Source organism: Thalassotalea coralli (assembly GCF_055786205.1).
In genome coordinates this window covers 114,623-345,308 of the sequence record NZ_JBVVBK010000005.1, presented here as the reverse complement: position 1 = coordinate 345,308, position 230,686 = coordinate 114,623, and the positions used below count along the sequence as shown (strand labels likewise).

Below are 230,686 nucleotides of genomic sequence, written 5' to 3'. Positions count from 1 at the left end.
CTAAACACCTTAATTATAACCGTTCCAATTGCCAGCGTATTTTAGACGGCCTTAATAAAAGTAAAGACGGGAAACAGGTGCTTTGTTTACTGCCTGGTGTCGCTGGTTTAAGGGACTTTCTTATTAAAGTTGACGCTTTAGATATTGAAAAGCAGCTAGTACTTGAAGCTGCAAAAGCGGTGGATGCTTTTGAACTGGTGTTAAAAAAATACGCGAGAAGCCAAGCTCAACTTAAACGTTTATTAGGCGCAACGGTAATTTCCAGTGATCACGCCAATGGTGAACTGACTGCGCAAGAAAAAAGAGAACAACATTATCTTGTTTCCAAACAGCTACTAGGGTTTTCTATTAACGAAATATTTTGTTGTTACGTCTTAAGAGAAAATCAGCAGCGTCCTGATTATCTGCAGGAAATAGCGATGATCGCTAAAAAAGGCATTAAGCGCTCTATTGCCGCTCAGCCTTTTATTCAGTTTTATACTCACCCTCATCCGGAAAACTTCACTAAGCCTGAGAGTATTACCGCACACTCAACCTTAGATTCGTCATCTTTTCAGGTGGGTTTAGTACAAGAATTTACTACCACTGGCTTGCTTGAGGCTTACTCGAGTTATTCTACGAGTAATTCGGGTATCGTCTTTAATGAGATCCCAGATACACCCGAATTTGACGCGACGTTTTTGTTTAATAACCCTGATGAACTTTTCAATCCATTGAGGGCTGAAAGTCGCTGCAGTTCAACCAGTATTTCAATTAAAAACCCAACGAAAAAGCTTAATATGTTGGTGTTTATTGAGAAGCATTTAGATATGCGCAGTAGGGTCAATGTTGGCTGTTATTCGGGAAACCAAAAGGTAGAAGAAGGAAAGCTTAGGGCTGACGATATGTGGACAGAGAGACTTCCTGAATTTCCTGAGCTTAAAGTTGTTCAGCCACAATCTCTTCAGCAAATATCGGATTCTGAGTTTGCCATTAACGATATGACCAATTATGTTTTTGATTTAGCGGGATTAAGTCAAGAAGACTATTCATGCTACATGCTTGAGGTAACTTACCCCATTTGGTCAACGACTTATCGCGTCTATTTCGAGCACTCTTAGCACCGTTTCAAGTGACAGTATCTATTTTAGTTTTCTTTACCTAAGAAAAAAGAAGGCGCCGGAGCGCCTTAAAAATCAGAGAGTACTCACTGAGTTGCAATGAGAAATAGCATTAAAATTTATACTTCACACCTCCGTAGTATTTACGTCCGACACCATCGTATAACAGGCTGCCTGCATTTAGGTTTGGTAAAGCTGGCGGGCGTTTGTCGCCCAGATTATCAACACCTAGATAAATGTTTAAATTTTCCATCACTTCATAATTCAAATTTAAGTTGTGATAGGTATACGAGGCAACACGGTTGTTAAACCAATCTTCATAGGTTTCGTCACTGGCTTCTTTGTTAAATGTTGAACGACCAATAAAATTCATTGACCAGCTCAAGGTAAGTGCATCTTTTTTATAAACGCTGTTTAGAAGCGCTCTAGTGCGAGGTGAGCCCACTTGGCCTGCTAAGCTTGATTTATCTGTTGGATCTTCGAGGTTGTTAAAAAACTTACGCTCATCTAAATAGGTTGCTGTTAGGTGGAAGTTTAGATTTCCTGCAGAGTTGAGATCTAGATTGTAATTCAAATCAAGGTCAACACCTGATGCAATAAACGCTGCAACATTGATAGATTGCGTGCGCACGTTCAATATCTGACCTTGTTCATTACGGGTGATCAGATCACAAAACTGCGAGTTTAGCGATTGGCCATCAACACAGTTATTCAATATGAACGTTGCATTATAGGTGGTAATGGCGTCTTCAATTTCTACATCCCAGTAGTCAATGGCAAAGCTAAGTTCAGAACTCGGTGTGTAAACAAGGCCAACGGTATAAGTGTCAGCAGTTTCTGGCGATAGTTCTGTGTTACCACCGCGAAGTTCATTTCGCGTACCAAAATCTGCAGATGAAACAAAATCCGCAGGAATGCCTAAGCTCGCACAGTTTGCCGCACGATTACCGTCTTGTGGGCCTGCACCTTGTTTATCACCTGAACAAGGGTCAATCATATTCGAAGCTTGCGCTTGTTCGGGAGCAAATAGCTCTTGAATGTTAGGCGCTCGTACCGCATGAGAAAAGGTATAGCGGGCTCTCAAGTTTTCTAATATTCCCCAGTTCAAAGCGGCTTTGTACGTAAAGTCACCGCCAGTAACGCTATGGTCAGCATAGCGTCCAGCTAACTCAAGATCTAAGGCATCTACAAAATCCAACCCATCTACTAAAGGAACTAGTGCTTCAGCAAACACTTCTGTCACGTCATAGCTTCCTACCGTTGGTTTTAAGAACAAGTTTTGTTCTGGAGAAGGGCCAGTCATTGAACCGACAAGACCTAAACCTATGCCATCATCGCCAATGGCTTGTGTTAATGGGTCGGGTGTACTTTTTGAAGACTCATCTCGATACTCTAGGCCGACAACAAAATCTACGGTACCTGAATTGGTTTCAAACCATTCTCCGCCAATCGTAGCTGCTAGCACCGTTTGCTCGATTTCTTCTTCTGTAAGTAGCTGAGTGCTTACATAATCTTTCGCAGCTTGAGAAGCTCTGAAAAATATCGGGTCATAAGCAACACAGTCAGAATATTGTGCTGCTGCGCGACATTGCGCTTGTCCGTCTGAGCCGATAACGGCATCTAATGCACGATAATAATTTTCGTTAAGAACGTCGTCATTTAAAATTTCAGAGCTTACTTTGCCGTATTGTGCATAGTATGTGTATTCATATGCCCCTAAGCTACCTTCACCGCCAAAGGTGTATTGTGTTGTTTCACGCTTAGTATTACTTCTCGCGTTTAAGCCAATTACCGCTAGGCCAACAGAAGCTAACTGTCGCTCTTCCATAATGTCGACAAGCTCTGCGGGTCTAAATGGGTTTTCATTAGTAAGGACAACGAGCGGGCCAAAGTTATCGTCATGGAAAACACTGGCTTGATCTGATGCAGCTGATTCATTTTTGGCATACTTTACTTCAGCGTAGATTCGATGATCATTGCTTATATCGTAATGTGTGGCGGCACTTAGTAATGTTCTTTCACTTGGGGTATTTAATGTGCCCGTTTCTTCAGTTCTAAAACCATCACCACCTTCACATGGAACGGTTAGACACATAGTACCAGCTCGGAAGTCTCTAAAATGGCCATCTTCTCTATCAATAGTGTAAGTGTCATAACCTAGGCCAAATGGATCATCAGCAAATACTGGAGGCCCAATCACTGTAGAAACTTGAGTAATAGGCAGTTGTCCGAATAAATAGGCGCTATTTGGTACATAAATTAAACCTTCAGCACTTAAGGCTTGAAATCGTTGATCTTCATAAAAATTTAGATCGTGAATACCATCGTTGTTTCCAGTATTGAGCGGGTTGGGAGAAAACGTATGATTTTTATTGGCGTAGTCACGAGATTTGATAGCAATTTCACCTTCATCTGAATATGAAGCGTGAAGGGTTAGGTTACCTTTACCATCAGCATAGTTGAGGCCGTAACTCAGTGACAAGTCTTTGGTTTCACCATCATTTTGTGCGGTTTCACCATAAGAAGCGTCAAATTCAAAGCCTTCAAAGTTCTTTTTCATGATGAAGTTAACGACACCGGTAACAGCATCTGCACCATATATTGCTGAAGCGCCTCCAGTAATAACCTCGACACGCTCTATCATAGAGGCAGGTATCACACTCATGTCGACAGCAGCCGTTCCTGCCGAGCCGGCAACATGTCTTCTGCCATCAACTAAAACCAAGGTGCGATTGGTGCCTAACCCCCTAAGGTTTGCAAGCTCAAGTCCTGCATTGTTGATATTTCCGCCGTTGTTGTTATTGATAGAGCCGCCGCCGATACCGCCTATTAATGCCGGCATTTTGTTCATTAAGTCGGCAATATTTTTAACGCCAGATTGTTCAATGGTTGCTGAATCTATAATGGTGGTTGGTGTCGTCATTTGCGCGCTGCTGTGCTTAATGCGAGAGCCGGTTACGGTAATACGTTCTGCTTCTTCTGTCTCGGTTTCATTAGCTACTGCTGCACCTGCAGATAAGGCTGTTACTATAAAACTCTGACTAATAGTTTTCGCTACTTTGCTCTTTGTAAACATCTTACTTTCCCCTAATTACGTTTGCCTTTCTCATGTGTTGTAAAAATTATGTAAATTAAGAAAGGTGTATCTGAAATTACCAGAAAGTATCTCAGATACCATGATGAGGAGTTGATTTGATTTGTTAAATTAGTAATATTTTGTAACAAATTCTGAACACTTATTGAGCCCCAAAAGATACGGGCTAGATTAAAAACTCTTGTTTTACCTCGCTAGAGCAGCAGGTGAGGGTGTAAAAAAATCGGTACTTAATTGAAACTCAAGTTATAGCTGCTACCAAAACGAAGGCTGACTTAACGGTGAGATACAAGACGTTATTTTAACAGATTGGGGTATAGGCTTATTCTGAAGAGACTGGCATAACCAGCCATGAGGAAATGATAAGGGGTGCGGCGCTTTAATATCATCTTCGGAAATAACGTTAAAGCCTAATCGAGTATAGTAGTTAGGATCGCCGTAAGTAATAAACAGTTCAACGCCATTCGATTTTAATAACTCAATGCCGGCTTTAATTAAGGCCGTTCCTACTCCCTTGCTTTGAGCAGAAGTTTTTACGGCTACAGGGGATAAAATAAAAGCGTTAAAGTATGGGGTAAGTTTAAGTTCTGTTAGTACAATTGCCCCATAAAGCGTGTTATCGGTTTCATCTGTTGCGACTAGACACTCTAACGCATGCTCTCCTTTATCTGAGAACATCTCTTTAACCAAGCAGCCTATGTTTTTACCTTCAAGCTCTCCTTCGCTATCAGAAAAGACTTGAGTATATAGCTCGACTATTTTTGCAACTTGCTCTGGCTGGTACTTAAGGTAATTCATATCATTCTTTTCATTTCTAAATAGCTACTCCACCGTAATAAAATAGTTTTGCTCAATCAGTTTTTTACCCTTCTCGCTATTAACAAAGGCTATAAAGGCCTCAACTATAGGACTGGGCTCTTTATTGACGACAATATTCAGAGGACGTTTAAAAGGGTATTCAGGGTTAACCTTGTTATTAACTATTGGGGGGTTGTTATCTAGTGCAACTAATTTAGTACGAATATATTCCTGAGATTTTATAAAGTTTTTATATGCACCTAATGATTCGTAAGCAATGGCATCTTCTCTGCGAAATACATTTGCGATTGCTTGATTGACTCGAGAATAGGGCGCCAAGCCATTTTTACTGAAAAGGTGACTAATACCATTTTGCTTAAACACCACGCCTAAACCATTTTGAGCCCGCGCACTCGACAATTTAAAGTACTCTAGGAAAGAATCATGTGTACCATGGCCTCTATTTTTAGTCATGACATAAGCGGGAGAGTTATCAGGCCAAGTCGGTTTATTTGAGGTATATAACTCTAGAATGTTTTCATGGGTTAAAGAAGAAAGCTCATTTTTTTCATTTACCATAAAAACGATTGCATCTTGGGCTATGGTAATGTGTTCAAGTTGAGGGTATTTCTTTTGTTCTTCTATAGATAAGAATCTAGATATTACACCTATGTCAGAAACTTTCTCTGCGATAGAGACAATACCCTTGTCTGAGCCAATGCTGCGCATCAGCACTTGGAATCCGGTTTGTTGGTAAAACTCTTCAGAGACAACGTCGATTAAGTTGGCGACAGAGGTAGAGCCAACGACGAACAGGGTTTTTGATTCTTGAAAATGAGCTTTTGAAAGCGGGCTAATAAAGCTTATCAACAATAACGCTAATACTATCTTTTTCATCAGGAAACTTAAGTTACAGCACTATGTAATTAAGCATAGATGACAAGTTGATTTGTGCAACTTGCCATCTTATTTTTAAACACTAATTAGCTTGATTTATTAATACCTGGCCACTTAGCCTGTCTCGAACAAAAATGTTATGCATTGGGTAGCCAACAAATGCATTGTTATAGGTATTTCCATTTATTTGTGTTGCTCCGAGAAGTTGGTTATGAATATAAACGATAAAGTTTTTAACATACCAGTTTTGACTACCATCTTGATTGAAGTTACCACAATTGTTAAATGTATTGTTGGTTACTGATAGGTTTTCTATTCTTCCTAAATAGAAATAAACGCCTGCAGCCTCACAATTGTTAATTACATTTCCACTAATATTGAGGTTACTTACTGTTGCTTGCTGGTTTAAATTCCCAACGCTATGAGAATAGTTAAAGTTATAACCGCCAATTGCTCCAGCATACTTTGAATTATTTTGATTGAGGTAAGAGAAGCTAACTTGATGGTAGTTAATTATATTGTTAACAATATCGATATTTTGAGCACCATTAAAATTTCTACCTGCGTAAAAATAAATTCCAGTCCCAACGCGATAACGTTGTACATCTGGGGTATAAAATTGAAAATGTTGGGGATATAGGTCGATTAGATTATTTTCGATATTGGCGCCAATAAGTCCTACTTCAGCGTTTGCAGGTGCTAAAGGCTCACTCCAAATTAGAATGCCATTTCTAGACACTGCCATATTGTTATTTTTAACAAATATATTTTGAGCAGCGCCACCTCGACTAATTCCAGCTAAATTAATACCTACTTGGAAGTTCTCAATAGTATTATTTTCGATTAGACCAGCTCTAAAGTGTGGTTCAAAAGCTGTTCGAGGCGCATTTTGCCAATCTAAGCCTTTGATCGTTGAATTTTTTATCTCCCCATAATCTGTGTCAGCATTTAGGTAAGATTGATCATAATCCACACCGTGATTGGTTGAATCTAACCAAGTGATATTGTCTAGTATTATTGAGTTGGCTCTCCCGAGTTCTGAATTTGCGGTATCAAAATGACGATTGTTATAAATGCTTACCACGGAATCCGCATTTTTAATGGTTATATTGCTATATAGAAGATCTCCAAATCCAGTAGAACTGCCGTAACTAGATATAGAGCTTCTTAAATCAGCACCTTGTTTTACGTCATATAAATTAAGCGGACGTTTGTTTGCATTATGATCTATTGTGATGTTTGAGATATTGACTTTATCAGGATCGCCAGTTATCGCTAAAATGGTTCGATAATCACCTATAGTATTAGATGAAACGTTTTTTGGCGCTAGCGTAATAGAGCCGCCACCTTTTAAAACAATATCTTTTACTGGCGGTAAAGACAGAGCCGCAAGGTCTTCACCGAGAGTGTCAATAAAGTAGTTATCGTTAAGTAAAAATGTCACGCACGAGTTAGTGGGTTCACTAAGTGCTTGCTGTAGAATTGAACGCTGTTCGGAAGCAGTACCAATAGCTGGTGGTAGTTCAATTACTGTTCTAGATTCACCAGAAGTGCAAACTAAATCGGTAGGTGAAATTTCTGCGAATTCTGAACATTGACTAGACAACTGACAATCTTTGTAAAAATCTAGGTCGTCAAAATACACTGAGCCATTTCCTTTACCCAAAAGCCTTGGATAAACTCGGACTTGATAGCTAGTGTCTGCGGTAGTTTCTGGCAAGTTAAACGTTAATGTAGAATCTTGCCAATCGTCTGTTTGAGGCGTGTTGGAATATATAGAAGAAGACCAGGTACTACTGCCTACTTCTCTGTACTTTATGAAAAAATTTGCATGCCAGCCTGCCGTACCAGCATTTTTGTTCTTGATTTTCATTCTGACAAGGTAACTATTTACTCCTTGGGGGACGGTCAAGGTGAAATCTTTATACCAATAGCTAGAATGTTGAAGTCCTTCAATAGCATTGTTAACTTCTATTGCTAGGGCCGTATTGTTCGAGGAGTAAGAATTATTACTAATAGCAAAAGTTGGTGTACCGCCAGATCTAAAGGCGTAACGCCAGCCATTGTGTGATAAATATTGGGCGTTTCCTTGAGAGGGAATAGTGTATTGCCAAAAATTGGTATTTGATTGCTCTGCGACTTGATCCGTTAAAACCTTTTTAATGGAACTTTCCATTATATTTGAAGCAGATACTGATAGTGAAAATATGCCTGCAATTAACACTAAATGCTGTTTTAAGTACAGTTTCATTAATTACCTCTTTGTTATTATTATTAAGCTAGCTTGCTGCGCCAAATTTTGAAAAATTAACGAATGACAAGCTAACTTACTGTATCAGAAGAGGTTAACTAAAAATATCCTAAGAGTTAATAGTTAGTAAACTTTTTTACCGTTTACCCACGTTGCTTTAACCTTGGTTTTCCACAGTGCTTGTTCATCAGCTTTGAAAAAGTCGGTATCAACCAAAATAAAATCCGCTTTTTTGCCTTTCGCTAAGGAGCCAATTAATGTTTCTTGATGGCCTGAATAAGCTGCGTCAATGGTGAAACTTGCCAGCGCTTCTGCTCGGGTCATTTTCTCATTAGCAAACCAGCCACCTAATGGTTGGTTTTTATGATCTTGTCGAGTAATAGAGGCATGTAAACCGTAAAATGGGTTAGGTGACTCCACAGGGAAGTCTGAGCCAGCGGCAATAACAGCATTAGCTTTTAATAGCTTACGCCACGCGTAAGCGCCTAAAATACGATCTTCACCCACTCTATCTTGCGCCATATTTTTATCTGACGTGGCATGAGTAGCTTGCATCGAGGCTATAACGCCTAGTTCAGCAAATCTTGGAATATCTTTAAGGCGAAGTATTTGAGCATGCTCTACTCGATGACGAAGCTCCTTAGTACCACTCGCTTTGATGTATTTCTCGTAAGTGTCTAATACCAGCTTATTTGCATCATCGCCAATAGCGTGAGTATTGACTTGGAAACCTAACTTCATTGCTGTTTCAACGTACTTATTCAGATCTTCTTGGCTATGAAGCAGTAAGCCGCGATGGCCTTTTTTATCTGAATAGTCTTCAATCATGGCAGCACCGCGACTACCAAGCGCACCATCAGCTTGAATTTTAACACTGTTAAAAGAAAGCATATCGTCGGCTGTTTTGAACTGACCATTTTCTAATGTTTGCTGCCAGTTATCCGAAGGTAAATAAAGCATGGCATTTACACGAATGGGAAGGTCGCCTTTCGCTGCCATTTCTTTAAACGCCTGTAAGTTTGTACTGTCGATACCAGCATCATGAACGCTGGTTAAGCCGTACTTCGCTAATTCTAGCATGGCTTTTTTCAGGACAGTTTTTTGCTGTGCCAATGTCAGCGGTTTGATATTGGCAGAGATCAGGTCAATGGCATTATCGATAAAAACGCCTGTCGGGTTACCGTCTTTATCTTTTATTATTTCACCACCACTTGGCGATTTTGTATTTTTATCAATGCCAGCAAGCTCCATAGCCTTGCTGTTAACCCAAACGGCATGCCCGTCGACACGCTTAAGAAAAACGGGTTTGTTTGGAAATGCTTTATCTAGTAACTTGAAGGTAGGTAGCTTTTTGCTGTCCCATAGTTCTTGGTTCCACCCTCTACCTTGAACCCAAGTGATACTTGGGTTTTCTTTCGCATATTTTATAGTGCGTGCTATGGCATCTTGTTCGCTTGATGACCCCATTAAATCGGCTGACATCAAGCTATTGCCATAACTTAAAATATGGCCGTGGGCATCGATTAGGCCAGGTAGAAGGGTTGCTCCATTACCGTCGACAATGACATCTGCTTTTTGTTTATTGGCATGATCAGCTGAGTGGAAAACTTCGATAATTTTATCGTCTTCTATTTTCAAGCCGTATAGAGTGAAAATTTGACCGTTAACTGGCGTATAGCCGACAACATTTTTGATGAGGGTGGTTTCTGCAAAGCTGTTATAGCTAATTAAAGCTGCGGCTAAGCTTGTTATTAATGTTAATTTTCTCATGATAGGTACGTTATTTTTTTATTAGAATCGTACTAATACTAGCAAAGAATATTAATAAAAATAACGTTAAAACCTAAACTTAGGGCAAAGTGGTTGTTTACTAAGATGAGCGCCATTTTAACACTAATAATGCTATAGCAAACCAAGCAAGGGCTAGGATATATATGGTGAAGTGGCCAAATTTAGAAAATGGTGTTTGCCCGTCAACAAGCTCAACATCGTGCTTAATAACCGTCTGTTCAAACTGAGGCGCCTTTGCGGTGAATTGTCCGTAATGATCAGTAATGGCAGTAACACCAGTGTTGGTTGCTCTAAGGAGAGGGCGTCCAAACTCTAGCGCTCGCATCTGGGCGATTTCCATGTGTTGGTGAGGTCCATGTGAGTCGCCAAACCAAGCGTCATTACTGACGGTGAGTAACATATCGGTATCATTAACAAAGTTAGCTTTTAGTTGATTGGCAAAAGCAATCTCAAAACAAATCAACGGTAAAATACGTCTACCATTTGCTAATAAATTATTTTGGACGTAAGCACCGCGATTAAAAGATGACATAGGTAAGTTAAAAAAGGGCGCTATTGGCCTTAATAAATCTTCAAAAGGCACAAATTCACCAATAGGCAATAGGTGGTGCTTATAAAAACGATTGCGGTTGCCGTAGTAATAACTTCCAGCAATATCATCTTGGTGCTTCTGTCCAAGCACAACCAGTGCGTTGTAGTACTCTTTTGCTTCAAATTGGTAATTTATAATACCGGTAATAATAGAGGATTTGTTTAGCGTTGCTGTGGTATTCGCAATGTCTAAAAACTCTTGTGTACTGATCATAGTTTCAATAGCGGGAATAGCTGATTCAGGCCAAACAACAATGTCAGCGTCAAAATTCTCTTTGGATAAATCAAGGTATTTCAGCATGGTTGGCCACTGTTGCTCTGGCTCCCACTTTATAGATTGTTCTATATTTCCTTGCACAAGGGCAACGCGGACTGTTTCCCCTGTAGGTTTCACAAATTCTTGACTAGCCGAAAGCGCAATTGATGCGCCTGATACTAATAATACCGCAGCTGACGTTTTAACAAATTCTTGTTTTATCAATAGTGCTATCGCGACACTGATAGCGACAAGAACAAAGGATATACCTAATTCACCTATCACAGGGGCCAATGACGCAAGTGGACTATTAAGTTGCGAGTAGCCTAAAGATAACCACGGGAACCCCGTTAAAAAGACTTCTCTACAATATTCGGTCAGCATCCAGATAGGCGGCAGTAAAAGTAAATGGCCAGAACTTAGCTTTACTTTCTTAGCGATAAAGCCAACTAAGTAAAATGCTAAGGATGGAAAGAGAGCGAGATATAAACACAACAAGACCATTAAGGCAATTGAGGCGATTAAGGGCATGCCGCCAAATTCAGCGATAGAGACATGAACCCAACTTATACCACTTGCGAACCAGCCAAAGCCAAAGCTAAAACCGTGTTTAGCAAGTAACTTGGCAGAAAAGTTGGATAAGGCAATTTTATCTAGGTTCGCTAGCCAAATAGGGATAACAACAAGTGGCAGCCACCATAAGCTAAAAGGGGCATAAGCAAAGACTAAACTCAAGCCCGCGATAAAACTCAACCACAATTGGCGGTCGACGAGCTGGCGCTTCAGCCCACTTAAAACGTTGCTAAACATATGGTTTATTCTGTAGGCTTTCCGGTTACCGTATGGCTTTTAGGAACGGTGACTTGAATTGTTTGAATACGACGACTGTCTGCAGACGTAATTTTAAATTCAAATTTGTTTAGCGTAACTTCTTCACCTTTCTTCGGCATATGACCAAACTGGTGAAGTACAACACCACCGATGGTATCAGCGTCGTTTTCGTCAAACTTGGTGTTGAAGTATTCATTAAAGCCGTCTAACTCTGTTAAAGCTTTTACTTGATATACTTGTCCAGCTAAAAACTTAATGTCTTCTTCGATTTCATCGTCGGTTTCATCTTCAATTTCACCAACAATAAGCTCTAGAATATCTTCGATAGTGACGACGCCTGACACCCCACCATATTCGTCTACGACAATCGCCATATGGTAACGCTGTGAGCGAAACTCTTTTAACAGTGGTTCTACTTTTTTACTTTCAGGCACGATAATCGCTGGGCGAATAATATCAGCAACAGTTTCAGGAGCTTCTTGTTGGCCAAATCCGAAAGCGAGTAAGTCTTTTGCTAATAAAATACCTTCGATATGGTCTATATCTTCGTTGACCACAGGAAAGCGAGAATGACCAGATTCTAGGATGGTAGGCAATGACTCTTTGATAGGTTCATTAATGTCGAGAGTGACCATTTGTGAGCGTGGGATCATGATGTCTCTTACACGCATGTCGGATACTTCAAGTACCCCTTCGATCATTAACTTTGTTTCTGGTTTAATAAGTTCACGGTCTTCAGCGTCGTTTAAGACCTCAACCAGTTCCTCTTTGTTTTGCGGCTCTCCAGTAAATAGCTGGACGAATTTATCCAAAAGCGACTTGTTTGCAGAGCCGTTGCTAGAGTGGGGGTTGTCTTCGCTCATAGAGCTTTTTTATTTCCTTTTTCTTTATCGGTTGTTTAGTTTCTAATCAAATGCCGACTATTTCAAGCAAAATTTGATCGTGAAATTGTAAACAACTTTTTATATTTATATGTTCTGTGTATTGTTTATTTTTCTTGATACGGATCAGGTATCGACAGCTGAGCTAAAAGCTTTACCTCTAATGCTTCCATTTCTTCCGCTTCATCATCTGATATATGGTCGTAGCCGAGCAAATGCAAGGTGCCATGAATAACCATATGCGCCCAATGATGCAACAATGGCTTATCCTGCTCTTGTGCTTCTTTTTCTACTACGTCAGCACAAATAACAAGATCACCGAGTAAATCTAGTTCAATGCCATCAGGTACTTCAAAAGGAAAAGACAAAACGTTCGTTGGTTTGTCTTTTCCTCTGTACTGGCTATTCAAGGATTGGCTTTCTTCGCTATCGACTAATCTAATGGTTAGTTCAAAGTCGCGTTGATATTGCGCTAGCGCAGTATCTAACCAGAGTTGAAAGTCTTGCTCAGGCGGTAAAGCGTCTGAACGACAAGCAAGTTGTAAATCCAATGAAGTGGCCACTATTTGTCGCCTTCGCTAGATTTAGCTTCATCCGTTGTACTTGGCTGATTGTCTACTAATTCTGGCGTAATAACGGCTTGAGCCACTGGGTTTTGAATATTTTGCTCAGCAATTTTTAATAAACGCTCTTTCTCTTCCTGCTCACGTTTCTTGCGTTCTTCACGAACGCGCGTCATTTTTTGATCATGAGCGTCATATGCTTCAACAATGCGAGCGACGACTGGATGGCGAACGACGTCTTTAGATTTAAAGAAGTTAAAGCTTACCCCTGGAATATTATCGAGTACTTCAATGGCGTGTCTCAAGCCTGATTTTTGACCGCGAGGTAAATCTACTTGCGTTATATCACCGGTAATAACTGCACGAGAGTTAAATCCAATACGCGTTAAGAACATTTTCATTTGCTCAACAGTCGTGTTTTGGCTTTCATCGAGAATGATGAATGCGTCGTTTAATGTACGACCACGCATATAAGCAAGTGGTGCAATTTCTATTACATTGCGCTCAATCAGCTTCTCAACTTTCTCAAAGCCAAGCATTTCGAACAAGGCATCGTAGAGAGGGCGCAAGTAAGGATCTACTTTCTGCGATAAATCACCCGGTAAGAAACCTAACTTTTCACCCGCTTCAACGGCTGGGCGAGTAAGCAAAATGCGGCGAATTTCTTGGCGTTCTAGTGCATCAACAGCACATGCTACTGCCAGATAAGTTTTACCAGTACCTGCTGGACCAATACCAAAACTGATATCGTGGGTTAGTACGTTTTGAACATAAGCAGATTGATTAACGTTACGTGGTTTAATTAAACCGCGTTTGGTTTTAATGGTCACCATTTGTTCGTAATCAACATCAACTTTCGTTGGCTCTTGTTCTAAAACACTGGCGTCTAAAATCGCAAGGTGAACCATTTCGTCAGTGATTTCTTTACTCTTACCTTTAACTGAAGCTGTCTCAATATAAAGATCCTTTAAGATCTTGATAACAGCATTAGCGTGGTTTTCTTCACCAACGATTTTAAAACGATTACTACGATAACTAATTTCGACCCCTAAACGACGCTCTAAAGCTTTTAGGTTGTCATCCATTGGGCCACAAAGGTTAGCTTGCCTGTCGTTATCGACAGGCTCTAATGTAAGGTTGTGCGTGCTAATTGTTGTCAAGAAAAGCTTCCTGAAAGGTTAAGGGGTAAAAGTGCCAACACCTAACTCATCTGTACCGTGTGCAGGTGTGTTATGGTGGCTGTTAGCAAGAATATCTGCAGGTGAGTGCGCAATACGTAAGCCCATTTCGTCTTCAGTGCGAACAAGTTCACCACGTAAAGAGTTTGAGTAAACGTCAGTAATTTTAACGTCTACGAATTGGCCAATAACAGTATGTGGCGCTTCAAAGTTAACAATACGGTTGTTTTCAGTACGGCCACGAAGTTCCATTGGATTCTTCTTCGAAGGACCTTCTACTAAAATACGCTGTTCCGTATCTAGCATTTGACGTGCAATACGAAGCGCCTGCTGGTTAATTCTGTCTTGTAAAATTGCTAAACGTTGTTTTTTCACGCTCTCATCAATGTCGTCAACCATATCTGCGGCTGGCGTGCCTGGGCGAGCACTGTAGATAAAGCTAAAGCTTAAATCGAAATCAACGTCTTTAATTAAATTCATTGTTGCTTCAAAGTCTTGGTCTGTTTCACCTGGGAAGCCAACAATAAAGTCAGAAGACATACAAATGTCAGGGCGTGCTTTTCGTAAGCGACGGATTTTAGATTTGTATTCTAACGCCGTATGACCGCGCTTCATCTGAGTAAGAATTCTGTCAGCACCGCTTTGAACAGGTAAGTGAAGGTGACTAACTAACTCAGGAACGTCTGTGTATACGTCGATGATATCGTCAGTAAATTCTACCGGATGAGACGTTGTGTAACGAATACGGTCAATGCCATCAATCGTTGCGATTAAACGAATTAAATCAGAAAAACGACAAATAGTACCGTCGTGCATTTCACCTCGGTAAGCATTTACGTTTTGACCCAGTAAGTTAACTTCACGAACATCTTGCTCCGCTAGTTGAGCAATTTCATATAATACGTCGTCTAACGGGCGGCTAACTTCTTCACCACGAGTGTAAGGTACAACACAGAAAGTACAGTATTTACTACAACCTTCCATAATTGAAACGAAAGCGGTAGGACCTTCGGCTTTAGGCTCGGGTAAGCGGTCAAATTTTTCAATTTCAGGGAAACTAACGTCTACTACTGGCGCGTTTTCACCCTTAACTTGCTTGATCATTTCCGGTAAACGGTGCAAGGTTTGCGGGCCAAATACCATATCTACATAAGGTGCGCGTTGTCGAATAGCATCACCTTCTTGAGAAGCTACACAACCACCAACACCAATAACTAATTCTGGATTTGCATCTTTTAAGTTTTTCCAACGCCCTAATTGGTGGAATACTTTTTCTTGTGCTTTTTCACGAATGGAGCAGGTATTTAACAAGATTACATCAGCATCTTCTGCTTCTTCGGCTAGGGTGAAGCCGTGAGTTGAATCTAATAAGTCAGCCATTTTCTGCGAGTCGTACTCGTTCATTTGGCAGCCCCAAGTTTTGATGTATAGCTTTTTGCTCATATTTACGCCTACTTTATCGTTAAAATTGATTCTAGTTTTTGCTAGAGAATTTTTAGGGGGCGTATTTTACTCAATCTTTGCATGCGAGGCTAGAGAATGTTCGTTTTTGACGAGTAAAAACATGATCTTTGTCATCGAATTCAGTGTAAGACTGCTTTAGAATACGAGAAAATAAAAATAGATGTTTGCAAGTTGTTGAGCAAAACCTTTGCTTATGAATGCTTGTAAAGCCTTTCCTTGAATAGGTTTGAACAGAGTTGAATAGGTTTGTACATGGACACATTTGATTGCGTAGTTGTTGGCGGTGGCATGGTTGGTGGCGCGGCTGCCTTATCTTTGGCTCAGCTCGGGCTTAAAGTCGCTGTTATCGAAAAACTACAACCTAAAGCCTTTAGCTCGACAGCACCATTCGATTTACGCGTTTCAGCAATCTCCCTTGGCTCAGAGCAGCTTCTAAGCGATTTAGGTGTCTGGCAAAACATCACTGAAATGCGAGTTTGTCCTTATCGTCGATTAGGCGTTTGGGAAATTGACAATATTTATACGGAATTTAACGCCACTGAAATTCGTCAGTCTCATTTAGGGCATATTGTAGAGAACCATCTTATTCAATTAGCGCTTTGGCAAAAACTTGAAGCTCTAAAAAACGTTACACTGTTATGCCCTGAAACCGTTAAAAACATTGAACAGTCAGATGAATTAGCAACATTAACATTAGAAAACTCGACTATTCATGCCAAGTTGGTGCTTGCTGCTGATGGGGCAAACTCTTTTGTTCGTCAATTGGCGGGCATAGGGTTAACTGGCTGGGATTACCAGCAAAATGCCATGCTGATTAACGTAAAAACTGAAGCTGACCAACAAGATATTACGTGGCAAAAGTTCACGCCAGAAGGGCCTTTGGCCATGCTGCCTATGCCTGGCAAGCATGCCTCTTTAGTTTGGTATCACTCAAAGCAAGACAGCAAACGCATTCAATCACTTTCTAATGAACAACTTAACGAACAAGTAAGTGCGATTTTTCCTGAGCGCTTAGGAAAAGTCACGGTGGTCGATAAGGGAACATTCCCACTGACAAGAAGACATGCCAATAGTTACCAAGCAAGCAGAGTGTTATTACTTGGCGATGCAGCCCATACTATTAACCCGCTTGCAGGGCAGGGGGTAAACCTTGGTTTCAAAGACGTCAAAGCATTAAGAGAAGTAATTGAAACTGCGATTAATAACGGCCTTTGTTGGCATGACGTTGAACAGCTATCTGGTTATGAAAAGCTAAGACGTAAAGATAACTTGCTGATGATGTCTGCAATGGATATGTTTTACGCTGGCTTTAGCAACGATTTACCTTTGCCTAAATTTATTCGCAATGCCGGTTTGTTTATTGCTAATAAGGCGCCGATTCTGAAATCAAAAGCACTTGAATATGCATGTGGATTGAAATAGTCCTAAGTTAGTAACTTCTCCTTTATTTATTCTAAGCTTCCTTATCTATACTTAATGTCACTGTAACTCAACTTTAAGTGAAGAAATGGAAGCGTCCATTGAAAATAATAACCTTGATGAACTTATTGAAGTTCTTTCAAGTGATCCTATTGTTCTGCCAACTTTTTATCATTCTTTCTCACCTGAACAATGGGCATACACGATAGAAAGTTTGCCTAATGATCTGCGTTTATTACTTTGGCCTTTAATTGATGACACAAGCAAAGCAGCGGTCTTATCAGAATTGCATGATGATACTAAATTGCAGTTTGTGTCTGTTTTATCTCGTAATGAAATTGAAGAGACTGTCGTTGCTGCCAATGCAAATGATGCGGTGGAAATACTTGAAGTGTTGCCAAAGCGAACAGCTTCAAAAATTATTCAGAAATTAAATCCAGAAGACAAGGTTCATGTAGAGACGTCTCTTAGCTATGGTGAAGATGAGGTCGGACGCTATGCCGAGCAACAGGTTTATACGCTTAATGCTAAAGAAATCGTCGATGATGTGATCAGCGAGTTGAAAGATGCAGACGAGGTCATTGAGGCAGGTTACTTTATTGTGGTTGATGCGCAACAGCAGCTCGTCGGTGAGCTAGGACTAAATGAGTTATTAGCGGCTGATAAAAATAGTCAAATTGCAGCCATAGCATCGCCACCTGACAGTGTCATCAATGACAAATTGTCGCTGCTTGAAGCGTCAAAGCTTGTTCGGAATAGCCACCGACAACATTTACCTGTTGTTTCTGATAGCCAGAAATTTATTGGCATATTCTCCATTCAAGATGCTTTAGATATTTTTGAGGAATTCTATGAGTCGCAACTAGCTCACATGGGGCAAGTAAGCGATGAGGATCTTTTTTCACCTGTCTTTACCAGCGCAAGAAAGCGCGCTATTTGGCTTGGCATCAATTTAATGACTGCATTTTTAGCTTCTGCCGTAATAGGCTTGTTTGATCGCGTATTAGTGGAAGTAGTGGCGTTGGCTGTTCTTATGCCTATTGTTGCCAGCATGGGAGGAATTACTGGCAGCCAATCACTTACGTTAACGATTAGAGGGTTAGCGACTGGGCAGATCTCACTAGGGAATTTGTTAGCGCTCAGGAATAAGGAGTTTAATGTCGCCCTGATTAATGGTGTCGTTTGGGCGGTTGCCGTCGCTCTTATTTGTTTCTATTGGTTTGATAGTACAGCTCTGTCACTGGTTATATCGCTAGCGATTATAATCAATATGTTAGTGGCTGCTTTTGCCGGCGTTTATATACCCGTTTATCTCAAGAAATTGGGCGTAGATCCTGCAATTGCAGGCTCTGTGATATTGACAACAGTAACCGATGTTGTTGGTTTTTTCGTTTTCCTTGGCGCAGCAAGCATTGTGTTTTTAAGTTAAAAAAAATTTATTGCTCTAACTGATCTTTTTTCTTTATTCGACATTATTGACTACTTTTTAGACATAGCTTGTTATAAGGGAAAAATAATGAAAATAGCCATTTTGTCTCGAAATCCTCGCCTGTATTCCACTAAACGTTTAAAAGAAGCCTGTGAAACTCGCGGTCATGAAGTTGATATTATCGATACGCTTCAGTGTTATATGGATATTACCAGCAGTCGGCCTGCGGTGCGCTATCACGGTGAAGAACTGCCAAAATATGATGCGATAATTCCACGAATAGGCGCTTCTATTACTTTTTATGGAACCGCCGTTGCTAGGCAATTTGAAATGATGGGCACTTTTAATATTAACGAATCTGTAGCTATAAGCCGCTCGCGAGACAAGTTGCGTTCATTGCAGTTACTGTCCCGAAAAGGTATTGGACTGCCTAGAACAGGGTTTGCAAGTAAACCAGACAATATCAAAGACCTAATCAAAAATGTTGGCGGAGCACCATTGGTGGTTAAGCTTTTAGAAGGTACGCAAGGTATTGGAGTGGTTTTAGCTGATACTAACAAAGCGGCTGAAAGCATAATCGAGGCCTTTATGGGCTTGAGGGCTAACATTCTTGTACAGGAGTTTATCAAGGAGGCTGGTGGTGCCGATATTCGTTGTTTGGTGGTTGGTGGTAGAGTTGTAGCGGCCATGAAACGACAAGGTGCAGAAGGTGAGTTTCGCTCTAACCTTCATCGAGGGGGGTCTGCTGAAGTGATCAAGTTGACTAAGGAAGAAAGAGAGACCGCGATGCACGCCGCTAAGGTGATGGGGCTGAACTTTTGTGGTGTAGACCTACTTCGCTCGTCTAACGGCCCTATGGTGATGGAAGTAAATTCATCTCCGGGTTTAGAAGGGATCGAAAAAGCTACAGGGTTGGATGTTGCAGGCAAAGTTATTGAGTATTTAGAAAAAAACGCCAAGTTCAATAAAACGGCAACTAAAGGCAAAGGCTAATCGTGAAAGGATTATTAACGAGCTAGAAAAGGGGGATACATGACTAAGCATCAAAACGCCTTATCTATTGGTGAGCATTCAATTCAGCCCGGTGAAACTAAAAAAATCTACTTACCTGTCGTTAAACTATATACCGATACGGATATAAATTTACCCGTTTGTATTTACCGAAGTAAAAAAGCGGGCCCAACTGTTTTTGTGAGTGCTGCTGTTCATGGTGACGAGTTAAATGGTATTGAGATTATTCGTCGCCTTATTAACCTTAAAGGATTTAAAGTAACTGCAGGAACGTTGATCACTGTTCCTATGGTAAATGTTTATGGTGTGATTAACCAAAGTCGATATATGCCCGATAGGCGAGATTTAAATCGTAGCTTCCCTGGCTCTGCTAAGGGCTCTCTAGCTGCGAGACTTGCGCACTTGTTTCTCACCGAAATCGTTAGTCAGTGTGACTACGGCATTGATTTACACACCGGAGCGATACATAGATCAAATTTACCTCAGATCCGTGCTGATTTGTCAGATGACACCACACTTGAACTCGCTCAGGCATTTGGTGTGCCTGTTGTTCTAAACGCCAATATCCTTGACGGCTCTCTGCGTGAAGCTGCGGGTAAAAGCGGTACTAAGGTCTTGCTGTATGAAGCTGGCGAAGCATTGAGGTTTGATGAGTTTTCAATTCGCGCTGGGATAAAAGGCGTACTTAATGTGTTACGCCATTTAGGCATGGTTGCCAAAAAAAGAGCACCTAAGAAAAAGACGCTACCATTCATAGCCAATAATAGTAGCTGGGTTAGGGCACTAAATAGCGGCATAGTGTCGCATTATTTTGATTTAGGTGATCACGTTACAAAGGGTGATGTTCTGGCAGATATTGGCAGCCCTTATGGTGATGTATTGGCGGAAGTCGTTGCGCCTAAAGGCGGGGTTATCATCGGCAAGCAAAATATTCCTTTAGTACAAGAAGGAGAAGCTATGTATCACATCGCTTACTTTGACGAAGATGAACAGCAAATATCAGAGCAAATCGGTTCAATAGAAGAAGAACTAGTGAACAATTTAGATGGTCATGAGGAGTTGTTATGACTAATCGCGTTATCATTGGACATATAGAAAATATTGATTTGCCTGAGTTTGGTATAAAGCAGCTCACTGTTCGTGTCGATTCTGGTGCAAAAACGTCGTCTTTACATGTTGAAAATTTAGAGAAGGTTACCTTAAACCACAAGCCGGGGGTCTCATTTACTTTACTCCCAGAATTCCATAATGTTGACACGGTATGCCGTTGTGAAGCAATGCTGCAAGATATCCGAAAAATTAAATCATCAAATGGCGCGACTGAGCAGCGATATGTGGTAAAAACCCTTGCTGTATTAGGCGATTTAGAATGGGAGATAGAGCTCACATTAACCGATAGATCTTCCATGACATATATGATGCTGCTTGGCAGGGAAGCAATGGGAGAGCTTTTTTATATAGACGCGGCACACGCATTTGTAGCCACCTCTAAGTAATTCAACACTTGTTAATTATAGAAGCTATAAACAGTGAGTTGTTGCCTGTTCCTTATTTGTTATTTTCAATATTTCAACGACTTAGCGATACGTTGCTGAAGCAAAGGAATTAATTCATTTTCGAACCAAGGATTTTTACGTAGCCAAATGTTATTTCTCGGACTTGGATGTGGAAGAGGAATGACATTAGGCCAGTATTGTTTCCACGATTTTACCAACTCAGTTACTGATGTGTTTGCACCATCAAAGTAATATTTTTGTGCGTAAGCGCCTAAAACTATGGTCGTGTCTAATTGCTTAAGGTGACTGAGGAGTTGCTCCCGCCAAGCAGGTGCACATTCTGGCCTCGGAGGAAGGTCGCCAGATTTCCCCGAGCCAGGATAGCAAAAGCCCATCGGCAAGATAGCAACTAGCTCAGGGTTATAAAAATCCTCTCGAGCTATGCCTAGCCATTCCCGCAGTCGTTTTCCGCTAGCGTCATCGAAGGGAATACCAGAATCATGTACTTTTTTACCGGGTGCTTGCCCCGCGATCAGAATTTTCGCACTTGAATGCATTTGCAAAACAGGCCGAGCGCCAAAGGGGAGGGCGTGTGCACAAATTGTGCACGACTTTACTTCGTTGAGTAGTGATGAAAGCTCTGTCATTGCTGGGTAGCCTATTTATACTTTAATGCCTTTAGTTTCGGAAAACACTTAGCATAAGGCGCAGTGCTTTTTTGTAACCTCAACTTGTTAAATGTCAAGATTAGACCCCTTTGCTTTAGCCGGTAGATGACCTGTGACTAATATAAAACCAGTAACGATAAACCAAAACCAAAAAGTGATGAAATTAAGAATATCTCGACGTTCATAATTTCTTCTGTAGAAAAGACTACCAAACATGAATAACACTATAGTGGAGCCAAGGAGTAAACAAAGAAAACACTCAAATGATGACCGACGTGTTCTTTCTTTAGTGAGTAAAGTGCTTTTTCTTTATTAATCAAAATTTTGGTGTGGTGCTGATGCATCAAAATGTCAATATTTTTGAAAAGCTATACACCAATTTACCTTCAGAGTTTTCGTAATTTATTGAGGTAAATTGAGCTGTCCATCCTTTTGCTCCACTTGACCCTATTTTTGATTCAAGTAATTGACGGTATAACTGTTCCAAGTTTAATTCTTGAAATGTAGATAGCGTTTTTTCTAAGTCAGCCTGATTTCCTGATGGTGGTATAACTACGTTTGCGTTGTATATTGCATCAATTCTCTTAGGTTTGTACGCGTCAAACTTTTCATATAGCTCTGGGTTGTTTTCAATAAATAATTGCAATTCTTCTTTTTCATTAGGTTCCAAATGATAAACAAATGATGAATCACAACTTTCAGTTGAAAAGGAGCGCTTGTATGAGTTATTAACAAAGCGTGAAGAGAAAACAATTTTTCTAGGTTTATAACTTTGACTTGGGATGTCGAACTCATTGAGCTCGAGAATTCGATGAATTCTCCATATCCCTGCACCGTAACTTCTGACCCAATCTCCAATATTGAGGTTATCGTCCATACTATCCTTTATGCTTAACGCTTTTCTTAGGAGGAATAAATACTTGCTTAAAATTAGATACGCAAGAGTACAAGTCAATTTTGTAGGTACTTTTGAGTAACTTGTTATATGTTATCAGTTCGGATCACCAAAAACAGTTGGCTCAACACCACGCTGTGAACTAGCCTGCGCTATATCTATTATAATGATTGGATCCTTGTTACTCCATGTATGGCTAACAGCTTGAACCAAATACGCACCCGAGTCCAACCAAATGTATTCATTTACGTTCGGCACTCGTACAAATGAGATAGGCTGATTCCATAAATAATTCCCAGTTACTCCATCTCTTACGTAGGCTTGCTGCGTTTTAATCTCCTTTAAAATTACATTTATTATTACATAAATTGTATGGTGCTAGAATTATTTGTGCGCATTTCTCTACCAAACACCCGCTAGAATTCCTGATAACTCCATTTTTATCAAGTTTACTAAGATTTTGCTAGGCAAGAAAACAAATACCAATTTAATGGGGGGTCGAAGGACTAAAATGCGCTAATTGCTCGTTTCTTGAATGTGAGGGAAGTGTTTAATATAAGGAGGACAAAGTTTAGATTCTTAAAAATTTAATATTAGTTCGTCCAGCTCGCGGCACTGGAGCCGATGTATCACCAATGACAGCTGCGCGTCTAACAATTCCGGTAGCAAAATCGAACTAAATGTATAGTGAAAAATTAAGAAGTCTAATAAAGGGTATTTGAATAAGAAAAGGTTTTAACATAATGGTACGGGAGGAGAGACTTGAACTCTCACGCCTCGCGGCACTGGAACCTAAATCCAGCGCGTCTACCAATTCCGCCACTCCCGCATTATGTTAATAAGAATTTAAAGAGCCTTATTAAAACTCTATTCCAAGTTTCTCCACTTTTGGTAGAAAGTGGCTGGGGTATCAGGATTTGAACCTGAGAATGACGGGATCAAAACCCGCTGCCTTACCGCTTGGCTATACCCCAACGGAAACTTGTATACTAACTAAGAGGTTTTTGGAAAGTGGCTGGGGTATCAGGATTTGAACCTGAGAATGACGGGATCAAAACCCGCTGCCTTACCGCTTGGCTATACCCCAACGTCCTGCTTTCCATACAACAAGATGTTGTTTGAAATGGTACGGGAGGAGAGACTTGAACTCTCACATCTTGCGATACTGGAACCTAAATCCAGCGCGTCTACCAATTCCGCCACTCCCGCATTGTAAATGGTGGCTACACCGAGATTTGAACTTGGGACCCCATCATTATGAGTGATGTGCTCTAACCAGCTGAGCTATGTAGCCATTTACAACCTTGCCTCTCAGCAAGTGGCGCGTATTATGCAAATCTGCTTAGCGTACGTCAACCGTTTTTTTGCAAAAAAATCACTGTTTTTTACTGTTTGGCTAAAGAGTCGCCATATTGGCGCATATCTGCACGTAAAGAGTCGAATGTTAAAGCAGGCTGAAGCTATTATTTCTAGTTACTTCCTTTCAGAGTATATAAAAAGAATCTTAACTACGCTAAGTAAAAGCCTTTTAACCTAATAATATGTAGCAAATAACATTGGTTTTTTCTAAATTTATGTCATTTGTTTGGTTTTTTCTAATTTTACCTTTGAATTCTTATAAAAATAGTGGGTGTTCAAAGAAGAGTGGAGTAGATAATTGAGTGATTTTTGCTGGCGAAGGAAGCAAAAGTGGGCTTTCTTAATTAATAGCTCATCTTTATTAAAGGTAGCTATGCTTTATGTCGCTATCAAAGGGGTTATTCTTTCAAAACTTTGTTTCAGCTCAATGTAGCATATTTGCTGTTATCGCTTTAACGGGAAATGGGGGCAATCGTACCCACAATAAAACTAGAGAGCTATTTTATTATTGCTTCAAAGAATTCTCTTAGGATTGGGATGTGAGCAAAGCACTTCACTAAAAAAAATCACTTCCATAGGTGGCAGTATATTTCAGACAATAAAAAAGGAGCCATAGGCTCCTTTTATCGGTATTTTTACAGCGGTGAAAATTATACGTTAAATCTAAAGTGAACAACGTCACCGTCTTTAACAATATAATCTTTACCTTCTAAGCGCCATTTACCCGCTTCTTTAGCGCCTGACTCACCGTTGAATTCGATATAGTCATCGTAGCCAACAACTTCAGCTCGGATGAAGCCTTTCTCAAAGTCGGTGTGAATAACACCTGCTGCTTGTGGAGCCGTCGCATTTTGCTTAACTGTCCAAGCACGAACTTCTTTAACACCAGCAGTGAAGTAAGTTTGTAAGCTAAGTAGGCCGTACCCAGAATTAATCACACGATTTAAGCCTGGCTCTTCTAAGCCCATTTCTTCCATGAAGATTTCACGATCTTCTTCGTCCATCTCTGAAAGCTCACCTTCAATTTCAGCACATACAGGTACAACTACTGCGCCTTCTTTTGCGGCAATTTCACGAACTTGATCTAAGTATGGGTTATCTTCAAAACCATCATCATTCACGTTGGCGATGTACATGGTAGGTTTTACCGTTAAGAAGTTTAAGTATTTAACCGCAGCAAGCTCTTCTTTAGATAGTTCTAAAGAGCGGATCATTTCGCCTTCTTCTACGTGCTTTAAGATTTTTTCTAGCACTGGAAGTTCGAACTTAGCGTCTTTATCGCCGCCTTTTGCTTTTTTCGTTTGACGTTGAATAGCGCGCTCTGCCGTATCCATGTCAGCTAAGGCAAGCTCTGTGTTAATGACATCAATATCGTCTTGTGGGCTAACTTTACCGGCAACGTGAACGATGTTTTCATTTTCAAAACAACGAACAACATGGCCAATAGCATCTGTTTCACGAATATTAGCAAGGAATTTGTTACCTAAACCTTCACCTTTAGACGCACCGGCAACTAAACCAGCGATATCAACAAATTCCATTGATGTAGGAATAACGCGCTCAGGGCTAACAATGTTAGCTAATTTATCTAAACGTGGATCTGGCACAGGAACAACGCCAGTATTAGGTTCGATAGTACAAAACGGGAAGTTTGCCGCTTCAATACCAGCTTTAGTTAATGCATTAAAAAGTGTTGATTTACCTACGTTGGGAAGACCAACGATGCCACATTTAAATCCCATGTTGAGTTACCTTTGTTAGTGCGGTTGTTCCGCTATGGCTGCGCTTTAAAAGAGTGCAGTCTATTTTGAGCTTTTTTTAAGTCGTCTTTTTGCCAAATTTCAAAACAACGACTTGCTTCATCTACGCATTGATCAATAAGTGCTTGCTCACTTGCAGGCGCTTTTCCTAAAACATGGCCAGTTACGCGGTCTCTGTGACCAGGGTGACCAATGCCAATTCGTAAACGATAAAATTCTTTGTTATTTGCCATTCGGGCAATGATATCGCGAAGGCCATTGTGACCACCGTGACCACCGCCTTTTTTGATTTTTACAATGCCTGGGTCCATATCAAGTTCATCGTGAGCCACCAAAATATTATCTACTGACATTTTATAAAAGTTTGCCAGAGGTGCGACTGCCTGACCACTTCGATTCATAAACGTGGTAGGAACAAGAAGATGAACAAGTTGACCGCCAATGTCACCTTTGCCGTAATAGCCAAAGTACTTTTTTTCTGGGCGGAGAGATATGTTGTAGCGTGATGCGAGTTCTTCAACGAACCACACGCCAGCATTGTGACGGGTATTGGTATATTCGGGGCCTGGATTACCCAGGCCCACAACTAACTGAATAGTCATTTAAGGCGATACCTTAAAATTATTCAGCAGCAGCTTCTTCTTCGCCAGCTTCTTCGTCGCTACCGCCCTTAGGAGCGTTTAATGTAACAACAGCTTGGTCGTGGCTCTCACCTTTAGCTAATTCATCAGAAGTAACGCCTTCTGGGAATTTAACGTCAGATAAGTGAAGTGTTTGACCTACTTCGATGTCTGCACAGTCAACTTCGATGAACTCTGGTAAGTTACCTGGTAAACAAGTAACTGCGATTTCAGCGATGTGATGAGCAATAGTACCACCTTTCTTAGCAGCAGCTTCTTCGTTTACGAAGTGAACTGGTACGTTAGTGTGGATTGGGTGAGCAGCGTCAACACGTAAGAAATCTAAGTGCATTACTAATGGCTTGTATGGGTGACGTTGCATATCTTTAACAACACACTCAACTTTTTCGCCATCAATGTTTAGCGTTAAAACGTGAGAATAGAAAGCTTCTTCTTCTTGAGCACGGAATACTTTGTTGTGAGCAAGAGTTAAAGAAACAGGATCTTTGCCTTCACCGTAAAGGATAGCTGGAACTTTGTTCGCGTGACGTAGGCGGCGGCTCGCACCTTTCCCTAAATCTGTACGTACTTCAGCATCCAAAGTAAATAAATCAGTCATGATAATTACCTAATAAATAAGTTAATGTAGGTTGCTTTTTGCGACCAAAAACAACCGCTTTAAAGCCTTAATTTACACAGACTAAATAAGGTCTGGATAAAAAAGGCGCGGCATAATAACACTTAGCGTTTGTTAATGCCATCTTTTCAACGTCAATTCCAAAAAACTTCATAAAAAAAGCCAACACGAATGTTGGCTTTTTCTGTTTCTAGCGAGGTAAGCGATTAGCTTTCGAACATCGCAGAAATTGATTCTTCGTTACATACACGGCGAATGGCTTCAGATAACATGCCACTTAATGTAAGTTGACGAACTCGGCTACCTAACGCTTTAATGTCTTTAGAAAGCGGGATTGAATCGGTTACGATAACTTCATCAATAACTGAGTTTTTAAGGTTTTCAGCAGCATTACCAGAAAATACTGGGTGAGTAGCGTATGCATAAACATTTTTAGCACCGTGCTCTTTTAATGCTTCTGCCGCTTTAGCAAGTGTACCGCCTGTGTCGATCATGTCATCTACGATGATACAGTCACGGCCTTCGACGTCACCAATAATGTGCATTACTTGTGCTACGTTTGCTTTCGGGCGACGCTTATCGATGATCGCAAGATCTGCATCGTCTAGTAACTTGGCTACTGCACGTGCACGAACAACACCACCGATGTCAGGAGAAACAACCACAGGGTTTTCTAACGCTTTCTCTTGCATATCTTCTAAAAGAATAGGTGTACCAAATACATTATCTACTGGTACGTCGAAGAAGCCTTGAATTTGCTCTGCGTGAAGGTCAACAGTTAATACACGGTCAACACCAACGCTAGATAAGAAGTCTGCAACTACTTTAGCAGTAATTGGTACACGAGCACTGCGTACACGACGATCTTGACGAGCGTAACCAAAGTAAGGCATTACAGCAGTAATTCTACCTGCTGATGCACGACGCAATGCATCGATCATTACGATCAATTCCATTAAGTTGTCGTTTGTTGGAGCACAAGTAGATTGAATAATGAATACGTCAGCACCACGGACGTTTTCAGTGATTTCAACGCTGATTTCGCCATCGCTGAAGCTGCCAACTTTAGCTTCACCTAAAGTGATGTATAAACGGTTAGCAATTTTCTGGGCCAGTTCAGGGGTGGCATTACCCGCAAAGATTTTCATGTCAGGCACAAGCAGTTCCTCAGAAACTTTTGACATTTGAGCTTCATGCTATTTTCAACTTGTTGTTAATAACAGCACATTATCGTTAAAAAGCCAGTTTTTAGCTTTCTATTGTAAAACTTTTTCTTCTGGGTTAGCTCTCGCTTACTTCGCTAGTGCTTGATGAAGCGGAGATTGATTAACACCCTTAGCCACAAATGACGTGATATTTTCAGGCAACAATTCTTGTACTTTCTCCGCTTGTTCGCGGCTGTCGAAACGACTAAAAATACAAGCCCCCGTGCCCGTCATTTGAGACGGCGCGTATTCTACCAACCAAGCCAGTAATTTGGCAACCTCAGGATAGCGTTTTATTACCAAATTTTGACAATCGTTATGAAAGTTTTCTATGACCATTTGGTCAGGATTTATCTTGGCTGTATCCCTTACAAGGTCAGGATCAGTAAATACCGCTTGCGTTGAAATACTCACGTCAGGTTTTGATACTAAATAGAAGTATTCTGTTGGCTCAACAGGGGTTAATACTTCGCCAACTCCTTGTGCAAAAGCGGCGAAACCGTGAACGAAAATGGGCACATCTGCTCCGAGTTTTAACCCTATCTCTGCTAGTTTTTCTATAGAGAGGCCAAGTTGCCATAATTTATTTAATGCAAGCAAAGTCGTGGCCGCATTTGTTGAACCGCCACCGAGTCCACCGCCCATTGGCAACACTTTATCTATTGCAATATCGACACCTAACTCAGATTGTTTATACGGCAGTAGTGCTTTTGCTGCTTTAACGATTAAATTGTCTTCCGCGGCAACATTGGCGAATTGCGTCGTTAATGTAATTTCATTGTTATTGGTTAATGTGAAAGTTAATTCATCACCGAAGTCTAAAAATTGAAAAACGGTTTCTAACTCGTGATAACCGTTTTCACGGCGACCAACAATGTGAAGAAATAGGTTTAGTTTTGCTGGAGAGGGTAGAGTTAAAGAGTTAACGTTCATTTCTATTTATGCCAACGATTAATCATAATTTTGATGGTTAAGTCGCCTTGGTTAATATTGAGGCGGTGAGCTAGAGGTAAATTACCAAGGTTCTTGTAATGGCTGTATTTTACTCGCCATTCTCTATTGTTGTGAAAGCTTGATAAACTCGCTGGTAGTTGTGTCCTTGCATCATATTGAATGAAGTCTTGCTCGTTGTCGCTTACACCTTTTAACCAAGCGTGAAGTTGAGACACGGGTAATAAATAGCCGGTTAAATCGTAAAGAAGCCATTCTAAATTGTCGCTTTGATACTCTTTGCCATCAACTTCGAGCTTGTGCTGCCCATTCTTTGTAGACAGTGAAAACACTTCGATACCTAGCGCGGCAGTTAGGGTTAACTTCTGACTCGTTGGTGAATATCGCCAATTTAAGTTGGCACTTTTTCTTTCTTTAGGACTGATAAGCGCAAGCTTTCCACGTAATTCCCATTGATTAAACTGCTTAGCAAGTTCAATTCGCTGCTCTTTTGTCAGCGATTGGTTAGTTGTAGGTTCTGTTGATGAGGGCACTGAGCTACAGGCAGCTAATGCGAACAAGATCAAATTGATTGTTAAAAGACGTACAAACTTCATGGTTAATACTTTAATTCGTGTCACTTATCTCGTAAAATTAGCGCGTTTTTAAAAGACGTTGCCATTTTTCGCTAGATTTGGTGCTTGGTATCATACACTAGCGAAGTGAAAAAGCAGCGTCTAAAATCTAATTAATTATCTTCGCCGTTGCGAAGAATACATAGCTCAGGTTAATTAAATTACTTTATGCCCATTGTTGCCGTTGGAATAAATCATAAAACAGCGCCTGTATCAGTTCGAGAAAAAATCTCGTTTAACCCTGACAGGTTATCTGAAGCACTAAATGAATGTATTGAATTTGTGCAGTGTAAAGAAGCGGCGATATTATCTACCTGTAATAGGACTGAGTTGTATTTAGTTTCTCAATCACCACATGAAGAAGTTCATAGTAATGTTGTTGATTGGTTAGAGCATCATCACGGTATTCCTTCTTCTGCTATAGCGCCAAGTATTTATTGCTACCATGATCAAAAAGCCGTTAATCATATGATGCGAGTGGCTTGTGGATTAGATTCATTAGTATTAGGTGAACCGCAAATTTTAGGGCAAATGAAACAAGCTTATAGCCAAGCCAAGGCTGCTGGCTCCATGGCACTTGTGATGGATAGATTGTTTCAACGAACATTTGGTGTTGCTAAACAAGTAAGAACTGAAACTGATATTGGCGCAAGTGCCGTTTCAGTCGCATTCGCAGCAGTTAATTTGGCAAAACATATTTTCGCTAGTTTAGAGAAAGCCAAAGTGCTTTTAGTTGGCGCGGGTGAAACCATAGAGCTTGTTGCAAAGCATTTATATGAAAACAACGTTGGTAAAATTACTGTCGCCAACCGTACCTTATCGCGTGCTGAGTTAATGGCAAAACCTGTTGGTGCCGATGTTATTACCCTCGCACAAATTCCTGAGAAGATGAGTGATGCCGACATCGTTATTAGCTCAACAGGAAGTACGTTACCTATTATTGGTAAGGGTATGGTTGAAAATGCGTTAGAAAAGCGAAAGCATCGCCCTGTATTTATGGTGGACTTAGCTGTACCTCGTGATATTGAAGAGCAGGTTGCTGAATTAGAAGACGTTTTTCTATATACGGTGGATGATTTACAGGGCATTATCGCTAAAAATATCGAAAACCGTCGTAAGGCTGCGGTGGAAGCGGAATCTATTGTCTCTGAACAAACAGATACCTTTATGTCTTGGTTAAGAGGCTTAAACACGCAAGATACCGTAGTCAGCTACCGTAACCAGTGCCTGTCAGAACGTGACCAGCTATTAGAAAAAGCCCTGCTACAATTAAAAGCTAATAAATCCCCTGAAGCTGTGGTAGCAGAATTAGCGACTAAGCTTACCAATAAAATGATGCATGGGCCGACAAGTGCGATTCAATCGGCTGCGCAAGGTGGCGAGCTAGATAAAATCTTATACTTACGCGATATTTTTAATATTGATAAGTAACTAAAAGAGTAAAGAATCTTTAGTGTGATTTGCAACTAAGCAGCCAAATCATTACACTGCGCGCAATCGCAAGAATTTATTAAGTAAATAGTGAAAAGTTGATAGTGCGAATTTGAGGCACTATTTCGTAGAAATAAGCTGTTTGCTGTAACAAACATATTTATCGAAAGAATATTCAATGAAAGAGTCAGTTTACCAAAAATTAGAAGGCCTCGTAGAGCGCTTTGAAGAAGTGCAGGCTTTGTTATCTGATCCAGAAACTATTGCTGATCAAGACAAGTTTCAGGCGTTATCTAAAGAGTTCAAGCAGCTTGAAGAAGTTACAAGCGTTTTCAACAACTATAGAACGGCAGAAGAAGACTTCGAAACTGCTGAAGAAATGTTGAAAGATGATGATCCTGATTTACGTGAAATGGCGCAAGAAGAGTTTAAGGAAGCTAAAAAAGCGGTTGAGACGCTAGCCGATGAGCTTCAAATCTTGTTGCTACCACGTGATCCAAACGATGACAATAACTGTTTTGTTGAAATTCGCGCCGGTGCTGGTGGTGATGAAGCTGCAATATTTGCAGGAGACCTATACCGTATGTATACGCGCTACAGCGAGAGTCAAGGCTGGCGCATCGAGATCATGAACGAAAGCGAAAGTGAGCAGGGCGGCTTTAAAGAGATTGTTTTTAAAATCTCTGGCGAAGGCGTCTACGGTCAAATGAAGTTTGAATCAGGCGGCCACCGTGTACAACGTGTGCCAGAAACAGAATCGCAAGGTCGTGTTCATACTTCTGCTTGTACCGTTGTTGTGTTACCTGAAATTCCTGAGTCAGAAGCTATCGAGATTAATAAAGCAGACCTTCGTATCGATACTTTCCGTGCCTCAGGTGCTGGTGGTCAGCACGTTAACAAAACTGATTCAGCTATTCGTATTACGCACATTCCAACGGGTGTTGTGGTTGAATGTCAGGATCAGCGTTCGCAGCATAAAAACCGTGCTCAAGCTATGTCTGTGCTACAAGCAAGATTGCAAGCGGCTGAAGATGAAAAACGCCGTAGCGAAGAAGAAAGTTCTCGTCGTAACTTGGTTGCCAGTGGTGACCGTTCAGAGCGTATTAGAACATACAATTATCCGCAAAGTCGCATGACAGATCATCGTATTAACCTTACCTTATATCGCTTAGCAGAAGTAATGGAAGGTAACTTAGGTTTAGTGATGGAGCCTATTTTACAAGAGCATCAAGCCGACTTACTTGCAGAGCTTGCTAATCAAGGGTAATTAGCCATTGAAAACCATTGCGCAAGCCGTGCGTTGGGGGGAGCTACAAATATCAGCTTCTTCCGACAGCGCTAAATTAGATAGCCAGCTTTTGCTGGCTTTTTGTTTAGATAAAGCAACAAGTTATTTGTTAACTTGGCCTGAAAAAGTGCTCGATGAGCAAATTTGCCAACAGTTTAGCGAATTAGTCGCTAAACGAGTGGAAGGGCATCCCATTGCTTATCTACTGGGTGAAAAAGAGTTTTGGTCACTGTCGTTTTTTACCGAACCAAGCACCTTAATTCCGAGGCCTGATACAGAAGTACTTGTTGAAACTATTTTGGATAATCACCCTGCGTCTGGCTTGCACTGCCTAGATTTAGGTACAGGTACCGGCGCTATCGCTATTGCGCTTGCCAGTGAATTACCCAGTTGGCGATTTGAAGCAGTAGATTTTCAAGAAAAAGCTGTTGCTTTAGCGAAACGCAATCAAGAGAAACACAAAATACCAAACCTTGAAGTTTATCTTAGCGATTGGTTTGCAAATGTTTCTAGCTCAGATAAGTTTGACGTGATTGTCAGTAACCCGCCTTATATTGATGAAGATGACCACCACTTGTCTGAAGGTGATGTCAGGTTTGAACCCTTGACCGCGTTAGTGGCGCCAAAGAACGGCTTAGGCGATATTATGTCAATAATAAAAGAAGCTACGTCATTTTTACGTAAAGGTGGTTTCTTGTATTTTGAGCATGGCTTCGAGCAAGGGCAGGCGGTGCGCGATATTTTTATTGAAAATGGCTATTGTGACGCGAAAACCGTGCAAGATTATAACGGTAATGATAGGGTTACTTACGCCTGTTGGCGCTAATGTCGTTATAAAAATTAAAAGAATAAATTTACCAATTTCTCGGAGAAATTAACTTGAAACACTTACATATGTTGATTGCTGTGATCAGTATTTCATTGTTCACACTACGCTTTTTCTGGTCGTTAGTCGGCTCTAAGCAACTTGAAAAAAAATGGGTAAAGGTTTTGCCCCATGCTGTCGATACCATGTTATTGCTGTTAGGTATTGGTTTGATAGTACAGTATGGTTACAACCCACTTCATCATACTTGGTTATTAGAAAAGCTATTAGCCGTGTTTGCCTATATTTTCACTGGCTATTACGCATTGAAATTAGCCCGAAATAAGGTTTTTCAAATCCTTGGTTATGTCGGTGCTATAGGTTGGGTCGTGTTAATCGTGCGCTTAGCAATGAGTAAACAACCTGTACTGTTTGGCTAAATAACAGCGCAGATATATAAAGGTGTAAATTAAGTGCGTTTGCACCTTTATATTGGAAAATTAATCCCAATATCAGCACTTGATTGGTCAATTGAATTTTAGTGGTAGTTGTACTGAATGAATGAGTTATTGTTGTCAGAGTTAAACCGCACGAGCAAACCTTTGCTAGCCTCTTTAGCTTTAATCGAAGAGCACATTTTTGATAACAATTGTCGCTTCGAAGAGTCGTTAAACCCAATTATTGAAAGTTGTAAAGATGCGGTAGACGGCATTGATGACTCTACTGCACGCGCAGAAGTTTTAATTAATGCGCTATTTGTCGATGAACTTTTTATCGACAATGAACGAAACTTTTGGCCAACCACCTCTCAAACTGTTGATCAAGCAATTAAGCATCGTGTTATTGCGCCAATATTAAAAGGCGCTATTATTCAGCGCATTGCGACAGAATGCGAGCTTGAAGCAGAACTTGTCTTTGTGCCTGAAAAGGTGATGGTGCGCATTATTTGTGACGATATCTACTCAGTGATATTTGATCCTGTTACAGGAGAATCTGTTAATTGGGAAGAATTGGATCGTCGCCTAGATGGCCTTTCTGAAGACCCTCAAAACAGTTATTTAGCACCAATGGAGTTAACTTCATTACTCGTTGAGCATTTAACCGGGCTAAAATCCGCGCTGATAAAAGAAAGCTTGTTTTCCAAAGCGCTAAAGTGTGTCGACTTATTACTAGCTTTACGTCCTAATGACCCTTTTGAACGACGAGACCGTGGCTACCTATTACATCAACTTGATTGTTTTAAAGTTGCTTGTGATGACTATCAATTTTTTGTCGAACAATGCCCGCAAGATCCTGCCGCTCAATTATTGAAATTACAATTAGATCAGATCAAACTTTCTGAGACCATGTTACACTAACGCCAAATTATAATAATGAAAGGCGTTTTATTAACTCTAAGTTGTTGAATTAACATAAAGACTTTCAGTGTCTAAAGCTGATGAACTCTTTGGTTAAATGAGCAGTTGTCAGATGATAATGAGTAAATAAAAACACGTTTAATATGGAGATAATATGTTTGCTGATCCTTCAATAGCCTCTGAAACAGCAAAAGCAGCCCCTTTGCTCACCAATGATGCCACTATTTTAGGTGTTCTTGCACTTATGTTAGGTGCTGTGTTTTACACTGCCAATAGCAATATTCCATTTTGGAAAAAATTCTACGGGATAGTGCCTACTGTTCTTGTTTGTTATTTTTTGCCTTCGCTTCTTAATACCTTTGGCATTGTTGACCCTAAAGAGTCAGATTTATATTACGTTGCGTCTCGTTACTTACTTCCCGCGTGTTTAGTGCTATTAACTATAAGTGTTGATTTACCTGCGATTAAAAAATTAGGTGGTAAAGCTGTCATACTCTTCTTTACTGGTACTATAGGTATCGTTATAGGTGGTCCTATTGCGTTACTTATTGTTGCTTCCTTTGTTCCTGAACTAATAGGAGTAAGTGGACCTGAAGCTGTCTGGCGTGGCATGACAACTGTTGCAGGTAGCTGGATTGGCGGCGGTGCCAACCAAGCGGCAATGAAAGAAATTTATGGTGCCGGAGATCAAATATTCTCTGCGATGGTTACTGTTGATGTGATTGTTGCTAACTTATGGATGGCTGTTCTTTTAATTATGGCAGCAAATGCCAAAACTATAGATGCGAAATCAGGTGCAGACACTTCAGCTATCACTGAATTAAAAGAAAAAGTTGAGCAGTTCCATGCACAGCACGGCAGAATCCCGTCGTTAGCTGATTTGATGGTGATAGTTGCGATCGGTTTAGGTGTTACTGGCTTTGCCCACTTATTTGCCGATATTATTACTCCGTATATGGTTGAGAATCATCCTGATTTAGGTAAGTTCAGCTTTCACAGCAAGTTCTTTTGGATGATTATTTTTGCCAGTACTGTTGGTGTTTTACTGTCATTTACCAAGGTAAGAAATTTAGAAGGAGCGGGCGCCTCAAAAGTTGGCTCAGCTTTCTTATACGTGCTTATCGCGACTATCGGTATGAAGATGGACGTACGCATGATTACCGAAGCGCCTATTTATTTTATTATCGGTGCCATTTGGATGATTGTTCATGCCTGTTTAATGTTGTTTGTTGCTAAGTTAATTAGAGCACCGTTATTTTATATGGCTGTTGGTAGCCAAGCGAATGTTGGTGGAGCCGCGTCTGCACCCATCGTCGCTTCTGCATTTCATCCATCGTTAGCGCCTGTAGGGGTATTGTTAGCCGTTTTAGGCTATACCTTAGGTACTTACATGGCTTGGCTATGTGGCCAAATCTTACAAGCAGTTTCCTAATTGTTGAGTTAATTATATGACTATAGAAAATGTAAACATTGGTGATATAAATGTTGCCAATAACGCACCATTTACTTTATTTGGTGGAATGAACGTACTCGAATCGAGAGATTTAGCAATGAAGATTGCTGAACATTATGTAGAAGTAACACAGCGTTTAAATATTCCTTATGTGTTTAAAGCTTCGTTCGACAAAGCAAATCGCTCTTCGGTTAGTTCATATCGAGGCCCTGGTCTAGATGACGGCTTGAAGATATTTGAAGAAATAAAAGAAACGTTTAAAGTGCCTGTTATTACGGATGTGCATGAACCTTACCAAGCACAACCTGTAGCAGATGTTGTAGATGTTATTCAGCTACCGGCATTTTTAGCGAGACAGACTGACTTAGTCGTGGCGATGGCAAAAACCGATGCGATTATTAATGTTAAAAAGCCACAGTTTTTGGCTGCCCATGAAATGCGTCATATTATTAAAAAGTTCGCAGAAGCTGGAAATGAAAAAGTCATGCTATGTGAGCGTGGCTCTTGTTTCGGGTACAACAACCTAATTGTTGATATGCTAGCAATGGACGAGATGAAAAATTATGCGCCTGTGATATTCGACGCGACCCATGCTTTACAAAAGCCTGGCGGTAGGGAAGATTCAGCTGATGGCAGACGTGCACAAGCTGCTCAATTAGCTAGAAGCGGAATGGCGTTGGGAATTGCTGGATTGTTTATTGAAGCTCACCCTGATCCTAGCGTGGCAAAGTGTGATGGCCCTTGTGCTTTACCATTAGACAAGTTAGAGCCGTATTTGGCGCAAATGAAAGCGGTAGACGATCTTGTTAAAGGCTTTGAGCCGTTAATCACTGGCTAGAATAACTTGGTTTACGATTAACAACAGAATAGAAAAAGGGTGCCAATTGGCACCCTTTCTTTTTGCGAGCATTATCTTTAAATTCTAGGGGAGTTACCCCTTGGCTGGTTCAAGCCCTTGAGAAGCTCTATCCAGCCATGTTTTCTCTAGAGTAGGTTGGGGGAGTACTCTAGCGAAAAAATTTGTTTATTTGCTATTCAGCTAGTTCAGCGTGCTTCTCTACTAAAGATTGCTTTTTCTGATCTGCTTTTGCTACAGTCACAGTTGCAAATTTCTTATTTATCACTGGCTCAACTTTTAATTCGGTCATGCTAATTGATAAAGCGTCTTTTGCTGCTAATGTGATTTCTGCCGCATTAATTGGCTCTGCTTTTTCAACGGTAATTGTTGAAGCATTTGCTAATCCATTTGTTGCTAGCAGAATTACGAGAGTTGTTGCGATATTTAATTTTTTCATCTTGTGTCACCTAAAAATTCCAATTACATCCAAAATAGATGAATAGGGACCTTTTCTCGTCTCGGTGAATGTTAGGTTGGCTTAACATTCATTGCCTTGCTACATACACAGGCGTTTGTAGTAAAAAGATGTAGTCCGTCATCTACGGTGTGAATAATAGGTTAATGCTGGCAAAAATAAAAATGACTATTTATAATGTTATTCATTAGAAAAACTAATGGTAAAAAATTATGCGCTTTAGCAGACTTTTTATGCAGTTTTTATTCATAGTGTTTTCGTTAATAACGATAGGTTTATAGGTGATAAATGGCCGTAAGACTACCACCGCTAAACGCTTTGAGGGCATTCGAGGCCTCTGCGAGGCAACTTAGCTTTACTCGAGCTGCAGAAGAATTATTTGTCACTCAGGCAGCAATTAGTCATCAAATAAAAGCTTTGGAAGAGCATTTAGGGTTAAAGTTATTTATGCGAAAGAACCGTGCTTTGTTATTAACAGAGGATGGACAATCGTATTATCAAGACATTAAAGACGTGTTTACATCTTTACATGAGGCTACTGAAAGGTTGTTGGCGCGAGGCGCGAAAGGGGCGATTACGGTAAGCTTACAGCCGAGCTTTGCTATTCAGTGGTTAGTGCCGAGATTAAACGCTTTTAATTTACTGAACCCTGATGTAGATGTACGTATTAAAGCAGTAGACCAACCTGATAATTCGTTAACTGAAGACGTTGACGTTGCTATTTATTATGGTCGCGGCCGCTGGCCAAACGTTCACGCAGATCAGCTTCATACTGAATATTTGATCCCTGTGTGCTCCCCTTTGCTCCTCGAAGGTAAAAAGCCACTAAAATCAGTTGAAGACTTAACGCAACATACGCTTTTACATGATACGTCGAGACGAGATTGGAAACGTTGGTTTAAAGAGGTCAATGTAAAAGCTACTAACGTGAACCATGGCCCTATTTTTAGTCACTCCGCTATGGTGGTGCAAGCTGCTGTTTATGGCCAAGGTGTTGCTCTAGCGCAGAGTATACTCGCGCAACCAGAAATAGATGCAGGCCGATTAGTGGTGCCAGTCGAGCATTCACTTGTCAGTAAAAATGCTTTTTATATCGTATGTCGTGAAAACCAAGTGGATGTAGGTAAGATTGCCGCGTTTAGAGAGTGGGTATTAGATACCGTTGCAGAAGAGCAGGAAGAAGAAAGTGACAGCTAGTATTATTGTTAATGAAGCGACAAACCCAAAAGCGTTAGTCATATTTTCGCATGGTGCAGGTGCTGATAAGTCGTCTAGTTTTATGGAGGACTTTACCGAGCGAGTCGTAAAACTCAATATCTCGGTGTTACGTTTTAATTTTCCGTATATGGATAGACGAATCAGTGAAGGGCGGAAGTTTCCACCAGACCGAATGCCAAAGCTGCTAAATAGCCTGTCGGAGCTGCTGTCGCAACAAAATAACGATTTACCTGTATTTTTAATGGGTAAGTCAATGGGGTCAAGAGTTGCAGCTACTTTTATGTCAGATGACGAGCTGGTTGTGCAGCAAACGGAACATCAATGGGTAAAAGGCGTAATTGCTCTCGGCTATCCTTTTCACCCTCAAAATAAACCTGAAAAGTTACGGCTTGAACCTGTGCAAACTGTTCGATGTCCTATGCTTATTTTACAAGGGGACAGAGATAAGCTTGGCAGCAAAGAGGAGATCGCGACTTATAAATTATCCAGTGCCGTTGAAGTATCTTATCTCCCTGATGGTGATCATGATTTAAAGCCAAGAGTTAAATCAGGCTTTACTCACAGTGATAACCTGCAGGCAGCAGCAGATAGAGTAGCGGAGTTTGTTAAAGCCAATGCCTAAATCGATTTTAAACGCTTACTCAATCTTGTTAGCAGTATTTGTTAGCATCAGCGGTGGTTTTTCTGTATTATTCGGCGCTTGGTTAGCCCATGCAGCAGGCCATTATGAGCAGGACGTTATCACGCGATTGCAAAGCGCTCATTTTTATCAAGTAATTCATACCTTAGCGTTACTCACTATTTTGTTATCTTCTAAAGTAGACAGTAATAAGGTGGTCAGGTTTTCAAGTTACTGCTTTATATTAGGCATACTCATGTTCAGTGTGAGTTTATATTTGAAAACGTTTTTTGTGTGGGATGCTATTGGAAAGTTAGCGCCTTTTGGCGGAACTACACTAGCATTAGGCTGGTTAAGCTTAATGCTTTTAACTCATCGTAAGTGGAAATTGTAATGTCAGCCATTGTTTTATATTGTCGCCCAGGTTTTGAGAAAGAGTGTGGTGCAGAAATCCAAGAAAAAGCAGCTTGGAAAGAAGTGTATGGTTATTTGCAGTTAAAGAAGAATCAAGGACTGGTTTTTTTCCAACTAAACAGTGCTGAAGATGGCGAGCGCTTGATGGAAACATTAAGGTTGCGCAGACTGATATTCGCCAGACAATGGTTTTTAACATTAAGTGATGTTATCGAACTTCCTGACTATAATCGTGTTGAAGCAATCGTTGAAGCGCTAGGAACCGAATGGCAATATGCGGATCTTCGCATGGAAACACCAGATACTAATGATGGAAAGTCTCTTTCTAAGTTTTGTCGAAAACTTGCAGTACCATTGCGTCAAGCGTTGAGAAAACAGAAAATACTCACTGAAAAGCATCAAAAAGAAGGCGCGATTTTACACGCGTTGTTTTTTAGTGGTAGCGAAGTAATTTTAGGCTACTCGCTTGGTCACAATAGTTCTGAACACGTAATGGGGATACCACGTCTTAAATTTCCTTCTCAAGCGCCCAGTCGTTCTACGTTAAAGCTAGATGAAGCTTTTCTTTATTTTATTCCTAAAGATGAATGGGATACACGACTAACTTCTGGCATGAATGCCGTAGATCTAGGCTCAGCACCAGGTGGTTGGACTTATCAACTAGTAAGGCGTGGCATGATGGTGACTGCCATCGACAATGGTCCTATGGCAGAGTCACTAATGGAGACTGGTCAAGTAAAACATAAGATGATTGACGGCTTTAAATACGTTCCAGTAAAACAAAACGTTTATTGGTTAGTGTGCGACATGGTTGAAAAGCCGCAACGAGTGGCGAAGTTAATGGCGACTTGGTTGTTAAAAGGCTACTGTGAAGAAGCCATGTTTAATTTAAAACTACCAATGAAAGGGCGCTACCAGCAAGTTGTAGAAGACTTGCAAACGATAAGGGATATGTTTTCTGAGCATGGCGTAAAATATGAAATGTATGCTAAACATCTCTATTATGATCGTGAAGAGATTACTGTGCATGCTAGGTTATTAACTAAGCCTATCTATAGTTAACGATTGTAACTGCTAAACGGAATAAAAACAAAAAAGCTAACCCATCCATATAAGATAAGGTTAGCTTTTTAAGTATTAAGTAATAGACAAACTTAAGATTATAAGCGTTCTAATACAGCTTCTGTAAAGTCTGTTGTGCCATGTGAGCCGCCTAAGTCACGTGTAGTGCGATCGCCAGTTTCGATAACTTCGGTAATCGCTTTACGGATGGCCTCTGCTTTATCGCCCATCTCTAAGTACTCAAGCATTTGAATCGCAGCAAGAATAACTGATGTAGGGTTTGCTAAGTTTTTACCCGCGATATCAGGCGCACTGCCGTGAACAGCTTCAAAAATAGCGCAATCTTTACCAATATTAGCACCTGGTGCCATACCTAAGCCGCCAACAAGCCCTGCACAAAGGTCAGAAAGAATATCGCCAAACAAGTTAGTTGTTACGATGACATCAAACTGCTCTGGGTTCATAACAAGTTGCATACAACAGTTATCAACGATCATTTCAGCTGATTCGATATCAGGGTAGCGCTCGCCAACTTCACGGGCAACTTTTAAGAACAGACCTGACGTTGATTTAAGGATGTTAGCCTTATGAACGGCAGTAACCTTTTTACGGCCTTCTTTGCGTGCTGTTTCATAAGCAAACTCAACGATACGCTCCGCACCTTCACGAGTAATTAGACTCATGGCTTCAGCTTGCGCACCATCTTCAGATACCGTCTGACCTAAACCTGAATACATTCCTTCAGTGTTTTCACGAATGGTAATAATGTCGATGTTTTCGTAACGTGCTTTTGTGCCTTTAAAAGAGATAACTGGGCGCACATTTGCGTATAGCTGAAATTGCTTTCTTAAGGTAACGTTAATTGAAGTAAAGCCTTCACCCACAGGTGTTGTTAATGGCCCTTTTAACGTGATCTTGTTTTTAGCGATAAGATTTAAGGTTTCTTCAGGAACAAGCTCACCGTGTTTCTCTAAAGCGACTAAGCCTGCGTCAGCATACTCATAATCAAAATCACAGCCAGCTTTGTCTAGAATTTTTACCGTTGCGTCGATAATATCTGGGCCAATACCGTCTCCCGGGATCACTGTGATGGTTTGTTTTGCCATGTCGTTTTCCTAATGTAATAAAATAGAGTCTGTGAGCAACAACCCCTCATGTATTAAGTTGTGCTCTAATCGCGCTGGTTTATACCACGACAATACTATGTAAGCTAGAATGAAACCTTTCACACTAGTTTCAAGCTTACTGATTTGAGTGTAGTACAAAAGAATAAGAATAATGGTGGGCTAGAAAATAACAATGCGACCTAAGTCGCATTGTTTTGTCATTTGATTTGAATATCGCTTTAAAGAAATGTTAAGCGGTTTAGTCATTTACCGCGAGTTCGGTTTCCGTTTCACCGGGAGGCGGTGTTTTGTATTCTTCTACCAAAGAATCAAGGTCTTTATATCTATCAGCGGTAGCAATTGCGGTTAACACATTATCTACGAACAATAAGTAAGAACATTCTTCTAGCGTCGTAATACCGTCAGATTTGACATGCTGAGTACGATAAAAAAGTACTTGGAAGTTTTGGTGAGCAACTTTTTTGGCTTCTGTAATATCAGGGCTACCAAGGTCTGCAATCGCTTGGTCAAAGGTAAATTCGCCTAATTTTAATTTAGCAATGTATTGGCGATTGTATGCTTCTCGATCTTCCCACTGCATATTGGCAGGGCTGTCGTCATAGAAGTTTACGACCAATAATACAAATATGCCGTAAGCGGCCAATGCGAGTAATATTCTTACAATAACTTTTTTGCTCATAAGAACAGATTCAAACCTTTAATCTTATTAATCGCTATAGCATAGCGAGATGTTAATTTTATTGGAAGTGTTAGACAATATTTCTTAACAATTTATCCGTTAATATGCTGGCAACCTGATGTCTTTTAGGTTGAATCCTAAAGGAATATCTTGTTTTAACTGCAGCAATGTTTTCGCTCGCTCCATTTCCTGCTTTTGGGTGCTGAGTTTATCTGCAACACTCGACTTGATATCTGCAGCTTGCAAAACTTGCTGTAATGAACCGTATTGATTCAACAAACCAGAAGCAGTGACTTGCCCTATACCGGCAACACCTGGAATTTTATTGGTTGCATCCCCCGTTAATGTCCACAAATCGACAAGTTGAGCCGGTTTTACATCAAACTTCTCTTTCACGTAGTTTTCGTCTAAATAACGTCGATTAAAGTAGTCATATACTTTTATGTGCTGGTTTAACAAAGAGAGAAAGCACTTATCAGTGGAAATAACAGTAACATTTTGACCACGCAAAGCTACTTTCACTGCTAGGGTAGCGATTAAGTCGTCAGCTTCGTCACGCTCAGGGTCTAGGGAGTCTACATGCTGAACCATAAATGCATCTTGAATGTCAGCTAATTTCTGAGCCAAATGTTCCGGCATCTTTTTTCGACCTTTTTTATAGTCTGGAAAAATCTGATGTCGCCAACCAGGTGCTGCAGCATCAAAAACCGCTAACGCATGCGTTGGTTGAGTAAGCTCAATAATTTTGCTTAATGCATTAATACAGGCACTTTCAGTGTTGTGAAGCACCTGTGCCTTTGTGGCATCAGCGAGTTCATTGTTTAATAGAAAAGGCCGTTCCTGAACGGCATAGATGCGGCGAATTAGGTTCATCGCATCTATCAGGACAACATGTGCCGTCATTCAATTAATTCCTCACAACTCGGTAACAAGGCTCATATTTACTGCCGGGAAGCTTCATCCTTTGTTGATCGACAAAAGATTGTAGTAAAGTATCCATTAACGCCATAATTTCATCATCGCCTGTTACCTCAAATGGCCCGTGTTTTCTTATTTCTTTAATGCCTTCAGATTTAACGTTTCCTGCGACTATACCTGAAAATACACGTCTTAAATTCGCTGCCAATGTTGCCGTGTCTAAATCAAAGCTAATATTGGTTGCCTTCATGTTTTCATGTGTAGGATTGAAGGGTTGCTGGAACTCAGGCTCAATCGTTAAAGACCAGTTAAAGTGATAGGCATCACCCATTTGCTTTCGATAAACCAGTACTTCTTCTAAACCGGATTTCATATTTCTCGCAACAGCGACTGGGTCATCCACAATAATTTGATAAAGCTGTTGTGCTTTTTCGCCTAAAGTTGCACCGATAAAGGCATCAATTTGTTCAAAATAAGCAGCGCTTTGTGAAGGGCCAGTTAAAATAATGGGTAATTTTTGGGCCTGATTTTTAGGGTTTAACATTATCCCTAAAATGTATAAAAGCTCTTCGGCAGTACCTGCGCCCCCTGGGAAAATAATGATACCGTGAGATACACGCACAAAGGCTTCTAAACGCTTTTCGATATCTGGCATAATCACTAATTCTGATACGATAGGGTTTGGCGGCTCTGCAGCAATTATACTTGGCTCAGTTAAACCAATATAACGGCCTTGCTTGTTTCGTTGCTTGGCGTGGCCGATAGTCGCACCTTTCATGGGGCCTTTCATTGCGCCTGGACCACAGCCAGTACAAATGTTAAATCCACGCAATCCAAGTTGATATCCAACTTCTTTAGTATATTGATATTCAATATCGTTGATTGAGTGCCCACCCCAGCAGGTGACCAAATTCGGGTCGCTGTCAGGTAAAATTGCGTTTGCGTTGCGCAATATATCGAAAGTGGTATGGGTAATCGCCTCACCCGACTCTATAGTGTGATCGTATCTAGCATTTGAGAAAAGTATGTCTCTTAATACCGCAGACAAATGTTCTTGGATACCTAAAATAATTTTGCCGTCTACAAAGGCATGCTCTGGCGGATTCTCTAAGGCGAGCTTAACGCCGCGTTCTCGCCTAAGTACTTGAATGTGAAAATTTTCGTACGCTTGATAGATAGCTTCTGCGTCATCTGTATGACTACCTGAATTTAGTACAGCTAGCGAGCAATTGCGATAAAGATTATATAAATTGCTAGTGGCAGATTGTTGTAATTGTTCTACTTCAATAGGAGACAATAGTTTCATATTGCCTACAGGATTTAATTGTATATGCATAAACAACTCCTAGGCTACAACAGACTATAAATAGATAACTTGGTTTTTTCCTTTTTCTTTTGCTTGGTAAAGAGCGGTGTCAGCGCGTTCGAATGCTTGATGGACGTTATCAGAATCCAATACGTGGGTAACACCAATGGATAGGGTCATGCTAACGCGGTTGTTTTTAAACTTAAAAGGTAATTTCGCAACGGATTTACGAAGTAAGTTAAGTTTATGAATAAGATCAGCTTTTTCGATGTTAGTAAAAACAAAGACGAATTCTTCGCCACCGTATCTGGCAACGAAAGCGTCATTGCCAATATGCTTTGAAAATGTGTTGGCGATCACCTGTAAGGTTTTATCACCGGCAGTATGTCCATAAGTATCGTTGATGCGTTTGAAGTCGTCTAAATCTGTAACAACAAGCGCTAAAGGAACTTTCTTGTTCTGACAACGCACTATTTCACGTGCAAAATGTTCGTCGAAAGCGGCTCGGTTATATAGCTTGGTCAAAGCATCTTGCAAGCTCTTTGCTTGCTGTTCTTGAATGCGCTTTTCAAATACTTTGCTTTGTTCTTCTAATTTATTGACCTTTTCTTGCATTGTATTTAGCTGCTTAGCAAAAAGAGATTGCTGTTCAACTTCAAACGCAGTTTTTTCTTCTAGCGTTTTAACAATGGCTTGTAAGCGTGTATTAATGTCGCCCTTAACATCTGCAAGAGAATTAGCTGCATCTAGCTTTACTGCCATATCACTTATTTGTGATTGCATTCTATCGTTTAGCTGGTCGAGCTTAACTTTAGAATCTTTTTGCGAAACTATGGTGCTTTGCACAGCTTGTTGCACTGTTGCTAAGGTTTCGCTCAACGTTGATAAAAAGATCTTAGCAGTATTCCTTTCTCGCCTTAAATCGTGACTTATTACGTCAAATGCGGCAAGAAAGCTGTCCATAAGCTGTTTGTTTTCCATCTCAGTTGAAAGCTGAGATTGAATTTTATTGATTTGCTCTTGGTATTTTTTTGAAACGTTGACCTTTCTCAAGAAGTCACTGAATCGTTTGACGACTGTTGAGTCTACACCCGAATGACTTTCAACAACTTGTGTAATAGGGGCTTGCTTTAATTCATTAAGTAGCCCTTTGCTACTGGCAGCTATGTTGCCTTGTTTTAGTGCCGCTTGGTAAAAACGCACTAATTCAGACAGTAACGGAATATATTGAGAAAGCGCTTCTTTGGTTTCCTGGTTCTCTTGCAACAATGATCTTAACTGACGGCGTAAGTCGTCAGGTAGTCCATTTACCTTTTGTAATGACTGACCAGCAGATTCAAAGCTCGCTTGAAGCTCTCTGATGTCATTGTCATTTTTTTGAGCAAACTGGTTTAGCTGGATAGATATTTCACCAACTAACTTTTCAATATCAATTATTGGGGCTGATTTAGAAAATAAGCTTCTTAATTTAGCTAACTTATTGTCGAGTGCTTTATCTATGCCTTTGCCAACCTGACTGAGTTTGATTATAAACTCAGACAGCAAAGATGATTGGCGCTTTAAGTCTTCTTCTACGTCAGCGCGGGAAGCTATGGCTGTATCTAGTTTCTTTTTAAGAATGGCTATTTCTTTGTCGACTGCCGCAGTGCCTGTCATGAAGTTCTTAATTCCTTTCGCATTCGTCTTTTATTACTACTAATTACCTTCAACAATAATCTATCTTCAACGAAGCGCAACTTATTATTTACGATAACTAATAAAAGTTTGTAAATTTAATAATATACGCAAGTTAACGAATTGTCAGTAGGTATAGCCATAATATGCAAATAGCGATTGAACTATTGACGTAAAGTTCTCGCTTTTGGTGCAGCTTCATCTAGAGTACTTCTGTATGGGTTTATATCTAAACCCCCGCGGCGTGTATAGCGGGCATATACTGACAAATACTCTGGTCGACACAATTTCATGATGTCGGTGAAAATGCGCTCGACACATTGTTCATGAAATTCATTGTGCTCACGAAATGAAACAAGATATTTCAGCAAGCCTGTTTCTGATATTTTTTTGCCTTTGTACTGAATATATATTGTTGCCCAATCTGGTTGATTAGTAATCAGGCAATTGGATTTTAATAAATGAGAGACTAAGGTTTTTTCTTCCTTTTCACTTTCTTCTTCGATGGTTAAAGATTCTGTAGAAAGCTGGTACTCATCCATTTCAATTTCTAAGTCGTCAATACATATAGCGTCTAAAGAACTAATTGCTAGTGCGTCACATTTATCGACTTGGTATAAATTGACTTCCACATCAGCGCCCGAACACTTAGCTAAATCGTTTCGCATTGTTTCAATAACTTGAGATTCGTCGGCAAATTTTGTTTGATTAAAGCTATTTAGATACAGTTTAAAAGACTTGGATTCAACAATATTAGGACTGGTGCAGTGAAATATAAACTCTGCCACTCTAACAATCGGCTTGCCTTTGCTGTTTAACCACGAAATTTCATAACCATACCAGATATCTTGCCCATAGAAAGGCAAGCTTTCTTCGTTAACCTCGATAGCGTCACGATTAAGCTTTCTTGGTACGGGTTGTAATAGGCTAGGTTGGTAGCTAGCAACATATTCGGTATTTTTGCCAAGGGTTAAGTTTTGTATTGAAGGGTCTTGGGAATATTGGCTCATGGTGTTAGATAAGGTAGTATTTCACTCGTTTAATAGCCATAAGTTTACAGGATATAGTTCCCGCATGGAAATATCAGATAATAGTTTATCATCAGCCCTCCAAGCTTTTGCAAAGCGTTATGTCAAAGAATACAGAGAGAAACTGCAGCATTTTCCACTAGTAGAAAGTGATGATGAGTGGCCTTCTCCTTGTGAAATCGAAGCTTATAATGAACAGTTGATGCAGTGGCAACCTGTTACGCCAGAAATCTCTCTGGACTTTAAAAATGTTGAACATGCCTTAGAGCTTTCTTTGCATCCAGACATTATTAGTTATTTTACCTCTTTGTTTAGTGAGTCTATTCCTGCTACTTGTGAACATGGTCACCTTCAATTGATATTTGCGTGGAGTGAAAAAGACTTCGAGCGCTTACAATCTAATATGATTGGGCATGTGATGATGAAGCGTAAACTAAAGCAACAGGTTACTCTATTCTTTGCGGTAACAGACGAAGAAGACAATATCATTTCTGTAAACAACGAAACAGGTGAAGTTTGGGTGGAAAAAGTAGGAAGTGAACCTCACAAAAAGCTTGCTGATTCAATCGAAGAGTTTTTAACGCAAATCTCCCCTGATATTTATATCGAGCAGTAACGCACGCTGTTGTTTTTAGAGCGTTTTACTTACGAACGCTCTATTAGTTTTTGGATTTGAGCCTTCAGCTCTTGTATTTCTGACACTAGGGGAGCTATTGCACGTTGAACCTGCGCTTCAACACTTTTATCTAGCTTAGCTTTTGCTTCAAGTTTTTCTTCCTTAGAAGTTGCCTTAGCCTCGTGGTCAGGGTCATATTGCCACGTTTTTAATACCTGAATAATAGTGGGTAGAGGAACGGAGTTAGTTAACTTGGTTTTGATTAAGGCAACTGTCGGCTTTACGCCTTTACTAGCGAGTTGATTTGCGATGGCGACAATTTCTTCATTATTGGTCATATTAGTTACCCTAGGTTGTAAAAATGCCCAAATAGTAGTTAATACTACACAAGTGCTGTGGTTAAAAAAATAGCAAGATAAACTTAAGTTGCTGTTAATACTGTGTATTTTATAGTTGGTTTAACCTTTGCTAATAAAGTGCATGGACAAAATTATAAAATAACTATTGAGAGTACACTATGAAAAAGTCTTTATTATCTTTATTGGTTGTCGCACCTATGGCTATCGCTTTAACTGGGTGTGTTGTAGCAGTTGGCACTGACGGTGATGGTCACTACGTGTCTAGTGCTGATTTTGAAGATAGAGAATATAAAAACAGAAAGAAAATCGCTAAATTGGCTTTAGGCGCAAGTTACCAAGACGTAGCGACAAACATGGGTGTTGCTGATTTTACTGAAACGTATGAGAAAGAAGGCAAAACAATTCAGGTCCTTTTTTATCGTACTAACCGAATTCACAAAGACGACCTGACAACACGTGACGAATGCACTTATCTGTATTTTATCGATGGTGCCTTAAAAGAAACCGGCCGTGGCGGTGACTTTTCTCGAAACATTACGTTGTAACATTCGAAACTAGAAATAAAAAAAACGCCTATTTAGGCGTTTTTTTGTTCTCAGATGTTAGTCGGTAGAGCTACCGAAGCCGCTTACATCTTTGGAATAGACAGTTTTGGCTCTTGTGCTTTTCTGTAAATAATTAGTGTTTTACCAATTACTTGTACTTTGGTCGCTTCTGTTTCGCGGCAAATAGCGTCAACTATTAGCCCTTTTACTTCACGATCATCTGTTGGGATTTTTACTTTAATCAATTCGTGATGTTCTAAAGCAGAATCAATTTCTGCAACAACAGCTTCTGTTAAGCCATTGCTTCCTAAAAGGACGATAGGCTTTAGGTTATGTGCAACACCTTTTAAGTATTGAATTTGCTTTTTATTTAAACTCATTAAAATTTTTCGTTACAAGTTGGCTTGAATTATCACTATTTTAACTCCATCTTGTTTGTAATACTAATAAAACCTCTGCTTGCTTGCGTTAAAATGTAAGTGGAGTGCATTAAATTGATAGGTAGCATGAGCAAGAAAAAGTTATCAAGCAGCAGCCAGCGTTGGATGCAAGAGCATTTCGACGATGAATACGTAAAAAAAGCGCAAAAGCTAGGTTTACGCTCGCGTGCTGTTTTTAAAATTGAAGAAATTAATAATAAAGATAAGTTAATTACCAAAGGCATGAAAGTGGTGGACTTAGGCGCCGCTCCTGGTGGTTGGTCTGAATATGCTGTAAAAGCAGTAGGAGACTCCGGCCAAGTGGTTGCTTGTGATATTTTGGCGATGGATCCAATTGTCGGCGTTGATTTCTTACAAGGTGATTTTCGTGAAGAAGCTGTATTAGACGCATTGTTAGAGCGCATTGACGGTAAGAATATTGATGTAGTGATGTCTGATATGGCGGCTAACTTTACCGGTAACGACGCTGCTGATGCTGCAAGAAGCATGTATTTAGTAGAATTAGCGCTAGATATGTGTAATCACGTACTAAAGAAAAACGGCGCTTTTGTAGTGAAGGTGTTTCAAGGTGCAGGTTTTGATCAATATATGCAAGAAGTACGTAATGTTTTTAAAGCGGTGAAGGTACGGAAACCTCAATCTTCTCGCGCAAGATCACGAGAAGTATATCTTGTGGCGACTGGTTTCAAATTGTAGTAAATTATAGTTAATTTCAAAAATACCTCACAGGAATTAAAGGTATTTGTTTTTTTAAGAGGTCATTAAGTTGAGCGATATGGCAAAAAATCTGATTATTTGGTTAGTTATAGCCTTAGTGTTGATGTCAGTGTTTCAGGGGTTTTCTCCTAACAACGGTGCGGATCAACAGCTAGATTACACACGTTTTATTCAAGACGTTAGACAAGGACAAGTTCGCGAAGTTAACGTAGACAGAAGCGGTGTTGTACAAGGTGTAAAACGTAGCGGCGAAAGCTTTGTTACTGTTATTCCTGGAGGCTATGACCGTGACTTGATTAACGACCTAGTTAAACAAGGTGTTGTAGCAACAGGTGAAAAGCCAGAAGAAACAAGTTTCTTCACCACGGTATTTATTTCTTGGTTCCCAATGATCCTTCTGATTGGTGTATGGATTTTCTTTATGCGCCAAATGCAAGGCGGTGGCGGTAAAGGCGCTATGTCTTTTGGTAAATCTAAAGCACGCCTATTGAGTGAAGATCAAATTAAGACAACATTTGCTGATGTGGCAGGTTGTGACGAAGCTAAAGAAGAAGTTTCGGAATTGGTTGATTACTTAAAAGACCCGTCGAAATTCCAAAAACTTGGTGGTCGTATTCCTTCGGGCGTGTTAATGGTAGGTCAACCTGGTACAGGTAAAACGTTATTAGCGAAAGCTATTGCTGGTGAAGCAAAAGTACCATTCTTTACTATTTCTGGTTCTGACTTTGTTGAAATGTTTGTTGGTGTCGGTGCATCTCGTGTACGTGACATGTTTGAACAAGCGAAAAAGTCTGCGCCTTGTATCATCTTTATCGATGAAATTGATGCGGTAGGTCGCCAACGTGGTGCAGGTCTAGGTGGTGGTCACGATGAGCGTGAACAAACACTTAACCAAATGCTCGTTGAAATGGATGGTTTCGAAGGTAACGAAGGTGTAATTGTTATTGCTGCTACTAACCGTCCAGACGTTTTAGATCCTGCGTTATTGCGTCCTGGTCGTTTTGACCGTCAAGTTACTGTAGGTCTTCCTGATATTCGTGGTCGTGAGCAAATTCTTAAAGTGCATATGCGTAAAGTGCCAATTGGTGATGATGTAGAAGCATCTGTTATCGCACGTGGTACTCCAGGTTTCTCTGGTGCAGATTTAGCAAACTTAGTTAACGAAGCTGCTCTGTTTGCTGCGCGCGCTTCACGTCGTTTAGTTTCGATGGAAGAGTTTGAAAAAGCTAAAGATAAAATCTTAATGGGTGCTGAGCGTAAATCTATGGTGATGAGTGAGTCAGAAAAAGAAATGACTGCTTATCATGAAGCGGGACACGCTATTGTTGGTCGTTTAGTACCTGAGCATGACCCTGTTTACAAAGTATCTATTATTCCTCGTGGCCGTGCATTAGGTGTAACTATGTATTTGCCAGAGCAAGATAGATTTAGTCACAGTAAGCAGCACTTAGAAAGTAACATTTCATCGTTATACGGTGGTCGTATTGCTGAAGAGATCATTTATGGTGCTGATAAAGTGTCTACTGGCGCCTCGAATGATATTGAACGTGCAACTGGATTAGCGCGTAAAATGGTTACACAATGGGGTCTTTCAGACAAAATGGGGCCAATGCTATTCGCTGAAGAAGAAGGTGAAGTATTCTTAGGCCGTACGTCTGCTAAATCTATGCATATGTCGGACACGACAGCGAAGATGATTGATGATGAAGTAAAAGATTTTGTTGACCGTAACTACAAGCGTGCTGAACAAATTTTAAAAGACAACATGGACATTCTTCACGCTATGAAAGATGCGCTTATGCTTTATGAAACAATTGACGCTAAGCAAATCGACGATTTAATGGCGCGCAGAGAAGTTCGTCCGCCATCAGATTTCCATGGTGACAACTCAAACAATGAACCACCAAAGGCAAACTCAGAAAAAGAATCAAAACCTGATTTAGATTCTCCATCAGATGTTCCTGCCAACTAATTAACTTAATATCAAAAGCCTCGGAGACGAGGCTTTATTTTTATCTCGTTTACTTATGTTTAATATTTTAAAAGCAGGCGACCAAGTATCGCTTGATACTAATAATGTTCAAGTCATGGGTATTTTGAATGTTACTCCTGACTCTTTTTCTGATGGTGGTAAGTTCTCAAGCCCAGACTCTGCTCTTAGCCAAGTAGAACGCATGATTAATGATGGTGCTAGTATCATTGATATTGGCGGTGAATCAACGCGACCAGGCGCAGCTGATGTTTCAGCTGAGCAAGAGTTAGAGCGAACCATCCCCGTTATTAATGCTATTAAAAGTCGATTCGATGTCGCGGTGTCTATAGATACCAGTAAAGCTGCTGTCATGTCGAAAGCGATAGAAGAAGGCGTTGATCTAATAAATGATGTTAGAGCTCTGCAGGAAGATGGTGCTTTACAGGCGGTGGCAGCTTCTAATTTACCTGTATGTTTAATGCATATGCAAGGTCAGCCAAGGACTATGCAAAATAATCCTCAATATAACGATTTGATAAGAGATATTGAGGCATTTTTTCAAGATAGAATATCTGCTTGCGAGCAAGTTGGCATAGATAGGTCTCGAATCATTCTCGACCCCGGCTTTGGTTTTGGAAAAACCGTAGAGCAAAATTATCAATTGCTGGCTCAACTAAATAAATTCGATTCTTTAGGCTGCCCAATTTTGTCAGGCACATCCAGAAAGTCTATGATAGGTAATTTACTTAACAGAGATGTTGAAGATAGGCTTGCGGGAAGTATTACGACAGCCATTTTAGCTGTGCAAGCAGGGGCATCAATTATTCGCGTACACGATGTTGCTGAAACTGTGGACGCTTTAAAAATTTTACAAATAACGCGCTAAATTTAACTTACCTTTATGTGAAGGTAATAAAACAAAAACAAGGAATTTTACATGTCTGAAAGAAGATACTTTGGTACCGATGGTGTACGTGGTCTTGTTGGGCAATATCCAATTACGCCTGAATTCGTGATGAAGCTTGGCTATGCCGCTGGTAAAGTATTAGCAGCTCAAGGAACAAAGAAAGTGCTCATTGGCAAAGATACGCGTATTTCTGGCTATATGCTTGAATCAGCGTTAGAGGCGGGTTTTTCTGCAGCTGGTGTCGATATTGGTTTACTCGGCCCAATGCCAACACCTGGTATTGCTTATTTAACGAAAACATTCCGTGCTGAAGCGGGTATTGTTATTAGTGCCTCTCATAATCCATATTACGACAATGGTATTAAATTCTTTTCTCAAGATGGTCAAAAACTTCCTGATGAAGTTGAGTTAGCTATTGAAGCAGAGCTTGATAAAGACATGTCTTGTGTTGAATCTGACAAACTAGGTAAAGCAAGTCGTATTGACGATGCGGCTGGCCGTTATATCGAGTTTTGTAAAAGTAACTTCCCGAGCCAGTATTCATTAACGGGTATGAAAATTGTGGTTGATTGTGCACATGGTGCAACTTACCACATCGCGCCGAATGTTTTCAGAGAGCTTGGCGCTGATGTCATTGAAATTGGTACCGCGCCAAATGGCACGAATATCAACGATAAAGTTGGTGCTACGTCAATGGACGCGATTAGCTCCGCCGTTGTTGAACACAAAGCTGATTTAGGTATTGCGTTAGATGGTGATGGTGACCGCCTGATGATGGTGGATCATACCGGCTACGTTGTTGATGGCGACGAATGTGTTTTTGTTATTGCCTGTAACGACCTGCAATCGGGTAGTATCCGTGGCGGTGTTGTTGGCACATTAATGAGTAACATGGGCCTAGAATTGGCACTTGCTGATATGGGGGTTCCTTTCGCTCGCAGTAAAGTTGGTGACCGCTATGTGATGGAAATGCTTAAACAACGTGGCTGGCAGTTAGGTGCAGAAAATTCAGGTCATATTATTAATCTAAACCATACCTCTACAGGCGACGGCATCATTGCTGCTTTAAATGTATTAACCGCTTTATGCGCTTCAGGCAAAACTTTGCATGAACTTAGAAGCGGAATGAAGAAGCTGCCACAGGTTTTGGTAAATGTACGTTTCACCGGTGATTCAGATCCTATTAATACGGAAAGCGTTGCAAGTGCAGTTCATAGTGTTAATGAAAAGCTGACAGGCAGAGGTCGAGTGTTATTGAGGAAGTCAGGCACTGAGCCGTTAATACGTGTTATGGTAGAAGGCCCTGACCTAGCAGAAGTTACCGAATTGGCTAATGAAATTGCTGATGCGGTAAAAAAAGCCTGTTAAAAAGGTTGAAATCTAGCCAAACGAGCAAGATATTAAGTGAAAGACTTGTATCTTGTTCGCAGGTTAGTTAATATCTCGCCGCTTTGATTTAGGAAATACTCATGACAAGAAAAATCACTGTTGCTGCCAATTGGAAAATGAATGGTAATTTGGCACTTATTAATGATATGTGTCAGGCGTTTAGTCAATTGCCAGATTCTCAACAGCGAAATATTGTTGTTTGTCCGAGTTTTCCATATTTATCTGCATTTGCTCAGGCTATTGTTTCAAACGAAATTAGCCAAAAGGTTAGCTTAGGTAGCCAAAATGTTAGCGAGCAAGAGAAGGGCGCATTTACTGGTGAAGTTTCTACCAGTATGCTTAAAGAGATGGACGTAAACTTCGTTATAGTTGGTCACTCTGAGCGTCGTTCGATTTATAAAGAAACAAGTACGTTAGTTGCACATAAAGTAAAAACGGCACTTGACGCTGGCATGACACCAATTTTATGTGTTGGTGAAAGTGAGCAAGAGAGAGAAACAGAACAAACAAATGTTGTGTTAGCCTCGCAAATTCAACCTGTTATAGATGAAATAGGTATTGAAAGATTTAAAGATGTTGTTATTGCGTACGAGCCAGTATGGGCAATAGGTACGGGTAAAACGGCATCGCCAGAAATGGCACAAGAAACTCACCAGTTTATTCGAGAGTTTATTGGTGAAAACGACAGCGAAATTGCTGCAGGTATCTCCATTTTATATGGTGGTAGTGTTAATGCGGGCAATTGTAATGAATTATTTGCACAAGCTGACATAGACGGTGGTCTTATCGGTGGTGCTAGCTTAAAAGTCGACGAATTCTCAACGATTTGTGCGGCGGTTTAAAGGATATAAAGCATGTTGTATCAAGTACTAATTATTGTTTATTTACTTGTAGCGCTTTGTTTAATCGGTTTGATACTGATTCAACAAGGTAAAGGTGCAGATATGGGCGCATCATTCGGTGCAGGCTCTTCGGCAACTATTTTTGGCTCTAGTGGTTCAGGTAACTTCTTAACAAGAGCAACTACGTGGCTTGCAATTGCATTTTTCGCGATTAGTTTAGTACTAGGCAACTTAACAGCTAACCGCGTTAAGGTTAACGATGAGTTTGATAACTTAGGCGCACCAGCAACACAAACTATACCAGCTGATTCAAGTGTTGAACCAGCTAAATCAGAAAACACTGACGTACCTCCTGCGACTGAAAGCAAGAAGGAAAACGACAGCGAAATCCCTGATTAGTTAACAATTTCGCGGATGTGGTGGAATTGGTAGACACGCAATCTTGAGGGGGTTGTGAGCTATGCTCGTGTGGGTTCAAGTCCCACCATCCGCACCAATTGAATAAAAAAGGCTACAGAAATGTAGCCTTTTTTATTTGCCTCGATTTTTTCAAAGCGTCATCTCATGCAGTGTAGCAAGTTGTTAATTTGGACGAAAAGCTCGTTATCTCGTTTACAGTTTGTAATGGTAAAGGTTTAAATCAGCTAGTTTATCAACGGTGGCGAGTGAGCGTTTTTGAGTTGTGTTTTCAAGGTTACGATAGACTGCATATAGATGATTACTAGGTACTTAATCGGATAGGGTTAAAATTTGGCTAGGTAGCGCTTTGCTATATTTTAGGCAAAGGTTAAACAACCATTCGTTTGGGGGATAGCTTACTTAGATAAATGCTACCTTACTGGCTTTTGTTTTGCATTTTATGCCGAGGAATTATCGATAAACTCACTATATAATTTTTCTTTTTTCGTGAATTATAACGGGTGGCGGTATACTGTCAGTGTGTTGACGGCTAACTGACGTGGTAAAAAGTGATTTAAGCCTCTAAGCTGCAAAGGCATTTTAGGAAACTATATACGAGGTTTGTATGTCAATTTCAGTAGATAAATTAAAGAAGCTCCGAGTCAACAATGGTTGGTCTCAAGAACGTTTATCGGAACTTTGTGGCGTGAGTTTAAGGACCATTCAACGAATCGAGTCAGGTGAAAGTGTATCGTTAGAAACTCAATTAGCTCTTGCTAAAGTTTTTAATGTAGCGCCTGCCGATTTGTTTGAAAATAATGAATTAGAGTTAGGCCAGGGCGGAATAAACTGGAGTGGTATTTGCGGCCTTGCGTTAGCCATTTTTCTTGTAACCCTGCAATTTAAGCTTCCAGGTGCGCCATTTTTCGATTATATCAGCGTGTTATTGGTTTTAGGGCTTTCATTTGCCATGTGTGCAATATCTATTGGTTTTGAAAAAACGCTGTTAACGATGTCGATGATCCGCTGGGTCGTTGTTCTACCAAACAACCAAGTTGGGTTAGAAAACAGAATTCCTTATCTTAATAAACTGATAATTTATTGTCATACCGCCGGTGTAATTTCTTCATTAATTGGTATTATTGCTGTGTTTTTGACACCAGACCACTTTGAATGGGCAGTTAAACCTATACCTAAATACGAGGTGTTGTATGGCGTCGGTATCGCTTTACTAACGCTTCTATATGCTGCAGTTATTGCTGAGTTAATTTTGCGCCCTTTAAAACACCAAATAGAACAGCTGTTAATTAACAGAAGCTCTTCAATTAGCCAATAACCCCGGAATTTTACAAATGAACAATAACTGTCGAATTAGGCAGGGGCTTCTTGCCGCCTGCAAAAAGGTAATAGTACTTTTAGGCGGGATATATAGTTTAGCAGGGCAAGCTGAAAATCCGCACTCGGAGCTATTTACACTAGCAAAATCAAGCAGCCATTCAATCGTAAAAACGACTGAGAAAATTACGATTGACGGCCTTAATGGCGAACCAGTGTGGCAGGAAGTAAGCGAAATTGGGCAACTGCATCAAATATACCCATCAGAGTATCAGCGTCCTATTTATCGTTCGTCGGTGAAAGTACTTTATGACAACGCTTACTTATATGTGTTTGCCAAATTGTACGATGACGATATGAAAAACTTGAGCCGCTCTGCTATGGCGAAAGGGCATGATATCGCCAATGACGATATTTTCGGTATTGCTTTTGATTCATTTAACAGCGGTAGCAACGGGTATTATTTCGCCACTAATGCAAACGGATTTAAAGAAGATGGTTTGCTTAGTGACAACGACACTTATATTGGAGAGTGGGATGGTGTTTGGACTGTTGCTACTAGTACGGCAGCCGACCATTGGACGGTCGAAATGGCGATACCTTTTAGTTCCTTGTCGTTTGGAGAGCAAAAAGCATGGGGAATGAATTTTTTTAGAGAGATTAAAAGTCCAGAACAGCATTTATATTGGAGTTCTCGTGGTAAAACGTTGTACCCATGGGCGCCTGAGCACATGGGTACAATCAAGCCAATTAGTGGTATTTCTCAAGGCAGGGGAGTTGACGTTTTGTTATCTGGGGTCTACTCAGAGCTCTACGAACGTGGCAAGACAAGTGATGCTAATGCTGAACCATCTTTAGATGTCTCTTATAAAATATCGCCCTCAATTACGTCGGTACTGACCATTAACACCGACTTTTCAGCAACTGAAGTGGATAAGCAGCAGATCAATTTAACCCGGTTTTCATTGTTTACTCCGGAAAAAAGAACTTTCTTTTTAGAAGGGGCTGATATATTCGAGTTTGGGAATATATATGGCAACGCTAAACCTTTTTTCTCGCGAACAATAGGACTATCAGATACAGGAACGCCACTCGATATTCATGCGGGTGTTAAATTGTCTGGGCAGCATAAAAATACTCGATTTGGGCTGCTTAATGTGTATCAACAACAGTCGTTAAACTCCTCCAACGATATTGGTCTTACTGTGCTGAGAGTAAATGAACAAATCACAGAATCGATTAAGCTGGGCGGAATTATAACCAATGGCAGTATCAATGATAGCGGCAATACGTTGTGGGGAACCGATGTTCAATATAGAAACAGTCAGTGGCTTTCCGGCGATATCGTAGAGCTCTCGGGGTGGTTTCAACAAACTGACGATAAGCATTTTGTCAGTAAAGGTAAGGCGGCAAATGTTTCCTTAAGCTTACCTAATGAGTATTTTGCTGCGAAGCTTGATTATACCTACATTAACGATAGGTATCAGCCGGGGTTAGGGTTTGTTAATCGGCGCAATATTGAATCGATTAACGGTTTTGCTAGTATTACATCACCTTTTAGAAACAGCCATTTTAATAACCTTTACCATAACATTAACTTTGATTTTACCAGAGCATTAACAGGGGATGAAAAATCAAGCTTTTTAGGATTTGACATTTTTGATGGAACCATGAAAAACCAAGGGTATGTCAAATTGTCCTTAAATCATTACACTGACAACGTAGTAGAGCCGTTTATTATCATTGATGAATTTGAAATTTTACCTGATAACTACCGTTATCATCAGTGGCAACTCGAGGCGAGTACAGATGCTTCAAGTAAAACTGCTTACTCTATTGCCGTAAACAAGGGAGGGTATTACCAAGGAAAAACCAAAAGTATTGCATTTGCTGTATCAAGTAGCGTTAATCGATTCATAAACACTTCTATTGAGGCACAATTTCAGCGACTAAGTTTTTCTCAAGATCAGTTCGATATTAAATCGATATCCGCCAAGTTAGACGTGTCTTTATCAACAGCATTGTTTTGGAACAATTGGGTGCAATATAACAACGTTGCCAATGAGTTAAGCGTATATTCCCGTATTGTATGGGAATATGGGCCAGCAAACTTTTTAACTTTAATGTTGAGTCAAAATTACATTGAAAGCTCTGATGGAAGCTTTGACAAGCTGCAACAGGGTAAAGTTGCTAAATTACAATACAGATTGTCATTCTAAAGGGGCGAAGAGTGTTGGTGAGAGTTTAAGTCCCATTATCTAAACCAATTGTTCAACGTAGAAAAAGACTGCTTAGGCAGTCTTTTTCTACGCTTGTTACTTGATGAAGCCTTAACAAGGATCAAACTCAATAAGTTAAGTCGTAATGGATTAACTTACATGAATTTTTTGCTGATTAGAGAAATGCGCTTGGCCGCAAACGATAACGCAAAACCAAGCGCTAAGATAAAGGTGACTCTGAGGCTAAACCCTGAAACTGTATATGGAGTTACGCTCGGATCTAACAATTTCATAGCTATTAAATGAACAATAAAAGAGCCTGAAATAGCAAGTGCTGCTAAAACCCAAACGTCACTACTTTTGTTATTTTTAAACACTTTATTGCTGGTACTTATGATTGCTACCACTCCAAGTGTGTATGCGACTAAAATTCCCAACCCATTAGAGACATTGAAGTGATATAGGGCGTAAAAAACGCCAATGATAAGTGACATTGCTACTACTTTAAAAAAGCTTGTGTAATTCATAAAAAACATCCTTATATTCTTTACTTCAATAATTGACTGTCGCTTTATTGAACAGAGTAGCAGTATAGTCAGCTAAATTCATCAAAACTTATATGCTAGGTGCTAACTAATGACGACTTAGCCTACAAGCGGCTGCTGTTATTCGTTTCTTTTTCACTATCAACTTCCTTATTTGTTCCCTAATTCAAATCATTTTCTATTGTAAGATTAGCTTTAAATAAAACATGGTTTAAAGATAAAACAATAAAGCAGGGTTACTGAAGTACCCTCAAGGATTGAACAATGAAAAAACTGATCAAGGTATGTACTCTTCTTTTAATTGCAATAACCTTAGTTTCTAAAGCGCAAGCTACTTTAATAAACGACACGATAAATGCGTCTTATAGTTCTACTTTTAGTACGATATTTAATACCTCTGCAACTGTGGGTGACGGCGTAGAGTTTTCAGGCGATGATTTATTTTTGTTTAGCTACACGTTGGATTTTACTGCCGATTCATTTACGTTAACGGTGTCAAAAGGATCGACTCATGGTAACTTCACCGGTATTTTCTCTAACTTGCTCATTACGGGTATCGACGCGACCGTTCTAGATGTTACCTTTGATCAAGTGGCAAGTAGTTCTTTTAGTGACAACAAAGAGCCAACGATTGATTTTTCAACACCTGGCGCTATTCGACTATTTTCATCACCATTTTTCTTAAGTGCTAATACGCCTGCAAGCGCGCTTTCTCACTCGTTTACCTGGAATGTCTCATTTGAATCGACGCCAGTGCCAAACCCAAATACTGTGTTTCTATTCGCATTCGCTGGTCTCATCACTTTTTGGTCGAGAAAAAAGGTGTAAATCGACAACTATCATACAAAACGTTAGCTAATAAATCCTCCTATTCACCCGAGCAGGGGGATTTTTTAATCGTGAACAAAGTCACTATTATTGCTTAATTCCTTAATAAAATTACCAAAATTCAAACTTACGTCTATAGTCTTTTAAGTGAGTGGAATACATTAGGAGTTCAAATGAGTGGATTGGCCAAATCGAGCATTAAAGCCAAACTGTTATTTTCATTTATCTGTTTAACTGTGGTTATTGTCTTGGTTCTAGAGACGATAGCAACACGAAGTTTAAACAATGTGGTTGATCAACAACTAGAAACGATGGAGTCAGAGTTAAAGTCTTCAGTGGAGCAAATTCTGACATTAGCAGGAGAAAAAGCCGCAGGTAATATATCTTCTTTACTTAATCAGGGGTTTACAACGACAAAAGCTGTGGCAACCGCATTAGCTGAATCGAAACAACAAACGCCGTTCTCACGTAACGAAATAAAGTCGATTGCATCATCTGCACTCATGTCAAATCCAAAACTCAGTTCATTATATACGCACTTCGAAGCTAACGCTTATGATGGTCTAGATAGCGAGTATGCTGGTGTTTTAGAGCACAGCGGAGATACTGGCTCGATTGAAATTTATTGGGTTAGAGAAAACGGTAGTGCCGTTTATTATGAGACTGAAGATTCAAACGAAAAGTACAATGATAGTTTGAATGCCAGCGGTATTCGTGAAGCTGAATGGTATTTATGTAGTCGAGATACTCGATCGGCTTGTACTTTAGATCCATACCTTTATGAGATTGAGCCAGGTAAATCGGAAATGATGACTTCTCTTGTTTCTCCTGTTCTCTCTGGTGGCGAATTTATTGGTATTGTTGGCACCGATATTAACCTGCCAATAGTACAAGGCTGGATAGATGATTTGGCCAAGACACTGTTTAACGGTAAAGCAAATATCTCCGTTGTCAGTAAAAATAAATTGTTAGTCGCCTCGAGTAACTATAGTGAGCACAATGGAAAGTCACTTGACCAATTTAGTAATTCACTTACTTCAATCATTAATGCTGGAAGAAAGGTAGATTTCAGTGGTGATGTTTGGCTAGTAACTATTCCTATTACTATCGAAGAATCAAACACTCAATGGAATATGGTTATTGGTCTTCCAAAAACAATCGCATTGGCTAATGTTAATAACTTACAGTTAAGCGCTGAAGAGAGTGAACAGCAAGCGTTTTTTATGATCATATTAGCATCGATAGTTATTATTGCCGCTGGAGTTGGTTTGGCTTTTTGGTTGTCTACATCACTAGTAAAACCAATTTCTGCTGTGTCAGGCTCTATTGAAAATTTGTCTTCGAATGAAGGGGATTTGAGCCAAACGGTAAATGTAGAAGATCATAAAGAGCTCATCTTACTTGCGGAAAACTTAAATAAATTTATTGAAAAGTTAGCAAGCATAATTTCTGCATTAAAAGGTGTTTCATCTGAGTTAGTTTTACAGTTCGAAAAAGTGGAAAACACGTCTGAAAGCATTGGTAGTGACACTCGCTACCAGCAAGAAAACCTCGATAGCGTTGCGACAGCAATTAATGAAATGTCAGCTACGGCATTAGAAGTGGCTAATCTTGCATCTTCTACCGCAAGGAGAACAACCGATGCTAATGAGCTTTTAAATCAAACCCAAATTGGGTTAAAAGAAAACGTTGACGAAGTTAATGTTCTAGCAAACTCAATGGAAGAAACTTCAAATCAAATATCTCAAGTTGCATCGCGAAGTCATGACATTACTAGCATTGTGTCGACTATCCAGTCTATTGCAGAGCAAACTAACTTGTTAGCCCTTAATGCAGCAATTGAAGCAGCAAGAGCGGGTGAACAAGGTCGTGGTTTTGCGGTTGTTGCAGATGAAGTAAGAAGCTTAGCGGCAAGAACCCAGACATCGACTCAAGAAATTAGCGAATTGATTAATAACCTGCAAGGAGATGTCGATAAAGCTGTCGATAACCTAGACAGTATCGCCGCCACTGTTGTTGGCACCGTAGATAAAACAAATTCTAGTTACAGTCGTTTATCAGAAACTATCCAGGGCATTTCGGAGATAAATGATAGCGTTGGACAGGTTGCTACCGCAGCAGAAGAGCAAAGTGTAGTAAGTGAAGAATTAAGTGAGCGAGTAGTTGTGATCTCTGATAGTAGCACGCATTTAGCAAGCCTCGGTAAAGATATTAGTGACTTAAGTACAGAGTCTAAGCACTTGATCAATGCTATCAACCAAGAGTTAAATAAGTTTCAGGTTTGAGGCCATTAACAAAGGCTGGAAATACTAATTTTAGAAAGGAAAACACTTATGAAGCGATTACGTTTATCTTTGATTGTGTTGGCATGCTCATTACCAGTAAAGGCTTTTGCTGACATGAGTTTTTCAGCAACTGTTGTGTCAGACTATATGTTTCGAGGTGTAAGCCAAACGGATAGTCATCCTGCAGTGCAGCTCTCCGCTGACTATGAACATCGTAGTGGCTTTTTCGCTGGTGTCTGGGGCTCTAATGTCGATTTTGGCGATGACGCAGATGCAGAGGTAGATTTTACGCTAGGTTATGCCGGTGAAGTTAATTCGTCTTTTTCATTTGACGTATATTACGTTTATTACACATACACAGGCTATTCAAGTGCCGATGAAATTGATTATGGTGAGCTCATTGCTAATGGCTATTATAAAGATTTCACTTTTACACTTGGTTACGCTGACGATTTTGCGCAATCAGATGAATCAGCTCAGTATGTAAGTGTGGCTTACGACATGGGGATTTTTGAAGACATTAATCTTTCTATGCAAATTGGTTATAGCTTTGGCGATGCATTTGATGGTAGCGAATATATTGACTATAGCGTTTTTGCTTCAAAAGAAGTGCAGAGTGTAGAGTTATCAGCAGGGCTTACCAATACCGACATTGATGACGATGATACTGCTGATTTACGATTTGTGGTAGGGATGAGCTATTCGTTTTAATAGAGCCACGTCAAAAGCAGTTTTGATAACTGCTTTTGACGCTAAGATTTAACGTTACGGTGTGTAGTAAACAGGTGAACCTGGCCCTACCGGTAAGCCAAAGGCGAATACCCACACATAGAACAACACAACCCAGCCAATAAAGAAGGTAATGCTGTATGGCAGCATTGTCGCAACCAAAGTACCTATTCCCATATCTTTCTTATATTTGGTAGCTACCGCTAATATCAAGCCAAAGTAACTCATCATGGGGGTAATCAAGTTGGTTACAGAATCACCAATTCTGTACGCCGCTTGAATAGTTTCTGGTGCATAGCCAATCAACATTAACATAGGAACAAAAATAGGCGCTGTAGCAGCCCATTGTGCAGACGAAGAGCCTAAGCTTAAGTTAATCAAGGCACACATAAAGATAAATAGAACAAACACTTCTGGGCCTGTTAGGCTCAGTGCTTGTAACAACTCTGCACCATTAATCGCCATGATAGTGCCAAGATTGGTCCACTTGAAGAAAGCGACAAATTGCGCAGCGAAGAATACAAGTACAATGTAAAGACTTAGCGACCCCATTGCTTTACTCATGCCGTCGATAACATCGCGGTCGTTCTTCATTGTGCCTACAACTTTACCGTAAACAAATCCTGGTATCGCAAAAACAATAAAGATCACGACAACAATACCTTTTAAGAAAGGTGAACCAGAAATGGCACCAGTTTCAGGGTGCCTTAAAATGCCATCATCAGGAATAATCGTTAACGACAAAATACCTGCTACCGCAAGCATAGCCAATCCCGCCCACTTTAAGCCTTTTTTCTCAAGTGCGGTTAATGGTTGAATATCTGATACTAGCTCTTCACTCGCTTCTGAATCGTCATATTTACCTAAGCGTGGTTCAACCACTTTTTCAGTAATAATCGTACCTAAGATTGCAATTAGGAATGTCGACACAATCATAAAGAACCAGTTAGCTTCTGGGCCAACTTGGTATGTTGGGTCAATTAATTGCGCTGCTGCTGTCGTAATACCAGAAAGAAGCGGGTCGATAGTACCTAAGAATAAATTAGCACTGTAACCACCTGAAACACCTGCAAATGCTGCCGCCAAACCAGCTAATGGATGACGCCCTAAACTGTGGAATATCATGGCAGCAAGTGGGATAAGAACGATATAACCTAACTCGGAAGCAGTATTAGAAAGTATTGCGGCAAACACCACCATAAAAGTAACTAAACGCTCTGAGGCGCCCATTACCATTCCGCGCAATGAAGCAGATAATAAGCCTGAATGTTCGGCCACACTTACACCTAATAGCGCGACTAATACCGTGCCTAATGGCGCAAAACCGGTAAAGTTAGTAACAAGGCCAGCGAAGATTTTTTGCAAACCTTCAGCACTCATTAAGCTAACGACTTCGATAACGCCATCAGGATCACGGCCGGCAGAACCAACAGGTCTAGGGTCGATTGCACTTAAACCAAAAAAGTCTGCTACGCCACTGAAAACAATGATAAATAAACAGAACATCGCAAATAAAGTTATTGGGTGCGGAAGGAGGTTTCCGAGAAATTCAACCGTTGACAAAAAACGATTGAACCAACCGTTTTTCTCTATCGGCTGCCTTGCAACTGAAGTCATAAATTAACGCCTTTATTGTGCTAAGTCTTATCACGAACTAACGCTTAGCTTAAATTTAAATTTGCAGGCATTATACAGTGACAGTCGAAAATACCAAATCTTACCTTGCTGATATTTTCGATCATCAGCTAATAAGGTTCACCTCTTTAGTGACAAAATGATTAGTTCTAAAGAACTAGTTAATTTGTTTTAAACAAATAAGCCAATGTAGCTAAGGAGTATGTAGATATTGGATCGATATTTTTACCTATTTTCACTCTGAACTTAATTGCATATATTTATTTGGACAATTGAAAACGCTATTAAAGGTATCCGCCAAGTAGCTAATGTTCTGTCGGTTTTAGATCGTTTTCCTGTCGTTTTGTAGTCTCTTGCTAGGCGCGCATATTAATTGTGTGCTGTTTGTAAGGCGTTGTATTGGCTATATGTTCTATATAAACACAGCAACGCAATTCCATTTGATTTTCACGGTAGTTGTTCGTTTATAAATTCGAGATGGAGCTCGAGTTATCCTCCATCGCTCTGTTACGCGCGTTATGTTAGGAGCCAATAACTAATGTCAAATGTATCTTATCCAGGTGTTTATATAAAAGAAGTGCCTAGCGGTGTTCGTACTATTGCAGGTGTCAGTACGTCTATTGCTATGTTTCTAGGTAGGGCAAAGAAAGGTGAGTTAAACAAACCTATTCTATGCTTAAGCTACAACGACTTTGAGCGCACGTTTTCCTCTGAGTTTGCCAGCAGTGACTTAGCTCGTTCAGTTAAACTGTTTTTCACCAATGGTGGGAGTCAGTGTTATGTCATGCGGATAGCCGATATGACGGTAGCAAGAGCCTCAGAAGTGACGCTACAAAACGAAGCTAATGCCGATACGTTGCAACTAACGGCAAAATCTCAGGGACTCTTTGGCGATAGCATTCGCGCGATGGTTGATTATGATACGTCACTGCCCGAAGTCACTTTTAATTTAACCCTGTTTCGTTGGGAACAAAACTCATCGGGAGCTCTGGTTGAATCTTTAGCGGAAACTCACGTTAACCTTTCGATGGATGAGAATGATGCAAGGTATGTGGTCGACGTTATTAATCGTGATTCACAATTAGTCACAGCGGCCAATTTAGGCGTTGCACCGGTTAGTGGATATTCTCAGTCAGGTTTTGCTGTTTCTGCAGCAGATAATGCTGTTTTCCGTTCTCAGTGGATGGCTAAGCTTGGTGCAGCGGTAAGCACTAATCGCTTTATGTTAAGTGTCGATGGTATGTCACCTAGAGAAGTTGACTTGTCTAGTTTGGACTTTACCGATGCGGGCCACCCCTTGCCCTTGGATACTGATGCTAACGCTGTCGACAATTTAGCTCAACGCATTGAAAACCTGATAAATAATGACATTTTGTCAGGTACAGGTTCGGTTGTCTCGGTAGCTATTCCAGATCTAAATAATGGTCCCTATGTATATCCCGCAGAGCCTGTAGGGCCTGCTGGGCCGGCAGGTCAAGATAATGCATTTACCAGTTATTTACGAATTACCTCTGCTAATGGCAATGTGCTAATAGAGCCCGCTTTGTCTCATGACTTAGCGGTACCATTAATGCTTGGAACGGGGCAAGGAGGTATTGAAGTAGGCCAGTATTCTCTCGCTAGGCCAGCACCAACCGGCAACGTCACCTCTCTGGAAGACTATGTAGCATTTGGCAGCTTAGCACAAAATGCATTTGATCGAATTGTCATAGATGGAACTGAAATCGACGTGGCGGCAGGTGTTTATGATATTACCACGTCAGGTATTGGTGTTACTGATGCGAGAATGTATCAAGACGCTAATGCTACTGATCAAAATGACGGCCGCGGTGGTGTTGCAGAAAAGTATGCCATTATTGCCTCTGCGATTAACAGTGCGGCACTCGCAGATCCAAGCTTTCGATATACAGCGAAGGTATGGGGAAATCGACTTGCCATAACTCCTATGTCGGGTGGCGACAATTTTGTTGTCAATATTAGCACCTTACTCGGTGGCGGCGCCGGCCCAGCTATTTCTGCAAACGTAACCAATAATACCCGTTTTTACTCTTTAGGTGCTGGAGGTCTAGCGCAATTTCAAACACCGGGCTTAGCGGGAAATGATGGTACAAAGCCTTTGCTAGCTGACTATGAAGATGCTTACCGAATCATCGACAGCCAAGTTGATTTGTTCAATCTATTAGTTCTTCCTCTAGATCATGATAACAGTGACTCTGAAACGCGACAGCTTTGGGGGCCAGCATCTGTATTTTGCCAAAAACGTCGAGCCTTCTTATTGATAGATCCACCAGATAACTGGACAGACCCTCAATCTGCAACCGATGCCGCGATTGGCGTTAATTCGCTTAGGGTTGGTTTAGTGAAAAACCGAGCGGCGGTTTTTTACCCTAATGTCACCATGATTGATAACACTAAAGAGGTCAATGTTGGCCCTGCAGGTGCCATCGCGGGTTTAATTTCTCGAATAGATGGTACTAGAGGAGTATGGAAAGCTCCCGCTGGAATTGAAGCTGATTTGCGTGGTGTTGTTGGCGTGCAATACAAGCATTCAGATGGTGAAAACGGTGTGATGAATCCTAGAGGCATCAATAACATTCGTTTATTCCCTAACGGGATTGTCAGTTGGGGCGGGCGCACTATGGATGGTGATGATGGCTTTGGTTCAGAATGGAAGTATTTACCTATAGTTCGTACGGCGCTGTATATCGAGGAATCACTTTATAGGGGATTAAAATGGGCTGTTTTTGAGCCGAATGACGAGCCATTATGGTCGCAAATTCGTCTTAATGTTGGCGCCTTTATGCATAATTTGTTTCGCCAAGGAGCCTTTCAAGGACAAACGCCAAAAGAAGCCTATTCGGTGTCGTGTGATGCTACCACGACAACGCAAAATGACAGAAACCTTGGCATTGTCAATATTCACGTAGGTTTTGCACCACTTAAACCAGCGGAGTTTGTTGTGCTTCATTTACAGCAAATAGCTGGACAAGTTCAAGTTTAACAAGGAATAAATCTCATGGCGCAATTTACGGTAAACACTCATCGTTTCGACCCATATAAAAATATGAAGTTTCGAATTAAATGGGATGGAATTTATGTGGCTGGAGTGGCAAAAATTTCCGCATTAAAACGAACAACTGAAGTGGTAGAGCATAGAGAAGGTGGAGACCCTAGTGTACCTAGAAGAAGCCCCGGAACCAGTAAAACGGAAGCTATTACTCTAGAGCGTGGTATTACTCACGATCTCGCCTTTGAACAATGGGCAAATATGGTAAACAACACCGATGGTGATGCTGCAATCTCGTTAAAAGATTTCCGCAAAGATCTGATTATAGAATTACTCAATGAACAAGGCAGTGTTGCTAAAGCGTACAAAGTTTATCGTTGCTGGGTGTCAGAATTTCAGGCGCTTCCTGAGCTTGACGCCAATGGTAACGCCATCGCTATAGAAACCATGGTTTTACAAAATGAAGGCTGGGAACGTGACACTGACGTTGCCGAGCCAGCAGAAACTTAATAGTCAAAGACTGAATATCTTATGGAAAAGGTCAATTTGCGATTTTATCAAGAACAAACTGAGCAGCATATGGTGTTTTCTATGCCTGAAATAACTGGTGCCATTGAGCTATCGGTTACGGGGGTTGATACGTTAAGCGCTTCTAAATTACTGTCTTCATTGTTCGATATAAACTCAAAAAAGGACAAGCAATCCTCAACGCTTTATCAAAGGTTAGATGTCGAGTTGTTAACGGCCTCAGATAGAGATCTATTATTGGCGGCTTTGCATAGGCAGTGCTTTGGCGACCGCATTGTCTCGTCAATCACTTGTGTTGCTTGTACTCAGGTGTTTGACTTGTCTTTTAACCTGTCTCAGCTTCAAGAGCATATATGGTTAGATACTTTACCCTTCAAGGTAACCAAAAACGCAACAGTTAAGTTTAATCAGGAAAACGCGGGTGAACCTGAAATTAACTTCGACACCAGTATTTACACCGAAAGCATTGATTTGCCTACCGCTAAGTTTGAGCACCAAGTTGCCCTTAATGGAAAGGTTTTTAGTGAGCAAGAGTTGCGAGAAGCATTAAACATATCGCGCCAATCTATTGCCGAATATGAAGCTTTACTTGAGAAAATTGCGCCCATTATCGATGTCGAAATGGATGCGACTTGCCCGGAATGCGGCACATTGCATCAAGCTGAATTTGATCTTCAACGATATCTTTTGCAACGGCTTATCAATGAAAAAAAGCTAACGTTATCTGAAGTGCATGTTATTGCAGCAAATTATGGATGGTCATTGCATGACATTTTATCTATGCCGCGAAGCACAAGAAAGTCGATGATTGAAATTTTAGAAAGGCCTCATTAATTGCAGTTGGAAAAGGCAATTCAAGGTTTTGTTTTAAAGGAAGGGTAATGAATTATTTTGAAAAGTTGACAAGAAGAGCGCTCGCCCAGCCAATGAAGAACCTAAGTTCTCGATTCGATGATCCTTTCCTTGCTGAAAAAATTGAACCTAAGGTTTGGCCAGAGTCGAATAATGATGTGGCAATACCGCACAACGAAACAGGCACTAGTCAAGGTACAGGTGAAAACCAAGTTGAAACATTACCTAGTGATTCAACACATACTATTAAAGTACAAGATGGCGATTTTTATCAGCTTAAAGCTGGCAAAAAGTTAGAAGAGGCTGGTTCAGTATTGCATGCTAAAAGTGGACGAGAGCAAAAGCTTAATCAAACTTCGGTAGATGGAAACAGTAAGAAAGGTGTATCAGAAAATCGAGACTTTCTTAATGAAAGCCATCATTTGTCAGTCGTAGATCAAATGATGGCACCGTTTATAGAGTCAGCCGAGAGTAGCATTAAAAAGTCCACACCTAGTCAAACACAAGAATCACAAAAAACTGGTGCCAAGTCATTATTAAAGAAAGAAATTCAACCTCAGTGCGAGCCTTCGACATTGCACGATAAGAGTGGTTCTGTCCTAGAAACTCCATTAAAAGATGAGTTTAAGAAAGTCACGGCACCGGCTATTCGTGATGGTAAGCCAGTAGAAATTACGCCTGAATATAGTTCAGACCCAAGCGTGAACACGACTTCGGCACAGCAACTGTCAGAGCCTCAAAAGCAAGAAATCAAACGAGTCGTTATTCAAGAGATTGAAAAGGAAGTTCACACGTCACTTAAACATTCAACAAATACGTCTACCAAAGCTGAGCATCAAGTAATTTACGAGCAACGCCTGGTGTATGTAGGCAGTGACGATAAAACAGTGAGCCGAGTAAAAGACGCCAGTGCAGGCTCTCCTTATTTGGGCATTAGCCAATTATGAGCTAACTATGGCATTGTTAGATTTAAGTCAAATAACACAGACAATCGTGACTATATTGGAGTCGCGCTTGCCTACGTATCCAGATTGGCCGCTAGCAACGCAACTAACCGTGTCTGCTGCACCGCCTGACTCAGTTAGTGGTAATCATGCGGTTAGCTTTTACCTTTATCACGTCAAAGAAACGGCTCACACCAAAGGGCAAGACTGGCAAACGAGCGCACATGCTCCATTGCAATATAAGCCAATGGGACTAACTCTTTATTACATTCTCACTCCGCGAAGTAACATTAACGACTTACAAGATAGGGCATATGCAGACCAATTAACCATGGGGTTAGCACTTAAAACCTTGCATGAACTACCCATGATTAATGACACAACCACAGTCGATTCGGTTGGGGGACCTGTGCTGGCGATGCCTCTGGCACTAAGAGGAAGAGACAACTTTCTTAGAATAACACTTCGACCTACACCAGTTAACGAGGCGTCTGAGTATTGGCAGGCAGGAACACTTTCTGCCAGACTTTCTGCATTCTATGAAGTAGATGCTGTTTTACTTGAGCCTGAGCAACTTCAAGCCTCTGCTGGAAGAGTGTTGGCTGTAGGCGTACACAGTTTTGTAAAAAATCAGCCTTTAATTCATTCAATTATTAGCCATATAACTTTTACTATTCCTGGGGAATCGGAAGTTCGACAGATAGAACACTCGCCTGCTCAAGTAGCTGTGGGTGATAAGCTAATGGTTAATGGCAGTCATTTAAGGGGCGATAGTCAAACCCGCTTGCTGCTAACACATCAAGCTTTTATTGAACCAATTGCTGTTGATGGTGCATGGGGGTTAGAAACTAACAGTAATGAGCTTAGCGTAACGGTACAGCCAAGCATTATGGCTCAGAGTATTTTGCCGGGAATATATGGTGCTATCGTTGAGATTGTTGATAGAAAGCGTTTGCAAAGTGGTGAATATCGCGAGTTTTCTAAGATATCAAACCAAGTCGCTTTTGCAATTTCCCCAAGTATTCTCGCAATTACAGCTCATGCGGCTGGATTTCAAATTCAGGTGAATGGATTTGAGCCACATTTAATTACCAATGATGCCCTAATGCTGTTTATTGGCAGTGAACGATTGCAAAGAACGAATGCTACCCCCCCCGGGCAAGGCCAGTTTCACACTCCTGCGGCGCCGAATGTTGATACAGACAAGATAGTGTTTACTTTGCCGGCAGGTGTTGCCACCGGTAGTTTTCTACCTGTTCGTTTAATGGTTAATGGCGTTGAGTCTTCACCTCAATGGGTGGAAGTGCCATGAATATAGCCAAGGGCGCGAAAAGTGATAAAGCAAGCCGTACTTTTTCTTCTGAGAGAGAAGATGCTTTGCAGTTAATTGTAAATTACTTGAATCAACAACAAGACTCGATAGAGCTAACTAATGCACCACAACTTAACAAGTTATCACAATTATTTGATCTGTCGCCCTTTGAAGTTCTTGTCTTAGCGGTACTTTGGAATTGTTTGTACGAACCAGAATTAGCTACTCAATTTAGCGAATACACATCCTCTACAAAATGCATATCACCTCGAATACTGTCACGTTTATTATCAAATCGCGCCATTTATAGGTTTTCACCTGATTGTCCGTTGATTTATTGGTCCCTAATTCGTCAACATGAACTTGAAGATGGATTTATTCATTTATCTTTAGACTCCAAACTCGTTCATTGGCTCGAAGGTCATAGCTATGTTGATACCTCTTTACTTAGCTATCGTCAGCCTTTGTTCACTCTTATTGTTCTGCCAACGTGGCAAATTGAGTCGAGGGTCAAACAAATAGAGGAAACTTTAGCAGAAGGGACCAGGGTTCAAGTTGAAGTAGAGAGCAATGACAAGGCGTTAGCTCTCGCTTATATCGCTGCTCTTGGAAAGCACTTAGGAATAAGCGTTTGTCTTTATCAATTTGCCGAAGAGCTACCTAATTTATCATCTTATGCTTATAAAGTTCAAAAGAATGCTTTTTTAAACTATGAAGCACCTTGTTTTATGAAGCCGTTGATGAACCGCTGCCGGGAAATTAAACGATCATTTTTCCCTGTTCAATTTATTCTAAATACAAACGGAGACAGGGAGAACACCAAAATCGAGGTGAATACGGCAAATGACATGCCTTATCTAGCTAGTTTAGATAGAAGCACAAAGGTGATTCGTTGTAAATTGCCTGAACTAACGCCGAAACATCGATTATCAATACTTTATGCATGTCTACCTGAAGCCAAGAACTGGTCAAAAAAAGATGCACATCGTTTTTCTATGAAGAGTGATTTTAATACAACCTTAGTTATTGAGACTCTAAATTCCAATCCACAATCGTTTCAGCAATTAAACCAATTAATCGAGAGCAATTTTCAAGAACGCCTAGATTCACTTGTTCAGCCGATTGCTAGCGAATATTCGTGGCAAGACTTGGTATTGCCAAAGTTAGTGAAACGTCAGCTAAAAGAAGTCATCTTCGAAGCCAAAGAAAAGCACTTGCTTTGGCAAGATGAGAAAATTTCAAAGTATTTTCCTCAAGGGCGAGGCGTCGTTGCCTTATTTTCCGGACCTCCTGGGGCAGGAAAGACTATGGCTGCTCAAGTGATTGCCAATGAACTGGATAAGCCATTGCTACGAGTTAACCTGTCTAGCTTAGTGAGTAAATGGGTAGGTGAAACTATTGAAAATATTCAAAAAGTTTTAGATAACCGAGCAGTGAAAAATTCGATTGTATTTTTTGATGAGGCAGATGCTTTATTTGGTAGACGGGTTGATGAAGTTGCTAGCGCCAATGATCGTTACCTGAACATGGATAGTGGTCACTTGATGGTGGCTTTAGAAGAGTACGAAGGTATTGTGCTTATGGCAACGAACTTGAGCAGTAATATTGACCCTGCATTTAGCCGTCGTATCAGACAGGTTGTAGAGTTTACGAAACCTACTTTTGAAGCTCGAGAACAAATATGGACACAATACATAACTGCTCTTTTTCACCATCAACCTGAGCTAATATCATCTATTGATTTAAGCCGGCTTGCTTTGATAGAAGCGACAGGCGCACAAATCAAAAACGCCGCTCTGTCAACGTTATTAGCGACTAAGCGAGATCAAAGCATTGTTTCTACTTTGTTATTTGGGCAAATGCTGTGTCGTGAATTAGCTAAAGATGGCCGAGGGTTATCAGAGCGAGAGTTAGAGAGCCTATTAAGCGGAGGTCAGCAATGAACCTTGCGCTTAAACAAAGCACTAAACTAAAACATAAGCGAGAAAAATTGAAAGGTGATGGCTTAAAACACCCTTCAAAAACTAGACCTCGCACTGACATGAAAGCTAAGCAGTTGGAAAGGGAGGCTGACTTGGCTGCTCACCACTACATAGCTGGAAAAAAACATACATTTGATTTCAGTAATCGCATAGAGCCTGGCGCAAAATTCAACTCAAACAGTCGAGGCCATAGTTTACCCTATGCCTTAAAGCACTCATTAGAATCAGCTTTTGCTGTCAATTTAGACCAGCTTAGAGTCCATTATGACGAAGCAGCAAATTTAGCTACTGCGCAGCTAGATGCGAAAGCTTTTGCGGCTGGCGCAAATATTTATTTTTCCACCAATTCATATAAACCCAATGAAATAGCTGGTAAGGAAATTTTGGCACATGAAGTTGCCCATACTATTCAACAAGCAGCTAAGCCGCGATTGCATGGTAAATTTAGCCACAGCGTGATGCAGTCATCTGGAACAGGCGCAGTGCAATGCCGAGAGTTACCGCTAACATCAACCGAAAATGTGCCTGATATAGATGGCTTACTTTCACAACACTTAGCTACTTCTTCTGGATCTGACGATACAAGGCTTGTTAGTTTGTTGCTGCACTTGCACCGACAAGCCTTAACGTCTAATTCAGTCGACAACCTTTGGGCAGCTATCGCTCACGATATTGTGGCTAGACAAAAGATAAACGTGTTAGATGTTTCCTTTGAGCGAGTTACCTCAAATAATCGCCTATGCGCGGCTCTATTTGATGGCCTGAAAAAGGCAGAACAATTTGTTGCTGCGACTGTATTACTGTTAAACAACCCCGATGTGTCTACGTTTTTCTATTCAGCAGATTTTTATCAAGCATTTTTAGCGCTTGTACGCTCTACCGCACAATCATTGCCTTATGTAGGATTGCTTTGGAATTCTCATGACTTTTTCGATGGTGCGCGACCCACCAAAATGATTGAAACAGTGAGAACCTATCTCACTGGTGCCACCCGTAATATTCCTAATTTAGGAGGAGGAGGGAATTTTCAATCGGCCGCACAACAGATCCTCGATAGCATAGAGCAGTCTAACGAATTAATACCTAATGAAGCTTTCATTGCAACACTATGGGCGGTAAAGCGTGTTGATCGAATGCGTATTCGAAAATTAGCAGAGTTAGCCAATGAGTTTGCAGATGACACTTCACAAAGTCACCTAAACATGACTCAACGTCTTACCGTCGCGCAAGGTTTTAAGCAGTGGGCGGGATTATTTGGAGAACAAGCATCCTCTTCTGGTGATGAGCAACAAAACGAGGTGGAAAATCGAAGCCATTCGGCAGCGGTTGAGCATGCGACGAGAGATTTGACACCAGAAACTCAGCTTATACTTCAGCATTTGAGTGGTGGGTGGGTAGCTACCGCGGATCTCGCTATTGGTTTGATATCTCGAGGTATTGAGCTTGAAATGCAGCGAAGAGACGATAGAAGCTTTTTAAATCAAGGTAACGCCCAATATTTGGTCAATGAAGTTGGAGAACGGGCAGAATTTAGTGAATTACTTGAACAGATAGTTATTCAATCGAGTGTTTTATTAGGACGCGCTCATAATCAAGACGGAAGGAATGCCGAAATTGTAAGTGCTAGTGCTTATAAAAGACGGCGAGATTCAGTTGTAAGTGACCTTAGATATTCTTTTTACCGTGAAGTAGAAGCACCTATGGCGCGTATATTGCGGCTTTATATAAGCAATATAGCAGAGCATGAGAGCGAAAGGTTATCTGCTGAGCAATATCGGCTATTGTACCTATATTCTTGGATGTCTTATGTCTTCGCTGAGTTTATTCAGATACTAGATAGATATTCGTATTCAAATGACATGGCATTTGCTCAAGCGAATGAAAATCGCAACGATGTAAGGCTTGAACACCGGTTTCATGTTGCAAACTGGCTAAACTTTTTTGGTTATGCAATAGGCTACCCACCAATTCAGGAAATTGGCACGTCGGTTTTGTCTGCGACTGAAGAGGGGCAGATAGAGAGTGAAATAGCGATTCTTGGTGAGTGGCAGGAAGATACAACCGTTTCAATAAATCAAATTAGGAGTGATTTTAGCTCAAGTCAAATTATCGCTAACTGGGCACCGTTAACGCCGAGTAATTTAGCCGATTTTTACCAAACTAAGTACTTTAATGCGTTAATGAATAACTTAAACCAGTTAGTTACCCGTGAGTTTATTAGTGCTGAACAATCACTGATAGGTAAAGCGAAAAAGCAGACCCGAGAACAGGTAGGACGGCCGCGAAAATATGTTGTCTCGGGTAATCAGATTGTGTTGGCAATTAAGGAACATGATAGGGGCAGAGTCGACGAGTTAATTGAATCCCACCCCAAAACCAGACGGTTTATTCAGAGCTTAAATGATCCAATTCGCGTTATGTCTCGCCAAGAAGTGTTCTTTTGGACATTTCCCGAAATGGACGAACTTGTCGCCAGATTACAAGAAAATACTGTCTTGCTTGAACTTATTTTGCGCTACCAAACGCGTACTCGAGAGGCCAATTCTCAAACGGTTACTTTCGAAGATGGCTTGCACATTGAGGCAAGTCCGTTGGCAAGTGACACTTCACTGGAAAGTGAGGGGCAAGTTGAAGCCAATAGCACGAATACCACGGAAGAGTCAGATAATAGTGCTGGTTGGCTGTCGTGGTTAGAATTATTAGACAAAGCGTTAACTTGGTGGAACGCATTAAGGCAAAATGACAAAGATCCGGCCTTTGATAGTCAAATTCAGGATAATTTATCTGGATTTAGCAATAACCTATCGCAGGAAGCGACAACTGCTTATCACTCTGCGCTGAATGCTCTAAAAGTCGCTTCAATATATGAACGCCAAGCATTTATTGCGGCTTATATCCGCCCGAATTTAGCCGCTTATGATCGTAGAAATAGTTTCGATGCTGCACCTAGAGGTGGGCTTATCTATAACATACCGTCGCAAGTGGCAGATGATATATCGACAATAGTGTCCCGAACCCAGCCGCAGGAAGATCATCAAGCTCACTTTGCTCTCTGTTTTTTGGAAATAAGTGGTTTGTTGCTGTCAAAGTTTTCAGACATAGAGCGCTTTGATATTTATCAAACTTATTATTATTTAATTGAACGGGCTTTAAGTTATATCGAGGAAAGCCCTGAGCAAATCTCTGCGTTATTATCTCAAGAGCAAAAAGCATCTGCCAGTTGGCTAGATGATAAGGTTGCTAATCTCAACGCCCTAAAAAGCGCATTCGATAATTTTACTTTTGATCTACAGGTACAGTCTGGCTTTGGAGGAAATGTTAGTACTAATGAAAAGTATCTATATGGCGTGGGGCAAGGATTTACTATTAATACTCAAGAGCCGGAGGATAGCTCTGTAGGTGGACCAAACTTTATTATTAATGGTATTAACTATCGATTATTAAATGTTTTTCATAACTTTCTTTACCATCCTCCTGTTGGGGAAAGCGAGGGTATTCTGTTTGTTGACGGAGAGCAAATACGGCCTAGTGCACCGGGGCAACAAACTAGAAGAGAGCCTAGAGTATTATTTCAGCTGTTAATTAATGGCGTTGCTCATAACATTAAAGAAGACGAATCAGATGTTTTGCTTAAGGAAATTTCTCAAGCCATCACCTTAGAGGCGATTAATCGATCATTACAAAACATGGCGGTGGTCATGGAAACCGCCATGGAAGTTATGATGGAAGGCGCAGAATTAGTGCCTGGAGCTGGTCAAGTAGTCATGGTAACTAGAATTGCAGTTTCTATTATACAAATGATTAACTCGGGTGAATTTGACGATGTTAAAGATATACTTTTTGCCGACCCTACTGCGCTATTTGACAACATTGAAAATTGGGTAGATAACGCCTTTAAACCCGATACCTTGTGGCAATTCCTTTTATTCGCAGACTCAACGTTAATGAAAGGAATTCCATCGCCAAACGAAGAACAAAGACGGCGAAGAAGGCCTTCTAGGCGACGTGGCGTTTCAGCTAAACTAAGACGTTTAGCCACAACATTAACGAATCTTGGGCAAAGTATTGCCCTTTCAATTGCCAAGCTTCAATACAAAATGCAAGGGCCAATTGGAGGCTTACAAATGCATATAATTTCTAAGCCTATCGTCGCGCACCTAATGCAGCAAATTGAGCAAAACATTACACTACTAAATGAAATGAACCTCGATAGTATTCGAGGAGCGGCAGACTCGGTTAGAGACTTTGATCAGGCTGTAGATGAGATCCCTGCGAAGATTCAACATATGGTTAACGCGGTAAATGAAGTGGAGTTGCCAAATGAAATTTTTAGTATGGAGGATATTTTAGAGATAGTCCTTGAGTTGGTGATAGATAGATTGCCAGCTAAAGCTGAATATCCGGCAAGAGCTGTTTTGTTATTGTTAGAGATAGGTGATGTAAAAAGTAAGCTGTTAACCGCCATTGGCGACTGGATTGGCAAGGTCGCCGATCCAAATGAACTTTGGCGTGATTTGCGTCGAACGCATATTGATTCGATGTTACAACAAGCGAAACAAGATTTAGTGACTAAATCTGTCACTACCTTTAATAAAGTACCCGGCCTTAATTTAGATATGCCAACCGTCAGTGCTTTTCAACCTCAAAACAGCCCATTAGCAACCCCAGAGGCAGAAGGCTTTGATGACCTAAAATCCAGCTACATTAATCAATCCTATAAAGGACTATCTTTAGGTCACGTTCCTTCGACTTCAGGTGCGCCAATGACGGATAAATCGAGGCAACAGGCTCAACGATCATTTGGTCACGACTTTAGCCACGTGCGGCTGCACACCGGAGGGGCTGGAGAGAAAGTGACCCGCAGATTCAGTGCCGATGCAGTGACTTCAGGCAGCCATGTGTTTTTATCAGGAAGCATTAACCCGGAAAGCTCTCAAGGAAAACACGTCTTAAATCATGAATTAACCCATGTATTGCAGCAAACAGGAAATCGACCATTAGGTGGAAGTCATTCTAGTTTACCAAGTCTTGGTAAGCCCGGTGTAGGGTTTAACTTCGACCTAAGAAGAGAGCAGGCTGCTGAGCGAGTGGCAAAGCAAACGCAGCGAGATAAAGTTGCTACTAAACCTATCGATCCGGGGACTGGCGTCACTTCTGGTATACAGCCTTCTTTAAATGACGCTTTTATGATTGATTTTTTACGTTTTGTTACCTCTTATGAGTCTGTACAAGCATACGCTAATGAAACGTTAAACCGAGCTAGTGCAACGCCTCTTGCGCCTGAGGTTGGTCGGCAAGTGACTAATGTGGCGGCTAGGTTGCGTGCACGTGTCGCAGATTCTTCACGCTTAGATATTAATGTTGCAGGGCATCTAAGTTCGGTAAAAGTAGAGATAGGTACGAGAATCCGGGGGCAATTTACGGGTAGAAACTTTACTCAAGCGGTGGAAAATATAGCGAAAAATGCGCAGAAAGAGGAGCAGTCGAGGTCAAATCAACAATCCCCTTCCAACTATTTATCTGTTAGAAGTTTTGCTCGAGGGCTTAATACTTGGATATTTGCAAATACCGGGATGCGTGTAGATATTCAATTGAATAAGCGAAACACTTCTGGTCGTCACAAAGAACTTGATCGTGACAACCCCATTGCTGGTTTTGTTGTTCGTGATGTTTATCTTCCTGGTATTCCTGTAGCAGGGGCTGGTGCTGAACTTTGGAACACAGTTATCAACAATTCCTTTCCAAATGAGGCGACAAGTGATAGTGAGAAGAGACGCTTTAGAGCGATTGCAAGGTCTTATTTAGGTGCACTTGGTCCAACGAACAAACCTTTTGTTGGTAATGCCTATCGATTTAAACATGGCATAAAACAAGACATAAAGGCACTAGTGGCGGCGGCTACAATCAATGGTGCTCGCCAGCAAAGACTCGAAGCCGATGATTTACCCAACAAACGTTACTATTTAGATACAAGTAATGAAACGGCCTCTTATCAAAATAAATCAGACCTCGGTATACCTCGGCTACGTTTGGGCTTACATGGCGATGGCTATCAACGTGGAGCTGATCGGGAGTCACATCATGTCCCGCAGTATTTACTCATAGAATATTTCTCTAACCTTAACAAAGGACACAAAGCATTTACTCATATTAACACCGTGAAGGGGATAGGCTTGGAAATGGATGGCGACAGTATAAAGAGCTTCAAGAAAGATGCTAGCACTGAGTTGCAAATAAAAGCGCTAAAAGGGTCTGGTCGTGGCGGAAATATGCCTTCATTACTCATTGCTCGAGTTACTCATCAACAAGCGCGACTTCATGTCATTGGAGAGCCGGACGAAGAAAAAGGTGGCTCTTCTAAACAGGGAAATACTATACACAACTATTTTAGAAACCGAGTGCAAGATAATACGAGTAGAGAAGTGAGAGATGCGATGTTTGGCGAGACAGAAAGTGATTTCGCCCAACTTGTGGCCACTACAGAGGCAAAGGCCAGTGTCCAGCGAGGTATTGGAAATGCGATGCTTGAGACCTACAGATGGATGCGATCACATATGCTAAACCGCTTGGAAAGTGGTTTGAAAAATGACGAACGCCGCTACTACAACGACCTTGCAAAAGTATCAACCAATTCACGTATTAGTAATGCAAATGGAGTACAAACCGCAGACTATCGATTAACTGAAAGTGACATGATTGGTGTGTTTGGCAGAGCAAGATCTCATTTTGACAAAGTAATGGAAAGTGGGAATTGGACGGTAGGGTAAATGTTTAAAAGAAAAGTAAGACGGTCGTCGATACGTGATGATGCCAAACGTAAAGTGTGTAAAAGCGAAGTTCAAATATTAACCGAGGAAAGGTTATGACTGGGTATTCACGGACACCAAACCTGTTAAAAGGAGCACTGATTTATTTCGGCGCGCCAATGCTCATACCTATTCCTAATATTATTGTTTTTCAATACAACCCCGAGTCGTTTTCTCGCACCTTAAAGCCGTGGCAACCACCAACGCGGAGTGTTTCGGTAAATGATCAAGGTCAAGCCCAACAGGCGGCGCTGACTGATGAGCAAAAGCTTGCGCTATCGCAACCGTATGACCCCGAAGAAACCTTTTCGTTAGATTTACAACTAGATGCAAGTGATGCTTTAGAAAAACCTGAAACTCACCCTGTTGCCTTTGTTAGCGGTGTCGCTGATCGTGTCTCTGCGATTGAAATGTTGATGTATCCACCCGGAGACTCTTTACTAGGCGGATTAATGGGAACAGTCGCTGGCTCCGTAGCCCCTGGTGGTGCCGGAAGTATCGCTGGCGTTGCGGAGCAGTTAGAACGAAAACAGGTGCCAATCGTGTTGTTTTTTTGGGGACCAGGAAGAGTTGTGCCAGTTCGAATTACCAGCTTATCGATTGAAGAGCAGCAATTTTCTCCCATTCTTTATCCGACGAGGGCGAAGGCGAGTTTAGGTATTAGAGTGCTGGATTTAAATGATTTAGTGAAAGTAAGCGGCGATCCAGCTAGTGGCGCTTCTGTAGAAATCGCCAAAGCCTGTTACAAGTTTACTCGTGGCCAAAAAGAAGTACTGGCGACTGCTAATCTTGCAAATAGTGTTGAGTCGATTATTGGCATGTTGCCATTTTAAGGAGTTGATATGTTTGACAATAAAAGTCGCTACGCGAAATCAACACCGCTGGTGTTAACTGATGGACGGGGACGAGAAGTTACTGCGACTGCTTTTGCATCTGCACCTAGTCAAGAGTTGAGAGGTATTCATTTACGCCGGCAGGGGGAGAGATATGATCACCTTGCCGCGTATTACTTATCAAATACAACAGGCTATTGGCGAATCGCTGAGCTAAATGATGCGATGACTGCAGATGTTTTATCTGAGCTACGAGAAGTGAAAATCCCAGTCAAAGCGTTAAAACAGAAGTGAACAGGTTAGTGAATTTTGAGACAGGTGTGAGTAATGCGAGAAGATATTGATGACACAAGTAAGCGAGCGTTATGCACTTTTTATTAGCTTGAGGAGAGATTAATGTCCCTCGGTGCAACCGTTTTGCCTAATGGCTTACCTGATCCATCGATGCCATTGCCAAATGAAATTGAAGTGGTGGAAGGGATCAATATGCCAACAAAATATCGATTATCTTTTGGCATGAGTATCGAGGATGGAGATTTCCCGATATTGTCAGAGCCTTTGCTGGGCCCTGAAAGCTTGTTATCAGTGGTGGTGCCAGGAGACCCTTTGCCCAGCATTTTAGTGAGTGGCCCCGTTGTACATCAAGATATCTCGATAACACAAGGTGGTGACGGCTCAATGGTTAATGTCTATGGAATGGACAAAATGGTTGAAATGGATCGCGAAAATAAAGCGGTTGTGCGCTCAAACATGAATGACTCAACTGCGGTAATGGCGTTATTAGCACAATATGCCATTGTGCCCGATGTTGAGGTAACAGCAACGTTTCACACTGATTTAAAACATGCGCTAGTGCAACGTGAAACTGACTTAAGGTTTATTAAAAAGCTAGCGCGACGTAATGGGTTTTGGTTCTGGCTGACGGAAGAGGCGCCTGGTGTAACCATAGGCCACTTTAAGGCGCCTCCTGTTAACGGAGAAGCGGAAGTTGAACTTCGTATTAATGTGCCTGAGTCCAATATCGATGCGATAGAGTTGAGTTGGAACAGCGAACGACCGGTATCGGCAGAGTTGTCGCAATTAGATTTAAATAATTTAGGCAACATTGACGGCTCAAGTCAGAGTTCAACATTAAACAATATGGCGACTTCTCCATATAGCCAGATCGTAGGAGGAAGCAGAAAGCTTCATTTAGCTGTGCCCTCCGATGACGCTGGAGATTTATCAGCGCGCGCTAATGCGGTGTTGATGGAAAGCGGTTGGTTTGTCGGTGCTCGATTAACCGCGAAACTGTCACGTATAGGCAAGGTGATTAGAGCGCATACGGTGGTGAATATTTCTGGGCTGGGAAGTCGTCATTCTGGTGCGTATATGGTGTCGAAAGTTGTTCATTCAATTAATGAAGAAGACCATCAAATGACTGTCGATTTAGTGCGAAATGGCTGGAATGGTTAGTAAATTGCCGAGGGAACAATAGTGGAAATAAATCGACTTGAGGAAATAGAAAACTGGATACGCAGCCACTACTTTGGCAAGTATCGAGGTGTCGTTGTCGACAACAATGACTTACTCGGTCAGCGTGGGCGATTACAAGTAAAAGTGCCTGCAGTTTTAGGTGAAGAAACAGTATGGGCAGTTCCGTGTGTTCCTTATGCTGGCCAAGATGTTGGTTTTTACTTTCTTCCTCCGGTTGGGGCTGGTGTATGGATAGAGTTTGAAGGTGGCGATCCCTCTTTTCCTATTTGGGCAGGTTGTTTTTGGGCTGATGGTGAATTGCCAAGTGAAGTTTTGACGTCAGATACCAGGATTTTAAAAACAGAAAACGCACAACTAAAAATTGACGATACGCTAGGTGAAGTGGTGCTGACTAATTCACAAAACGTCACGACAACATGGTCTTTAGATGTATTAACAGAAGCGGGACCTTCTACACATTCTGTGGGTGGCTCTGGTGTCGTTTCTGAATCTGCACCGGGAAAGGTCGAGGTGGGCCTTTCGGGGGTTACGGTAAACAATGGCGCTTTTAAAGTGACGTAAAGCAGGCGCCATTTAAAGTATTTATCAAGTCCGAGCAAGTTTTACGGATTTCAATAGGAATGAAAAAGGTAACAACATGTCAGGTCAAGCGATAACAACTGCATCAGTACTTCAATGCCCGCATGGCGGTACAGTGCAAATTACATCGAGTAATAGCAAAGTGTCTGCTGGTGGCGCAACATTGGCAACGGCGAGCGATACTTTCACTATTACAGGATGTCCATTTCAAATTCCAGCAGCGCCGTCCCCCATTCCTAGCCCGTGTGTTTCTGTCGTGTGGGTAAAGCCAGATATTACCAATAGTGTTAACGGCTTACCTACGCTTTCAACCGCAAGTGTTGGTTTATGTATCGGCGCCACCATGGCGCCGCAAGGTAACGTCATGGTGGTCAATACTCAACCCGTAGTTAGTACCTCATAGGAGCTTGACATGACAGAGACTTTTACGAGTTTACGATATCCATTCGCTATTGATGAGCCGCTTGGTGAAGTTAGTCAAGAGGCCAATTTTGAGCAGCACGTAAAACAGCTAATGCTGCAAGTATTGTTCACCTCGCCTGGTGAACGTATCAATCGGCCCGATTTTGGCTGTGGCATAAAACGATTAGTATTCTCACCAAGTGGAAAAATTGCCGCAACGTTAGCCCAATCGACCATATTTCAAGCACTAGATACTTGGTTGGGATCGGTAATTGACGTAAAAGAAGTGTCTGTAAATGCTTTAGATGAAACGCTAGAGATAAACATTCGCTATGGTGTTATAGCACGCGGAACATCAGATTTTCTCAATGTAACGGTGACGCTATGACTTTACCTGATCGTGTTGCATTAATTCGTCAATCTGAAACCATAACTGGGCTCGACTTTATTCAGGTTACACCAAACCAGATAGAGCTGTTTGTTTTCTATCATCATCTGTCTTTACCCGCACCGCTTGTCTCGAATTTGTCGACTATTGTTGCAGAAGATATTGAAATTATTGCATTGAGTAAGGTTGAACCTGAAAAAGTTGCCGTAGTAGCCATTATCGACCACTTAGTCACGATAAATAATCGGTCGGCAATGCACATTCGTGTAGAACAGGTTGGCGGCTTTGGCTTTTACCAGTTTTCCATTAACCACGAGTCGATAGACTCTTTCTTCAATCATCTTGTTTTTTCTTTTAAAGCTGCTTGCCCGACTGAATTTGACTGCCGAGAGTCAGAGCCTGAATGCCCTCCAAAAGAAACTGAAGATTTTCCTGTTGATTACCGAGCCAGAGATTTTGATAGCTTTCGACAGGTATTAACAGACTTTGCTTCTCAGCAATACCCATCATGGCAAGATAGGCTCGAAGCAGATTTAGGCATGATGTATGTTGAGTTAATCAGTGCGTTAGGAGATGAAATGAGTTATGCGCAAGATCGCATTCACCGTGAAACAAATTTTTCTGATGCTACGCAACGCAGAAGCTTACAGCACTTTGCTCAATTGATGGATTATCAAATAGACAGCGGCAGTGGGGCGAAAACATGGTTAGATTTCACCGTCTCTGACGATACACATCTAGCTGCGGGAACTGGCGTTACCGATAACAACGGTCAAGTTCGTTTTGAGCTCGGTAATGGTATTAAGGACTTAGGTAAAAACTTTGCGCTTTCAGTAAATAAAAACCAATTTCTGCCTTATATTTGGGATGAAAACAGTGCGTGTTTGCCTCGTGGAAGTCAGTCATTAACCTTGCAAGGGCACCTTGCTAATGAATGTTTACCGGATCTAGATATCGATTCTCAAGGAAAGTGGGCTTTACTGGCGACAATTCCACCGTCACCTGAGCTGCCACAACATCGTGTCTTGGTAAGAATTGTTTCGGCAGAGCAGGGCTTCGATCCTGTTACCAACACACTCGTAACTACGATAGAGTGGGATAAACCGTTAGTTCACGATATAGATTTAAGATATCTCGTTGTACGAGCGAACCTTCTTCCCGCCACCTCAGGTACAACTATTCCTGCTATAAGTGAAGCCCCATTGAGGTTCCGTGTTGGCGAGCCAACAACTCAATTCGAGGCAAATGAAGATCTACCTCGGACAATTGAACGTGTTGGTGTCAATAATAATTTAACACATAGTCAGGAACAAACAGGCCGCGTTAAGTTTCTATTTTCTTTACCTAATTCTGATAAAAGCCCTTTGGTTTGGTTAGCCGAAGGCCCAAGTACCCCTTCAACTGGACAGCCTGAAATCTTGTTACAACGAGAGCCTAACGAAGATTGGGCTTGGCTTCCTACTATGATAGGAGAAAAAGTCGCAGGCCCAACGGATAAGGTTTTTTCTTTGGAACATGGCTGCTTTCGTCAAGTGTTTAGCGCAGAAAAAATAGGTGAGACGTTTACGTTTAGTGATTACGCAACGAGTCTTGGTTTTACTATCCGATTTGGCGATGGTGACTTTGGTCAAGCACCGCATCAAGGTGATATTTTCTCCCTTCGTTATCGATTAGGCAATGGTGTTAGAGACAACGTGAGCCGAGACACTTTAGTCAAGTTTTCAAGTGAATTTGCATCACCACTGAGCAGGCCACTTGGAATACTCAGTGTTACAAATCCTGTTGCTGCTTCAGGTGGGCGAGATCCAGAGTCAAATGAACAAATAAAAATAAACGTGCCGCAGGCATATCGAGCGGTTAGTCACAGAGCGGTTACTTGTGCTGATTATCAAGAAATCGCCCAGCGGTTGAGTTGGGTGCAACAGGCCGGCGCGAGTTTTCGTTGGACCGGCAGTTGGCAAAGCGTTTTTGTGACGCCAGACCCAGAAGATCATATTCACCTTTTAACAGAAGAGAAGCGAGCACTTGAATACCAACTAAATCAAGTTCGCCAAGTCGGCAGGGAAGTCTGCGTGAAGCAACCCGTGTATGCCAATATCGACTTAGAAATTCGTATTTGCGTGTTAGCAAATGCATATAAGGGACAAGTAAAGTCTAACGTGTTGAAAGCCTTGTTTGGCAATCAAAGTCATTCAGGCTTTTTTTCACCCAATAATTTCACTTTTGGCACCCCTTTACTGCGTTCGTCATTGATATCAGTTATTCAATCGGTAGATGGCGTGCATGCAGTAAATGGCATGCGTATTCGTCGTAAAGGCTGGTTTAATTGGCGGGCTTTTACAGAGCTGATTTTTAAGGTTGGTGTAAGTGAGATTATCAATATTACGAATAGCCGCTTACTTCCTGAGCGTGGCGCGGTTCGTTTAATCATGGAGGGAGGCGCATGATTTGTCCTTGCGAAAATAATGTATTTCCACAAACGCAAAATATTGATGCAGGTCTTAGCACTATTCCTAGAGCGCTGGCAATGTTTCCACAGTGGCGTTTGTCATTGCTAGACGCAGTTGGGCGTCAACCGGAACTTAGACATTGGCGAGCGCGTGATAGACAAGATTTAGGCTTAATGCTAACCGAAATGGCAGCTTATGTTTTTGATGTGCTGAGTTTTTACGACAGCATGTTAAGTAACAATAGCTACCTTGGAACAGCTTATTTAAAAGGAACGCCTAGAAAACTGGTTAGTTTGCTTGGCTATTCACCCAGGCCTGCGATCGCTAGCCAAGTGTGGTTAGCGGTAGAAGCGCAAGGGCGCAGGCTCATAGAGTTGCCCACATTAACAGGGTTTAGTAGTAGTGAATATTTTGGGAACCCGCCTGAGGTCTTCGAGGTGGAATCTAACTACTGGTTAGAACCTAGAGTAAATAAGCTGCAAATTGAAAGGGTGCCGCAAGATGATATTGAAATGTCTTATTTGTCTTCCGTATTTGTTGAGCCTAGTAGTCTTAGGGTTAAGTCGGGTCAAGCCATTGTCCTGTGCTTTAATGGCATCAAAAGAACAGCTTATATTGCACAGATTAAATCCGTCTCTTTACCCTCGAAAAAGCTGGCTGTAGAAATATCGCTTAAAGCTGCTGTTGCGGTACCCTCACAGGCTAAATATTCACAATTACGCATTTATACATTTGGCAATGGCGCACCGTTATGGCGCGATGATAACCCTTTTGACGGTAATAAAGTGATAATGGATTCACGATTACCGGTCAATGCCGGTGAGTTCGTTCTTTTTGAAAATCAGGGAAGCCTGAAAGTAAGAGAAGTCACGTCAGCGAATACTAGGCAGCAGACAATTTTATCGGGTGTTACAACTGCCGTAAAAGATTTAGAAGGTAACCTGTCCGCGGAGTTACAAAGCGATGATATAAAAACCCGAGTCAGTGAACTTAACCTACACGCTAATTTGAACTTTAATAGTAGTGATAGAGCTAAAATTACGGCTTTCTACGGTATGGCTGAGGCTGCCAAAGTTATTGTTCCAACCAAAAGCACGCTAAGCCAAGAGGATCAAATTAAGTTACTTGATATTAATGATAGTTCTAGGGTGCTGACAGAAAACCTTGTTTTAGAAGATAAACATTTACAGGGGATTCAAACTAAAGGGCGCATCGATTCTGCTGGCAGGAGAGCGATTGTTGATCAAAGTCCATTATGGCCTGAAGCGCTTGCTGCCCCTGTTTCTTTATACGGAAATGTTGTCAAAGCAACAAGAGGCGAAACCGTTACTGGAGAACTGCTAGGTATTGGAGATGCCAGCCAAAAATGGCAATCATTTAGTTTGAAAAAAAGCCCGTTAACTTATCTTGCTGCTGAAAATGCTAGCGGTTTAGTTTCATCACTAGAGATCTTTGTCGACGGAATCCTGTGGCACCAAGTCTCTAGCTTTTATGGAATAGGGCAGCACCAGCAAGTTTATGTGGTAAAACACGACGAAGATGAAAATACCTTTATTGAGTTTGGCGGTGGTGCAAAATTAAATACTGGTGCTGAAGTTGTTGCACATTATCGATATGGTGCTGGTGCAGATGTTCCTCCTGCAGGTTCTATTAACCAATTATCAAAACCAGTAAAAGGTATCACGTCAGTTAAAAATGTTTTACCTGCTTTTGGTGGAGGAGACTTTGAAGCGCCAGAAGAAATAAAACACTTCGCACCTAAAAGTGCGTTGCTTATGGGGCGCGCAGTGTCTTTAGTAGATCTTGAAGCTGCTGCCCATCAAGTAGCGGGCGTTAAAGCGGTAAAAGGCAGTTTTTATTGGGATAAGTTTCGGTTTGAAAAACGGGCGATAATCCAATACATCGGTGATGCACAACTGCAACCTAGCATATTGATGAAGCTGAAAAATATCAGTGAGCCCGATGCAGCTATAGAGGTAAAAAACGCGCTCGCTGAACCTGCTAATATGGCGATTAATATTGATATTGATGAACGTTATATCGAAAGCGAAGTCATTGATAAAGTCCAAAAAGCTTTGTATCAGCAACCCTCTTCAAGTTTACCTAGTGGACTGATACATCCTTATTCATTAGGGCCTGAAGGTCGTATTTATTTTAGCCAAATTATTGCTGGAATAGAGCAAGTTTCGGGTGTCAAAGCTGTGACCATGTTGAGAATCAATGGTAGAGAACTGCGCGGTTATGGCGTTTCTCCCCAAAATTATCATTACTTCGATTTTGGTGTGTTCGGCACAGAAACTAGTCGAATGACGATTAATGGGGTGAGTTAAAATGGTTAATGCCCAAGACGATTATCAAGCGTATTTTGCAGAGAAGTTATGGCAATGGCTTCCTGCTATCTATCGTGAGCAAGATAAGCTTATTGGTGGTAATAGCTTACGTGCTTTTGTCGAAGCAATTGCTGAACAAGCGGCAATCTCCAAAAGGAGCCAAGATCGACTATGGGATGATGCGTTTGTTGAGTTAGCTAGCGACTGGGCGGTACCTTATATAGCGCAGCTGGTTGCAACGAGGCTGGTGTCATCATTAGACTTGCGTGCACGAAAAGTAGATACCGCAAAAACCATTTATTACCGAAGACGAAAGGGAACCCCGCTTGTTCAAGAGCAGCTGGTTTACGATATCGGTGGCTGGAACAGTAAACTTGTTGAAGAGTTTAAACGGCTTGCTCGAGCGTGGCACACGTTAGACTGCGCGTCTAAAAAAGGCAAAATTACCCAAACACCGCAAGGTGGCACCGCAAATTTGAGAAGCTCTCGTGGAGGAGATCTTACCGGTACAGCATTTGACGAATTTAGCTATAGCCCAGAAGCACGAACAGTGACTAAGGGTTATAAAAACATAAACGCGTCAACAAGTGCAAGCCGTCGACAAATCGATACTATAAGTTACCATATCCATCGACTTGTATGTGTTGACTACCGTGATGTTCAACCTCGTCACTTTGGCACGTTAGCAGATGGTCGAGAACGGTTTACCCTAGATCCAAGCGGCAGAGATATTGTACTTTTTTGTCGTACTGGAGAGCAGCAGTGGCAAGGCTGGCAATCTGCAAATGAATGGCAACTAGCTCAACCCATTTCATGTTGTTTACTTGCTGAACAAATATTTGAAGTAACCTCAGAAGAAATAGCATGGATTTTAACAGATGCGCCAATTGCTAATCAGGCTGATAGAGAAGCGGCGGCCAACGATTTAGAGTTACTGAAGGGACAGGTTTTTCACCATCGTAATGCCCTATTAAGAGTGCTTTCTGGCATGTCTAGTAGTGCAGTTTTGACTGATGCTGGTATTTTATCGGAGTTGCTAGCACGAGCTATTATTAGAGATTGTGGCAGTGCGGCATTATTGCCAAATGGTGAACATCATGCACCTTGGCATGTGCAAAGGGATTCACAAGATGCGTCCTATGGCTTGCCTTCAATTGCAATCGGGTTTTCTCATCAACCTTCACCAGTTGGCCGTCATTATACTAAAGCTGCAAATTTGTCGAACTGGCAACCGCCTCTGCTTGCCCAAGTAGCACTTTTCATTTCTCCGGAAACCGGCAGGATAGTCTTAGACAGGGGAGCCAATGCTATTAGCTCTGTGGTAGCCTCCTACCTTGTTGCTATGTTATCGCCTATTGGAGCCGGGGCATTTGCTAGAGAAGTTGAAGAACCAAACGCAGATGCTGTTTGGTCAAATGGCTCTGTTGCCCAAGGAACCCCTGCTCAAGGGGCGGCAATTGTTACCGATAGTCGCACTTATGCTTCTCCGCAAAATCAGCTCAATGTACTCGATACCCAAATTGTCGCGGCAGAAGGTGAGCGACCTTATTTTGTGTTAAATAATCATTGGCGATTAAATGCAGCTCAAGAAGATGCTGTTTTAGTGATTGACGGCTTATGGCTGGGAGCTAGAACAAGTCGCAGGATAATTTTGTCAGGTAATTTTGAACGAGTCACCATTCGTTATTGTAGCTTTGACCCTGGAGGGGAAGCTGCCGATGGTAGTGAATTAGTGCCGGTAGAGCTAGTTATTCAAGGATTTGTTGAGTTTCTCTCGATAGAAAATAGCATTTGCTCAACTATTCGACTTGAAGGAGCAGATGCTAGCGTAGAATATTTGCAGGTTCGCGACTCTATTTTTCAGTCTTTGCAGTTTGATCTGCCACTTATCAATTTACCAAGTGCTGAGGTTAACGTTGAACGTAGCACTTTTATTGTGCCTTCTGAAACGGATATTGCGTTAAATGCCGAGCGCCTGTTTGCCAGTAATTCGTTGTTTTGTGGTCTAGTTTTTGTAACAGACAACCAAAATGGCTGCTTTAGGTTTAGTGCTAGGCCTCAAGGCTCTAATGTCGCTAATCCTTATCATTCGGTTGAATTAGACAAAACATCAGGCGTATTTGTGTCAACTAGGTTTGGTGACTATCGATATGCCCACCTTTTATGCGAACTAAATCCAAGTCTCGCTACTGGCGGAGAAAATGATACTGAAATAGGTGCATTTAACCAAGCCTTAACCCCAATCAAACTGCAAAGCACGCTAACAAAAGTGAATGAGTATTTGCCTTTCGGTCGGACGCCGAATTTCATCGTTGAGATGTAAGAGGAGCTAACATGTCTACAGTTGATTTATCACGTGATGCAACGGACTTTACTAAGCATTACAACAGTATTCGTATGCAGCAAGGTCGCATACTAGACGATCAAACGGTTAATGAACATGCGCGTATTATTGAAGAGGATATGCGCCGTACCCGTTTAAATTCAATCGGGCCTTATGGCTCTCCCAACGATGGCTTCTTACTTAAAAATTTTGATGAAATAGATGGCAAAGTGGCATTCTCAATTAGCCATGGGGAGTGTTATTTAGGTGGCCTTTATTTAACTCTTGAACACGATCAAGAATTTCACTTACAAACCGATTGGCTTAATTTTGATGCTGAAAGCCAATGGCCAAACGTTCCTGAAGAAGGAGAGAGTCGTATTGATCTCGTATATTTAGACGCGTGGCAACAGCCTGTTTCAGCGATTGAAGATAGCGAGTTATTTGAAGTTGCTCTTGGAGGACCGGATACTTCGGCACGAATCAAAACCATGCATCGGGTGGCAATTGTCTCAGATATTGGCGCCCAGCAATGCAGCCAAGCTTGGCAAAATGCGCTGTCGCAGTGGAGTCTATTCGGTGAACAACAACAGGATATGGAGCTTGCCACTAATGCAGCTTTACAGGTGTCATATAGTGAGCCTACTGAGGTATCCGACTTATGTTCGCCAAGCGGAGCGGGAGGTTATCTTCATTACGAAAATCAATCAATAAGAGTGCAGTTAACTAGCGCATCTCATTTTACTTGGGGCTTTGACAATGCATCGCCGTTGTATCGGGCGAAAATAACAATGCATGAAGGAGCGAGAATCAGAGTTGAGTTACTCAATGAACCTAAAGATGCAACCCGGTGGCCACTACAAGGACAAGTGGTTGAGATATTGCCTTGGTCAGCTGTTCTACCTAACGGAGAAAAAGTTGCGGAATTATCCGGTGTTCTAACTAAGGTTATTCGCTCATACCAAGCTGAAGATGCTAGCAGTTTCTTAATTGAAGAGGAAATAGATGAAGATTACGGCAGCCAATGGTTAACACGAGAAGATGTCGACGACTTTTACGATGGTAGCGACATTGAGCGCTTTTATTATGTTCGTGTTTGGAACAGAGGAGACGATGTATCATCGCCGGCTCAAATTCCTATCGCCAATGGGGTTTTAGGCAACACTGGCTTAACTGTGGCATTTAGTGGCGGACCACTTAGAGCCAATTTGCATTGGACTATCGCCGCCAGAACAGGTTCTCCAGATGTTGTTGTTCCTTGGGAGTTAGGAACGGTGCAAGGAGCACTCGCTTATGGCGTTAAACATTATCGAGCACCACTTGGTTTAGTTCGCTGGCAAACTGACAATGGTGTTACGTCAGCAGAGCTTATAAGTGATTGTCGGTTGCCTTATAACCCCTTAACTAAAATAAGAACCTGTTGTACTTTTACCGTTGGAGATGGCACGCATAGTTATGGTCACTTTACGTCCATTCAAGATGCACTTGACCATTTACCAGAAGAAGGCGGCAAAATTTGTCTGTTAGCAGGCAAGTACTGTGAAAATATCATTGTTGCTAAACATAACGTCACCATTGAAGGATGTGGAGAGCGCAGTCAGATCATCGCAGCGAGTGCACAGCCATGTATTTTAATAGATGGTGTTAGTAACGTTCGTATTAAACACTTAAGCATTTTTGCCCATGAAGATAGTAGGGGCATTTATGTGCCTAATAGTGCTTCCAATCAAAAAGACAATCGTGGCGTTCGTATCAGTTCGTCATTATTTTTCAGTGAGTTATTTATTACTGCCAGCCGATTCAGCGCCTTGCAAATCGATGAAGCATTTGAAGTGGAAGTAGTAAAATGCAGAGTTCTGATGAAAGACTCGTCAACGGATTACCATGGTATGTTCATCACCGCTGATGATGTGCTCATCAAAGATAATGAACTACTTATTGAACCATCGGCCGTTGACGCTGATGAGCCTGGGCTTAGGTTACCTGCGAGCACTTTTGCTCGAGCTGCACGCGGTGGTTTACATATCGGAGGAACTTCTGAGCGAGTGACTATTGTTGGCAATGTTATTCAGGGTGGCATAGGAAACGGTATTACCCTTGGCAGTGTTTTTGATGCTAATCAAAATGATGATAACCAAAGCAACGGCGTTATCGGTTGGATTGTTAGTATGGGGGATGCCTGTGATCCTTGTGCACCTGGCGGGATTTACTTACCACCCTATCTCATTGGCGAAGAGGGGCCTGATTATCGTTCTACGGGCACAATTTATCAGTTAACTATTGAACACAACCAGATACGTAATATGGGTCTCAACGGTATAGGTGTTATTGCTTTTTTCAACTTAGAAGGCACCGACGAATTTATCAGTATCGAAGAGCTAGTCATTCAGCATAATCGTATCGAACATTGTTTATCTCGTTCGTTAGCTCCAACACCGGATGAAATGGTGAAAAGCATGGGCTATGGTGGCATCAGTTTAGCTGATGTAGATAACGCTGAAATTCGTCGTAACACTGTTGTCAACAATGGTAATAGTCACTTAGAGCCTGTGTGTGGGATTTATATTTTGCACAGTGAAGGTGTCGATATCTCAGACAACCGAATTGTTAATAACGGAGCGAAAAACGGCGAGCCGGCAAACAACGCCAAACAAGGGGCTAGGGCAGGTATATGGTTGCAATTTACTACTGCGCCAAAAGTTGTCATTGAGAGTTTAGATCGATACTACGAGCGGCAAAATGGCGTGCCAGCGGCGAAAATACACAATAATATTGTTAGTCAACCATTGGGAAGATCGTTATCAATTACCGCACTTGGACCTGTCTCTGTAGAGGGGAATCAATTTACCTCACAAGGATTTGTCTTTGATTTTGGCGCACCGTCTTTCTTCGTTTCATGTGTCTCGATTTTCAATTTAGGTATTTCTAATGAGCTTTATCTTCAGCAAATCCTTTATAACGGAAAAGATTTTGACGACTTACCTGTACGCCAAGAACTCGATGACGATTATTTTGTGGTGAGTCAACCAGGATTAGATTCTCAGCGAATGTTTGGCTATTTAGGCAATGGCAATATCTTGTGTAATGACAATCAAATCATGATGGATTTGGCAGACAAAACTGGCTTTAAGTTAGGCGTGATGTCGATAGGCATATTTTCACTAGATGACGTTAGCTTTCAAGATAATCAATGCGATATCTCGTATGACTTTATTTTAGATGAAATTTATCTCACCCATTCTTTGGTGTTTGGTTGGACGGTACGCGAAATAGGTAATCGTTTTAAGGAAAGTATTGCAGGAGCTTTGTTTTCGTCATTAAGCGTTAGCTTATTTGGTAATGTCACATCACAAAACCAAGGAACCCATTGTATTCGCGCCTATAACTTGGTGGGCAATAATTTGTCGCAATTGGGCAATCAGGTGCTGTTTGATTTTTTAAATTCCTGTAATTCAGATAATGGATTTTTAGCAAACTTAACCTCGAAACCGCTAAAACAAACTGAGCAACCCGTGCCACTGCTCGGTTTGCTAGGTTAGGAGAAAAATATGAGTAATGGAAATAATCGTCGAATTTCGATAACCGATGCCAACAATGTTGTTGAAAAAGGTCTAGATAGCAGTGATGAAAATCGCTTTTCCGAAATAAATGCATTGAAATCTCTAAGAAAAAGTAAAGCTAAAATGCAAACTCGAGAGGCGAACCGTTTGCGGCAAAAATATAATAAAGATCACCAAAGGTTTACTGTTTTGGAGAGTAAGCTGCAAGCGAATGAGAACTATATCAGTGGTTTAAGAATGGAAGCGAACCGAGCTAATCCAGACAAAGAGCCATGTGATGAAAAATCTTGGATGGCAAAAGGCTATGTTTATGATCGACGAGGCTGTCCGGTTATCGGCGCCAAAGTAAGCTTGTTCTATGCAGATGAGAAGCCATTTAAAAAGGTTGAACCGGCTACCACAAATGAGCAGGGGCAATTTGTGCTTTCTTATGATTTTAGTTCACTAGAAATTGAGAAATATCGAAAGTTAATGCTTCGTGCGGCGTCAAGCACGGAGTCTTCAAGTGCTGCTGAAAGTAGTGGTGATGAAGTAGATGACTTAGAACGATTACCTAGTGGCATTCGAGTTCATACTAATCGAACCAAGCAAGCCGTGTTTTTAAGAGCTGAGTTACCAGGTGATCCTGCTATTTCCGTAGATTCAACATTAATGATGCCTGCAGTAGGTAAGTGTAATTATCGAGACCTCATTTTAAATACTGATAAAAGTGCAACATTAGTCGATGATTTAGAAAAGGACAGGCGAGCTACACAGTATCTGGGTAATGCATCTACGTTAGAAGTTCATGATTTAAACAATGAGAAAAGTCAGTGCCAAATTGATGAAATTAGAATTGATCGTTGCGTTCGCATGAAAAACCTTAAAGACGCAAAATTACTCGGTTATGATTTTTGTGCTTATTGTTTTCCAGGGACGCGTTCCAAAAGGTAGTTAGAGCGCTGGGTTAACCCGGCTCTGTTGTCGACGATACAGTGCGGCAGCTTGGCACCGACTTTGTACTTGCAGTTTGTTAAGTATAGTGTGTACATGGTTTTTTACCGTTGTTACTTCGATGCATAAAGTTTTAGCTATTTCTTTATTAGATTTTCCTAACTCTAACAATTCCAGCACCTTTGATTGACGCTGAGTTAAGTGATTTATATAGGCTGACTGCTGGCTTAGGCTTGTCGTTCCATTTAGTTGATGGATCATCGCTTGCGTTGCTTCAGAGCTATAATGAAACTGACCCGCGACGACTTTATTGATGCAATCTGCCAGATCTTCAATATTAGCTGATTGAGATATTATGGCTTCAACTCCAAGCTGCGCACATTTAAGGAGTTGACCGTGGTTTTCATACAAATTTAAAATAATGACTTTTGCACCACTAATTGTTTCTCGTACTCTTGTGATTGTTTCAATTAATCTAGGCAGATTGATATCGATTAATATGACGCACAAGGTATTAAAGTTTGGAAAGGTTAGCTGCTCTATGCCAGTTAATGCTGAGGGATGAAAATTTGGAAATCGTTCTAATTGGCAAACAATTCCATTTCTAAAAATGTTCACTTCACTCAAAATTTGAATACTGATCATGTTTTCCATAGTTGACCTACTTTATTCGATTGAAACGGGGAAAGTTTAAAAGATGGGAAACGACGAATGCAGCAATGATAGTAGTTATAATCTTTGTGCTTTACCCAAGTCCGCTTTGGTTAGAATCCTCTGATGAATGTTTAGGCAAGAAATTTCATTCTGTCAATAAATTGGACAAAGATTTAATACCAATACGGTTCTTTATTAAGTCACCATGATCCTGTTCGCTCATGATTTTACTTAGTAAAAAAGCTATTGCTCTTATCTTTGATTGTCGAAGGCTAACTCTTGCTGCAATGTAATATGCTAACTAGTCATTGCCTGATCTATATAAGCTACTCGCCTGATATTCAGCACAAATATTTTTTAGAAGATTCCGTAACCAGCGATGTGATTTCACGTGTTCCATGCTCCAGTGCCAATGCATAAATGCTTTACTTGAGGATAATTCAAAGGGTGGAGAAAACCATTGATATTGCTCTATGTTTTTAATAGACCTTAAAATTATTCCTGGAACAATAGCAAGGTAGTCAGTCACCGATATGATTTCGACAATGTTCTCGAAATTATTACTGGTGTATTTAATCTCTCTATTTAACGCTAATTCTTTTAATGCATATTGAACCGGATAAATATTGTTAGCTCTAGGTCGAAGCACCGCGTGCTTTTCAGCTAAAAAATCCTCTAGTGTTAGCTGGGTTTGTTCGCTTAGCCTAGGATGGCCTTTACGGGCTAGAATGAACATTGAATCTTCAAATAGCGTATCGTGGTAGCAGTCATCTGATTCGATTGCCACATAATCTAGATAAAGGTCATACTCTTTATGGCGCAACGCTTTTGCCGGCTCTACTAATAAATCAGTACTTATTGTTAAACTCGATTTAGGTGCAAGGCTGGCGACTTTGCTCGCTAAATTAGTTAGTAAAAAGCTACTCTCAACGCCAACTATATTGATATGAAAATTATTTTGCGCTTTGCTCGGATCAAATTTACCGTCGTCAGGTAGCGTCATAGAGACATTATTGAGCATGTCTTCAATAACAGGTGCAATAGATTCAGCTTTTAATGTTGGCATCATTTTGCCTTGACGTCGCTCAAACAGAGAATCGTTATAAATTGCCCTTAATCGTTTTAACGCCTGGGAAACCGCAGGTTGCGACATACCTAAATTGTCAGCAGCATGGCTTAAATTCTTTTCATGCATTAATGCTGAAAAAATGGCGAGTAAGTTTAAATCTATATTGCGTAAGTAGCGACTCATTGGTTTATTGCACCTGAATAAAGTTTTGTACTATAAGTTTAGCTTATACTACTCTGCTTTTTATTAATTTCTAAGCCGTTAATTGTTCGATTACTATTTGTATCAGTTATTTTGAACTGAACATTTGGCAGGAGAATGATTATGTCTATTCGTTCGACATTAAGTAAAGCTGCGATGACTGTAGGGTTAGTGACTTTGTCTGTTTCAGCATTTGCAACAAGCAACCCTGAGAAACCAAATATCTTGGCTATTTGGGGTGATGATATTGGTATTTACAACATTAGCGCATACAACCACGGCATGATGGGTTATCAAACACCCAATATTGACCGTATTGCAAATGAAGGTGCGCTTTTTACAGATCACTACGCGCAACAAAGTTGTACGGCAGGTCGTGCGTCTTTCATTTTAGGTCAAGAGCCTTTTCGAACGGGGTTAATGACAATTGGTATGCCTGGCTCATCTCATGGTATTCCTGATTGGGCGCCAACCCTTGGCGATGTAGCTAAAGAAAATGGTTATATGACTGGTCAATTCGGTAAAAATCACTTGGGTGACCAAGACAAACATTTACCGACAAAACACGGTTTTGATGAATTCTTTGGTAACCTATATCACTTAAATGCTGAAGAAGAACCGGAAACTTATTATTACCCGAAAGATCCTGCGTTTGTGAAAAAATACGGTCCGCGTGGTGTACTTCACGCCTATGCCGATGGTCGTATTGAAGATACAGGCCCTTTATCTCGTAAACGTATGGAAACTGCTGACGAAGAATTCTTAGGTGCGACGCTTAAGTTTATTGATAAAGCCCATAAAGCAGATAAGCCTTTCTTTATCTGGTACAACAGCACCCGAATGCATGTTCACACTCGCTTACAAGAGAAGTGGCAAGGTAAATCAGGCATCAGTATTTATGCCGACGGTATGTTAGAGCATGACGAGCAAATCGGTATCTTGTTAGACAAGTTAGATGAGTTAGAGATTGCAGACAATACCATTGTTATCTACACCACAGATAACGGCGCAGAAACTTTTACATGGCCTGACGGCGGTAACACACCATTCCACGGTGAAAAAGGTACAACATACGAAGGTGGTATGCGAGTACCTCAGTTAGTAAGGTGGCCGGGCACTATTGAACCAGGTTCAAAGGTAAATGCCATGATGTCTCACTTAGACTGGATGCCAACATTAGCAGCAGCTATGGGTGATGACTCTTTAGTTCAAGATCTTAAAAAGGGTACCAAGATCAATAACAAAGATTGGCGTGTACATTTAGATGGCTTTAACTTCAAACCTTTCTTTGAAGGTAAAGTCGAAGAGTCTCCTCGTGATACGCTAATGTACTTTAGCCAAACGGGTCAACTAAATGCGATTCGTTGGAATGACTGGAAAGCAAGCTTTGCTTTAGTACAAGGTGATATGGCAACAGGTGTTCGTGAAGTACCAGCATGGCCACAGCTTATCAACTTGCGGGCAGACCCATTTGAGAAAGCACCAAATGAATCAGGTATGTATTTACGTTGGATGATCGATAACATGTGGGCATTCGTACCTGTGAGCAATAAAGTGCAGGAGTTCTTGGGGTCACTAGAAGGTTACCCAATGCAAGCCGGTCAAAGCTTTAGTGCTGCAGACATAGACTACACGACATTACAAATGCGCTCTTTCGTGAAAAAAGTAGAAACGGAAATCGTTAAGAAAGGTAAATAATCATCAATAAGAATTAGCGGTAAACACTCATTTTAAGAAGCTTTAAGCCACTTCAACATCGAAGTGGCTTTTTCTATTTATTGTTTGTTTGGTATCGAAACCTGTGCTGCTAAATTTATCTCAGGGTTATGCTGTTTATCTCTAACGTTGAACCTTTTACTTAATAAATAGAAAAGTACAGCAACTAACGCTAAGGACAAGGTTACTAGTGAAGGCTCTTTAAACCCTACTTGCCAAAGCTCAATCAGTTGTTTATGCATAAAAAATAGGTCGTAAATAACGGTAGATGTGAGTATCGATGCGGTAATCAGCATACCGCGATGGATAAAGTGTTTAATGCTCTTTGTAATAAACCCAAGTAAAATAAAAGCGAATAACGTGACAAAGAAACCAGCCTCAAGCCAGTGACCTCGTTCAGTGAGTTCTATAGGTAAGGTTCGCTCTAGTAAAAAGGCAAATGAAGTCGCAACCATAACACCAATGCAGCCACCTAAAGTTAAGCCTGTTAATACCGTTATCGTTTTTGGGTGCTCCCTCTTATTTAAGCGTTTTACTATCCACAACACATTGCCTGCTACTATCATGGCGCACACACCGATGCCTAGTAAGAAATAGATAAACCGTAAGTCTATTTCGCCATAATCAACCATGTGCATTTGGAACATCACGCTGTTACCCTTTGCGTAAATGTTTGTTTCTTGCGGGTTGTACTCGCTAGGAAAACCATCTTGCTCTACTGAGTAAAAGCGACTCAATCGTTCGGAAAACGTACCTTTTTTAATGCCTATAATCCGAATAACGGCGTTTTCATCGCCCCAGTTTTGAATGTTCATGCCAGTGAAGGTCACGTTGTCTTGTGTTGAGACCTGTGCAGCAAGCTCATTTAAGTTTGGCATTTGAGCATATTGATAAGATGGTTGCTGGCTTAACCTGCCGTAACCGGCGTCAATTGTCATCGCTTGTCTGTCGCCGTCGTATAACATATATACTGCTGGCGCTTGAAACAGCACACCTAAATTAAACATCAGGCCTGTAACAGCGTACATAATGGCAAAAGGTAGACTAATAACACCGACAACATTGTGTAAATCGAGCATCTTGTAGCGGTTTGACTTGTCATGACGATACAGAAAAAAGTTCGCTATCATTTTTTTCAATTGGATAACGATACCTGTAAAAATAATGACTAAGAAAAAGAAGGTCACAAAGCCGACAATATAGTCACCTTGAGGAAGATGAAAATTGTAATGAAGCTCATTAATAAAATGTGCCATTTCAAATTGGCTTTCTTCTGCTAAAACTTGGTGGGTACTAGGGTCAATTTGTAAGTACTTCCACGTTCTGCTTCGACTCGGTGCTTTTAGATCTTGTTGAATATCTGAAAGAGCTTCGCCATTGGCGAGTCGCTCTTTAATGGCGTTTTGATATTCTTTGGCTCGTTGTGATTTCTCAGGGTTATCGTAAACAGGAACAGATAATGTTAGGTAAGGCGAGTAATCACTAGGAGTCCGCAAGTAAAATTGTCTTCCCTTGTCATAGTCGTATTTGGCTATACTATTTTCAATAACTTGATTTAATGAAGGAATTTGATCTGTTTTTGCCATAGGCATGTGAGGTAATGTCGCCCAACGGCTTACTTCTGGAAGAAACAGGGTTATAGAGCCTGCCCAGAAAACGATAAATAAAGGCACAGAGATAATTAAACCAACCCAGCCATGAGCATTTGTGGCATTTCTAATCGTTTCACGTTTCATACTAGTACCTTTGAAACAAATAAACCGTTAATTATTGCAGAAACCAATAGAACACAGCTGCTTTTTAATATTGCTGGTTTTAATTTCTCTACACTATAAAAATAAGTTGCTATTCCTGCCCAAACAAAAAAGCCGCCGATATAACCAATAAGTAAGACTATTTGTCGTTCAACAGGTAATAAAAAGGCAATATTCATCATTAAACTAACGTTCAATATAAAACCTAGAAAAAGCCCTGATAGTGTTTTAGCCCACATAGGTACCTCCTAGTAATCCCACTAAAGTAAAGGCTAAAAAGCCTGATAAGAGGAGATGTTTGAAATTTTTAAATTGATTTGCTGCTAAGGCAAGGACTATCCAACATGTCATCAAGGCGCAAAGAGTAAAAAGCACAGAGGTTAGCGGGTGAAATACCTGGCTAAAGACGAAAATAGAGGTGACAGACAAAATCGAAAAAGCTATCCATGTTAACTTTTTATTTAGCGGTTTTTTCAAAAATGCTTGTTGAGTGGCAGTTAAATAAACGGAGAGGGAGGCCAGCCAAACTAACTGTAAGGCAGCAATCTTTATCAATAACATCATGTTATTTATCCATTTTAAGGAGCTTTAGCCATTTAAAACTTAAAGAATTTATCGGGCTAGATACTAATAAGCTCGTTAGCCTAATATAGTGCTTGCCAAATGCCAATGATTTTCATTAATATTTGCAATTGTTACATTTGCAAATTATTTAACTGTTGTTGATTAGCCTTGAAAGTAAACGCATTATTGCCAGTTTATTTGCTAATTTGGTTGTGATGTTTGCTCTGTAATACCAGATGTTACAAGGAAAGCGACAGTTTTTCTTTGAGTGAAAAGAATAACGAAGAAAGTAAACCCCATGTTTAATAAAAGACAAACGAATATTTTAATTGTTGAAGACGATGAAGCGCTTAATCAGCAATTATCTGAATTGCTTATTTCAAAAGGGTACACAGTTGATCAAAGTTATGATGGCGAAGATGGGCTAATTCGTGCCGCAAGCGGCCTTTATCAGCTTATTTTACTCGATATTATGTTACCTAAAAGAGATGGTATATCACTGTTGAAAATGTTGAGAAAGTCATGTCAAACACCTGTTGTTATGGTAACGGCTAAAGGTGCTGAGCAAGAAAAAATTGTTGGCTTTAGTGAAGGTGCGGACGATTATGTGGCTAAGCCTTTCAATACCACTGAATTGCTGTTTCGTATAGATGCTATTTTAAGGCGCAGTCTGCCCCAAAACAATGATAACGAGATTCAGCAATTATCACTTGGCAACCTCACCATTGAATACAAAGGTAAGCTAGCCAAAGTAGATAAAGAACATATCGATTTAACACCAATTCAGTTTAAACTTTTATGGGAACTGATGCTTCACCAAGGAGAGGTACTAAGTAAGGCGTACTTATATCAGCGTGTGCTTAATAGAACCTTAGGTGCTTATGACCGCAGTTTAGATATGCACCTAAGTCGAGTGCGTAAAAAATTAAACGAAGCTCAAGGACCTGGCGATCGCCTTGTCACTAGCCACGGTAAAGGGTATTGCCTGATATGAATCGTCGTATTTTTTGGTATCTATGCATCTTTATTGCTGCAGGTATTGTTGCTTTATTTTACTTAATTGATCAGGTTACGACTCAAACAGAAGAAGGGATGAGTCATATTGCCGAAGAACATCGAATTCAATTAAAAGCTTGGGGTAAAGAAGCAGAAAAGCTGTATTTGTTAGGCGACAAAGTTGCATTAGAAAGTTGGTTGTCGAACTTACAAAAGCAAGAAAATACTTGGGCAACGGTAGCAAGTTTTAATATAGAACAAATATCTGGAGGTAAGCTTACCGAACAATACAACGTGGGCTACAACATGGGGCGCAGTGTTGATTGGAAGATTCACCTGTACTTTAAGGCTAATCCTGTCATGGAATTACCCTTTTCTAAAGCGCAAACCAGTTTGTTGATTCGGTTGCCGCAAAGAATGCGACCGGGGGCATATTGGAGTTATACCGATGTAGCTTTGCAAATCATTATTCCAATCATATTACTTGGCCTATTAGCATTATTTCTCTATCGCCATATTATGCAACCGCTTCATCAAATACAGAGCGCTACGAAGCAGTTTAGCGCGGGTAATCTCAATGTACGTGCGACAGAATTAATGGGAAATAGGCATGATGAATTTTCTGAATTAGCGTCAACGTTTGACCACATGGCCGATAGAATAGGTGAGCAGTTAGTGAGTCAAAGACAACTCATTGCGGATCTTTCTCATGAACTGCGAACACCATTAACGCGTTTGGATATCGCCCTTGCCGAAGTTGAAAGGCACTGCCAAGGAGAGAACATCGAAAGAATAAGCAGAGAATCTAAGCATATTCGAAAATTGGTAGAAGATTCCCTGACTTTAGCTTGGTTGGAAAATGAACGGCCAGAATTACAACAAGAGTCTTTAGAGCTCACTGATTTGCTCGATGTTATCGTAGAAGATGCTTCTTTTGAGTTTCCAAATGTATGTATAGAGAGTAATTTTCCACGCTCAGCACTTATTGTTAATTCGAGTCACAGAGCAGCAGGGCAGGCGATAGAGAATGTGTTAAGAAATGCGCTTCGTTACACCCCGCAAGGTAAATGTGTTGAAGTATCGTTGACTGAAAGCGATAGGCAATATCACGTTAAAATAAAAGACCAAGGGCCAGGTGTTCCAGAGCCTTTTCTGCAAGCTATCTTTGAACCTTTTTTTCGTGTTGATAAATCACGTGAGCGAAAAGGTAATAGCTTTGGTTTAGGTTTGGCTTTAGCCAAAAGGCAACTTTCTGCGATTCGAGGTCAAATTTCCGCCAATAACCGCGATGAAGGCGGCTTGGAAATGCACATCGTTTTACCTAAGTGTTAACTGCAGTTTTATTACTTGTGTAACAAATGTAAAAGTCCTTTATTTATTGTTGCAAATGACAATAATTCGCATTTAATTTTTTAGCGTAATCGGAATCAAAATGAAAAGTATCACTCAAGCCTCAAGGCTTAAGCCATTGGCGATAGCTGTTTCTCTAGCTTTCGCAGCATCTCCAGTACTTGCAGAAACAAATGAAGTTACCGAAGAAGATATTGAAACTATTGTTGTTGTAGGTCAAACAACTAACTCTGAAGTTACGGCTGAAGAGCTAGAAAAATTCCAAGCAAATGATCTGTCAGATATCTTCAGAACGATTCCTTCAGTGTCTGTTGGTGGTTCTTTAGGTATTGCACAAAAAATCTATATTCGAGGTATGGAAGATACCTTGTTAAACGTGACGGTTGATGGCGCACCACAAACAGGTACGTTATTCCATCACATTGGTCGAGTTGCAATTGAGCCTGAACTTTTAAAAGAAGTAGAAGTTCAAGCGGGTGCAGGTGAAGCGACGGCTGGCGCAGGTGCAATTGGCGGTGCAATTCGTTTTAAAACAAAAGATGTTGAAGATTTATTAGAGCCGGGTGAGCGCTTTGGTGGCACATTAAAAGCGGGTTACTTTTCAAATGACGGTTACAAAACCTCGGCAACATTATACGGTGCTTTGAGCGATTCATGGGGTATTCTTGGCTCTTACATCTATGTTGATAATGAAAACATGGAAGATGGCAGTGGCAAAGAAATCATGGGTACATCTGCTGAGCAGAACCTAGCATTCTTCAAACTAAACGGTGAGATTTCTGAAGGCCAACATTTAACACTAAGCTATGAAAACCGTGAAGAAGAAGGCGAATACGCACAACGTCCTAACTGGAACCCAATGGAAGGTGTTGTTTTATTCCCAATGGATGGTGAGCGCGAAACTATCGTTGCCAACTACACTTACTCGGCAAGTGAATTAATCAATATAGAAGCGACCTTATACAGCACTGAAAATAGTATTATCCAAGACGTGCACACGCGTTGGGGTAAGTACCGCGGTGAAATGAAATCAACGGGTTTTGACTTACGCAATACCTCTGAGTTAGCAGATCATACGTTAACATATGGTGTTGAATACCGAAAAGACAAAGTAAGCTCGGGTTCACTAGAGCCAGATGCGGCACCAGGCCACAAGGAAGAAGGGACAGTTTCAAGTGTTTACTTCCAAGACCATTGGCAATTAACAGCGGATTTATTATTTAGTTTCGGTGCGCGCTACGATGAGTATGATTTAGAACAGATTACCTTTGATAATGATATTAGCAGTGACGGTTTTAGCCCTAATCTAGGTTTTAACTATACAATTTCAGATAACTGGTTACTAACTTTAGGTTATGCTGAAGCGATGCGCGGTAAATTAGTCGGTGATTCTTTTACTATTGAATCAGCAACCATTGACCCAGAACTTAAGCCTGAAGAAGTGACTAACAAAGAAGTTGGCTTAACGTATCACAATGATAATTGGCAAGTTGTAGCATCTTATTACCAAAGTGATATCGACGATGTGATCAAAGATAAAATTTTCCAAGGTGTTTATTATGAGAACATTGGAAAGTTAGAAACTGACGGCTTTGAATTAAAAGCTGGCTATAACAATGACGGTTTAAACATTGTTGCAAGTTACAACAACAACACTTCTGAGCTAAATGGCCACACTGTTGAAGGTTACGAAGAAAACGGCTTAGCAAATGAACGCGGCGATACATGGAACTTAAACGTTAGCTACATTTTAACAGACACTTTAGAGTTTGGCTGGAACTTCACCTTAGTTGAAGATTTAAATAACATTGAAGCTTTATTTAGATCTGTAGAGTTAGGTTGGTTACCTGAAACTCAATACATCGACAAAGAAGGTTATCAAGTTCACGACATATACCTACAGTGGCAACCGCTAGAAAGTGAAGCATTGAATGTTAACCTTGCTGTTCAAAATTTGTTTGATGAACATTACCGTGACCACTCAAGTGTTGGTGATTATAGCCATGTTCCTGGTTGGGAAATTGTTAGTGGTTTATATGAACCAGGTCGAGATATTCGTGTTTCAGTAAGTTATAGCTTCTAAGGGCATTACTTACTCAAATATTGCGATGACAGAGTGAAAGGCTACTTAGTAGGTATTACTAGGTAGCCTTTTGCTTTATAGAGCACTCTAACTTTAGTTTACCGGCTTTTGTTAATGTTTTTTTGTTTGCGGTGTTAACCTTGTAGATAACGTCTTAGTTAGTATCTTCTGTCGTTTTTAATTTTGGCAATACGAGATTCAGAAAGATTGCTACTAAGCCACATAAACTTATTCCTTGTAAGCTCCAGTCTTGATTGCCGATTGCCATACCGCCAATACCAAATACTAAGGTTGTAGAGACAATAATTAGATTTCGCTGCTCTGATAAATCGACTTGAGATTTAACCAAAATATTCATACCTACGCTGGCAATTGAGCCAAATAACAAGATAAGGATGCCGCCCATCACCGGTGTAGGAATCGTTTGTAGCGCAACGCCAAATTTACCGACAAATGCCAAACAAATCGCAGCGATTGCTGCAAAAATCATGATCACCGGATTAAACATTTTGGTAAACATCACTGCACCAGTCACTTCCGAGTAGGTGGTATTAGGCGGACCACCAAAGCAGGAGGCAAGTGAGGTTGCGACACCGTCACCTAACAGAGTGCGATGCAGGCCTGGCTTTTTAAAATAGTCTTTTCCGGTTACGTTACTGATCGCCAGTAAATCACCGACGTGTTCTATTGCTGGCGCTATAGCAACAGGCAGCATAAATGCGATTGCCGCTAAACTAAACTCAGGCGTGACAAACTTAGGCATAGCAAACCAGCTCGATTCAGCGACAACTTTCGTTTCTACCATGCCTAGGGCAAATGAAAGTATATAGCCAACGATGACACCTGCTAATATTGGCACTAGCCTAAATAAGCCTTTGCCAAACATAGCAACGAATAGGGTGGTCGCTAACGATACCATCGATACTAACAACGCTTGCTGGTATGGGAATAGCTCGGCAGCACCGTCACCTGTTTTACCCATTGCCATGTTTACGGCAACAGGCGCTAAACTTAACCCTATCACCATAATTATTGGGGCTACGACTACTGGTGGCAAAATTTTATGTAGAAATGCACTACCTTTTAATTTTACCAAAGCAGCAAGCAGCATATAAACGAGGCCAGCAGCAAAAAGTGCGCCCATCGTTTGTGCCATACCGAAAGTAGACACCGAATAGCCAATTGGCGCGATAAACGCAAAAGAAGAGGCTAAGAAGATGGGGACTTGATTCTTCGTAATAAAATGAAAGGCCAACGTACCTATGCCTGCGGTAAAGAGTGCCACACTTGGTTCTAGTCCTGAAATAAGTGGCATTAGAACAAGCGCACCAAAGGCGACAAAAAGCATTTGCAATCCAGCAACTGCGTTTTTAATAGAAATATTGTTATTCACGGGCAAATTCTCGTAAAAAAGCAAATGAGGGGAGTGGTTACTTAGTGCCGAATATCTTATCTCCTGCGTCACCAAGCCCAGGGATGATATAGCCATTCTCATTAAGGTGGCTGTCAATGGCTGCTGTGTATATTTCTACATCAGGGTGCGCTTCTTCCATCTTTGCGATGCCCTCAGGTGCTGCAACTAACACTAGTGCTTTAATATTTTTACAGCCTGCTTCTTTTAATATATCTATAGTGGCAACCATAGAGCCGCCTGTTGCTAACATTGGATCAACAACTAACGCTAAGCGCTCATCAATATTTGAGGTAAGCTTTTTGAAATACTCTACAGGTTCAAGTGTTTCTTCGTCTCGGTATAAGCCGACAACACTTACTTTAGCGTTAGGGATTAAATTAACGACACCATCTAACATACCTAATCCGGCTCTTAAGATGGGTACGACCGTTACTTTTTTGCCTTTGACCCTGTCGCCTTCAATATCGCCATTCCAACCGTCAAAGGTATACTTTTCTAGCGCTAAATCTTTTGTTGCCTCATAAGTGAGTAAACTGCCTACTTCACTGGCTAAAAGTCTAAAGTCTCGAGTGCTTAAATTAGCTGCTCTCATCAGGCTAACTTTATGCTTTATTAGTGGGTGGTTAATTTCAAACGTTGGCACGCTAGGCTCCTAATATTTATACGAAAATGTGCGTATCTAAAATGTAGCATATTTGACGAATAATTGGAGTTACCCATGAGACAAAACCTGTGATAGATTGTAATCGCTAGCGGCTTTTTAAGGTTTAACAAGTAAAAAGCGATGATTTAACAGATTTTTCTGATAAAACAGCAAGATTTATGTGAAAAGTTTGTTATATTATCACACGCTCGCGCGTAGCTAGAGCGCGCTTCAACTCAAAATGTGAGTAAAACAATCATGAGAAAACACACAATGAAACTGGCCACGTTGTTAGTTTGTAGTGCTTCGCTATTTGCACATGGCGACGCTATCAAGCAAACAAAAGGCTCTTTTGAAGACAAATTTCGTCAATTAGACGAAGTTTTGCCAACACCTAACGTATACCGTAATGCGGCAGGTGAACCGGGCCATCAATATTGGCAACAACAGGTTGATTATAAAATTAAAGTAAAATTAGATGAAGCGAAGCGTCGTTTAGAAGCTAAGCAATCTATGGTTTACACCAATAACTCACCTGACACTTTGAAGTACCTTTGGCTTCAACTAGATCAAAATATCTTTAAGCCTGATTCAATCAGCTCGCTAACAAAGACATTTAACAGCAAGTCGTTAAAAGACGGTAAGCCAGCGAAATTGAGCCTTCACTCGTTGCGTCGTCAGCACTTTGTTGACGATACTGAGCTAGGTTACCAAATTAGCAATGTTCGTGACGGCCGTGGCAACAAATTAGATTTTGTTATTGTTGGTACCAACATGCGTATCGACCTTAAAACACCACTGAAACCAGGTCAAAAAACTAACTTTGCTTTAGATTTTGCCTTCAATATTGTCGAAGAAGATGCAGTGAATGCACGTGCTGGTTACGAGCACTTCCCTGATGATGCTCGTGAAGGTGGCAACGACATTTTCTTATTAGCACAATGGTTCCCTCGTTTACACTCATACACTGATTATGAAGCGTGGACAAACAAAGAGTTTTTAGGTAGCGGTGAGTTCACATTAGAGTTCGGTAACTACGAAGTTGAAATGACAGTTCCTGCTGACCACATTGTTTCATCTACTGGTGTTCTGCAAAACCCTAAAGACGTTTTAACGAAAGAACAACGTAAGCGTTTAGAAAAAGCTGAAGATGCTGACCGTATCGTTTTCATCGTGACTGAAGAAGAAGCGTTAGAAAACGAAAAAGAAGGCACTAACAAAACTAAAACGTGGAAGTTTAAAGCTGATAACGTTCGTGATTTCGCTTGGGCATCATCTCGTAAATTTATGTGGGATGCACGTGGTCACAAACAAGACAGTAAAGAAACTCCTTTAGTGATGGCAATGTCTTTCTACCCGAAAGAAGGTGGCGATCTATGGAAGAAGTACTCTACTGAGTCGGTTATCCATACGATGGAAGTATACTCTCGCTTTTCATTTGACTACCCATACCCAACAGCTCAGTCAGTTAATGGCCCTGTAGGTGGTATGGAGTACCCAATGATCACGTTTAACGGTCCGCGTACTGAACTTCGTGATGACGGTTCTCGTACCTATTCTCAAGCTGAGAAGCGTTTCCTTATTGGTGTAGTTATCCATGAAATTGGTCACATCTACTTCCCGATGATTGTTAACTCAGATGAGCGTCAATGGACTTGGATGGACGAAGGTTTAAACAGTTTCTTAGACGGCGTTGCTGGTCGTGAGTGGGACCCAATGATCCCATGGGGTGTTGAACCTCGTGATATTACTGGCTACATGAAGTCTCAGTATCAGGTACCAATTATGACTCAGTCTGACAGTGTATTGCGTTTAGGTCCTAATGCTTACACTAAACCAGCTGCAGCATTAAACATTTTACGTGAAACGATTTTAGGTCGTGAATTATTCGATTTTGCTTTCAAAGAATATGCGCAACGTTGGAAATTCAAGCGTCCTACACCTTCAGACTTTTTCCGTACTATGGAAGAAGCGTCTGGTGTTGACCTAGACTGGTTCTGGAGAGGTTGGTTCTATTCAACTGATCACGTAGATATCTCATTAGATCGTATTTACAAGTTACGCGTAGACACTAAAGATCCAGACATCGATTTTGCACGTGAGCGTCAAGTAGAGCTTGATAAGCCATACTCTTTAACTGACGAGCGTAACAAAGCTGAAGGTAAGAAACTTTGGATTGAGCGCTTCCCAGACATTAAAGATTTCTACGACGAAAATGATCGCTTTACTGTAACGAATAAAGAGCGTAACTCTTATCAAAGCTTTTTAAAGGGCATGAAAGACTGGGAGCGTAAAGCGTTCGAACGTACAGTGTCTGAAGATAAGAACTACTACGTATTAGATTTCACTAACAAAGGTGGCTTGGTTATGCCAATTATCCTTGAGTTAGAATTTGCTGACGGTAGTAAAGAAGAAATGCGTATTCCTGCTGAAATTTGGCGCAAGTCTCCAAAAGCAGTAAGTAAGCTTATCGTTACAGAGAAAGAAAAAGAGTTAGTTAACGTAACTGTTGACCCTCGCTGGGAAACAGCTGACGTAGATGTAGAGAATAACCACTACCCACGTCGCATCATTCCTTCACGCGTTGAAGCGTACAAGTCGAAGCGCCGCACTAGCAAAGTTAGCCGTGACATTATGCACGACATTAAAACAGAGCTGAAAAGCGACAAAGACGACGAAGAAAAGAAAGAAAAAGAAGATAAATAAACAGGATTATGATGAAGCAATTAATCGTTAGTTTGTTTATGGTGGCTGTGCTGTTTAGTAGCACAGCTGTTAGCCATCAACAAAAAGCAGCTATAAGCACAGTGCTTTTTAACCCGCGAACAGAAAACATTGAAGTGAGTCATCGCTTTTATCTTCATGACGCGGAACACGCTGTAAAAGAAATATTCGGCAAAGAAGCTGATATTATTGGCTCGGAAAAAACGCAACAACAATTCTTTGATTATGTTGTTAAGCGCTTTGCCATTCGTGACGAACAAGGAAAGCTTCTCGATTTGAAATCTGTTGGTTTTGAAGTTGAAGGTAAGTTTTTCTGGGTTTATCAGGAAACTAAACAACCAGTTGTTTTAGGCGGTCTTAAAATTGAGCACGCAGCACTGCGTGACATTTGGCCAAGCCAAGTTAATACAGTAAACGTTGAGGGTAAGGGAAAAGTTAGAACTCGTACATTCGACGGCTCTGTTGAAGTAGCAACGATTGAGTTTCATCACTAATTAATACTCTTCTTATAAAAGCCGATAGCTAATTAGTTATCGGCTTTTTTTATGCCGAGCAAAACAGCTAGTGTGAGCTCGTTCTTTTTCAAATTACTTGCAATGTAATGACTATTCAACGTACTGTTTGCGTAAATAGTTAATTGGTTTTACTTGTGCAAAGACGATTGATACTAAAATACGGCTGCTTGCTATTTGCTTTGTTAGCTTTAATAAAGCTGGTGGAGTATCAATTTTTTAGCTATCGCATGTCATTAGATAGCTTTCTCGCAGTAACAGCAACAATATTTTTAGTTATTGGCTTAGTGTCTGCGTGGCTTTTTAAACCCGCTAAGGTCATTAAAGAGAAAGAGGTGGTTGTCGAAAAGCCGACATTAGATGTAGTTAAACAGCAAGAGTTTACAGCGCGTGAATTAGAGCTTTTGATATTTCTTTCGAAAGGCTACACCAATCAAGAGATTGCCGATAGTGTATTTATTTCAACAAATACCGTCAAAACTCACCTCAAAAAGCTATTTATTAAACTCGGAGTTTCAAATCGAACTCAGGCGGTGGCTGAGGCTAAGGCACTGAAAATTATATATTAAATGCATATCACCCTTTCGGGTGACGACATTATAGGCTAGATTTAACAAGATAAAGACTCGAATTCATTCAATCAGTCGAGAAAGAACAATGAAACAGTTAATGATTAAGTTTGGTTTAATTGCCGGCACAATAGTCGTGCTCGTACCCTATATCGGCGGTGTGATTATGGGCACAGATCCTTCTACTTATAAGATGGGAGAGGTCATTGGCTATTCCACCATGGTATTGTCTTTATTAACGATTTTTGTGGCGGTAAAAGAATTGAAGCAAGTACAAGCGCCAGATAGTGTTTCGTTCAAACAGGCTTTTGGTTTAGGTCTTGGTATTAGCTTTATTGCAGCGCTAATGTTTGGTTTGTATAACGTCGCATACGTTACTTACATTGAACCCGAATTTATGGACAATTACTTTAACTATTATATTGAAACTGTTCGTCAAAGTGGTTTACCTGAAGTTGAAATTAATCAACAAATTGCTCAGTTAGAGCAAGACAAAGAAATTTTTATGAACCCTTGGGTAAACTTTTTCGCTATGTTCACTAGCGTATTTATGGTGGGCTTTGTTATCTCCCTTGTCGCGGGGCTTACTCAAAGGAAAGCTGCTTAACTGAAATCTCCACCCATACATATTTTAAACTTAAAATAACACAGCTATTTGTGTCATTAGTTCTACACTTAAATGCATAAGATTCATGTATAAAGGGGTAGGGAATGAAACATCAAATAGATAAAATGCAAATGCTGTACGATATTGAAAAGAGTTTATTGTCGTTAGAAGTCGCTAAGCAAAAAAAGTCGGCTGTGTTTATAGCTGCCACCATCGTTTTATTAGGTTTGGCACTGCTAACGGCAAATGTGGCTGTTTATTTACACTTTTCTGAATTGCATTTTTTTGCGCAAAAAGCTTGGATAATGGTGGCAATAAATATCGTATTGTCATTCATTCCCCTATATCTTATTCGTTCAGCAGAGCAAAAATCTCCCGCCGTAGAGGCTGCAGAGTCTATTAGGGATTCACTTTTTAACGATTTGAAATCTGGTGTTGAGTCTAGTGTTGCTGACTTTACTGATAGTGCGGAAAAACTGCATCGCTTTGGTAAAGACATTAAACAATTTAGCGAAGGGGGATTAACCGCTCTTATTCCTATAATTAAACTCGCTTCTGAAACCGTAGGTAAGAAAAAAGACGATGGTAAATAGAGGTTTTAATGAGCACGCAATCGCAAGCCATGAAATTAGTCATCTTTGTTGTTGTAATTACCAATTCTCATTTTAATTAAAGCGATTTTGATTCCCTTGGCGATTTCGTTACTCATTTGGCTGTTAATTGATGCGTTAATAATTCGCTTTAAACAGTTAGAAGTTGCAGGAACGTTTTTGGTCGTTCCTTTTTTAGTTTCAACAGCTATTATTTTTCCAATATCGAGGAAACCAAATGGATAGCGGCATTGATGTCTGCAGACGGTCAATTAATGCAAGAAAGTTAGGTTATTTAAGAAGGCGAGGGCTATTTACTGATAATTAACCCATGCTCTTTAAGCGCAGGTATTGAGTTAATGAGCTCGTCTTCAATATCGTTCAATATGTGTAAATCTTGGCAGAAATTCGCAGCCTTGGCTTTAATAGCATCTACTTTTCCAGTAATTTCTAGCTGTAGACCGTCACTCATACCATCAATTTTGTTGTCGAACGTACTTGCTCTGCTTTCACCTTTACTTTCTTGCTTGTTGACCATAGCGTCGCCAACAGCTCCAAGCATAGTACCGACAGAGTCCATTACCAGAGTTTCGATCTCTTGTTCAAACGCCCCGGTAAAAATTTCATCGAATTCATCAAAATCTTGGGATGCAATATAGTAATTATCATCACTGTGGTTAAAACGTTTTCGTAATTGCCATTGCAATTCGTCAAATTTTCGCTGCAATTGTTGATGAGAGGCACTGTTTTCACCCGTAACCCCCGCTATCACCTTATTAACGGCTTTTAAGCCAACGTCAACGCCTTCAATAGCAATAGAAACAGCTGCGGGAATTTGTTGTCGTATGCCTTGTGCATATTCACCTAATAAGGCTTGTTGCTCTGCAGAAAGCTTTTGTTCATACCCTTTAATAAATAACTGCTTGTCATTATTAATTTGGACATGGGTAATACCATGATCTAGCAATCGAATATGATGAGGGTCGATGATAATACCGTACTTGAACTTAATGTCGCATGATAATGCAAGCGCAGATGAAGAAAACAGCCATCCACCAGATAGCAATGCCAAAGGTACTAGGCGTTTTTTTATAGAAGATAAAGAGATCATGCTGACACTATAGGATCTATGATGATCTTTCGTTCTTTATAACGTAAACGACTTGGTCCGTACTCACGTTTAGTTCGTTCTTGAAATTTACCAATAAAAAGCTGAACATCTTGATAAACTCTTTCTGTACCTTCTAAGACGATGCTTGTCATGTAGTCTTCTATACTTGTTTCTAGTTCTTCTTTTTCATTTAATAACACGCCCATTTGACCTGCATGGTATTTGTAAGTAGACATGACTTTATTGAGGGTTTCTGGGTTCACTTTATCTTTCGGAAGTTTTCTTAACTTATTACTAGCCGCTTTAAGCTCGTTAGTCTGATTTGACTCGTGTTCTAATTTTTCTTCGAGTTCTTCCATTTGCTGATGAAGCGCTTCTAATTTATGGTCAAAGCGAACTATGGTTGGGCTACCGGCCGTCGCACCTATTGTACCCGCGTGAACTGCAGTGCCAGCACTAATATGACCAGCTATTAATTTACCGTTTGCTTTTTCTTCAGTACCTAACCAAACACGTTCAAGTACTTCGACGATGCAATGCATCATCTGATTTTCGATACGTAAGTTTTTACAGCTTATGTCAGCATATTGGCAGTATTTGGCGTAAATGCTTCCTGCAGCACGGATATTGGCACTCATTTGAATATCATCTAACGAAACATCTTCTACTTCTTGTTTCTTACCAATAATTCCGCTGCTAATTGTTATATCTCCGCCCGCTTCAAGAAAAGCAGATTCAACAAAGCCGCCTACAGTAATATCGCCACGAGCAGTTACACGCATGCCTTCACAAACATCGCCATCAATAATTACACTGCCTTCGAAATCAATATGGCCAGTACTCACGTCGACATTTTTAATTTGGTAGACTTCGTCTACTTCCATGCCATTGTCGATAATACGAGGTAAACCAACGCGAGTAGAGAGTAATACGTCACTGTTTTTTGGACTAATAGAAGTGCCATCGCCTGCTTTTAGCTCTAAATCTTCACCGGGTTGTGGCTCTAAAGGGGTACCGGTAACAGAATAGCCTTTTACACCATCTGTATGCGGGATTTTCTTAGCAAGAGGGTCACCAATTTTTACACAGATGATATCACCAAGATCACGCATGTCGACGGTACCATCTTCACGCTCTTTAGGACGAAGAATTCTGTCTTGGGCACTTTGCACCAAATGCTTAATTTTAGCGTCTTTGCCATTTACAGGTTCTTTACCTTTCGCTATAAGGCCTTTAACAAGAGAACCTGGTTCTTCTCGTGCAGCGTGTTTGGCAAGTTTTACTAGCTCTTCTTTACTAAAGCCACGCGTAACACCTGCTTGTTGAGCAGAAACCAAAATTGCTTTTGCAGTTAAATGTTTTCCGCCTAACGCGGTAGATATTTCTGCAGACGCTTCCATTTCATCACTACCAATTTCGATAGAAATGGTTGCATCTCGCCTTTCTAGCACCTGATAACGAATTTCCCGACCATTTTGCCCAGCTTGCAGAGGCTTTAATACACTATTAAGCTCAGCTATCGCATTTTTGATGTTGCCATTGTCCACGAATAGGGTGCTGTACTCTGATTCTTGGATTAGCTCATGGATTGAAGCCTCAGTTAACAAGGTGTCATTTTTAACTGGCTTGAGTAACAGGTCTATATTGTTTTTTTTGTTAGGAACTAAGCTAGCTTGGGTCACGTTTAACTCTCTGTGTTACAACTTACGGTTAAATTCGACTAAATATAGTTTTCTTGGTGAATGCGAATAAAGTTGTTGGTACCAACTTTAGAGTAATCTACTTTATACTCTTTATTGTCTAATGCTTGAATAAACAACAAAGTTTTATTTTCACCAAACACATCAATAGCACTAACATCGACTACATCTTGGTAAGCCTTTTTCGCGTCTGATTTTTTGTGTGGAATCGTCCCATTGTAAACTCCAATACCTCTGTTACTCACGATAACAACAGGGTGACTACCGTTGATAATTAGTAGGTCAAATTTTCTAATTTTATGGATAATGGTATTTCTGCCACTAGTGATGAAATTTTTTTCAATCAAAATGCGCTCCTAATATAGCGTTTTTGCTGCCGCATTGTAGCTTTTCTTAATACCTCAAGCACGTGTCATGGCTTGTTACTAGCTACAGGCATCTTATAGGTTAGTTTTACCTATCCCTAAATATATAAATTTTTGATTTATGACGCAATAAATAACCTTAAAACATAGTGGTTAGCAACTAAATTTTACACTTTGGTAACATAAAAATCATCATTGGAGATAACTCATTGATTACATTTCAACATTTTCAATCATAAATATTCAGGAAGTTGTTCACTTTCAAGTAAATACCTTCTAACTAAATCTAACGCTCGATAAGCGGTTGCTTGTTGAACGTAATGCCTATTGCCCTTAATCAAAAACTTGTGAGTTTGTAAATTGTTTTTGTTGCCCCAAGCAATCCATACCGTACCTACAGGCTTTTCAATACTACCGCCAGAAGGTCCAGCTACGCCTGACACAGCTATGGCGATGTCCGCTTTAGCTGCGTGTAAAGCACCTTTAGCCATTTGCACAACAACTTCTTCACTAACTGCACCGTGTCTTTGCAGCGTTTCTTCTTTAACGCCAACTAGTTGTTGTTTCACTTCATTAGAATAGGTGATGTATCCGGCCTCAAATATTTGCGACGAGCCTGCTTCAGCGGTAATTAAACTGGAAATTAAGCCACCTGTACATGATTCAGCGGCAGTAATTTTGAGCCCTTGTTCTATTAGCAAGCCTTGAACTATGCTGGCAAGAGAAGGGGGAGTACTTACATCTTTCGCAAAAATATGATCACCAAGAAAGTCTGTTAATCGTTGTGTCCAAAATTTAAGTAAATCTGCATGTGCAGGATCATTTGCCAACAGTTTTACTTCTAATGTTGGAAAACTTGCTCTAAATCCTAAGGTGATTTCTTTAGGCCAGTCTGCGAAGTTATCAGATATTTTTTGTTGAAGATTGCTTTCGCCAATACCAAATACGTATAGCCTTTTTAATAGCGGTTTTTGCAATGACTTTGTTATTGTTTGGAGTGTGTCGTTTACGCTTGAACTTAACATAGCCTCTAGTTCACTAGGGACGCCAGGAGTGCAAATAATATGGCAGTTGTTTAACTTAACTGAAAATCCTACTGCACTGCCAACAGGGTTATCCAAAATATTACACCCTTTTGGCAAGTAAGCTTGTTTCATATTGGCGTCTGACAAGGCCAAGTTTCTGCGTTCAGCCCATTGCTGAAGGTGCTTTTCGGCGTCAGTATGCAAAACAATCGGAACATTTGCTGCCATAGCTAATGCTTGAGCAGTAAGATCGTCGACTGTAGGCCCAAGGCCTCCGTTTACAATGATTATATCGGCAAGGCAACTGCCATGGGTTAACTCTTGAGTTAACTCGTTTAACTTGTCGCCTAAGGTTGTTTTTTTATTAACGGTTAAACCGAGTTCCTTTAGGTTTTTAGCAATCATAGCTGCATTGCTATCAATAATATCCCCAGAAAGTAACTCGTCTCCCGTCATTAACAGTTGCACTTTCATGTCGCTTTTCAGACTCTTGAATTAATAATGTTAAGAAATTTACTTTTATCTGCTAAACATTTAAACCTTTTTATTAAAACAAGTAACTAAATGAACAAAAGAAAAATTGCAAGGAATTGAATATGAAAATATCTAAGATGATTTTGGCTGCTTCTATACTTACTTCTACTATGGCTGTTGCCGATGTAGAACGCAAAATAACTAAAACCTTTGACGTAAGTGCTAATGGTGAATTTAGGCTAGACAACGTTAATGGCGAAGTAGACATTAGCACTTGGGATAAACTAGCGATTGAAGTTATTGCTAATATTTCTGCAGATTCAGAAAAAGCACTAAACTTGATCGAAGTTGATATGCGTTCAAACAGTAATGGCGTGATAGTGCAAACCCATCACAAAAAAAACAACTGGGGCAATGGTGGCTCAGGCGCTGTTGATTATATTGTTAAGGTGCCGAAATCAGTTAGCTTAAAGTCTATTGAAATGGTAAACGGCTCTCTGCAGGTCGAAGGGGTAGAGGGTGAAGTAGATGTTGAGATGGTTAATGGTTCGGTATCAATCGAAGGCCTTACTCGTGACAGCCATGTGAGTTCTGTCAATGGCAGCATTGACATTAGCTACGCTTCTGCTGCTAGTGATCTGGACGAAATCGAATTAGAAACGGTTAACGGTAGAATTAAACTAACAGTTCCAGAATCAATGGGACTAGATGTGGATGTAGAAACCATGCATGGCAGTATAAAAAATGACATGGGGCTTCAAATGAAAAAAAGCGGTTTTATCGGTAAAGAGTTAACGGGCATCGTGGGCAATGGCGAAGTTAATGTCGAAATAGAAACCGTTAATGGTGGTGTGAGAATTAAAACTAAGTAAAATTACATTAGGGCTTAATAAGCTCTAGCTTTATTGAAAATACAGAAGCGGCTTTTGCCGCTTTTTTTATAAATAATCAGAATAAGTTAAGACAATATTTTATGACGATATCTAGAGCTCAGTTGATTGGCGAGTGGGTAAGACAGGAAGTTTTAGAGGATGGAACTCAAGAGTTAGAACAGGCGAGTATGACCGAAGATGGTCAATACCAGTTTGATTTTTCTACTTATGACAAGCAAGGAAATCTTATAGAGCATACCGCAGAATTTGGTTTTTGGGGGCTTGTTGGCGATATTCACTTCACTATGGCTAAAGTACAAATTATTGGTGATAAGGAATATGTTTTAGATCCGAGTGATGAAGAGCATTATCAAGTCTATAAAGTACTAGAAATGTCAGGACAAAAATTTAAATATCAGCATATTGTCAGTAAAGAGGTGTTTATCCTGAAGCGGGTTATTGATAGAATCGCCCACTGTTAACAATCTATTATCTTAGCGACAGCAATAATTATCGAGATTTCCCATGAAGCAATTACATTCTGCAAGCTTGATCACTGCGATTAAAACTCCTTATAACTCAAACGGCGAAATAGATTTAGCCAAATATGATGAGTTAGTAGCTAAACAGATAGCAGCAGGAGTTGACGGAATTGTTGTTGGCGGCACAACAGGTGAAGGTCACCTGTTAAGTTGGGAAGAGCACTTAATGCTGATTGCTCACAGTGTTCACAAGTATGGCAAAGAGCTTATTATTGTAGGTAATACAGGCTCAAATAATACCCGCGAGGCGATTAAAGCCAGTGAAAATGGTTTTGCTATGGGGATGGATGCCGCACTGCAAATTAATCCTTATTATGGTCGTACTTCAAGTGCTGGTGTTGTTGAACACTTTAAGAAAGTGCTAGAAATTGGTCCTGCTTTTATCTATAACGTGCCAAGCCGTACGGGCCAAGATTTAACGCCTGACATCATTGAGCAAATTGCCGACCACCCGAACTTTGTCGGCATGAAAGAGTGTGCTGGCAACGATCGTATCGCCTATTATGAGCAGCGCGGTATTGCCTGTTGGTCTGGTAACGATGATGAAAGTCACTCTGGCCGCCATCAATTTAAATCTCACGGCGTTATTTCAGTTACGTCTAATATCGTGCCGGGTTTAATGCGTAAACTAATGGATGAAGAAAACGTTGAATTAAACGACAAGCTACAAGGTTTAATGCAATGGTTATTCTGTGAGCCAAACCCAATCGCCATTAATACGGCATTGATGATGACGGGCGCGGTCGACAAAAACTTCCGCTTGCCTTATCAAGCATTAACAACAGCACAACGTGAAAAAGGCTTTAAATTACTTGCTGATATTGCGACCGACGATTTAGTGGGTGATACATTAGACCTATTAGAAGACGGCGACTTTAAATACACGCCATAGAAATAACTAAGCTTTTGTTATATTGGTGATAGCTGTCAGGTTTGGGGTTAATGAATCTGGCAGCATTATTTCTCTTCTCTCTTTGCTAAACGGACAATCAAAAGCTAGTTTTACCGAACACAGCTGTAAGTTTACCTCTTCAAAATTACCCGTCCCGTGAAGTCTATCGCCGACCACAGGCAAATTAATACTGGCGGCATGTTTTCTTATTTGGTGCTTTCTACCTGTTTCAATATCGACATTTAACAAACTTAGGTTATGTTCAACAGCCGCTTGGTTTACAGTAAAGTGCGAAATTGCAGGCTTATCATCTATAGGCGTTGTTACTGTTTTTGGAGAGTCTTTTAGTAGTCCTTCAACGACAATTTGGTATTGCTTAGCGATATTGCGTTTTTCAAATAATGCCGATAACTTTTGTGCTGCGCTTTTACTGTGGGCTATAAGAATTAAACCAGAAGCAGCTCGATCGAGTCGATGAACGATAAACGCTGGGCGTTGCGGTGTTAACTGTTGTTCGCACCATCGAGTAATTGTGGTGTGATCGCTCCATTTTGAGCCTTGGCATAACATGCCATAGGGTTTATACATGACACTGTATTGATCAAAACCAGCAATAAGCTGCGCATCAGAGCACTGCTGACTCAATACTTGCTGGTCATAATACAAGTAGAGTTTGTCACCACTATTTAGTACTTTTTTTAGTCGTCTAAGTCTTAGCGGTTTTCTTTGGTTATTTGGCTGAACCCACAAAGCCCCTTTATTCACTGCGTCCTTTGCTTGCTGTAACGAAATAAAATTCTGCGTAGATATCATTTCAGCAAGGCAGTCTCTAACCGTTTGACCTGATGTCGGCACTAGATATTCAAAGGTTGTTTTTAACATAGACGTTTTCTACTAAATGAAATGGAAGTAACAATATTCACTGCTTTTTTTTGTTAAAGCCGCTAGACTATGGGCATTCTAAGCATTGAGATATAAAAATGGAACGAGATTTTTCTTTATTTCCTGATGATGCCCACGGCAACGGCTTGTGGGAAATGTTACTTTCTGGCGACGATTTAGCTCAGACACGCGAAATCCAGTTTTCAGTGATTTTTGCGAGCAAAGACCAAGCGCTTAAATTTGGTCAATTATTATTAGAAAACAATCAAAAGTTATCTTTTTGTCCGTATCCTGAGAATGAACAATTTCCATGGGAAATAACCGCTTATCCTGAAATGAGTGCCAGTTACGACAACATCACCGCCTATATTGGCTTATTGGAAAGTAGTGCAGAGCATTTTCAAGGATTGTTTGATGGTTGGTATAGCCCAACCACCTAAACGAGTAACAAATTAGGAAAGTGTGGTGGATAAAGATTTAATTAAGCAACTCAATAAAAAATTTAGTGATAGTTTTGCCAATCAGAAGCAATTTATAAAGAAAGTTCTCGCGGGAAAGGTAACGCAGTGTCCGCAGTGTCATCAGCCGATTAACATAGTGATGGATGATAAATCGGGCGCTGGGAAAATAAAGTGTGCTAAGCAGTGTACTGATGTGGAGTTAGAGTTAAGTTAACCCGGTCGGTCGATTAAATCTAACTCCATTAATATCGTTACTGATAGTCCGTTGAAATAAGAGCTCTATAAAAACGTAGAAATCTCATCGATAGATTTTTTCACTAAAGCATGATGCGGTACCGTAGCGTCTTCTGCAGGGTAGCCGGCAATAAGCAGCATATAAGCGCGATCATTTTCAGGGCGATTACACACCTTGCTTAGAAAAGACATAGGCTTTGGTGTGTGGGTTAAGGTAACTAGACCACTCGAGTGTAACGCATTAATTAAAAAGCCTGTCGCTATACCTACAGATTCATGCACATAGTAGTTGGTGTTTTTATCTTCTGCGTGAATGCCGCCTTTCTTTTGACTAAAAATTGCAATTAACCATGGCGCAGACTCAAGATACGGTTTATCGGCGTCGGTACCTAACGGCTTTAGTGCATCTAGCCACTCTTCACCGGCGCGACCTGCATAGAAGCTACGCTCATGTCCTTCAGCTTGTTCTCTTACTTGTTTTTTAACTTCAGGATCGCTAATAGCAACAAAATGCCATGGCTGATGGTTAGCACCACTCGGAGCAGTCCCGGCTGCTTTAATGCAGTTTTCGATTATTTCTTTCGGAACAGGCTTATCACTAAACTGGCGAATAGTATGCCTACGTTTTATATCTTGATAAAATGCTTCTGAACGTTTTAGCATTTCATCTTGTGAGTATTCAATATAGTCCGTTAGCGGGCTGGCATCATGTTGCTGCATAGTTTGTTATCTTTTTTGTTGCTGTTGACTCTAGCTTAACGAGTTAAAAATATATTGCAAGTGCAACATATTAATTCGAGTGAATACAGCGAAACTGTTCACAAACAATTGGCATATCCTGTTGTGGGATCAAGTTAAAAGGGGCGAGTTCTCGATGATAATACGCCCAATGTACTTTTTGCCAATAAGCCAAAGATTGGTCACCTTCTCCCTCTATTTTTGCGTATTCAGCCGTGATTTTGTTGTAGGGAACGATATCAACTTTAGTCGTTTCGATGATGGCCACTGGGTTTGCATACCAATCGGTAACTAAATTTAAGTCGCCTATCTTAGGAACAGGCTCTTTACTTGCTTTATGCCACCATAAGGAAGAGGAAGTGGCTTGTTTTATCCCGTTTACCACCAACTGTGCACAATCATTGGCGTCAAATTCGTTATCGCAAAAATACCAAGCATCCAATACCTGTCGTTCCTCTCCTGCAACTTCATAAAAAGCGTTGAGAAACTGAGTTTGAGCAGAAGTGAATGCCATAAATGATTAACCTATGATAGATCTAATGCAGATAGCTTTTGTTGACGATCGTACAAGACAATACTGCCCGCAACTGCAACGTTTAAAGAAAACTCACCCGGCAACTTGATCACATCGTGACATTGCTCGGTAATATGAGAAGGTAAACCAGATTGCTCGTTTCCTAATAAATATACCGCACGATCAGGGTGTTGATAGTGCCCAATTTCGATCGAGCGTTCGCCCATTTCTACGGCAACAAGCTTGGTAGAGTAGGGCAGGTTTGCTTTCATTTCTTCAAATGATTGGTAATGATACAGCGGAATTTTAGTCCAAGCTGTTGCCACATCTGCGCCACAGGGTTTGTATCGTTTATCAATGGTAAAAATAAAGCTGGCACCCATAATGTAGGCAGAGCGCCATAAAGTGCCAATATTTTCTTGGCTAATATTGTTCATAATACCAATACCAAAAAAACCAAAGTCTTTTTCAATTCGTTTTACGCGTGCCATTAGGTACTACTTATTTCCTCATGAGTTAAAAGTAAATTGAATTACGTTTTGTCTGACCAAACAGCCCATTCATTGCCGCTAGGATCAGTAAAATGAAAGCGTCTTCCACCGGGAAAACTGAAAATATCTTTAACTATTGTACCACCTGCAGGCGCAATTTTAGCTAGAGTCGCCTCTAGTTCATCACTATAAATAACGACTAAAACACTGCCGGTCGCAGTGGTGGCAATTTGCTCTGATTGATAAAAGCCGCCGTCAATTCCACCGTCAATAATAGCACTATACTCTGGGCCGTAATCTTGAAATTGCCATGAAAATACTTGAGTAAAGAAAGCTTTTGTTTCACTTAAAGCCGTGGCAGGTAGTTCAACATAGTTTATTTTGTCGTGATTAGACATGAATGTTCCTTGATCTTTATCTAAATTATTATTCTAAAAAGCTTTTTGATAGTTTTGACTATTCAAAAGTCATAGGCGTAATTTCTTGTAGAGAAGTACTATGGCTAATCACGAGCTTAGATTCAAGTCGAGCGATTAATTTCGATCCTGTTGCAGTAGATATGGGTGTGATAGCAACTCTTTTGTAAGGGAATTATCAGAAAAAGTTGCTACTTACCGATCTGATGTTTATTATAGGTTGCTACTAAAAGTGTAGCGCCCTATCTTTAAGGTAAAGCGCTCATTAAATTTATTCTACAGGGAATTTTTATGAATATTCCATTGCCAGGAACGCCTGTTCGCGGCTCAGAAACGGGGAAACCCATCATGGCGATTATTGATTTGCTAGGCCGAACGTGGGCTTTAGGCATTCTTTGGCAACTTAATAAACGCAGTTTAACTTTTCGAAGCTTGCAAGAAGCATGTGATGGTATATCGCCAACATTGGCGAATACTCGATTAAAAGAACTGATGGCGTGTTGTCTTGTAGAAAAAGGAGGCCAAGGCTATCAGTTAACTGAACAAGGTAAGTCGCTAGTCACTATTTTTGTGCAATTAGGCCCATGGTCGCAAGATTGGTCGAGTGAGTTAGCGAAGCAAGGAGTGATAAACAATGATTAGTTTACCATTTTCCCAAATGCCGCTAGAGCGCAGTGCAGATAAGCGAAAATCTGCGCTTTGGATTGAGCAACAATCCTCATCAGCCAGCACTGAATATGTGCTTCATTATCGTGGCAAATTTGCTTTTTGTTCTCAGTTTAATTTAATCACCATTAGTGCTGAACTACAGAAAAAAAGTGAACATTTAACTAAGCATATTTATCTTGGTGAAGATGAAAATATCAGTTTATTTGTTATCGACGTCAGCCATTTACAAGAGTCTATTTTAGCCTCAGAGCTAGAAAACATTGTTAACAAAGAACAACAATTGCAGTGGTTAGACGTTCGAACAAGTGCTGATAAGGTGCTTCCAGATTGGTTGCCCATTTTAGGCTTTGCTAAGCAACTTTGCCATTGGCATCGTTCACATCAACATTGTGGTTACTGTGGCAGCCCTTTAGCTGATGAAGAAGGAGGACATGCAAAAAAATGCACGAATATCAGTTGCCAGCAGCTGGTTTTTCCACGTACCGATCCTGTTGTTATTATGTTAGTTGAGCATACAGATAGCCAAGGTGTAAGGCGCTGTTTGCTGGCTGGACATCAACGAACAGGAGGGCAGGTTGTATCGACTTTAGCGGGGTTTGTGGATCCGGGAGAGTCGCTAGAAGAGGCCGTTGTTCGAGAAATCTATGAAGAAGCTGGTCTAAAAGCAACGTCGTTATCTTATGTTTGTTCTCAACCTTGGCCCTTTCCTGCATCGATTATGGTTGGGTTTCGCGTGCAAGTATCAAATAGTACTTTGTGTATCGATGAGAATGAATTAACCCATGCTAAGTGGTGTACCCGTGAAGAAGTGCTGTCGTTCGACGATTGGGGTGACGATGGAGATAACACACAAATACCAAGCAAATTATCTATTGCTCGGTATTTAATTGATAGCTGGTGTGAAGAGGTAAAAACGTAAAGGCGATAGCGAAATGGTCTGTGCTATTATCCTGCTAAAAGTGCGTAGCCAATGACAAATAGTGCGTGAGGGAATGCAACAGTAGGAGCGAACGCATGTTTAAGGTATTGCCCAAATAAGCCTACAATGCCTGGTTTATTGGCTAAAAATTGGCTGTGATGTTGAAAAGCTAATTGTTGGTTATTGTCGTTTCCAGCTATCGCTTTTTCTAACGTGACAATGCGGCTTTGCACTCTAGATTGAAAGGTTCTCCAAATTGCTTCTTGTAACCAAATAAGGGCAAACACAATACACGCCATTATAGGAGGTGCATTATTTACTAGCGCAATTGCTAACAAGATGAAGCCAAATACTTTCAGATATAGAGCGTGGCGCTCGTAGTCATGGTACTGGCTTTGTAATAGTTGCCATTCAGCGGCAAAAGGTGAAGAGCTTTCCATTGAATAGGTTCCTTGGTTTATTCCTTTTTATTTTGCTCTCTATGTTAAGGGGTGTGGCTATCTAAGTCACTAGCAACTTAATGATAAGTTTATCAAATTATCCGGTTACTCTACTTATCATTGAAGCAGAATTAAAAACACAATGAATAATGATTAACGCCCATAAGTTACGACCAAAACAGACATAAGCGATGCCCATCGCTAATCCAATAAGCGCAACTGTGATCGAACGCTCCGATATATCATAACTATGACGAAAGCCAAAAATTAATGCTTGTGTTATCACCGCAAATACCGTGGCAGCAATTGGGTGGCTAATGAGCTTTTCAAGCCAAGTGATTAGAAAGGCTCTGTCTAACAGCTCTTCTAAGGCAGATTGTAATAATACGAAAGGCATTATGATGAAAAACAATCCCCAGTTTTGATAAAGGTCGCCAAATTTACTGGGTGCATTAGTATTTGACTGATCTGGTGCCAATTCCCATCCTAACCCACTGGAAATCATTTTAAAGAAAATTATTGAACCAATGGCACACGCCGGAATAAAAGCTAAGGCAAAGATAAATTGTTTTTTATCGGTAGGGAAAGTTAAGCCTAAGTCTTTCCAGCGAATGTTTCTTGCAGACATACGCCAAGTAGCAACAGCTAAAGTGGTTAGCGACCAAAATAAGCCATTAGCTATAAAGGGCAGGGATTCAAAGTAAATTTCTCGGATAAGAAACATTACCGATAGATAAATGAGTAAATCGAGTGCAAAGCCAAGTCGGTTATTGGTGGAAATATCCATATCTCTTTTTCAAAGGTTTTAAATGACGAATGAGTTTTCTTAATTTTGAAAGTGGTTTCACAACCGCTATTGTTTAGCTTACCTTGGTTTGAATGAAAAATATACAGGGCGTGGTAGAGTTGAAAAAGCCTCGAATGCTCCCTTGGGATAGAGCAAACGAGGCTTTTATTTTAGCTAATACTTGTTGTGTTTAACTAATTAAACACTTTTAGTCTTGCTATCTGTACGCTTAGAATTTACCGCGAATACCGACAGTGTAACGTGGACCTGTTTCAATAACAGATAACGTTTGGTTCGTGTATTCTGCATTCTTAATGTATAGCTCGTTAGTCACGTTGATACCTTCGAAAAATACAGTGTAGTTATCATTAACATCGTAACTCGCGCTCACGTCTACTTGGTGGTAATCATCGACGTAGTGACCATCACGCCATGATAGAGGCTTAGATTGCATAAAGCGATCACGATTGTTGTAAGCTACACGGAACTGGAAGGCGTCTTTTTCATAGAACAAGATAAAGTTCTGCGAATCACCTAAACCAATCAGCGGTAGTTTTACATCAGATTCGGCATCTTCTGAAGACTCACTGTCAACAAAGGTCATGTTGGCAATCACACCTAAACCATCAAATGGAGCAGGTAAAGACGTAAACATGTGCTGAACCGCAAGTTCGATACCATCAATTTTAGTGCTGTGAGAGTTAACAGGACGATAAATGTCGAACTGGTAAGTACCGCTCGGTACGGTTACCGTCTCTTCTGTAACCCCTGAATCTAAGTAACCATCTACGTCTTTATTAAAGCCAGCAATAGCAGCGTAACTGCCTTCTTGATAGTACCACTCTAACGCATAATCAATGTTAGTTGATTCAAATGGCATAAGTTTAGGGTTAGCGCCACTGCCTGTAAGCTTGTCAATTTCACCTTGGCTATATGATGTTACGGGCTTAAGTTCAGTTAGCTCAGGTCGAGTGATACTTTCTGACCAAGCTAAACGAAACACCAATTCATCTGTGATTTCTAACTTACCATTGATGCTAGGTAACAAGTTATCGTAGCTGTTTCCAACTTCGACAACGGTAAAGTCATCGCTGTAAATAGGACGAACAGAAGGCTCTTTACCTTCATCTTGGAAAGGCTCAAGGTCTAATAACGCTTTTTGTTGACCAGTAGACGTACTTTCTGTTTCAACATAACGCAAGCCAGCTTGGATTGCCCAAGGCATATCACCAACTTCACCTTCGAAGAAAGCGTCGATATAAATAGACATCAACTCTTCATTGACTTCATATGCTTCTGGATCTGCAACCATGTTGAAGCCACCGTTGCGTGCAATGATATCACGAACCACATCTGGATCGTCTAACATGTCTACTACAGCGTCACTTGTCAAATACGCGAATATCTGATCTGAGTTGAACGTTGGCCAAAACTCCGTTGCATTACCTGAACCGCCTGATAGGAAGCCGTCAGCATTATAAATTGATAAAAATTCTGCTGGAATTTCGATACGCTCACTATTGTCACCATATATCCAAGGCATTGGACGTTCCGTTTCATGGAACGTAGAACCTAGCGTTCGATCAGAGTAATGTGCACCAAAGCCAACTTTTACTAAAGGTCCTTTCTCGATAACGTATTCATTATCAATTCTTACTTCTAATACTTCATCTTCAACCGCTGTACCTTGTAAAGAAGCCCAACCTTGGAATAAAGTCTCACCTTCTTTAAATGGGTCAAACGTCATCGTAGGAATTAGGTCGCCTGATGATCTGTCGTAGGTGTATTCGCCTGGGCGACCTAGTACAACATCAGACCAGCCCTGACCAGGATCGTGTTCAGCTTTTGATGCTGCGATATCTGCAACTAAAGTCCAGTCGCGGTTAATTTTCCAATCAAAGTTTAAACCAACTGCGTAAAGTTCATTTTTTGCATCTGATTGACGAACTAACGTTTCAATTGCAGAGTTAACGAAATGGCCTTTAACAACGGTATTATTTTCATCTAAAACAGGGTTTCTAATATTGCTAGTAGTAAACCACATAGGGAAAACATCTTGGCGATACTCAACATCTAATGATGAATAAAGGGCATCTGCAGTAATAGTTAAATCATCGTGTGGTTTGTATTGTAAAACTAATGTTCCGCTTAAACGATCACGAGTTTCTGTTTGTGCGATTTGGTCGTAGTTTTGCGGAAAGTAAACTTCACCGTAATCAACGCCATCTAGTTCATTGGTAGATTTCCAGTAGTAAGCTGTATTTGCTTCATCATAACGACTTTCACGTTGGTAGTAAGAGAAAGAGCCTAAAACACCCAATTTACCATCGTCAGTAACGTTACTGATTAAACCTGAAAACTGTGGCTTAGTTTTGCCGGTCATTTCATCGTAAAGTGCTTTGGCTGAACCTACTGCTCGAAAACCGTCAAAATCCATTGGTTTGAAAGTACTGATATCTACTGTTGCACCGATAGCACCTTCTTGTAACGATGCTGACTGTGTCTTGTGAACTTCAGCACCATTGATTAATTCAGAGGCTAAAATGTCAAAGCTAAATGCACGACCACCACTGGTCGTTGCTAACGTACGGCCATTCATAAGAACAGAGGTAAATTCTGGGCCCATACCACGAACAGTGATCAATTGGCCTTCACCGCCGCTTCTGTCAATTGAAACACCTGTAATACGTTGCAGGGATTCGGCAACGTTTTGATCAGGGAACTTACCAATATCTTCTGCAGTGATGGCATCAACGATATTGCCGGCGTCTTGTTTTACGCCCATAGAGGTGATTAAACTACTACGGATACCTGATACGGTAATGACTTCTGTTTCGTCGTCTTTGGCTTTCTTTTCTTCTGCATCTTGTGCAAGAACTGCGGGTGCTAGACCTAAATTCAACATCAACAATGAAGATAGATAGCTGAGTTTAAAAGGCTTTCTTGTTTTCATGTGTATTCCTTAGTGACCTGTTATTCGTTGTTCGAATTACACGATTATTTTTTATAATATGGTCGTATAATAAATACTATATTATTTATAGTATAAATGTGATGTTAGTATAAATACGATGTAAATGTAAACGTTTAACCTAAAGTATTTTCTGTAATAGATGTAACAAAGTGAAAGAGCCAGCATGGTATCTGGCTTTTGAGGATAAAAACTATTTTGAAAAATTACGGAGGAGGTTAAGCCTTTAATAACTAAACGTTATTAAAGGCTTGTAGCTAAATTCTTAGCGTTTATAAGTTTAGGTACGTGTTGAAGTGAGTTGTTGAGCATTTCGATATTCTTTGCCCAACGATGTTTAAATGCTGACATGGCAGGATCCGTCGAGCTTTTTGCTAATTCACTTTGCTTAATTACGTGCAGACCGTTTACTTTCACCGAAGATTTATCGTTTAAAGTAATATCTAAAGATACAGGCTCTAACAATGCATTAGCTAATAAATCTTCTGTTAATGCGATGTGTTCGTTGCTGGCACAGGGCTTTGTTAAATAGTCTTTTTCATCAACTTCAGCATTATCTATTAAGAAGTCATGCTTATCTAACCCTACTAAAGCAATACATGAAAACCCGTTTGGTTCTTTTTTAAAAAACAAAGGGAGTTTATGCTGTAGGGAGTTAAGTTGAGTAAAATCAACGTATCGCCAGTTTGAACAGGTGTCAGTGGCTAAATTAACGACTTTGTGTGGATTCTTCTTGTAAATAGACTCTAAATACTCTCTATTACTCGGTAACAGCGGTGGTACTTTGGTTAAGCGCTGCTTAACCTTTGCGATAGCTTCTTGAGCTAGTGTTGTTTCTCTTTCTTTGTTTCCTATACTATTGTCATAGGTTGTAAAGCCCATACCATACAAAATGTATTGATAACTGGCAGCAGGAAACAAATCATAGGGGCTTAAAAAACCGTTATTAACCGGTGCTTGGTAGCGCCATAAAGTAAGTAAATTTGTTAACGATTCAGGAATAGATTCTGGTGCTTTATTGTCTCGCCAAAATGCAGTGTCTTCACGTTTACTTAGCATGTAATGAAGCTTTAAAAAGTCGATGATTCGTTGCCAACGAAAGGTCATATTGTCGTTAAAATGATCAGCGACCACATCCATGGCTTGACGGTGTGCGGGCAATTGCAGAGCGATGGTTTTTGCGGCGGTTTCTATCATCACTAACGCTGACGCTTCTAATGGCTCGAGAAAGCCGGCCGACATGCCAACGGCAACACAGTTTTTATACCAAAACTTTTCCCTATATCCTGGGTTTATATCAATTTCTCTAAAGGTAAATCGCTCTGGGTTGTCCACAGATTTTGCTAAATAGTCGACTAATTCTTGTTTAGCTGTTGCTGCATCGATATGGCGTGAACTATACACGTGACCAACACCTCTTCGTGTCGGCAGGCCGATATCCCAAATCCAGCCGGCAGATTGAGCTGTCGATAAAGTTGCTGACTCTATATCTTGATTCGGGTCATTGTACGGAACTTGAACGGCGATTGCTTTATCGACAAACAAGATGTGATCTTGCTTTACCAGTGGAATATTAAAATGTTTACCGATAAGCAGTGCTGCACCACCGGTACAGTCGATAAACAGGTCACCGATAAGCTCTCCACTGTTTTTAGTGACTAAGTGTTTAATGTCGCCGTTATCATCATTTTCTATTTGAATAACGTCATCTCTTATATGCTGCACACCCAGTTTCTCAGTGCAGTGCCTTGTTAATAGTTGGGTAAATTTTCCTGCGTCCAAATGGTAACCATGATTTTCAACCATTTCGTAGTCATTCATGCGTTCTTGTTTTGGCGCTTTTTTTAAATCGCATAAATGCGCTTGCAGGCTAATTGTGTGAGCAAAAGATTGATCGCTGGTTTGTTTGTGCCAGCTTGGTACGCAGTTAACTTTGTCGAAATCTTGTGGCATTGAAAAGGGGTGGTAGTAACTATCATCGTTTTCACCGGTTACCCATTGACAAAACTTCGAAGCTTGCTTGAAAGACGCATCGCATTGCTGAAGAAAATCTAGTTCGCTAATACCTAATTGCTGCAGGGTGTTTACCATGGTAGGCCAAGTACCTTCGCCTACGCCAATAGTAGGAATAGACGGGGATTCAATGAGCGAAACTGAAATAGGGGAGTTATTATTTACATGCTTTGCCGCGATGAGCCCAGCGGTTATCCAGCCAGCAGTACCACCACCAACAACTACGATAGACGTGATATTTCCACTTTCGTCCATATTTATTACCTCACCATCTCAATATTAATAGTATATATACTATAAAACTAACTGGGCGACTAGAGGAAGGTATCGCAATGATTTGTTTATTTAGGTTTAAGATTGTTTATTTTGTTGAGTTGATTAAGGCTCTTTTGGTGGCACATTGCTCAAGCTCACATACGGCAATGTAGTGAAATTTCTTGCTTTTAGGGCGGGAACGGCAATCTTGTTGAGAGCCTTGTGCGTGTCGCTCCCATAAAATTAGTTTTTGCATATAGTTCCCATTTACCGAAGATAGCGTGCACTTTTTGTTTTCCACTAAAGCGCAGTCGTTATGCTGCTGGCAAGCAAACCAAGCAGCAGTTGGCCTTTCAAGGGCGCTGTGTTCTATTTTAATAGGGTCGACTTCAATAGGTAAGATAGATGCGCAACCGAGTAATAAGGAAAATAATACGATTTGGCAAAAAATATAGGGTTTCAACGAATTCAATAACAACTAACAGCATTTGGTGGCGCGCAATATATTGAACTTTGATGACAAAAATATGAAATGAAAAAAGAGAAGCCTAGACAAACGCTTCTCTTTTTCTTGCGGGTTGAGTTAAAAAATCAAGTTATACACAAACCCTGCGGATATCGCCATGGTAATAATCACAGTGACAAATGCGAAGATTAGTTGCTTTTTAAACATAGACTTTAACAAGATAACTTCTGTTAAACTTGCACCCGCACTACCGATTATTAATGCCATTACCGCACCCAAACTCATACCTTTTGCCGCTAGTGCAGCAGATAATGGAATAACAGCTTCAGCTCGAATATAAAGTGGTATGCCAATCACTGCAGCAACAATAATAGCAAAAGGGTTATCATCGCTAGCGTACTTTGCCACTAACTCTGTGGGCATGTACCCATAGATGAAGGCACCAATAGCTATACCGACAAATAAGTAAGGAAATACCTTTTTAAAGTCTTGCCAGGTTGAACGCCAAACTTTACGCCAGTTACTCATTTCTTGTTGAGAACATCCGGTATTACCTGAACAATTATTACTTTTTACTGGAGCGAGTGCTTCAGGCTTGATAAAACGTTCAAAGCCGAATCTTTCTAAAAGTATCCCTGCAATAACAGATACCGACATTGCAATAAGAAAGTAAAATAACGCCACTTGCCAACTGAAAGTAACGGCGAACAAACCGATAATAATTGGGTTAAGTAAGGGACTAGCGAATAAAAACACCATCATGGTGCCAAAGCCGGCGTTAGCTCTGAGTAACCCTTTTAAAAATGGTATCGTTGAGCATGAGCAAAAAGGGGTAATAGCACCTAAAAAGCCAGCGGTTAAATAACCTTTTCCTTTTTTATCGCTCAAAATAGATTGAATTTTTTCTTTGGGTAGTTTTTCCTGCAGCATACCTACACCAAAACTTATCAGTAAAAAGAGCAGTGTTAACTCTGCTAATAAAAAGGCAAACATATTTAATGTGTCATAAAGCATAATAATTTCCAAAACTATATTTCTAGAATATTCGAAATATAAGGCAGTGAGGTTCACAAATCAAGATATTTCTAGTAATATCGAAATATAAAGTGAAATTTTGTATTAAACGAGGCTTTCATGGAGATTGAATTCATTGCAAAGGCGCTAAAAGAGTTAGGACATACCACGCGTTTGTCTATTTATCGTATGGTGATCAGAGCAGGAAAGTCAGGCATTGCTGTTGGTGATATCCAAGAAGCGTTAAAGGTACCTGGTTCAACCCTGTCCCATCACATTAGCAGTTTAGTCTCGGCAAACCTTGTTCTTCAGCGCAGAGAAGGTCGCACTTTGTTTTGTATTGCCCAATATGAACAACTCGAAAGAGTTATCGGTTTCTTACAAGATGAGTGCTGTATAGATGAGCAAAAATAAGCCTTGTAGCTTGATTGTCTAAATTTTATTCATAATTCGTTACATTTAGCTTCTGAGCAAAATTTGCCCTAAGTGTATTGGTGAGGTATAACACTATATAGGTATTACAGTGAGGAAAGCTAATGGTAAACCAGTGGCAACAAGATAAGCCTATTTACTTGCAACTCTATCAACAGGTCATTGCAAGAATTATAGACGGCTTTATTCAAGAAGAAGAAGCTTTGCCTTCTGTTCGCAAGGTTGCGGCAGAATATCAGCTAAACCCGTTAACCGTGTCAAAGGCATATCAAATGTTACAAGATGAACAGATCGTAGAAAAGCAAAGAGGCAAGGGGCTATTTGTCTTAACCGGTGTTAAGGAAAAGGTTTTAGCCAAAGAGCGGGAGCAGTTTTTAACTGAGCAGTGGCCGCAAGTTCTCACACAAATAAATCGGTTGCAACTGGACGTAGAAACTCTATTCGCAGCACAGGCGTCGAAGTAGGAGGGGCAATGGAACCATTAATTACGATCAATAATGTCAATAAATCTTACGGTGACCAGCAAGTACTAAATGATGTGAGTTTGCAGGTTTATCCTGGACAAATTCTAGGCTTAGTCGGTCCAAATGGTGCGGGAAAATCAACCTGTCTTCAGGCCATGTTAGGGTTAACGGATTATCAAGGCGATATTCAAGTGCTTGAACACTCACCTCATAAAGACCGCACCAAAATGCTGGAAGATGTTGCTTATATTGCAGATGTCGCCGTGCTACCTAAATGGATCAGAGCTAAACAGTTAGTCGACTACATGGAGTCTATTCATCCAAAGTTTAATAAAGACAAAGCCCTGCATTTTATTAATAAAACAAACGTTCGTTTAAACGCTAAGGTTAAGTCTTTATCAAAAGGTATGGTGGCTCAATTACACCTAGCATTAATGCTAGCCATAGATGCAAAAGTGCTAGTACTAGATGAGCCAACGCTTGGCTTGGACATTTTAACCCGTCGCCAATTCTACCAGCATTTACTTGATGAATTTTATGATGAAAGTAAGTGCATTATTGTGACGACTCACCAAATCGAAGAAATCGAACATATTCTTACCGACGTTGCTTTTATTCAACAAGGTAAAATTGTGCTTGCAGAAAGCACAGAAGAAATTATGTCGCGCTTTAAACTAGTGACTGTCGCCAACGAGCAATTAGAAAACGCCAGTAAACTAAACCCTATTTATCAAAACAGTTTAATGGGGCTTACGTCGATGTTGTTTGATCAAGTACCTAGTCAGCAGCTTGCGGATCTAGGGCAAGTTACGTCTCCGTCTTTAGCGGATGTATTTGTTGGCATGATGACTAAGGAGTCTTACTAATGAACTTAACTCCACATATCGCAAACATTAAAAAAGAATTTTGGGAATATAAGGGTATTTTAACGATACTTCCCATTTTAGTTGTTGCGGTTACGGTACTGTTTCCGGCAATTAACTTAATGCTAGGTAATATAGTGCATCATAACCTTGAATTGGGCTTAAAGAACTTAGAGGCTATGCAACATACAGAACAAATTGGGCTATTTGTCGTCGGCATGCTGGGCGTTATTTTTATGCCGTTCGCGATTACTGCATTTTTTGTTCAACTCTACTATTTTGTCGCTTGTTTGTTTGATGAAAAGCGAGACTTGTCTGCCGTATTTTGGCGTTCATTGCCTGTATCAGATACACATTCGGTACTTTATAAGTTAGTGTTTGGTGCTTTTGTCATTCCAGCGGTATTTTTCTTAGTGGCGACAGGTGTCGTTATCATAGGCTTGATACTGGCCACTATCGGCATGGGGGTTATCTCATCGAGTTACGATATCTCGCTATGGGGTATCTTGTGGTCTGGCGATTGGATATCAAATATCTTGATTGTATGGCTTAATATTATTCCGTTTGCCTTATGGATGTTGCCATTGTTTGCATGGTTAATGCTCGCTTCTATTTTTGCGAATAAAGCGCCATTTTTATGGGCTATATTACCAGTAGCATTGGTGTTAATGGTGGAAGCGTTTATTACCAGCTACCTGCACCTACCTGAACCATTTTTTGGCTCTATGTTGAGTGACTACTTTAACTTTACCCATACAGACAATGTAAATATTCGAACAGAATTAGCAAATGGCAGTAAAATGGCTATTTGGAGTGCTCTGGCGGATAAAGTTAGCGTTATAGCGCTTATACTTTCTGGGGCGATGCTATATTCGGCAATGTGGTTACGTAAAAATCGTAATTAACAATTGTTTTTCAAAGCTATAAGAAAGAGCACCTTAGCTGCTATGATACATTTATATCTTAATCAGCTAGGTGCTTTTGACCTTATTAATTATTGGAGCAAACTTTGATAGCTGGTTGATTGCGACTGTCTTCATGTTTTAGGTAATACTTAATTTTTATATAGGGTTAAATGTACTCTATCTCTTTTAACGATCAGTTAATTCGGATGCACCTTTAACTATCGTCCTGTTCTCCTCTCAAATGCGATACTAATAATTAATTTAGTTTTACATCCTGACTTCTGTTGTACGTCAATAACTCAATCCTTTGATGAATATTTTCTTTAAAAATAGAGTGTTTTATTTTTATTATTTTTAAATATAATAAAAAGGTAAGTGATTATGGTTATCATTTGCGTTAAATTCTTATAAGGAAATATAATGAAAAAAATAATATGTGTCGTCCTGACACTTCTATCTTGTTCTACCTATGCACAAATGCCTGTCTTTCACGGTATTTTTACTTTACTAGAAACAAACAAAAGCGGGGTAGATGTCGTATCGTTTAGAACAGGTCAAGACATTATGAATGAGTCTTGGGGATTTGTTAGTTATTATTATGATGATGGAAGGCAGTACATTCATAATGGTGCTAATGGGTTACCGCCAAGTTTAGTTTATCCTTCATCTTACACTACCGGTTTAGTTATTCTCGGTAATGACAATGTTCTAGATCGCCCTGTTATATTTGTTGAAGGGTACGATCAAAGTGCACAAGTCGATTTCTCTTCGCTGTGGCAGCAACGATCAGATTTTCGCGATTTAGTGAATAGTGTTAGAAGTACAGGTCGTGACTTTATTTATATCAATTGGGCTGAAGGGTCATACTCATTAGAAAGACTAGAAGACTTTTTGTCGCCTATGTTGAGCCATATTAATCGCACCAACCTTAATGTAGGTAGTAATGCTGTCATTGGTTTTAGTATGGGCGGGGTTGTAAGCCGCATGACTTTAGCCAATATGGAAAAAATAGGTGTTGACCACAATACAAGTTTGTTTGTTTCATATGATGCTCCTCAACGTGGTGCAAACATACCTGCAAGTGTTATTAATACAGTAGATGCAATTGAACATAAAACAGATAGTAGTTTGTGTGGTTTAGTGTCTGAATGCCGTGCTGCGAGAAGAGAGCTTCAGAATGCTCAAAAAGAGTGGAAGTCAAGCCAGGCCAAACAAATGTTAGTGACAGGGGCTAATTCTAGTAGCTTTTACGGTAAGCTTTCAGCGCTAGGTTACCCTAATAACCTAAGGAAGGTAGCGTTCGCTAATGGAAGCGGCAATGGTATTAAACCTAGCTATATTAATAGCGAAAATAAAAAGGTAATGTCTTTTGTGGTTGATTATAATACCTTGCTTCAAGGAAGTAACAAGTCATACAATATTTACGCTCAATCGATGGGCAATAATTATCGATCTTTTTTCCCGTATAGCTCCACCAATTTTGATCGCGCCCCAGGTAGCTATTATAACGCTTTTGATCAGCTGAGAACTGTAGTTGATAGTAATAGCAGAATTAATAAAACGTATGATTCTGGTGTTGCTCTTCACACCTTTATTCCAACTGTAAGTGCTCTAGATTTGAATACAGATAACTTAAACAGCCAAGCGCATAATTATTTGTCGCCTTTCGATAAAATTTATCATGCAGGTAATGCCAATCGAAGCCATAGCGATTTGTCAGGTCATAAGTCGGCATTGATAAATGAAATAAATTTGTATCACCATTAAATAAATAGAATTAAACAGGGAGCAGCTCCCAATTTTTCAATACCAAAGCTCACTCCTCTGACAATAGCGGGTGAGCTTTTTTATTGAAGAAAATACATAAGGAACGGTCGTAGTATGGACTTGAAATACTACTGCCACAGGGTCTCTAAATAAGTTAAACAAACTGCCATTGCCGCCATATAAAAACTTGCACTAACCAAATACGCGCCTAATGAAATTATCCAAGAAGCATTAAACATCGTTTTAAATGCAGCCAACGGATAGTAAAGAAGATAGATAATTAATGGGTACTTGAGCCAGACCAGAAATTCCACACTCGATTGATAGTGGAACGCTGGCAAAATTACCATTAGTGACAGGTACAAGAAAGCGTGTAAGTGTAGGGCAAAGACTAAGTGAAATATAAAATAGAACTTTCTAAACAGCGCTTTGGTGATAATAGCGAAAACAGGTACCAATACGAACATGAGTTTAGGAATTTGCTCTAGCATGCCCGCTGGAAATAGCAGAAAAGCAACTTGAATCGTATTTTCCTGCGTCGCATTGGTTTTTATTAAAGACAGTACTAAGAAAAACAGTAAGCTAATGATCAGGTACATTCTTAGTGGTGGCGAATAACTAACGCGTTTGCCTTGTGAAAAATGCTTAGACAATTCACCAGGTGAACGTAAAAGCAACTTTAATGTACGACCTAATCTGCCATCAATATCTAAGGTTTCGTGAAAAAACTGTTTAATGGTTTTAATAAAAGATTGATGGTAATTAACGGTTGCCTGTCCACATGAGCTGCAAAAGCGATTGTTTTTGGTTATTTTGTTGTGACAGTTTAAACAGCTATCCATATTGCTAAGCATTCCTATGCTTTGGGTAAATTCAAGATGAAAGTTGGAAATTTGGTTAATTAAATTGATCTTGATAATAAATAAAAAACCCGACGACTTGTCGGGTTTTTATATTTACTTGCAGCTAATTAACCAATAAATTTGCGGGCGTTGCGGAACATGCGAACCCAAGGAGAGTCCTCACCCCAGCTATCTGGGTGCCATGAGTTGGCAACAGTTCTAAATACACGCTCTGGGTGAGGCATCATAATCGTTACACGGCCATCGTTGGTTGTTAGAGACGTAATACCGTCTGGTGAACCATTTGGGTTAGCAGGGTAAGTTTCTGTTACTTCACCGTAGTTGTTTACATAGCGCATGGCTACTGTGCCTGAGTCGTTTGCTGCGCCAATAGCGTCTTCGCTAGCAAACTCCGTGCGACCTTCACCGTGAGATACCGCGATTGGCATGCGTGAGCCTTCCATGCCTTTGAAGAAAATTGACGGGCTTTCTTGAATCTCAACTAGTGAGAAACGCGCTTCAAAACGCTCAGAGCGGTTTTGAACAAAGCGTGGCCAGTGTTCAGAACCTGGGATGATCTCTTTCAAGTTAGAAAGCATCTGACAACCGTTACATACACCTAACGAGAAAGTGTCTTCACGGTGGAAGAATGTTTTGAACATTTCACGTGCTTTGGCGTTGAATAAGATTGATTTTGCCCAACCTTCACCAGCACCTAGTACGTCACCGTATGAGAAACCACCACAAGCAACTAAGCCGTTAAAATCTGCTAGGTCAACACGACCTTCTAAAACGTCTGACATGTGAACGTCGATTGCTTTAAAGCCAGCACGATCAAATGCCGCAGCCATTTCAACGTGAGAGTTAACACCTTGCTCACGTAAAATAGCCACTTTAGGGTTAGCGCCAGATTGTGCGTCTTTTGCAATTAAGTCAGCAACAACGTCTTCGCTAATGTCGTAAGTTAATTCAACGTTTAGACCTGGATCTTCTGTGTCGAATTTAACATCGAATTCTTGCTGAGCACATTCAGGGTTGTCACGCATCGCTTGCATCTTAAGCGTTGTTTCTGCCCAAACTGTACGGAAGTAAGTGCGAGAGTTTTCAAGTACAGTCTCACCGTTACGAGTAAAGCGAATAGTGTCTTCATTGTTAATGCGACCAATATCGGTACATAGGTCTAACACGCCGTGTTGTTCTAACACTGCGTGAATGTGATCAACGTCTTGCTCACGAATTTGAATAACGGCACCTAGCTCTTCGTTAAATAGGGTACTTAAGTCATCGCCTTCTAGGTTAGTCAGGTCGATATCTACACCTGTGTGACCCGCAAATGCCATTTCCACTACAGAGGTGAATAAACCACCGTCACTGCGGTCGTGATAAGCAACTAATTTCTCTTCAGCAACTAACTGCTGAATGGCATTGAAGAAGCCTTTAAGTATTTCTGGGCTATCAACGTCAGGCGTTTCTTTACCAAGTTGCTTGTAAACTTGTGCGATACAAGAGCCACCTAAACGGTTTTTACCGCCAGATAAGTCAATAGCAACAATGCGCGTGTCGCCTTGGTCTGAACGTAATTCAGGTGTTACTGTTTTACGTACATCTTCAACACGACCAAATGCTGTAATAACTAGTGAAAGCGGCGCTGTTACTGCTTTTTCTTCACCGTTATCTTCCCACTTGGTTTTCATCGACATAGAGTCTTTACCAACTGGAATTGTTAAGCCAAGTGCTGGACATAGCTCTTCACCAACGGCTTTAACTGCTTCGTATAAACCAGCGTCTTCACCTGGGTGACCCGCTGCAGCCATCCAGTTAGCAGAAAGCTTGATGCGGTTTAAATCACCAATGTCAGCAGAAGCAATGTTTGTTAATGATTCAGCTACGGCTAAACGAGCTGATGCACCATAGTTAAGTAATGCCACAGGTGTACGCTCACCCATCGACATTGCTTCACCGTGGTATGAATCTAATGATGCCGTTGTTACTGCACAATCAGCTACAGGTACTTGCCAAGGGCCAACCATTTGATCGCGAGCAACCATGCCCGTTACTGAGCGGTCACCGATGGTGATAAGGAAAGTTTTCTCAGCGATAGTTGGTAAACGTAAAATGCGGTCTGCTGCTTCTGCAATATCAACACCAGCAAAGCTTAACTCTGCACCTGTTTCTGTTTTGCTTTCAACATCACGGTGCATTTTAGGTGCTTTACCTAAAAGTACGTCTAACGGTAAGTCGATTGGCGTGGCTAATTTTTCGTTATCAGCAAAGTGCTCATCAGTTAACGTTAGGTGTTCTTCTTCGGTTGCTTTACCAACAACAGCGAAAAGTGCACGTTCACGCTTACAGATTTCTTCGAAAATTGGTAATTGCTCGTCGTTTACCGCAAGAACGTAACGTTCTTGAGATTCGTTACACCAGATTTCTAACGGTGACATGCTGCGCTCGTCGTTTGGTACGTTGCGAAGCTCAAAGTTACCGCCACGGCCGCCATCTGAAACAAGTTCAGGAAAGGCGTTAGATAAACCACCAGCACCAACATCGTGGATGAATAAGATTGGGTTATCATCACCTAATTGCCAACAACGGTCGATGACTTCCTGACAACGACGTTCCATCTCTGGATTTTCACGTTGTACTGAAGCAAAATCTAAGTCTTCCGCAGATTGACCTGAAGCCATTGAAGAAGCTGCACCGCCACCAAGGCCGATGTTCATTGCAGGGCCACCTAACACAATTAAGTTAGCACCAACGTTAATTTCACCTTTTTGTACGTGTTCGCCACGGATGTTTCCTAAACCACCTGCAAGCATAATTGGCTTGTGGTATCCGCGAATTTCTTCACCGTTAAACGAGTTAACTTCTTCTTCATAGGTACGGAAGTAACCTAAAATGTTTGGACGACCAAATTCGTTATTAAATGCAGCGCCACCTAATGGACCTTCCATCATAATGTCTAACGCTGAAACGATGCGATTTGGCTTACCGAAGTTTGTTTCCCAAGGCTGCTCGAAACCTGGAATGCGAAGGTTTGAAACTGAGAAACCAACTAGACCTGCTTTTGGCTTTGAACCAATACCTGTCGCACCTTCGTCACGAATCTCACCACCTGAGCCAGTAGAAGCTCCAGGGAATGGAGAAATAGCCGTTGGGTGGTTATGCGTTTCAACCTTCATTAGAATATGGATATCTTCGTGGTTGTAACCATATTCTTTTGATTCTGGGTTAGGGAAGAAACGACCGCCTTCTGAACCTACCATAACTGCTGCGTTATCTTTGTAGGCACTCAATACGAAATCTGAGTTAGTTTCGTGCGTGTTCTTAATCATTTTAAATAATGATTTTGGCTGTGCTTCACCGTCGATTGTCCAATCGGCGTTAAAAATCTTGTGACGACAATGCTCTGAATTCGCTTGAGCGAACATGTATAGTTCGATGTCGTGCGGGTTACGGCCTAAGCGTGTGAAGTTTTCAACTAAGTAATCGATTTCATCTTCTGCTAAAGCTAAACCTAAATCGATGTTTGCTTTTGCGAGCGCAGGGCGACCGCCTGCTAAAATATCAACAGATGACAATTCACCTGGTTCAGCCGTTGCAAATAAGCTTGATGCTTGGTCAAAAGCGGTAAATACCACTTCCATCATACGGTCGTGAATTAAGCTGTTAACTTGTTTTGTTTGTTCTTCAGTTAGTGCGTCGCTTTCAACGTAGTATGCTAAACCACGTTCTAAACGCACTACTTTGTCTAAACCACAGTTATGAGCAATATCTGTTGATTTAGAGGACCAAGGTGAAATCGTACCCGGGCGAGGCGTAACTAAGTGCAAAGTGCCTGCTGGCTCATGCTCTTCAATGGTTGGGCCATAAGTTAATAATTTCGCTAACACATCTGCTTCTTGCTCGTTAAGCTCTGTAGTTAAGTGAGCAAAATGAGTATATTCAGCATAAATATCAGTAACAGGAAGGCCTAGTTCAGCACACTGATTAAGCAGTTTTTTTACACGGAAATCAGATAACGCTGGAGCGCCACGAAGAGTTTGAATCAACATCGCCATATTATGTATTCACCAAAGGTTGGATTTATAGGAATAAAAATCGCGCGTATTATAGTGGAAATGGTATGCAATGATAAGTAAAAAAACACTTATCTTTTGTCGAAATGAAAAAAAGTACTTTGATTAAAAATAAAAGCACGCCACAATGGAAGGTATGAAAGCTTTCCAATTGAAATCGTTAATAAATCGCTGTCGTGCCGTCCTGAGCTTTGTGTTCGTGGCGCTCATCGTAAGTGGTTGCTACCAACGCGCTGAACAAACCTCGCTAGAGCGTATTCTAGAACGTGGTTACATTAATGTTGGTACTCAGTACGGGTTGACAAGCTATTATATCGGCGCGGAAGGTGAAACAGGCTTTGAATACGAACTAGCGAAAAAATACGCAGATTACCTAGGCGTAGATCTTCGTATTGTGGCCAGTTACAGCATTAAAGAGCTATTTACACATTTAGAGACTGGCGATGTCGATATTCTAGCAGCTGGTTTAACCATTACAGAAAAAAGATTACAGCGCTTTAACTTTTCTCCTAGTTATAACCAGATCAGTCAAAAACTGGTCTTTAAACAAGGAAAGGTTAGACCAAGAGAAGTCGAAGATCTTTCTGGCACCTTAATGGTAGCGGCTGATTCTAGTCATGTAGAAAACCTAGAACTTCTAAAAAAAGAAGTACCTGAGCTTACTTGGCAAGAAACTAAAGAGCTAGATGCCGAAGAGCTACTCATTAAAATTCTCGATGAAGAAATTGATTACAGTATTATCGATAGCCACACTTTAGCCGTTAGCCGCCGCTATTACCCTGAGATTAGTATCGGTTTTACTATTCGTAAGCCGCAAAGCTTGGGCTGGGCACTAAGTAAAAAAGCAGACGATGCACTATACGCGAGTGTTGTAGAATTTTTTGGAAAAATACATCACAACGGCACATTATTGGCATTGGACGATAAACATTTTGGTCATGTCGAACAGTTTAATTACGTAGATACGCGTACATTTATCAAGGCAGTTGAAAAAACGCTGCCTAAGTATCAACCTTTATTTGAAAAGTACGGTCAAGACATAGACTGGCGTTTACTAGCCGCGATTAGTTATCAAGAATCCCATTGGAACCCGAGAGCTCGCTCGCATACCGGAGTGCGAGGTATGATGATGTTAACTTTGCCTACTGCTCGGCAAATGGGCATTAAAAGTCGTATTGATGCAGAGCAAAGTATTCGAGGTGGTGCTAAGTACTTTAAGCAAATGTTTGATCGCATGCCAGATCGTATCCCTGAGCCTGATAGACTTTGGTTTGCACTTGCTTCTTACAATGTTGGGCTAGGGCACTTACATGACGCAAGAAATATAACCCGAAAGCAAGGTGGAGACCCTGATCGCTGGGTTGACGTTAAAAAACGTTTGCCATTGCTCAAGCAAAAGAAGTACTACAAATTTACCAAGTATGGCTATGCTAGGGGTGATGAGCCGGTTAATTACGTAGATAATATTCGACGTTATTACGATACCTTGACCTGGTTAGACGATAAACAACGCAGTCAAGCTGAGGAACAGTCTAAAAAAGAGGTATTAACGTCTGATCATCTAGCTGAACAAGTCTTGTCAGAGAACGAGCCCTAGGTTAATATATTTGACCAGTTGGTAGGTTTTGTCACAATCCCTTACATTTAATGGCTTTACGCTGTCATTAAACTGTCATATAGATTAAGGATAATCGCAATATTCACTAATTGTGCTAGGCTTATTTAAGTGAGCACGTAAAAATTCAAGTGAATGGAAAATAGTAATTAAGGAGCAGTAACATGCAAAGAACGAAAAAGCTGTCTCATTCAGCACAACGTAAAAGACTTATGCATCGTCATAAACTAAAAGTAAATGGTCGTCGCTTAAATCATTTCATGCAAGAAAACCAAGACGCACCAAGCCATGTCAGTAGTGTAAGTTAATCTTATTCTACTGACGATATTACCTGAAATTTATCTCACCTATTCTTTCAACATATAAAGCATGTCTTTACCTATCGGATCTCCAGGGTAAGGTGACTCTTTAAACCCCATCTTTTGATAAGCGTTTACCGCAACCTTGTTGTCTTTATAAACAAAAAGAGAACTTGCCGGAACCTTTAGCTGTTCAGTCCCGTTGGCTATCAGTTGCTCAATCAGCGGCTTTGCTAGGCCTTTTCCACGGAATTTAGGTGATATGACTAAGCGAGCTAAGTGGCATTTTTGTATGCGTAAATAAAACTGTCCAAAACCAAGCAGTTGTTTATTTTCACCATAAAGCCCAAAGCTAAATAGCTCAGAGGTCAATATTTGTGGGGCTAGGTCATGTTCGCTACAAGGCAGTTTCAAATTTGGACCCGCCCAAGTTTTTAGCTCTTCGTCACTATTAAACCAAGTATATAGTTCGCCAATATCAGCGCTGTTAAAAGGAATTAAGCTTGTTTTCACGTTTTGTACTTCGATATGTAGACATTTTGTTACACAAATGTCGCAATGTCGTGCTGTAGAATTAAATTTTAAGTTAACAATTAATTGCCGCTTTTGATAGAGTAATTTCGCATTTAGAAAAATAAGGAATACAGGATGTTAAACACTTGGTTTAAACGATCTGGTATTGCAGTGGCGACGACACTGTGTATAACAACAATGACCCCCGCGGCGCTCGCAGCAGAGCTAAAGCAAGTTACTTCGGTTGAAGGTATTAGTGAATATCGCTTAGACAATGGTCTACAGGTATTACTCTTCCCAGATCCAACGAAAGAAACGGTAACTGTTAACGTTACTTATCACGTTGGTTCTAAACATGAGAATTACGGTGAAACGGGTATGGCTCATTTACTTGAGCATTTAGTGTTTAAAGGTACACCTAAACACAAAGACATCCCAGCAGAGCTAAGTTCTCACGGTGCCCGTCCTAACGGCACAACTTGGACCGATAGAACAAACTATTTTGAAACGTTTGCAGCAACTGAAGAAAACATCGATTGGGCTTTAAGCATGGAATCAGACCGTATGGTTAATTCTTTCATTGCTAAAAAAGACCTAGACAGTGAGATGACCGTTGTTCGTAATGAGTTTGAACGTGGTGAAAACGACCCGTACCGTATTACGATGCAACGCATGATGGCAACAGCATACGAATGGCATAATTATGGTAAAACAACAATCGGCGCTAAGGCTGATTTAGAGAACGTGCCAATTGAGCGCTTACAAGCATTTTACCGTAAATATTATCAGCCAGATAACGCAACGTTAATCATTGCCGGTAAATTTGAGCCAAAAGTTATGCTGAAAAAGATTCAAGCTACTTTTGGTCAAATCCCTAAGCCTGAGCGTGTAATCAATCCTCTATACACTTCTGAGCCTGCGCAAGATGGTGAGCGAGAAGTAACGATTCGTCGTGTAGGTGATATGCAGTTAGTTGGTGCTGGGTATCATGTGCCAGCAGGTTCACACCCTGACTTCGCTGCGCTTGACGTACTAAGCGAAATTATAGGTGCACCAGCAACGGGTCGAATTCACAAGCAAATTATCGAAAAGAAATTAGCAAGTAGTGCTTTTGGTTACAACTTTAAATGGGCAGAACCAGGTGTTGCTTTGTTTATGGCGCAAGTAGACAAAACTGGTGATTTGCCAGCGGCACAAGCAGCGCTTCTGAAAACGCTAGAAACCATTGCTGAACAACCTATTACAGCAGAAGAAGTTGAAAAAGCTAAGCGTACTTTACTTAAGAACATTAAGCTTTCATTTAACTCTTCTCAAGGTGTTGCTTTAACATTAAGTGAATGGTTAGGAATGGGCGATTGGCGTTTACTATTCTTAAACCGTGACCGTGTTGAGCAAGTTTCAGTAGAAGATGTACAACGCGTTGCTGAGAAGTACTTAGTGCGTAACAACCGTACAGTAGGTCGTTATATTCCTGCTGAAAAAGCAGAGCGTGCTGAAATTCCACAAGTCGCTAATGTTAGCGAAATGGTGAAAAACTACAAAGGCCGTGAAGCAGTAGCTCAAGGTGAAGCGTTTGATCCGTCTCAAGAAAACATTAACAAGCGTACAGCAATTAGCAAGCTAGACAGCGGTGTTAAAGTTGCTTTATTACCTAAGAAAACTCGTGGTGAATCAGTTGTTGCTCGTTTTTCTATTCAGATGGGTGATGTATTAACCCTGCAAGGTTTAGGTATGGTAGGTGATATCACTGGCTCTATGTTAATGCGTGGAACAGAAAGCTTATCGCGTGAACAGTTAAAAGAAGCTTTTGATAAACTAGAATCACAAGTTCGAATTGGTGGCTCTGCAACTAATGCTTTCGTTACTGTTAATACCACTAAAGCTAACTTAAACGAAACCCTTAAACTTGTAGGTGAAGTACTTCAAAAACCTGCTTTTGATGCGAAAGAGTTTGAGCTATTTACTAGTGAATACAAAGTAGGTATCGATCAAAACTTACAAGATCCACAAAGCATTGCTTTTAGAGCATATTCTCGTCATCAAAGCCCTTACCCGAAAGGTCACCCGAACTATGTAAATACGTTTGAGGAAGACTTAGCGGAATTGGCTAGTGTTAGCCTAGACGATGTAAAAGCTTTCCACAAAGACTTTTACGGTGCAGGTAGCATGCAAATTACCGTAGTAGGTGATTTTGATGAGCAAGAAATTACTAGCACTTTAGATGACATAACTGCTAACTGGAATAGCAGTAAGCCTTATGCACGCGTGCCTTCGCCGTATAAGAAGCTTTCGTCTGAGACTATGGTATTTGATACACCAGACAAAGAAAATGCAACGTTCGTCGCTTCGTTATCAATTCCAGTTGGCGAAAATCACAAAGATGCTCCAGCGCTAACTATTGGTAACTACATGCTTGGTGGTGGTTTCTTAAATAGCCGTTTAGCAACGCGTTTACGTCAAAAAGATGGTTTAAGCTACGGTGCTGGTTCATTCATTAACATGAGTGGCTCTGAACAACGTGCTGCACTTGGTGCTTACGCGATTTGTGCGCCACAAAACCTTGAGAAAGTGGAAATTGGCTTTAAAGAAGAGATTGTTCGCTTACTTAAAGATGGTTTTACCGACGAAGAAGTAAAAGCGGCTAAGTCTGGTTTACTTCAAGGTCGTAAAGTAAGCCGTTCTCAAGACAGAGAGCTCGCAGGTAAGTTAAACACTAACTTGTACTATGATCGCACCATGGAGTTCAGCAAAAAGTACGAAGCAGGTATTGCTAAGCTAACAGCTGACGACATTAACAAAGTTATGCGCAAGTACATTAAGGTTGAAGACTTCGCGATCATTAAAGCCGGCGATCAAAAGAAAGCCAAAGGTGAATAATTGAAAGTAAGTAAGGGTTGATTTGACTAGTTAACTCTGATTACACTTCAAATAAAAGCGGGCACTATTTGGGCCCGCTTTTTTATTAAATATCGTTTATGTTTATCAGTAAAGGCGACTAACTAATTGAAAATGGGCTGTTCTAGGCTTGACCGAATAGAATTTCATGTTAAATTTTTGTTATGGATTTGACTGTGTCTTTATTAATTACCTAAGCGTTCCTTTGGAAAACAATGTTGTAGTATTTAAATAGACTAAGTAAGAGCAGCAGAAAATGATATTTTGCTACTATCTCGCAATGGAGTGTTAAATGAATAAACCTGTACTTAAAGAAACATCCAAGATAACGCTATTTACGAGCTTCTTCTTTGCGATAATAACAAGCCATATTGTTGAACAAATATTTACCTTAAAACTCTACTCTATTCCTTTTAATATTCTTAAATTGGCGATTGGATTTTGTATTTTTATATTGGTTTATTTTACATGGTTCTATTTTTTTAAATGGTTATATGGAGACAAGTAATACCATACTATGATGGATTCAAAGTTGGTGTTCTTTACTGTTAAAATAAAACCTTGTTGTTTGCTCTTTTCATTAGGTAGTTATGCACACAGTTTTTGTCTCTGACATTTTTGGCTTAACCGAGCCGCTCATTGATTTCTGTTCTTCCGTTTGTTTAGATTTTACTATTGTCGATCCATACTGTGGCGAGCGTTTACAATTTTCCGATGAAGCAGAGGCTTATAGCCACTTTATGTCTAATTTGAGTGTGCAAGGCTATGCAGACTATTTAGCGGAGACGTTAAAGGCTATTAATGGACCGGTAAATCTTATTGGTTTTAGTGTTGGTGCATCAGCAGTTTGGCAAATATCCGACACTTTAGGCAGCGAAAAGGTAAATTATGTAGGCTGTTTTTACGGTTCACAAATCCGACATCAGTTAGAAAAAACACCCAATTTTGCAGTGGATGCTTTTTTGCCTAATGTCGAGAAAACCTTTGATATTGACCTTATAGCCGAAGGGTTGGCGAACAAAAGCCAGGTAAATGTTGTTCAAACAAACTATGGTCACGGTTTTATGAATAAACTCTCTCAAAACTTTGAACTAAATGGTTATAATACCTATCTAGAGATAATAAAGCGTGAGCTAAACAGCTGATTTAGTGTTTCCTTTTTATATTCTTATCTACTTGTAAATGGAGTTTCCCGTTGAAAAAATTATTTTCCCTATTATTAACGTTATCTGTCTTTACTACTGTTGGCTGTGCTTCATCTTCTGATTATCAAAAAAGTGCTGATAGTAACGCCAAAGCAGGCGAATATTTAGAATCTATCGGTCAGCCAGAGGAAGCAAAACGAGCTTATGAAGCTGCTCGAAAAGAACGAGACGCCTCAACGGGATTATTTCCAACACTGGTTAGTTTATTTGAAGCAATTACTGAATCAGAAAAATGAGTAATGGTCTTATGCTGGGATTTGAGTGATTATAGTCTTTACCTAGCTATGCAGAGATAAAGGAATAACATGAAAATACTTCATTGGATACTGGTTATATTAGTTGCCTTTGTGGCTGTATCTGCGGGACTTGCCAAAGCTTTTCAAATCCCTCAAGAAGTGCAGTTTCTTAGCTTGTTTGGCTTTAATGTTACCTTGATAATTGTGTATGGCATCGTACAAACTCTTGGCGGCATATTAATGCTAATTCCTAAGACTTTAACTGTAGGCGCGTTTATTACCGCTTTAGCTTTTATTCTTTCTTCGGTACTCATTTTAATCAGTGGCGATTTGGTGTTTTTTATTGTGTCTATAGTTCCCGTTGTTTTTACTTATTTAACCGTTTGGAGCGCATCAAAAGCTTCCGAAATTAGAGATAACGAACAAACTGAAACGGTTTGAAGCAGCTTAATCAAGTGAGCTTTATACGGTGTTTTGTTTTTGGAATTGGCTTTAGGCTAGTGCTCGCCTATAGCTACTACTTTATAACGCTTTATCGATAAAAAGGACGTTAGATAAATGAAAGTCGCTATTGTTGGTGCCGGAATTGGTGGGTTGACTACCGGTATTTTTCTTGCCGAACAAGGGCTTGATATTCACCTCTATGAGCAAGCTGCGGCTAATAAAGCAGTAGGGGCTGGTATTATTCTGGCGCACAACGCTACGCAAGTTTACAAGAAACTCGAACTATACGAAAAGCTTTTGTCACTAGGGCACCCTGTAGAATCTATCAATATCACCGATGAGAAATTTAATTCAATTTCGCAAATGAACAGTAAGCGATTTGAAGATAAGTATCAGGTTAAAAATATTGCGATTAGGCGCTCTGATTTACAGCATGTGTTAGTCGAAAAATTCCTAAAATCCAGTCAACTGCATTTCAATAAACAATTAATCGGGCTTCAAAATAACGATCGTTGTCAGCTCGCTTTCGCTGATGGAACTGTTGAGACTTTTGATGCCGTTTTCGGTGCTGACGGTATTAATTCTGTTGTTCGAGACAGTGTTGTTGCAACAAGCCAATTAAGAAATACGCATCAACATTGTTGGCGGGGAGTTGCCAATGTTAAATTGTCTGCTGACTTTCAACATGGCTTGTATGAGGCGTGGGGAATGGGGGATAGATTTGGTTTTGTTCAAGTGTCATCAGAGCACGTTTATTGGTATGCGCTTCATAATATAACGCCAAAGTATCAAGGTAAGTCGATTGAACAAATATTTAGTGGCTACCACCCGTTAGTTTCTGAGTTAATAGCTAATACTGAACAGTCTACTATTTTCGCTACCGAAATAAATGATTTAAAACCAGTGAGCCATTGGGTTAAAAATCGCGTTTGTTTACTCGGTGATGCGGCCCATGCGACAACACCGAATCTAGGGCAAGGGGCTTGCCAAGCCATTGAAGATGCTTATGCTTTAAGTGAATGTTTTGATCCTTCTGCAATTGAGCAATCGCTTATGCAGTATCAACAAAGTCGATTTAATAAAGCACGGATGATCGTTAATACCAGTTGGCGTTTCGGTAAAATATCCCAACTCGAAAATCCCTTTGTTTCTCGCGTCCGAAATTGGTTAGTGAAAAATACACCGACTTCATTGAATATCAGGCAATTTGAGAAAATCTATACGTTATCTAACAGCAACTAGTGCTTACGCTCTATTCTGTTTTTTGTAACATGTGCTATGGTTACAACTGCTAGCCTATGAAGTTGTTACATTATTATTTTATCGGTAACTTGGCTTATTTGATTGTTTTGCGACCTTTAACAAAGGGAATTGAAATGAATAAGCTACTCACCACTTTTATACTTACTTTGATTGTTGTTGTACTTTCAGGTTGTTTTCAAAATCAACAAGAATTACTTGTTGGCCATTGGCAGTGTAATGGTCAAGAAGACAATATGAAGCTGTCTGGTAAACTTGAGTATGTCAGCAATGGAACGTCAAATGCACTCATGGAGATTCGTATGCGTGATTCAGGTGCGGAAGTCGTGTTTGAAATGATGGCGCAAGGCTCATGGCAACTTACTGAAAATTCACTGGTTGAATCGATTACTCGAATAACAATCACGCGATTTAATGTTAACGGACAAGAGTTACCTCCTAACCAGTTTCCACAAGAAATGAAAGATGCATTGGTTGGCACATCTTCTGGATCTGAAGTGATTCAACTTGATAAGCACGTACTTATTACCAAAAATTCAGGCACACAAACTACGTGTTCGAGAGTTTAGGTTAGCGTGATGTCCTGTGTATATCGCCTTCAAGACTTTCGATGTCACTCACTATAATACTGCCGTTTCTCACATCGTAAGCCATTAATTGCGCGGTTTTGAATTTACTCTGCGCTTTTGATGAGTTAATAGGAGCGACATGAATATATTCGACTCCCTGTTCCATATGGCCAAAATAAAGAGTACCTGAATCTATTTTTGCGTGAAAAAATTCGTTTGGCAGTTTTACGTTTGTCTGAATAAGTTTGAGTCTGCTTTTATCGAACACTGCACTTGTTTTTGAGTTAGGAGTTAAATGCTCCGACATTAATGTATTTTTAACTTGGACAAGTAGATTACTGTCTTTCTCGATCAAATAGCTATCTTGTCCATTAAATCTATCAATAAAACCATAGGCCCAATTTCCGTCAAGCTCTAGTTGATTTTTGGTTGAAGTATCCACTAATACAAGTTCAGGAGTGCCATTAACAACCTGTGTAATGGCTGCTATGTTATTGGAAAACCAATTAACGGCAATAATAGGTGCCTTACTGGTAAATATGCTGTGTTTGTCACTAAGTTCAGTTAGGGATTTCTTTCCGGCTAAATATGTCATAGCGATGGCAAAGACCGTATCCCCCGTGCTGAGCAGTAAATTATCGTTATTGGCAGATAACACAAGATGATCGACTTCATAATTTTCAGTAAAATGGGTCAATAATGTTGACGCCGACGAAGTGTAATCGGCCAGGTATATTTGTGTTTTACCCGTGCGCTTTGAAGTAAAAAGGTATTGGGAGTTATCTTTAAACAGAGCAGGAGTACCATCGTTTACTGTTGAGTTATCTAGAAAGGCGGGCTCGGGATTTTCCTCAGTATCGTTTTTCACAGTAACGTCAATTAATCGATTGCTGTAGTTTTTTTTCTCTGTACTAAACAACAAATTTTTACCGTCAGGCATTAGGGATAAGTTTTTCGACATATACTCTGAAATACTAACAACAGGGGCGGGGTCTTCTCCCAAAATGTCGCTGTACATTATTTGATGCGAAGGTGTCTTTGCCCGATAGTAAACGTGGTTGGAATCGTGTGCCCAAATGGCACCAGTTAATACATAATCAAACTGCTTACCCTTGGTGATAGTGCCTGTTTCTATGTTTAGCGATAGCAGCTGCGTTTTTTGATCTTTATTGGTACTCATAATTAACAGCTTTTTACCGTTGGGCGAAATGGCAATGTCGTGATGCCCCCAGCCTTTTGGCGTCTCTTGAGTGACTAAAGCGTGTTTATCTTGAGATATGTCGTAGCTGTAAATATGGTTTGGCCAAAAATTTTTAGGTTGTGCGGTGTAATAAATGACGTTTTGGAGAGGGTTATATTCAATATCTTTAATACGTTTATCATTACAATCAAACAGTTTCTTTGTCTGTTGCCATGTTAATTGCTTTGTATTTAATGATTTTGTCCCCAAGTTGTCTTGTTCACCAAGTGTTGCTCGATAAACACTGCACAGTAGTCCTTGTCTAGTAAGGTAAAGTAGCTCAATTTGTTGCTTGTTATCGGCTTCTGCTACGGCAAAAATTTCACTAATGTTATTAGTGCTTGTACCTATTAATTGGCTATTCCCAGTATTAATGTCGCGAAACCACAACTGCTTATCGCTTTTGTTAGGACTCTCTTTAAGGTAAAACAAAAAACGACCGTTTGGATGAATTTGTGCAGATTCTTCTATGCCATGAGCACGTGTTAACTCAACTATGGAGGTGTTTTTACTCTCTTTACCGTTGTCAGATAATTGAAGTGATATCAGATTGCCTACTGTTAAGAGCAAGCCTAAAAAAATAACAATCGATAGGTGGCCAATATTGGTGGACTTCTTAACCTTTTCTTCTTGATTTAGTTTGGTTAATGGAGGCCTATCGACCGAAGAAACCGCTACATTTGTCGTTTTCACAGCACAAATTAATCGATAGCCACGTTTAGGTACAGTTTCGATATAGCGAGGTGATTTAGCACTATCACTAAGCACTTTTCTGAGGTTTGCTACATGCTTATTGATTGCGTTATCTGTGATCAGTGAATTCGGCCAAAGCGTTTCTAAAATCTCTTGGCGAGTAATGATGACGTTAGGTTGGCTGACAAAGAGTATTAGTAAATCAAATAATTTAGGCTCAATGGCTACGACATCGCCTTGATGAAGGAGTTGAGACTGCTTTTCATCTAATGTGAATTCGCCAAGCTGGATCATGTTCGCTAAGTTATTCCTTAATCGATAGTCATCGTCATTGATGATTGACTCATTCATCCGAGTCTATCATGCGTTTCTTCTGTTGAAAAAGTCACAGAGTGATAAAAGTCTTTGATTTGCTTATAAAACCGTCGGATAAACGATAATTCACCTTTTCTTCACCTTTTTTCCTTGGAAATTCATTACTCCGATTCGCTGATAATCCACTATTTTGTTGAAACTTAGGAGGATTACATTATGTATAAACATACTATTTCGTTACTATTTATTATCTTGATAGCGGTAACTAACAACTCTTTTGCCAAGGTAAGAGGAAGTGCTGAAGAGGCTAAAATATCATCACATATATTGGGTGAAGAACGAGAGCTATTGATCCGTTTGCCGAACAACTACCATAAGAATAAGGAGCAAAACTATCCGGTACTCTATTTAACAGACGGTCTTCGAAACTTTAATCATGCTGTTGGCTCGCTAGACTTGCTTATTCAGTCGTACATGGCTGAAGATACCATCATAGTTGCGATTAAAAACACACACAGAACACGAGACTACACGCCTACATATGATGAAAGTTACAATCGTTGGGGGGTATCTGGAGGAGCCGATAATTATCTCGACTTTTTAGAAAAAGAGCTGATCCCATATGTTAATGCTAACTACCGTACTAACAATTACAAAATACTGTCAGGACACTCCTTAGGGGGCTTACTGGTCGTCTATTCTTTGCAATCGCGCCCACACTTATTCCAAGCACACTTTGCCTTTAGCCCAAGCTTATGGTGGCACAATGGTATTGTCTTAAAAGAAGCGGAAAAGTTTTTTAAGCAAAACACACCATTAAATAACTATTTATACGTTAATTTGGCGGATGAGGGCGGTCATATGAGAACCTCTTTCGATAAATTCAGAGAGGTATTGGCGGAAAATACCCGATCAGATTTTCAGTTTAATGCTGAGCTGATTGAAGCAGAAGATCACGGTACTATCGCCATGGTGGGGCACCCGCTAGCCTATAAATATCACTACCAAAGGTTTACTTGTCCTAACGAAGTTGTAAAACAGGGAGTAAGCGCGATAAAAGCATTTTACGAAAAGTTATCGAAAAAACACGGTATTGAGATCAAACCGCAATATGATGTGGTAAAACATGCCGCTTATTCAGCACTAAATAACAAAGAGTTTGATGAAGCTATTTCGATATTTGAGCTAAATGTAACTAATTACCCACATATGGCCGATAGTTACAGTCGCTTGGCTTACGCCTATGAAGCTAAAGGCGATATCCCTAAAGCGCTCGTGTTAGTAAATAAAGCGCTTAATATGAGTGTAGATGAGCATGTTGAAAACAATGCGTTTAAAACGCATAAAACACATTTGCAGAATTTGCTAGATAAAGTAGCTGCTGAATAGCCACTTTGTGGGTAATTTAAACGAAGTGTTGAAATAAAATTCTGAGGAACGGACATTAAATTTAAATATCGAACGATTATTGCAGGATAATTGTTCGTTATTCTTTGTTCGATTCTCTAACGAAATATCTAATTTAAATCTATTCTTTATCTTTCGCCTTATCAAAGCTAAAAACAATGTTATTGTGGCACTCTAATTTTTATATAAATCAAAATGATAGATAACTAATTTTGTTTGGTTGATTACAATTAGATAATAGGTAGATTAATGAGTAAAAGGAATTTAGCTTCATTCGCAGTATTAGCTGTACTTGGTTTTCCCCTGTCATTTTATGCTGGTACTCAATATCAACAAGGCCAACCGCAGCAGAAACTGCTAGAACTTTCACACAATAGTTATCCGCGACAAAGCGGCACTGTGACGACTCGTGCATCTATTGACAATGAATCGGAAAGTCACCTTTCTTCACAAAACGCCAATCCACAACAAGATGAAATAGCGAAACTTCGTGAAAGCATCAAAGTGCTAGAAACTCAATTAGCTGCTTTTAAGCAGGGCGCTGATGAAAAAGAGCAACAAGCTTTAGCCACCAGCGAACAAAATGAGTTGTATAGCTCAGAAGAATTAGAAAAAGATCAATTTGTGGAAGAGGGCCACACCAATACAAATAGAAGTGTACCCTTAACTGACTTGATGTCTGAAACCTATGCAACTGTGGTGTCGAGTTTAGGTGATAAGTATGTTGATGTCGTTAAAGAAATGCACGCCGAAGAAGCTGATTATGATTGGGGAGATAATATGGAGCAGCAAATACGCGATTTTATCGTAATGCATGAGCAGGCGCCTTCAGTCACTATCGACTCTGTGATGTGTAAAGCATCGGGCTGTGAAATAAGAGTGATTGAGCGCCAAGACGACACTTATGATTTGATAAAGAAAGATCTTGAAATCCAATATTGGTGGCAGTTTGCATTTGTTATAACCTTGAATACCTATGTAACAGATAAAGGTACTCACAGTTATACCCTCGCCAGAAAAGAGCAATTTTAGCAGCTATTAATTTTAAAATGTTTGATTTGCACTTTAAAAAATGAAAAGTAGATGAAAAATGTTTAAAAAAATGCGTTAATCTCGCACCATAAAATTGTCTTTATTGTTAATGAAAAGCGAGATTCCTAGATGATAGATTTTTCAGTATTACCTTTATTTTTCACTGCTATTTTCTTTCTCGCGATATCGCCTGGTCCTGACTTAGTCCTTATTTCTACTTATTCGTCGAGCAAGGGATTTAAAGCAGGGCTATCGATATCAATAGGTATTTTGTTAGCAGGTATACTACAAACATTTTTAGTCGCGTTTGGTTTAGGGCAATTAATGCAAGCCATGCCAATATTTGCAGTTGCTGTCAAAGTTGTTGGCGCCTTGTACCTGAGTTACTTAGGCGTAAAAATGATCATGAGCTGGCGTAGAAAAAGCCACCAAAATAGTTCGAATAACCCAAATGGTCATTTAACGCATGCAAATTTAATTAATCGAGGCTTTTTAAATAATTTACTTAACCCCAAAGCCTTGATGTTTTTTAGTTTGTTTCTCCCACAATTTACTACTGGAACAGCAAGTTTATCGGTGCAAATTTTAGTCTTAGGAATATTGCTAAGTGTTTTTACATTCTTAGTGAATTGCTCGTTTTCTATCACCTTTAGTAAAATCGGTGCGGTTATAGGAAAAAAACTTCGTCTTGGCAGGCATATAGATGGTTTACTCGGCGTAATCTTCATTGCATTGGCAGCTCGCTTAGCGACAAGTAAATAGGAGTGCTGAAGTTACGTGGACTGCCTAGATTGAAAAGCGCCTAAAGTTTCGTCTTGCAAATAGTCACTGAATGCTTGAGCGAGTAGCGATAATTTACGCTGTTTACTGTGGACTAAATACCAATCGCTGGTAATGGGGAACTGTTCTACGTTAAGTTTTACAATGCCCTTTACAGGGTGGTTTTCAAAAGAGTGGCGGCTTAAGATAGCAAGGCCTAGGCCTTCTGCCACCATGTTTTTAATGGCATCGTTACTTTCTACCATCATACGTTCTCTTAGTGCGATACCGTGTTTGGTACAGAACCTATCAATAGTGCGACGAGTACCTGAGCCTTTTTCTCGTAAAATAAAAGGGTAATGCTGAATTCTATTAAGTGTTACAGTGCTCTTTCGCGTGAGTTCATGCCGTTCAGGCGCTATCACGACCAAATCATTATCGAGAAAAGGTACCTTGTTTAGTGGTAAATCGTCAGGGCAATGACTTAGTACGTAAAAATCATCTTGGTTCTGCATTGCCCGCTCTATAACGGTTTTTCGGTTTCGTATGGTTAGTTCGACATCTATGTTGGGGTATTTGCGGCAAAAGGGACCCAGTATCTTAGGTAAAAAGTTTTGCGCGGTAGATACAATACAAAGTCTAAGCGTACCTGCTTGCAAACCATTATATGCATTTAATTCTATGGCTAAGTTTTCAAAATTATTGGCCACTTGTTGAGCTGCACGATAAACACTAAGGCCAGCCTCTGTGATAACAATTTTCTTACCTTGTTGATGATAAAGATCAACGTCTAATAACTCTGAGAGTTTTTTTAGCTGAATCGACACAGATGGCTGCGCAATAAACATTCTTTCTGCCGTTTTCGAAACACTTTTCGTTTCTACTAACATGGAAAAAAGTTGTAATTGTCTGATAGTCGGTGTGCGGTTCGCTAGAAACATGTATAGATAAAAATAAATAGAGTTATTAGTTTATATATATTGGAATTAATATTTGTGCAAGTTTAATCTGATGTTAATCAACAAAATATCACTATAAATAGGGGAGCCGAGAAACATGTTAGAAGCGATTCGCAACAATGTTCGGGTGCTAGGTCAGTTATTAGGCCAAACTATCGCGGTAGAAAAAGGCGATGAATGGGTAGATCAAATTGAGCACATTCGTCATTTAAGCCGCAATGTAATGAACGACGATAAAAGTGCGTTAGCTGAGTTACAGGCGTTGTTCGGCAAAACGAATGAACAAGACATGTTGGTGTTTGCCCGCGCGTTTAGCCAGTTCTTAAACTTGGCCAATATTGCTGAACAGCAATACACTGTGAGCGAACAGGGGCTTGCAGAATTAGATCTAGCTCATCCACTGGAAACTCTTCAACAAAAATTAGGTGATGTTGATGCCGCCACTTTCAAACAAGCGCTAGAAAAACTGCATGTAGAGCTAGTGCTTACGGCTCACCCAACGGAAGTAAATCGCCGTACTTTTATCCACAAATATCATCAAATCGCGTTAGAACTTGAAGCAAACCCTGAAGATACTACTCGCATTGCTGAGTTAATCGAACAAGCTTGGTTTACCAATGAAATAAGAAATGAGCGCCCAACGCCACTCGATGAGTCTCGTTGGGGTTTAGATGTTATTGCCGATAGCCTATGGCAAGCAGTTCCTAAGTTCATTCGAGAACTCGATGAAGTTGCCAAAAAACTCACGGGTGAGCCAGTCGCATTAGACTATACCCCTATTACTATGGCTAGCTGGATGGCTGGCGACCGCGACGGTAACCCATTTGTTACCGCAAAATTAAGTGAACAAGCGATACTCAACGCCCGTTTACGCGCAGCAGAGCTATATCTTCAAGACTTTAAAGAATTGTATTTAGAGCTATCCATGAACAACGCGAGTTACGATTTAGTGCAAGAAGATGTTGAAAACATCGGTCCTTATCGTCATCAACTTAAAAATGTTGTTGATCGCTTAGCTTATACGGTTGACCAATTGAGCCATGGAAAACTTGAAGGCGCGATTGAGTCTAAACAGGATTTATTGGCACCACTTTACCGATGTCGTGAAAGCTTAATCGAAAATGGTTTGGTGAGAATTGCTGATTCAGGTGTTTTAGATTTGATCCGCAAAGTACACTGCTTCGGTATTTCAATGGTGAAGCTTGATATTCGCCAACACAGTGAACGTCATAATCAAGCGATGGCTGAAATTACTCAAGCCTTGGGTTTAGGTGACTACGAAAGTTGGAGTGAACAACAACGCTGCGAATTTTTACTTTCCGAATTGAAAAGTAAAAGACCCTTAATTCCGCAGGTTGAGTTTTCGTCTGATGTCAGGGAGGTGTTGGATACCTATCAGATGATAGCTCGACAACCTGCGGAGTTACTAGGCATCTATATCATTTCAATGGCAAGCCAAGCCAGTGACGTTTTGCTCGTGGCGCTTCTGCAAAAAGCGACAGGCGTGAGTTGGAACATGCCTATTGCACCATTGTTTGAGACCTTAGACGACTTAAACAATGCACCAAAAGTTATGGCGGAATTACTTGATATTCAAGATTATGCCGAGCGGTGCGAAGATAAACATTATGTGATGATTGGCTACAGTGATTCAGCGAAAGATGCCGGCGTATTAGCAGCGACTTGGGGTCAATACTCTGCGCAAGAATCATTAGTGGAAGTGTTTAAAGAACGCGATATTGAATTGAAACTGTTTCATGGTCGTGGTGGTACAATTGGTCGTGGCGGCGGCCCAGCAAATGCGGCAATTGCTTCGCAACCGCCCGGTACCTTAGCTGGTGGTTTACGTGTCACTGAGCAGGGCGAAACTATTCGATATAAGTTTGGTTTACCTAATCTAGCAGTGCGCAGTTTACATTTGTATGCTTCTGCGATTTTAGAGTCATTAGTTACGCCACCGCCTGAACCAAAGGCTCATTGGCGCGAGCTTATGGATAAAATGGCTGAACAGAGCTGTTCTCAATATCGCAGTTACGTGCAAGAACAAGAAGATTTTGTCCGCTATTTTAGACAAACCACCCCAGAGCAAGAGCTATCTTCCTTGCCTTTAGGATCGCGCCCGAGTAAACGTCGTGCAGATGGTGGCATTGAGTCTTTACGCGCAATTCCTTGGATTTTTGCATGGAGCCAAAATCGCATGGTAGTGCCAAGCTGGTTAGGGTTAGGCAAAGCTATCGCAGATAATGAAGACGCGAGCAAGATCATGCATGAAATGCTTGAAGAGTGGCCATACTTTAATTCTCGTATTTCTTTAACAGAAATGGTTTACGTAAAATCTGAGCCGTTAGTGGCTAAGCTTTATGATGACGCTCTTGTTGAAGAAGACCTTAAACCTTTAGGTGAAGAGTTACGCAGTCAATTAAAGGCAGACGAAAAAGCCGTATTATCGCTATTAGGGCAAGAGCAGTCGCTTGAACGAGATCCATGGAATTTAAGCTCGTTTGAGTTAAGAAAATATTACTTGTTACCTTTACACATTATGCAGATTGAAGCATTAAAACGCTTACGAGATGATCCAGAGCATCCTGTATATGAGCAGTTATTAATGGTGACAATGGCAGGTATTGCTACAGGTATGCGTAATACTGGTTAATCAATGCTTGTGCTATAGAACAGGAAAAAGCCGATGATAATCATCGGCTTTTTATATGATATCGTGTCTGTAATAAGTACCTAAGCCTCTATGCTTCTAGGGCTGTTGACGTGTCGCCGTAATAACCACATCTCTAATATTAACGTTTTGTGGTTGAGAATACATAAATGCCGCGGTTCTGGCGATATCATCACTCACTAAAACGCCGCCCATGGCCTCTTTCCAATCGTTGTAGCCGTCGATAATTTCTTGATTTGTTGTATGGCCTAAAAGCTCAGTTTCTACCGCACCTGGGCAAATTGCCATCACGCGAACATTATAATCGGCAACTTCTTCACGTACATTTTCAGTAATTGATGATACAGCGAATTTTGTACCCACGTACGCGGCATGATTAGGGAACGCTTTCTTACCTGCGACAGAGCTAACATTAATAATCGTTCCTGCGTTTCGCGCTTTCATATCAGAAAGTACGGCTTGCATACCGTTTAATAAGGCTAATACGTTTACATCGTACATGGTTTTCCATTCTGCAGGATCCTGTGTATCTATTTGGCCCAATAACATGACGCCGGCATTGTTAATTAAACAATCTACAGGACCAAAGGCAGCTTCAGCTTCTTGAATCGCCGCCCGAAATGCATTTGCATCGGTAACGTCAACTTGGCGGCATAGCGCATTTGGTAAGTTAAGGGCTTCGATTTTTTCAACTCTGCGACCTAATAACAAAAGTGAGTGGCCCATTTCTGAAAAATGTTTCGCCATAGCAGCGCCAATACCTGAACTAGCGCCAGTGATAACAACAAGTGGTTTAGTCATAACAAACTCCTATTTAAGCACGAACAAACGAATTTGTTGTTCTTTGCAATTGATAGACAAACTATAGCGTCTATTTTTATAATGAAAAACATGTCTAATCTGAAAACATTGTTAGGTAAAAATGAACAATATTTCTTGGCGAGGAATTAGAGCTTTCATAAAAGTAGCAGAGCACGGCAGTTTTACCGCAGCCGCTGATGCATCAGGTTTTTCTAAAGCAAATTTAAGCCAATTGGTTTCTGAATTGGAACGGGACTTACGTGTCCAGCTTTTGCATCGTACTACTCGACAACTAAGGTTAACAGAAGTGGGAGAGGGCTATTATCAGCGGTGTAAACAGGCTACTTTGTCTTTAGATTCAGCGGCTGAATGGGCAACGCAGTCAACTGGTGAGATAAATGGTGTTATCCGAATGAACTCCGTTGGGGGCCTCATTGGTGAAGATATTATTGGTCCACTCATTGTTGAATTTCAACAGCAGTACCCTAGCGTGCAAGTTCATTTGGATTTCTCAAGTATTCGAGTTGATTTAATTGAAAACCATTATGATCTGGTGCTTAGAATGGGTCAGTTGCCAGATTCTAGCTTGATTGCACGGAAGGTGCGTTCCATCACCACACATTATGTTGCTAGTCCAAGCTTTCTAAATGTTCAACCTAAGATCTTAGAACCTGAAGATTTAAAAAAAGTCCCAGTAATTTATGGTTCTGTTAATAGTTGGACCATGAATAAGCGTCACGCTGACAGAAATAAAACCGCGGAGCAAAAAACTATTCAAATTGATAAAGGCACTAAAATTATTAGTGGAAGGGTGATGCATCACGCAGCGCTTAAAGGTCTAGGTGTTACGCGCTTGGCTGATATTTATTGTCAATCTGATATTACCTGCGGTCGATTGAAAGAGGTGTTACCAGAGTGGGCAGAAGAAACACCGATCTCATTAGTATGTCCGCCAAATAGGTATCAATTAAATAGAGTAAAGCTATTGATGGATTGGCTAATCGAGCGATTTGACGATAAATATTTACCGTTAATTTCTAGTGAGCTTGATACTAGCAGCTAGATTGTTAGCCAATAACTTTTAGTGACGATTGTTTTATTTTAGGCTGCTTAGTTGGTATGTAGTGTGTCAGTTTTTTTTACAAACGTACTACACTCCTTTATAGATTGTTTAAAAAACATTCGTTTTTACAAACGTTTATTGTAATGGAGTGGTTTTTGCATCGAGTCTGCCAGTTGTTTTACGTGTAAATAAAACTTAAACATCGGCATAGGGAACAATAAAATGAAAAAATGTATGATATTTATAGTGGTATTGTTTTTAAGCATTAAATCAACAAACGTTCATGCTAATTTAATTCAGATAGACTTTAATTTGTCTCCAACTATCGGAAATAGTGGGACTATAAGTATGTTGTTAGATAATCTTGGCGATGGCTCTTATAGTTGGGAAAGTTTGTTATTAACTGATTCGATTTCAATGTCAGCTTCCTTTAGTGGGAATACCTGGTCAGCAAACCAATTCGATCCTGCAAAAGACGAGAATTTTTTTGTTAATATAGCTAACGGCGGTAATAATGTAACATTTACGTCAACAGGCACTTGGATGGTCTTTGGCAATAATTCAAACCCAACGTCTAATATCCTTTTGATAGGAGTAAGTTCCTTTCCTCAATATGCCTTTGGTTCAGGTAGCTTTGCTTTAGGATTGGATCAATCTATAGATGGTAGAGGCGGGTATAGTACGACTATTACTATGAGGCAGTCTGGTAGTTCAAGCGGGAACCCAATTCCAGAGCCTCCCGTGGTAGCTTTATTTTTCCTAAGTGCACTGGTTATTGCTTTTCGCAAAAAGAAATCACAATTTTTATAATTTATATTATTTACCAAAACGCTCAATTGAATGGTTAGCGTTTTGGTTTCCTCACAAGTTTCGTATTAATTGCGTCTTAGCTTTTATGAACCGATATGGTTTACTCGCTAGTATTTTGTTCGGCTAATTTGCGGGCTTTTTTCAGTTCTTTGTGCTCTTTTCTGCGGCGCTTAAAAAAGGCTGAAAGCATAGCGCTACATTCTTCTTGCAGTAATCCTTGCTCTATTTCTACTTGATGGTTGAGCTTTGGCTCTTGCAGTAGGTTAAACACCGTTCCTGCGCTACCCGTTTTACCATCTGTGGAGGCAAATACAATGCGTTTTATGCGGCTATGAACAAGTAGCCCTGCGCACATAGGGCAAGGTTCAAGCGTTACATACAAGGTGCAATCGAGCATTCGGTAATTATTGAGCGCTTGGCCTGCTTGCCTAATTGCCATCATTTCAGCGTGTGCTGACGGATCGTTTAAGGTAATTGATTGGTTATAACCTTCACCTATGATTTTTCCATCAGCAACCACCACGGCACCTACCGGAATTTCATCAATTGCTTCGGCTTGTTGCGCAAGCTCAATGGCGCGCTGCATAAATTGTTTATCTGCTAACGTAAAACGCTCGACTGTTTCTGTATCAGCCATTTATAAAAAGCTCTCCAACAAACTATTTAAGTATCTATGACCTAAAGTGGTTACGCGCCAATTATCATTTTCTTGATGTAATAACCCCTTGTCGCGGGCATTGAACATCTCACTTTCTATTGTTGACCTTGACAAGCCTGTACGTTGTTCAAAATCGGCAAGCGTAAATGATGAAGTTAATCTAAGTTGGTTCATCATAAACTCAAAAGGGAGTTCGTCTTTTTCTACTGTGTTTAAATGGTCTAAGTGATCACGCTCTGGTTCAAGGTAGCCTTTTGGGTGCTTAACTTTTACCGTGCGAACAATCTTGTTTTCTTCTGGCAGCGTTATTTTACCGTGAGCACCGCAACCGATCCCTAGGTAGTCGCCGAAGCGCCAGTAATTTAAATTGTGTTTACATTGCTGCCCTGGTTTCGCGTATGCAGATATTTCGTATTGCTCATAGCCTGCTTCACGTAACAGCTCAACACCTTTTTCTTGAATTTCCCATAAAGTATCGTCCTCAGGTAGCTGTGGCGGCTTGGAATAAAAGGCGGTGTTCGGCTCTATGGTCAGTTGATACCACGACAAATGCTTAGGCGCTAGCGCTATTGCTGTGTTTAAATCGTCAAGCGCATGTGCTAATGATTGACTAGGTAAACCATGCATTAAGTCTAGATTAAAGCTATTAACACCACATTCATGGGCAAGAGTTGCTGCCCTTTTAGCTTGGTCGCTATCATGAATTCTCCCGAGTTTAATTAACTTGTCTGAAGCGAAACTTTGCACACCAATAGATAACCGCGTAACACCTGCGTTGGCAAAGCCGATAAACTTATCTGCTTCAACGGTGCCAGGGTTTGCTTCTAAAGTAACTTCAATATCTGGGGCAAAAGGTATGCGCTTTTTAACACCCGAAAGTATTTCTTCGATAGCCTTCGCTGAAAATAAACTAGGTGTACCGCCACCGATAAAAATAGATTCAAGCTTGCGGTCTTTAATAGAGAACCTATTTAAGTCAGCTTCTAAATCCAATAGGAGTTCGGCAACATATTCTTGCTCAGGAATGCCTTGCTTAACGGCATGAGAATTAAAGTCGCAATAGGGGCACTTCTCGACACACCAAGGGATATGAATATACAAAGAAAGCGGTGGAGCTACTAACATATGGCTGATTAGTCTTTTAATTGCTTAACAAGTTGAGCCAATGCTTTGCCGCGATGGCTTAGACTGTTCTTAACGTCTCGCGGTAGTTCTGCAGAGGATTGTTGTAAATCTTCTTGCCAGAATAACGGATCGTAACCAAAGCCTTGGCTGCCTTTCGCTTCAGTTAAAATAGAACCTTGCCATACACCGTGGCAAATAATAGGTGTTGGGTCGTCAGCATGGCTCATGTATACCAAAACACAGTGAAATTGTGCGTTTCTTTCTTGTTCAGGAACGCCTGTTAATTCAGTTAACAGCTTTTCGTTATTTGTTTTGTCAGTCGCATTGTCACCCGAATAGCGCGCTGAATATACGCCAGGTGCGCCACCTAAAGCATCAACAGCTAACCCTGAATCATCGGCAATTGCTGGTAAGCCAGTAAGTTTAGCTGCATGGCGAGCTTTAATTATCGCATTTTCAACAAACGTGGTGCCAGTTTCTGGTACATCAGGCACTGAGAAGTCGCTCTGAGGTAGCACTTCTATATTTTGGTCGGCTAACATTGCCGCCAATTCTTTAACTTTACCTTGGTTGCCTGTCGCTAAAACTACTTTTTTCATCGATTTACTTTACGGTGAGCTTTGAATGGCGCTAATAATACCTTAATCTACAGGCAAGCAGAATCACTTGTCGTAAAGAATCCACTCTATGTCGTTAAAAGACAACCTTCTTGGTTTGATCATAATCTGTATTTGGGGCTTTAACTTTGTTGTTATCGCTTGGGGCGTGCAAGATATTCCACCTTTGCTTCTAGGCGCTGCACGATTTTTGATGATAGCAGCCATTGGCTCCTTGTTTGTGAAAAAGCCCGATATTCCGTGGCGTTGGATGGCGCTATACGCCTTTACGTTATGTTTTGGCCAGTTTGCTTTTCTATTTTCTGCGCTGGCTTACGGCATGCCAGCTGGCTTGGCCTCGCTGGTTTTGCAGTCACAAGCCTTGTTCACGCTCTTATTTGGTGCCTTGTTGTTAAAAGAAACTGTCAGGTTTTATCAACTATTAGCGGTTGGCCTAGCTTTCATCGGCTTGTGGCAAATCGCGGTAGCAGGTCAGGAAACTGATATGACCGCTATAGGCTTTGCTTTTACCATCGCTGGCGCGATTGCATGGGCGTTGGGAAATATTGTTAATCGAGTTATTAATAACAAAGGATATAAGGCAAACTTAGGTTTAGTGGTTTGGTCGTCTTGGGTGGCATTTATTCCATTTTTGCTATCAGGTTGGTACCTAGAGGGCACACAAGCGGTTATTGACTCTATTATGTATGTTAATCAGAAGTCGCTGTTTGTTATCGCTTATTTGGCTTTTGCAGCATCGATTGTCGGTTATAGCTTGTGGAGTCATTTACTGGCTAAATACCCTGCCGGGCAAGTTGCGCCGTTAACTTTGGCCGTTCCTGTAGTCGGGCTGGTATGTGCACAATGGTTCTTAGGCGAAGAAATAGAATCTAGTCAAATTGCTGGCATGGTGTTAGTGATGATTGGCCTTGTTATAAATACCTTGGGTGGCAAAGTTAAGGCTTTACAAAGATTGAAGTTGAGTAAATAAGTTTTGGGTGATACCGACCTATAAAAAAACCGTGAAATGATTCACGGTTTTTTGTTTTTATCTGTTAAGAAAGTCAGCCTTAATCAACATAGAATTTTTGATTAAACTCTAATTGCTGCTGCTCTTTGCCATCATCGATGGTTAACTTAAAGCGAACCGTTTCTTCGTTGCGATAAGCGACTTGTGCCAAATAATAAATGGCATCACCTTCTTTTACTTCAACAAAATCTAACGGCTTTTCTTGACCTAAAAGGTTACGTGCAGTGCCTGTTATTTTAACGGTTTTAGCAGGGTTTCCTTTCACAGTATTATCAAGTACCGAGATGTTGATTAATCCATTGTACTTACTACGTTCAATGCCATAAGTTTGTGCAACTTTAGGGGTTAAAAATGTCGCGCCAATGGCCATGTAATGAACATTCATGTTACCTAGCTTTTTCATGTTTTCGGCTTGTGCTGAATAACTTTGACCAAGTAACACGATGGTTAACATTATAACGGCGAATAATGGTTTCATGTGCGGCTCCTAAACTATGGTAACAGGCTACAGCATGCGCCAGTATGGAATGATATCTGCTAGCATAAAGTTGATGACATTCAACAATAAAAACGCGGCAATTATCGATAGATCTAAGCCGCCCACTGGTGGAATGACTTTACGAATAGGGCGTAATAGTGGCTCTGTCAATTGATGCAGTAGCGCCATTGTTGGGTTATAACCTTGTACTACCCAGCTCATAATCGCCATTACCAGCATCAAAATAAACATTAAGAAGCCAGTTTTCTTTATTAAGAAGATAATACCGATCAACAAAGATGGGACTATATCAATTGGACCACCGTTTACCAACGACAACACAATAAACTTACTCACTGCGACGATATAAGCGATTAGCAAGGTCGCTAAATCGATTCCGCCTAACCCCGGAATTACGCGTCTAAATGGAATAACAACAGGGTTGGTAATTTTAACAACAAACTGACTTAATGGGTTGTAAAAGTCAGCACGAACGAGTTGTAACCAAACACGAATAATTAACACCATTAAAAAGGCGTCAAAGAAAAAATCGAGCAAGAAATTAATTGCTTGCATGTAAAACTCCAATAAAGTTATCTATCACTAACGTAGTGTCTTGGTTGCTTAATTTCAACGTAAAATCATCGTAAAGTTGTAACTAGATACAATATTTAGAATGATTGGCGTTGCATAAAAACAAACGACTTAGCTGTTATCTTTTGCCATTTCTTCGGCGCGAGCAAGTGCCGCATTAATGGATCCACTTACTAACTGCGTTAAGCCGCCTTGGTCAAAATGATTAAGCGCAGCCTGTGTAGTTCCGCCTTTTGAGGTAACATTTTCACGTAACTGCCCAATAGAAACAGAATTGTGAACAACCATTTCTGCCGCGCCTAAGGCCGTTTGCTGAACTATTTGTCTTGCACTTTCATCGTCAAACCCTAGCAATTTTGCCTGCTTTTCCATCGCTTCCATAAACAAGAAAAAGTACGCCGGGCCAGAGCCTGAAAGGGCAGTAATACTATTAATGTCACTTTCTTTTTCTAGCCACTTTACGATACCAACGGCAGACATCATCTCTTCTGCTTTAGCTTTTTGCTCCTCTGACACTAAAGGAGAAGCGAAAAGGCCAGTTACGCCTAAGCCTAATTGTGCAGGGGTATTGGGCATGGTGCGAACAACCGGAGCTGCTTTACCCAGTGCTTGTTCCATGGTGTCGATTGAGCAACCAGCAGCGACGGACAAAAAGCACTTGCCAGAAATATCGATATTCGCAGCTATTTCTTTTAATACGTCAGCCACTAGATATGGTTTAACGCCTAATACGATGTAATCAGCAAATTCTGCGGCTTCAATATTGTTCGCTGTGTGCTTAACTTGAAATTTGTCTGCCAATCGCTCACGTTTTTCTGACGAAGGGTTGGCAACAATAATATCTTGTGGTGTATAGCCGTTTGTCACTAAGCCTGTAACAACGGCGCTGTTCATGTTTCCTGCACCAATAAAGGCAATTTTAGACATGGTAATTCTCTTGTAATTATAATTTATTAGTTTCTAGCACCAAATAAGGCTGTGCCTATTCGTACCATAGTAGAACCATTTGAAATGGCTTGTTGTAAATCGCCGGACATGCCCATAGAAAGCGTGTCTACTGAGGCATATTCCGATTTTAATTCGTCAAACAACGATTTCATTTTACTAAAACTCTGTTCAACGTTTTCTTTCGCTGGAATCGCCATCAAGCCGCGTAGTTCAAGGTGTTCACATTCTGACACTATTTCAGCCAAGGCTTTAACTTCGTCTGGAGTAGCGCCAGACTTTGACTCTTCCTCACTAATATTTACTTGTAAACAAACATTTAGCGGAGTATCTTGACCAGACCTTTGTTCATTTAGTCGTTTAGCAATTTTTGCTCTATCGACACTGTGAACCCAAGCAAAATTATCGGCAATAAGTCGGGTTTTATTTGATTGAATAGGGCCGATAAAATGCCAAACAATATTTTGAAGATCAGATAATTGAGAAACTTTTTCTACTGCTTCTTGAACATAATTTTCGCCGAAAGCGCGTTGTCCCGCATCGTAAGCTTGTTTGATCATTTCAATTGGCTTGGTTTTGCTCACCGCCAACAAATGCACGTCTTCTCGCGCTCGTTCTGCATGTTTACATGCCTTGCTAATTTGCAGTTCTACTGCGACAAGATTATCTTTTATATCAGTCATTGTTTATTTTTGTCGTTTAATGGCAATATGACATTTGCCTTTGGTAAACAAATTAAGAGGTTTTTATGGATATTACCGAATTACTCGCGTTTAGCGTAGAAAATAATGCATCCGATTTACACTTATCCACTGGTGTACCACCACTAATAAGGGTTGATGGTGATGTCCGAAAGCTTAACATACCAGCGTTTGACGCTAAAGATGTAAATGCGTTGGTTTATGACATCATGAATGATCGTCAACGCAAAGAATACGAAGAAAACATGGAAGTGGATTTTTCTTTTGAAGTACCAAATCTTGCCCGCTTCAGGGTAAATGCTTTTAACCAAAACCGAGGGCCTGCGGCGGTATTTCGTACGATCCCAAGTAAAGTACTCTCTTTAGAAGATTTAGGCTGCCCAGATATTTTCCGTGATATTGCTGATAACCCACGCGGGTTAGTATTAGTGACGGGGCCAACAGGTTCAGGTAAGTCGACTACACTAGCGGCGATGATAGACTATATTAATAATTATAAACACGATCACATTCTTACCATCGAAGACCCAATCGAATTTGTTCACGAAAACAAAATGTGTTTGATCAACCAACGTGAAGTGCATCGCGATACCTTAAGTTTTAATGCTGCACTACGCTCTGCACTTCGTGAAGACCCGGATGTTATCTTAGTTGGTGAGATGCGTGATTTAGAAACCATCCGTTTAGCCATGACAGCGGCAGAGACTGGTCATTTAGTGTTTGGCACACTACATACCACCTCTGCACCTAAAACCATTGACCGTATTATCGACGTATTCCCTGCCGAAGAAAAATCTATGGTTCGCTCTATGCTGTCGGAATCTTTACGAGCAGTTATTTCTCAAACATTAGTGAAAAAAGTTGGTGGTGGCCGAGTTGCATCACATGAAATTATGATTGGTGTGCCAGCTATTCGTAACTTAATTCGTGAAGATAAAGTCGCGCAAATGTACTCTGCTATTCAAACAGGGATGCAACATGGTATGCAGACCATGGATCAATGTTTACAAAACTTAGTCAACCGCGGCTTGATCACCCGTCAAGATGCGATGGAAAAAGCGGCCGATAAAAACCAATTCCAAGGTTTTTAAGGAGTAACGTTAATTATGATGTTTCATCAATATTTAGAAAAGATGGTGCAAGAAAGTGCCTCTGATATGTTTGTTACGGCGAAGATGCCTGTTAGCGCTAAAATCAATGGTGAATTGACGCCTATTCACGATCAGGTTTTATCCCCAGAAGGAGCACTTGACCTTGTTCATAGTGCAATGAATGACAAACAAAAAGCGGAATTTGACCAAGAGAAAGAATGTAACTTTGCGATTTCTATCGATGGTATCGGTCGATTTCGTGTTTCGGCATTTTGGCAACGTGATATGGCGGGTATGGTTATTCGTCGTATTGTAACCGAAATTCCTGAAGCCGATGATTTAGGCTTGCCGTCGGTATTAAAAGACGTGGTCATGTCAAAGCGCGGTTTAGTGCTGTTTGTTGGTGGTACGGGTACGGGTAAATCAACGTCAATGGCAGCATTAATTGGTTACCGTAACAAGAACTCTCGTGGCCATATTCTTACCATTGAAGATCCGGTTGAATTTGTACACGAACACGGTAAATCGATGATCACTCAACGTGAAGTCGGTTTGGATACCGAGAGCTTTGATGCTGCGCTTAAAAGCTCACTTCGTCAAGCGCCTGACGTTATCCTAATTGGTGAGATCCGAAGCCAGGAAATTATGGAGCATGCGTTAGCCTTTGCTGAAACAGGTCACTTATGTATTGCAACACTTCATGCCAACAATGCAAACCAAGCGATTGACCGTATCATGCACTTGGTGCCTGCTGAGCAACACGGTAAGCTGTTGTTTGATTTAGCCTTAAACTTACGTGGCATTATTGCACAGCAATTAATTCCAACGCGCGATGGTAATGGACGAGTAGCGGCTATTGAGATCCTATTGAATTCACCTTATATCGCCGAGCTGATTAAAAAAGGTGAGGTAGGTGATATCAAGGAGGTTATGGAAAAATCGACAGAACAAGGAATGCAGACTTTTGACCAAGCGCTGTTTAATTTATACCAGCGTGGCTTAATTAACTACGCTGATGCGATACACCACGCCGATTCACCGAATGATTTACGCTTGATGATCAAATTAAGAAGTAATGACCAAGGTGGCTCTGGCTCACTTGCTGGCGTTACCATCGATGGTCTAGAGCCTACGGATTAACTAGCTAAAACAGAACAATATGAATGAATTTTAAAGCGAGCGTTTGCTCGCTTTTTTTATGCGTCGCAAGGCATTGAGTATTTAAAAAGCTGTAAATGGATACTTTATTTTGGCGACCGGGACAATGTTAAAAGGCACGCCATCGATGGAGTAAGTTGGCAATTGATAAGCAGGATCATACTTTCTCCCTTGTTTTACCGCTTTTCTAAATCTAATCGTTCTAGCAATTAGGCCTGAAAAGGCCCGTACATCGTTAGGCGAAAAAGCGAAAATGTTTCTGTCGACTACTAATGAAAAGCCGTCATGAATATCTAGCGAGTCTGAACAAAAGCCACAATAACCAAAATAGTCCGATAGGTTTGAGCCAGTTTTGATAATTTCTTTGATCAGGTCTTGTTCGCCAAATATGTCTTTCATGTCGCTTTCAAAAGATTCACTATTAATACTCACGTATTGAGCTAGCAGACTACTTTTTGCGTGCATGTTAATTAAGTCACTCAATAACTGATTATGACAATTGAGCAGTTCTTGTTTGGAAAGGGTTTTAGAGCTTCTAATGCTGATTAGATTGTCACATTTCCCTTTGAAAATATCGAAGTAAGCGTGAATGGCCTTAAAAAGCATCATTTGGATTTCCCATTCAATGAACATATTTTAAATTTAGACAGCAAAGATTAGTTAAGCAAAATCCAAAGACGAGAATAGAGTTATAAACGATTGGGTGATGTAGCGTTATCTTGACAAGTTGAATAGCTCATCTAATTTGTAAACGGCCACTTTCTCCAGTTGATTGTCTGCAATATGTATCATTTTTTTGGCCACTTGCTTGCCTGTAATGGGCTTGTATTTAGCTAAAGGTGGCAAAAGACAAAGTATTGGCATGACGTAACTTGCAAGGGATTCACCAAGGCGAAAATGATCACGGTCGCCAATTAATAGAGACGGTTGAACAATGCTTGTTTTTTCAAATGCTAAGGCTGATACCTTACCTTCAAGTTCACCCTTCATTTTAAAGTAAGGTGCACGGCTCTGACTATTGGCGCCGCTGGAAGACACTAACAGTATATGCTTAACTCCGCCTTTTAGTGCTAATTGTGCTGCTTCAAATTGATAGTCAACATCAACCTTACGTTGCGCTTCAATAGAGCCTGCTTGACTTTTGGTTGTACCTAAACATGAGAACAAAGCATCGCCGACGAAACAATCTGCATATTGTTCCATCTGGTTAAAGTCGATGACCTTATTTATGACTTTATCTGAGTTGTAATCGACAGGGCGCCTAGTAATAGCAATAATTTGGGCGAAAGAACTGTTGTTTATTAACTCATCAGTGAGGTGCTTGCCTATTAGTCCTGTTGCACCCAGAACAATCGCGACTTTTTGGGGGTTACTCGCCATACTGACTTTCAAAGAAGCTTTCGATAATTAAACGGGCTGATTCCGCGTCAATATTATCTTTTTTCAGGTTTCGATATCCGCCGTGATCAAATAGAGCTTGTTTTGCGTCTGCCGTGGTTAGGCGCTCATCTTGAAATTCAACGGGAAGACGATAGTCATTGGCTAAACGGTTACCAAATTTTTTTGCATCAAAGGTCACTTGTTGTGGCGTGCCATCCATATTGAGAGGCAAGCCGACAATGAGTAAATCGGGTTGCCATTCGTTGAAAAATTTCTTCAATTGCTCTTGGTTAGGGATACCGTCTTTTGCTTTAATCGAGCCTAATGGAGTTGCCGTACCTGTAAGTTCTTGGCCTACAGCAACGCCAATATATTTTTTGCCAAAATCGAAGCCTAAAACGGTTCTTTTACCAATTTCTGTCTTTTTATCTTGCATGGTTATATCTGTTGCTACCTTTGCCTATTAAGCGTGACCGACGTCACTAGACAGGTGAGCTAAATCAATGCCCAATTTTTCAGTGGCTTTTTGCCAGCGCATTTCAATTGGGGTATCGAAGAGAATTTCTTCATCTGCTGGGGTGGTCAGCCAAGAATTTGCTTGGATTTCTTGCTCAAGCTGCCCAGGACCCCAGCCAGCATAGCCTAGAGTCACCATGTATTTATCAGGCGCTTTGTCACTGCCTAAGGACAATAGAATGTCTTTTGATGTGGTGATCATGACATCTTTGCTAAGCGCTAACGAACTAGACCAACCTGACTGAGGCTTATGTAACACAAACCCTCTATCTGTTGATACAGGGCCACCATTTAACACACGTTGTGCTAACTCAGGGCTTTCTTGTGCTAAATCTTCTTCTAATTGAGCTAACAACTCGTTTAGTGTCAGTTCTATTGGCAGGTTGATGATCAACCCCATCGCACCTTCGTCGTTATGTTCGCAAATATAAGTCACCGTTTTATTGAAATACGGATCGTTCAAACTAGGCATTGCTATTAGTAATTGATTTTCTAAACTTTCCACACATTCTGCCTTTTATTTATTGCCAACCAGCTGCTCAATGGCATCCATAAGTTTACCACTAATGTTAATAGGGAAGGCAGCTTCTATTTCTCGAATACATGTTGGACTAGTCACATTAATTTCTGTCACTTTATCACCGATTACATCTAACCCTACAAAGTATAGTCCGCGTTTTTTCAATTCGGGAGCAATAGTTTCGGCAATCATTTTATCACTTGCTGACAAAGGTCTTGCTTCACCTCGTCCACCAGCAGCCAAATTACCACGAGTTTCTCCTTGTGCAGGGATACGCGCTAAACAATAAGGCATTGGCTCGCCATTCACGATAAGAATACGTTTGTCGCCATCGCTAATTTCAGGCATAAACTCTTGAACCATGGCGTAATTGTTGCCGTGATTGGTTAAGGTTTCAATAATAACGCCTACGTTGGCATCATGCTCTTTAATTCTAAAAATTGAAGATCCACCCATACCGTCTAGCGGTTTTACAATAACGTCCTTTTCTTGTTGGTGAAAATCTCTAATTTGTTTAGCGTTGCGTGTTACTAATGTTTTTGCGGTTAGTTCAGGGAACCACGCCGTAAATAGCTTTTCGTTACAGTCACGCAAACTTTGAGGCTTATTTACGATTAATGTTCCTGCCTGTTCCGCGCGCTCAAGCATATAGGTAGCGTAGATGTATTCTGTGTCAAAAGGTGGATCTTTGCGCATTAATACCGCGTCTAAATCTGTCAACGGAATATCTTTCGCTTCTTCTAATTCGTACCAGTGATCAGCATCATCGAATACTTTTACTGCTTGCACACTTGCGCGAGCTTCACCTTGGTAAAGGTATAAATCTTTCATTTGGAAGTAGAAAATCTCATAGCCGCGAGATTGAGCTTCGAGCATCATTGCCATTGAAGAATCTTTAGCAACTTTAACTTCTTCAATTGGATCCATTAGTACGCCAATTTTAATTGTCATTTTTGATAACCTTTTCAGTTATTGCATGTCGCCATAACGGCACTGCAATGATGTTATTGCCGTTAAGGCAGCTGTTTCTGTTCTTAATACTCTAGGGCCGAGCAAGACTTCAGTAAAACCGTTTTCAACAGACATGGCGATCTCTTCGTCAGAAAGGCCGCCTTCAGGCCCTATCAATAAGCGTGTTTTTGTCAGTTCTTCTGGTAGCGTCATTATCGAGTGCTTAGCCCTAGGGTGAAGGTTTAATTTAAACTCTTCCGTTTCTTCCTTTGCCCAGTCAGATAAAAACATGGGCTGGTTAACCTTTGGTACGATACAACGACCGCTCTGCTCGCAAGCACTTATGACTATTTTTTGCCATTGATCTATTTTCTTTTGTAACCTATCGCCAGAAAGCTTAACACCGCATCGCTCAGTAAATAATGGTGTTATTGAAGTAACGCCAAGTTCAACAGACTTTTGCAAAGTAAAATCCATGCGATCACCGCGAGATATTCCTTGGCCCAAATGAATGCTAATAGGTGATTCATTATTTACCTCGTTATAAGCATTTATCGTGACTTGCGCTGACTTTTTACTAACATTTGTTAACGTGGCTAGGTACTCACCGTTTTCTTCACCGTTAAACAGTATAATGCTGTCGCCGTCTTTGAGTCGTAATACTCTAACGACATGACCAAAGGCATCATCTGATAATGAGTAACTCTGTCCAATAGACCATTGTTGTGCTTGAAAAATTCTTGGGATTCTCATGAATTGTCATAATTTATGAACTTAATTTTCAAGATAGGGGCTTAATATGTATTTTTCAATGGCATCAAGTAACTAAGTATGATGTTATATCACTAAAATGTGTCTATAGTGTTAACTAAGAAAGTCGACAAATTAATTGAGGTTATTAGTCCTGTTAACATTTTGTATCGTATTTTCTTTAAAGAACATGTGACAATAATATCTAGCTTATAAAAACAAGTCAGACTCAGGGAGTTCTTACATGACTGTATATGAGAAAAATTCTTTTCGTTCATTTAAGTCAGCTTTTGCTGTTTCAGCAATTTCGGCTGCATTTTTAATTGGCTGTGGAAAGCAAGAAGCCCCTAAGGCTGAAGCACCACCACCAGCAGTTACCGTTTATTCTGTTAGTGAAAAGCCAATTGGTGATTACCGTGAATTTGTCGCTAGAACCGTTCCTGCTAAGGAAGTAGATTTAATTGCACGTGTTGAAGGTGAACTTGTTGAAAGAGATTTCAACGAAGGTTCAAAAGTTAACTCAGGACAGGTTTTATTAAAGATAGATCCTGCTGCATATCAAGCTTCTTTGGAATCAGCAAAAGCAGACTTAACTAGTCGCATTGCTGTTGCTGAGGCTGCTAAAAGAGATTTGGTACGTGGGCGAGAAATAGCCGCTGATGGTTACATTTCGCAATCAGATTTAGATAAGCTAATTTCCAATGACTCGCAGGCAAAAGCAGCTGTGAAAGTTGCCCAGGCAAGTTTAGAAAAAGCTGAGCTAAATTTAGGCTACACCCAAATAGCAGCGCCGTTTACAGGCCGTATAGGTATTGTTAATTACAGTGTAGGTAATGTCGTCGGTCCGACAAGCGGCACACTTGCTACCTTAACGTCGATGGACCCAATGTATGTGAGCTTCCAAGTAGAAGAGAGTGATTTTGTCTCTTATCTTCAGAACTCAAAAGAGCGTTTTGGCAAAAGAGAAAACGATAAAAACCGTGACGACATCGATATTTCTTTAAAGCTACCGAATGACACAACTTACGAAGAAAAAGGCAAGTTGATTTTTGCTGATACCAAAATTGAAGAAGGCATGGGGACAGTAGAATTACGCGCAGAGTTTTCTAACCCTGAAGGCGTTATTGTACCAGGTTTATTTGTAACGCTTCTTATTGAAAATAAAGATAAAAAGCCAATGGTGTTAGTGCCACAAGCGGCGGTACAAGAAAACATGCAAGGCAAATTTGTCTTGGTAGTAGATGAAAACAACGTTGTTTCACAGCAACTGGTTACTTTAGGGCGCCGAATTAATGCCATGTGGGTTGTTGAAGCAGGTTTACCAAATAATAGCCGAGTTATTATTGAAGGTCTGCAAAAAGTTAAGCCAGGAAGTAAAGTGCAACCTTATGAAAAACAAGTAAATGCCGAAACAGGTGTTATTACTGATTTAGTAGCTCAATAAGGGGTGGTAAATGATCAGTAAAACCTTTATTCATAGACCTAAATTTGCCTTTGTAATTTCAATTGTTATTACTCTGGCAGGTTTAATTTCATTAGGTATTTTGCCGGTAAATATGTACCCGCAGATTACTCCTCCGCAAGTAGAAATTACAGCGGTATATCCTGGCGCAAGTGCACAAGTTGTTGAAGAGTCTGTTATTCGACCCATAGAAGAGCAAGTTAACGGCGTGGAAGATATGATGTATATCGAATCTACAGCGTCAAATAATGGCTCAGCCACCATTACGGTTTATTTTAAAGTAGGAACAGATGGCGATATCGCGCAGGTAAATGTGCAAAATCGTGTGGCTTTAGCAAACAGTACTCTACCGGCTGAAGTAACACGCCAAGGGGTGAGTGTTAAGAAAAAATCTAGCTCGATGCTAATGGCGATAAACTTGTACTCTACGCAAGATAATATCGATCAACTCTTTTTGAGTAACTATGCCACGAACCAACTAACTGAGCCGCTAGGACGTATCCCAGGGGTAGCAGCGGCAACAGTGATGGGGGAAATGAGCTACAGCATGCGTATGTGGTTAAACCCAGATCGTATGGCCTCTTTAAAAGTAACTGTCGCAGAAGTACAAGCGGCGTTGCAAGAACAAAATTTAATTGTCGCTGCAGGTAAACTAGGCTCAAGCCCTACGTTACCTAACCAACAATTTGAGTATTCTGTACAAGCGCAAGGGCGTTTGAAAACAGCTGAAGAATTTGGTGAAACCGTTATTCGCGCTCGTTCAAATGGTAATTTTGTTAGACTTCGCGATATTGCTCGCATAGAGTTAGGCTCTCAAGATTACGGTATTCAAGCAAAGCTAAACGGCAAAGACACCGCATTTCTAGTGATTTACCAATTACCTGATGCAAACGCAACAGATGTTGCCCGTCTAGTAAAAGCTGAAGTTGCTAAATTATCTGAGCGTTTTCCTGCTGGATTAGAGTACGTTATCCCGTTTGATACTACAGAGTTTATCGAACGCTCAATTGATGAGGTTATTGTTACCTTATACCAAGCGGTTGCGTTAGTTATTCTAGTGGTATTCCTATTCTTACAGAATTTACGAGCAACGATTATCCCATCGTTAGCAATACCGGTTTCTCTTGTAGGTACCTTTGCTTTTATGATGTTAATGGGGTATTCGATTAACACCATTACCTTATTTGGTTTAGTTCTTGCCATAGGTATCGTGGTTGATGATGCCATTATCGTAATCGAGAACGTTGAACGTATTTTGCGTGAAGAAGGGCTTGAGATAAAAGAAGCTGTGACTAAAGCAATGTCACAGGTTCAAGGCCCAATCATTGCAACTACGCTTGTATTATTAGCGGTATTCGTGCCGGTAGGCTTTATGCCAGGTATCACAGGTGAATTGTACAAACAATTCTCAGTTACTATTTCTTTTGCGGTTATCATTTCATCAATTAACGCATTAACACTGAGTCCTGCACTTTGTAGTGTGTTACTAAGTGCTGACAAAATGAAACCTATTGGATGGTTAAAACCTTTTGAATCGGGGATTACCAAATTTACAGGCGTATATGGAAATGGCGTTCAGTTCTTACTGAAACGAGCTGTTCGTATCGGCATTATTGTTATTGCCGTGTTTGCTGGCGCTGGTTGGTTAACGGCCAATACACCTACTGGCTTTGTTCCTGGAGAAGACCAAGGTTACGTCTTTATGGATGTGCAATTACCTGATGCAGCATCAAGTAACAGAACGCAAGCCCTATTAGATAAAATCTCGCCAATGGTGTTAGAAGACCCAGCAGTTACTGACGTTATAACCGTTGCAGGTTTTTCAATGTTAGGTGGTGCTGGCTCGAATAATGGTTTTGGTATCGTGCTACTTAAAGATTGGGAAGAGCGAGAAACACCTGAATTAGGGTTAAGAGCTATTATTGGCCGATTGATGGGACAATTATGGGCGATGCCAGATGCACAAATTATGATGTTCAACCCGCCGCCAATTCCAGGTTTAGGTAATAGTTCGGGATTCGAGTTTAAATTACAAGACAGTGCCGGTCAGTCTCCAGCTGAGCTTGCCCAAGCGATGAACTCGCTTATCTTCGAAGCTAATCAGCGTCCGGAATTAAGTCGAGTGTTTAGTACTTACCGCGCAAATGTCCCTCAGTACTTCTTGGATGTAGATCGAAACAAAGCTAAAGCGCAAGGAATAGCACTATCGGATATATTCGTGACATTACAAGCTCAGTTAGGCTCATTGTACATTAACGACTTCAGCCAATTCGGTAGAACTTATCGAGTGACTATTCAAGCTGAATCAGAATATCGTAAAGAGCCAGCAGACTTGCGCCACTATTTTGTTCGAAATGCTGATGGTGAAATGGTACCGTTGACTACGGTCGCTAAACTAGAGCCGATTTTAGGGCCAACAAGTATTAATCACTTTAACTTGTATCGTAGCGCCAGTATTACCGGTAACGCTGCTGCTGGGTATTCTTCTGGAGATGCAATTAAAGTGATGGAAGAGCTTGCTGAAAATTTACCGCAAGGCTTTGTTTTTGAATGGGCTGGTCAATCAAAACAAGAAATTGAAGCGGGCAACTTAGCACCAGTGTTGTTTGGCTTAGCTATTATATTTGTATACCTTTTCTTAGTTGCACAATATGAAAGCTGGACAATTCCTTTCTCGGTAATAGCTGCTGTTCCTTTAGCACTGTTTGGCTCAATGCTAACCTTGTATACCTTAGGTATGGAGAACAACATCTATGCACAGGTAGGTTTAGTGTTATTGATTGGTCTTTCAACCAAAACGGCAATACTTATTGTTGAATTTGCGATGGAAGAACGTGCAGCAGGTAAGAGTATTTTTGATGCTGCCTTAAGTGCTGCTAAATTGCGCTTTAGAGCGGTATTGATGACGGCATTGTCATTTGTTTTAGGCGTTTTACCGTTAGTATTCTCGTCAGGAGCAGGTGCTAGCAGCCGTATATTCCTTGGTATTACCGTGCTTTCAGGTATGTTAGCTGCTACTATTTTTGGCACCTTGTTAATTCCTTATTTCTACATGATGATTCAGAAATTAAGGGAAAAAATTAAGGGTGACGCTGCTATCGCTAAAGTATCGTAGATAGCTGCACCAATAATTTTAACGTATGTCACATTGCTCTTATTAGGAGTGATGTGGCATTTTTGTTTTAGCTCACACTTTGCCTAAGCCTCAAGCTTTTCTTCTTTCACATCTGAAAATTCGCGTATAAATTGCGAAAGCAATATGAACAACATCTTGCTAGAATAGCGCCAGATATTTAATTGATAGACATTAACATGGCAATAAACTGGTATCCGGGTCATATGCACAAGGCCCAAAAAGAAATCAAAGAAATTCTTCCTCAGATCGACGTTGTGATCGAAGTTTGTGACGCGAGATTGCCTTTCAGTAGTGAAAACCCAATGATTACTGAAATCAGAGGGGATAAGCCGCTTATAAAAATTCTTAATAAAAGTGATTTAGCTGATCCGGAAAAAACAAAAGTGTGGTTGGATTATTTAGATGCTCAGCAGAATGTTAAAGCGATTGCTTTAACAACAGATAATCCAGCAACGGCTAAAACAATTCCATCGATTATTAAAAAGTTAGTGCCGAATAAAAATGAACAAGGCAAACAAATTAATGCGGTTATCATGGGTATCCCAAACGTTGGTAAATCAACGTTGCTTAATACTCTTGTTGGAAAGGCGAAAGCTAAAGTGGGTAATGAGCCAGCGGTAACTAAAGGGCAACAACGAATTCGTTTGGAAGACGGTTTGTATTTATATGACACGCCAGGCATGTTGTGGCCAAAAATTATTAACGAAAATAGTGGTTATCGATTAGCGATTACCAGTGCTGTGAAAGATACAGCGTTTGACCATGATGACATTGCTTGTTTCGCCGCAGACTATTTAATAGAAGCGTATCCTGAACGCGTAGTTGAACGATATAAACTCGACGAAGTACCGCAAAGAGAAATCGAACTCATTGAAGCCATTGGTCGAAATCGAGGCTGTGTGAAAAGTGGTGGTTTAGTTGATTTTACTAAAGCGTCGACTATTTTGATAAACGAGATACGCGATAAAACTTTGGGAGAGTTAACCTTTGAAACTCCCGATATGGTTGAGCAAGAAAATGAGCACTTTGCCCGAGTAAACGAAGAAAAGATTGCAGAAAGAGAAGCACGCAAAAAAGCGCGTGGCCGCGGTCGTAAAAATAAACGTAAGTAAAAATTTAAGACGCTAAGTAAAGGAAAAATAATACATGGTTGAGCACAAATTTGAATTACACGAACTTCTTGTTCGCGATACCAAACAGGTAATCGACTTACCTTTATCAAAAGTGTTGTTAATGAATGACAGCAACTACCCTTGGCTGGTACTCGTACCTAAAGTTGCCGATATCCAAGATATTTATCAACTTGAGTGGGATGAACAACAGCAATTGTTGAATGAGTCAAGCATGGTGAGTGAGGTCATGCTACAAACGTTTGGTGGCGATAAAATGAATGTTGCTGCTTTAGGTAATGTTTGCCCTCAGCTTCATGTTCATCATATCGTTAGGAGCAAAGGCGATGCTTGTTGGCCTAAGCCAGTGTGGGGTGCGGTAGAAGCCATCCCATACAGTGACGAGCAAGCTAACGATATAATATCTACTTTAAAAGCAGCGCTAGAGTCGGTAATAAAAAAGCCTTAGTAAATACTAAGGCTCTTGCTTTAAGTGTTTTGTTTACTGCGAGCATTTAACCAAAAGTAGATTAAGCTACCTTAGCTTCACTGCTTTCAATTGAATCCAATGATTGCTGCAAGTCTTCAATAAGGTCAGAAACATTTTCTAAACCAGCTGATATGCGTATTAAACTATCGCTAATACCTGCGTCACGTCGCTCTTCTTCACTATAAGGCGAATGGGTCATTGAAGCAGGGTGCTGAATCAATGACTCCGCATCTCCTAAACTTACCGCAATTGAGAATAACTTCATTCGGTTAATAAACGCCTCGCCACCTGCTAAGTCAGTGTTTAATTCAAAGGCTATAACACCGCCAGCAGCACGCATTTGCTTACCGATAAATTTGTAACCCTGATGAGATTCTAAGCCCGGGTAGTATACGGTTTTTACTTGTGGGTGAGATTCTAAAAACTCAGCAATTAACTGTGCGTTTTGGCAGTGACGTTCAACGCGAATAGGTAGCGTTTTTAAGCCACGTAGAATTAACCAAGCATCATGAGGACTCATGGTCGCGCCTATATCTTTAAGAGCAGTGAGCTTAATATGCTCAATCATTTCACTAGAACCACAAATGATACCAGCAACAACATCACCGTGACCATTTAGGTATTTAGTCGCACTATGAATAACAATATCAGCACCAAATCTTGCAGGTTTTTGCAATACAGGCGTTAGGAAAGTGTTATCGACAACTGAGATAAGCTCGTGCTTTTTACAAATGCTTAAAATAGCTTCTAAATCTAGCACTTGCAGGTTTGGATTAACGGGTGTTTCTAAAAAAACAAGTTTAGTATTTTCTTGAATCGCTTTTTCGATGTTTTCAGGCTCATCCATATCGACAAAAGTTACTTCAATACCGAATTTTGTGAGCATGTGGCTCATTAACGCAAATGAGCAACCGTAAACCGCTTTTGAAGATATAAGATGATCACCAGCTTGTAAGTTAGCTAATAACGCGCCTGATACTGCTGCCATACCTGTGGCGGTTGCTGCAGCATCCTCCATACCTTCCATCGCAGCAACACGCATTTCTAGCTGGCGTGTAGTAGGGTTGCCAAGGCGAGTATAGATAAAGCCTTCTTTTTCACCTGCAAAACGTTGAGCACCTTGCTCTGCATTGTCAAAAACAAAAGTAGATGTTTGGTATAAAGGTGTAGCAAGCGAACCAAATTGCTCGTCGTTAATACGACCTGAGTGAATAGCTTGCGTTTCGATAAAGCGACTTGAATGCATAAATGTCCTTGGAAATTATCATAGTTATATAGGAATTCTGTTTTTCATATCGCAATTACCATTCCAAGGTTTAAATAATCAATAAAAACAAAGGTTTGCGATTTCCAAAGAGGGTAAATAGTTAATGGTTGTAATATTTTTATTACAACAGGAGGGAGTCAAATGAAAGTTTTTTGTATTGCCTGAGATAAAACCTAGCTTGAATACCGGTAAAATCAGTGTTGTAATATAAATATTACGAAGTAATAAAATTATTACAGATGAAAATTAAGATTCATTCAACTGACCGAATAGGTATAAGTAAAGACATTCTTTCTGTGTTTTCAGACAATGCATGGAACTTAAAGGCCATGGAAGTGGAGAGTGAATTTACCTACGCCAATATTGATCACCCTAATATTAATGTTGATGAACTCACCGCGAGTTTGAATAAAATATCTGGTGTGATCAGTTGTGAATCAATTGCCTTGATGCCTTCAGAGGTAAGGGAAAACCACTTATCAGCCCTTATCTCTAAAATTAATGATCCCATCATTGATGTTGATGCAACTGGAAAAATTTTAGCGTGTAACCAAGCGGCACAGTCTCTTTCTTTAAACAAACACTCGTTAATTCAACAAGAGTTACAACCATTAATTAATGTTGAAATATCGTCTCTTTTCAAAGAAGCCGAATTGAGTATTGCCTTACATTTTTGCCAACAGCCTTTCATTGCAGATGTAAACCCTGTAATCAGTGATAACCAAGTGACAGGTGCCGTTATATATTTAAAATCGATGAAGAAAGTTGGGAGACAGTTATCTGTCATGCAATCGGTTAATGACAATGCCTTATCTGCGATTGTTGGCAGTTCTGAAAAAGTCGCGTTAGTGACACAGCAAGTTAAACGTTTTGCAGAACTTGAGTTACCGGTGTTAGTTACGGGGGAAACGGGCACGGGTAAAGAGCTGGTCGCCAGAGCACTTCATCAGTTAAGTAATCGTCAACATCAACCATTTCTGACCATTAATTGCGCGGCAATTCCCGAGCAACTATTAGAAAGTGAGTTGTTTGGCTACGAAGCAGGCGCCTTTACAGGAGCAAGTAGGCAAGGTAAACCCGGCCTGTTTGAGCTAGCGAACGGAGGCTCAGTATTTTTGGATGAAATCGCTGAAATGTCTAATTACCTTCAAGCAAAGCTATTGCGTTTTCTTCAAGATTTTAGTTACCGAAGAGTAGGGGGAACTAAAGAGCGAAAAGCCGATGTTCGCATCATCAGCGCAAGTCATCAGGAATTTACCTCGTTAATACAAACGCAAAAATTTAGGGAAGATTTGTATTACCGTTTAAATGTATTAAAGCTCGAATTACCTCCTTTGCGAGAGCGCGGCCATGACATAGATGAGTTAATTAAACACTTTGCCAGTAAAGCGGCTAAGCAAGTTGATAGAGCCTCTATTGATTTTTCAGAGCCAGCAATCGATAAGCTCCGACAGTTTAGCTGGCCTGGTAACATTAGACAGTTAGAAAATGTTGTTTTTAGTTTAGTAGCGTTAGACGAAGAAGGTTTTATCGACGTACGGCATTTGGATCAGGTATTAAATAAAGATGAACAGCTATCAGATACAAACAGCAAGAATATTAACGATGTCGTCGATTGGCAAAGTGCTCAAGCACAATTTGAAGAAGCTATGCTACGGCAGCTTTATCCGTTGTACCCAACGACAAGGGCGTTAGCGAATAGACTTAAGGTTTCTCATAATAAAATAGCAATGAAGCTGCGGGCGTATAACATTAAGTAATCTGGTATGGGTATCTAAGCCTTTATTATTTTTAATTCGTAACTAATTAAAGTTAAGGATAAGTAATCTTTTGCGCAATGGAGGTTACGATTAATTATCAGTAATGCTTTGGATAACAGTATTCGACATCATATTTCGTTAATAATTTCAATGAGCTATTGTTTTTTTTACGTGAAAATGTTGGTTCAACAAATTGATGCACTCATATCCCTTGATAACTCGCTCATTAATGAAATCTGCCGCAAGCTCTTCTCCTGACCGGAGTAGTGTTTTTAAAATTCTGATAATCAGACAAAACTGAGATTTAATATATCACTTTAAGGTCATCAGAAAATATATATGAAGCACCCTTAGTTATTGGTCTCAATTTTTCACTATGTTAAAGTATTTCAAACTCAGTATTTTGATATTTGTAAAATTTTTGGGCATGAAAAAAGAAAAAGTAGCTAATATTTTAGCAAAAGCTCAGTCGGCGATAGAAGCAGGAAAATTTAGTCAAGCTATAACTGGTCTGAAAAAAATAAACTCTACGAATTCGTTAAGAACTTTTGATAGTCTTTGTCTTGAAGCTATAGCACTTAGCAAGAGTAATAAGGAAGAACGAGAATTAGATGTATATTATAAAGTATTGCAACTAGAACTCACTAATATTCAAAAAATTAAGGTATTGAATAGTATCGGGAGAATAGAAAAAAAATTTAATAGGTTAGAAAAAGCAATAGCGACGTTAGAGAAAAGTATCAGTTTGGATAACTCTATTAACAACGCTGGGGCTCAAATGAGGTTATGTGAATTATATAGAGAAAATTCAGATTTCACTGAAGCGGAGTTATTAGCGAATAAATTAAAAAAGTGGAGTGAGTATTATGCTCACGCGCAATATCAATTGATGTTGATTGCCAAAAGTAAATTAGATAAAGAAGCAGTTATAGCTAGCGCAAATGATTTAGCAAACCATTTCAGACAAATTAAAGAACCATATATTGATCGAGCGGTAGAATCTCTTCAAGCAGTGGGTGCAGAAAACGAAGCACACTTATTGTTAAAAAAGGCAGAAGCGTATTTAGGTAATAAGCCTTGGATTACCTTTTATATTGCAAAATATAATTATCAGCAAAAAAGCTATAGTAAAGTGGTTGAGCTTATTACAGACGAGCTAATAGAAAGCTTTCCTGTTAACTCACCCAAAAGAACAATGTCATTTAAATTGCGAGCGGATGCATATGACAAGTTAAAAAACTTTGATGATGCTTTTCAAAATTACTCAGCGTTAAGCTCAATCTATCAAGAAAAATACAAAAAGGTAAAAAACCTTGATATGGTTGAGTGCTATAGAAAGTTAGATCTAAGAACATTACCGGAAAGCGACAAGCTATTAGAACGAAGTTGCCCTGTATTTATGATAGGTTTTCCGCGTTCAGGAACAACTTTGCTAGATACTATATTGGACACTCAAGACAATGTAGTTACACTAAGTGAAAAAGCTACAATTTCTTCGGTTAGAGAGGCTTTTGAAAATAAATTAAATAAAACATATCCAAATGACTTACAGAATTTAACTAAAAGCGAAATCAGTATACTGAGAGATGTTTACTATGATGTTGTCGACTCACTACAGCCAGATATCAATAGTGAAACATTGATTATCGATAAAATGCCGCTGAATATGATTCATTTGCCGCTCATCTTAACGCTATTCCCAGAATCAAAAATTATTTTTTCGCTACGCCATCCATTGGACGTATGTTTAAGTAATTTTCAGCAAGACTATAGTATGAACGAAGAAATGTTCTTTCTAATTACTCTGGAAGGGTGTGTGAAACGATATAAGAATACCTTTGAGTTATTTGATTCGTACCAAAAGTATTTAACCCCTTCAACTCTTTATGTTCGATATGAAGATTTAATAACTGATTTACCTCAAGAGATCAGTAAAGTTTTCAAATACCTTGATATAGAAGATAACGGTAAAAGTGAAGAGTTTTATAAACACGCGCAAAATAAAATAATAAATACGCCATCGCAAAAGCAGGTTACTCAAAAGCTATATTCTGATGCAACTTATAAATGGAAAAATTATAGTAAGTATATGGATGAATTCACCCCTGAACTCCAAGAATTCATATGTAAATTTGGCTATGACATATAGAAATTATTGCCATAAATATGTATTTCAAGAGTTCCAATTTTAGTACATAAATTACAGTGCGATTGACGCGAAGGCATTTCATAACCAATTTTTTGTATACATCTTGTCTACATATGACCTGTATGTGGTGCCTTCTCCTTTTAGTTTAACGTGTGAGCTAATAAAAATGTATGCACTTCCTAGTCAAAGGGGGGAAGGGGCTAGGTAAATACTAAATGCAGTTCTCAATAGCTAAAGCGAGAGAGTTAGGGTACAAACACATTGTATTGGAAACTGCAACTCCGCTTAAGGAAGCTGTATCACTCTATAAGAAATTTGGCTTCAAAGAATATACACCAAGTTATTTGGCTGCGAGGTGCGATCAGGCATTTGAGCTTTTTTATAGTGAGCTTATTAAGGCCATTAACCTAAGCAAAGTTTAGCTTTACTTTATTATCAACAAATTGACTAAAGAATATTCATAAGTCGATTTTTCGTAAATTAAAACAACTAGATTTTACTTCTTTTTTCGGCAAGTGTTTTAGGGCATTATTTAGACTGGTATATAAAAAGAATATATGGAGCATTTATGGCAGATCAAAATAAAGGGTTTAGTAAGGCTAATTTCATACTTGGTATTTTACTTTTATCGGTTGGCTTGTTTCAATTGGGCAAAATCATTGGCTCTGTAACGTTTTCTAATACTTTTAGTGTTGACCAGATAAGCCTATTACAAGTGGGTTTAATATGCTCTGGAGTATTTGGTTTCTATCTTTTTTTATCAAACCTTAGAAAATTAAAAATGCACCAAGAGACAAGTCGCTAGATATTTTAGCAAGAACGCATTTAATCTTCCTATACCTACAATTTGTATACTTAACCCCTAATAGTACGCAATCAAATATCACACAAGTCGGTGAGTAAACCTCAACTTACCGAACAAAGCTTTTTCACCAAATTGGTTTATAATATAGCCTTAACGAACTCGTATATACGCTTTAAGATCGACTCTATGGAAAATTGCGTGAATTCGTATCGAGTTTATTTGAGCTTTCTCGTTCTGCCGTCATGTTTGGGGTCATTTCTAGGGGAAGGTTCAATTGGTATCAAGTTGCTTAAACGGATTTAAAGCAGTTGGTTGCTTTTCTTTCATTTAACTTTATCACCAACAAATTTGGATCGCTTAGTTAAGCGTCAGGCTTTAGTGGTCATTATCGCATGACTCTCTGGGTGCGGTACATGGATGTCTAATTGGAGAATAAGGAAAAAACCGTGAAAAAAGTAAACTTTAAAGGTGCGATTGGTGCTTGGTTGACTAGTGAGCTACATCCGTCTGGAGCGAGCTACAGCTCCCCTAATAGCAATTTTAGCTCACTTAAATTCAATAAAGTGTATGAAAATCTCGATTACCTTAGTATCGGCTGGTTTGGTGTAGATATGAGTAACCCTAGCAGTCCAACGCTGCAAACGAGCAACAAATATCTCGCTCAACAAGTAGCTGATGCTCGCGCCCAAAACCCGAATATGACCATCTTTGCTTTGTTGGCATATACGGATCAAATTACCTCTGATTTAAAAAGTATTATTGCTGATCCCGCTTTGCTTACAACCTTTGCTGATAATGTAGCAAGTTTTCTCGGAAGTAACGACATTAATGGCTTCGATATTGACTGGGAGTTACCTACGAGTACTCTTACGTCTGAGCAATCTGGGGCTTGGTTCGATGCATTAGGTACTGCTTTCGGGAGTACCTATTACTTAGCTGTTTCGGCAAGTACTAATCAGGGTAAGCAGAGTTTAGTTAACCTGAATGCAGCCGCAGTAAATGCTAATGTTGATGTGTTCAATTTGCAGAGTTTATGGGTTAACGATCCAAGTGTATTTATCGAGTATGGTATTAATGCCGATATATTGGGGTACGGCGCTTATTTTGAAAGTAACGTCACAGCGCTTGAAGCGTATCAACAATTTGAAAAAGGGATTGAATATAAAGGTCAGAATTATCCTTACCAAACAATGATGAGTTGGAGACTTGATTCTAGTAATTGGTCGTTTGAGCAAGGTCAGCAACTTTTGATGCGACAATATTTGAGTGGTCAGCCGTTTGTGGTGAGCTTTGACGATGGAACTATCTTGAATGAGCAGACCACGCCTACGCTTCTTCAAAGTATTGTAATTCGCAGTGGCGAAGTCGTGGATGCAATTCAATGCACTAATGCTAATAGTGACGGCTCATATGTAGTTGAGCTATTGCAACACGGTGGTGATGGCGGTACGGAAAATAACCCTATTAATCTATACAATGGTCTTACCGCTTTTTCTTACGTTACAGGTAACTGGTATGGACAAGATGTGATTGCACAGATAACTATTGATGGCACTAGTTATCCTTCGCAGGTAAGTTCTTCAGTTTCAAATCCGCAAGTAAATCAAGTGACTGCTCCAAGTGGCAAAACTGTTATAGCCTTTAGTGGAAAAACCCAATATGTAAATCTCGCAGGCGGTGGGTTTACTTGGGTATTGTCAGAGATAGCTCCTGTCTTTGGATAAAAGAAGCTATTTGCGTTATTAAGTCTTCGACTTCTATTAGCTGCCGTAAGGTAGCTAATTTGTTCATGATTAAAAATTCGCTTTATTATCGCACTTACGATGTAACAAAAAGTTGTTTGAGTGATTTGACTCTCAAGTGGCCGAGCAAGGTGAACTTGATAAGACGAGTATGGAATGACATTATGCTTAATAGATGTACCTAGTTAGCGGTAACAAACTGTCAGGTTTTTTATTAAAACCTGACAGCATACATTTAGATTTTGTTAATTAGTGATCGAGTACTTTATATAGTAACTGCTTAACAAAGTCTGGTTCAAATGGCTTGTCACACAATGCATTTACGCCATCTTGTTCTATGTTAGCTAAGTGCGTGTCTTTGCTTTCACTGGTTACCATTAAAATCGGAATGTGTGATTGTTGGCTTTGTTCTCGTACGTATTTAGTTAACTCTCTACCGTCTACTTCTGGCATGTTGAAGTCGGTAACAATTAAGTCGTACATGTTTTCATCTAACAGCGCGATTGCTTCGCTGCCATCTTCTGCTTCGGTAACCTTTAATAAGCCTAAGTTGTTTAATACTCGGCGAATGTGGTTTCGGGCTAATCGGCTGTCATCTACCAATAACACGCGAATCTCATGAACATCGAAAAACTCTAAGTCCATTTCATCGCCAGAAATTAAATCTATCGTGTTGTTAATTGCAGCGTGTAAATGCTCGGGCGTAAATGGTTTTGGCAAAATAGCGACAACACCAGATTGCTTGTACTCTTCTAAGTGTTCGCGCTTACACTCACTCGATACTAGCATAAAAGATGTATCGTGATTGTGCTTAGATTCTTTACTCGCTTTTAATAATTCAATTGCTGTGCCTTGCTCGAAATACATAGCACTAGCGATTAAATCGAAGTGGTGTTTGTTAATGTGCGCTAATGCGTCGTCATAACAGTTTGCTAAAGTAATTTTATTGATATCATGCTGTTTAAGTTGATTGATTATTACCTTACTTTGCATGTCTGAAGGCTCTATCAATAAAATTGATAATTCACTTGGTTCTATACTACTCATATCAATCCTGCTAATTTATCCGCCAGTAAATTTTACTTTAAAGCCAGATTTTTCTAGTTCCGTTTTCACTTTTTCTTTGTTGTCGCCTTGAATTTCTATCGTTTCGTCAACAACACTACCACCAGTGCCACAGGCTTTTTTTAGCTTACTTGCTAGCTTTTTCAGCTCAGCAGGTTCAAGCCCTAATCCACTGATTACCATTACACCTTTGCCTTTACGACCTTTGGTTTCTCGGCGCACTCTTGCGGTGCCGTCACCTGGTGTGACTGTCGGTTTGGTGTCTTCTTTTATTCTACCTTTATCTGTAGTGTAGACGAGTTGAGACAATTGATCTTGCCAGGACATAGTTGAAAACTCTCAATGTTAGGTAGGGGGATTATAGAGAATTTAGCGCATAAAAAAAACCAGCCTTTAGGATCAGGCTGGCTTTTTACACCGTTTATTTAAAACTGGTTGACCAATTAAAGCTTGCTTTCTAACTCAGGCAGAACATCGAAAAGGTCTGCAACAATGCCGTAGTCTGCCACTTGGAAAATTGGCGCTTCGGCATCTTTGTTAATAGCAACAATGATTTTTGAATCCTTCATACCTGCTAGATGCTGAATCGCACCAGAGATACCAACCGCTATGTATAAGTCAGGAGCAACAATTTTACCCGTTTGACCAACTTGCATGTCGTTCGGAACAAAGCCCGCATCAACAGCTGCACGAGATGCACCAATAGCTGCACCTAGTTTGTCTGCGATACCTTCAAGCAGTTTGAAGTTCTCGCCATTTTGCATACCACGGCCGCCTGAAATTACAACGCCTGCTGCACCTAAGTCAGGGCGTTCTGATTCAGTTAACTCGTCTGATACGTGGCTTGATGTGCCAGCGTCAGTAGCGCTGCCTAAAGCTACAACTTCTGCTTGGCCGTCAGTTGCTACTGCGTCAAAAGCTGTTGCACGCACAGTGATAACTTTCTTATCATCTAAGCTTTGTACGGTAGCGATAGCGTTACCTGCGTAAATTGGACGAACAAAAGTATCTGCTGATTCAACACCGATAATATCAGAGATTTGCGCAACATCTAATAATGCCGCAACGCGAGGCATGAAGTTTTTGCCTGTTGTAAGGGCCGTTGCTAGAACGTGTTGGTAATCACCAGCTAATTCAGTCACAAGTAAGCTAACATTTTCAGCGAGTTGGTGTGCGTATGCTGCATTGTCTGCAACAAGTACTTTACTAACGCCATTCACTTTACTTGCTTGTTCAGCTACTGCTTGACAGTCGCTACCAGCAACTAATACATGAATATCACCGCCAATTGCTTGTGCAGCAGCAACAGTTTTCAGCGTGTCTGCTTTTAATTCTTGGTTGTCGTGTTCTGCGTATACTAGAATGCTCATGAGATCACCTTAGCTTCATTTTTTAGTTTTTCTACTAATTCATCTACCGTTTCTACAACGATACCAGCTTGACGCTCTGAAGGAGGCGTAACTTTTAATAGCTTAGTGCGAGGCGCAAGGTCTAAACCAAACTCACCGATGTCTTTAACATCAAGTGGCTTGCGCTTAGCTTTCATAATATTAGGTAAAGATGCGTAACGAGGTTCGTTCAAACGTAAGTCTGTCGTAACAATCGCTGGAAGAGAAAGCGCTACTGTTTGTAAACCACCATCTACTTCACGCGTTACATTCACTTTTTCGCCTTCGATTGCAACATTTGACGCGAAAGTACCTTGCGGAAGGCCAGTCAGTGCACCAAGCATTTGACCAGTCTGGTTGTTATCACTGTCGATCGACTGTTTACCTAAAATAATAAGTTGAGGTTGTTCTTCTTCTACAACTTTCTGTAAAACTTTAGCGATATGGAGAGAATCTAATTGCTCGCTTGTTTCAACTTGAATAGCGCGGTCAGCACCTAATGCTAGGGCTGTACGTAGTTGCTCTTGGCAAGATTTATCACCGATTGAAACAGCAATAACTTCAGTTGCAGTACCTGCTTCTTTTAAGCGAACTGCTTCTTCAACTGCTATTTCACAAAAAGGATTGATGGCCATTTTCACGTTAGCCAAATCAACGTCCGAGTTGTCAGCTTTTACACGTACTTTTACGTTGTAATCGATGACGCGTTTGATGGGTACTAATACTTTCATCGTTGCCTCTAATTGTGCTTGTTATCATTTTATGACTAATCTTATAGATTAGTGACGCATTTACGTTAACGTTAATCTATTCGCTTAACGAATGCTAGATTTTACTGCCACTAAATTGCTAGCTTTTAAAGCATAGTATTTACTGACGAAAATTCTATAGGTATGATGGTATCAAACAGGTGTTTGAAAATCAAACGAGTGTTTGAAACATACTAAAGTAATAATTTGGGGGGAAATTATGGAACGCGAATCAATGGAGTTTGACGTAGTTATAGTGGGTGCCGGGCCTGCTGGTTTGTCAACTGCGTGTCGATTGATGCAACTGGCACAAGAGAAAGATCAAGAATTAATGGTTTGTGTTGTTGAGAAAGGATCTGAAGTAGGGGCTCATATTCTTTCAGGTGCGGTGTTTGAGCCGCGAGCGTTAAATGAATTGTTTCCCGATTGGAAAGAGAAAGGTGCGCCATTAACAACTGAAGTTACAGGCGACGATATATACCTTTTTAACGGTGAAGATAGTGCAATTAAATTACCTGGCTTTAGTGTACCTAAGACTATGCATAACGAAGGCAACTATATTGCTAGTATGGGTAATATGTGCCGTTGGTTAGCTGAACAAGCTGAAAGTTTAGGTGTAGAAGTTTTTCCAGGTTTCCCAGCACAAGACATTTTATACAATGACGATGGCAGTGTTGGTGGTGTTATCACTGGTGACATGGGCTTAGATGTAAATGGTGAACCGAAAGATTCTTTTATGCCGGGCATGGAGCTAAAAGCAAAATACACTATTTTTGCTGAAGGTTGTCGTGGGCATTTGGGCAAAGAACTTATCGCTAAATATCAATTAGATTCAGGAAAATCACCACAACATTACGGAATTGGTTTTAAGGAAATTTGGGATATCGACCCAGAGAAACACCAAGAAGGTTTAGTGGTTCATTCCGCAGGTTGGCCATTAGATAAGAAAACCGGTGGTGGTGGTTATTTATATCATGCCGAAAATAACCAAGTGTTTGTTGGTATGATCATCGACTTAAATTATGAGAATCCGCATTTAAGCCCTTTTGACGAATTTCAGCGTTATAAGCATCACCCAAAAATTGCTCAATACCTCGAGGGCGGCAAGCGTGTTTCATACGGCGCAAGAGCATTAGCAAAAGGTGGTTTTAATTCATTACCGAAAATGACTATGCCTGGTGGTTTATTAATTGGTTGTGATGCAGGTACTATTAACTTTGCCAAGATCAAAGGCAATCACACGGCGATGAAGTCAGGTATGTTAGCGGCTGAAACTATTTTCGATGCAATTTCATCTGGCGATGAAGGTGGTAAAGACTTAACAGCATACGAAGAAGCGTTTAAAAATTCTTGGTTATACGAAGAGTTATATAACACGCGCAACTTTGGCCCTGCAATGCATAAGTTAGGTACGTTCTGGGGTGGTGCATTTAATACCATGGACCAAAACTTCTTTGGTGGTAAATTCCCTGTAAATTTCAAAGATGAAAGCTTAGATCATGAGCAGTTAAAGCCAGCGTCTGAGTGTGCAGTTATTAATTACCCTAAACCTGATAACAAGTTAAGCTTTGATAAACTTTCTTCAGTCTTTTTATCCAATACCAATCACGAAGAAGAGCAACCTTGTCACCTTAAACTGGCTGATCAGAGTATTCCTCTTAAAGTGAACATGCCTAAATGGGCGGAGCCTGCGCAACGATATTGTCCAGCGGGGGTGTATGAAGTAGAGCAGTCGGAAGAAGGTGAAAAGTTTGTGATTAATTCGCAAAACTGTATTCACTGTAAAACTTGTGACATTAAAGATCCCAGCCAAAATATTACCTGGGTAACGCCTGAAGGAACAGGTGGACCAAACTACCCGAACATGTAGTAGATCAATTAATTGAAGAAAAAGCCGACTTTATGTCGGCTTTTTACTATCTTTTAGTGGTTAGACCCTAGAATTCATTGGCTGTCTGGGTATAATGTGCCTGCTTTTATTTGTCTTGTTAATGCAAGCACAAGTTTAAGTAAGTAAAAGATCCAAACTGTATAATTATTTGTTTACTTTGTAGGTGGCGTCATTTGAGCCTAAGTAAATAAACAATTGTACAGATTGGATAATAAGTATTTTTAAAATTAAAACACATAGGAATGATTAATGTTCAATCCAGTAACTAAAAGTTTCCAATTTGGTCAACACACAGTGACCTTAGAAACTGGCGCAATTGCGCGTCAAGCAACTGCTGCTGTAATGGCTAGCATGGACGACACTTCTGTATTAGTAAGTGTTGTTGGTAAAAAAGAAGCGAAAGAAGGTCAAGACTTCTTCCCGTTAACAGTTAACTACCAAGAGCGTACTTACGCTGCTGGTAAAATCCCAGGTGGCTTCTTCAAACGTGAAGGTCGTCCTTCTGAAGAAGAAACGTTAATTGCACGTTTAATTGACCGTCCAATTCGTCCACTTTTCCCTGAAGGTTTCAAAAACGAAGTTCAAATCGTTATTACCGTTGTTTCAGCTAACCCTGAAATCGCACCAGACATTATTGCAATGTTAGGTACGTCTGCTGCATTAGCAATTTCTGGTATTCCGTTTAACGGTCCTATCGGTGCAGCTCGTGTTGGTTACACTGACGGCAAATACCTACTTAACCCACTTCAATCAGAACTAGAATCAAGCAAGCTAGACTTAGTTGTTTCAGGTACTGAATCTGCTGTATTAATGGTTGAGTCTGAAGCTGAAGTACTTTCTGAAGAAGTGATGCTAGGTGCGGTTGTTTACGGTCACGAGCAAATGCAAACGGCTGTTAATGCAATCAACGAATTTGCCGCTGAAGTTGCTACTCCTGCTTGGGAATGGGTTGCTCCTGCAGTAAACGCTGATTTAGAAAGCAGCATTGCTGAACTTGCGAAAGAGCAGCTAAACGAAGCGTACCAAATCACTGAAAAAGCAAAACGTTACGAGCGTGTTGCTGAAATCCGTAACGAAGTAATCGCAAAACTTACTGAAGCTGCGGGTGAAGAAGAGTTAAACGAAGACGAAGCAAAAGAGTTGTTCCACGACTTAGAAGCTAAAGTTGTACGTGGCCGCATTACACAAGGTCAACCGCGTATCGATGGTCGTGATCCTGAGATGGTTCGTGCGTTAGACGTAGTAACTGGCGTTCTTCCTCGTACTCACGGTTCTGCGGTATTTACACGTGGTGAAACACAAGCATTAGTAACAGCAACTTTAGGTACTCAACGTGACGCACAACGTTTAGACACGTTATTAGGCGAAAAAGTTGATAACTTCATGTTGCATTACAACTTCCCTCCTTACTGTGTAGGTGAGACAGGTATGGTTGGTTCACCTAAACGTCGTGAAATTGGTCATGGTCGTTTAGCTAAGCGTGGTATCTTAGCTGTTATGCCAACTCCTGAAGAATTCCCATATGCAGTACGTGTAGTATCAGAAATCACAGAATCTAACGGTTCTTCTTCAATGGCTTCTGTTTGTGGTACTTCTCTTGCTCTTATGGACGCAGGTGTGCCAATTAAGTCTTCTGTAGCAGGTATTGCTATGGGTCTTGTTAAAGAAGGCGACGACTTTGTTGTTCTTTCTGACATCCTAGGTGATGAAGATCACTTAGGTGACATGGACTTTAAAGTAGCGGGTACTACTGAAGGTATCACTGCACTTCAAATGGATATCAAAATTGAAGGTATCACACAAGAAATCATGCAAATTGCATTGAACCAAGCGAAAGGTGCGCGTACGCATATCCTTTCTGTAATGGACCAAGCAATTAACTCAGCACGTGAAGATATCTCTGAGTTCGCTCCACGTATTCACACAATGAAAATTGCTGCTGATAAAATTCGTGAAGTTATCGGTAAAGGTGGGGCGACTATTCGCCAACTTACTGAAGAGACAGGTACAACTATCGAAATCGAAGATGACGGTACAGTTAAAATCGCTGCTACTGACGGCAACCAAGCAAAAGACGCTATTGCTCGCATCGAAGCATTAACTGCTGAAATCGAAGTAGGTAAAGTGTACGAAGGTAAAGTTGTACGCATCGTAGACTTTGGTGCATTCGTTAACGTTCTTCCTGGTAAAGACGGTTTAGTTCACATTTCACAAATTGCCCATGAGCGTGTAAATGCAGTAACTGACGTACTTTCTGAAGGCCAAGAAGTAACAGTTAAAGTGTTAGAAGTTGACCGTCAAGGTCGCGTACGCTTAAGCATGAAAGAGTGCATTGAAAAGCCTCAAGAAAATGCTGAAGAAGCACCTGCACAAGACTAATAAAGTCTAGTTAAATCATGAAAAAGGAGCCTGTAGGCTCCTTTTTTGTTTTTAAATGTGTCAGCGCTCGCAATGTGTCGCTGCTTAGGTATAATCAAGAAGTTATTTCTATTTACATGAGACGCTAGTGAAAGTACCTTTTTTCCGATTAGTATTAGTTAGCCTGTTACTTACCCAAGGCTGTAGTTCCACTAAACCGCATACATCTTCTACAATAGATCAACTGGTTATTGCTGAGCCTAAGCAAATAAACTACAAGAGCGAAGTGGCTATTGCTCGGCTGACAGACGTTATTCAACGAGCAGAAGTTACAGAAGAGCAGCGTGCGCAATTCTTTTATGATCGCGGTGTTATATACGATAGCGTTGGTTTACGCTCATTAGCCTTGTTTGATTTTAAGCGTGCGTTAAGACTGAAGCCTGATTTAGTTGAAGCCTATAACTTTCTTGGTATTCATTACACCGCTTTGCAAGACTTTAAAGAAGCGTATGACATGTTTGATTCTGCTTTAGAGCTACAGCCAGATCATGAATATGCCTATTTAAACCGAGGTATCGCGCTTTATTATGGTAGTCGCTCGCAATTAGCGGTTGACGATTTAAAATTGTTTCATGAACAACGACCAGATGATCCATACCGATTGTTGTGGCTTTTTATTGCGGAAGCAGATACATCGCCAGAAAAAGCAAGAAAAGAACTAGCAAGCAGGGCAAGTAATGTATCTAACAGCGTATGGGGAAAACAGATCATTCGTTTGTACACTGGTAGCATCTCTGAGCAAGAGTTTATTCGTGCAATGCCTGACAATGTGCGTTCTCAAGACGAATTTGCCGAACGACTTTGTGAAGCTTATTTTTATTTAGGTAAGCTCAATGCCATGAAAGGTGATAAGCGTACGGCAGCCAATTTTTACAAACTAGCGTTAAGTACTAATGTATATGAGTTTGTCGAACACAGATACGCTAAACTAGAACTAGAACTTTTACGCCAACCAAAAGTTGAAGTGGCAAGCTCAGACAGTTAATGGCGTTAATCGCAAAAAATTCAAAGAAAAACATTTGTTTATATAGCCTGTTATTCTTCTTGATAGCAGGCTATTTTTCACTTCCTGCTTTCGCTTCCTTTTGCTTTAACCAGAATGTTAGTTCGCCTTTACTGCTTACTTACGGTAAGAATAATAACTTAGCAGCTTATCATGCGTATCAGCGAAGAACTCAACAACAAGGTTCGCCTCAATGGTTGCGTTCAACGTTAGCATTAGAAAAAACTCAGCCACTGCTAGCTTTAGAGCTTGCTAATTATTATCAATCAAATAGAAACGAGCAACAGGCGTCTTTCTGGTATAAGCAACTTGCTAAAATACCTTCTCAAGAAGCGCAGCTAGCCGTGGCTTTTTGGCACCTTAGTCAACAACGACAGAAGATGGCATCTAAGACTTTTCAAAGCCCTGTGTTAGCACAGTCCGTTGTTGCAAGTGTTGAATTACTGAAATTAGCAATAGATTCTGGCAACACGGACTCAATTAAAGCCAGTTTACAACGAGTTAAACAACTTGAACCAGAACATTCCATGTTGAAACAAGCAAAGAATTTCAATGTATCTTTCAATGGCCTTAATTGGTTACCTCAATGTGAACTTTCTATTCAACCAATAGCGACTCGCTGGCAGGATCTGAACAAGCTTTCGCGCCTTATTTCACAAATAGAATCGAGCCGAGCGGCTGAGCACTTTTGTTTTGCTCCCGTCGCTTATGAACCCTTAACTAAACTATTTTGCCACCATGAAGTTTCAAGGCGAATTGAATGTCAGCGAAATCAGTGGTCACAAAAGCTAAAATCTAGCAAAGCGCGATACATGTTAGTAATGGTGCCAGAAGGCGGGGCGGTAGTAGATAACGGTGTTTTATTTTTAGATAGCTTAGATGATGAAAGAGTGTTCATGCATGAATTACTACACTTGGCGGGGTTTATCGATGAATACCCTCTACCTAAAGCACATTCAAAATGTCTAGCGCCACAACAGCGACCATTTTCACTTAATATTGCAACGTTTAAAGAAAGTTTTTATACGGAGAAGCCTGACCGAGCAAGCATTTTAAAACAAATACCTTGGGCAAGTCATATTGCTGCTTCAACACCTATATTTTCTCAAACTAAACGGGGCTGGAAATTAGGGACACCAAAATCACATCTCGATAAAGTGGGTCTTTTTCTTAGTGAAACTTGCTTAGGTAAACGTAGCGAAATCATTCAAGTCAATGGGTTTAAACCACTACATAAAGCGAACAAGTTACAGTTTTTTGAATACCCAGTCCCCGAGCTTTATTGGCAATTGTTGAAAGAAAAAAGGTACCAGTTTTCAATGGTACCTTTTCAATCAACATTCAAATAGCTTGTTTAATCATCAACACTTAACGGATTAAACTAACACCTAAACTTAACTTAACACCTTTTTCGCGTTATGTGTTTTGGCGTTGCTATTATGTTGTTTTTGGTTTCCCGCTAGTTTAAATACGGGCCATGTTGTGTTGTCGTTTTGCAAAGGCAGCATGTTAGGTAACGAGTTAGTTTTGACTGGACGAGAAGAGTTATTAGATTGAAACCAAGAAAATAAAGCCATGTCTAGTACCGCTATGAAGTCCTGTTAAAGTTATAGTAAATATTGGACAAAATACCTAAGAAGAAATAGTAGTTAAGAATTAAATTTTATCCAAAAACGGACTAAGGATAGCGTATAATTGTGAAGAATTTTTTAAAGGCCAAGTTTTTTGAGTAGACAATATGTATTTTAAATCTGATGATTTTAAACATTCTTTTCCGCTGTTTAGTTCTATAGAAGGTCATCAATATGTTTATGCCGACAATGCAGCAACTACACAAAAGCCTAATAAAGTTATTCAAGCAATAGAGCATTATTACCAGCAGATGAACGCCAATGTTCATCGAGCGGGACATCAATTGTCTGCAAAAGCTACTGAACAATTCGAGATGGCTCGTTCGTTAGTTTCTCAGTTCATAAATGCTAATCGTGACGAAGAAATTGTCTGGACAAAAGGAACGACTGAAAGCATTAATTTAGTTGCCAATTCTTGGGGGCGAGAAAATGTTAATGCAGGCGATGAGATAATTGTTTCTTATGCAGAGCACCACGCGAACATTGTGCCTTGGCAATTGCTTGCACAATCTGTTGGCGCCAACATTAAAGTGGTTAACTTAGACTCTGATGGGCGGATCGATATTGCTCATTTTAAATCTCTACTTTCATCACGTACTAAGCTAGTTGCTGTCCATCATATCTCGAATGTTATTGGCAAAGTAAATGATATAACTGCGATAACGTCGTTAGCAAAAAAGTACAATGCGGTTGTGTTAATAGATGCGGCACAGTCAATCGCGCATGTTCCTATCGATGTCCGTGATATTGATTGTGATTTTCTGGTGTTTTCAGGGCATAAAATGTATGGCCCAACCGGCATAGGAGTGCTTTATGGTAAGTACCATTTATTAGATAACATGACGCCTTATCAGGCGGGCGGGGAGATGATTGAAAAAGTGAGCTTTACTGGCACCACTTTTAATAAACCACCCTTTAAATTTGAAGCGGGTACGCCGAACATCGCAGGTGTTATTGGACTAGCTGCCGCTACTAAGTTTATTCAAGATAATCATTTACTTCATCAGGGAATTGACACGAACCCTGATTTACTCAACTGTTACTCTGCGCTAGCACAAGTCGAAAATCTCAATTTTATTTATCAAGGTGCCCCAGACGTTGGCATCTTCTCATTTACAATTGATGGTCAGCATAGCCATGATATTGGTAGCTATCTTGATGCGCACAATGTCGCTGTAAGAGTAGGGCACCATTGTGCTATGCCATTGATGGAGAGTAAAAATTTACAAGGCTGCGTTAGGGTTTCTTTAGCACCGTACAATACAGTCGAGGATATGGAAAAAATAGTATCACTATTAAGTAAGGTGCAGCTAAGTGATGAAGAAGTTTCTCAATCTATTGAAAGTGAAGCCGTTGAACATCCTAGAGAGCAACTTTTAGCTAAGTTCTCCAAATTGAAAGGTTGGGATACAAAACATCGAGAAATTATGTTGCTAGGTAAAGCTTTTCAGCGATTAGACGATTCTCTAAAGAATACAGGCAATCAAATTGTTGGCTGTGAAAGTGATGCATGGTTAGTGGTGCAAAGAAACGAAAGTAATAAAATGACCTTTCAAGGTGACAGCAATGCAAAAGTTGTTCGCGGCTTAATGTCGATTATATTTACCGCATATAATGATATGACACCTGAGCAAGTTGATGCATTTGATATTACCGAGTATTTGGACAAAATGGGATTAATGCACCATTTAAGCCCTTCAAGAGGTAATGGTGTAAAAGCGATTGTAGAACACATTAAGCACATAGCCTTGTCTTTGAGTAAGTAGCCCTTTAAATTGTTATACTTATGTACAATAACTTGTGCTGGTTATTTAATTACAATTCAATTACTATTTCTCGTCAAAAATTTTTGTAATAAAGTAGTATACGATGAATTTTTTCTTAAAAACTTTCGCAGGTGCCTTAGTTGCTAGCACCTTAATATCGAGTCAAAGCCAAGCAACAGAAGTGGTTTTTGTTACCTCACAAGGGGATGTCAGAGTCAACTTACATGACCAATCTACCCCTGAAACCGTTAAAAACTTTCTTAGTTACGTTGAAAGTGGTGCCTACGAAGATTCGATAATACATCGTGCAGAGACGAATTTCGTTATTCAAGGCGGTGGGTATAGCTATTCGAGTGGTTTTGCTCACAAAGCTATTGAAACTGACGATCCTGTAATTAATGAGCCGGTATGGTCAAATGTTACGGGTACTATTGCGATGGCGAAATTAGATAACAATCCTAACAGTGCGACGAGCCAATGGTTTTTTAATCTTAAAAATAATAGCGCTAATTTAGATAATCAAAACGACGGATTCACTGTGTTTGGCCAAGTAAACCCTGAAGATATGCCTATTCTTGAAAAGATCGAATCGTTAACGGGTTGTGTAACTCCGTATGGACGCACTCCTATGGTCGACTACACAGGTGAGCAATGTTCAAATGCAGACACACCGGGTTATGAAAACTTTGTTGTTGTTTACTATATTGAAGTTATTGATAACGCTGTTGTTACCGACAGTCATTTAACTAAAGTGCCGAGCACTAAATCGAATAACTCAGATAACGGTGGTTCCGGTTCTGGGGGCGGCAGTTCTTGGTGGTTACTGCCTCTTGCGTTTCTAGGTGCTTTTTCTCGACGATTTAAAAAGTAGCAAAGACTAAAGTCATTATTACGAAAAAGGGCAAACTACTGAGTTTGCCCTTTTTTAATATAAAATATCTGTGTACCTTATTTTTTATTCGTTTTCTTGGCGATTTTCATTAACGCTTTTGACACGGCAAAAAAGCCAAAAGTAGCTGTAACATGTGTTGCTGCACCAAAGCCAGCGTTACAATCGAGTCGAGTACTTCCTTGTGTTGAATTTTTTGCTAAGCACACTTCACCATCGGCATCTGGGTATCGTAATTGCTCGGTGGAAAATACAGCGTCTACTGAAAATTTTCGTTTGGTGTTTCGACTAAAATTATATTCTCTTCGCAATTGGTTTCTTACTTTAGCCAATAATGGGTCTTGATACGTTTGGCTTAAATCAGACATAGCCACTTGGGTAGGATCTATTTGACCACCGGCACCGCCGATAGTCACCATAGGAATTTTGTTTCTTTTACAATGGGCAATAATGGCTGATTTAACTTGAACCGAATCAATGGCATCGATGACATAGTCAAATTCTTTAGTAATTAATTCTCTGACATTTTCTAGTGTTACAAAGTCTTCAATTAAGCTAAGTTCACACTCGGGGTTAATGCCACGAACGCGCTCTGCCATTACATCAATTTTGCTTTCACCAATAGTCGTTGTCATTGCGTGAATTTGGCGGTTAGTGTTTGTCGTACAAATATCGTCTAAATCGATCAGTGTTAACTTACCTATACCACTGCGAGCTAAAGATTCTGCGACCCATGAACCAACGCCACCAATACCAATGATGCAAATATGTGCATTTTTAAACGCTTGTAGAGCGCTTTTTCCGTAAAGACGAGCGATACCGCCAAAGCGCAAGTCGTAATCCGACATATGTTTTCCAGAGAAAAAATTTGACGCGCATTATATAGTGCCAATTATCGCAAGGCAAAACTCTCGTTGATTCGAAATTATCATTAAAAATGTCGGCGTCCTTGCCTAGGGAGACTAGCAACAAATCCCCTTAATAGGGAAATGCCATTTAAGTTCCTTACCATAGCGTTTTTGTTGGATTTTAACTTTACGTTTGAACTGAAAATAGATGTGCTCTAAGTAAATGAACAGCGCTGTTAAGAGTGTAATTAACAGAGGAAGAAAAACAAAAGCGGTAGCTATTGTCATTGGGTAGATAAATGGGGTTGCGGCAACGAGTGCGATAAAGCTCAAAAACAATAAACGAAGAGCAACTTGGCTAATGAGTAACAGCGTGTTCATGATCAATCCTTTCAACGTTAGGTAAAGTTAAGCAGTAATTAATAAATTCAGATAACGAGTAAACTTTAATCAGAATTTTACTGGATGATAAGTGTCGTATTTGCCATAATGAATGGCAAAAGTGACAAGTGGTTGAACAGTAGAGAAGGTGGAAAATGACTAATATTCTAGTGCTAGCAAGTAATAATTGTATGCTTTCAGGTATCTATGGACTAATAGATATATTTTTTGCCGCTAACTTTTGCGTAGAGCGCCGTTATGGTAGCGAAAGTAAACATATGATCAACAGCCATATTGTTACTATTGATGACAAACCCGTTACCGCTTATAACGGTGTGGAAATAAAACCCACAATTGGCATTAATGAGATTGATACTCCTGAGCTTATTATTGTATGTTCAAGTGCAGAAATAGTGGTTGAATGCTGTGAAAACAATGTGCTTGTCGACCAACAAGACAAGGTGATCGATTGGCTTAAAGGGTGCCATAGTCGAGGAACCACCTTAGCAAGCTATTGTACCGGTGCTTTTTTAGTCGCTGCTACTGGATTACTTAACGGAAAAACGGCAACAACTCATTGGCGTAATTTCGATTTGTTTAGAAAGGTATTCCCTTTTGTTAAGTTAGATAATGAACAACTGATTGTCGATCACGGTGATATTGTCTGCTCAGGAGGGGCTTTGTCTTATGTCGATATGGCATTATTTATGATAAATCGCTTTATCGGAGCCGATATAAGCGCCGAATGCGCCAAACTGATTGTCTTTGATCCAATAAGAGAAAAACAATCACCTTATGTCAGCTTTTATCAGCAAAAAGACCATAATGATCAAGCTATACTTCAAGCACAGGAATTCATTGAAAGCCATTATAAACGTGACATATCGATGGATAGTTTAGCGGAAAAAGTAGGTCTAGGATCTCGAACATTTAAACGTCGATTTAAACAAGCAACCAGTGAAAACCCGCTAAATTACCTGCAACGAATTCGCGTAGAACAAGCAAAAAGGAAGCTAGAAAAAACCACTGAGCCGATAAATAATATTATTTGGTCAGTTGGTTACGAAGATATCAGCAGTTTTAGACAACTTTTTAAGCGATTTACTGGTCTTACCCCCAAGGATTATAGGCAAAAATTTGCCTTACAAAGCGTTAGTTAAAAGTGAATAAAACTGAATAAATATTTGAGTAATTATTTCAAATGCCTGTTTGATTTAGCCATGTAGAATAGGGTATTTAACAATTATTTTACAATGATATGGGCTTTTAACGAAGTGTTATATTTATTCACTGAATGTTCAACATAAAATCTGTCGCTGTTTACTTATTAAATTGGCTGAAGCAAACAACAGTTTTTATTGTTAAGGGCTGAAAGATAGTGTCTAAAGCGAAATGATCGATTAAGCAAAACTCTCCTGTTTAATAGAATAACCCCTTAGCAAGATGCTAATGCTATTTTTAAGGGCTCACCTGTATCAGTAATGCTGGTAAATTCGGAAAGGAAATAGGGCGCATAGAAGCGCTAAACGACAAATTTAACCCACAAAAAAAGGAGCATAAGCTCCTTTTTCAATTGCTAATTTAAGCGCTTGTTATCTATCAGACACTGGCTTGAATTCACGGTCGATTTCACCAACGTAGTTTTGACGAGGGCGACCAATCTTCTGACCTGGTTGACCAAGCATTTCATCCCAGTGAGAAATCCAGCCAACTGTACGTGACATAGCGAAGATAACGGTAAACATGTTTGTAGGAATACCGATAGCTTTTAAGATGATACCTGAGTAGAAATCTACGTTAGGGTATAACTTCTTCTCGATGAAGTAAGGGTCTTCTAATGCCACTTTTTCTAACGCCATTGCTACGTCAAGAAGTGGATCTTTAATACCTAGTTCAGTTAAAACTTCATGGCATGTTTCACGCATTACTGTCGCACGAGGGTCGAAGTTTTTGTAAACGCGGTGACCAAAGCCCATTAAACGGAAAGGATCGCTCTTATCTTTTGCTTTGGCAACAAACTCGTCAACACGGCTAACGTCACCAATTTCTTCAAGCATATTTAAACAGGCTTCGTTTGCACCACCGTGCGCAGGACCCCATAAAGACGCAACACCAGCAGCGATACATGCGTATGGGTTAGCACCAGATGAACCCGCTAAACGAACCGTTGATGTTGAAGCATTTTGCTCGTGATCAGCATGTAATGTGAAAATTCTGTCCATCGCGCGAGCAAGCGTAGGGCTTACTTTGTATTCTTCTGCCGGAACAGAGAACATCATATGCAAGAAGTTTTCAGCGTAAGTTAGGTCGTTACGTGGGTAAACGAAAGGTTGACCAATGCTGTACTTATAAGCCATGGCAGCAATGGTAGGCATCTTAGCAATTAAGCGGTGTGCGCTGCGCATACGCTGGTCTGCTTCGTGGATGTCTAAGTCGCTGTGGTAGAAAGAAGATAATGCACCAACTACCGCACACACCATAGCCATTGGGTGAGCGTCAGGTAAGAAACCTTGGAAAAAGTGCGCTAATTTCTCGTGCACCATAGTGTGGTTAGTGATGATATCTTTGAATTCTTGATATTGTTCTTTGCTAGGCAACTCGCCGTTTAGAAGGATATAACAAACTTCTAAGTAGTCAGCATCTTTAGCTAATGCGTCGATTGCATAACCACGGTGCTGAAGAATGCCTTTACCGCCGTCGATATAGGTAATCGCAGACTCACAAGAAGCTGTTGCTAAAAAGCCTGGGTCATAAGTGAAGTAGCCTGCGCCACCTAAAGTACGAATGTCGATTACAGGATTACCTGCGGTACCTTCTAATACCGGTAATTCAGCGATTTCTTTACCGTCGATACTGAGTGTGGCTTTAGATTCAGCCATAATGTTCTATCCCCTATTAAATTCTCATTCTGATTAACATCAATTATAGACTAATGAAAAGTTAATCAGTTTTTATGAATATAAAACTGCGCAGTATTCTACTGCAAAACACCCCCCAAAAGTCAAACTTAATGTCATAAGATTAGACTAAAGTTTTAACAAACGACATTATCGGTTAAAAAATAGCCGCAACCCTTTAAAATCAAGGAAAAAATCTGAATTAAGAAAATTGTAATTAAATTTGTAGGACTATATAATCACGGTGATCTAAGTCTTGATATCATAAACTTGTGAAAGTTTGACAATTTTTGACTAAGATCCTTGGGGGGTTGCTTAATTATTCGACAACAAGAAATTGAACAAATAATTAAGTAGCAAAAAAAAGAAAGTTGAAGGCTCTTAAGAGCTCTTAGGCAACAATCGTGAAAAAACAACGTCCTGTAAACCTAGACCTGACTACGATAAAAATGCACTCAGCTGCGCACGCCTCTATTTTGCACCGTATTTCTGGTGTGATTATGGTTTTCGCAATCGGTATTTTATTGTGGACTTTATCTTTATCACTATCATCAGCAGAAGGCTTCGCTCAAGTTAAGTCTCTTTTAGATGGTGTGTTCTTCAAATTAATTATCATTGGCATCGTGTCTGCGTTGCTTTATCACTTACTTGGCGGTATTCGCCACTTGCTTATGGATATGGGCCATTTCGAAGAGAAGGCATCTGGTATCGCAAGTGCAAAATTAGTTATCGCATTATGGTTGGTGTTAACTATCGTAGTAGGAGTTAGCTTATGGTAAACAATGCTGCAACAGTAGGCCGTTCTGGCGTACATGATTTTATTTTATTGCGTGCTACTGCAGTTATTCTTGCAGTTTATACGCTATACCTTCTAGGTTTCTTTGTGACAACACCTGAAGTAACTTACGATGTGTGGCAGGGCTTTTTCTCTGACCTATGCACTAAAGTTGCTACAGTTTTAGCTTTATTTGCACTACTTGTTCACGCTTGGATTGGTGTATGGCAGGTATTGTCAGACTATGTAAAACCAGCTTTATTGCGTGGTGTTTTACAATTTTTCTTTGCCGTTTTGTTACTAGCTTACCTGGTAATGGGCATTTTGACAGTGTGGGGTGTGTAAGTGAGCGTTTCAGTTCGTGAATTTGACGCCATTGTAATTGGCGCAGGCGGTGCGGGTATGCGCGCTGCATTAGCAATCTCGGAATCAGGCCAAAGCTGTGCTTTGATTTCAAAAGTTTTTCCAACTCGTTCTCACACGGTATCTGCACAAGGTGGTATCACAGTTGCGTTAGGTAATGCGCACGAAGATAACTGGGAATACCACATGTACGATACAGTTAAAGGTTCTGATTTTATCGGTGACCAAGACGCTATCGAATACATGTGTAAAACGGGTCCAGAAGCAATCATCGAATTAGAAAACATGGGTCTACCGTTTTCACGTTTTGAAAACGGTAAAGTTTACCAACGTCCGTTCGGTGGTCAGTCTAAGAATTTTGGTGGTGAACAAGCTGCACGTACAGCTGCAGCAGCTGACCGTACAGGTCATGCGCTTCTTCACTGCTTATACCAACAGAACGTTAAAAACAAAACTAACGTATTTTCTGAGTGGTATGCATTAGATATCGTTAAAAATAGCGATGGCAATGTTGTTGGTGCAACAGCTATCGATATTGAAACAGGTGAAGTATGTTACTTCAAAGCGCGCGCAACAGTGCTAGCAACTGGTGGTGCAGGTCGTATCTACGCGTCTACAACTAACGCTCACATCAATACTGGTGATGGTGTTGGTATGTCACTTCGTGCTGGCGTGCAAATGCAAGACATGGAGATGTGGCAATTCCACCCAACAGGTATTGCAGGTGCAGGTGTACTTGTAACTGAAGGTTGTCGTGGTGAAGGTGGTTACCTTCTAAATAAAGACGGCGAACGTTTCATGGAGCGTTACGCGCCTAACGCAAAAGACCTTGCTGGTCGTGACGTTGTTGCTCGTTCAATGATGACAGAGATTCGTGAAGGTCGTGGTTGTGACCATCCTCAATTCGGTAAGCACATTAAACTTAAGTTAGACCACTTAGGCCGTGAAACGCTTATGCAACGTCTACCAGGTGTTTGTGAGTTGTCTGAAACTTTCGCACATATTCACCCTGCAGATGAGCCGATTCCAGTAATTCCTACATGTCACTACCAAATGGGTGGTGTACCTTGTAACGTTAATGGTCAAGCACTTCACTTTGATCCGGCTACAGGTAAAGACACTATCATCGAAGGTTTATTCGCTGTTGGTGAAATTGCTAACGTATCTGTACATGGTGCAAACCGCTTAGGTGGTAACTCTCTACTTGACTTGGTTGTATTCGGTCGTGCTGCGGGTAACTTCCTTGGTGAATACTTAGCGGGTACTGAAATGGGTAAAGAAGCGTCAGAATCTGATCTTGATGCAGCTCTTTCTCGTTATAACCGTTGGGAGTCTTCAACAAGCGGTGAAGATCCAGTACAAATTCGTAAAGACCTACAACAGTGTATGCAATTAAACTTCTCGGTTTTCCGTGAAGGTGAAGCAATGGCTGAAGGTATGAAAGAATTAACTGAGATTCGTGAGCGTCTTAAGACTGCACACCTTAAAGATAAATCTCGTGAGTTCAACACTGACCGTATCGAATGTCTAGAATTAGACAACTTAATGGAAACAGCGTTCAGTACAGCTAAAGCAGCTAACTACAGAACGGAATCTCGTGGTGCACACTCTCGAGAAGACTTCTTAGACCGTGACGATGAAAACTGGTTATGTCATACAATTTATACACCTGAGACAGAAGAAATGTCTAAGCGTGACGTAAACATGAAGCCAGTTCACCGTGAAGCTTTCCCACCGAAAGTAAGAACGTACTAAGGAGCATTAACGATGAAACAATTATTTTCGATTTACCGTTACAATCCAGATGTGGATGATGCACCTTACATGAAAGACTATGAGCTGGAAATTACTGAAGGCTCAGACATGATGGTGTTAGACGCGTTAATCTTGTTAAAAGAACAAGATCCTACGCTATCATTCCGTCGTTCATGTCGAGAAGGTGTGTGTGGTTCTGATGGTTTAAACATGAATGGTAAAAACGGTTTAGCGTGTATCACGCCGTTGTCAGCTGTTAAAGCTAACAAAATCGTTTTACGTCCATTACCAGGCCTACCAGTTGTTCGTGACTTAGTTATTGACATGACTCAGTTCTACAACCAGTATGAAAAAATTAAGCCTTACTTAATTAACGATGGCAAAGAACAGCCAGCACGTGAACATTTACAATCTATCGAAGAGCGTGAGCACTTAGATGGTTTATACGAATGTATTTTATGTGCATGTTGTTCTACTTCATGTCCATCGTTCTGGTGGAACCCAGACAAGTTTATTGGCCCAGCAGGTTTACTTCACGCTTATCGTTTCTTAATCGATAGCCGTGATACTGCGACTGATGAACGTTTGGATGACCTTCAAGATGCATACAGCGTATTCCGTTGTCACGGCATCATGAACTGTGTTGACGTTTGTCCGAAAGGATTGAACCCAACAAAAGCAATCGGCCACATTAAGTCGATGCTACTGTCTCGCGCAGTATAAAAATATTAGGCAGGGCAGTAGCCCTGCCGCAGGCGTTCAGGGATATTAGTGAGTTTTTAATTATTAGGCTTAAGTTTTTAGACTATAGTCTAATGGGTTTTAATCGCATTATTATTTATTTTTTTGTTGCTTTTACCCCTATTCAAGGAACAGGCAATGCCAGAAGGTGTAATGAAGGCTTGGTTAGAGTCTTCCCATTTAAGCGGTGCAAATACTGCTTATATTGAAGAACTATATGAATCTTACTTAGATAACTCTCAATCTGTATCTGAAGAGTGGCGCGCTGTATTTGATGAGCTGCCAAAAATTGAAGGTGCAGACGTGGAGTACCGTCATTCTGAAATTCGTGAAGAGTTTCGAGAACTTGCAAAACAAGGCGCTAAAACTGTTGTAGTTTCAGGCGGCAGTGATGCAAAACAGGTTAAGGTTTTACAATTAATTAATGCTTACCGTTTTCGCGGTCATCAAAATGCCAATATCGACCCATTAGGGTTATGGCAGCGCGATAAGGTTAGAGACTTACAATTATCTCACCACGAATTGTCTGAAAACGACTTCGATCGTGAGTTTAACGTAGGCTCTTTTGCTTGTGGTCAAGATCAAATGAAACTTGGCGACTTATACAAAGCATTGCGTAAAACATACTGTGGTTCTATTGGCGCAGAATACATGCACATGACCTCTACTGAAGAAAAGCGTTGGTTACAAAACCGCTTAGAATCAGTTCAGTCTCAAGCGCAATTAAGTACTGCTGAAAAAGAAGAAGTACTTAAAGGCTTGATTGCTGCAGATGGTCTTGAAAAATACCTAGGCGCAAAATTCCCTGGCGCAAAACGTTTCTCATTGGAAGGTGGTGATTCACTTGTTCCAATGCTTAAAGAATTAATTACCCGTGCAGGTGCTTCTGGTACGAAAGAAGTTGTTATGGGTATGGCTCACCGTGGCCGCTTAAACGTTCTTGTTAACGTAATGGGTAAAAACCCATCTAAGCTTTTTGATGAATTCGCCGGTAAAACTGACGAAGCATTAGGCTCTGGTGACGTTAAATATCACATGGGTTATTCATCTGACTATGTTACGCCAGGTGGAAATGTTCACTTAGCGTTAGCATTTAACCCGTCTCACCTTGAAATTGTTAACCCTGTTGTTATGGGGTCTGTACGTGCACGTTTAGATCGTCGCGACTGTAACCAAGGTGACTTAGTACTACCTATTACGATTCACGGTGACTCTGCCATTGCGGGTCAAGGTGTAGTACAAGAAACATTTAACATGTCGCAAGCGCGTGCCTTTAAGGTAGGCGGTAGTATTCGTATCGTGGTAAACAACCAGGTTGGTTTTACTACGTCTAACCCTGAAGATACGCGTTCAGGCGAATACTGTACTGAAATTGCGAAAATGGTTCAGGCACCAATCTTCCACGTAAACGGTGATGATCCAGAAGCTGTTATCTTAGCGACTCAAATCGCATTGGATTTCCGCAACAAATTTAAGCGTGACGTTGTTATTGATTTAGTTTGTTATCGCCGTCACGGCCATAACGAAGCTGATGAGCCAAATGCAACTCAACCTTTAATGTATCAAAAGGTGAAGAAGCATCCTACGCCACGTCAAATGTATGCAACTAAGCTCGACCAAGAGGGTAGCATTCGTTTAGACCGCTCAAACGAACTAGCTGAATACTACCGTAAGCTTCTCGATGAAGGTCAATGTACTGTTGAACAGTATCGTCCTATGACTGAACATTCAGTTGACTGGACTCCGTTCTTAGGCCATGACTGGGATGATGCTTATGAAGGTGAAATGCCGCTTGAAAAACTAAAAGAGCTTGCTGCATCTATTTCTTCATACCCAGAAAGCCACCCAGTACAATCTCGTGTTAAGAAAATTTATGATGACCGCAAGAAAATGGCATCAGGCGAGAAACTATTAGACTGGGGTTTTGCTGAAAACTTAGCTTATGCTTCAATCGTAGACCGTGGTGAACGCGTTCGTATTACTGGTCAAGATGCCGGCCGTGGTACTTTCTTCCACCGTCATGCCGTTCTTCACAACCAAGAAGACGCAAGCACATACTTGCCTCTACAAAATGTGCGTGAAGGACAAGGCCCATTCGACGTACATGACTCTGTATTGTCAGAAGTGTCTGTACTTGCATTCGAATACGGCTATACAACAGCAGAGCCAAATGGTTTAACTATTTGGGAAGCACAATTTGGTGACTTTGCTAACTGTGCGCAAGTTGTATTTGACCAATTTATTTCGTCAGGTGAGCAAAAGTGGGGCCGTTTATGTGGCTTAACTATGCTGCTTCCACACGGTTACGAAGGTCAAGGCCCAGAGCATTCATCTGCTCGTCTTGAGCGCTTCTTGCAACTTTGTGCTGATCACAATATGCAAGTATGTATTCCGTCTACACCTGCACAAGTATTTAATATGCTACGTCGTCAAGTGGTACGCCCAATGCGTCGCCCACTTGTGGTTATGTCGCCTAAATCACTTCTTCGTCACCCATTAGCTGTGTCTTCATTAGACGAGTTAGCGTCTGGTGTTTATCACAATGTGATTGGTGAAGTAGATGAAGATATCAAACCAGAGAACGTAGAACGCGTTGTATTTTGTAGTGGTAAAGTTTACTACGAGCTACTTGAACAACGTCGTAAGAACGAACAGCACAATGTTGCTATCGTTCGTGTTGAACAGTTATATCCATTCCCAGAGAAAGAGCTAGCTGCTGAGATTGAAAAATACAGCCATGTTAAGCAATTTGTTTGGTGTCAGGAAGAGCCACAAAACCAAGGTGCATGGTACTGCTCGCAGCACCACTTTAGACAGGCGATCCCTGAGGGTACTTATTTGACATATGCTGGCCGTAAGGCGTCTGCAGCACCAGCTGTTGGTTATATGTCTGTCCATGTTAAAGAACAACAAGCGCTAGTTCATGATGCGCTAAATGTTGAGTAGACCATTGTTGTGGTTAAAAGATTGTAAGGAATAAATGAATGACAACCGAAATTAAGGTTCCTGTTTTACCAGAATCAGTTGCTGACGCAACGGTAGCTACTTGGCATGTTCAAGTAGGTGATAGCGTTTCTCGTGATCAAGTATTAGTTGATATTGAAACTGATAAAGTTGTACTTGAAGTACCAGCAACTAGCGATGGTACGATTACTGAAATTCGTGAAGCTGAAGGCGCAACTGTTCTAGGCGAGCAAGTAATTGCTATTTTAGAAGCGGGTGCAGCGGCAGCAGCGAGTGCTCCAGCAGCAGCTCCGGCAGCAGAAGCTCCAGCAGCCGGTGGTGAAACACAAGATATTCTTGTACCAGTTTTACCAGAATCAGTTGCTGATGCGACAGTTGCTACATGGCATGTTGCTGAAGGCGATGCAGTATCACGCGATCAAGTATTAGTTGAAATTGAAACTGATAAAGTGGTACTTGAAGTTCCAGCAACTGCTGACGGCGTTATGGGCAAAATCTTAAACGGCGAAGGTGACACTGTACTTGGTCAACAAAAGATTGCTGAATTAGTAGCAGGTGCATCAGCGGCGGCAGCTCCAGCTGCGGCAGCAGAAGAAGCACCAGCATCTTCAGGTGACGAAATTGCTAGCCCATCAGTACGTCGTTTAATGACGGAAAAAGGCTTAACTGCTGCAAATGTTAAAGGCACAGGTAAAGGCGGTCGTATCACTAAAGAAGACGTAGAAGCAGCAGCTAACAAGCCTGCAGCAGCTCCGGCGGCTTCAACACCAGCCCCAGCAGCAGCGGCATCTAATGTATTAGGCGAGCGTAGCCAAAAACGTGTACCTATGACACGTTTACGTAAGACTATCGCTAACCGTTTATTAGAAGCGAAAAACTCTACTGCAATGTTAACTACTTTCAACGAAGTTAACATGAAGCCAATTATGGATCTTCGTAAGCAGTACAAAGACGTATTCGAAAAGACACACGACACACGTTTAGGTTTCATGTCTTTCTACGTAAAAGCGGTAACTGAAGCACTTAAGCGGTTCCCTGCTGTTAACGCGTCAATCGACGGTGATGACATTGTTTACCACAACTTCTTCGATATCTCTATTGCAGTATCGACGCCTCGTGGTCTTGTAACACCTGTACTTCGCGATGCTGACCAATTAAGCATGGCGGGTATCGAAAAAGGTATTAAAGACCTTGCGATTAAAGGTCGTGACGGCAAGTTAACGATGGAAGATATGCAAGGCGGTAACTTCACTATCACTAATGGTGGTGTATTCGGTTCATTGCTTTCTACGCCAATCATCAACTTACCACAAACGGCTATCTTAGGTATGCACAAAATCCAAGATCGTCCGATGGCTGTTGACGGTAAAGTAGAAATCTTACCTATGATGTACTTAGCGTTATCTTATGACCACAGACTGATCGATGGTAAAGAGTCAGTAGGCTTCTTAGTAACGATTAAAGAGTTACTTGAAGATCCAACACGTCTTCTTTTAGATATCTAATCTAAGCTTAATGAGATTTTATAAAAGCCTCGCTATTTAGCGGGGCTTTTTTATTACCGAAATCCAAGACCGTGCTCACATGGGCAGTTGACGGTAAAGTAGAAACCTTACCTATGATGTACTTGGCGTTATCTTACGACCACAGAGCAACATAACTTAGTAACGGATGATAAAGAGTCGCTTGGTTTAATCGTTCGAACACTCATGACAATGATAGATGAGATACAAAGTCATCGTCTACAAATCCCATGGATTTATAAATTGGGAGACCGCTTTTTGAAGCTTGCAAGGTTATCAAGTTGCAATTCTCTGTTTTAGCAAACCATATTAGGTGGGCCATTAGGGCTTTTGCTATACCTTTGCCTTGGTGCGCTTTTGGAACGCCTACTTGGTGTATCCCCATAACATTGCATGTTTTAAAGCCAATAGCAGTTCCCGCTAATTTTTCTTCAAGATAATAGGCAAAAACAAATGCATTTTCTGTTGATAGTAATGAGTTAAGTGGCTCTACATCAATTAGATAACCAAATGCCTCACCACAAACTTGAGCCCACAATTCAAGCTCTTTAGGCGTTGAAACTATCTCAACATGTTTATCTTTTACACCTTCTACATTTTCAAGGCTCAATGACATTGTTGCCAGTTGAACTCGAACTAAGTGTGAATTTTCGGGATTAATTCGTTGAGATACATTAACACTGTCGAGCCACTGTTTTTTGTCGATAGGTGCAAAGTCACTTCGCCATAGTTTGTTAGGCCAGCTAGTATGTCGGTAGTTGTTGTCTTCCTGTTTATGGGGAAAACTTTGATAAAACTGATCTAGGTTTTTCAAATTTTCTGCTAAAAACAAAGTCACTTTTTACTCCTTGTTAATTAAAATAATACCGACGATTAGTAAGCCGCAACCAATTAATTTAGTCATGTTTACTAGTTTTTGTGGGGTGTCAAAAAAACCAAAGTGACTAATTACCATAGCCAAAATTATTTGACCTGTTAATGCATAGCTTATTAAGTTACCAGCTCCCATTTTGGGGATAAGCCAATACATGCTTCCAACACCAAAAACACTTAACAGACATGACAACCACAAATACCATGGTACTTGTGAAAAAGCGATAGTTTGCCATTGCTCTACTACTTGTTTATGGTGGAAGAAAAACACATAAATGAACACTACTATAAAGCTGGTAAGAAATGCGTAACCAGTAGCCAGCCATGCACTTTTTAGTAATTCACCAAGGCGAGCATTCATTGCCGCTTGGATAGCAATACAACTTCCCGCTAGTATTGCTATAGGCCATAACGAGTTCATAGGTTAAATACCAGTTCTTCAGAGGATTTTCTATATTTTGGGCGACTTGCCGCACTATCTTGTTCACTGCGAAAACCTATAGGGCAAAAAATGGCTGCGCTAAAGCCTTTTTCTTTAAGTGACAAAACAGAGTTTACGCCGTCAATATCAAAACCTGTCATGGGGCATGTATCTAAGTTTTGTACAGCAGCACAACTTAGCAGCTTTCCTAATGCAATATGTGCCTGCTCGCGGCTCCAATTCGCTTGCTCTTGGGCTGACCGCGAGAGCAGATCATTACTAATAACTTCACGGTAGCCGGCTAAATTGTTAATGGGCACATTTTGGCAAGCTGCTAACCCAGCAATATACTCGTCAATATCTACTTGTGTAATCTCAGTTCGGTGTGCAAGTACAAATAAATGTGAACAATGTGCAACCTTTTCTTGTCCATAGCTGTGCGGTAGTAGTTGCTGTTTAATACTATCGCTTTGGATAACGAACAAGCGATAGGGTTGCAAGCCATAGGCACTTGCGCTCAAACAGATACTATCTATTAACGGTTGAATTTGTTGTTCGTTTAACTTGTGATTAGAGAATTTTTTGACCGCGTAGCGCCATTTTAGTGCATCTATAAAGTTCATTGTGCTTACCTCATCTGTTTCAATAAGCTCATCTTACAGTTGCCCTAAATGCTCTTCATTTACATATGTTGATAAAATTCGATTTACTTCAATTCTTTTCTAATACGGCTTAGTTGAGTTGGCGTTATTCCTAAGTAACTCGCTATATGGTACTGAGGTAGGCGCGAACCTATTTCGCCAAAGGTTTGTAGAAATTTTTGATACCTATCTTTTGCTTCAAACTGCAAGTAACCTATTTCTTTAGGTTCTTTCTCCAGTAACCAGTGAGTTTCCAAATAATGTATTTGAAATTTCATCAGCTCAGTATTATCGAACATAACCTCTCGAAATTGACTAAAGTTAATTTCAATGACTTCACACGCTTCAATAGCTTCAATGGCGAGAAAACTTGGATTATTTTTTAGTAATGCAGACATGCTGCCAGGAAAACGACCCTCTGAAAAAAAGTGCTTGTTATATTCGTTACCTTGCTCATCTATAAGATAAGCGCGCATTAAACCTTTGTGTAAAAAAGCAAAGTGCTTTGGTACGGCATTTTGAGGGTAAAGCATTTCTGCTTTGGAGAGTGCTCTTAACGACAGGCAAGTTTGCAAGGATTGCCACGTTTCATCTGAAATTGGCGAGTAAGTATCCATGACACGCCTTAAATGGTCTAATGCTAGCATAATCAATTAATTTCTTTTTTTCGCCAGTTTAACAGCATATTAAGGTGAAGTAGATAAGCCTAACAATATACTTAAATTGTTCATCGGTATTCGTCTTAAAGCTTCTATCACAATAGGTAAAGCACTTCCGCTTTCTCTTCATGCTTTCCATTATTGAAAGGATAAGCTAAATATAGAATGCTTTGGCCGCTAATTTGAATTAAAAAACATGTGTGAAACTTTCAGAGGTACTTTCATAGCCTCTCTTGTGGAAACACTAAATTGCTCAAAAATTAGTATTTATTCAAAATAAATAAATAAAGAAAAAGGCCAAAAAGTTAAAAAGCACCCATTGAATTTGCTTTAATTTGTTACGGAAATCTTAAATTCAATGAATTATTTGGGTTACTTATAGCCAAAGTCTATGGCTAGGTTTGCATTGCCTCGCTATTAGACTAAAGTTGTATTATCGATTTTGTAATATGTTTGTAAGTCGGTGATAATTGAACCGTTTGATTTTAAAGGAAATTATTTGGTTGCGTGTCAAGATTATCTTTTTATCTTGTGATAGGCAATTTTAATCTAATTGAATATAGAAATAAGGGGTTTAATCCCTTGACTTTTATCTATATAATCACGGCACAATTAATATCGTTTAGTGTAAATACTCGAAAGAGTTTATGCTAACTAATTCCACCCAAAACAGTAATTGGAAAAAGCATCATGAATTTGCATGAGTATCAAGCGAAGCAACTTTTCGCTGAATATGGTTTACCGGTTTCTGAAGGTTACGCTTGCGATACACCTCAAGAAGCTGCAGAAGCTGCCGACAAAATCGGCGGAGACATGTGGGTAGTTAAAGCACAGGTTCACGCTGGTGGCCGTGGTAAGGCTGGCGGTGTAAAGCTAGTAAAAACCAAAGAAGAAATCAAAGAGTTCGCTCAGCACTGGTTAGGTAAAAACTTAGTAACTTACCAAACAGATGCAAACGGTCAACCTGTTGCTAAAATCTTAGTTGAAAGCTGCACAGACATCGCTAACGAATTATATCTTGGCGCTGTTGTAGACCGTGGTTCACGTCGCGTTGTATTCATGGCTTCAACTGAAGGTGGTGTAGACATCGAAACAGTTGCAGAAGAAACTCCTCACTTAATTCACAAAGCTGCGATCGACCCATTAGTAGGTCCTCAAGCTTACCAAGCACGTGAGTTAGGCTTCAAACTTGGTTTAAACCCAACGCAAATGAAGCAATTCGTTAAGATCTTCATGGGTCTTGGCAACATGTTTAGTGATCACGACTTTGATTTATTAGAAATCAACCCGTTAGTAATTACTGAAGAAGGTAACCTTCACTGTCTAGACGGCAAAATCGGCGTTGACTCAAACGCTTTATACCGTCAACCAAAAATCCGCGCAATGCACGATCCTTCGCAAGAAGACGAGCGTGAAGCACATGCTGCACAGTGGGAATTAAACTACGTAGCATTAGACGGTAACGTTGGTTGTATGGTTAACGGTGCTGGCCTTGCAATGGGTACAATGGATATCGTTAACTTACACGGCGGTAAGCCAGCTAACTTCTTAGATGTTGGTGGTGGTGCAACTAAAGAGCGTGTAGCAGAAGCATTCAAAATCATCTTATCTGATGACAACGTAAGTGCAGTATTAGTAAACATCTTTGGTGGTATCGTACGTTGTGACATGATCGCTGAAGGTATCATCGCTGCTGTTAAAGAAGTAGGTGTTGAAGTACCAGTAGTTGTACGTTTAGAAGGTACTAACGCTGAAGCTGGTCGTGAAGTATTAGCAAGCTCAGATGTAAACATCATCGCTGCTGAATCATTAAAAGACGCTGCTGAGAAAGTAGTTGCTGCTGCGGAGGGCAAATAATGTCTGTATTAATTAACAAAGATACTAAAGTTATCTGTCAAGGTTTCACTGGTGGTCAAGGTACTTTCCACTCAGAGCAAGCTATCGCATACGGTACGCAAATGGTTGGTGGTGTATCACCAGGCAAAGGCGGTCAAGAGCACTTAGGTCTTCCAGTATTCAACACAGTTCGTGAAGCTGTAGAAGCAACTGGCGCAACTGCAACAGTTATCTACGTTCCTGCTCCTTTCTGTAAAGATGCTATCTTAGAAGCTATCGATGCTGGTATCGAGTTAATCGTTACTATCACTGAAGGTATCCCTACGTTAGACATGCTTGACGTTAAAGTTAAGCTTGAAGAAACTGGCGTTCGCATGATTGGTCCAAACTGCCCAGGTGTTATCACTCCAGGCGAATCAAAAATTGGTATCATGCCAGGTCACATCCACAAGCCAGGTAAAGTAGGTATCGTATCTCGTTCAGGTACACTTACTTATGAAGCAGTTAAGCAAACAACTGATGCTGGTTTTGGTCAGTCTTCATGTGTTGGTATCGGTGGTGACCCAATCCCAGGTACTAACTTCATCGACGTTTTAGAAATGTTCGAAAACGACCCTCAAACTGAAGCTATCGTAATGATCGGTGAGATCGGTGGTACAGCTGAAGAAGAAGCTGCTGAGTACATTAAAGCTAATGTAACTAAGCCTGTTGTTTCTTACATCGCTGGTGTTACTGCTCCTGCTGGTAAGCGTATGGGTCACGCTGGTGCGATTATCGCTGGTGGTAAAGGTACTGCTGACGATAAATTCAAAGCATTAGAAGCTGCTGGTGTTAAGACAGTTCGTTCTTTAGCAGACATCGGTGTAGCACTTAAAGAGAAGACTGGTTGGTAATCGGCTGGCTTTCTTTTGAAAGATTTGAAAAACCCGCCTAATGGCGGGTTTTTTGTTATCAGTAAACGAAGTTAATGGAGGCTAAATTTATGGAAGGCTTAAAAAATGATTTTATAACTACTAGTGAAAAAAGAGCTTTAAAAATAGGAAAATATACATTGGTTGCTATCGCACTAGGATTACTAATTTTCTATTTTTACAATTTTTTTAGTTCTACTGTACTAACTCAAGAATCTTCTGCTCAATTTGGAGACTTTCTGGGAGGGGTATTAAATCCAGTTTTAGGGTTTGCAACAGTGTCATTACTCGTTTGGAGTATTCAGATTCAACTTCGAGAATTAAGGCTTACTAGACTTGAAATGGAAGAGAATACTAAAGCAAATAAAGAGCAAGCAGACCAGCTACGTATTCAAAATAAACAGGCTTCAATTAAAGATAATATTAATACACAAATGATAGAGTTTGATAGCTTCCAAAAGATATTTGTGGAGCAGCAGTCTGTTTTGAACACCTTGTTAAGTAAGCCAATTGGACTTGAATATAGAGGTAATTATCTGACATTTAATGAATTAATTTACGTAAACAATGGTACCTATCAAAACGAATACATAAATTATAAAAACCAACAAAATAACATTATTGTTGGTGAGTACCAGATCGCACATACAATCAATCAGTGCGTATGGTTATTAAAGCGTATTTTGACGAAGTGCCGATTGCCGGGATATGTTGCCTCTATTAAATCTAATATCGACTGGTTGTTTCCAATTGTAAGTGTATGTTATGAAAGAAAAATAATTTCAGGGCATAAAGCGAAAGCTTTATATAGTAGCGTTCGAAACTCTATAGATAGTAGTGACTTTGATAGTCATGCTAAGCACATATTGACAAAACAATTGGAAGTACACTTTCACGAAGGATTAAAAGGTAGCGAATACGAATAAATTGGGGGCGGATCCCAATTTAATACAGGTTGTTTATTTGTCGAGGGTGCTCGATAGCTCGAAATCAATGGGGTCAGAGTAAATGATTTCTTTGAAATACTTTTGAGTACGGTTTTCTAGTTCCGATTATATTGTCGCGGTGGCGACTGCACCCAAGGGAGCGCTCGCGCCGCAGCTCCCTTGGAACCCATGGCGCTGCTGCAAAATGCTTTCCTTCCTGATAAATAAATTTATCGAGCTAATGTTCAGACAGCACTTCCATGCGCTGACTGAACTTTGCTGGCTTTCCCTGCCAGCAATAGCTGAAATTTATTTCTCATCCAGACATTTTGCCAAGCAGACTAATGCTTCGTTTTAGTATCGTGATGAATCTCTTTGTATTTTGGGTTTTTATTTTAAAAAGAAATGAGCCTTGAATTTAATACCTGTCACTTTATCTACATGTTAGCTTGAGTTTACAAAGCGTTGTGAATACGAGGTAGGAAGCTGAGTATTGTGAGCATCCATGGATGAATGTTGAGCATGTTTCACATAAGCGTAAATTCAATCTAACAGTTTTGTTGAGTAAGGCGGTGATGGTTTCCAAAGGGAGTTCACCGAACAACTCCCTTTGGGTGCAGCGGTCATTGCCGCAATATGACTTTAATGAATCACAATTCTCTGTTCAAAAAGAATTACTCTGAGAAATCCTCGTCAATATCTACTTCTGTGTTTCTAGGTGTGCGATGGCCTGTCTTCGCTAATATTTCAATGTAAAAGCTGTCTAATTCTCTGCTTTCAGCGTCATCAATTGACTTATTAAGGGCAGAAACATGGATAACGTCCGCTGTCTCAGCAGTGCTTCCATATTTACAGTCAAAGTCCCAAAAATCTGCGCCTTTCGGTAGTGTTTTGTTGCGTTCGCGTTTTAAGTATTTTTTAATTTCATATTTTATTGCGTCAACGAGTCGTGGTCGTTTAATTTTAGGGTGAGTTAAAGAAAATGTTTTTCTCATGATGTGCCTTATATTATGAGGAGAGAAGCAAAGGTGCTTCTGTGGCGGTTATTTTACCACGGAACCAATAGAGTCAGTAGTGAATAGCGGGCAGAGAAAAATATTTATTTAGAATAATAGCCTTTAATCAACTTTTCTTTTAACTCGTAAAGCCTGCCATTGGCTTCGAGTATTGAGAGTCCTTTATCAAACTTCTCTCTTAACTCAATGCTGCTAGGTTTAGCTTTTGGAAAGAATAAATGTCCAGTAGTAACGAGTAGGGGAGGCTGCATTACTTCTACGCGGTCGACTTGTTCTTGTGCAAATAAGGTGTGTAACAAGTGCCAGCCAACAATTTCTTGTACTGGGGTTACATCTATTCGGCCAAGCAGTAGCATTTTAAAGTTTTGAACGTCAGAACCAACGATTGACACGTTATCTTTATTGTTTCGCGCATACTGCCAAAGTGAATCTGTATAGGTGTACCCTCGGGTGATCCCCATTGATAATGACTCAAACTCTTCTAACGACTGCCACGTTGCAGGGGAATCTGATTTTAAACGAAAAAATAAGGTTTTCTCTGAGGTTAACGGCTCACTTAAATAGAAATACTCTTTGTGCTTAGCGTCATCATACCAATAGGAAGTCGCGTCAACATCGCCTACTTTGGCTTTTTCATAAGCTCTAGCCCAAGGCACGTAAACGAATTTAACAGTTATATCTGATTGAGCAAAAGCTTCTGAAACGACTTGGCTAATATAACCTTGGTGTGGGGCATTTTTAGAAATAAATGGCGGCCACTCAGAAGTGCTAATGGTAATTGTCGTATTTGCCCATGTTTGGCTGAAAAACAACGAACAAATGAATAGCCAATACTTCGTTCTCATTACTAAGCGTTCCTCAATTTACAATATAAATAAAAGCTTAGTTGGATAAGTGAGCTAATGCTAATTGTCAGCGAGATCTAGAGGGGGAAATATAAGCTGAAGCTATTTTGTAAGGAATCAAGGTGTCAGTTTCAAAATAAATATTACAAAGTTAAAGAGACAAAAAAGCTCCCTTGAAAGGGAGCTTTTATAAATTTAGTCGGGAGAAGCGCGTCTAAATTTTAGAATGACTGCTTTCTGCCAAACCTAACAAGTGTTAGTAAGGCTATAGAAAACACAATAAGCATCGATGGCTCAGCAATTGGAGAAGCATTACCAGGTGCTGGTAAAGGTGCTGATAGCCTTTGTTCCTGCGAATAAACTTTTACTAAAGCATGTGATGCCCAGTGGTATGCAGAATTCTCATTATTAAAAGAAACCCATTCAACAGGTGAAGCTAAGCTAGTACTATCGGCAATATTTCGATCAAATACTTGTCTATTGCTTCCTTGAGAATCCCACACTAAATTTCTGTGTCCGGCAGAATAGGTGCCATTATGAGAATCTGGAGATTCTGTAAATAACCAACCGAATGCATATCTATCGGTTGACAGGCCGTTAATTGCCCAGTTTCTACCTTCGGAGTAACCGCCTGATAAGTAAGAAAATATATCTTCTTGAGCATCATTTAAATTTGACAGTGAGCGCCACCCAGCGTTGGCATCTGTCCAGTCAAAGCTACCTGTGATCAAATCAATATATAAATCGTTTACCATTGCTGTAGAAGCGTATTGATAACCTTGATATTGATCTTGAGTTAAAATGGTATTTTCAACCTGCGATTTAGACATCCCCTGTGTAACATCTAAATCTAGCCACTCATATCCGTTATGAATAAGTCCAGCAGAAGCTGAATTTACTAGGCTAGCGTTTAAAATAATAAGACTGATAACAATATTATTTATTAATTTCATACTACATTCCGTTAACCTTTTTTTTTCATTTTCAACTAAATTAATGTTAAAAACAAACTTTTTTACAATTTAATTGTAACCGAAAGGGCAGTTTATCAAAAAACGCGGTTAAACAGTGGTTTGCTAATAAATTTCACTAAAAGTTCATAGTGATGGCACATCCTTAAAAGAAGATGGATCGCTAATTCAAATTGATGGGATAAAAATCGTAACTTAATGATTTATTGCAACATAGTTCACATTTAAATTTTTCTGGAAATTAGAGTGTATATTTTGAGGCTATCGGTCCGAAAAAGCTGTGTTTTCTCGTGCAAACTCGAAGCCAGAAGGTTGGCTTTTTGTTATATAGTTGTTAAACGAGTTGGGTTATTTACCGAGATAACTAAATTAGTATTCGCCTTATTGGCAAAATCTTCAGCGTTTTACGGTAATGGTAATTTTAACCACGACACCTTTTGTTTTGGCAATCACTAAATTAATTGTTTTTGAAAAACAATGAAAGTGAAGATTATGAAAGGAGATGACCGATTTACCACCCCCTTTTTATATCTAGAATCGGGTAATGCTCTAGTTCATCGAGTCTATATTTGAATGGCCAACAGCGAGTGAAATAGTACTGTCGTTCGAAAGATTAAACTCTAGACCTGTCGAAACCTTAACACCTGTTTGCCAGTCTGAATGTGATTGTCCTAGTGCATGGTATTTACCATAAACTTGACCAACACTCACTTCAACGAAGGGATTAACGTTTCTATGAAACGATTGGTAAGAAAGCTTGGAGTCCAGCCAAATGCCTGAATTTTCTATGGTAGATGACACGGTGTGATCTTCAACAGCCAAGTCAATGTTACTTTGACTATAATCGATACTCACACCTGTTGTTAACACCCAGTCCGCGTTCAGCTGTTTATCAACACTCGCTGATAAAGATAGTTTTGGCGTTAAATCTTGAGTGACATTAGCGTTCTTTGGAATAAGCAATGATTTGTCGCTCTCTAACGAAAATCCAAGGGCATAGTTCGGTGAACTCCACTCATTGTTTGCGAAAACGGCGCTAGACAAACATACGCAACTCATTATTATTTTTTTTAACATGATTACTCTCCTAGTCCTAAGGTTCAAAGCGGATAATATCGCCAGGCTCACATTCAAGAGCTCGACAAATAGCGTCTAACGTTGAAAATCGAATCGCTTTCGCTTTACCTGTTTTTAAGATTGATAAGTTTTGTGGCGTAATGTTTATCGCTTCAGACAAGTCGTTTAGTCGCATTTTGCGTTTTGCTAACATTACGTCAAGTTCTACAATAATAGCCATTAGATAGTTAAATCCTGTTCGTCTTTAAGCTTTTTACCCTCTGCGACTATCCAGCTAGCGACGGTAAGCATTAAACCTATGGCAAGCATCTCTAAGCCTTCATTATTTAGCGACACGTTTATTTCGCCATGCTCAATTTTGCCGATAATCTTTAACGTTAAAATTAGCAATGGTCCATATATCAATTCAAATAATGGCCAGAATATGAGGATATGACCAATGTGTTTTATTTGATTAATTACCGTTTGAGAATAGATGTTTCCGTGTCGAAATTGCTCAAATAACAAAAACAAAAACAAAAAGATTGCCAGTTGAAATACGGTATCTGGGGTATTTAGCCATAAGGCTGGGTTCATGTTTACATTAGCCAATTGTTGGTATTCAGGGTCTAAGTTTTCAATATTTACTTTTACTGAAACTTCATAGTTCTCGGTACCTTGTTCGGTCTGCGCAAAATGCGGCTCAACAATAGAAAAAGCCCACATGTAAATATGAAGTGCTGCGTAGATCACCAACACTATTTGAACAATACGACTGGCAAAACTTATTTTATTCATTTATGTCGAACAATAGATTTAGATGGTGATAAATTATCAAGTGTTTAGTTGTAATGCAATAAAAAATTAATGATAAACATTAAAAAAAGTTTGAGTTTCATTAATTGTCGGTGCAGGGAGAAGTGAATTAATAGACATAGTTAGCATGTTTTTAGCTAACTTTATAAAGAAATATGTTTAATGGAATTTTAGATTGTCGAAATAGAGGAAAGAAAAGTGTGAATCAGATCAACCAAAGAACTTTTTCTCGAGATTAATATACTGTTCTTTGGCTGGTGAATTGCTTTTTACTAGAGTGATTATTCTTTAGTTGATAGCGCTTGAGCCATTTCTGTAGGATTTAACCAAGACTCATGGCTTTGAATGACTAGCCATTGACCATCAATCTTTTTCAAAACAGCGGACCAAATAATCTGCCCAGTATATTCTTTAACGCCTTTTAATTTAAGGCGTAATTTTACAGGCAATGTAAATGTTACTAGCTCTTCGCTTAATACATTAACATTCCACGCTAGAATTTCGTTATGTAAATCTTCAACTGCGGCACCAGCAATTTCATATGATTTCTTGAGTTGCTCTAGGGATTGTATTTGACCATCGCTAACGAAAAATGCGTTTTTATCGTCCGAGTAGTAGTTCAATCCATCTAAATACCGCTTTTCGTTTGCTGCATTAAAAATGTGATTAACGACAATTGTTGTCGCCGCTACGATTTGATCTGTCTGTGCGTTATTTAATGAATTAGCTTGAGCCGTCGAAAGCGTTGTCATAATAAAAAATGTAAGTAATAGTCTTTTCATAATGTGCAACTATTGCTAACAAATTAGAAACATTCAAGGTGTTTACGTTAAACAACCTATTTGATGAGTTGATAGGATGCAGCTTTGTGAGCTTTCATTAATTGAAGGTAACGGCCTGAGTCAATCGCGTTTTTAATCGCTTGGTTAATCAACTGGTAGGTTTGCTGGCTTTGTGGGTGCTCTTTGCCAATAGCTACGTGGGCGGTGTATATTTCAGCAGACTCTTCGTCGAATTTCATGCCGGCTTTAAAAGAAGATAATTCGGTGTCGAGCAAATATTCACCATAGCTTCTCGACATCACAAATGCGCTTAACTTTTGTTTACTAAGCAGCTTTAAGCCTTCTTGAGCCGTTGCTACTTGCACTTGTTTAGATGGATCTAAATACGATAACTGGCCGCTTCTGCTTTTAAGCCTTACCGTGCCAATTGGTGCATTTCGATTGCTTTGCTCCTGATAGAACAAGCCAAATTGATCTTGGCCAATTGGGTTACTTAAATGTGCCCATTCATCTCTACCTTTAAATGCTGCTGCTAGAAATAGTCCGTGGTTTTTTCCTTGCTTTACTGATTCTTTGGCTCGCGCCCAAGGGTAGGCATTGGCTTGTACTTTATAGCCCAGTTTCAGTAGTTCTTCATTTAAAATTTGCCAAGAGGCGGCGTAAAAAGGGTACTTTTCAACCATCTTTTTATGGTCGTGACCAACGGCTAATGACAGGGTTTCAATGGCATTAATGGAGAAACTAACGCTAAACAGCAGCGCGACTAAAACTTTCACTTTACAACTACTAAGGACAATAAACACATTGATACTTTACCATTAATTGTACGTGCCTAAGTAGTCTGAATGTGCGAAATTTGCCCGAAAAGATATTAGTCTCTGTTTTGTAACATGTTTAATTTTATGTGTTAACCTAATACTACTTCACCAATATACTATCCTAGATATGATTGCAGAGCCTTTATTGTCGAGTGCCTTGATACCTTGGGCTTTCTTATTCATGAGTATCTTTTTGGTCTTTACTAAGGAAAATCTGTGGCCTTATGGTGTGGCTGCAGCCTTGGCAATGGGGGGTGTTTTTGGTGCAATAAACGGTGTTGGCATTATAGCTGTTTCAGTTTTATTTGGTTTAAGCTCCCTTGCTAACAAAACGGAAAACCTCTGGTTAAAAAAGCTTTCAACCTCAGTGGTGATTGTGATGTGTATTGGGCTCGCGGCTCATGCTATTCCTGGGTTTAATAATTTGTTAGTGCTTGATGAGGTTCAGAAAAGCACAAATAGTCAGGCATTTTCTCTCTACTTAAATTTTGACAAGCCGATGATCATATTCGCGCTGTTACTCCTTTTTCCTGCCATGCTATCAAACCAGTCTACAGGAAATGATGCGAGCCGTAGCCTTATTCTTTTTAAAATAAATCGAACTGGCATAACGATAAAAGCTTTATTGGTCTTGCTAAGTTTTTTCTTAATTTTTAGTTTGGCGCTGGCATGCCAACTTATCGAAGTAGATATACGAATTCCTCATTGGTGGTGGTTATTTGCTTTAAACAATTTGTTATTAACCTGCGTTGCGGAGGAATTGTTTTTTCGTGGCTACATTCAGCAAAAAGTATCGAGCCGCTTTTCTCCGATAATCGGGCTGTTAATAGCTAGTGTGTTATTCGGTGTCGCGCATTTTGCTGGTGGGTTTGAATATATAGTTATTGCAACGATTGCCGGCTTTTTATACGGTGTAGTATATGCAGTTTCTGGAAAGCTAATTTTTGCAATTTTGACGCACTTTAGTTTGAATTTACTGCACCTCTTATTTTTTACTTACCCGTTACTAAAATAATCAATGCTGTTGATCTTGTAGCTGGTATTTGGCAAGAAGTTCTTTATAGAAATCAGATGTCAAAACAGATGTTAAAATAGTATTAAAACGGATGGCGATCTTTTCTTCTTTGAAAGCAACTTTATAAGGGCTTTTTGAGAAAATCCTGTGAATGTTAACTTGTTTTTTCAACGGATGAGCCGCATAAGTTTTTAGGTAATAGTTAAAAATATTAATATCCATGATTAAAACTTCAGTGCGCCCTTTAAAAAGCATTTCTAATTGCAGCTTTTGATTGGCAACTTGAGCATAAAGAGGGCTTTGTTCTGCACTCTTAGCAAACGCTTCACCTAATACCTTATGTGCATTTTGAAACGTCGCAAGACTGTATTTACTTAAATCGTCGATATCATTTATTTCTAAATGGTTGTTTTCAAGGGATATCGCTACATTTTGATAAGTAATATAAACGTCTGACAATGTTCCTTCATTGTTAACTAGGCTTTCATTGATAGTTAAAATGGCATCGACATCTGTTTCCGTAAGCATTCTTGCTGAACGCCCGTAAGATACAAAAATGTAATTGGCGGACGAATTCATTTGCTCAAGGATGTGGTCAATAAGCTCTATTTCAAACCCTTTCATTGGTCCTTCAATTATGTAAGGCGGTTTAACTAAGCCAACGACAATGTTTAATTTATCTTGCGCACAGACATGTTTGCTAGTTAATACAACTAAAACATAAAAAGTAAGAGTTAATAATTTAATAACCATAACGGATGTTAGTCTTGTAATAAGTTAATAATAGGTAGTATCTAACAAGTCGAACTTGGGTCACTTTTTTACAGATATCACACACTATAGTGCCAATGTATTCGAATTGTAAGCTGGTGTGTTCAGAAACGTCATTATTCTATTATTTTAGTGATTTTGATTATTTCTGTCGTGAAATTGACCAGTCGCTCAAAGTCCATGTTCTCTATTAAGCTGTTTTTAAAGGTTTTTTAATTTGGTATGTATTCTGCTAACGAGTTAGTCGCTTAGATAAAAACACTATATAACAGCAAGGATTAGGAGCAGGAAAATGAGTGAAAGTGTTGTAGGGGCCAAATTGCCTCTAGCGGCGATGGGAAATCGAGTTTTAAACAAGGTCGCTGTATTTTGGTTTGTTGTTGCCATTATCGGGCAGTGGTGGATGGTGTATTATTTATTTGGACATTATGGCGCAGAAGCCTTGTCTGGAAATTTCAAGCCATTTGAGTCCGTACAAAATACACCCTTGTCGATGGCATTCTTATTTAGTCACATTCTTCTTGGAGCCATCATTATGATAGGCGGCCCTTTGCAACTAATTCCACAAGTTCGTCAGCGAGCCCCAAAGTTTCATCGAATTAATGGCCGAATATTCACCGTCAGTGTTGCTATTGCAACTTTATTCGGACTTTATTTGATTTGGGCTTATGACAAAATGCCTGGCGGAAATGCCATGCTACTCTCGATGAACATTCTAGTATTTATTATTTTTACTTGTCTGTATTTTGCCATTAAAAACGCTGTGTCTAGAAATATTGAAGAACATAGAAAGTGGGCTCTTAGATTGTTCATGGCTATCAATGCAGGCTGGTTTTTTAGGGTTGGATTAATGGCGTGGTTGATGATTCATCAAAAGCCTGTGGGGTTTGATCCTGAAACTTTTGAAGGGCCGTTTGTGATAGTTTTATCTTTTGCGCAATATTTGATTCCATTGGCTTTGCTAGAATGGTATCTACGGGTTAAAGAGGGAGGCTCAGAATCCGCGAAGATTTGGTGTAGTGCAGTTTTAGTATTGATGACGATATTAATGGGCGTTGGTATAGTGGGGGCTGGAATGACTATGTGGTATCTTGGTAGTTAATATTTAGCGTTTGTAA

General features: G+C 40.3%; 204 protein-coding genes and 6 tRNA genes (1 of these 210 only partly in view). 113 read left to right on the top strand and 97 right to left on the bottom strand.

All coding sequences use genetic code 11. From position 1 onward, the window contains the following. Positions 1-1,100, top strand: partial view of a hypothetical protein gene (locus tag ACOB80_RS14685; RefSeq protein WP_473166598.1) — the 3' portion only. The gene continues 118 nt to the left of window position 1, outside the view; 1,100 of the gene's 1,218 nt are visible here — the last part of the coding sequence; its start codon lies beyond the left edge, outside the window; its stop codon occupies positions 1,098-1,100. 112 nt (positions 1,101-1,212) lie between these two features. Here the strand turns inward: ACOB80_RS14685 and ACOB80_RS14680 are convergent, their stop codons facing one another. From ACOB80_RS14680 to miaB, 10 genes are all read right to left on the bottom strand, one after another. Beyond that, a complete protein-coding gene (locus ACOB80_RS14680; protein ID WP_473166597.1) occupies positions 1,213-4,176 on the bottom strand; it encodes a TonB-dependent receptor domain-containing protein in 2,964 nt (987 codons plus the stop codon). Between the two features lie 273 nt (positions 4,177-4,449). Continuing rightward, positions 4,450-4,992 carry a GNAT family N-acetyltransferase gene (locus tag ACOB80_RS14675; protein WP_473166596.1) on the bottom strand — a complete coding sequence of 181 codons (543 nt, stop codon included), beginning with the start codon at positions 4,990-4,992 and terminating at the stop codon, positions 4,450-4,452. A 24-nt stretch (positions 4,993-5,016) separates the two neighbouring features. Then, positions 5,017-5,889 (bottom strand): substrate-binding domain-containing protein, encoded by an 873-nt coding sequence (locus ACOB80_RS14670; protein WP_473166595.1) that lies wholly within the window; start codon positions 5,887-5,889, stop codon positions 5,017-5,019. 82 nt (positions 5,890-5,971) lie between these two features. Further along, entirely contained in the window at positions 5,972-8,140 is a 2,169-nt protein-coding gene (locus ACOB80_RS14665) for a right-handed parallel beta-helix repeat-containing protein (RefSeq protein WP_473166594.1), read from the bottom strand. Between the two features lie 123 nt (positions 8,141-8,263). Next, positions 8,264-9,910 carry an amidohydrolase gene (locus ACOB80_RS14660; RefSeq protein ID WP_473166593.1) on the bottom strand — a complete coding sequence of 549 codons (1,647 nt, stop codon included), beginning with the start codon at positions 9,908-9,910 and terminating at the stop codon, positions 8,264-8,266. A 100-nt stretch (positions 9,911-10,010) separates the two neighbouring features. Next, positions 10,011-11,588, bottom strand: a complete 1,578-nt coding sequence (gene lnt, locus ACOB80_RS14655; protein ID WP_473166592.1) for an apolipoprotein N-acyltransferase — start codon at positions 11,586-11,588, stop codon at positions 10,011-10,013. 5 nt (positions 11,589-11,593) lie between these two features. Then, complete coding sequence (locus ACOB80_RS14650; protein ID WP_473166591.1) at positions 11,594-12,472, bottom strand: CorC family transporter; 879 nt, start codon at positions 12,470-12,472, stop codon at positions 11,594-11,596. A gap of 125 nt (positions 12,473-12,597) precedes the next feature. Continuing rightward, positions 12,598-13,053, bottom strand: a complete 456-nt coding sequence (ybeY, locus tag ACOB80_RS14645; protein WP_473166590.1) for an rRNA maturation RNase YbeY — start codon at positions 13,051-13,053, stop codon at positions 12,598-12,600. Next, positions 13,053-14,213, bottom strand: coding sequence for a PhoH family protein (locus ACOB80_RS14640; protein ID WP_473166589.1), 1,161 nt, complete (start codon positions 14,211-14,213; stop codon positions 13,053-13,055). Before ACOB80_RS14640 ends, ybeY begins: the two co-directional genes overlap by 1 nt. A gap of 18 nt (positions 14,214-14,231) precedes the next feature. Beyond that, positions 14,232-15,674, bottom strand: coding sequence for a tRNA (N6-isopentenyl adenosine(37)-C2)-methylthiotransferase MiaB (miaB, locus tag ACOB80_RS14635; protein ID WP_473166588.1), 1,443 nt, complete (start codon positions 15,672-15,674; stop codon positions 14,232-14,234). Positions 15,675-15,947: 273 nt separating this feature from the next. Here miaB and ACOB80_RS14630 point away from each other — a divergent pair, with 273 nt between their 5' ends. The 5 genes from ACOB80_RS14630 (at position 15,948) to ACOB80_RS14610 (ending at position 21,050) form a co-directional block, all read left to right on the top strand. Continuing rightward, positions 15,948-17,117: an FAD-dependent monooxygenase gene (locus ACOB80_RS14630; protein WP_473166587.1), complete on the top strand. Its 1,170-nt coding sequence runs from the start codon at positions 15,948-15,950 to the stop codon at positions 17,115-17,117. 85 nt (positions 17,118-17,202) lie between these two features. Then, positions 17,203-18,543 (top strand): magnesium transporter, encoded by a 1,341-nt coding sequence (locus ACOB80_RS14625; protein WP_473166586.1) that lies wholly within the window; start codon positions 17,203-17,205, stop codon positions 18,541-18,543. Between the two features lie 87 nt (positions 18,544-18,630). Beyond that, positions 18,631-19,536 carry a 30S ribosomal protein S6--L-glutamate ligase gene (gene rimK / locus ACOB80_RS14620; protein ID WP_473166585.1) on the top strand — a complete coding sequence of 302 codons (906 nt, stop codon included), beginning with the start codon at positions 18,631-18,633 and terminating at the stop codon, positions 19,534-19,536. Between the two features lie 39 nt (positions 19,537-19,575). Next, a complete protein-coding gene (locus ACOB80_RS14615) occupies positions 19,576-20,622 on the top strand; it encodes a succinylglutamate desuccinylase/aspartoacylase family protein (RefSeq protein WP_473166584.1) in 1,047 nt (348 codons plus the stop codon). Further along, positions 20,619-21,050 (top strand): ATP-dependent zinc protease family protein, encoded by a 432-nt coding sequence (locus tag ACOB80_RS14610; RefSeq protein WP_473166583.1) that lies wholly within the window; start codon positions 20,619-20,621, stop codon positions 21,048-21,050. The genes ACOB80_RS14615 and ACOB80_RS14610 overlap by 4 nt, the downstream gene beginning before the upstream one ends. 65 nt (positions 21,051-21,115) lie before the next feature. Here the strand turns inward: ACOB80_RS14610 and ACOB80_RS14605 are convergent, their stop codons facing one another. The 13 genes from ACOB80_RS14605 to lolB form a co-directional block, all read right to left on the bottom strand. Then, positions 21,116-21,697, bottom strand: a complete 582-nt coding sequence (locus ACOB80_RS14605) for a uracil-DNA glycosylase family protein (RefSeq protein ID WP_473166582.1) — start codon at positions 21,695-21,697, stop codon at positions 21,116-21,118. Positions 21,698-22,061: 364 nt separating this feature from the next. Further along, on the bottom strand, positions 22,062-22,595 hold the full coding sequence (locus ACOB80_RS14600) for a Rossmann-fold NAD(P)-binding domain-containing protein (protein WP_473166581.1): 534 nt from the start codon (positions 22,593-22,595) through the stop codon (positions 22,062-22,064). Positions 22,596-23,357: 762 nt separating this feature from the next. Beyond that, positions 23,358-23,442: transfer RNA gene (locus ACOB80_RS14595), tRNA-Leu, on the bottom strand. Positions 23,443-23,512: 70 nt separating this feature from the next. Then, positions 23,513-23,587: transfer RNA gene (locus ACOB80_RS14590), tRNA-Gln, on the bottom strand. 38 nt (positions 23,588-23,625) lie between these two features. Then, positions 23,626-23,700: transfer RNA gene (locus tag ACOB80_RS14585), tRNA-Gln, on the bottom strand. A 37-nt stretch (positions 23,701-23,737) separates the two neighbouring features. Beyond that, positions 23,738-23,822, bottom strand: a tRNA-Leu gene (locus tag ACOB80_RS14580). Positions 23,823-23,830: 8 nt separating this feature from the next. Continuing rightward, positions 23,831-23,907: transfer RNA gene (locus tag ACOB80_RS14575), tRNA-Met, on the bottom strand. A 715-nt stretch (positions 23,908-24,622) separates the two neighbouring features. Further along, positions 24,623-25,714, bottom strand: a complete 1,092-nt coding sequence (ychF, locus tag ACOB80_RS14570) for a redox-regulated ATPase YchF (RefSeq protein ID WP_473166580.1) — start codon at positions 25,712-25,714, stop codon at positions 24,623-24,625. 32 nt (positions 25,715-25,746) lie between these two features. Next, positions 25,747-26,334 carry an aminoacyl-tRNA hydrolase gene (pth, locus tag ACOB80_RS14565; RefSeq protein ID WP_473166579.1) on the bottom strand — a complete coding sequence of 196 codons (588 nt, stop codon included), beginning with the start codon at positions 26,332-26,334 and terminating at the stop codon, positions 25,747-25,749. Positions 26,335-26,353: 19 nt separating this feature from the next. Further along, positions 26,354-26,971, bottom strand: a complete 618-nt coding sequence (locus tag ACOB80_RS14560; protein WP_473166578.1) for a 50S ribosomal protein L25/general stress protein Ctc — start codon at positions 26,969-26,971, stop codon at positions 26,354-26,356. A 224-nt stretch (positions 26,972-27,195) separates the two neighbouring features. Next, positions 27,196-28,146 (bottom strand): ribose-phosphate pyrophosphokinase, encoded by a 951-nt coding sequence (locus tag ACOB80_RS14555; protein WP_473166660.1) that lies wholly within the window; start codon positions 28,144-28,146, stop codon positions 27,196-27,198. A 135-nt stretch (positions 28,147-28,281) separates the two neighbouring features. Further along, positions 28,282-29,127: a 4-(cytidine 5'-diphospho)-2-C-methyl-D-erythritol kinase gene (gene ispE, locus ACOB80_RS14550; protein ID WP_473166577.1), complete on the bottom strand. Its 846-nt coding sequence runs from the start codon at positions 29,125-29,127 to the stop codon at positions 28,282-28,284. A 2-nt stretch (positions 29,128-29,129) separates the two neighbouring features. Next, on the bottom strand, positions 29,130-29,741 hold the full coding sequence (gene lolB, locus ACOB80_RS14545) for a lipoprotein insertase outer membrane protein LolB (protein WP_473166576.1): 612 nt from the start codon (positions 29,739-29,741) through the stop codon (positions 29,130-29,132). Between the two features lie 186 nt (positions 29,742-29,927). Here lolB and hemA point away from each other — a divergent pair, with 186 nt between their 5' ends. From hemA to kdsA, 7 genes are all read left to right on the top strand, one after another. Continuing rightward, positions 29,928-31,190 carry a glutamyl-tRNA reductase gene (gene hemA, locus ACOB80_RS14540; protein ID WP_473166575.1) on the top strand — a complete coding sequence of 421 codons (1,263 nt, stop codon included), beginning with the start codon at positions 29,928-29,930 and terminating at the stop codon, positions 31,188-31,190. Between the two features lie 178 nt (positions 31,191-31,368). Further along, a complete protein-coding gene (gene prfA, locus ACOB80_RS14535) occupies positions 31,369-32,457 on the top strand; it encodes a peptide chain release factor 1 (protein WP_473166574.1) in 1,089 nt (362 codons plus the stop codon). Positions 32,458-32,464: 7 nt separating this feature from the next. Beyond that, complete coding sequence (gene prmC / locus ACOB80_RS14530; protein WP_473166573.1) at positions 32,465-33,304, top strand: peptide chain release factor N(5)-glutamine methyltransferase; 840 nt, start codon at positions 32,465-32,467, stop codon at positions 33,302-33,304. A 53-nt stretch (positions 33,305-33,357) separates the two neighbouring features. Then, positions 33,358-33,723, top strand: coding sequence for a SirB2 family protein (locus ACOB80_RS14525; protein WP_473166572.1), 366 nt, complete (start codon positions 33,358-33,360; stop codon positions 33,721-33,723). A gap of 117 nt (positions 33,724-33,840) precedes the next feature. After that, positions 33,841-34,641: a tetratricopeptide repeat protein gene (locus ACOB80_RS14520; RefSeq protein WP_473166571.1), complete on the top strand. Its 801-nt coding sequence runs from the start codon at positions 33,841-33,843 to the stop codon at positions 34,639-34,641. Between the two features lie 154 nt (positions 34,642-34,795). Next, complete coding sequence (locus ACOB80_RS14515; protein WP_473166570.1) at positions 34,796-36,073, top strand: DUF819 family protein; 1,278 nt, start codon at positions 34,796-34,798, stop codon at positions 36,071-36,073. Between the two features lie 16 nt (positions 36,074-36,089). Continuing rightward, positions 36,090-36,932, top strand: coding sequence for a 3-deoxy-8-phosphooctulonate synthase (kdsA, locus tag ACOB80_RS14510; protein ID WP_473166569.1), 843 nt, complete (start codon positions 36,090-36,092; stop codon positions 36,930-36,932). 193 nt (positions 36,933-37,125) lie between these two features. On the opposite strand, the gene ACOB80_RS14505 is transcribed toward kdsA, so the two are convergent. Then, the gene (locus tag ACOB80_RS14505; protein WP_473166568.1) at positions 37,126-37,389 is read right to left on the bottom strand and encodes a hypothetical protein; all 264 of its coding nucleotides are present in this window, start codon (positions 37,387-37,389) and stop codon (positions 37,126-37,128) included. A gap of 306 nt (positions 37,390-37,695) precedes the next feature. Here ACOB80_RS14505 and ACOB80_RS14500 point away from each other — a divergent pair, with 306 nt between their 5' ends. The 4 genes from ACOB80_RS14500 to rlmM are packed head-to-tail and all read left to right on the top strand — an operon-like array spanning position 37,696 to position 40,720. Then, positions 37,696-38,604, top strand: coding sequence for a transcriptional regulator GcvA (locus ACOB80_RS14500; protein WP_473166567.1), 909 nt, complete (start codon positions 37,696-37,698; stop codon positions 38,602-38,604). Continuing rightward, positions 38,594-39,247 (top strand): alpha/beta family hydrolase, encoded by a 654-nt coding sequence (locus ACOB80_RS14495; RefSeq protein ID WP_473166566.1) that lies wholly within the window; start codon positions 38,594-38,596, stop codon positions 39,245-39,247. The genes ACOB80_RS14500 and ACOB80_RS14495 overlap by 11 nt, the downstream gene beginning before the upstream one ends. Beyond that, positions 39,240-39,638 carry a DUF423 domain-containing protein gene (locus ACOB80_RS14490; protein WP_473166565.1) on the top strand — a complete coding sequence of 133 codons (399 nt, stop codon included), beginning with the start codon at positions 39,240-39,242 and terminating at the stop codon, positions 39,636-39,638. Before ACOB80_RS14495 ends, ACOB80_RS14490 begins: the two co-directional genes overlap by 8 nt. Then, positions 39,638-40,720: a 23S rRNA (cytidine(2498)-2'-O)-methyltransferase RlmM gene (gene rlmM, locus ACOB80_RS14485; protein ID WP_473166564.1), complete on the top strand. Its 1,083-nt coding sequence runs from the start codon at positions 39,638-39,640 to the stop codon at positions 40,718-40,720. Before ACOB80_RS14490 ends, rlmM begins: the two co-directional genes overlap by 1 nt. A gap of 98 nt (positions 40,721-40,818) precedes the next feature. Here rlmM and ACOB80_RS14480 read toward each other — a convergent pair whose 3' ends face one another. From ACOB80_RS14480 to queF, 6 genes are all read right to left on the bottom strand, one after another. Further along, positions 40,819-41,826, bottom strand: a complete 1,008-nt coding sequence (locus ACOB80_RS14480) for an isocitrate dehydrogenase (RefSeq protein ID WP_473166563.1) — start codon at positions 41,824-41,826, stop codon at positions 40,819-40,821. Positions 41,827-42,085: 259 nt separating this feature from the next. After that, positions 42,086-42,526: a DUF3192 domain-containing protein gene (locus tag ACOB80_RS14475; RefSeq protein WP_473166562.1), complete on the bottom strand. Its 441-nt coding sequence runs from the start codon at positions 42,524-42,526 to the stop codon at positions 42,086-42,088. Between the two features lie 99 nt (positions 42,527-42,625). Continuing rightward, a complete protein-coding gene (xni, locus tag ACOB80_RS14470) occupies positions 42,626-43,429 on the bottom strand; it encodes a flap endonuclease Xni (protein WP_473166561.1) in 804 nt (267 codons plus the stop codon). A gap of 4 nt (positions 43,430-43,433) precedes the next feature. Continuing rightward, on the bottom strand, positions 43,434-44,780 hold the full coding sequence (ppnN, locus tag ACOB80_RS14465) for a nucleotide 5'-monophosphate nucleosidase PpnN (protein WP_473166560.1): 1,347 nt from the start codon (positions 44,778-44,780) through the stop codon (positions 43,434-43,436). A 24-nt stretch (positions 44,781-44,804) separates the two neighbouring features. Beyond that, on the bottom strand, positions 44,805-46,406 hold the full coding sequence (locus ACOB80_RS14460) for a GGDEF domain-containing protein (protein WP_473166559.1): 1,602 nt from the start codon (positions 46,404-46,406) through the stop codon (positions 44,805-44,807). Between the two features lie 182 nt (positions 46,407-46,588). Then, on the bottom strand, positions 46,589-47,434 hold the full coding sequence (queF, locus tag ACOB80_RS14455; protein ID WP_473166558.1) for an NADPH-dependent 7-cyano-7-deazaguanine reductase QueF: 846 nt from the start codon (positions 47,432-47,434) through the stop codon (positions 46,589-46,591). 64 nt (positions 47,435-47,498) lie between these two features. Between queF and syd the strand changes: the two genes are divergently transcribed. Next, positions 47,499-48,068 (top strand): SecY-interacting protein, encoded by a 570-nt coding sequence (syd, locus tag ACOB80_RS14450; protein WP_473166557.1) that lies wholly within the window; start codon positions 47,499-47,501, stop codon positions 48,066-48,068. A 29-nt stretch (positions 48,069-48,097) separates the two neighbouring features. Here syd and ACOB80_RS14445 read toward each other — a convergent pair whose 3' ends face one another. Beyond that, positions 48,098-48,406: a hypothetical protein gene (locus ACOB80_RS14445; protein ID WP_473166556.1), complete on the bottom strand. Its 309-nt coding sequence runs from the start codon at positions 48,404-48,406 to the stop codon at positions 48,098-48,100. Positions 48,407-48,585: 179 nt separating this feature from the next. Here ACOB80_RS14445 and ACOB80_RS14440 point away from each other — a divergent pair, with 179 nt between their 5' ends. Beyond that, entirely contained in the window at positions 48,586-48,972 is a 387-nt protein-coding gene (locus ACOB80_RS14440) for a DUF3192 domain-containing protein (protein ID WP_473166555.1), read from the top strand. Positions 48,973-49,055: 83 nt separating this feature from the next. Here ACOB80_RS14440 and yhbY read toward each other — a convergent pair whose 3' ends face one another. Next, entirely contained in the window at positions 49,056-49,352 is a 297-nt protein-coding gene (gene yhbY / locus ACOB80_RS14435) for a ribosome assembly RNA-binding protein YhbY (RefSeq protein WP_473166554.1), read from the bottom strand. 126 nt (positions 49,353-49,478) lie between these two features. Here yhbY and rlmE point away from each other — a divergent pair, with 126 nt between their 5' ends. From rlmE to ACOB80_RS14390, 9 genes are all read left to right on the top strand, one after another. Further along, positions 49,479-50,108, top strand: a complete 630-nt coding sequence (gene rlmE / locus ACOB80_RS14430) for a 23S rRNA (uridine(2552)-2'-O)-methyltransferase RlmE (protein ID WP_473166553.1) — start codon at positions 49,479-49,481, stop codon at positions 50,106-50,108. A gap of 79 nt (positions 50,109-50,187) precedes the next feature. Continuing rightward, on the top strand, positions 50,188-52,101 hold the full coding sequence (gene ftsH / locus ACOB80_RS14425; protein ID WP_473166552.1) for an ATP-dependent zinc metalloprotease FtsH: 1,914 nt from the start codon (positions 50,188-50,190) through the stop codon (positions 52,099-52,101). 55 nt (positions 52,102-52,156) lie between these two features. Next, a complete protein-coding gene (gene folP, locus ACOB80_RS14420; protein ID WP_473166551.1) occupies positions 52,157-52,987 on the top strand; it encodes a dihydropteroate synthase in 831 nt (276 codons plus the stop codon). Positions 52,988-53,038: 51 nt separating this feature from the next. Continuing rightward, on the top strand, positions 53,039-54,376 hold the full coding sequence (gene glmM / locus ACOB80_RS14415; RefSeq protein WP_473166550.1) for a phosphoglucosamine mutase: 1,338 nt from the start codon (positions 53,039-53,041) through the stop codon (positions 54,374-54,376). A gap of 101 nt (positions 54,377-54,477) precedes the next feature. After that, a complete protein-coding gene (gene tpiA / locus ACOB80_RS14410; protein WP_473166549.1) occupies positions 54,478-55,239 on the top strand; it encodes a triose-phosphate isomerase in 762 nt (253 codons plus the stop codon). A gap of 15 nt (positions 55,240-55,254) precedes the next feature. Continuing rightward, on the top strand, positions 55,255-55,638 hold the full coding sequence (gene secG / locus ACOB80_RS14405) for a preprotein translocase subunit SecG (RefSeq protein ID WP_473166659.1): 384 nt from the start codon (positions 55,255-55,257) through the stop codon (positions 55,636-55,638). An 11-nt stretch (positions 55,639-55,649) separates the two neighbouring features. After that, positions 55,650-55,735 (top strand) — tRNA-Leu (locus ACOB80_RS14400). A 528-nt stretch (positions 55,736-56,263) separates the two neighbouring features. Further along, positions 56,264-56,974: a helix-turn-helix transcriptional regulator gene (locus tag ACOB80_RS14395; RefSeq protein ID WP_473166548.1), complete on the top strand. Its 711-nt coding sequence runs from the start codon at positions 56,264-56,266 to the stop codon at positions 56,972-56,974. Positions 56,975-56,990: 16 nt separating this feature from the next. After that, positions 56,991-59,192 (top strand): DUF5916 domain-containing protein, encoded by a 2,202-nt coding sequence (locus tag ACOB80_RS14390; protein WP_473166547.1) that lies wholly within the window; start codon positions 56,991-56,993, stop codon positions 59,190-59,192. Positions 59,193-59,347: 155 nt separating this feature from the next. Here ACOB80_RS14390 and ACOB80_RS14385 read toward each other — a convergent pair whose 3' ends face one another. After that, positions 59,348-59,719, bottom strand: coding sequence for a hypothetical protein (locus ACOB80_RS14385; protein WP_473166546.1), 372 nt, complete (start codon positions 59,717-59,719; stop codon positions 59,348-59,350). Between the two features lie 282 nt (positions 59,720-60,001). On the opposite strand from ACOB80_RS14385, the gene ACOB80_RS14380 reads away from it, so the two are divergent. The 3 genes from ACOB80_RS14380 (at position 60,002) to ACOB80_RS14370 (ending at position 63,561) form a co-directional block, all read left to right on the top strand. Next, positions 60,002-60,565: a hypothetical protein gene (locus ACOB80_RS14380; RefSeq protein ID WP_473166545.1), complete on the top strand. Its 564-nt coding sequence runs from the start codon at positions 60,002-60,004 to the stop codon at positions 60,563-60,565. 173 nt (positions 60,566-60,738) lie between these two features. Further along, on the top strand, positions 60,739-62,850 hold the full coding sequence (locus ACOB80_RS14375) for a methyl-accepting chemotaxis protein (protein ID WP_473166544.1): 2,112 nt from the start codon (positions 60,739-60,741) through the stop codon (positions 62,848-62,850). Positions 62,851-62,898: 48 nt separating this feature from the next. After that, a complete protein-coding gene (locus ACOB80_RS14370; protein WP_473166543.1) occupies positions 62,899-63,561 on the top strand; it encodes a TorF family putative porin in 663 nt (220 codons plus the stop codon). Between the two features lie 54 nt (positions 63,562-63,615). Here the strand turns inward: ACOB80_RS14370 and ACOB80_RS14365 are convergent, their stop codons facing one another. After that, on the bottom strand, positions 63,616-65,196 hold the full coding sequence (locus tag ACOB80_RS14365; RefSeq protein WP_473166542.1) for an AbgT family transporter: 1,581 nt from the start codon (positions 65,194-65,196) through the stop codon (positions 63,616-63,618). A 556-nt stretch (positions 65,197-65,752) separates the two neighbouring features. Here ACOB80_RS14365 and ACOB80_RS14360 point away from each other — a divergent pair. From ACOB80_RS14360 to ACOB80_RS14275, 18 genes are all read left to right on the top strand, one after another. Further along, on the top strand, positions 65,753-68,215 hold the full coding sequence (locus tag ACOB80_RS14360) for a phage tail sheath family protein (protein ID WP_473166541.1): 2,463 nt from the start codon (positions 65,753-65,755) through the stop codon (positions 68,213-68,215). 15 nt (positions 68,216-68,230) lie between these two features. Continuing rightward, positions 68,231-68,731 (top strand): phage tail protein, encoded by a 501-nt coding sequence (locus tag ACOB80_RS14355; RefSeq protein ID WP_473166540.1) that lies wholly within the window; start codon positions 68,231-68,233, stop codon positions 68,729-68,731. Between the two features lie 21 nt (positions 68,732-68,752). Then, positions 68,753-69,583, top strand: coding sequence for a T4 family baseplate hub assembly chaperone (locus tag ACOB80_RS14350; RefSeq protein WP_473166539.1), 831 nt, complete (start codon positions 68,753-68,755; stop codon positions 69,581-69,583). Positions 69,584-69,630: 47 nt separating this feature from the next. Then, positions 69,631-70,548 (top strand): hypothetical protein, encoded by a 918-nt coding sequence (locus tag ACOB80_RS14345; RefSeq protein WP_473166538.1) that lies wholly within the window; start codon positions 69,631-69,633, stop codon positions 70,546-70,548. Between the two features lie 7 nt (positions 70,549-70,555). Further along, the gene (locus ACOB80_RS14340; RefSeq protein ID WP_473166537.1) at positions 70,556-71,857 is read left to right on the top strand and encodes a Pvc16 family protein; all 1,302 of its coding nucleotides are present in this window, start codon (positions 70,556-70,558) and stop codon (positions 71,855-71,857) included. Further along, on the top strand, positions 71,854-73,800 hold the full coding sequence (locus ACOB80_RS14335) for an ATP-binding protein (protein ID WP_473166536.1): 1,947 nt from the start codon (positions 71,854-71,856) through the stop codon (positions 73,798-73,800). The genes ACOB80_RS14340 and ACOB80_RS14335 overlap by 4 nt, the downstream gene beginning before the upstream one ends. Continuing rightward, on the top strand, positions 73,797-80,606 hold the full coding sequence (locus tag ACOB80_RS14330; protein WP_473166535.1) for an eCIS core domain-containing protein: 6,810 nt from the start codon (positions 73,797-73,799) through the stop codon (positions 80,604-80,606). The genes ACOB80_RS14335 and ACOB80_RS14330 overlap by 4 nt, the downstream gene beginning before the upstream one ends. A gap of 95 nt (positions 80,607-80,701) precedes the next feature. Continuing rightward, positions 80,702-81,478, top strand: coding sequence for a hypothetical protein (locus tag ACOB80_RS14325; RefSeq protein ID WP_473166534.1), 777 nt, complete (start codon positions 80,702-80,704; stop codon positions 81,476-81,478). A gap of 9 nt (positions 81,479-81,487) precedes the next feature. Then, positions 81,488-81,772: a hypothetical protein gene (locus tag ACOB80_RS14320; protein ID WP_473166533.1), complete on the top strand. Its 285-nt coding sequence runs from the start codon at positions 81,488-81,490 to the stop codon at positions 81,770-81,772. 102 nt (positions 81,773-81,874) lie between these two features. Beyond that, a complete protein-coding gene (locus ACOB80_RS14315) occupies positions 81,875-82,933 on the top strand; it encodes a hypothetical protein (RefSeq protein ID WP_473166532.1) in 1,059 nt (352 codons plus the stop codon). A 21-nt stretch (positions 82,934-82,954) separates the two neighbouring features. Next, complete coding sequence (locus ACOB80_RS14310) at positions 82,955-83,515, top strand: phage baseplate assembly protein V (RefSeq protein ID WP_473166531.1); 561 nt, start codon at positions 82,955-82,957, stop codon at positions 83,513-83,515. 76 nt (positions 83,516-83,591) lie between these two features. Then, positions 83,592-83,936: a hypothetical protein gene (locus tag ACOB80_RS14305; RefSeq protein ID WP_473166530.1), complete on the top strand. Its 345-nt coding sequence runs from the start codon at positions 83,592-83,594 to the stop codon at positions 83,934-83,936. Between the two features lie 9 nt (positions 83,937-83,945). Continuing rightward, positions 83,946-84,323 carry a GPW/gp25 family protein gene (locus ACOB80_RS14300; RefSeq protein WP_473166529.1) on the top strand — a complete coding sequence of 126 codons (378 nt, stop codon included), beginning with the start codon at positions 83,946-83,948 and terminating at the stop codon, positions 84,321-84,323. After that, the gene (locus ACOB80_RS14295) at positions 84,320-86,770 is read left to right on the top strand and encodes a baseplate J/gp47 family protein (RefSeq protein WP_473166528.1); all 2,451 of its coding nucleotides are present in this window, start codon (positions 84,320-84,322) and stop codon (positions 86,768-86,770) included. The genes ACOB80_RS14300 and ACOB80_RS14295 overlap by 4 nt, the downstream gene beginning before the upstream one ends. Continuing rightward, a complete protein-coding gene (locus ACOB80_RS14290; protein WP_473166527.1) occupies positions 86,767-89,103 on the top strand; it encodes a baseplate J/gp47 family protein in 2,337 nt (778 codons plus the stop codon). Before ACOB80_RS14295 ends, ACOB80_RS14290 begins: the two co-directional genes overlap by 4 nt. Before the next feature lies 1 nt (position 89,104). Next, complete coding sequence (locus ACOB80_RS14285) at positions 89,105-91,426, top strand: hypothetical protein (protein ID WP_473166526.1); 2,322 nt, start codon at positions 89,105-89,107, stop codon at positions 91,424-91,426. Positions 91,427-91,437: 11 nt separating this feature from the next. Next, on the top strand, positions 91,438-94,965 hold the full coding sequence (locus ACOB80_RS14280; RefSeq protein WP_473166525.1) for a DUF6519 domain-containing protein: 3,528 nt from the start codon (positions 91,438-91,440) through the stop codon (positions 94,963-94,965). Positions 94,966-94,974: 9 nt separating this feature from the next. Further along, complete coding sequence (locus tag ACOB80_RS14275; RefSeq protein ID WP_473166524.1) at positions 94,975-95,919, top strand: hypothetical protein; 945 nt, start codon at positions 94,975-94,977, stop codon at positions 95,917-95,919. Here the strand turns inward: ACOB80_RS14275 and ACOB80_RS14270 are convergent, their stop codons facing one another. Next, positions 95,920-96,573 (bottom strand): LuxR C-terminal-related transcriptional regulator, encoded by a 654-nt coding sequence (locus tag ACOB80_RS14270; RefSeq protein ID WP_473166523.1) that lies wholly within the window; start codon positions 96,571-96,573, stop codon positions 95,920-95,922. 301 nt (positions 96,574-96,874) lie between these two features. After that, positions 96,875-97,825 carry a LysR family transcriptional regulator gene (locus ACOB80_RS14265; protein ID WP_473166522.1) on the bottom strand — a complete coding sequence of 317 codons (951 nt, stop codon included), beginning with the start codon at positions 97,823-97,825 and terminating at the stop codon, positions 96,875-96,877. A gap of 141 nt (positions 97,826-97,966) precedes the next feature. Between ACOB80_RS14265 and ACOB80_RS14260 the strand changes: the two genes are divergently transcribed. After that, positions 97,967-99,541, top strand: a complete 1,575-nt coding sequence (locus ACOB80_RS14260; RefSeq protein ID WP_473166521.1) for an arylsulfatase — start codon at positions 97,967-97,969, stop codon at positions 99,539-99,541. Positions 99,542-99,618: 77 nt separating this feature from the next. On the opposite strand, the gene ACOB80_RS14255 is transcribed toward ACOB80_RS14260, so the two are convergent. From ACOB80_RS14255 to ACOB80_RS14245, 3 genes are read right to left on the bottom strand one after another with little or no spacing between them, the layout of a single operon-like run. After that, positions 99,619-101,295: a PepSY-associated TM helix domain-containing protein gene (locus tag ACOB80_RS14255; protein ID WP_473166520.1), complete on the bottom strand. Its 1,677-nt coding sequence runs from the start codon at positions 101,293-101,295 to the stop codon at positions 99,619-99,621. Then, entirely contained in the window at positions 101,292-101,552 is a 261-nt protein-coding gene (locus tag ACOB80_RS14250) for a hypothetical protein (protein ID WP_473166519.1), read from the bottom strand. The genes ACOB80_RS14255 and ACOB80_RS14250 overlap by 4 nt, the downstream gene beginning before the upstream one ends. Then, entirely contained in the window at positions 101,542-101,877 is a 336-nt protein-coding gene (locus tag ACOB80_RS14245; protein ID WP_473166518.1) for a hypothetical protein, read from the bottom strand. The genes ACOB80_RS14250 and ACOB80_RS14245 overlap by 11 nt, the downstream gene beginning before the upstream one ends. Before the next feature lie 298 nt (positions 101,878-102,175). Between ACOB80_RS14245 and ACOB80_RS14240 the strand changes: the two genes are divergently transcribed. The 3 genes from ACOB80_RS14240 (at position 102,176) to ACOB80_RS14230 (ending at position 106,306) form a co-directional block, all read left to right on the top strand. Further along, positions 102,176-102,871 (top strand): response regulator transcription factor, encoded by a 696-nt coding sequence (locus ACOB80_RS14240; protein ID WP_473166517.1) that lies wholly within the window; start codon positions 102,176-102,178, stop codon positions 102,869-102,871. Further along, positions 102,868-104,205: a histidine kinase sensor domain-containing protein gene (locus tag ACOB80_RS14235; RefSeq protein ID WP_473166516.1), complete on the top strand. Its 1,338-nt coding sequence runs from the start codon at positions 102,868-102,870 to the stop codon at positions 104,203-104,205. The genes ACOB80_RS14240 and ACOB80_RS14235 overlap by 4 nt, the downstream gene beginning before the upstream one ends. Before the next feature lie 100 nt (positions 104,206-104,305). Continuing rightward, entirely contained in the window at positions 104,306-106,306 is a 2,001-nt protein-coding gene (locus tag ACOB80_RS14230) for a TonB-dependent receptor domain-containing protein (RefSeq protein ID WP_473166515.1), read from the top strand. A gap of 154 nt (positions 106,307-106,460) precedes the next feature. Here the strand turns inward: ACOB80_RS14230 and ACOB80_RS14225 are convergent, their stop codons facing one another. Together ACOB80_RS14225 and upp are read right to left on the bottom strand one after the other, a co-directional pair. Beyond that, entirely contained in the window at positions 106,461-107,705 is a 1,245-nt protein-coding gene (locus ACOB80_RS14225) for a uracil-xanthine permease family protein (protein ID WP_473166514.1), read from the bottom strand. A 31-nt stretch (positions 107,706-107,736) separates the two neighbouring features. After that, a complete protein-coding gene (gene upp / locus ACOB80_RS14220) occupies positions 107,737-108,363 on the bottom strand; it encodes a uracil phosphoribosyltransferase (protein ID WP_473166513.1) in 627 nt (208 codons plus the stop codon). A gap of 273 nt (positions 108,364-108,636) precedes the next feature. Here upp and ACOB80_RS14215 point away from each other — a divergent pair, with 273 nt between their 5' ends. The 5 genes from ACOB80_RS14215 (at position 108,637) to ACOB80_RS14195 (ending at position 113,368) form a co-directional block, all read left to right on the top strand. Next, positions 108,637-111,069, top strand: coding sequence for a M1 family metallopeptidase (locus ACOB80_RS14215; RefSeq protein ID WP_473166658.1), 2,433 nt, complete (start codon positions 108,637-108,639; stop codon positions 111,067-111,069). Positions 111,070-111,077: 8 nt separating this feature from the next. Then, positions 111,078-111,581, top strand: coding sequence for a DUF6702 family protein (locus ACOB80_RS14210; protein ID WP_473166512.1), 504 nt, complete (start codon positions 111,078-111,080; stop codon positions 111,579-111,581). A gap of 155 nt (positions 111,582-111,736) precedes the next feature. Beyond that, a complete protein-coding gene (locus ACOB80_RS14205; protein ID WP_473166511.1) occupies positions 111,737-112,168 on the top strand; it encodes a response regulator transcription factor in 432 nt (143 codons plus the stop codon). A gap of 88 nt (positions 112,169-112,256) precedes the next feature. Continuing rightward, a complete protein-coding gene (locus tag ACOB80_RS14200) occupies positions 112,257-112,775 on the top strand; it encodes a DUF4199 domain-containing protein (protein WP_473166510.1) in 519 nt (172 codons plus the stop codon). 104 nt (positions 112,776-112,879) lie between these two features. Then, positions 112,880-113,368, top strand: a complete 489-nt coding sequence (locus tag ACOB80_RS14195) for a hypothetical protein (RefSeq protein WP_473166509.1) — start codon at positions 112,880-112,882, stop codon at positions 113,366-113,368. Positions 113,369-113,675: 307 nt separating this feature from the next. Here the strand turns inward: ACOB80_RS14195 and ACOB80_RS14190 are convergent, their stop codons facing one another. The 4 genes from ACOB80_RS14190 to ACOB80_RS14175 form a co-directional block, all read right to left on the bottom strand. Continuing rightward, entirely contained in the window at positions 113,676-114,476 is an 801-nt protein-coding gene (locus tag ACOB80_RS14190) for a DUF2884 family protein (protein WP_473166508.1), read from the bottom strand. Beyond that, positions 114,473-116,158 (bottom strand): flagellar assembly protein A, encoded by a 1,686-nt coding sequence (locus tag ACOB80_RS14185; protein WP_473166507.1) that lies wholly within the window; start codon positions 116,156-116,158, stop codon positions 114,473-114,475. Before ACOB80_RS14185 ends, ACOB80_RS14190 begins: the two co-directional genes overlap by 4 nt. Positions 116,159-116,196: 38 nt before the next feature. Next, positions 116,197-116,523, bottom strand: coding sequence for a hypothetical protein (locus ACOB80_RS14180; protein WP_473166506.1), 327 nt, complete (start codon positions 116,521-116,523; stop codon positions 116,197-116,199). 251 nt (positions 116,524-116,774) lie between these two features. Beyond that, entirely contained in the window at positions 116,775-118,040 is a 1,266-nt protein-coding gene (locus tag ACOB80_RS14175) for a CinA family nicotinamide mononucleotide deamidase-related protein (RefSeq protein ID WP_473166505.1), read from the bottom strand. 122 nt (positions 118,041-118,162) lie between these two features. On the opposite strand from ACOB80_RS14175, the gene ACOB80_RS14170 reads away from it, so the two are divergent. The 3 genes from ACOB80_RS14170 (at position 118,163) to dapA (ending at position 120,346) form a co-directional block, all read left to right on the top strand. After that, positions 118,163-118,912 carry a DUF4097 family beta strand repeat-containing protein gene (locus tag ACOB80_RS14170; protein WP_473166504.1) on the top strand — a complete coding sequence of 250 codons (750 nt, stop codon included), beginning with the start codon at positions 118,163-118,165 and terminating at the stop codon, positions 118,910-118,912. A 101-nt stretch (positions 118,913-119,013) separates the two neighbouring features. Continuing rightward, the gene (locus tag ACOB80_RS14165; protein WP_473166503.1) at positions 119,014-119,394 is read left to right on the top strand and encodes a hypothetical protein; all 381 of its coding nucleotides are present in this window, start codon (positions 119,014-119,016) and stop codon (positions 119,392-119,394) included. A 43-nt stretch (positions 119,395-119,437) separates the two neighbouring features. Continuing rightward, positions 119,438-120,346: a 4-hydroxy-tetrahydrodipicolinate synthase gene (gene dapA, locus ACOB80_RS14160; protein WP_473166502.1), complete on the top strand. Its 909-nt coding sequence runs from the start codon at positions 119,438-119,440 to the stop codon at positions 120,344-120,346. A 6-nt stretch (positions 120,347-120,352) separates the two neighbouring features. Here dapA and ACOB80_RS14155 read toward each other — a convergent pair whose 3' ends face one another. Next, positions 120,353-121,228, bottom strand: a complete 876-nt coding sequence (locus ACOB80_RS14155) for an RluA family pseudouridine synthase (RefSeq protein ID WP_473166501.1) — start codon at positions 121,226-121,228, stop codon at positions 120,353-120,355. A gap of 98 nt (positions 121,229-121,326) precedes the next feature. Between ACOB80_RS14155 and ACOB80_RS14150 the strand changes: the two genes are divergently transcribed. Both ACOB80_RS14150 and ACOB80_RS14145 read left to right on the top strand, forming a co-directional pair. Continuing rightward, positions 121,327-121,668: a ribonuclease E inhibitor RraB gene (locus ACOB80_RS14150; protein ID WP_473166500.1), complete on the top strand. Its 342-nt coding sequence runs from the start codon at positions 121,327-121,329 to the stop codon at positions 121,666-121,668. Positions 121,669-121,693: 25 nt separating this feature from the next. After that, complete coding sequence (locus ACOB80_RS14145) at positions 121,694-121,903, top strand: hypothetical protein (RefSeq protein WP_473166499.1); 210 nt, start codon at positions 121,694-121,696, stop codon at positions 121,901-121,903. Positions 121,904-121,968: 65 nt separating this feature from the next. Here the strand turns inward: ACOB80_RS14145 and ACOB80_RS14140 are convergent, their stop codons facing one another. From ACOB80_RS14140 to ACOB80_RS14125, 4 genes are all read right to left on the bottom strand, one after another. Then, on the bottom strand, positions 121,969-122,643 hold the full coding sequence (locus tag ACOB80_RS14140) for a nitroreductase family protein (RefSeq protein ID WP_473166498.1): 675 nt from the start codon (positions 122,641-122,643) through the stop codon (positions 121,969-121,971). Positions 122,644-122,713: 70 nt separating this feature from the next. Further along, positions 122,714-123,175 carry an ASCH domain-containing protein gene (locus ACOB80_RS14135; protein ID WP_473166497.1) on the bottom strand — a complete coding sequence of 154 codons (462 nt, stop codon included), beginning with the start codon at positions 123,173-123,175 and terminating at the stop codon, positions 122,714-122,716. An 11-nt stretch (positions 123,176-123,186) separates the two neighbouring features. Further along, positions 123,187-123,666, bottom strand: a complete 480-nt coding sequence (locus ACOB80_RS14130; RefSeq protein WP_473166496.1) for an RNA methyltransferase — start codon at positions 123,664-123,666, stop codon at positions 123,187-123,189. A gap of 41 nt (positions 123,667-123,707) precedes the next feature. Further along, positions 123,708-124,064 carry a VOC family protein gene (locus ACOB80_RS14125; RefSeq protein WP_473166495.1) on the bottom strand — a complete coding sequence of 119 codons (357 nt, stop codon included), beginning with the start codon at positions 124,062-124,064 and terminating at the stop codon, positions 123,708-123,710. Between the two features lie 309 nt (positions 124,065-124,373). Here ACOB80_RS14125 and ACOB80_RS14120 point away from each other — a divergent pair, with 309 nt between their 5' ends. Beyond that, positions 124,374-124,724 carry a winged helix-turn-helix transcriptional regulator gene (locus ACOB80_RS14120; RefSeq protein WP_473166494.1) on the top strand — a complete coding sequence of 117 codons (351 nt, stop codon included), beginning with the start codon at positions 124,374-124,376 and terminating at the stop codon, positions 124,722-124,724. Beyond that, complete coding sequence (gene nudC / locus ACOB80_RS14115) at positions 124,717-125,670, top strand: NAD(+) diphosphatase (RefSeq protein ID WP_473166493.1); 954 nt, start codon at positions 124,717-124,719, stop codon at positions 125,668-125,670. The genes ACOB80_RS14120 and nudC overlap by 8 nt, the downstream gene beginning before the upstream one ends. Before the next feature lie 26 nt (positions 125,671-125,696). Here the strand turns inward: nudC and ACOB80_RS14110 are convergent, their stop codons facing one another. From ACOB80_RS14110 to ACOB80_RS14085, 6 genes are all read right to left on the bottom strand, one after another. After that, positions 125,697-126,110, bottom strand: coding sequence for a hypothetical protein (locus ACOB80_RS14110; RefSeq protein WP_473166492.1), 414 nt, complete (start codon positions 126,108-126,110; stop codon positions 125,697-125,699). 97 nt (positions 126,111-126,207) lie between these two features. Then, positions 126,208-126,897 (bottom strand): CPBP family intramembrane glutamic endopeptidase, encoded by a 690-nt coding sequence (locus tag ACOB80_RS14105; protein ID WP_473166491.1) that lies wholly within the window; start codon positions 126,895-126,897, stop codon positions 126,208-126,210. A gap of 229 nt (positions 126,898-127,126) precedes the next feature. After that, on the bottom strand, positions 127,127-129,850 hold the full coding sequence (locus ACOB80_RS14100; protein WP_473166490.1) for a TonB-dependent receptor: 2,724 nt from the start codon (positions 129,848-129,850) through the stop codon (positions 127,127-127,129). 261 nt (positions 129,851-130,111) lie between these two features. Further along, positions 130,112-132,136, bottom strand: coding sequence for a tryptophan halogenase family protein (locus ACOB80_RS14095; protein ID WP_473166489.1), 2,025 nt, complete (start codon positions 132,134-132,136; stop codon positions 130,112-130,114). A gap of 106 nt (positions 132,137-132,242) precedes the next feature. Beyond that, a complete protein-coding gene (locus ACOB80_RS14090) occupies positions 132,243-132,599 on the bottom strand; it encodes a hypothetical protein (RefSeq protein WP_473166488.1) in 357 nt (118 codons plus the stop codon). A gap of 120 nt (positions 132,600-132,719) precedes the next feature. Then, positions 132,720-133,616 carry a permease gene (locus tag ACOB80_RS14085; protein WP_473166487.1) on the bottom strand — a complete coding sequence of 299 codons (897 nt, stop codon included), beginning with the start codon at positions 133,614-133,616 and terminating at the stop codon, positions 132,720-132,722. A 120-nt stretch (positions 133,617-133,736) separates the two neighbouring features. Here ACOB80_RS14085 and ACOB80_RS14080 point away from each other — a divergent pair, with 120 nt between their 5' ends. The 5 genes from ACOB80_RS14080 to ACOB80_RS14060 all read left to right on the top strand — a co-directional run bounded on the left by ACOB80_RS14080 (position 133,737) and on the right by ACOB80_RS14060 (position 138,047). Continuing rightward, complete coding sequence (locus tag ACOB80_RS14080; protein WP_473166486.1) at positions 133,737-134,030, top strand: ArsR/SmtB family transcription factor; 294 nt, start codon at positions 133,737-133,739, stop codon at positions 134,028-134,030. A gap of 122 nt (positions 134,031-134,152) precedes the next feature. Then, positions 134,153-134,512 (top strand): GntR family transcriptional regulator, encoded by a 360-nt coding sequence (locus tag ACOB80_RS14075; RefSeq protein WP_473166485.1) that lies wholly within the window; start codon positions 134,153-134,155, stop codon positions 134,510-134,512. Between the two features lie 8 nt (positions 134,513-134,520). Next, the gene (locus ACOB80_RS14070; RefSeq protein ID WP_473166484.1) at positions 134,521-135,378 is read left to right on the top strand and encodes an ABC transporter ATP-binding protein; all 858 of its coding nucleotides are present in this window, start codon (positions 134,521-134,523) and stop codon (positions 135,376-135,378) included. Further along, positions 135,378-136,280, top strand: a complete 903-nt coding sequence (locus ACOB80_RS14065; RefSeq protein WP_473166483.1) for a hypothetical protein — start codon at positions 135,378-135,380, stop codon at positions 136,278-136,280. Before ACOB80_RS14070 ends, ACOB80_RS14065 begins: the two co-directional genes overlap by 1 nt. A 420-nt stretch (positions 136,281-136,700) precedes the next feature. Continuing rightward, positions 136,701-138,047 carry a lipase family protein gene (locus tag ACOB80_RS14060; protein WP_473166482.1) on the top strand — a complete coding sequence of 449 codons (1,347 nt, stop codon included), beginning with the start codon at positions 136,701-136,703 and terminating at the stop codon, positions 138,045-138,047. 128 nt (positions 138,048-138,175) lie between these two features. On the opposite strand, the gene ACOB80_RS14055 is transcribed toward ACOB80_RS14060, so the two are convergent. Continuing rightward, on the bottom strand, positions 138,176-138,889 hold the full coding sequence (locus ACOB80_RS14055; RefSeq protein ID WP_473166481.1) for a DUF3667 domain-containing protein: 714 nt from the start codon (positions 138,887-138,889) through the stop codon (positions 138,176-138,178). 128 nt (positions 138,890-139,017) lie between these two features. Continuing rightward, a complete protein-coding gene (gene purL, locus ACOB80_RS14050) occupies positions 139,018-142,941 on the bottom strand; it encodes a phosphoribosylformylglycinamidine synthase (RefSeq protein ID WP_502321925.1) in 3,924 nt (1,307 codons plus the stop codon). Positions 142,942-143,101: 160 nt separating this feature from the next. On the opposite strand from purL, the gene mltF reads away from it, so the two are divergent. Together mltF and ACOB80_RS14040 are read left to right on the top strand one after the other, a co-directional pair. Then, on the top strand, positions 143,102-144,562 hold the full coding sequence (gene mltF, locus ACOB80_RS14045) for a membrane-bound lytic murein transglycosylase MltF (RefSeq protein WP_473166657.1): 1,461 nt from the start codon (positions 143,102-143,104) through the stop codon (positions 144,560-144,562). Positions 144,563-144,744: 182 nt separating this feature from the next. Beyond that, positions 144,745-144,888: a hypothetical protein gene (locus ACOB80_RS14040; protein WP_473166479.1), complete on the top strand. Its 144-nt coding sequence runs from the start codon at positions 144,745-144,747 to the stop codon at positions 144,886-144,888. A 39-nt stretch (positions 144,889-144,927) separates the two neighbouring features. Here the strand turns inward: ACOB80_RS14040 and ACOB80_RS14035 are convergent, their stop codons facing one another. Further along, entirely contained in the window at positions 144,928-145,392 is a 465-nt protein-coding gene (locus ACOB80_RS14035; RefSeq protein ID WP_473166478.1) for a GNAT family N-acetyltransferase, read from the bottom strand. Positions 145,393-145,527: 135 nt separating this feature from the next. Here ACOB80_RS14035 and ACOB80_RS14030 point away from each other — a divergent pair, with 135 nt between their 5' ends. The 6 genes from ACOB80_RS14030 to ACOB80_RS14005 all read left to right on the top strand — a co-directional run bounded on the left by ACOB80_RS14030 (position 145,528) and on the right by ACOB80_RS14005 (position 152,001). After that, positions 145,528-148,269, top strand: coding sequence for a M16 family metallopeptidase (locus tag ACOB80_RS14030; protein ID WP_473166477.1), 2,742 nt, complete (start codon positions 145,528-145,530; stop codon positions 148,267-148,269). A gap of 608 nt (positions 148,270-148,877) precedes the next feature. Continuing rightward, positions 148,878-149,432, top strand: a complete 555-nt coding sequence (locus ACOB80_RS14025) for a dienelactone hydrolase family protein (RefSeq protein WP_473166476.1) — start codon at positions 148,878-148,880, stop codon at positions 149,430-149,432. Positions 149,433-149,482: 50 nt separating this feature from the next. Continuing rightward, positions 149,483-149,728, top strand: a complete 246-nt coding sequence (locus tag ACOB80_RS14020) for a hypothetical protein (RefSeq protein WP_473166475.1) — start codon at positions 149,483-149,485, stop codon at positions 149,726-149,728. Positions 149,729-149,797: 69 nt separating this feature from the next. Continuing rightward, on the top strand, positions 149,798-150,169 hold the full coding sequence (locus tag ACOB80_RS14015; protein ID WP_473166474.1) for a DoxX family protein: 372 nt from the start codon (positions 149,798-149,800) through the stop codon (positions 150,167-150,169). A gap of 117 nt (positions 150,170-150,286) precedes the next feature. Next, positions 150,287-151,414, top strand: coding sequence for an FAD-dependent monooxygenase (locus tag ACOB80_RS14010; protein ID WP_473166473.1), 1,128 nt, complete (start codon positions 150,287-150,289; stop codon positions 151,412-151,414). 134 nt (positions 151,415-151,548) lie between these two features. Next, positions 151,549-152,001, top strand: a complete 453-nt coding sequence (locus tag ACOB80_RS14005; RefSeq protein ID WP_473166472.1) for a hypothetical protein — start codon at positions 151,549-151,551, stop codon at positions 151,999-152,001. Between the two features lies 1 nt (position 152,002). On the opposite strand, the gene ACOB80_RS14000 is transcribed toward ACOB80_RS14005, so the two are convergent. Then, the gene (locus ACOB80_RS14000; RefSeq protein WP_473166471.1) at positions 152,003-154,285 is read right to left on the bottom strand and encodes a winged helix-turn-helix transcriptional regulator; all 2,283 of its coding nucleotides are present in this window, start codon (positions 154,283-154,285) and stop codon (positions 152,003-152,005) included. Between the two features lie 180 nt (positions 154,286-154,465). Here ACOB80_RS14000 and ACOB80_RS13995 point away from each other — a divergent pair, with 180 nt between their 5' ends. The 3 genes from ACOB80_RS13995 (at position 154,466) to ACOB80_RS13985 (ending at position 157,450) form a co-directional block, all read left to right on the top strand. Further along, positions 154,466-155,638: an alpha/beta hydrolase-fold protein gene (locus tag ACOB80_RS13995; protein WP_473166470.1), complete on the top strand. Its 1,173-nt coding sequence runs from the start codon at positions 154,466-154,468 to the stop codon at positions 155,636-155,638. 267 nt (positions 155,639-155,905) lie between these two features. Then, the gene (locus ACOB80_RS13990; RefSeq protein WP_473166469.1) at positions 155,906-156,688 is read left to right on the top strand and encodes a hypothetical protein; all 783 of its coding nucleotides are present in this window, start codon (positions 155,906-155,908) and stop codon (positions 156,686-156,688) included. 129 nt (positions 156,689-156,817) lie between these two features. Beyond that, the gene (locus tag ACOB80_RS13985) at positions 156,818-157,450 is read left to right on the top strand and encodes a LysE family translocator (RefSeq protein WP_473166468.1); all 633 of its coding nucleotides are present in this window, start codon (positions 156,818-156,820) and stop codon (positions 157,448-157,450) included. An 11-nt stretch (positions 157,451-157,461) separates the two neighbouring features. Here ACOB80_RS13985 and ACOB80_RS13980 read toward each other — a convergent pair whose 3' ends face one another. Next, entirely contained in the window at positions 157,462-158,388 is a 927-nt protein-coding gene (locus ACOB80_RS13980; RefSeq protein ID WP_473166467.1) for a LysR family transcriptional regulator, read from the bottom strand. Between the two features lie 115 nt (positions 158,389-158,503). Between ACOB80_RS13980 and ppc the strand changes: the two genes are divergently transcribed. After that, the gene (gene ppc / locus ACOB80_RS13975) at positions 158,504-161,059 is read left to right on the top strand and encodes a phosphoenolpyruvate carboxylase (RefSeq protein WP_473166466.1); all 2,556 of its coding nucleotides are present in this window, start codon (positions 158,504-158,506) and stop codon (positions 161,057-161,059) included. A gap of 96 nt (positions 161,060-161,155) precedes the next feature. On the opposite strand, the gene ACOB80_RS13970 is transcribed toward ppc, so the two are convergent. Next, complete coding sequence (locus ACOB80_RS13970; RefSeq protein WP_473166465.1) at positions 161,156-161,878, bottom strand: SDR family oxidoreductase; 723 nt, start codon at positions 161,876-161,878, stop codon at positions 161,156-161,158. A gap of 121 nt (positions 161,879-161,999) precedes the next feature. Here ACOB80_RS13970 and ACOB80_RS13965 point away from each other — a divergent pair, with 121 nt between their 5' ends. Both ACOB80_RS13965 and ACOB80_RS13960 read left to right on the top strand, forming a co-directional pair. Further along, complete coding sequence (locus ACOB80_RS13965) at positions 162,000-162,941, top strand: LysR family transcriptional regulator (protein WP_473166464.1); 942 nt, start codon at positions 162,000-162,002, stop codon at positions 162,939-162,941. A 222-nt stretch (positions 162,942-163,163) separates the two neighbouring features. Next, positions 163,164-163,751 carry a PEP-CTERM sorting domain-containing protein gene (locus ACOB80_RS13960; RefSeq protein WP_473166463.1) on the top strand — a complete coding sequence of 196 codons (588 nt, stop codon included), beginning with the start codon at positions 163,164-163,166 and terminating at the stop codon, positions 163,749-163,751. 100 nt (positions 163,752-163,851) lie between these two features. Here the strand turns inward: ACOB80_RS13960 and tadA are convergent, their stop codons facing one another. Genes tadA through ACOB80_RS13945 form a run of 3 tightly spaced genes read right to left on the bottom strand, consistent with a single transcriptional unit; the run spans position 163,852 to position 166,133 of the window. Beyond that, positions 163,852-164,388 (bottom strand): tRNA adenosine(34) deaminase TadA, encoded by a 537-nt coding sequence (tadA, locus tag ACOB80_RS13955; protein WP_473166462.1) that lies wholly within the window; start codon positions 164,386-164,388, stop codon positions 163,852-163,854. After that, positions 164,389-165,534, bottom strand: coding sequence for a radical SAM family heme chaperone HemW (gene hemW / locus ACOB80_RS13950; protein WP_473166461.1), 1,146 nt, complete (start codon positions 165,532-165,534; stop codon positions 164,389-164,391). A gap of 8 nt (positions 165,535-165,542) precedes the next feature. After that, a complete protein-coding gene (locus tag ACOB80_RS13945; protein WP_473166460.1) occupies positions 165,543-166,133 on the bottom strand; it encodes an XTP/dITP diphosphatase in 591 nt (196 codons plus the stop codon). An 88-nt stretch (positions 166,134-166,221) separates the two neighbouring features. Between ACOB80_RS13945 and ACOB80_RS13940 the strand changes: the two genes are divergently transcribed. Then, entirely contained in the window at positions 166,222-167,121 is a 900-nt protein-coding gene (locus ACOB80_RS13940; protein WP_473166459.1) for an EamA family transporter, read from the top strand. A gap of 79 nt (positions 167,122-167,200) precedes the next feature. Here ACOB80_RS13940 and ACOB80_RS13935 read toward each other — a convergent pair whose 3' ends face one another. The 4 genes from ACOB80_RS13935 to ACOB80_RS13920 all read right to left on the bottom strand — a co-directional run bounded on the left by ACOB80_RS13935 (position 167,201) and on the right by ACOB80_RS13920 (position 169,860). After that, on the bottom strand, positions 167,201-167,638 hold the full coding sequence (locus ACOB80_RS13935; protein WP_473166458.1) for a DUF4426 domain-containing protein: 438 nt from the start codon (positions 167,636-167,638) through the stop codon (positions 167,201-167,203). A gap of 27 nt (positions 167,639-167,665) precedes the next feature. Beyond that, on the bottom strand, positions 167,666-168,214 hold the full coding sequence (locus ACOB80_RS13930) for a YggT family protein (RefSeq protein WP_473166457.1): 549 nt from the start codon (positions 168,212-168,214) through the stop codon (positions 167,666-167,668). Between the two features lie 129 nt (positions 168,215-168,343). Next, on the bottom strand, positions 168,344-169,165 hold the full coding sequence (gene proC, locus ACOB80_RS13925; RefSeq protein WP_473166656.1) for a pyrroline-5-carboxylate reductase: 822 nt from the start codon (positions 169,163-169,165) through the stop codon (positions 168,344-168,346). Between the two features lie 20 nt (positions 169,166-169,185). Beyond that, positions 169,186-169,860 (bottom strand): YggS family pyridoxal phosphate-dependent enzyme, encoded by a 675-nt coding sequence (locus ACOB80_RS13920; protein WP_473166456.1) that lies wholly within the window; start codon positions 169,858-169,860, stop codon positions 169,186-169,188. Positions 169,861-169,925: 65 nt separating this feature from the next. Between ACOB80_RS13920 and ACOB80_RS13915 the strand changes: the two genes are divergently transcribed. Together ACOB80_RS13915 and ACOB80_RS13910 are read left to right on the top strand one after the other, a co-directional pair. Beyond that, positions 169,926-170,969: a type IV pilus twitching motility protein PilT gene (locus ACOB80_RS13915; RefSeq protein ID WP_473166455.1), complete on the top strand. Its 1,044-nt coding sequence runs from the start codon at positions 169,926-169,928 to the stop codon at positions 170,967-170,969. Between the two features lie 15 nt (positions 170,970-170,984). Next, complete coding sequence (locus ACOB80_RS13910) at positions 170,985-172,109, top strand: PilT/PilU family type 4a pilus ATPase (protein ID WP_473166454.1); 1,125 nt, start codon at positions 170,985-170,987, stop codon at positions 172,107-172,109. 81 nt (positions 172,110-172,190) lie between these two features. Here ACOB80_RS13910 and ACOB80_RS13905 read toward each other — a convergent pair whose 3' ends face one another. The 6 genes from ACOB80_RS13905 to rsmE all read right to left on the bottom strand — a co-directional run bounded on the left by ACOB80_RS13905 (position 172,191) and on the right by rsmE (position 176,247). After that, positions 172,191-172,736: a hypothetical protein gene (locus tag ACOB80_RS13905; RefSeq protein WP_473166453.1), complete on the bottom strand. Its 546-nt coding sequence runs from the start codon at positions 172,734-172,736 to the stop codon at positions 172,191-172,193. A 105-nt stretch (positions 172,737-172,841) separates the two neighbouring features. Further along, entirely contained in the window at positions 172,842-173,507 is a 666-nt protein-coding gene (locus ACOB80_RS13900; protein ID WP_473166452.1) for an NAD(P)H-binding protein, read from the bottom strand. Further along, the gene (gene ruvX / locus ACOB80_RS13895; RefSeq protein WP_473166451.1) at positions 173,497-173,943 is read right to left on the bottom strand and encodes a Holliday junction resolvase RuvX; all 447 of its coding nucleotides are present in this window, start codon (positions 173,941-173,943) and stop codon (positions 173,497-173,499) included. Before ruvX ends, ACOB80_RS13900 begins: the two co-directional genes overlap by 11 nt. 27 nt (positions 173,944-173,970) lie before the next feature. Continuing rightward, positions 173,971-174,528: a YqgE/AlgH family protein gene (locus ACOB80_RS13890; RefSeq protein ID WP_473166450.1), complete on the bottom strand. Its 558-nt coding sequence runs from the start codon at positions 174,526-174,528 to the stop codon at positions 173,971-173,973. Positions 174,529-174,540: 12 nt separating this feature from the next. Continuing rightward, on the bottom strand, positions 174,541-175,494 hold the full coding sequence (gene gshB, locus ACOB80_RS13885; protein ID WP_473166449.1) for a glutathione synthase: 954 nt from the start codon (positions 175,492-175,494) through the stop codon (positions 174,541-174,543). An 18-nt stretch (positions 175,495-175,512) separates the two neighbouring features. Further along, on the bottom strand, positions 175,513-176,247 hold the full coding sequence (gene rsmE, locus ACOB80_RS13880; RefSeq protein WP_473166448.1) for a 16S rRNA (uracil(1498)-N(3))-methyltransferase: 735 nt from the start codon (positions 176,245-176,247) through the stop codon (positions 175,513-175,515). A 241-nt stretch (positions 176,248-176,488) separates the two neighbouring features. On the opposite strand from rsmE, the gene ACOB80_RS13875 reads away from it, so the two are divergent. The 4 genes from ACOB80_RS13875 (at position 176,489) to ACOB80_RS13860 (ending at position 182,420) form a co-directional block, all read left to right on the top strand. Continuing rightward, positions 176,489-177,688: an efflux RND transporter periplasmic adaptor subunit gene (locus ACOB80_RS13875; RefSeq protein ID WP_473166447.1), complete on the top strand. Its 1,200-nt coding sequence runs from the start codon at positions 176,489-176,491 to the stop codon at positions 177,686-177,688. A 10-nt stretch (positions 177,689-177,698) separates the two neighbouring features. After that, complete coding sequence (locus ACOB80_RS13870; RefSeq protein WP_473166446.1) at positions 177,699-180,821, top strand: efflux RND transporter permease subunit; 3,123 nt, start codon at positions 177,699-177,701, stop codon at positions 180,819-180,821. Between the two features lie 197 nt (positions 180,822-181,018). Next, a complete protein-coding gene (ylqF, locus tag ACOB80_RS13865) occupies positions 181,019-181,954 on the top strand; it encodes a ribosome biogenesis GTPase YlqF (protein ID WP_473166445.1) in 936 nt (311 codons plus the stop codon). 34 nt (positions 181,955-181,988) lie between these two features. Beyond that, the gene (locus tag ACOB80_RS13860) at positions 181,989-182,420 is read left to right on the top strand and encodes an HIT domain-containing protein (protein WP_473166444.1); all 432 of its coding nucleotides are present in this window, start codon (positions 181,989-181,991) and stop codon (positions 182,418-182,420) included. A 61-nt stretch (positions 182,421-182,481) separates the two neighbouring features. Here ACOB80_RS13860 and megL read toward each other — a convergent pair whose 3' ends face one another. After that, the gene (megL, locus tag ACOB80_RS13855; RefSeq protein ID WP_473166443.1) at positions 182,482-183,687 is read right to left on the bottom strand and encodes a methionine gamma-lyase; all 1,206 of its coding nucleotides are present in this window, start codon (positions 183,685-183,687) and stop codon (positions 182,482-182,484) included. A gap of 260 nt (positions 183,688-183,947) precedes the next feature. On the opposite strand from megL, the gene ACOB80_RS13850 reads away from it, so the two are divergent. From ACOB80_RS13850 to ACOB80_RS13835, 4 genes are all read left to right on the top strand, one after another. After that, positions 183,948-185,468, top strand: a complete 1,521-nt coding sequence (locus tag ACOB80_RS13850) for a sigma 54-interacting transcriptional regulator (protein ID WP_473166442.1) — start codon at positions 183,948-183,950, stop codon at positions 185,466-185,468. A 427-nt stretch (positions 185,469-185,895) separates the two neighbouring features. Continuing rightward, on the top strand, positions 185,896-187,617 hold the full coding sequence (locus tag ACOB80_RS13845; protein ID WP_473166441.1) for a tetratricopeptide repeat-containing sulfotransferase family protein: 1,722 nt from the start codon (positions 185,896-185,898) through the stop codon (positions 187,615-187,617). Positions 187,618-188,185: 568 nt separating this feature from the next. Beyond that, positions 188,186-188,422, top strand: coding sequence for a hypothetical protein (locus tag ACOB80_RS13840; RefSeq protein ID WP_473166440.1), 237 nt, complete (start codon positions 188,186-188,188; stop codon positions 188,420-188,422). Between the two features lie 446 nt (positions 188,423-188,868). Beyond that, complete coding sequence (locus ACOB80_RS13835) at positions 188,869-190,146, top strand: glycosyl hydrolase family 18 protein (RefSeq protein WP_473166439.1); 1,278 nt, start codon at positions 188,869-188,871, stop codon at positions 190,144-190,146. Positions 190,147-190,413: 267 nt separating this feature from the next. On the opposite strand, the gene ACOB80_RS13830 is transcribed toward ACOB80_RS13835, so the two are convergent. The 4 genes from ACOB80_RS13830 to ACOB80_RS13815 all read right to left on the bottom strand — a co-directional run bounded on the left by ACOB80_RS13830 (position 190,414) and on the right by ACOB80_RS13815 (position 193,348). Further along, positions 190,414-191,211, bottom strand: coding sequence for a response regulator (locus ACOB80_RS13830; RefSeq protein ID WP_473166438.1), 798 nt, complete (start codon positions 191,209-191,211; stop codon positions 190,414-190,416). 15 nt (positions 191,212-191,226) lie between these two features. Next, a complete protein-coding gene (locus tag ACOB80_RS13825; RefSeq protein WP_473166437.1) occupies positions 191,227-191,556 on the bottom strand; it encodes an SUI1 family translation initiation factor in 330 nt (109 codons plus the stop codon). A 116-nt stretch (positions 191,557-191,672) separates the two neighbouring features. Next, positions 191,673-192,599, bottom strand: coding sequence for an electron transfer flavoprotein subunit alpha/FixB family protein (locus ACOB80_RS13820; RefSeq protein ID WP_473166436.1), 927 nt, complete (start codon positions 192,597-192,599; stop codon positions 191,673-191,675). Continuing rightward, the gene (locus tag ACOB80_RS13815) at positions 192,596-193,348 is read right to left on the bottom strand and encodes an electron transfer flavoprotein subunit beta/FixA family protein (protein ID WP_473166435.1); all 753 of its coding nucleotides are present in this window, start codon (positions 193,346-193,348) and stop codon (positions 192,596-192,598) included. The genes ACOB80_RS13820 and ACOB80_RS13815 overlap by 4 nt, the downstream gene beginning before the upstream one ends. 238 nt (positions 193,349-193,586) lie before the next feature. Here ACOB80_RS13815 and ACOB80_RS13810 point away from each other — a divergent pair, with 238 nt between their 5' ends. From ACOB80_RS13810 to ACOB80_RS13795, 4 genes are all read left to right on the top strand, one after another. Further along, positions 193,587-195,236, top strand: a complete 1,650-nt coding sequence (locus ACOB80_RS13810) for an electron transfer flavoprotein-ubiquinone oxidoreductase (protein WP_473166434.1) — start codon at positions 193,587-193,589, stop codon at positions 195,234-195,236. A gap of 270 nt (positions 195,237-195,506) precedes the next feature. Continuing rightward, complete coding sequence (pnp, locus tag ACOB80_RS13805; protein ID WP_473166433.1) at positions 195,507-197,636, top strand: polyribonucleotide nucleotidyltransferase; 2,130 nt, start codon at positions 195,507-195,509, stop codon at positions 197,634-197,636. A 127-nt stretch (positions 197,637-197,763) separates the two neighbouring features. Next, positions 197,764-198,660, top strand: coding sequence for a lipoprotein NlpI (nlpI, locus tag ACOB80_RS13800; RefSeq protein ID WP_473166432.1), 897 nt, complete (start codon positions 197,764-197,766; stop codon positions 198,658-198,660). Beyond that, positions 198,660-200,027, top strand: coding sequence for a tetratricopeptide repeat protein (locus tag ACOB80_RS13795; protein WP_473166431.1), 1,368 nt, complete (start codon positions 198,660-198,662; stop codon positions 200,025-200,027). The genes nlpI and ACOB80_RS13795 overlap by 1 nt, the downstream gene beginning before the upstream one ends. Before the next feature lie 45 nt (positions 200,028-200,072). On the opposite strand, the gene ACOB80_RS13790 is transcribed toward ACOB80_RS13795, so the two are convergent. Continuing rightward, positions 200,073-200,255 (bottom strand): hypothetical protein, encoded by a 183-nt coding sequence (locus ACOB80_RS13790; RefSeq protein WP_473166430.1) that lies wholly within the window; start codon positions 200,253-200,255, stop codon positions 200,073-200,075. Between the two features lie 161 nt (positions 200,256-200,416). Here ACOB80_RS13790 and ACOB80_RS13785 point away from each other — a divergent pair, with 161 nt between their 5' ends. Next, on the top strand, positions 200,417-202,075 hold the full coding sequence (locus tag ACOB80_RS13785) for a SufS family cysteine desulfurase (protein WP_473166429.1): 1,659 nt from the start codon (positions 200,417-200,419) through the stop codon (positions 202,073-202,075). A 103-nt stretch (positions 202,076-202,178) separates the two neighbouring features. Further along, positions 202,179-202,946, top strand: coding sequence for a peptidylprolyl isomerase (locus ACOB80_RS13780; protein WP_473166428.1), 768 nt, complete (start codon positions 202,179-202,181; stop codon positions 202,944-202,946). Between the two features lie 77 nt (positions 202,947-203,023). Here the strand turns inward: ACOB80_RS13780 and tcdA are convergent, their stop codons facing one another. Together tcdA and ACOB80_RS13770 are read right to left on the bottom strand one after the other, a co-directional pair. After that, positions 203,024-203,812 (bottom strand): tRNA cyclic N6-threonylcarbamoyladenosine(37) synthase TcdA, encoded by a 789-nt coding sequence (gene tcdA / locus ACOB80_RS13775; protein ID WP_473166427.1) that lies wholly within the window; start codon positions 203,810-203,812, stop codon positions 203,024-203,026. A gap of 114 nt (positions 203,813-203,926) precedes the next feature. Then, entirely contained in the window at positions 203,927-204,193 is a 267-nt protein-coding gene (locus ACOB80_RS13770) for a hypothetical protein (protein ID WP_473166426.1), read from the bottom strand. Positions 204,194-204,348: 155 nt separating this feature from the next. Between ACOB80_RS13770 and ACOB80_RS13765 the strand changes: the two genes are divergently transcribed. Next, complete coding sequence (locus tag ACOB80_RS13765) at positions 204,349-205,353, top strand: GlxA family transcriptional regulator (protein ID WP_473166425.1); 1,005 nt, start codon at positions 204,349-204,351, stop codon at positions 205,351-205,353. Between the two features lie 432 nt (positions 205,354-205,785). Here ACOB80_RS13765 and ACOB80_RS13760 read toward each other — a convergent pair whose 3' ends face one another. Further along, positions 205,786-207,072: a citrate synthase gene (locus ACOB80_RS13760; protein WP_473166424.1), complete on the bottom strand. Its 1,287-nt coding sequence runs from the start codon at positions 207,070-207,072 to the stop codon at positions 205,786-205,788. A 422-nt stretch (positions 207,073-207,494) separates the two neighbouring features. On the opposite strand from ACOB80_RS13760, the gene sdhC reads away from it, so the two are divergent. The 6 genes from sdhC to odhB all read left to right on the top strand — a co-directional run bounded on the left by sdhC (position 207,495) and on the right by odhB (position 215,193). Further along, positions 207,495-207,869 (top strand): succinate dehydrogenase, cytochrome b556 subunit, encoded by a 375-nt coding sequence (gene sdhC / locus ACOB80_RS13755; RefSeq protein ID WP_473166423.1) that lies wholly within the window; start codon positions 207,495-207,497, stop codon positions 207,867-207,869. Continuing rightward, positions 207,863-208,210, top strand: a complete 348-nt coding sequence (gene sdhD, locus ACOB80_RS13750) for a succinate dehydrogenase, hydrophobic membrane anchor protein (protein WP_473166422.1) — start codon at positions 207,863-207,865, stop codon at positions 208,208-208,210. The genes sdhC and sdhD overlap by 7 nt, the downstream gene beginning before the upstream one ends. After that, positions 208,211-209,983: a succinate dehydrogenase flavoprotein subunit gene (gene sdhA / locus ACOB80_RS13745; protein WP_473166421.1), complete on the top strand. Its 1,773-nt coding sequence runs from the start codon at positions 208,211-208,213 to the stop codon at positions 209,981-209,983. It abuts the gene before it with no gap. Positions 209,984-209,995: 12 nt separating this feature from the next. Beyond that, entirely contained in the window at positions 209,996-210,706 is a 711-nt protein-coding gene (locus ACOB80_RS13740) for a succinate dehydrogenase iron-sulfur subunit (protein ID WP_473166420.1), read from the top strand. A 156-nt stretch (positions 210,707-210,862) separates the two neighbouring features. Further along, positions 210,863-213,670 carry a 2-oxoglutarate dehydrogenase E1 component gene (locus ACOB80_RS13735; protein WP_473166419.1) on the top strand — a complete coding sequence of 936 codons (2,808 nt, stop codon included), beginning with the start codon at positions 210,863-210,865 and terminating at the stop codon, positions 213,668-213,670. Between the two features lie 38 nt (positions 213,671-213,708). Then, the gene (gene odhB / locus ACOB80_RS13730) at positions 213,709-215,193 is read left to right on the top strand and encodes a 2-oxoglutarate dehydrogenase complex dihydrolipoyllysine-residue succinyltransferase (RefSeq protein WP_473166418.1); all 1,485 of its coding nucleotides are present in this window, start codon (positions 213,709-213,711) and stop codon (positions 215,191-215,193) included. Between the two features lie 202 nt (positions 215,194-215,395). Here the strand turns inward: odhB and ACOB80_RS13725 are convergent, their stop codons facing one another. The 4 genes from ACOB80_RS13725 to ACOB80_RS13710 all read right to left on the bottom strand — a co-directional run bounded on the left by ACOB80_RS13725 (position 215,396) and on the right by ACOB80_RS13710 (position 217,793). Then, on the bottom strand, positions 215,396-216,049 hold the full coding sequence (locus tag ACOB80_RS13725) for a GNAT family N-acetyltransferase (protein ID WP_473166417.1): 654 nt from the start codon (positions 216,047-216,049) through the stop codon (positions 215,396-215,398). A gap of 3 nt (positions 216,050-216,052) precedes the next feature. Beyond that, the gene (locus ACOB80_RS13720) at positions 216,053-216,505 is read right to left on the bottom strand and encodes a DMT family transporter (RefSeq protein WP_473166416.1); all 453 of its coding nucleotides are present in this window, start codon (positions 216,503-216,505) and stop codon (positions 216,053-216,055) included. Next, the gene (locus ACOB80_RS13715) at positions 216,502-217,128 is read right to left on the bottom strand and encodes a nitroreductase family protein (RefSeq protein ID WP_473166415.1); all 627 of its coding nucleotides are present in this window, start codon (positions 217,126-217,128) and stop codon (positions 216,502-216,504) included. Before ACOB80_RS13715 ends, ACOB80_RS13720 begins: the two co-directional genes overlap by 4 nt. Before the next feature lie 83 nt (positions 217,129-217,211). Continuing rightward, complete coding sequence (locus ACOB80_RS13710; RefSeq protein WP_473166414.1) at positions 217,212-217,793, bottom strand: Crp/Fnr family transcriptional regulator; 582 nt, start codon at positions 217,791-217,793, stop codon at positions 217,212-217,214. A gap of 702 nt (positions 217,794-218,495) precedes the next feature. Here ACOB80_RS13710 and sucC point away from each other — a divergent pair. From sucC to ACOB80_RS13695, 3 genes are all read left to right on the top strand, one after another. Next, the gene (gene sucC / locus ACOB80_RS13705; protein ID WP_473166413.1) at positions 218,496-219,662 is read left to right on the top strand and encodes an ADP-forming succinate--CoA ligase subunit beta; all 1,167 of its coding nucleotides are present in this window, start codon (positions 218,496-218,498) and stop codon (positions 219,660-219,662) included. Continuing rightward, positions 219,662-220,534 (top strand): succinate--CoA ligase subunit alpha, encoded by an 873-nt coding sequence (gene sucD, locus ACOB80_RS13700; RefSeq protein ID WP_386034845.1) that lies wholly within the window; start codon positions 219,662-219,664, stop codon positions 220,532-220,534. Before sucC ends, sucD begins: the two co-directional genes overlap by 1 nt. A gap of 89 nt (positions 220,535-220,623) precedes the next feature. After that, positions 220,624-221,478, top strand: coding sequence for a hypothetical protein (locus ACOB80_RS13695; protein ID WP_473166412.1), 855 nt, complete (start codon positions 220,624-220,626; stop codon positions 221,476-221,478). Between the two features lie 674 nt (positions 221,479-222,152). Here ACOB80_RS13695 and ACOB80_RS13690 read toward each other — a convergent pair. The 8 genes from ACOB80_RS13690 to ACOB80_RS13655 form a co-directional block, all read right to left on the bottom strand. Then, positions 222,153-222,473 (bottom strand): DUF6172 family protein, encoded by a 321-nt coding sequence (locus ACOB80_RS13690; RefSeq protein ID WP_473166411.1) that lies wholly within the window; start codon positions 222,471-222,473, stop codon positions 222,153-222,155. 104 nt (positions 222,474-222,577) lie between these two features. Then, on the bottom strand, positions 222,578-223,339 hold the full coding sequence (locus tag ACOB80_RS13685) for a substrate-binding periplasmic protein (protein WP_473166410.1): 762 nt from the start codon (positions 223,337-223,339) through the stop codon (positions 222,578-222,580). A 221-nt stretch (positions 223,340-223,560) separates the two neighbouring features. After that, positions 223,561-224,292 carry a hypothetical protein gene (locus ACOB80_RS13680; RefSeq protein ID WP_473166409.1) on the bottom strand — a complete coding sequence of 244 codons (732 nt, stop codon included), beginning with the start codon at positions 224,290-224,292 and terminating at the stop codon, positions 223,561-223,563. Positions 224,293-224,859: 567 nt separating this feature from the next. Continuing rightward, complete coding sequence (locus ACOB80_RS13675; protein WP_473166408.1) at positions 224,860-225,387, bottom strand: outer membrane beta-barrel protein; 528 nt, start codon at positions 225,385-225,387, stop codon at positions 224,860-224,862. 16 nt (positions 225,388-225,403) lie between these two features. Continuing rightward, positions 225,404-225,607 (bottom strand): helix-turn-helix domain-containing protein, encoded by a 204-nt coding sequence (locus ACOB80_RS13670; RefSeq protein WP_473166407.1) that lies wholly within the window; start codon positions 225,605-225,607, stop codon positions 225,404-225,406. Then, the gene (locus ACOB80_RS13665) at positions 225,607-226,164 is read right to left on the bottom strand and encodes a DUF2975 domain-containing protein (protein ID WP_473166406.1); all 558 of its coding nucleotides are present in this window, start codon (positions 226,162-226,164) and stop codon (positions 225,607-225,609) included. The genes ACOB80_RS13670 and ACOB80_RS13665 overlap by 1 nt, the downstream gene beginning before the upstream one ends. A gap of 299 nt (positions 226,165-226,463) precedes the next feature. After that, entirely contained in the window at positions 226,464-226,964 is a 501-nt protein-coding gene (locus ACOB80_RS13660) for a nuclear transport factor 2 family protein (protein WP_473166405.1), read from the bottom strand. Positions 226,965-227,020: 56 nt separating this feature from the next. Then, on the bottom strand, positions 227,021-227,740 hold the full coding sequence (locus ACOB80_RS13655) for a transporter substrate-binding domain-containing protein (protein WP_473166404.1): 720 nt from the start codon (positions 227,738-227,740) through the stop codon (positions 227,021-227,023). 223 nt (positions 227,741-227,963) lie between these two features. Here ACOB80_RS13655 and ACOB80_RS13650 point away from each other — a divergent pair, with 223 nt between their 5' ends. After that, positions 227,964-228,797: a CPBP family intramembrane glutamic endopeptidase gene (locus tag ACOB80_RS13650; protein ID WP_473166403.1), complete on the top strand. Its 834-nt coding sequence runs from the start codon at positions 227,964-227,966 to the stop codon at positions 228,795-228,797. Here the strand turns inward: ACOB80_RS13650 and ACOB80_RS13645 are convergent, their stop codons facing one another. Continuing rightward, positions 228,798-229,550 (bottom strand): substrate-binding periplasmic protein, encoded by a 753-nt coding sequence (locus tag ACOB80_RS13645; protein WP_473166402.1) that lies wholly within the window; start codon positions 229,548-229,550, stop codon positions 228,798-228,800. It lies immediately after the preceding gene. Positions 229,551-229,860: 310 nt separating this feature from the next. Here ACOB80_RS13645 and ACOB80_RS13640 point away from each other — a divergent pair, with 310 nt between their 5' ends. Next, positions 229,861-230,670, top strand: a complete 810-nt coding sequence (locus ACOB80_RS13640) for a DUF2306 domain-containing protein (RefSeq protein WP_473166401.1) — start codon at positions 229,861-229,863, stop codon at positions 230,668-230,670. Positions 230,671-230,686 lie beyond the last annotated feature (16 nt).

Bases quoted from the DNA above. Each gene is read 5' to 3' on its own strand.
- ACOB80_RS14680 (WP_473166597.1), bottom strand. From the start codon at position 4,176: ATGTTTACAAAGAGCAAAGTAGCGAAAACTATTAGTCAGAGTTTTATA.
- ACOB80_RS14675 (WP_473166596.1), bottom strand. From the start codon at position 4,992: ATGAATTACCTTAAGTACCAGCCAGAGCAAGTTGCAAAAATAGTCGAG.
- ACOB80_RS14670 (WP_473166595.1), bottom strand. From the start codon at position 5,889: ATGAAAAAGATAGTATTAGCGTTATTGTTGATAAGCTTTATTAGCCCG.
- ACOB80_RS14665 (WP_473166594.1), bottom strand. From the start codon at position 8,140: ATGAAACTGTACTTAAAACAGCATTTAGTGTTAATTGCAGGCATATTT.
- ACOB80_RS14660 (WP_473166593.1), bottom strand. From the start codon at position 9,910: ATGAGAAAATTAACATTAATAACAAGCTTAGCCGCAGCTTTAATTAGC.
- lnt (WP_473166592.1), bottom strand. From the start codon at position 11,588: ATGTTTAGCAACGTTTTAAGTGGGCTGAAGCGCCAGCTCGTCGACCGC.
- ACOB80_RS14650 (WP_473166591.1), bottom strand. From the start codon at position 12,472: ATGAGCGAAGACAACCCCCACTCTAGCAACGGCTCTGCAAACAAGTCG.
- miaB (WP_473166588.1), bottom strand. From the start codon at position 15,674: ATGAGCAAAAAGCTATACATCAAAACTTGGGGCTGCCAAATGAACGAG.
- ACOB80_RS14630 (WP_473166587.1), top strand. From the start codon at position 15,948: ATGGACACATTTGATTGCGTAGTTGTTGGCGGTGGCATGGTTGGTGGC.
- ACOB80_RS14625 (WP_473166586.1), top strand. From the start codon at position 17,203: ATGGAAGCGTCCATTGAAAATAATAACCTTGATGAACTTATTGAAGTT.
- rimK (WP_473166585.1), top strand. From the start codon at position 18,631: ATGAAAATAGCCATTTTGTCTCGAAATCCTCGCCTGTATTCCACTAAA.
- ACOB80_RS14615 (WP_473166584.1), top strand. From the start codon at position 19,576: ATGACTAAGCATCAAAACGCCTTATCTATTGGTGAGCATTCAATTCAG.
- ACOB80_RS14610 (WP_473166583.1), top strand. From the start codon at position 20,619: ATGACTAATCGCGTTATCATTGGACATATAGAAAATATTGATTTGCCT.
- ACOB80_RS14605 (WP_473166582.1), bottom strand. From the start codon at position 21,697: ATGACAGAGCTTTCATCACTACTCAACGAAGTAAAGTCGTGCACAATT.
- ACOB80_RS14600 (WP_473166581.1), bottom strand. From the start codon at position 22,595: ATGGACGATAACCTCAATATTGGAGATTGGGTCAGAAGTTACGGTGCA.
- ychF (WP_473166580.1), bottom strand. From the start codon at position 25,714: ATGGGATTTAAATGTGGCATCGTTGGTCTTCCCAACGTAGGTAAATCA.
- pth (WP_473166579.1), bottom strand. From the start codon at position 26,334: ATGACTATTCAGTTAGTTGTGGGCCTGGGTAATCCAGGCCCCGAATAT.
- ACOB80_RS14560 (WP_473166578.1), bottom strand. From the start codon at position 26,971: ATGACTGATTTATTTACTTTGGATGCTGAAGTACGTACAGATTTAGGG.
- ispE (WP_473166577.1), bottom strand. From the start codon at position 29,127: ATGAACGTTAACTCTTTAACTCTACCCTCTCCAGCAAAACTAAACCTA.
- lolB (WP_473166576.1), bottom strand. From the start codon at position 29,741: ATGAAGTTTGTACGTCTTTTAACAATCAATTTGATCTTGTTCGCATTA.
- hemA (WP_473166575.1), top strand. From the start codon at position 29,928: ATGCCCATTGTTGCCGTTGGAATAAATCATAAAACAGCGCCTGTATCA.
- prfA (WP_473166574.1), top strand. From the start codon at position 31,369: ATGAAAGAGTCAGTTTACCAAAAATTAGAAGGCCTCGTAGAGCGCTTT.
- ACOB80_RS14520 (WP_473166571.1), top strand. From the start codon at position 33,841: ATGAATGAGTTATTGTTGTCAGAGTTAAACCGCACGAGCAAACCTTTG.
- ACOB80_RS14515 (WP_473166570.1), top strand. From the start codon at position 34,796: ATGTTTGCTGATCCTTCAATAGCCTCTGAAACAGCAAAAGCAGCCCCT.
- kdsA (WP_473166569.1), top strand. From the start codon at position 36,090: ATGACTATAGAAAATGTAAACATTGGTGATATAAATGTTGCCAATAAC.
- ACOB80_RS14505 (WP_473166568.1), bottom strand. From the start codon at position 37,389: ATGAAAAAATTAAATATCGCAACAACTCTCGTAATTCTGCTAGCAACA.
- ACOB80_RS14500 (WP_473166567.1), top strand. From the start codon at position 37,696: ATGGCCGTAAGACTACCACCGCTAAACGCTTTGAGGGCATTCGAGGCC.
- ACOB80_RS14490 (WP_473166565.1), top strand. From the start codon at position 39,240: ATGCCTAAATCGATTTTAAACGCTTACTCAATCTTGTTAGCAGTATTT.
- rlmM (WP_473166564.1), top strand. From the start codon at position 39,638: ATGTCAGCCATTGTTTTATATTGTCGCCCAGGTTTTGAGAAAGAGTGT.
- ACOB80_RS14480 (WP_473166563.1), bottom strand. From the start codon at position 41,826: ATGGCAAAACAAACCATCACAGTGATCCCGGGAGACGGTATTGGCCCA.
- ACOB80_RS14475 (WP_473166562.1), bottom strand. From the start codon at position 42,526: ATGAGCAAAAAAGTTATTGTAAGAATATTACTCGCATTGGCCGCTTAC.
- xni (WP_473166561.1), bottom strand. From the start codon at position 43,429: ATGACGGCACATGTTGTCCTGATAGATGCGATGAACCTAATTCGCCGC.
- ppnN (WP_473166560.1), bottom strand. From the start codon at position 44,780: ATGCATATACAATTAAATCCTGTAGGCAATATGAAACTATTGTCTCCT.
- ACOB80_RS14460 (WP_473166559.1), bottom strand. From the start codon at position 46,406: ATGACAGGCACTGCGGCAGTCGACAAAGAAATAGCCATTCTTAAAAAG.
- queF (WP_473166558.1), bottom strand. From the start codon at position 47,434: ATGAGCCAATATTCCCAAGACCCTTCAATACAAAACTTAACCCTTGGC.
- syd (WP_473166557.1), top strand. From the start codon at position 47,499: ATGGAAATATCAGATAATAGTTTATCATCAGCCCTCCAAGCTTTTGCA.
- ACOB80_RS14445 (WP_473166556.1), bottom strand. From the start codon at position 48,406: ATGACCAATAATGAAGAAATTGTCGCCATCGCAAATCAACTCGCTAGT.
- ACOB80_RS14440 (WP_473166555.1), top strand. From the start codon at position 48,586: ATGAAAAAGTCTTTATTATCTTTATTGGTTGTCGCACCTATGGCTATC.
- yhbY (WP_473166554.1), bottom strand. From the start codon at position 49,352: ATGAGTTTAAATAAAAAGCAAATTCAATACTTAAAAGGTGTTGCACAT.
- rlmE (WP_473166553.1), top strand. From the start codon at position 49,479: ATGAGCAAGAAAAAGTTATCAAGCAGCAGCCAGCGTTGGATGCAAGAG.
- ftsH (WP_473166552.1), top strand. From the start codon at position 50,188: ATGGCAAAAAATCTGATTATTTGGTTAGTTATAGCCTTAGTGTTGATG.
- folP (WP_473166551.1), top strand. From the start codon at position 52,157: ATGTTTAATATTTTAAAAGCAGGCGACCAAGTATCGCTTGATACTAAT.
- glmM (WP_473166550.1), top strand. From the start codon at position 53,039: ATGTCTGAAAGAAGATACTTTGGTACCGATGGTGTACGTGGTCTTGTT.
- tpiA (WP_473166549.1), top strand. From the start codon at position 54,478: ATGACAAGAAAAATCACTGTTGCTGCCAATTGGAAAATGAATGGTAAT.
- ACOB80_RS14395 (WP_473166548.1), top strand. From the start codon at position 56,264: ATGTCAATTTCAGTAGATAAATTAAAGAAGCTCCGAGTCAACAATGGT.
- ACOB80_RS14390 (WP_473166547.1), top strand. From the start codon at position 56,991: ATGAACAATAACTGTCGAATTAGGCAGGGGCTTCTTGCCGCCTGCAAA.
- ACOB80_RS14385 (WP_473166546.1), bottom strand. From the start codon at position 59,719: ATGAATTACACAAGCTTTTTTAAAGTAGTAGCAATGTCACTTATCATT.
- ACOB80_RS14380 (WP_473166545.1), top strand. From the start codon at position 60,002: ATGAAAAAACTGATCAAGGTATGTACTCTTCTTTTAATTGCAATAACC.
- ACOB80_RS14375 (WP_473166544.1), top strand. From the start codon at position 60,739: ATGAGTGGATTGGCCAAATCGAGCATTAAAGCCAAACTGTTATTTTCA.
- ACOB80_RS14370 (WP_473166543.1), top strand. From the start codon at position 62,899: ATGAAGCGATTACGTTTATCTTTGATTGTGTTGGCATGCTCATTACCA.
- ACOB80_RS14365 (WP_473166542.1), bottom strand. From the start codon at position 65,196: ATGACTTCAGTTGCAAGGCAGCCGATAGAGAAAAACGGTTGGTTCAAT.
- ACOB80_RS14360 (WP_473166541.1), top strand. From the start codon at position 65,753: ATGTCAAATGTATCTTATCCAGGTGTTTATATAAAAGAAGTGCCTAGC.
- ACOB80_RS14355 (WP_473166540.1), top strand. From the start codon at position 68,231: ATGGCGCAATTTACGGTAAACACTCATCGTTTCGACCCATATAAAAAT.
- ACOB80_RS14350 (WP_473166539.1), top strand. From the start codon at position 68,753: ATGGAAAAGGTCAATTTGCGATTTTATCAAGAACAAACTGAGCAGCAT.
- ACOB80_RS14345 (WP_473166538.1), top strand. From the start codon at position 69,631: ATGAATTATTTTGAAAAGTTGACAAGAAGAGCGCTCGCCCAGCCAATG.
- ACOB80_RS14340 (WP_473166537.1), top strand. From the start codon at position 70,556: ATGGCATTGTTAGATTTAAGTCAAATAACACAGACAATCGTGACTATA.
- ACOB80_RS14335 (WP_473166536.1), top strand. From the start codon at position 71,854: ATGAATATAGCCAAGGGCGCGAAAAGTGATAAAGCAAGCCGTACTTTT.
- ACOB80_RS14330 (WP_473166535.1), top strand. From the start codon at position 73,797: ATGAACCTTGCGCTTAAACAAAGCACTAAACTAAAACATAAGCGAGAA.
- ACOB80_RS14325 (WP_473166534.1), top strand. From the start codon at position 80,702: ATGACTGGGTATTCACGGACACCAAACCTGTTAAAAGGAGCACTGATT.
- ACOB80_RS14320 (WP_473166533.1), top strand. From the start codon at position 81,488: ATGTTTGACAATAAAAGTCGCTACGCGAAATCAACACCGCTGGTGTTA.
- ACOB80_RS14315 (WP_473166532.1), top strand. From the start codon at position 81,875: ATGTCCCTCGGTGCAACCGTTTTGCCTAATGGCTTACCTGATCCATCG.
- ACOB80_RS14305 (WP_473166530.1), top strand. From the start codon at position 83,592: ATGTCAGGTCAAGCGATAACAACTGCATCAGTACTTCAATGCCCGCAT.
- ACOB80_RS14300 (WP_473166529.1), top strand. From the start codon at position 83,946: ATGACAGAGACTTTTACGAGTTTACGATATCCATTCGCTATTGATGAG.
- ACOB80_RS14295 (WP_473166528.1), top strand. From the start codon at position 84,320: ATGACTTTACCTGATCGTGTTGCATTAATTCGTCAATCTGAAACCATA.
- ACOB80_RS14290 (WP_473166527.1), top strand. From the start codon at position 86,767: ATGATTTGTCCTTGCGAAAATAATGTATTTCCACAAACGCAAAATATT.
- ACOB80_RS14285 (WP_473166526.1), top strand. From the start codon at position 89,105: ATGGTTAATGCCCAAGACGATTATCAAGCGTATTTTGCAGAGAAGTTA.
- ACOB80_RS14280 (WP_473166525.1), top strand. From the start codon at position 91,438: ATGTCTACAGTTGATTTATCACGTGATGCAACGGACTTTACTAAGCAT.
- ACOB80_RS14275 (WP_473166524.1), top strand. From the start codon at position 94,975: ATGAGTAATGGAAATAATCGTCGAATTTCGATAACCGATGCCAACAAT.
- ACOB80_RS14270 (WP_473166523.1), bottom strand. From the start codon at position 96,573: ATGGAAAACATGATCAGTATTCAAATTTTGAGTGAAGTGAACATTTTT.
- ACOB80_RS14265 (WP_473166522.1), bottom strand. From the start codon at position 97,825: ATGAGTCGCTACTTACGCAATATAGATTTAAACTTACTCGCCATTTTT.
- ACOB80_RS14260 (WP_473166521.1), top strand. From the start codon at position 97,967: ATGTCTATTCGTTCGACATTAAGTAAAGCTGCGATGACTGTAGGGTTA.
- ACOB80_RS14255 (WP_473166520.1), bottom strand. From the start codon at position 101,295: ATGAAACGTGAAACGATTAGAAATGCCACAAATGCTCATGGCTGGGTT.
- ACOB80_RS14250 (WP_473166519.1), bottom strand. From the start codon at position 101,552: ATGTGGGCTAAAACACTATCAGGGCTTTTTCTAGGTTTTATATTGAAC.
- ACOB80_RS14245 (WP_473166518.1), bottom strand. From the start codon at position 101,877: ATGATGTTATTGATAAAGATTGCTGCCTTACAGTTAGTTTGGCTGGCC.
- ACOB80_RS14240 (WP_473166517.1), top strand. From the start codon at position 102,176: ATGTTTAATAAAAGACAAACGAATATTTTAATTGTTGAAGACGATGAA.
- ACOB80_RS14235 (WP_473166516.1), top strand. From the start codon at position 102,868: ATGAATCGTCGTATTTTTTGGTATCTATGCATCTTTATTGCTGCAGGT.
- ACOB80_RS14230 (WP_473166515.1), top strand. From the start codon at position 104,306: ATGAAAAGTATCACTCAAGCCTCAAGGCTTAAGCCATTGGCGATAGCT.
- ACOB80_RS14215 (WP_473166658.1), top strand. From the start codon at position 108,637: ATGAAACTGGCCACGTTGTTAGTTTGTAGTGCTTCGCTATTTGCACAT.
- ACOB80_RS14210 (WP_473166512.1), top strand. From the start codon at position 111,078: ATGATGAAGCAATTAATCGTTAGTTTGTTTATGGTGGCTGTGCTGTTT.
- ACOB80_RS14200 (WP_473166510.1), top strand. From the start codon at position 112,257: ATGAAACAGTTAATGATTAAGTTTGGTTTAATTGCCGGCACAATAGTC.
- ACOB80_RS14195 (WP_473166509.1), top strand. From the start codon at position 112,880: ATGAAACATCAAATAGATAAAATGCAAATGCTGTACGATATTGAAAAG.
- ACOB80_RS14190 (WP_473166508.1), bottom strand. From the start codon at position 114,476: ATGATCTCTTTATCTTCTATAAAAAAACGCCTAGTACCTTTGGCATTG.
- ACOB80_RS14175 (WP_473166505.1), bottom strand. From the start codon at position 118,040: ATGAAAGTGCAACTGTTAATGACGGGAGACGAGTTACTTTCTGGGGAT.
- ACOB80_RS14170 (WP_473166504.1), top strand. From the start codon at position 118,163: ATGAAAATATCTAAGATGATTTTGGCTGCTTCTATACTTACTTCTACT.
- ACOB80_RS14165 (WP_473166503.1), top strand. From the start codon at position 119,014: ATGACGATATCTAGAGCTCAGTTGATTGGCGAGTGGGTAAGACAGGAA.
- dapA (WP_473166502.1), top strand. From the start codon at position 119,438: ATGAAGCAATTACATTCTGCAAGCTTGATCACTGCGATTAAAACTCCT.
- ACOB80_RS14155 (WP_473166501.1), bottom strand. From the start codon at position 121,228: ATGTTAAAAACAACCTTTGAATATCTAGTGCCGACATCAGGTCAAACG.
- ACOB80_RS14150 (WP_473166500.1), top strand. From the start codon at position 121,327: ATGGAACGAGATTTTTCTTTATTTCCTGATGATGCCCACGGCAACGGC.
- ACOB80_RS14140 (WP_473166498.1), bottom strand. From the start codon at position 122,643: ATGCAGCAACATGATGCCAGCCCGCTAACGGACTATATTGAATACTCA.
- ACOB80_RS14135 (WP_473166497.1), bottom strand. From the start codon at position 123,175: ATGGCATTCACTTCTGCTCAAACTCAGTTTCTCAACGCTTTTTATGAA.
- ACOB80_RS14130 (WP_473166496.1), bottom strand. From the start codon at position 123,666: ATGGCACGCGTAAAACGAATTGAAAAAGACTTTGGTTTTTTTGGTATT.
- ACOB80_RS14125 (WP_473166495.1), bottom strand. From the start codon at position 124,064: ATGTCTAATCACGACAAAATAAACTATGTTGAACTACCTGCCACGGCT.
- ACOB80_RS14120 (WP_473166494.1), top strand. From the start codon at position 124,374: ATGAATATTCCATTGCCAGGAACGCCTGTTCGCGGCTCAGAAACGGGG.
- nudC (WP_473166493.1), top strand. From the start codon at position 124,717: ATGATTAGTTTACCATTTTCCCAAATGCCGCTAGAGCGCAGTGCAGAT.
- ACOB80_RS14110 (WP_473166492.1), bottom strand. From the start codon at position 126,110: ATGGAAAGCTCTTCACCTTTTGCCGCTGAATGGCAACTATTACAAAGC.
- ACOB80_RS14105 (WP_473166491.1), bottom strand. From the start codon at position 126,897: ATGGATATTTCCACCAATAACCGACTTGGCTTTGCACTCGATTTACTC.
- ACOB80_RS14100 (WP_473166490.1), bottom strand. From the start codon at position 129,850: ATGAAAACAAGAAAGCCTTTTAAACTCAGCTATCTATCTTCATTGTTG.
- ACOB80_RS14095 (WP_473166489.1), bottom strand. From the start codon at position 132,136: ATGGACGAAAGTGGAAATATCACGTCTATCGTAGTTGTTGGTGGTGGT.
- ACOB80_RS14085 (WP_473166487.1), bottom strand. From the start codon at position 133,616: ATGCTTTATGACACATTAAATATGTTTGCCTTTTTATTAGCAGAGTTA.
- ACOB80_RS14080 (WP_473166486.1), top strand. From the start codon at position 133,737: ATGGAGATTGAATTCATTGCAAAGGCGCTAAAAGAGTTAGGACATACC.
- ACOB80_RS14075 (WP_473166485.1), top strand. From the start codon at position 134,153: ATGGTAAACCAGTGGCAACAAGATAAGCCTATTTACTTGCAACTCTAT.
- ACOB80_RS14070 (WP_473166484.1), top strand. From the start codon at position 134,521: ATGGAACCATTAATTACGATCAATAATGTCAATAAATCTTACGGTGAC.
- ACOB80_RS14065 (WP_473166483.1), top strand. From the start codon at position 135,378: ATGAACTTAACTCCACATATCGCAAACATTAAAAAAGAATTTTGGGAA.
- ACOB80_RS14060 (WP_473166482.1), top strand. From the start codon at position 136,701: ATGAAAAAAATAATATGTGTCGTCCTGACACTTCTATCTTGTTCTACC.
- ACOB80_RS14055 (WP_473166481.1), bottom strand. From the start codon at position 138,889: ATGGATAGCTGTTTAAACTGTCACAACAAAATAACCAAAAACAATCGC.
- purL (WP_502321925.1), bottom strand. From the start codon at position 142,941: ATGTTGATTCAAACTCTTCGTGGCGCTCCAGCGTTATCTGATTTCCGT.
- mltF (WP_473166657.1), top strand. From the start codon at position 143,102: ATGAAAGCTTTCCAATTGAAATCGTTAATAAATCGCTGTCGTGCCGTC.
- ACOB80_RS14040 (WP_473166479.1), top strand. From the start codon at position 144,745: ATGCAAAGAACGAAAAAGCTGTCTCATTCAGCACAACGTAAAAGACTT.
- ACOB80_RS14030 (WP_473166477.1), top strand. From the start codon at position 145,528: ATGTTAAACACTTGGTTTAAACGATCTGGTATTGCAGTGGCGACGACA.
- ACOB80_RS14025 (WP_473166476.1), top strand. From the start codon at position 148,878: ATGCACACAGTTTTTGTCTCTGACATTTTTGGCTTAACCGAGCCGCTC.
- ACOB80_RS14015 (WP_473166474.1), top strand. From the start codon at position 149,798: ATGAAAATACTTCATTGGATACTGGTTATATTAGTTGCCTTTGTGGCT.
- ACOB80_RS14010 (WP_473166473.1), top strand. From the start codon at position 150,287: ATGAAAGTCGCTATTGTTGGTGCCGGAATTGGTGGGTTGACTACCGGT.
- ACOB80_RS14005 (WP_473166472.1), top strand. From the start codon at position 151,549: ATGAATAAGCTACTCACCACTTTTATACTTACTTTGATTGTTGTTGTA.
- ACOB80_RS14000 (WP_473166471.1), bottom strand. From the start codon at position 154,285: ATGAATGAGTCAATCATCAATGACGATGACTATCGATTAAGGAATAAC.
- ACOB80_RS13995 (WP_473166470.1), top strand. From the start codon at position 154,466: ATGTATAAACATACTATTTCGTTACTATTTATTATCTTGATAGCGGTA.
- ACOB80_RS13990 (WP_473166469.1), top strand. From the start codon at position 155,906: ATGAGTAAAAGGAATTTAGCTTCATTCGCAGTATTAGCTGTACTTGGT.
- ACOB80_RS13985 (WP_473166468.1), top strand. From the start codon at position 156,818: ATGATAGATTTTTCAGTATTACCTTTATTTTTCACTGCTATTTTCTTT.
- ACOB80_RS13980 (WP_473166467.1), bottom strand. From the start codon at position 158,388: ATGTTTCTAGCGAACCGCACACCGACTATCAGACAATTACAACTTTTT.
- ppc (WP_473166466.1), top strand. From the start codon at position 158,504: ATGTTAGAAGCGATTCGCAACAATGTTCGGGTGCTAGGTCAGTTATTA.
- ACOB80_RS13970 (WP_473166465.1), bottom strand. From the start codon at position 161,878: ATGACTAAACCACTTGTTGTTATCACTGGCGCTAGTTCAGGTATTGGC.
- ACOB80_RS13965 (WP_473166464.1), top strand. From the start codon at position 162,000: ATGAACAATATTTCTTGGCGAGGAATTAGAGCTTTCATAAAAGTAGCA.
- ACOB80_RS13960 (WP_473166463.1), top strand. From the start codon at position 163,164: ATGAAAAAATGTATGATATTTATAGTGGTATTGTTTTTAAGCATTAAA.
- tadA (WP_473166462.1), bottom strand. From the start codon at position 164,388: ATGGCTGATACAGAAACAGTCGAGCGTTTTACGTTAGCAGATAAACAA.
- hemW (WP_473166461.1), bottom strand. From the start codon at position 165,534: ATGTTAGTAGCTCCACCGCTTTCTTTGTATATTCATATCCCTTGGTGT.
- ACOB80_RS13945 (WP_473166460.1), bottom strand. From the start codon at position 166,133: ATGAAAAAAGTAGTTTTAGCGACAGGCAACCAAGGTAAAGTTAAAGAA.
- ACOB80_RS13940 (WP_473166459.1), top strand. From the start codon at position 166,222: ATGTCGTTAAAAGACAACCTTCTTGGTTTGATCATAATCTGTATTTGG.
- ACOB80_RS13935 (WP_473166458.1), bottom strand. From the start codon at position 167,638: ATGAAACCATTATTCGCCGTTATAATGTTAACCATCGTGTTACTTGGT.
- ACOB80_RS13930 (WP_473166457.1), bottom strand. From the start codon at position 168,214: ATGCAAGCAATTAATTTCTTGCTCGATTTTTTCTTTGACGCCTTTTTA.
- ACOB80_RS13920 (WP_473166456.1), bottom strand. From the start codon at position 169,860: ATGACTGATATAAAAGATAATCTTGTCGCAGTAGAACTGCAAATTAGC.
- ACOB80_RS13915 (WP_473166455.1), top strand. From the start codon at position 169,926: ATGGATATTACCGAATTACTCGCGTTTAGCGTAGAAAATAATGCATCC.
- ACOB80_RS13910 (WP_473166454.1), top strand. From the start codon at position 170,985: ATGATGTTTCATCAATATTTAGAAAAGATGGTGCAAGAAAGTGCCTCT.
- ACOB80_RS13905 (WP_473166453.1), bottom strand. From the start codon at position 172,736: ATGATGCTTTTTAAGGCCATTCACGCTTACTTCGATATTTTCAAAGGG.
- ACOB80_RS13900 (WP_473166452.1), bottom strand. From the start codon at position 173,507: ATGGCGAGTAACCCCCAAAAAGTCGCGATTGTTCTGGGTGCAACAGGA.
- ruvX (WP_473166451.1), bottom strand. From the start codon at position 173,943: ATGCAAGATAAAAAGACAGAAATTGGTAAAAGAACCGTTTTAGGCTTC.
- gshB (WP_473166449.1), bottom strand. From the start codon at position 175,494: ATGACAATTAAAATTGGCGTACTAATGGATCCAATTGAAGAAGTTAAA.
- rsmE (WP_473166448.1), bottom strand. From the start codon at position 176,247: ATGAGAATCCCAAGAATTTTTCAAGCACAACAATGGTCTATTGGACAG.
- ACOB80_RS13875 (WP_473166447.1), top strand. From the start codon at position 176,489: ATGACTGTATATGAGAAAAATTCTTTTCGTTCATTTAAGTCAGCTTTT.
- ACOB80_RS13870 (WP_473166446.1), top strand. From the start codon at position 177,699: ATGATCAGTAAAACCTTTATTCATAGACCTAAATTTGCCTTTGTAATT.
- ylqF (WP_473166445.1), top strand. From the start codon at position 181,019: ATGGCAATAAACTGGTATCCGGGTCATATGCACAAGGCCCAAAAAGAA.
- ACOB80_RS13860 (WP_473166444.1), top strand. From the start codon at position 181,989: ATGGTTGAGCACAAATTTGAATTACACGAACTTCTTGTTCGCGATACC.
- megL (WP_473166443.1), bottom strand. From the start codon at position 183,687: ATGCATTCAAGTCGCTTTATCGAAACGCAAGCTATTCACTCAGGTCGT.
- ACOB80_RS13850 (WP_473166442.1), top strand. From the start codon at position 183,948: ATGAAAATTAAGATTCATTCAACTGACCGAATAGGTATAAGTAAAGAC.
- ACOB80_RS13845 (WP_473166441.1), top strand. From the start codon at position 185,896: ATGAAAAAAGAAAAAGTAGCTAATATTTTAGCAAAAGCTCAGTCGGCG.
- ACOB80_RS13840 (WP_473166440.1), top strand. From the start codon at position 188,186: ATGGCAGATCAAAATAAAGGGTTTAGTAAGGCTAATTTCATACTTGGT.
- ACOB80_RS13830 (WP_473166438.1), bottom strand. From the start codon at position 191,211: ATGAGTAGTATAGAACCAAGTGAATTATCAATTTTATTGATAGAGCCT.
- ACOB80_RS13825 (WP_473166437.1), bottom strand. From the start codon at position 191,556: ATGTCCTGGCAAGATCAATTGTCTCAACTCGTCTACACTACAGATAAA.
- ACOB80_RS13820 (WP_473166436.1), bottom strand. From the start codon at position 192,599: ATGAGCATTCTAGTATACGCAGAACACGACAACCAAGAATTAAAAGCA.
- ACOB80_RS13815 (WP_473166435.1), bottom strand. From the start codon at position 193,348: ATGAAAGTATTAGTACCCATCAAACGCGTCATCGATTACAACGTAAAA.
- ACOB80_RS13810 (WP_473166434.1), top strand. From the start codon at position 193,587: ATGGAACGCGAATCAATGGAGTTTGACGTAGTTATAGTGGGTGCCGGG.
- pnp (WP_473166433.1), top strand. From the start codon at position 195,507: ATGTTCAATCCAGTAACTAAAAGTTTCCAATTTGGTCAACACACAGTG.
- ACOB80_RS13795 (WP_473166431.1), top strand. From the start codon at position 198,660: ATGGCGTTAATCGCAAAAAATTCAAAGAAAAACATTTGTTTATATAGC.
- ACOB80_RS13790 (WP_473166430.1), bottom strand. From the start codon at position 200,255: ATGGCTTTATTTTCTTGGTTTCAATCTAATAACTCTTCTCGTCCAGTC.
- ACOB80_RS13785 (WP_473166429.1), top strand. From the start codon at position 200,417: ATGTATTTTAAATCTGATGATTTTAAACATTCTTTTCCGCTGTTTAGT.
- ACOB80_RS13780 (WP_473166428.1), top strand. From the start codon at position 202,179: ATGAATTTTTTCTTAAAAACTTTCGCAGGTGCCTTAGTTGCTAGCACC.
- tcdA (WP_473166427.1), bottom strand. From the start codon at position 203,812: ATGTCGGATTACGACTTGCGCTTTGGCGGTATCGCTCGTCTTTACGGA.
- ACOB80_RS13770 (WP_473166426.1), bottom strand. From the start codon at position 204,193: ATGAACACGCTGTTACTCATTAGCCAAGTTGCTCTTCGTTTATTGTTT.
- ACOB80_RS13765 (WP_473166425.1), top strand. From the start codon at position 204,349: ATGACTAATATTCTAGTGCTAGCAAGTAATAATTGTATGCTTTCAGGT.
- ACOB80_RS13760 (WP_473166424.1), bottom strand. From the start codon at position 207,072: ATGGCTGAATCTAAAGCCACACTCAGTATCGACGGTAAAGAAATCGCT.
- sdhD (WP_473166422.1), top strand. From the start codon at position 207,863: ATGGTAAACAATGCTGCAACAGTAGGCCGTTCTGGCGTACATGATTTT.
- ACOB80_RS13740 (WP_473166420.1), top strand. From the start codon at position 209,996: ATGAAACAATTATTTTCGATTTACCGTTACAATCCAGATGTGGATGAT.
- ACOB80_RS13735 (WP_473166419.1), top strand. From the start codon at position 210,863: ATGCCAGAAGGTGTAATGAAGGCTTGGTTAGAGTCTTCCCATTTAAGC.
- odhB (WP_473166418.1), top strand. From the start codon at position 213,709: ATGACAACCGAAATTAAGGTTCCTGTTTTACCAGAATCAGTTGCTGAC.
- ACOB80_RS13720 (WP_473166416.1), bottom strand. From the start codon at position 216,505: ATGAACTCGTTATGGCCTATAGCAATACTAGCGGGAAGTTGTATTGCT.
- ACOB80_RS13715 (WP_473166415.1), bottom strand. From the start codon at position 217,128: ATGAACTTTATAGATGCACTAAAATGGCGCTACGCGGTCAAAAAATTC.
- ACOB80_RS13710 (WP_473166414.1), bottom strand. From the start codon at position 217,793: ATGCTAGCATTAGACCATTTAAGGCGTGTCATGGATACTTACTCGCCA.
- sucC (WP_473166413.1), top strand. From the start codon at position 218,496: ATGAATTTGCATGAGTATCAAGCGAAGCAACTTTTCGCTGAATATGGT.
- sucD (WP_386034845.1), top strand. From the start codon at position 219,662: ATGTCTGTATTAATTAACAAAGATACTAAAGTTATCTGTCAAGGTTTC.
- ACOB80_RS13695 (WP_473166412.1), top strand. From the start codon at position 220,624: ATGGAAGGCTTAAAAAATGATTTTATAACTACTAGTGAAAAAAGAGCT.
- ACOB80_RS13690 (WP_473166411.1), bottom strand. From the start codon at position 222,473: ATGAGAAAAACATTTTCTTTAACTCACCCTAAAATTAAACGACCACGA.
- ACOB80_RS13685 (WP_473166410.1), bottom strand. From the start codon at position 223,339: ATGAGAACGAAGTATTGGCTATTCATTTGTTCGTTGTTTTTCAGCCAA.
- ACOB80_RS13680 (WP_473166409.1), bottom strand. From the start codon at position 224,292: ATGAAATTAATAAATAATATTGTTATCAGTCTTATTATTTTAAACGCT.
- ACOB80_RS13675 (WP_473166408.1), bottom strand. From the start codon at position 225,387: ATGTTAAAAAAAATAATAATGAGTTGCGTATGTTTGTCTAGCGCCGTT.
- ACOB80_RS13670 (WP_473166407.1), bottom strand. From the start codon at position 225,607: ATGGCTATTATTGTAGAACTTGACGTAATGTTAGCAAAACGCAAAATG.
- ACOB80_RS13665 (WP_473166406.1), bottom strand. From the start codon at position 226,164: ATGAATAAAATAAGTTTTGCCAGTCGTATTGTTCAAATAGTGTTGGTG.
- ACOB80_RS13660 (WP_473166405.1), bottom strand. From the start codon at position 226,964: ATGAAAAGACTATTACTTACATTTTTTATTATGACAACGCTTTCGACG.
- ACOB80_RS13650 (WP_473166403.1), top strand. From the start codon at position 227,964: ATGAGTATCTTTTTGGTCTTTACTAAGGAAAATCTGTGGCCTTATGGT.
- ACOB80_RS13645 (WP_473166402.1), bottom strand. From the start codon at position 229,550: ATGGTTATTAAATTATTAACTCTTACTTTTTATGTTTTAGTTGTATTA.
- ACOB80_RS13640 (WP_473166401.1), top strand. From the start codon at position 229,861: ATGAGTGAAAGTGTTGTAGGGGCCAAATTGCCTCTAGCGGCGATGGGA.